207 protein-coding genes, 1 tRNA gene and 1 pseudogene (2 of these 209 cut by a window edge) are annotated in these 230686 nt (G+C 65.1%); 96 read left to right on the top strand and 113 right to left on the bottom strand.

Going from position 1 to position 230686, the window contains the following annotated elements; translation table 11 throughout:
• Window positions 1-740, bottom strand: partial view of a UPF0280 family protein gene (locus CO675_RS02045; RefSeq protein WP_097670350.1) — the 5' portion only. It extends 169 nt beyond the left edge of the window; only the first 740 of its 909 coding nucleotides appear in the window; the start codon lies at window positions 738-740; its stop codon lies off the left edge, out of view.
• Window positions 737-2185: a 6-hydroxynicotinate reductase gene (locus CO675_RS02040; RefSeq protein WP_097670349.1), complete on the bottom strand. Its 1449-nt coding sequence runs from the start codon at window positions 2183-2185 to the stop codon at window positions 737-739. The genes CO675_RS02045 and CO675_RS02040 overlap by 4 nt, the downstream gene beginning before the upstream one ends.
• A gap of 278 nt (window positions 2186-2463) precedes the next feature.
• Here CO675_RS02040 and CO675_RS02035 point away from each other — a divergent pair, with 278 nt between their 5' ends.
• The 5 genes from CO675_RS02035 (at window position 2464) to CO675_RS02015 (ending at window position 9955) form a co-directional block, all read left to right on the top strand.
• Window positions 2464-2931, top strand: coding sequence for a (2Fe-2S)-binding protein (locus CO675_RS02035; protein ID WP_097670348.1), 468 nt, complete (start codon window positions 2464-2466; stop codon window positions 2929-2931).
• On the top strand, window positions 2931-6464 hold the full coding sequence (locus CO675_RS02030) for a molybdopterin cofactor-binding domain-containing protein (RefSeq protein WP_097670347.1): 3534 nt from the start codon (window positions 2931-2933) through the stop codon (window positions 6462-6464). Before CO675_RS02035 ends, CO675_RS02030 begins: the two co-directional genes overlap by 1 nt.
• A gap of 61 nt (window positions 6465-6525) precedes the next feature.
• Window positions 6526-7830, top strand: coding sequence for a nicotinate phosphoribosyltransferase (pncB, locus tag CO675_RS02025; RefSeq protein WP_097670346.1), 1305 nt, complete (start codon window positions 6526-6528; stop codon window positions 7828-7830).
• Between the two features lie 45 nt (window positions 7831-7875).
• On the top strand, window positions 7876-9171 hold the full coding sequence (locus CO675_RS02020; RefSeq protein WP_097670345.1) for an O-acetylhomoserine aminocarboxypropyltransferase: 1296 nt from the start codon (window positions 7876-7878) through the stop codon (window positions 9169-9171).
• Window positions 9172-9175: 4 nt separating this feature from the next.
• A complete protein-coding gene (locus tag CO675_RS02015; protein ID WP_097670344.1) occupies window positions 9176-9955 on the top strand; it encodes an alpha/beta fold hydrolase in 780 nt (259 codons plus the stop codon).
• Window positions 9956-10837: 882 nt separating this feature from the next.
• Here the strand turns inward: CO675_RS02015 and CO675_RS02005 are convergent.
• The 3 genes from CO675_RS02005 to CO675_RS01990 form a co-directional block, all read right to left on the bottom strand.
• Window positions 10838-11461: a PAS domain-containing protein gene (locus tag CO675_RS02005; RefSeq protein WP_245452597.1), complete on the bottom strand. Its 624-nt coding sequence runs from the start codon at window positions 11459-11461 to the stop codon at window positions 10838-10840.
• Window positions 11462-12163: 702 nt separating this feature from the next.
• Window positions 12164-12325: a hypothetical protein gene (locus tag CO675_RS40850; protein ID WP_198964458.1), complete on the bottom strand. Its 162-nt coding sequence runs from the start codon at window positions 12323-12325 to the stop codon at window positions 12164-12166.
• A 1089-nt stretch (window positions 12326-13414) separates the two neighbouring features.
• On the bottom strand, window positions 13415-13615 hold the full coding sequence (locus CO675_RS01990) for a hypothetical protein (RefSeq protein ID WP_097670342.1): 201 nt from the start codon (window positions 13613-13615) through the stop codon (window positions 13415-13417).
• Window positions 13616-13683: 68 nt separating this feature from the next.
• Here CO675_RS01990 and CO675_RS39740 point away from each other — a divergent pair, with 68 nt between their 5' ends.
• Both CO675_RS39740 and CO675_RS01985 read left to right on the top strand, forming a co-directional pair.
• On the top strand, window positions 13684-13878 hold the full coding sequence (locus CO675_RS39740; protein WP_143278860.1) for a hypothetical protein: 195 nt from the start codon (window positions 13684-13686) through the stop codon (window positions 13876-13878).
• 45 nt (window positions 13879-13923) lie between these two features.
• A complete protein-coding gene (locus tag CO675_RS01985) occupies window positions 13924-14277 on the top strand; it encodes a hypothetical protein (protein ID WP_097670341.1) in 354 nt (117 codons plus the stop codon).
• 935 nt (window positions 14278-15212) lie between these two features.
• Here CO675_RS01985 and CO675_RS01980 read toward each other — a convergent pair.
• From CO675_RS01980 to CO675_RS01945, 8 genes are all read right to left on the bottom strand, one after another.
• Window positions 15213-15425 carry a hypothetical protein gene (locus tag CO675_RS01980; protein ID WP_016842474.1) on the bottom strand — a complete coding sequence of 71 codons (213 nt, stop codon included), beginning with the start codon at window positions 15423-15425 and terminating at the stop codon, window positions 15213-15215.
• Between the two features lie 273 nt (window positions 15426-15698).
• The gene (locus tag CO675_RS01975) at window positions 15699-16721 is read right to left on the bottom strand and encodes a S1C family serine protease (protein ID WP_097670340.1); all 1023 of its coding nucleotides are present in this window, start codon (window positions 16719-16721) and stop codon (window positions 15699-15701) included.
• Between the two features lie 78 nt (window positions 16722-16799).
• The gene (locus tag CO675_RS01970) at window positions 16800-18047 is read right to left on the bottom strand and encodes a cytochrome c (RefSeq protein WP_097670339.1); all 1248 of its coding nucleotides are present in this window, start codon (window positions 18045-18047) and stop codon (window positions 16800-16802) included.
• A complete protein-coding gene (locus CO675_RS01965; RefSeq protein ID WP_097670338.1) occupies window positions 18044-19807 on the bottom strand; it encodes a GMC family oxidoreductase in 1764 nt (587 codons plus the stop codon). Before CO675_RS01965 ends, CO675_RS01970 begins: the two co-directional genes overlap by 4 nt.
• Window positions 19807-20586 (bottom strand): gluconate 2-dehydrogenase subunit 3 family protein, encoded by a 780-nt coding sequence (locus CO675_RS01960; protein WP_097670337.1) that lies wholly within the window; start codon window positions 20584-20586, stop codon window positions 19807-19809. The genes CO675_RS01965 and CO675_RS01960 overlap by 1 nt, the downstream gene beginning before the upstream one ends.
• A gap of 11 nt (window positions 20587-20597) precedes the next feature.
• Complete coding sequence (locus CO675_RS01955; RefSeq protein WP_097670336.1) at window positions 20598-21050, bottom strand: hypothetical protein; 453 nt, start codon at window positions 21048-21050, stop codon at window positions 20598-20600.
• Window positions 21051-21067: 17 nt separating this feature from the next.
• A complete protein-coding gene (locus CO675_RS01950) occupies window positions 21068-22669 on the bottom strand; it encodes a GMC family oxidoreductase (RefSeq protein ID WP_097670335.1) in 1602 nt (533 codons plus the stop codon).
• Window positions 22670-22786: 117 nt separating this feature from the next.
• Window positions 22787-24004, bottom strand: coding sequence for a cytochrome P450 (locus CO675_RS01945; RefSeq protein ID WP_097670334.1), 1218 nt, complete (start codon window positions 24002-24004; stop codon window positions 22787-22789).
• Window positions 24005-24238: 234 nt separating this feature from the next.
• On the opposite strand from CO675_RS01945, the gene CO675_RS01940 reads away from it, so the two are divergent.
• Window positions 24239-25870 carry a flavin-containing monooxygenase gene (locus CO675_RS01940; RefSeq protein WP_097670333.1) on the top strand — a complete coding sequence of 544 codons (1632 nt, stop codon included), beginning with the start codon at window positions 24239-24241 and terminating at the stop codon, window positions 25868-25870.
• A 257-nt stretch (window positions 25871-26127) separates the two neighbouring features.
• Here the strand turns inward: CO675_RS01940 and CO675_RS01935 are convergent, their stop codons facing one another.
• The 7 genes from CO675_RS01935 to CO675_RS01905 are packed head-to-tail and all read right to left on the bottom strand — an operon-like array spanning window position 26128 to window position 37366.
• The gene (locus CO675_RS01935) at window positions 26128-29436 is read right to left on the bottom strand and encodes an acetyl-CoA carboxylase family protein (protein ID WP_097670867.1); all 3309 of its coding nucleotides are present in this window, start codon (window positions 29434-29436) and stop codon (window positions 26128-26130) included.
• A 17-nt stretch (window positions 29437-29453) separates the two neighbouring features.
• Window positions 29454-30338 (bottom strand): ABC transporter permease, encoded by an 885-nt coding sequence (locus tag CO675_RS01930; protein WP_097670332.1) that lies wholly within the window; start codon window positions 30336-30338, stop codon window positions 29454-29456.
• On the bottom strand, window positions 30335-31291 hold the full coding sequence (locus tag CO675_RS01925) for an ABC transporter permease (RefSeq protein ID WP_097670331.1): 957 nt from the start codon (window positions 31289-31291) through the stop codon (window positions 30335-30337). The genes CO675_RS01930 and CO675_RS01925 overlap by 4 nt, the downstream gene beginning before the upstream one ends.
• A 3-nt stretch (window positions 31292-31294) precedes the next feature.
• Window positions 31295-32842 (bottom strand): ABC transporter substrate-binding protein, encoded by a 1548-nt coding sequence (locus tag CO675_RS01920; protein ID WP_097670330.1) that lies wholly within the window; start codon window positions 32840-32842, stop codon window positions 31295-31297.
• On the bottom strand, window positions 32839-33861 hold the full coding sequence (locus CO675_RS01915; RefSeq protein WP_097670329.1) for an ABC transporter ATP-binding protein: 1023 nt from the start codon (window positions 33859-33861) through the stop codon (window positions 32839-32841). The genes CO675_RS01920 and CO675_RS01915 overlap by 4 nt, the downstream gene beginning before the upstream one ends.
• Complete coding sequence (locus CO675_RS01910; protein WP_097670328.1) at window positions 33858-34934, bottom strand: ABC transporter ATP-binding protein; 1077 nt, start codon at window positions 34932-34934, stop codon at window positions 33858-33860. The genes CO675_RS01915 and CO675_RS01910 overlap by 4 nt, the downstream gene beginning before the upstream one ends.
• Window positions 34934-37366: a CaiB/BaiF CoA transferase family protein gene (locus CO675_RS01905; protein ID WP_097670327.1), complete on the bottom strand. Its 2433-nt coding sequence runs from the start codon at window positions 37364-37366 to the stop codon at window positions 34934-34936. Before CO675_RS01905 ends, CO675_RS01910 begins: the two co-directional genes overlap by 1 nt.
• 244 nt (window positions 37367-37610) lie before the next feature.
• Here CO675_RS01905 and CO675_RS01900 point away from each other — a divergent pair, with 244 nt between their 5' ends.
• Window positions 37611-38825 (top strand): mandelate racemase/muconate lactonizing enzyme family protein, encoded by a 1215-nt coding sequence (locus CO675_RS01900; protein ID WP_097670326.1) that lies wholly within the window; start codon window positions 37611-37613, stop codon window positions 38823-38825.
• 194 nt (window positions 38826-39019) lie between these two features.
• On the opposite strand, the gene CO675_RS01895 is transcribed toward CO675_RS01900, so the two are convergent.
• From CO675_RS01895 to CO675_RS01885, 3 genes are all read right to left on the bottom strand, one after another.
• Window positions 39020-40252 carry an ABC transporter substrate-binding protein gene (locus tag CO675_RS01895; RefSeq protein ID WP_097670866.1) on the bottom strand — a complete coding sequence of 411 codons (1233 nt, stop codon included), beginning with the start codon at window positions 40250-40252 and terminating at the stop codon, window positions 39020-39022.
• 158 nt (window positions 40253-40410) lie between these two features.
• Window positions 40411-42450: a hydantoinase/oxoprolinase family protein gene (locus CO675_RS01890; protein WP_097670325.1), complete on the bottom strand. Its 2040-nt coding sequence runs from the start codon at window positions 42448-42450 to the stop codon at window positions 40411-40413.
• A 7-nt stretch (window positions 42451-42457) separates the two neighbouring features.
• On the bottom strand, window positions 42458-44110 hold the full coding sequence (locus tag CO675_RS01885) for a hydantoinase B/oxoprolinase family protein (RefSeq protein WP_097670324.1): 1653 nt from the start codon (window positions 44108-44110) through the stop codon (window positions 42458-42460).
• Window positions 44111-44373: 263 nt separating this feature from the next.
• Here CO675_RS01885 and CO675_RS01880 point away from each other — a divergent pair, with 263 nt between their 5' ends.
• From CO675_RS01880 to CO675_RS01865, 4 genes are read left to right on the top strand one after another with little or no spacing between them, the layout of a single operon-like run.
• Window positions 44374-44865 carry a DUF305 domain-containing protein gene (locus CO675_RS01880; protein ID WP_097670323.1) on the top strand — a complete coding sequence of 164 codons (492 nt, stop codon included), beginning with the start codon at window positions 44374-44376 and terminating at the stop codon, window positions 44863-44865.
• The gene (locus tag CO675_RS01875; protein ID WP_097670322.1) at window positions 44865-46322 is read left to right on the top strand and encodes a YncE family protein; all 1458 of its coding nucleotides are present in this window, start codon (window positions 44865-44867) and stop codon (window positions 46320-46322) included. The genes CO675_RS01880 and CO675_RS01875 overlap by 1 nt, the downstream gene beginning before the upstream one ends.
• Entirely contained in the window at window positions 46319-46846 is a 528-nt protein-coding gene (locus CO675_RS01870; RefSeq protein ID WP_097670321.1) for an RNA polymerase sigma factor, read from the top strand. Before CO675_RS01875 ends, CO675_RS01870 begins: the two co-directional genes overlap by 4 nt.
• Entirely contained in the window at window positions 46843-47607 is a 765-nt protein-coding gene (locus CO675_RS01865; protein WP_097670320.1) for an anti-sigma factor family protein, read from the top strand. The genes CO675_RS01870 and CO675_RS01865 overlap by 4 nt, the downstream gene beginning before the upstream one ends.
• Here CO675_RS01865 and CO675_RS01860 read toward each other — a convergent pair.
• The 8 genes from CO675_RS01860 to CO675_RS01825 form a co-directional block, all read right to left on the bottom strand.
• The gene (locus tag CO675_RS01860; RefSeq protein ID WP_097670319.1) at window positions 47604-48857 is read right to left on the bottom strand and encodes an MFS transporter; all 1254 of its coding nucleotides are present in this window, start codon (window positions 48855-48857) and stop codon (window positions 47604-47606) included. The genes CO675_RS01865 and CO675_RS01860 overlap by 4 nt on opposite strands.
• A 250-nt stretch (window positions 48858-49107) precedes the next feature.
• On the bottom strand, window positions 49108-49953 hold the full coding sequence (locus tag CO675_RS01855; RefSeq protein WP_097670318.1) for a CmcJ/NvfI family oxidoreductase: 846 nt from the start codon (window positions 49951-49953) through the stop codon (window positions 49108-49110).
• A 281-nt stretch (window positions 49954-50234) separates the two neighbouring features.
• Window positions 50235-51176 carry an ABC transporter substrate-binding protein gene (locus tag CO675_RS01850; RefSeq protein WP_097670317.1) on the bottom strand — a complete coding sequence of 314 codons (942 nt, stop codon included), beginning with the start codon at window positions 51174-51176 and terminating at the stop codon, window positions 50235-50237.
• Complete coding sequence (locus CO675_RS01845; protein ID WP_097670316.1) at window positions 51173-52267, bottom strand: LLM class flavin-dependent oxidoreductase; 1095 nt, start codon at window positions 52265-52267, stop codon at window positions 51173-51175. Before CO675_RS01845 ends, CO675_RS01850 begins: the two co-directional genes overlap by 4 nt.
• A 33-nt stretch (window positions 52268-52300) precedes the next feature.
• Window positions 52301-53473 (bottom strand): acyl-CoA dehydrogenase family protein, encoded by a 1173-nt coding sequence (locus CO675_RS01840; RefSeq protein ID WP_097670315.1) that lies wholly within the window; start codon window positions 53471-53473, stop codon window positions 52301-52303.
• Window positions 53467-54264, bottom strand: coding sequence for an ABC transporter ATP-binding protein (locus tag CO675_RS01835; RefSeq protein ID WP_097670314.1), 798 nt, complete (start codon window positions 54262-54264; stop codon window positions 53467-53469). The genes CO675_RS01840 and CO675_RS01835 overlap by 7 nt, the downstream gene beginning before the upstream one ends.
• Window positions 54258-55274, bottom strand: coding sequence for an ABC transporter permease (locus CO675_RS01830; protein ID WP_097670313.1), 1017 nt, complete (start codon window positions 55272-55274; stop codon window positions 54258-54260). Before CO675_RS01830 ends, CO675_RS01835 begins: the two co-directional genes overlap by 7 nt.
• Entirely contained in the window at window positions 55252-56346 is a 1095-nt protein-coding gene (locus tag CO675_RS01825) for an ABC transporter substrate-binding protein (protein ID WP_097670312.1), read from the bottom strand. Before CO675_RS01825 ends, CO675_RS01830 begins: the two co-directional genes overlap by 23 nt.
• A gap of 480 nt (window positions 56347-56826) precedes the next feature.
• Between CO675_RS01825 and CO675_RS01820 the strand changes: the two genes are divergently transcribed.
• Both CO675_RS01820 and CO675_RS01815 read left to right on the top strand, forming a co-directional pair.
• Window positions 56827-57813: an ABC transporter substrate-binding protein gene (locus CO675_RS01820; protein ID WP_097670311.1), complete on the top strand. Its 987-nt coding sequence runs from the start codon at window positions 56827-56829 to the stop codon at window positions 57811-57813.
• A 307-nt stretch (window positions 57814-58120) separates the two neighbouring features.
• Window positions 58121-58900: an SDR family oxidoreductase gene (locus tag CO675_RS01815; protein WP_097670310.1), complete on the top strand. Its 780-nt coding sequence runs from the start codon at window positions 58121-58123 to the stop codon at window positions 58898-58900.
• Between the two features lie 165 nt (window positions 58901-59065).
• Here CO675_RS01815 and CO675_RS01810 read toward each other — a convergent pair whose 3' ends face one another.
• On the bottom strand, window positions 59066-59365 hold the full coding sequence (locus tag CO675_RS01810; RefSeq protein WP_021077434.1) for an HU family DNA-binding protein: 300 nt from the start codon (window positions 59363-59365) through the stop codon (window positions 59066-59068).
• Window positions 59366-59798: 433 nt separating this feature from the next.
• Between CO675_RS01810 and CO675_RS01805 the strand changes: the two genes are divergently transcribed.
• Genes CO675_RS01805 through CO675_RS01790 form a run of 4 tightly spaced genes read left to right on the top strand, consistent with a single transcriptional unit; the run spans window position 59799 to window position 64869 of the window.
• Complete coding sequence (locus tag CO675_RS01805; RefSeq protein WP_097670309.1) at window positions 59799-61412, top strand: ABC transporter substrate-binding protein; 1614 nt, start codon at window positions 59799-59801, stop codon at window positions 61410-61412.
• 24 nt (window positions 61413-61436) lie between these two features.
• Window positions 61437-62414 (top strand): ABC transporter permease, encoded by a 978-nt coding sequence (locus CO675_RS01800; protein ID WP_097670308.1) that lies wholly within the window; start codon window positions 61437-61439, stop codon window positions 62412-62414.
• Window positions 62415-62416: 2 nt separating this feature from the next.
• Window positions 62417-63247 (top strand): ABC transporter permease, encoded by an 831-nt coding sequence (locus tag CO675_RS01795; protein WP_097670307.1) that lies wholly within the window; start codon window positions 62417-62419, stop codon window positions 63245-63247.
• Window positions 63244-64869 (top strand): ABC transporter ATP-binding protein, encoded by a 1626-nt coding sequence (locus tag CO675_RS01790; protein WP_097670306.1) that lies wholly within the window; start codon window positions 63244-63246, stop codon window positions 64867-64869. Before CO675_RS01795 ends, CO675_RS01790 begins: the two co-directional genes overlap by 4 nt.
• 36 nt (window positions 64870-64905) lie before the next feature.
• Here CO675_RS01790 and CO675_RS01785 read toward each other — a convergent pair whose 3' ends face one another.
• Window positions 64906-66273 (bottom strand): NAD(P)/FAD-dependent oxidoreductase, encoded by a 1368-nt coding sequence (locus tag CO675_RS01785; protein WP_097670865.1) that lies wholly within the window; start codon window positions 66271-66273, stop codon window positions 64906-64908.
• Window positions 66274-66351: 78 nt separating this feature from the next.
• On the opposite strand from CO675_RS01785, the gene CO675_RS01780 reads away from it, so the two are divergent.
• From CO675_RS01780 to CO675_RS01760, 5 genes are all read left to right on the top strand, one after another.
• Window positions 66352-67206 (top strand): VOC family protein, encoded by an 855-nt coding sequence (locus tag CO675_RS01780; RefSeq protein WP_097670305.1) that lies wholly within the window; start codon window positions 66352-66354, stop codon window positions 67204-67206.
• A gap of 116 nt (window positions 67207-67322) precedes the next feature.
• Window positions 67323-68645, top strand: coding sequence for an ABC transporter substrate-binding protein (locus CO675_RS01775; RefSeq protein ID WP_097670304.1), 1323 nt, complete (start codon window positions 67323-67325; stop codon window positions 68643-68645).
• 164 nt (window positions 68646-68809) lie between these two features.
• A complete protein-coding gene (locus tag CO675_RS01770) occupies window positions 68810-69661 on the top strand; it encodes a carbohydrate ABC transporter permease (protein ID WP_245452596.1) in 852 nt (283 codons plus the stop codon).
• Entirely contained in the window at window positions 69658-70482 is an 825-nt protein-coding gene (locus CO675_RS01765; protein WP_097670302.1) for a carbohydrate ABC transporter permease, read from the top strand. The genes CO675_RS01770 and CO675_RS01765 overlap by 4 nt, the downstream gene beginning before the upstream one ends.
• 306 nt (window positions 70483-70788) lie before the next feature.
• Window positions 70789-71856, top strand: coding sequence for a helix-turn-helix domain-containing protein (locus tag CO675_RS01760; RefSeq protein ID WP_158231171.1), 1068 nt, complete (start codon window positions 70789-70791; stop codon window positions 71854-71856).
• Window positions 71857-71930: 74 nt separating this feature from the next.
• Here CO675_RS01760 and CO675_RS01755 read toward each other — a convergent pair whose 3' ends face one another.
• The 3 genes from CO675_RS01755 to CO675_RS01745 form a co-directional block, all read right to left on the bottom strand.
• Window positions 71931-73124 carry an aspartate kinase gene (locus CO675_RS01755; protein ID WP_097670300.1) on the bottom strand — a complete coding sequence of 398 codons (1194 nt, stop codon included), beginning with the start codon at window positions 73122-73124 and terminating at the stop codon, window positions 71931-71933.
• 39 nt (window positions 73125-73163) lie between these two features.
• Window positions 73164-74393 (bottom strand): peptidase M15, encoded by a 1230-nt coding sequence (locus CO675_RS01750; RefSeq protein ID WP_502693360.1) that lies wholly within the window; start codon window positions 74391-74393, stop codon window positions 73164-73166.
• Window positions 74394-74717: 324 nt separating this feature from the next.
• Window positions 74718-75680, bottom strand: a complete 963-nt coding sequence (locus CO675_RS01745) for an AraC family transcriptional regulator (protein ID WP_198964457.1) — start codon at window positions 75678-75680, stop codon at window positions 74718-74720.
• A gap of 215 nt (window positions 75681-75895) precedes the next feature.
• On the opposite strand from CO675_RS01745, the gene CO675_RS01740 reads away from it, so the two are divergent.
• Entirely contained in the window at window positions 75896-76666 is a 771-nt protein-coding gene (locus tag CO675_RS01740) for an alpha/beta fold hydrolase (RefSeq protein WP_097670297.1), read from the top strand.
• An 82-nt stretch (window positions 76667-76748) separates the two neighbouring features.
• The gene (locus CO675_RS01735) at window positions 76749-77276 is read left to right on the top strand and encodes a hypothetical protein (protein ID WP_097670296.1); all 528 of its coding nucleotides are present in this window, start codon (window positions 76749-76751) and stop codon (window positions 77274-77276) included.
• Between the two features lie 58 nt (window positions 77277-77334).
• On the opposite strand, the gene CO675_RS01730 is transcribed toward CO675_RS01735, so the two are convergent.
• Entirely contained in the window at window positions 77335-78012 is a 678-nt protein-coding gene (locus CO675_RS01730) for a cysteine hydrolase family protein (protein WP_097670295.1), read from the bottom strand.
• 296 nt (window positions 78013-78308) lie between these two features.
• Between CO675_RS01730 and CO675_RS01725 the strand changes: the two genes are divergently transcribed.
• Window positions 78309-79322, top strand: a complete 1014-nt coding sequence (locus tag CO675_RS01725) for a formamidase (RefSeq protein WP_097670294.1) — start codon at window positions 78309-78311, stop codon at window positions 79320-79322.
• A gap of 19 nt (window positions 79323-79341) precedes the next feature.
• Here the strand turns inward: CO675_RS01725 and CO675_RS01720 are convergent, their stop codons facing one another.
• Window positions 79342-80415: a YeiH family protein gene (locus tag CO675_RS01720; RefSeq protein ID WP_097670293.1), complete on the bottom strand. Its 1074-nt coding sequence runs from the start codon at window positions 80413-80415 to the stop codon at window positions 79342-79344.
• An 86-nt stretch (window positions 80416-80501) separates the two neighbouring features.
• Here CO675_RS01720 and CO675_RS01715 point away from each other — a divergent pair, with 86 nt between their 5' ends.
• The gene (locus tag CO675_RS01715; RefSeq protein ID WP_097670292.1) at window positions 80502-81473 is read left to right on the top strand and encodes a LysR substrate-binding domain-containing protein; all 972 of its coding nucleotides are present in this window, start codon (window positions 80502-80504) and stop codon (window positions 81471-81473) included.
• On the opposite strand, the gene CO675_RS01710 is transcribed toward CO675_RS01715, so the two are convergent.
• From CO675_RS01710 to CO675_RS01700, 3 genes are all read right to left on the bottom strand, one after another.
• Window positions 81421-81642 (bottom strand): hypothetical protein, encoded by a 222-nt coding sequence (locus CO675_RS01710; RefSeq protein WP_097670291.1) that lies wholly within the window; start codon window positions 81640-81642, stop codon window positions 81421-81423. The two genes, CO675_RS01715 and CO675_RS01710, sit on opposite strands and share 53 nt — an antisense overlap.
• A gap of 226 nt (window positions 81643-81868) precedes the next feature.
• Complete coding sequence (locus tag CO675_RS01705; RefSeq protein WP_097670290.1) at window positions 81869-83107, bottom strand: ATP-binding protein; 1239 nt, start codon at window positions 83105-83107, stop codon at window positions 81869-81871.
• Window positions 83108-83258: 151 nt separating this feature from the next.
• On the bottom strand, window positions 83259-84542 hold the full coding sequence (locus CO675_RS01700; RefSeq protein WP_097670864.1) for an allantoate amidohydrolase: 1284 nt from the start codon (window positions 84540-84542) through the stop codon (window positions 83259-83261).
• Between the two features lie 371 nt (window positions 84543-84913).
• Between CO675_RS01700 and CO675_RS01695 the strand changes: the two genes are divergently transcribed.
• Genes CO675_RS01695 through CO675_RS01675 form a run of 5 tightly spaced genes read left to right on the top strand, consistent with a single transcriptional unit; the run spans window position 84914 to window position 90285 of the window.
• Window positions 84914-86023 carry a BMP family ABC transporter substrate-binding protein gene (locus CO675_RS01695; protein ID WP_097670289.1) on the top strand — a complete coding sequence of 370 codons (1110 nt, stop codon included), beginning with the start codon at window positions 84914-84916 and terminating at the stop codon, window positions 86021-86023.
• Window positions 86020-87129 carry an ABC transporter permease gene (locus tag CO675_RS01690; protein WP_097670288.1) on the top strand — a complete coding sequence of 370 codons (1110 nt, stop codon included), beginning with the start codon at window positions 86020-86022 and terminating at the stop codon, window positions 87127-87129. The genes CO675_RS01695 and CO675_RS01690 overlap by 4 nt, the downstream gene beginning before the upstream one ends.
• A 1-nt stretch (window position 87130) precedes the next feature.
• Window positions 87131-88057 carry an ABC transporter permease gene (locus CO675_RS01685; protein ID WP_097670287.1) on the top strand — a complete coding sequence of 309 codons (927 nt, stop codon included), beginning with the start codon at window positions 87131-87133 and terminating at the stop codon, window positions 88055-88057.
• 15 nt (window positions 88058-88072) lie between these two features.
• A complete protein-coding gene (gene biuH, locus CO675_RS01680) occupies window positions 88073-88756 on the top strand; it encodes a biuret amidohydrolase (RefSeq protein ID WP_097670286.1) in 684 nt (227 codons plus the stop codon).
• Window positions 88753-90285, top strand: coding sequence for an ABC transporter ATP-binding protein (locus CO675_RS01675; RefSeq protein WP_097670285.1), 1533 nt, complete (start codon window positions 88753-88755; stop codon window positions 90283-90285). Before biuH ends, CO675_RS01675 begins: the two co-directional genes overlap by 4 nt.
• A gap of 216 nt (window positions 90286-90501) precedes the next feature.
• On the opposite strand, the gene puuE is transcribed toward CO675_RS01675, so the two are convergent.
• Both puuE and CO675_RS01665 read right to left on the bottom strand, forming a co-directional pair.
• Window positions 90502-91440, bottom strand: coding sequence for an allantoinase PuuE (gene puuE / locus CO675_RS01670; protein ID WP_097670284.1), 939 nt, complete (start codon window positions 91438-91440; stop codon window positions 90502-90504).
• Window position 91441: 1 nt separating this feature from the next.
• On the bottom strand, window positions 91442-91855 hold the full coding sequence (locus tag CO675_RS01665; RefSeq protein WP_021077459.1) for a DUF3830 family protein: 414 nt from the start codon (window positions 91853-91855) through the stop codon (window positions 91442-91444).
• Between the two features lie 198 nt (window positions 91856-92053).
• On the opposite strand from CO675_RS01665, the gene CO675_RS01660 reads away from it, so the two are divergent.
• From CO675_RS01660 to CO675_RS01650, 3 genes are all read left to right on the top strand, one after another.
• Window positions 92054-92788, top strand: coding sequence for an SDR family NAD(P)-dependent oxidoreductase (locus CO675_RS01660; protein WP_097670283.1), 735 nt, complete (start codon window positions 92054-92056; stop codon window positions 92786-92788).
• 208 nt (window positions 92789-92996) lie between these two features.
• Window positions 92997-93998: a tryptophan--tRNA ligase gene (gene trpS / locus CO675_RS01655; RefSeq protein ID WP_097670863.1), complete on the top strand. Its 1002-nt coding sequence runs from the start codon at window positions 92997-92999 to the stop codon at window positions 93996-93998.
• A gap of 82 nt (window positions 93999-94080) precedes the next feature.
• A complete protein-coding gene (locus CO675_RS01650; RefSeq protein WP_097670862.1) occupies window positions 94081-94281 on the top strand; it encodes a hypothetical protein in 201 nt (66 codons plus the stop codon).
• Between the two features lie 12 nt (window positions 94282-94293).
• Here the strand turns inward: CO675_RS01650 and CO675_RS01645 are convergent, their stop codons facing one another.
• The 3 genes from CO675_RS01645 to CO675_RS01635 form a co-directional block, all read right to left on the bottom strand.
• On the bottom strand, window positions 94294-95184 hold the full coding sequence (locus CO675_RS01645; RefSeq protein WP_097670282.1) for an aldose 1-epimerase family protein: 891 nt from the start codon (window positions 95182-95184) through the stop codon (window positions 94294-94296).
• Window positions 95185-95294: 110 nt separating this feature from the next.
• Window positions 95295-96062, bottom strand: a complete 768-nt coding sequence (locus tag CO675_RS01640) for an enoyl-CoA hydratase-related protein (protein WP_097670281.1) — start codon at window positions 96060-96062, stop codon at window positions 95295-95297.
• A gap of 75 nt (window positions 96063-96137) precedes the next feature.
• On the bottom strand, window positions 96138-96572 hold the full coding sequence (locus CO675_RS01635) for a MarR family winged helix-turn-helix transcriptional regulator (protein WP_097670280.1): 435 nt from the start codon (window positions 96570-96572) through the stop codon (window positions 96138-96140).
• A gap of 286 nt (window positions 96573-96858) precedes the next feature.
• Between CO675_RS01635 and CO675_RS01630 the strand changes: the two genes are divergently transcribed.
• From CO675_RS01630 to CO675_RS01595, 8 genes are all read left to right on the top strand, one after another.
• Window positions 96859-97758, top strand: a complete 900-nt coding sequence (locus CO675_RS01630) for a CHAD domain-containing protein (RefSeq protein WP_245452595.1) — start codon at window positions 96859-96861, stop codon at window positions 97756-97758.
• 163 nt (window positions 97759-97921) lie between these two features.
• Complete coding sequence (locus tag CO675_RS01625) at window positions 97922-98194, top strand: helix-turn-helix domain-containing protein (RefSeq protein WP_198964456.1); 273 nt, start codon at window positions 97922-97924, stop codon at window positions 98192-98194.
• Window positions 98191-100206 (top strand): hydrogenase 4 subunit B, encoded by a 2016-nt coding sequence (hyfB, locus tag CO675_RS01620; protein WP_198964455.1) that lies wholly within the window; start codon window positions 98191-98193, stop codon window positions 100204-100206. Before CO675_RS01625 ends, hyfB begins: the two co-directional genes overlap by 4 nt.
• Window positions 100197-101153 carry a respiratory chain complex I subunit 1 family protein gene (locus tag CO675_RS01615; RefSeq protein ID WP_097670278.1) on the top strand — a complete coding sequence of 319 codons (957 nt, stop codon included), beginning with the start codon at window positions 100197-100199 and terminating at the stop codon, window positions 101151-101153. Before hyfB ends, CO675_RS01615 begins: the two co-directional genes overlap by 10 nt.
• Complete coding sequence (locus CO675_RS01610; RefSeq protein WP_097670277.1) at window positions 101153-101815, top strand: hydrogenase-4 component E; 663 nt, start codon at window positions 101153-101155, stop codon at window positions 101813-101815. Before CO675_RS01615 ends, CO675_RS01610 begins: the two co-directional genes overlap by 1 nt.
• Window positions 101812-103260 carry a hydrogenase 4 subunit F gene (locus tag CO675_RS01605; RefSeq protein WP_097670276.1) on the top strand — a complete coding sequence of 483 codons (1449 nt, stop codon included), beginning with the start codon at window positions 101812-101814 and terminating at the stop codon, window positions 103258-103260. The genes CO675_RS01610 and CO675_RS01605 overlap by 4 nt, the downstream gene beginning before the upstream one ends.
• 16 nt (window positions 103261-103276) lie before the next feature.
• Window positions 103277-104791, top strand: a complete 1515-nt coding sequence (locus CO675_RS01600; protein WP_097670275.1) for a hydrogenase large subunit — start codon at window positions 103277-103279, stop codon at window positions 104789-104791.
• A gap of 12 nt (window positions 104792-104803) precedes the next feature.
• The gene (locus tag CO675_RS01595) at window positions 104804-105337 is read left to right on the top strand and encodes an NADH-quinone oxidoreductase subunit B family protein (protein ID WP_097670274.1); all 534 of its coding nucleotides are present in this window, start codon (window positions 104804-104806) and stop codon (window positions 105335-105337) included.
• Between the two features lie 54 nt (window positions 105338-105391).
• Here the strand turns inward: CO675_RS01595 and CO675_RS01590 are convergent, their stop codons facing one another.
• A complete protein-coding gene (locus tag CO675_RS01590) occupies window positions 105392-106402 on the bottom strand; it encodes a LacI family DNA-binding transcriptional regulator (protein WP_158231170.1) in 1011 nt (336 codons plus the stop codon).
• A 98-nt stretch (window positions 106403-106500) separates the two neighbouring features.
• On the opposite strand from CO675_RS01590, the gene CO675_RS01585 reads away from it, so the two are divergent.
• The 4 genes from CO675_RS01585 to CO675_RS01570 all read left to right on the top strand — a co-directional run bounded on the left by CO675_RS01585 (window position 106501) and on the right by CO675_RS01570 (window position 111220).
• Entirely contained in the window at window positions 106501-107373 is an 873-nt protein-coding gene (locus CO675_RS01585) for a phytanoyl-CoA dioxygenase family protein (protein WP_097670272.1), read from the top strand.
• A gap of 77 nt (window positions 107374-107450) precedes the next feature.
• On the top strand, window positions 107451-108797 hold the full coding sequence (locus CO675_RS01580) for an MFS transporter (protein WP_097670271.1): 1347 nt from the start codon (window positions 107451-107453) through the stop codon (window positions 108795-108797).
• A gap of 3 nt (window positions 108798-108800) precedes the next feature.
• On the top strand, window positions 108801-109661 hold the full coding sequence (locus tag CO675_RS01575; RefSeq protein WP_097670270.1) for a sugar phosphate isomerase/epimerase family protein: 861 nt from the start codon (window positions 108801-108803) through the stop codon (window positions 109659-109661).
• Window positions 109662-109720: 59 nt separating this feature from the next.
• A complete protein-coding gene (locus CO675_RS01570; RefSeq protein WP_097670269.1) occupies window positions 109721-111220 on the top strand; it encodes a hypothetical protein in 1500 nt (499 codons plus the stop codon).
• Between the two features lie 13 nt (window positions 111221-111233).
• On the opposite strand, the gene CO675_RS01565 is transcribed toward CO675_RS01570, so the two are convergent.
• Together CO675_RS01565 and CO675_RS01560 are read right to left on the bottom strand one after the other, a co-directional pair.
• The gene (locus CO675_RS01565) at window positions 111234-112085 is read right to left on the bottom strand and encodes a division plane positioning ATPase MipZ (RefSeq protein ID WP_097670268.1); all 852 of its coding nucleotides are present in this window, start codon (window positions 112083-112085) and stop codon (window positions 111234-111236) included.
• Window positions 112086-112294: 209 nt separating this feature from the next.
• Entirely contained in the window at window positions 112295-113083 is a 789-nt protein-coding gene (locus tag CO675_RS01560; RefSeq protein WP_097670859.1) for a crotonase/enoyl-CoA hydratase family protein, read from the bottom strand.
• Between the two features lie 104 nt (window positions 113084-113187).
• On the opposite strand from CO675_RS01560, the gene CO675_RS01555 reads away from it, so the two are divergent.
• The 4 genes from CO675_RS01555 to CO675_RS01540 all read left to right on the top strand — a co-directional run bounded on the left by CO675_RS01555 (window position 113188) and on the right by CO675_RS01540 (window position 116849).
• Window positions 113188-113757, top strand: a complete 570-nt coding sequence (locus CO675_RS01555; protein WP_097670267.1) for a TetR/AcrR family transcriptional regulator — start codon at window positions 113188-113190, stop codon at window positions 113755-113757.
• 37 nt (window positions 113758-113794) lie between these two features.
• On the top strand, window positions 113795-114553 hold the full coding sequence (locus CO675_RS01550; RefSeq protein ID WP_097670266.1) for an SDR family NAD(P)-dependent oxidoreductase: 759 nt from the start codon (window positions 113795-113797) through the stop codon (window positions 114551-114553).
• A gap of 112 nt (window positions 114554-114665) precedes the next feature.
• A complete protein-coding gene (locus tag CO675_RS01545) occupies window positions 114666-115589 on the top strand; it encodes a glutathione S-transferase family protein (protein WP_097670265.1) in 924 nt (307 codons plus the stop codon).
• A 225-nt stretch (window positions 115590-115814) separates the two neighbouring features.
• The gene (locus tag CO675_RS01540) at window positions 115815-116849 is read left to right on the top strand and encodes an LLM class flavin-dependent oxidoreductase (protein ID WP_097670264.1); all 1035 of its coding nucleotides are present in this window, start codon (window positions 115815-115817) and stop codon (window positions 116847-116849) included.
• A gap of 97 nt (window positions 116850-116946) precedes the next feature.
• Here CO675_RS01540 and CO675_RS01535 read toward each other — a convergent pair.
• Window positions 116947-117207 (bottom strand): annotated as a pseudogene (locus CO675_RS01535) (porin); the annotation flags it as partial.
• A gap of 290 nt (window positions 117208-117497) precedes the next feature.
• Between CO675_RS01535 and CO675_RS01530 the strand changes: the two are divergent.
• Window positions 117498-118280, top strand: coding sequence for a tetratricopeptide repeat protein (locus CO675_RS01530; RefSeq protein ID WP_097670857.1), 783 nt, complete (start codon window positions 117498-117500; stop codon window positions 118278-118280).
• Between the two features lie 27 nt (window positions 118281-118307).
• Here the strand turns inward: CO675_RS01530 and CO675_RS01525 are convergent, their stop codons facing one another.
• The 4 genes from CO675_RS01525 to CO675_RS39735 form a co-directional block, all read right to left on the bottom strand.
• Entirely contained in the window at window positions 118308-119018 is a 711-nt protein-coding gene (locus tag CO675_RS01525) for a hypothetical protein (RefSeq protein WP_097670263.1), read from the bottom strand.
• A gap of 732 nt (window positions 119019-119750) precedes the next feature.
• Entirely contained in the window at window positions 119751-121301 is a 1551-nt protein-coding gene (locus tag CO675_RS01520) for a porin (protein ID WP_097670262.1), read from the bottom strand.
• A gap of 837 nt (window positions 121302-122138) precedes the next feature.
• Window positions 122139-125243, bottom strand: a complete 3105-nt coding sequence (locus CO675_RS01515) for a DEAD/DEAH box helicase (protein WP_097670856.1) — start codon at window positions 125241-125243, stop codon at window positions 122139-122141.
• A gap of 299 nt (window positions 125244-125542) precedes the next feature.
• A complete protein-coding gene (locus CO675_RS39735; RefSeq protein ID WP_143278857.1) occupies window positions 125543-125746 on the bottom strand; it encodes a hypothetical protein in 204 nt (67 codons plus the stop codon).
• Window positions 125747-125852: 106 nt separating this feature from the next.
• Here CO675_RS39735 and CO675_RS39730 point away from each other — a divergent pair, with 106 nt between their 5' ends.
• Window positions 125853-126191, top strand: a complete 339-nt coding sequence (locus CO675_RS39730) for a hypothetical protein (protein WP_143278856.1) — start codon at window positions 125853-125855, stop codon at window positions 126189-126191.
• A 237-nt stretch (window positions 126192-126428) separates the two neighbouring features.
• A complete protein-coding gene (locus CO675_RS01505) occupies window positions 126429-127031 on the top strand; it encodes a hypothetical protein (RefSeq protein ID WP_143278855.1) in 603 nt (200 codons plus the stop codon).
• A 314-nt stretch (window positions 127032-127345) separates the two neighbouring features.
• On the opposite strand, the gene CO675_RS01500 is transcribed toward CO675_RS01505, so the two are convergent.
• Window positions 127346-127420, bottom strand: a tRNA-Gln gene (locus tag CO675_RS01500).
• 221 nt (window positions 127421-127641) lie between these two features.
• Here CO675_RS01500 and CO675_RS01495 point away from each other — a divergent pair.
• The gene (locus CO675_RS01495) at window positions 127642-129420 is read left to right on the top strand and encodes an acyl-CoA dehydrogenase family protein (RefSeq protein ID WP_097670259.1); all 1779 of its coding nucleotides are present in this window, start codon (window positions 127642-127644) and stop codon (window positions 129418-129420) included.
• Window positions 129421-129932: 512 nt separating this feature from the next.
• Here CO675_RS01495 and CO675_RS39725 read toward each other — a convergent pair.
• The 6 genes from CO675_RS39725 to CO675_RS01465 form a co-directional block, all read right to left on the bottom strand.
• A complete protein-coding gene (locus CO675_RS39725) occupies window positions 129933-130184 on the bottom strand; it encodes a hypothetical protein (protein WP_143278854.1) in 252 nt (83 codons plus the stop codon).
• Window positions 130185-130222: 38 nt separating this feature from the next.
• The gene (rpsU, locus tag CO675_RS01485; protein ID WP_097670855.1) at window positions 130223-130519 is read right to left on the bottom strand and encodes a 30S ribosomal protein S21; all 297 of its coding nucleotides are present in this window, start codon (window positions 130517-130519) and stop codon (window positions 130223-130225) included.
• 482 nt (window positions 130520-131001) lie between these two features.
• Window positions 131002-132054: a lytic transglycosylase domain-containing protein gene (locus CO675_RS01480; RefSeq protein ID WP_097670257.1), complete on the bottom strand. Its 1053-nt coding sequence runs from the start codon at window positions 132052-132054 to the stop codon at window positions 131002-131004.
• Between the two features lie 153 nt (window positions 132055-132207).
• Entirely contained in the window at window positions 132208-132900 is a 693-nt protein-coding gene (locus CO675_RS01475) for a VOC family protein (RefSeq protein ID WP_097670256.1), read from the bottom strand.
• Window positions 132901-132941: 41 nt separating this feature from the next.
• Window positions 132942-133343: a nuclear transport factor 2 family protein gene (locus tag CO675_RS01470; protein ID WP_097670255.1), complete on the bottom strand. Its 402-nt coding sequence runs from the start codon at window positions 133341-133343 to the stop codon at window positions 132942-132944.
• 35 nt (window positions 133344-133378) lie between these two features.
• On the bottom strand, window positions 133379-134053 hold the full coding sequence (locus CO675_RS01465) for a hypothetical protein (protein ID WP_198964454.1): 675 nt from the start codon (window positions 134051-134053) through the stop codon (window positions 133379-133381).
• Between the two features lie 185 nt (window positions 134054-134238).
• On the opposite strand from CO675_RS01465, the gene CO675_RS01460 reads away from it, so the two are divergent.
• From CO675_RS01460 to CO675_RS01405, 12 genes are all read left to right on the top strand, one after another.
• Window positions 134239-135129, top strand: coding sequence for a LysR family transcriptional regulator (locus tag CO675_RS01460; RefSeq protein ID WP_097670254.1), 891 nt, complete (start codon window positions 134239-134241; stop codon window positions 135127-135129).
• Window positions 135130-135154: 25 nt separating this feature from the next.
• A complete protein-coding gene (locus tag CO675_RS01455; protein WP_097670253.1) occupies window positions 135155-135718 on the top strand; it encodes a DinB family protein in 564 nt (187 codons plus the stop codon).
• Window positions 135719-135831: 113 nt separating this feature from the next.
• The gene (locus CO675_RS01450; RefSeq protein WP_097670252.1) at window positions 135832-136560 is read left to right on the top strand and encodes an alpha/beta fold hydrolase; all 729 of its coding nucleotides are present in this window, start codon (window positions 135832-135834) and stop codon (window positions 136558-136560) included.
• Between the two features lie 244 nt (window positions 136561-136804).
• A complete protein-coding gene (locus CO675_RS01445) occupies window positions 136805-137566 on the top strand; it encodes a crotonase/enoyl-CoA hydratase family protein (RefSeq protein WP_097670251.1) in 762 nt (253 codons plus the stop codon).
• A gap of 76 nt (window positions 137567-137642) precedes the next feature.
• Window positions 137643-139313: a bifunctional metallophosphatase/5'-nucleotidase gene (locus CO675_RS01440; RefSeq protein WP_097670250.1), complete on the top strand. Its 1671-nt coding sequence runs from the start codon at window positions 137643-137645 to the stop codon at window positions 139311-139313.
• A gap of 114 nt (window positions 139314-139427) precedes the next feature.
• Window positions 139428-140354 (top strand): histone deacetylase family protein, encoded by a 927-nt coding sequence (locus CO675_RS01435; RefSeq protein WP_097670249.1) that lies wholly within the window; start codon window positions 139428-139430, stop codon window positions 140352-140354.
• A gap of 125 nt (window positions 140355-140479) precedes the next feature.
• Window positions 140480-140731, top strand: coding sequence for an exodeoxyribonuclease VII small subunit (locus CO675_RS01430; protein ID WP_028334494.1), 252 nt, complete (start codon window positions 140480-140482; stop codon window positions 140729-140731).
• A 543-nt stretch (window positions 140732-141274) separates the two neighbouring features.
• Window positions 141275-143203: a 1-deoxy-D-xylulose-5-phosphate synthase gene (gene dxs / locus CO675_RS01425; RefSeq protein WP_097670248.1), complete on the top strand. Its 1929-nt coding sequence runs from the start codon at window positions 141275-141277 to the stop codon at window positions 143201-143203.
• Window positions 143204-143341: 138 nt separating this feature from the next.
• Window positions 143342-143905 (top strand): nucleoside 2-deoxyribosyltransferase, encoded by a 564-nt coding sequence (locus tag CO675_RS01420; RefSeq protein WP_097670247.1) that lies wholly within the window; start codon window positions 143342-143344, stop codon window positions 143903-143905.
• On the top strand, window positions 143902-144675 hold the full coding sequence (locus CO675_RS01415; RefSeq protein ID WP_097670246.1) for a TlyA family RNA methyltransferase: 774 nt from the start codon (window positions 143902-143904) through the stop codon (window positions 144673-144675). Before CO675_RS01420 ends, CO675_RS01415 begins: the two co-directional genes overlap by 4 nt.
• The gene (locus CO675_RS01410) at window positions 144668-145909 is read left to right on the top strand and encodes a class I SAM-dependent RNA methyltransferase (protein ID WP_097670245.1); all 1242 of its coding nucleotides are present in this window, start codon (window positions 144668-144670) and stop codon (window positions 145907-145909) included. Before CO675_RS01415 ends, CO675_RS01410 begins: the two co-directional genes overlap by 8 nt.
• Before the next feature lie 53 nt (window positions 145910-145962).
• A complete protein-coding gene (locus CO675_RS01405; RefSeq protein ID WP_097670244.1) occupies window positions 145963-146805 on the top strand; it encodes a nucleotidyltransferase domain-containing protein in 843 nt (280 codons plus the stop codon).
• A gap of 62 nt (window positions 146806-146867) precedes the next feature.
• Here CO675_RS01405 and CO675_RS01400 read toward each other — a convergent pair whose 3' ends face one another.
• Window positions 146868-147716: a DUF1194 domain-containing protein gene (locus CO675_RS01400; RefSeq protein WP_097670243.1), complete on the bottom strand. Its 849-nt coding sequence runs from the start codon at window positions 147714-147716 to the stop codon at window positions 146868-146870.
• 259 nt (window positions 147717-147975) lie between these two features.
• Between CO675_RS01400 and clpS the strand changes: the two genes are divergently transcribed.
• A complete protein-coding gene (gene clpS / locus CO675_RS01395) occupies window positions 147976-148281 on the top strand; it encodes an ATP-dependent Clp protease adapter ClpS (protein WP_050402363.1) in 306 nt (101 codons plus the stop codon).
• 6 nt (window positions 148282-148287) lie between these two features.
• Here the strand turns inward: clpS and CO675_RS01390 are convergent, their stop codons facing one another.
• The 4 genes from CO675_RS01390 to CO675_RS01375 all read right to left on the bottom strand — a co-directional run bounded on the left by CO675_RS01390 (window position 148288) and on the right by CO675_RS01375 (window position 152197).
• Complete coding sequence (locus CO675_RS01390; protein WP_097670242.1) at window positions 148288-149175, bottom strand: DMT family transporter; 888 nt, start codon at window positions 149173-149175, stop codon at window positions 148288-148290.
• Between the two features lie 12 nt (window positions 149176-149187).
• Window positions 149188-150381: an adenylate/guanylate cyclase domain-containing protein gene (locus tag CO675_RS01385; protein ID WP_097670241.1), complete on the bottom strand. Its 1194-nt coding sequence runs from the start codon at window positions 150379-150381 to the stop codon at window positions 149188-149190.
• Between the two features lie 51 nt (window positions 150382-150432).
• Window positions 150433-151521 carry a chorismate synthase gene (gene aroC, locus CO675_RS01380; protein WP_024580648.1) on the bottom strand — a complete coding sequence of 363 codons (1089 nt, stop codon included), beginning with the start codon at window positions 151519-151521 and terminating at the stop codon, window positions 150433-150435.
• Window positions 151522-151597: 76 nt separating this feature from the next.
• Entirely contained in the window at window positions 151598-152197 is a 600-nt protein-coding gene (locus CO675_RS01375; protein ID WP_097670240.1) for a histidine phosphatase family protein, read from the bottom strand.
• A gap of 174 nt (window positions 152198-152371) precedes the next feature.
• Here CO675_RS01375 and CO675_RS01370 point away from each other — a divergent pair, with 174 nt between their 5' ends.
• Complete coding sequence (locus CO675_RS01370) at window positions 152372-152860, top strand: sigma-70 family RNA polymerase sigma factor (protein ID WP_092124724.1); 489 nt, start codon at window positions 152372-152374, stop codon at window positions 152858-152860.
• A gap of 67 nt (window positions 152861-152927) precedes the next feature.
• The gene (locus tag CO675_RS01365; RefSeq protein ID WP_097670239.1) at window positions 152928-153692 is read left to right on the top strand and encodes an anti-sigma factor family protein; all 765 of its coding nucleotides are present in this window, start codon (window positions 152928-152930) and stop codon (window positions 153690-153692) included.
• Window positions 153693-154082: 390 nt separating this feature from the next.
• On the opposite strand, the gene CO675_RS01360 is transcribed toward CO675_RS01365, so the two are convergent.
• Entirely contained in the window at window positions 154083-155045 is a 963-nt protein-coding gene (locus tag CO675_RS01360; RefSeq protein WP_097670238.1) for a DnaJ C-terminal domain-containing protein, read from the bottom strand.
• A gap of 124 nt (window positions 155046-155169) precedes the next feature.
• Complete coding sequence (locus CO675_RS01355) at window positions 155170-155577, bottom strand: RT0821/Lpp0805 family surface protein (RefSeq protein WP_097670853.1); 408 nt, start codon at window positions 155575-155577, stop codon at window positions 155170-155172.
• Window positions 155578-155685: 108 nt separating this feature from the next.
• Between CO675_RS01355 and pdxH the strand changes: the two genes are divergently transcribed.
• Entirely contained in the window at window positions 155686-156327 is a 642-nt protein-coding gene (gene pdxH, locus CO675_RS01350; protein ID WP_097670237.1) for a pyridoxamine 5'-phosphate oxidase, read from the top strand.
• Between the two features lie 147 nt (window positions 156328-156474).
• Window positions 156475-157227, top strand: a complete 753-nt coding sequence (locus tag CO675_RS01345; protein ID WP_050402369.1) for an SDR family NAD(P)-dependent oxidoreductase — start codon at window positions 156475-156477, stop codon at window positions 157225-157227.
• Between the two features lie 134 nt (window positions 157228-157361).
• Here the strand turns inward: CO675_RS01345 and CO675_RS01340 are convergent, their stop codons facing one another.
• Together CO675_RS01340 and CO675_RS01335 are read right to left on the bottom strand one after the other, a co-directional pair.
• A complete protein-coding gene (locus CO675_RS01340) occupies window positions 157362-157583 on the bottom strand; it encodes a hypothetical protein (RefSeq protein ID WP_097670236.1) in 222 nt (73 codons plus the stop codon).
• Window positions 157584-157713: 130 nt separating this feature from the next.
• The gene (locus CO675_RS01335) at window positions 157714-158691 is read right to left on the bottom strand and encodes a magnesium transporter CorA family protein (RefSeq protein ID WP_097670235.1); all 978 of its coding nucleotides are present in this window, start codon (window positions 158689-158691) and stop codon (window positions 157714-157716) included.
• A gap of 363 nt (window positions 158692-159054) precedes the next feature.
• On the opposite strand from CO675_RS01335, the gene CO675_RS01330 reads away from it, so the two are divergent.
• On the top strand, window positions 159055-159732 hold the full coding sequence (locus CO675_RS01330; protein WP_097670234.1) for a L,D-transpeptidase: 678 nt from the start codon (window positions 159055-159057) through the stop codon (window positions 159730-159732).
• A 23-nt stretch (window positions 159733-159755) separates the two neighbouring features.
• Here the strand turns inward: CO675_RS01330 and CO675_RS01325 are convergent, their stop codons facing one another.
• Window positions 159756-160964, bottom strand: a complete 1209-nt coding sequence (locus tag CO675_RS01325) for an extensin family protein (protein WP_502693351.1) — start codon at window positions 160962-160964, stop codon at window positions 159756-159758.
• A 77-nt stretch (window positions 160965-161041) separates the two neighbouring features.
• On the opposite strand from CO675_RS01325, the gene CO675_RS01320 reads away from it, so the two are divergent.
• Window positions 161042-162670: a fatty-acid--CoA ligase gene (locus CO675_RS01320; RefSeq protein ID WP_097670233.1), complete on the top strand. Its 1629-nt coding sequence runs from the start codon at window positions 161042-161044 to the stop codon at window positions 162668-162670.
• A gap of 259 nt (window positions 162671-162929) precedes the next feature.
• Complete coding sequence (locus tag CO675_RS01315; protein ID WP_097670232.1) at window positions 162930-163787, top strand: DUF1499 domain-containing protein; 858 nt, start codon at window positions 162930-162932, stop codon at window positions 163785-163787.
• A 49-nt stretch (window positions 163788-163836) separates the two neighbouring features.
• Here CO675_RS01315 and CO675_RS01310 read toward each other — a convergent pair whose 3' ends face one another.
• The 4 genes from CO675_RS01310 to CO675_RS01295 form a co-directional block, all read right to left on the bottom strand.
• Window positions 163837-164754, bottom strand: coding sequence for an MBL fold metallo-hydrolase (locus CO675_RS01310; protein ID WP_097670231.1), 918 nt, complete (start codon window positions 164752-164754; stop codon window positions 163837-163839).
• Window positions 164755-164895: 141 nt separating this feature from the next.
• Window positions 164896-166110: an acyl-CoA dehydrogenase gene (locus CO675_RS01305; protein WP_097670230.1), complete on the bottom strand. Its 1215-nt coding sequence runs from the start codon at window positions 166108-166110 to the stop codon at window positions 164896-164898.
• A gap of 172 nt (window positions 166111-166282) precedes the next feature.
• On the bottom strand, window positions 166283-167359 hold the full coding sequence (gene ribB / locus CO675_RS01300) for a 3,4-dihydroxy-2-butanone-4-phosphate synthase (protein WP_097670229.1): 1077 nt from the start codon (window positions 167357-167359) through the stop codon (window positions 166283-166285).
• A gap of 328 nt (window positions 167360-167687) precedes the next feature.
• Entirely contained in the window at window positions 167688-169409 is a 1722-nt protein-coding gene (locus tag CO675_RS01295) for a cation:proton antiporter domain-containing protein (protein WP_097670228.1), read from the bottom strand.
• 59 nt (window positions 169410-169468) lie between these two features.
• Here CO675_RS01295 and CO675_RS01290 point away from each other — a divergent pair, with 59 nt between their 5' ends.
• Both CO675_RS01290 and CO675_RS01285 read left to right on the top strand, forming a co-directional pair.
• A complete protein-coding gene (locus tag CO675_RS01290) occupies window positions 169469-170011 on the top strand; it encodes a DUF3124 domain-containing protein (RefSeq protein WP_245452593.1) in 543 nt (180 codons plus the stop codon).
• A gap of 61 nt (window positions 170012-170072) precedes the next feature.
• Complete coding sequence (locus tag CO675_RS01285) at window positions 170073-171311, top strand: aminotransferase-like domain-containing protein (protein ID WP_097670227.1); 1239 nt, start codon at window positions 170073-170075, stop codon at window positions 171309-171311.
• Window positions 171312-171329: 18 nt separating this feature from the next.
• Here the strand turns inward: CO675_RS01285 and hpaD are convergent, their stop codons facing one another.
• Genes hpaD through CO675_RS01270 form a run of 3 tightly spaced genes read right to left on the bottom strand, consistent with a single transcriptional unit; the run spans window position 171330 to window position 173851 of the window.
• Window positions 171330-172184, bottom strand: coding sequence for a 3,4-dihydroxyphenylacetate 2,3-dioxygenase (gene hpaD, locus CO675_RS01280; RefSeq protein ID WP_097670226.1), 855 nt, complete (start codon window positions 172182-172184; stop codon window positions 171330-171332).
• Window positions 172185-172207: 23 nt separating this feature from the next.
• Window positions 172208-172570 carry a helix-turn-helix domain-containing protein gene (locus CO675_RS01275; RefSeq protein ID WP_245452592.1) on the bottom strand — a complete coding sequence of 121 codons (363 nt, stop codon included), beginning with the start codon at window positions 172568-172570 and terminating at the stop codon, window positions 172208-172210.
• Window positions 172571-173851, bottom strand: coding sequence for an amidohydrolase family protein (locus CO675_RS01270; RefSeq protein WP_097670225.1), 1281 nt, complete (start codon window positions 173849-173851; stop codon window positions 172571-172573).
• Between the two features lie 161 nt (window positions 173852-174012).
• Here CO675_RS01270 and CO675_RS01265 point away from each other — a divergent pair, with 161 nt between their 5' ends.
• The gene (locus CO675_RS01265) at window positions 174013-174228 is read left to right on the top strand and encodes a hypothetical protein (protein ID WP_050630900.1); all 216 of its coding nucleotides are present in this window, start codon (window positions 174013-174015) and stop codon (window positions 174226-174228) included.
• Between the two features lie 92 nt (window positions 174229-174320).
• Here the strand turns inward: CO675_RS01265 and CO675_RS01260 are convergent, their stop codons facing one another.
• The 4 genes from CO675_RS01260 to CO675_RS01245 form a co-directional block, all read right to left on the bottom strand.
• Window positions 174321-175139 (bottom strand): aldo/keto reductase, encoded by an 819-nt coding sequence (locus CO675_RS01260; protein ID WP_097670224.1) that lies wholly within the window; start codon window positions 175137-175139, stop codon window positions 174321-174323.
• A gap of 163 nt (window positions 175140-175302) precedes the next feature.
• Window positions 175303-176883, bottom strand: a complete 1581-nt coding sequence (locus tag CO675_RS01255; RefSeq protein WP_097670223.1) for an alkaline phosphatase D family protein — start codon at window positions 176881-176883, stop codon at window positions 175303-175305.
• 335 nt (window positions 176884-177218) lie between these two features.
• Entirely contained in the window at window positions 177219-177662 is a 444-nt protein-coding gene (locus CO675_RS01250; RefSeq protein WP_198964453.1) for a hypothetical protein, read from the bottom strand.
• Between the two features lie 178 nt (window positions 177663-177840).
• A complete protein-coding gene (locus CO675_RS01245) occupies window positions 177841-181314 on the bottom strand; it encodes an indolepyruvate ferredoxin oxidoreductase family protein (RefSeq protein ID WP_097670222.1) in 3474 nt (1157 codons plus the stop codon).
• A 241-nt stretch (window positions 181315-181555) separates the two neighbouring features.
• Between CO675_RS01245 and CO675_RS01240 the strand changes: the two genes are divergently transcribed.
• The 4 genes from CO675_RS01240 to CO675_RS01225 all read left to right on the top strand — a co-directional run bounded on the left by CO675_RS01240 (window position 181556) and on the right by CO675_RS01225 (window position 184372).
• Entirely contained in the window at window positions 181556-182506 is a 951-nt protein-coding gene (locus tag CO675_RS01240) for a hotdog family protein (RefSeq protein WP_097670221.1), read from the top strand.
• Window positions 182507-182553: 47 nt separating this feature from the next.
• Complete coding sequence (locus CO675_RS01235; RefSeq protein ID WP_097670220.1) at window positions 182554-183108, top strand: carboxymuconolactone decarboxylase family protein; 555 nt, start codon at window positions 182554-182556, stop codon at window positions 183106-183108.
• Window position 183109: 1 nt separating this feature from the next.
• Complete coding sequence (locus CO675_RS01230; RefSeq protein ID WP_097670219.1) at window positions 183110-183910, top strand: SDR family NAD(P)-dependent oxidoreductase; 801 nt, start codon at window positions 183110-183112, stop codon at window positions 183908-183910.
• 243 nt (window positions 183911-184153) lie between these two features.
• Window positions 184154-184372, top strand: coding sequence for a hypothetical protein (locus CO675_RS01225; protein WP_028334528.1), 219 nt, complete (start codon window positions 184154-184156; stop codon window positions 184370-184372).
• 39 nt (window positions 184373-184411) lie between these two features.
• Here the strand turns inward: CO675_RS01225 and CO675_RS01220 are convergent, their stop codons facing one another.
• Entirely contained in the window at window positions 184412-187594 is a 3183-nt protein-coding gene (locus tag CO675_RS01220) for an efflux RND transporter permease subunit (RefSeq protein ID WP_097670218.1), read from the bottom strand.
• A gap of 23 nt (window positions 187595-187617) precedes the next feature.
• Complete coding sequence (locus CO675_RS01215; RefSeq protein ID WP_097670217.1) at window positions 187618-188859, bottom strand: efflux RND transporter periplasmic adaptor subunit; 1242 nt, start codon at window positions 188857-188859, stop codon at window positions 187618-187620.
• Between the two features lie 204 nt (window positions 188860-189063).
• Here CO675_RS01215 and CO675_RS01210 point away from each other — a divergent pair, with 204 nt between their 5' ends.
• Window positions 189064-189663 carry a TetR/AcrR family transcriptional regulator gene (locus CO675_RS01210; protein ID WP_097670216.1) on the top strand — a complete coding sequence of 200 codons (600 nt, stop codon included), beginning with the start codon at window positions 189064-189066 and terminating at the stop codon, window positions 189661-189663.
• 226 nt (window positions 189664-189889) lie between these two features.
• On the opposite strand, the gene CO675_RS01205 is transcribed toward CO675_RS01210, so the two are convergent.
• The 9 genes from CO675_RS01205 to phnG are packed head-to-tail and all read right to left on the bottom strand — an operon-like array spanning window position 189890 to window position 196848.
• On the bottom strand, window positions 189890-190501 hold the full coding sequence (locus tag CO675_RS01205) for a pyridoxamine 5'-phosphate oxidase family protein (protein WP_097670215.1): 612 nt from the start codon (window positions 190499-190501) through the stop codon (window positions 189890-189892).
• Between the two features lie 35 nt (window positions 190502-190536).
• Window positions 190537-191133: a phosphonate metabolism protein/1,5-bisphosphokinase (PRPP-forming) PhnN gene (phnN, locus tag CO675_RS01200; RefSeq protein WP_097670214.1), complete on the bottom strand. Its 597-nt coding sequence runs from the start codon at window positions 191131-191133 to the stop codon at window positions 190537-190539.
• Window positions 191130-192284: an alpha-D-ribose 1-methylphosphonate 5-triphosphate diphosphatase gene (locus tag CO675_RS01195; RefSeq protein ID WP_097670213.1), complete on the bottom strand. Its 1155-nt coding sequence runs from the start codon at window positions 192282-192284 to the stop codon at window positions 191130-191132. The genes phnN and CO675_RS01195 overlap by 4 nt, the downstream gene beginning before the upstream one ends.
• A gap of 13 nt (window positions 192285-192297) precedes the next feature.
• Window positions 192298-192996 (bottom strand): phosphonate C-P lyase system protein PhnL, encoded by a 699-nt coding sequence (gene phnL, locus CO675_RS01190; RefSeq protein WP_198964452.1) that lies wholly within the window; start codon window positions 192994-192996, stop codon window positions 192298-192300.
• Window positions 192997-193004: 8 nt separating this feature from the next.
• Window positions 193005-193802, bottom strand: a complete 798-nt coding sequence (phnK, locus tag CO675_RS01185; protein WP_097670211.1) for a phosphonate C-P lyase system protein PhnK — start codon at window positions 193800-193802, stop codon at window positions 193005-193007.
• Entirely contained in the window at window positions 193795-194679 is an 885-nt protein-coding gene (locus tag CO675_RS01180; protein WP_097670210.1) for an alpha-D-ribose 1-methylphosphonate 5-phosphate C-P-lyase PhnJ, read from the bottom strand. The genes phnK and CO675_RS01180 overlap by 8 nt, the downstream gene beginning before the upstream one ends.
• Window positions 194676-195779, bottom strand: a complete 1104-nt coding sequence (locus tag CO675_RS01175; protein ID WP_097670209.1) for a carbon-phosphorus lyase complex subunit — start codon at window positions 195777-195779, stop codon at window positions 194676-194678. Before CO675_RS01175 ends, CO675_RS01180 begins: the two co-directional genes overlap by 4 nt.
• A gap of 3 nt (window positions 195780-195782) precedes the next feature.
• Window positions 195783-196391, bottom strand: a complete 609-nt coding sequence (gene phnH / locus CO675_RS01170; protein ID WP_198964451.1) for a phosphonate C-P lyase system protein PhnH — start codon at window positions 196389-196391, stop codon at window positions 195783-195785.
• Between the two features lie 4 nt (window positions 196392-196395).
• Window positions 196396-196848, bottom strand: coding sequence for a phosphonate C-P lyase system protein PhnG (gene phnG / locus CO675_RS01165; RefSeq protein WP_097670207.1), 453 nt, complete (start codon window positions 196846-196848; stop codon window positions 196396-196398).
• 104 nt (window positions 196849-196952) lie between these two features.
• Between phnG and phnF the strand changes: the two genes are divergently transcribed.
• Window positions 196953-197678: a phosphonate metabolism transcriptional regulator PhnF gene (phnF, locus tag CO675_RS01160; protein WP_097670206.1), complete on the top strand. Its 726-nt coding sequence runs from the start codon at window positions 196953-196955 to the stop codon at window positions 197676-197678.
• A 188-nt stretch (window positions 197679-197866) separates the two neighbouring features.
• Here phnF and phnE (CO675_RS01155) read toward each other — a convergent pair whose 3' ends face one another.
• The 4 genes from phnE (CO675_RS01155) to phnC all read right to left on the bottom strand — a co-directional run bounded on the left by phnE (CO675_RS01155) (window position 197867) and on the right by phnC (window position 201502).
• Window positions 197867-198715, bottom strand: a complete 849-nt coding sequence (gene phnE / locus CO675_RS01155) for a phosphonate ABC transporter, permease protein PhnE (RefSeq protein WP_097670205.1) — start codon at window positions 198713-198715, stop codon at window positions 197867-197869.
• Window positions 198712-199596 carry a phosphonate ABC transporter, permease protein PhnE gene (gene phnE / locus CO675_RS01150; protein WP_097670204.1) on the bottom strand — a complete coding sequence of 295 codons (885 nt, stop codon included), beginning with the start codon at window positions 199594-199596 and terminating at the stop codon, window positions 198712-198714. The genes phnE (CO675_RS01155) and phnE (CO675_RS01150) overlap by 4 nt, the downstream gene beginning before the upstream one ends.
• Before the next feature lie 81 nt (window positions 199597-199677).
• Window positions 199678-200610 (bottom strand): phosphonate ABC transporter substrate-binding protein, encoded by a 933-nt coding sequence (gene phnD / locus CO675_RS01145; protein ID WP_097670203.1) that lies wholly within the window; start codon window positions 200608-200610, stop codon window positions 199678-199680.
• Window positions 200611-200686: 76 nt separating this feature from the next.
• Window positions 200687-201502 carry a phosphonate ABC transporter ATP-binding protein gene (gene phnC / locus CO675_RS01140; protein ID WP_097670202.1) on the bottom strand — a complete coding sequence of 272 codons (816 nt, stop codon included), beginning with the start codon at window positions 201500-201502 and terminating at the stop codon, window positions 200687-200689.
• A 210-nt stretch (window positions 201503-201712) separates the two neighbouring features.
• On the opposite strand from phnC, the gene CO675_RS01135 reads away from it, so the two are divergent.
• Genes CO675_RS01135 through CO675_RS01125 form a run of 3 tightly spaced genes read left to right on the top strand, consistent with a single transcriptional unit; the run spans window position 201713 to window position 204260 of the window.
• Window positions 201713-202378, top strand: coding sequence for an LbetaH domain-containing protein (locus CO675_RS01135; RefSeq protein WP_097670201.1), 666 nt, complete (start codon window positions 201713-201715; stop codon window positions 202376-202378).
• Window positions 202375-203547, top strand: coding sequence for an alpha-D-ribose 1-methylphosphonate 5-triphosphate diphosphatase (locus tag CO675_RS01130; protein WP_245452591.1), 1173 nt, complete (start codon window positions 202375-202377; stop codon window positions 203545-203547). Before CO675_RS01135 ends, CO675_RS01130 begins: the two co-directional genes overlap by 4 nt.
• Window positions 203548-203567: 20 nt before the next feature.
• On the top strand, window positions 203568-204260 hold the full coding sequence (locus CO675_RS01125) for a DUF1045 domain-containing protein (protein ID WP_097670199.1): 693 nt from the start codon (window positions 203568-203570) through the stop codon (window positions 204258-204260).
• Here the strand turns inward: CO675_RS01125 and CO675_RS01120 are convergent.
• Window positions 204257-205207, bottom strand: a complete 951-nt coding sequence (locus tag CO675_RS01120; RefSeq protein ID WP_245452590.1) for a LysR substrate-binding domain-containing protein — start codon at window positions 205205-205207, stop codon at window positions 204257-204259. The genes CO675_RS01125 and CO675_RS01120 overlap by 4 nt on opposite strands.
• 174 nt (window positions 205208-205381) lie before the next feature.
• Here CO675_RS01120 and CO675_RS01115 point away from each other — a divergent pair, with 174 nt between their 5' ends.
• Complete coding sequence (locus CO675_RS01115; protein ID WP_245452589.1) at window positions 205382-206512, top strand: aromatic ring-hydroxylating oxygenase subunit alpha; 1131 nt, start codon at window positions 205382-205384, stop codon at window positions 206510-206512.
• A 32-nt stretch (window positions 206513-206544) separates the two neighbouring features.
• A complete protein-coding gene (locus tag CO675_RS01110; protein WP_097670198.1) occupies window positions 206545-207333 on the top strand; it encodes a crotonase/enoyl-CoA hydratase family protein in 789 nt (262 codons plus the stop codon).
• Window positions 207334-207345: 12 nt separating this feature from the next.
• Here CO675_RS01110 and hemC read toward each other — a convergent pair whose 3' ends face one another.
• The 14 genes from hemC to CO675_RS01040 form a co-directional block, all read right to left on the bottom strand.
• Window positions 207346-208317: a hydroxymethylbilane synthase gene (hemC, locus tag CO675_RS01105; RefSeq protein WP_097670197.1), complete on the bottom strand. Its 972-nt coding sequence runs from the start codon at window positions 208315-208317 to the stop codon at window positions 207346-207348.
• A 102-nt stretch (window positions 208318-208419) separates the two neighbouring features.
• Window positions 208420-209040 (bottom strand): bifunctional nicotinamidase/pyrazinamidase, encoded by a 621-nt coding sequence (gene pncA, locus CO675_RS01100; protein ID WP_097670196.1) that lies wholly within the window; start codon window positions 209038-209040, stop codon window positions 208420-208422.
• Complete coding sequence (locus CO675_RS01095) at window positions 209040-209858, bottom strand: aspartate dehydrogenase (protein ID WP_097670195.1); 819 nt, start codon at window positions 209856-209858, stop codon at window positions 209040-209042. The genes pncA and CO675_RS01095 overlap by 1 nt, the downstream gene beginning before the upstream one ends.
• Window positions 209858-211276: a M20/M25/M40 family metallo-hydrolase gene (locus tag CO675_RS01090; RefSeq protein ID WP_097670847.1), complete on the bottom strand. Its 1419-nt coding sequence runs from the start codon at window positions 211274-211276 to the stop codon at window positions 209858-209860. Before CO675_RS01090 ends, CO675_RS01095 begins: the two co-directional genes overlap by 1 nt.
• Window positions 211277-211420: 144 nt before the next feature.
• A complete protein-coding gene (locus CO675_RS01085; RefSeq protein ID WP_097670194.1) occupies window positions 211421-211909 on the bottom strand; it encodes a Rid family hydrolase in 489 nt (162 codons plus the stop codon).
• A 19-nt stretch (window positions 211910-211928) separates the two neighbouring features.
• Window positions 211929-212306 (bottom strand): c-type cytochrome, encoded by a 378-nt coding sequence (locus CO675_RS01080; RefSeq protein ID WP_245452588.1) that lies wholly within the window; start codon window positions 212304-212306, stop codon window positions 211929-211931.
• Between the two features lie 29 nt (window positions 212307-212335).
• Window positions 212336-213928 (bottom strand): NAD(P)/FAD-dependent oxidoreductase, encoded by a 1593-nt coding sequence (locus CO675_RS01075; RefSeq protein ID WP_097670193.1) that lies wholly within the window; start codon window positions 213926-213928, stop codon window positions 212336-212338.
• Window positions 213929-214052: 124 nt separating this feature from the next.
• Window positions 214053-214805: a 2-amino-5-chloromuconate deaminase CnbZ gene (cnbZ, locus tag CO675_RS01070; RefSeq protein WP_097670192.1), complete on the bottom strand. Its 753-nt coding sequence runs from the start codon at window positions 214803-214805 to the stop codon at window positions 214053-214055.
• A 295-nt stretch (window positions 214806-215100) separates the two neighbouring features.
• The gene (locus tag CO675_RS01065) at window positions 215101-216321 is read right to left on the bottom strand and encodes an ABC transporter substrate-binding protein (RefSeq protein ID WP_097670191.1); all 1221 of its coding nucleotides are present in this window, start codon (window positions 216319-216321) and stop codon (window positions 215101-215103) included.
• Between the two features lie 200 nt (window positions 216322-216521).
• Window positions 216522-217952 (bottom strand): amidase family protein, encoded by a 1431-nt coding sequence (locus tag CO675_RS01060; RefSeq protein WP_245452587.1) that lies wholly within the window; start codon window positions 217950-217952, stop codon window positions 216522-216524.
• Between the two features lie 54 nt (window positions 217953-218006).
• A complete protein-coding gene (locus tag CO675_RS01055) occupies window positions 218007-219425 on the bottom strand; it encodes an amidase family protein (RefSeq protein ID WP_097670189.1) in 1419 nt (472 codons plus the stop codon).
• A 43-nt stretch (window positions 219426-219468) separates the two neighbouring features.
• Window positions 219469-220263 (bottom strand): FadR/GntR family transcriptional regulator, encoded by a 795-nt coding sequence (locus CO675_RS01050; protein WP_097670188.1) that lies wholly within the window; start codon window positions 220261-220263, stop codon window positions 219469-219471.
• A 128-nt stretch (window positions 220264-220391) separates the two neighbouring features.
• Window positions 220392-221513 carry an amino acid ABC transporter permease gene (locus tag CO675_RS01045; protein WP_097670187.1) on the bottom strand — a complete coding sequence of 374 codons (1122 nt, stop codon included), beginning with the start codon at window positions 221511-221513 and terminating at the stop codon, window positions 220392-220394.
• A 1-nt stretch (window position 221514) separates the two neighbouring features.
• Window positions 221515-222702: an amino acid ABC transporter permease gene (locus CO675_RS01040; RefSeq protein ID WP_097670186.1), complete on the bottom strand. Its 1188-nt coding sequence runs from the start codon at window positions 222700-222702 to the stop codon at window positions 221515-221517.
• Window positions 222703-222810: 108 nt separating this feature from the next.
• Between CO675_RS01040 and CO675_RS01035 the strand changes: the two genes are divergently transcribed.
• The 5 genes from CO675_RS01035 to CO675_RS01015 all read left to right on the top strand — a co-directional run bounded on the left by CO675_RS01035 (window position 222811) and on the right by CO675_RS01015 (window position 227948).
• The gene (locus tag CO675_RS01035) at window positions 222811-223686 is read left to right on the top strand and encodes a MurR/RpiR family transcriptional regulator (protein ID WP_097670185.1); all 876 of its coding nucleotides are present in this window, start codon (window positions 222811-222813) and stop codon (window positions 223684-223686) included.
• A gap of 5 nt (window positions 223687-223691) precedes the next feature.
• Window positions 223692-225041 (top strand): aspartate aminotransferase family protein, encoded by a 1350-nt coding sequence (locus CO675_RS01030; protein ID WP_097670184.1) that lies wholly within the window; start codon window positions 223692-223694, stop codon window positions 225039-225041.
• Window positions 225042-225054: 13 nt separating this feature from the next.
• Window positions 225055-226065 carry an amino acid ABC transporter substrate-binding protein gene (locus CO675_RS01025; RefSeq protein ID WP_097670183.1) on the top strand — a complete coding sequence of 337 codons (1011 nt, stop codon included), beginning with the start codon at window positions 225055-225057 and terminating at the stop codon, window positions 226063-226065.
• Window positions 226066-226183: 118 nt separating this feature from the next.
• The gene (locus CO675_RS01020; protein WP_097670182.1) at window positions 226184-226819 is read left to right on the top strand and encodes an aspartate/glutamate racemase family protein; all 636 of its coding nucleotides are present in this window, start codon (window positions 226184-226186) and stop codon (window positions 226817-226819) included.
• A 178-nt stretch (window positions 226820-226997) separates the two neighbouring features.
• Complete coding sequence (locus CO675_RS01015; RefSeq protein ID WP_245452585.1) at window positions 226998-227948, top strand: YiiG family protein; 951 nt, start codon at window positions 226998-227000, stop codon at window positions 227946-227948.
• Between the two features lie 110 nt (window positions 227949-228058).
• On the opposite strand, the gene CO675_RS01010 is transcribed toward CO675_RS01015, so the two are convergent.
• Entirely contained in the window at window positions 228059-229393 is a 1335-nt protein-coding gene (locus tag CO675_RS01010) for an MFS transporter (protein WP_097670181.1), read from the bottom strand.
• Window positions 229394-229708: 315 nt separating this feature from the next.
• Between CO675_RS01010 and CO675_RS01005 the strand changes: the two genes are divergently transcribed.
• On the top strand, window positions 229709-230686 hold the 5' portion of the coding sequence (locus CO675_RS01005; protein ID WP_502693359.1) for a multidrug effflux MFS transporter. 222 nt of this gene lie beyond the right edge of the window; 978 of the gene's 1200 nt are visible here — the first part of the coding sequence; the start codon lies at window positions 229709-229711; its stop codon lies off the right edge, out of view.

Here is a 230686-nt window from a genome sequence, read left to right as displayed (position 1 = left end):
GCCCGTTCGACCTCATGTTCCGCCAGATACCTGACTTCGCGCGTCACCAGCTGTGCGCCGAGGTCGCTGTCCGGCTGCAACTCGTTCGCCGGGACGCGTAGGATCGCGGAATGGCCCGGCAGATCGACCGCATTGGCGATCACGGTTGCGGCGGCATCGGCCTGCGATGCCGTCCGCGCCAGCACGGTGACGGCGTCGGCAATGCCGAGCGAGAAGCTGCGGCCATGCCGGCCGCTGGTCGCAATGCCGCGGACCAGCATGTCGCTATCCACGGTCATGGTGCGCATCATGCCATAACGGTCCGGTCGGTCCATCAGGCCGACGCTGAACTGTTCGCCATCGCCGAGATGTAGGGCGATATCGCCGCCATTGTTGACATAGGCGCGGTCGAGTGGTGCCGCCCGAAGCATCGCGCCGAGGATTTCTTCGGCGACCGAGCCCGCCACTGCCGCCATCGGCGTGATGAAACCGTCGGCGGCAAACGGCGCGACCGCCGCATGCATGCGCCGCGCGACCACGCCTTTCAGCGCGCAGTGCTGCGGATCGGCCGCGCTCCGCAACAAGGCAAGTTCGCCGCAGAGTTCGTCGAGCAGACCGGTGAAGCGCTCCGCCGCCGCCTGATAGGCGGATCGAACATCCACATCCCTGCCCTTGGCTTCAACGACCAGGTCAATGGGACCATCCTGCAAATGCAGCCGCTTGCCGTCAGGAAGAAGCGCGATTTGCGGGAGCCGTCTCATGCGCGCCGCCCCGGAAGGTACGGCATCGGCCGGACTTCGGCGCTATCGCGCAGCGACGACAGCGGCCTGACATAGTCCATATGGCCACCGAGCGCGGCGTAATCCGACAGCTTCATCGTGAATTCGATCGGCGCTACCAGCGCCGGGGTCGGCACATAGCCGAAGGCACCGGCCGGCATCTGCGTGACATCGACCATGAAGGTGATGCCGCCGCCGGGCCAGACATAGACCGGCGCGCCGCCGCTGGTCACCCGCGTCAACGCGTCCTTGACCGAGCGGGTCAGCCGCACCGGATTGTCGGTGACGCCGGCGCGCAGCGAGCCGCCGGCGCCGCCCATGAACAGCACGGTGCACAGCGCCGGCTCGCAATTCTCCTGGATGCGCTCGACCGAGAATTTCAGGTCCGCCGGCATCTCGGTCTCGATCGGCTTCAGCGCCTCGTCGAGCACGTAATAAGAAGCATGCTCGCCGGTGGTTGAGACCATCAGCATGGTGAGCCCCGGCCTCGCTTCCTTGGCATTGAAGGGACCCAGGATCGACAGCGGATCGGAGATGTTGGTGCCGCCCCATCCCGTGCCGGGATCGGCGACCTGGAAATAGCGGCCCGGCGTCGAACGGCGCCCCTTCATCTTGATACCGGTGTCGGCGATGTCGAGCAGCTTGCCGGCCTGGTGCTCGCTGAGCACCCCGGTGATGTGGTCGTCGACCACCACGACTTCATCGACCCTGCCGTGCCACTGCTTGGCGAACATGCCGATGGTCGCCGAGCCGCAGCCGACCCGCATCCGCTCTTCCGCCATGCCGTTGACGATCGGCGGCTTGCCCGCCTGCACCACCACGGTGGCGCCGCCATCGATGGTCAACTCCACCGCCTTGCAGTTGGAGAGATCCATCAGCGTGTCGCAGGTGACGCGGCCTTCCTTCTTCGAGCCGCCGGTCAGATGGTGCACGCCGCCGAGCGAGAGCATCTGCGAACCATATTCGCTGGTCGTGACATGGCCGACCGCTTCGCCCTCCGCGCGGACGATCGCGGTCTCGGGACCGAGATAGCGGTCGGTGTCGATCTTCAGCTTGACGCCGCAATAGGAGAAAATACCCTCGGTCACCACGGTGACCATGTCGACGCCGTCGACTTCCGACGACACGATGAAGGGCGCGGGCTTGTAGTCCGGATAGGTGGTTCCGGCGCCGATCGCGGTGACGAACAGTTCGGGATGACGGACGATCTTGCCGTCCCAGTCGCCGCTCGCCTGGAACGGCACCAGCTTGCCGCCATGCGAGACCGTGCGCTCGAGCACGACATGCGGATCGACGCGCGCCAGCGTGCCGTCGTGATTGGCATAACGGTCGCACGCGCCGGCCGCGCCCGGCTTGATGTAGCACATCACCGGACAGGCATCGCAGCGGATCTTGTCGCCGGCGGCGACGGTCATTGTGTCAGCCATCGTGACCAAGCCTGGACTTGTGGCGGCGGTCGATCATACTGCGCTTCCGCCTCCCTGCCTATATCGTTCGTATACGAATGATCCTGCGCGCGAGCCCGAGGCCTGTCAAGCGGGCTTTGCGATCAAACACTGCCATTCGCTTGCGCACCCTGTTCATAAAGCGTGCACTCGCTGCAGCGCGGCATGCCGCCGCTTGCACGTTTGTATACAAACGTTATCCTCATTGGCGGATTTGACGCTGACGCTGCAGCGCAAACATCGAGGGGAGAACCAGGGCAATGCGCCTGACCGTGAACGGCAGGAATCATGATGTCGACGCCGCTCCCGACACCGCATTGCTTTACGTGCTGCGCAACGATCTCGCATTGAACGGACCGAAATATGGCTGCGGGCTCGGCGAGTGCGGCGCCTGCGCGGTGCTGATCGACGGCGTTGCCGCGCGCGCCTGCGTGATTCCGATCGAAGGCTGCACGGGGCGCGACATCGTCACACTCGAAGGGCTCGGCAGCCGCGAGCATCCCGATCCGGTGCAGGATGCCTTCATTCGCGAACAGGCCGCGCAGTGCGGCTATTGCCTCAACGGCATGATCATCACCACCAAGGCGCTGCTGACGCGCAATCCCAATCCGTCCGAGCATGAGGTGCTGGAAGCGCTGCGCTACAATCTCTGCCGCTGTGGTGCGCACATCGAAATCATCCGCGCGGCAATGCGTGCTGCCGGCCACGCGCTCGAGGCGCGCGATTGATGACCGGTTCGGAGCAACGCAAGCGCGGCTCGCTGTCGGTCGTTCGCCCCGCGGTGCTCGGCGCGGAAGGCGCGTTCGAGACTTTCATCACCATCACATCAGACGGTTCCGTCAACGCCTATAACGGCCATGTCGATCTCGGCACCGGCGTCCGCACCGCGCTCGGACAGATCGTCGCCGAAGAGCTCGACGTCTCCTTTGCCCGCGTCGTCGTGATCCTCGGCGATACCGCCGTGGTGCCGAACCAGGGCGCGACGATCGCAAGCGAGACCATCCAGATCACTGCCGTTCCGCTGCGCAAGGCCGCCGCGCAGGCGCGGCACTTTTTGCTCGCGCGCGCGGCGGAGCGGCTCGAACTGCCCGCCGATGAGCTCACGATCGAGGACGGCCTGATCCGCGGCCACGACAACCGCAGCGTCAGCTATGGCGAGCTGATCGCGGATGAGACCATCCGGCTCGAGCTCGCCGACGACGTTGCAGTCAAGGCCGTCAGCGCCTATTCCGTCGTCGGCAAGTCGGTGCCGCGCGTCGACCTGCCGGCCAAGGCCACCGGCGAACTCGTCTACGTGCACGATGTGCGCGTGCCCGGCATGCTGCACGGCCGCGTCGTCCGTCCCCCTTACGCCGGCGTCGATGCCGGGCCGTTCGTCGGCACCAGCCTGATCGCGGTCGATGAAGCTTCGGTGCGCGATATCCCCGGCCTCGTTGCGGTGGTGCGGATCGGCGATTTCGTCGGCGTTGTCGCCGAGCGCGAGGAGAACGCGATCAAGGCCGCCGCGCAGCTCGAGGTGAGCTGGAAGCCGGGACCTGTTCTGACCAACCTCTCCGACATCGAGCAGGCGCTGCGCGCCAATCCTTCGACACCGCGCCAGCTGATCGACAGAGGCGACGTCGATGCCGCGATCAAGGCGGCGGCCAGGCCGATGCAGCGGACCTATGTCTGGCCCTACCAGATGCACGGTTCGATCGGCCCGTCCTGCGCGGTCGCCGATTACAGCGACGGCGCGATCCGGGTGTGGTCCGGCACCCAGAACCCGCACATCCTGCGCGGCGATCTGGCGCTGCTGATCCAGCGGCCGGAATCCGAGATCGACGTGATCCGGATGGAGGCCGCCGGCTGCTACGGCCGCAACTGCGCCGACGACGTCTCCGCCGATGCGCTGCTGCTGTCGCGCGCCGTCGGCCGCCCGGTGCGCGTCCAGCTCACCCGCGAGCAGGAACACGCCTGGGAGCCGAAGGGCACCGCGCAGCTGATGGACGTCAATGGCGGGCTCAATGCCGACGGCAGCGTCGCCGGTTACGACTTCGCCACGCGCTATCCCTCCAACGGTGCACCGACCTTGGCGCTATTGCTCACCGGGCGGATCGCACCTGAAGCGGCCGTGTTCGAGATGGGCGACCGCACCGCGATCCCGCCCTACGACTACGAGAACCTGCGCGTGGTCGCCAACGACATGCCGCCGATCGTGCGCGCCTCCTGGCTTCGCGGCGTCTCGGCGCTGCCCAACACGTTCGCGCATGAATCCTATATCGACGAGCTGGCCGCCGAGGCCGAGGTCGATCCGATCGAATACCGGCTGCGTTACCTGAAGGACAAGCGCGCGATCGATCTCGTCAACGCGGTGGCCGAGCGCGCCGGCTGGACGCCGCGCCCGGTGCGGCAGGAGCCCGGGGCGGAGGGCGACGTCGTGCGCGGCCGCGGCTTTGCCTATGCGCTCTACGTGCACAGCAAGTTTCCCGGCTACGGCGCGGCATGGTCAGCCTGGATTGCCGACGTCGCCGTCAACAAGGCAACCGGCGACGTCAGCGTGACCCGCGTCGTCGCCGGCCAGGACTCCGGACTGATGATCAATCCGGAGGGCGTGCGGCACCAGATCGAAGGCAACGTGATCCAGTCGACCAGCCGCGCGTTGATGGAGGAAGTGTCCTTCGAGCGCGGCGCGGTGGCGGCGCGGGAATGGGGTGCCTATCCCATCATCAAATTCCCCGACCTGCCTGCGATCGACGTCCTGATGTTGCCGCGACAGGACCAGCCGCCGCTCGGCGTCGGCGAGTCCGCCTCGGTGCCGAGTGCCGCTGCGATCGCCAATGCGATCTATGATGCGACCGGCGTGCGCTTCCGCGAGCCGCCGTTCACGCCGGAACGCATTTTGAAGGGATTGCGCGGCGAGCCGCCCGTTGCGGCCGCGGCGCTTCCCTCACCTGCGCCGCCGGCCAACCTCAACAGGTGGCAAAATCCGTTTGCGAAACGCGGCGGGGTGCTCGCCGGCATTGTCGCGATCTGCGCCGCGGCGATCGGGATCGGCGCGGCCGTCTTGCCGTGGCGCGCGATTGCGCCGATCGCGCGGCCGGATGCCTCGGTCTATTCCACTGCAACGATCGCGCGCGGCAAGGAGCTCGCGGCGCTCGGCGCTTGCGCCGTCTGCCACACGTCGGAGCACGGCATCGCGAATGCCGGCGGCCGGCCGCTCGAGACGCCGTTCGGCACGATCTATACGACCAACATCACGCCAGACGTCGACACTGGCATCGGCGCCTGGTCCTATCCCGCGTTCGAGCGCGCGATGCGCGAAGGCATTCATCGCGACGGGCGCCATCTCTATCCGGCGTTCCCGTACACGCATTTTGCCAAGACGAGTGATGCCGACCTGCAATCGCTCTATGCTTATCTGATGGCGCAGGCGCCGGTGCGTGCCGCGAGGCCGCCGAACGCACTGGCCTTTCCGTTCAACCTGCGGCCACTGCTCGCTGGATGGAATGCGCTGTTCCACCGGCCCAGCACATTCCAACCCGATCCGTCGAAGTCCGACATATGGAATCGCGGCGCCTATCTGATCGAAGGGCTCGGCCATTGCAGCGCGTGTCACTCGCCGCGCAATGCGCTCGGCGCCGAGCAGCAACGTGCCTATCTCGCCGGCGGCTTCGCCGAGGACTGGGAGGCGCCGGCGCTGACGTCGCTTTCGAAGGCGCCGATCCCTTGGAACGAGGATGAGCTGTACGCCTATTTGCGCACCGGCGAGTCCCGCCTGCACGGCGTTGCCGCGGGGCCGATGGCGCCGGTCGTGCGGGAGCTCGCCGCACTGCCCGATCAGGACATCCGCGCGATGGCGGTCTACCTCGCCTCGTTCAACGAGACCACCGATCGGCCCGCGCACGATGCGCTGGCTGCCAAGCTCGAAACCGCCACCGCCGTCACCACGGCCGCCTCGGCAGGCGCGCGGATCTATCAAGGCGCCTGCGCGGTCTGCCACGAGGTCGGCGGCCCGCCGCTGTTCGGCAGCCGGCCGTCGCTGGCGTTGAACAGCAATCTGCACAGCGACGTCCCCGACAACCTGATCCAGGTGATCCTGCACGGCATTGCCAAGCCGGCCGTGACCGATCTCGGCTACATGCCGGCCTTCAAGGACAGCATGAGCGACGGCCAGGTCGCCGAGCTCGCCTCCTTCCTGCGGCAGCAATTTGCCCCGGGCAGGCCGGCCTGGACCAATGTCGCCGCCACGGTCGGCCGTATACGGCAGACCATAGCGCGCTGACCTGCCATGTTCCGCCCGATACCCACTGGGCGGGCGGCGCGGGGCAGGCTAAGGTTCCCGCATGACCGTGACAGACATCGCGACCCGGACCTACAACCACGGCTGGCGGCTCGACCCGATCGTGCGCAGCCTGCTGGATACCGATTTCTACAAGCTGTTGATGCAGCAGATGATCCGGGAAAGCTATCCGGAAACGCGCACGACCTTTTCGGTGATCAACCGCTCCACCCATATCCGGCTTGCCGAGGTCATCGACGAGGGCGAGCTGCGCGCCCAGCTCGACCACGCCCGCACCATCCGCTTCAGCAAGAAGGAACTGATCTGGCTCGCCGGCAACACGTTCTACGGCAAGACGCAGATGTTCTCGCCCGATTTCATCAACTGGCTCTCGACCTTCCGCCTGCCCGAATACGAGCTGCACAAGGTCGACGGCCAGTACGAGCTGCATTTCCACGGGCCGTGGACCCACACCACGATGTGGGAGATCCCGGCGCTGGCGATCCTCAACGAGCTGCGCTCGCGCGCCGCGACCAAGACCTACGGCCGCTTCGCGCTCGACGTGCTCTACGCCCGCGCCAAGGCCAAGCTGTGGGCCAAGGTCGAGCGGCTGCGCAAGCTGGACGGATTGCGGCTGTCCGATTTCGGCACGCGTCGCCGCCACGGCTTCCTGTGGCAGCGCTGGTGCGTCGAGGCGGTGAAGGAAGGCCTCGGCCCGTCCTTCACCGGAACGTCGAACGTGCTGCTCGCGATGGACAACGACCTCGAGGCGATCGGCACCAACGCGCACGAGCTGCCGATGGTCGCCGCCGCGCTCGCCAACGACGACCAGGAGCTGCGCTGGGCGCCCTATCGCATCCTCGACCAATGGCGCCACGCCTATGGCGGCAACCTGCTGATCGCGCTGCCCGATGCGTTCGGCACCAAGCCGTTCCTGCGCGACGCGCCGGAATGGGTCGCCGACTGGACCGGCTTTCGTCCCGACAGCGCGCCGCCGATCACCGCCGGCGAAGAGATCATCAAGTGGTGGAAGCAGAAGGGCCGCGATCCCAAGGAGAAGCTGCTGGTGTTCTCCGACGCGATGGATGTCGGCTCGATCGAGGAGACGTTCCATCACTTCAAGGGCCGCGTGCGCGTCAGCTTCGGTTGGGGCACCAACCTCACCAACGACTTCGTCGGCTGCGCGCCTGATGGCACCGCGGAACTCGATCCGATCTCGATCGTCTGCAAGGTGACGTCGGTCGACGGACGACCGGCCGTGAAACTCTCCGACAATCCGGAGAAGGCGACCGGCATTCCGTCCGAGGTCGAACGCTATCTGCGCGTGTTCGGCAATGTCGGCCGCGTTCGCACCGCAGTTCACGTCTAAACCAACGCACCGATCACTCCGATCGACTGACCTGACGAGCTTCGCATGCCCGCACCCAAGCCGCCTGCCTTCGAAACCCTGAGCCTGCACGCCGGCCAGCGCCCCGATCCCGCGACCGGCGCACGCGCGGTTCCAATCTATCAAACCACGTCCTACGTCTTCCAGGATGCCGATCATGCGGCTGCGCTGTTCAACCTGGAACGTGCCGGCCATATCTACACCCGCATCTCGAATCCGACGACTGCGGTTCTGGAAGAGCGCATTGCGGCTCTCGAATGCGGCGTCGGCGCGATCTGCGCCGCAAGCGGCATGGCCGCGATGCATCTCGCCATCGCAACTCTGCTCAATGCCGGCGACCACATCGTCGCCTCCGCCTCGCTCTATGGCGGCACCATCAACCTCTTGGCGCACACGCTGCCGCGCTTCGGCATCACCACGACCTTCGTGAAGCCCCGTGCGCTCGACGAATTCCGCGCCGCGATCAAGCCGAATACGCGGCTCGTGATCGGCGAGACCATCGGCAATCCCGGCCTCGAAGTGCTCGATATCCCGGCGGTGGCACAAATCGCGCATGACGCGAAGATCCCGCTGCTGATCGACAACACCTTCGCGACGCCCTATCTGAGCCAGCCGATCGAACTCGGCGCCGACATCACGATGAACTCGGCGACCAAATGGATGGGCGGCCACGGCATCGCGATCGGCGGGGTCATCGTCGACGGCGGCCGGTTCGACTGGCGCGCCTCCGGCAAATTCCCGCAGCTCACCGAGCCCTATGCCGGCTATCACGGCATCGTCTTCGACGAGCAGTTCGGCAAGGCCGCCTTCATCATGCGCGCCCGCACCGAGGGCCTGCGCGATTTCGGCGCCTGCCTGTCGCCGACCAACGCCTTCCAGCTGCTGCAGGGCATCGAGACGCTCGGCGTCCGCATGGACCGCCACGTCAGCAACACCCATGCGGTGCTGGACGCTCTGACCGCGAACAAGGCGGTCGATTGGGTGCTGCATCCGTCGCTGGAGACGCATCCGGACTACGCGCTGGCGAAGCAGCTGCTGCCGCGCGGCGCCGGCTCAATCGTCAGCTTCGGCATCAAGGGCGGCCGCGCCGCCGGCAAGAAGTTCATCGAGTCCCTGAAGCTGATCAGCCATCTCGCCAATGTCGGCGACGCCAAGACGCTGGTGATCCATCCCGCCAGTACCACGCACCAGCAGATGGATACCGAGCAGCTCAAGGCCGCCGGCATCGGCGAGGAGCTGGTGCGGCTGTCGGTCGGCATCGAAACCGCTGAGGATATCATCGACGATCTCGGCCAGGCGCTGCGCGCCTCGCAAAGGACTTGAGCCCATGCAGCTTTCCGTCAACGGGTCAGACACCTTCATCGCCACCGGCGGCAAGCCGTTCGATCCCTCGCTGCCGGCTGTGGTGATGATCCACGGCGCCGGCTTCGACAGCTCGACCTGGGCGCTGCACAGCCGCTGGTTCGCCCATCACGGCTATTCCGTGCTGGCGCCGGACCTGCCGGGCCACGGCCGCTCCGCCGGCAAGCCGCTTGCGACCATCGCCGAGATGGCCGACTGGACCGCGGCGCTGATCACGGCGGCCGGCGCAGCGAAGGCGCGACTGATCGGCCATTCGATGGGCTCGCTGATCGCGATCGAGACCTCGGCGCGGCATCCGGACAAGGTCTCCGGCCTCGCCCTGATCGGCACCGCTGCGACCATGACGGTCGGCCCTGACCTCCTGAAGGCCGCCGAGGCCAATGACACAGCGGCGATCGACATGGTCTCGATCTGGGGCCTCGGCTTCAAGGCCGAGCTCGGCGGCAGCCTTGCGCCCGGCCTCTGGATGCATCAGGGCGCGCAGCGCGTGCTGCAGGAGGCCAAGCCCGGCGTGCTGTACAACGACCTCAACGCCTGCAACGCCTATCAGAACGCACTGACCGCCGCGGCCGCGGTCAAGGTGCCTGCGACCTTCGTCCTCGGCGAACGCGACATGATGACGCCAGCGAAGGCCGGCAAGACGCTCGCCGCCGCAACGCCGAATGCGCGCATCGTGGTGCTGCCGGGGGCCGGCCACATGATGATGGTCGAGCAGCCCGACGAGCTGCTGGCGGCGCTGCGGTAAGCCGCTGGCTCCTCCCCTCCCTTGTCGGTGAAGGTCGCGCGGATATAGTCCGCGCCGGATGACCGCCGCCAAAATATCGAAAACAACCCCATGCAAAGTAGCAGGGCCGCCGCCGGCCCTCGGACAAGCAGCTTGACACGTCGGGCAACTCAGCGATATCTTCTATTATTCCGAATTCTTGCGAACACCCAGCCCGACAGCGTAGGCGTCCGTCGCGAAGAGCGAATTAGCTTGCCTTGCGTTGAGTCCTTTTGCACTCTGATGCTAGGAGGCCGATCCATGAAAATGAAGATGATGACCGTCGCATGCGCTCTCGGAGCGGCCCTGGTGCTGTGTAACCTCGGGACGTCCGGTGCTGAAGCCCGGACGCGGAAGGCACAAGTCGTTCATGAACGAACGAGGGTCGTTATCCCGACGCCGGTGATAAGGCCGACTCCGTGGGATTATTATATTGTTCCACGATATCGCTATCGCCCTGAAGACGACCGGGTCGATCCATACGGGCCGCCCCTGGTGTCGTCTTGGGTCCTCTATGAGGGGTGGCGGTGGCCGTACTGGTGGTGAACAGCGATCACGCCAAATGGATCGCATTCCGGTGCCTCGGTAAGCAGCGGAAGATACCCGGACTGAGCAGTGTATCGACGGGGCGGCCAACTAATGCAACCGGCCCATGGCCGGGCTAGTTACTGATCATCGTCCAAGCGCTACCGGAACACTTGGACGGCGTCGTTGCGTTTGCCGTACCAGGCGACCAAAAATGAGCCGCCGAGGGGGCTCCTTGGCGGCTCACTTGGGGATGCGTTTGGGTTTGGGGGTAAACGCACATCTCCATCTACCAGCGCCTTCCCCTCATTTGTTGACCGAGATCAAGCAGAAGCCATTTTAGCTCTCGGATACTCGATGCACGTGCAGCGCAGTGACATCGACGACCCGATGCAGAATGAAAGCTAGATCGCCCGCTTCGTTCAGCACGGGGCTATTAAGAGGCTGCCAGTAGCGTTCGACGAACCCGCCGTTCGGGCTTCGCACGTCGTAGCGTTGGATTGCCATAGCATGCGGTTGACCAGTTTGGGCAACAGTGCGGAGGGAGGCAAACAGGTTCGCAACTCCGTCGGCCAGCGGATCGTCGGGATTATCGGGAAACACGTCAAACATCTTCTCCCCGGCAACCTTGCTGGGATCAATCATGGTCGCTGCGGCATACGCATGGTTTGACTCGACGATGTGCAGGCCCGGACGAGGATCAACCAGCAACAGCGGCGTAACCGCCGTTTCAAACTCACGTTGAAAGCGGCTGGTCAGTTTTGGCACGGGATGCGGGAATGCGCGCTCCCGCATGATTTGCGGAGTCGACTGCACCCCTGTCGAGCCAGCCAATAGGATTGCCAGCCTGCGTTTCGACACCAACAACTGCTCGCGGATGATAGCATGCGATTTCTCGCAGGACTGCTCAAACAGCAGGCGCTCGAAGTGGGCGATGTTCTGCTCTTCGATAAAGCGCTGCATGCTCAACTCTCTATCCAGAAAGCGGTTTCGTCGCTTCGCCCAGCAACTTGCCAGTCGAGCTATCGAGAAAATGCAGTTTTGCGCAGGCTGCGCAGACGAATGATTGGTACATGCGATCCGACGTATCGGCCGGAGCGGCGAGCCAATGCTGGACATTCATGCCGGTACTTGGACACTTGAAGATGATCGGGCGAGCCATGCCATCAATATGTGACGGGCTGACGGCCCGTGGAACTACGTATGTATACGTAGGCTATGAGGACGCTTTGGCGAGGTCCGGCGATCGTCGGTGCGGGGAACACAGGGTTTGCCGGGCTGGTGAGCAGGCAAGAAGCTGGCACAGGCGAATCGGTTTCGCTCCGGGAAATTCCCTAAGCAAACGAGCCGAATTTTCTGATCGGGTTGCCCCAGCTATAAATCGAACCATAATTGTTTTGCGGCGTTGGCGTGAGAGTAACCGCGCGCCGATGGAGCAATTGATGACGATCAAAACCGCTCGTGCGGACTTACTTGATGCGTTGGAGTGGCGACCAATAGCGACGGCACCGTTTGGTCCGGACCTTGAACTTGCTGTCCTTGACTAGGAGGGTACGCACGCGCTCATTTTTCCGTGCCGACGTGTTCTGCGTGGTTGGGTCAGATCAATGACGAAGGAGCCTGTCGACGCGTACCCAACCCACTGGCGTGACTGGAGCGGCCGCTTTAGCCCTCTTTTTTCACATCCTGTTTCTTGAGTAGAGCTGCGAGCTTCCGTTCTTCCTCGGCCAGTTCGCGCTCTATGACACGGCGCCTTTCTGGGTCCGTCTCCGTCTCGAGCAACTTCTTGAAGTGCTCGATGTTCGCGCGTGCAATCCAGTCAGGCATCGCAATCTTTGCCCAGCTTCATCCCTGCCGTTAAAGAAAATTGTAGTACCGCTCACGACCGCCGCAAGTTCCTTTTTTGGAAAGAGAACCCTCCTTTTGGGGGGGGCAACGAGGCACCGCAGGTATCGGCGCGCGGCGTCCCGCGCGAGAAGCGGTGCTTACCGGGTCCACCACTTGGCCGAGATTATCGGCTAGTTGCCCCCGCCTGCGACAAAGGCTCGCGATTTCTGCTTACAACGTGCCCGTTTTCCGTTCTTGTCTTTAGGTTCGCGCCACGGACGGCAAACTCGTAATCAAAAGTCGCCACGCCAGTTGAGATTATTTTTGCAGCCGGATCGATCGAGCGAAAATCGACTTCACCGTGGACCGTGCATATGTTCATCGCGACATCGATCTAACCGGCCATCTATCGCGCGACGGCTCAGACCAGCCCAAGACTTACGAAAACCCCGATCTCGATCAGCATGACCACAGCCGTGATCATCGTCACAAGAAACACATCACCTATCGTTGGAAACTGCATGGTTCGCCTCCAGTTCTCGCGATGACCAAAAAAGGCTACCGCCGAGCACGTGCGGAGGTTCTGACTTGGATCAATCTAAGACGGCGGCTCGAACCACGCGGTCATGGAGTAGCGTGTCAGCCCTTCGGACGAGTCGGCTCGACGATCGTGTTCACATCGACCAAATGCGGTCCCGTAGTCCTACGGTATTTGATGTAGCGCAACGAATGAGGTGGAAGGGGACCATTAGGGTTCGTTCAGTTGCGGAATGGGTTGCCGCGCGGGGCGGGACCCGGATTTGGAGCGCAACAAGGGCGGCTGTTGGGATAACCCCCTTACTAGCAGTCGCCCGAAAGAGGCCGCCTCGCCGGCGGCCTCTTCCTTCTCTGGTCTCAGCAATGGCTTGGCCGCTGTGCAGTTGCAAACTGATCTCACCTGCAGCATTTTTCAGTTTTGCTTGCGCTAGCGCAACGAAGTCGAGCAAGGAGGTTCGCTAGTTTCTCCGCAGAACTAGCAATTGTGTTGCGTCAGATAGCGTGATGGACAGGTACATAGCTCGCGCGAATATCGATCATTTTCTTGATCTCCTAGAGGACAGCGATGTCGGACTGCTGCGCGTTCAACTCGACAAGCTGAGCCACCATCCGGACCAACTGAAGTTTGTCGAGAGCAGAACAGACGATGGTCAGGTTCATTTCAACAAGATCAAACGTTTGCGAAATGGTCTTGCCGACCCGACGGCTCGCGCCGAGGCGGATGCCCTTCTTGCGGCACAAGAGGCGGTCCAAAAATTACTCCAAATCTGTTGCGAGCGGCTACGTGCCGACGCGCCTCACCAAGCCTTTGGAGAACCGCGATGCTGATCTTCTTACCGGAGCGGCTGCAACAATTGGGTCCGCCCAAGTGCATGGCGTGCGATATAGAACGAGAACTGATTGCCGCCGGGCCAACCGGCAACACGTATCAATGCCCGGCTTGCAGGGCGATCCTGCGGTTTGCCCTAGAAGCTCGCGAATCCGACTGGAACATCTCGGGCACACTTGTCGCGTGACCGCTGCGTTGTGCTGCCAATCCGCCACTTAATGTTAAGGCGAATTTGGTCATCACCGATCTCAAGAGGCATTTCCTGAAGCTGTGCGCCGACGAAGAGGTCGATGTCCAATGGTGCGACAATCCATTAAAGGCGCTTGCGCTGAGCGGTGAGCTGGAGTTCATTCGCACGCCGTGCATTACGTCGGAGATTGCCTATGCGGTCGCGATGCATGAGCTGGGCCACATCAAGAGCCGCAACCGATCCACCGAACAGATCGCGCGTGAACGCGCCGCGTGGGACTGGGCGCGACGCAACGCGTTGAAATGGACTCCGCGGATGGAGGCTTATGCGGCTGCCTCGCTGCGGTGGTACGAAGATCAGCCGTCAGAACCCGCAGGCAAACCCGACAACCAATGAAGGCCGCCGGGTGAACGCCAATGTCTCGGGCATGAAATGTGGCTCCCTTCCGCCCGGCTTTTGCCGGGCGGGCTATCCCGGGCGACTACGTTCGGGAAACCTGCGTAGGTCGTTGGGTCCAGCCGGTGAACTACGAGAGCGATCGAGTCGCCGAGCGGCGCGTGAAGGCGTAGTCGTAATTGCCCTCGCTTGCTCGATGATCTCCAGTGCAGGAACGATAACCCGCCGCGCCGAGATGTCGACCCCGCATTCTGCGATTGACTTCGTCGCGGTGGATCGGCAGCAGCTTTCAGGACCCGGGGCATCGTAACCAGGGGGAGCCGCCGTCATGGCAGGGCAATCCGAACCTGTGGCGCAAAGCGGCCGAGCTGCGTGCGGCGCTGATGCTAGTCGCCATGCGCAGCCTGACTTCGTGACTTCTCCTGCTTTAGAGTGCGCGCGGCAACCATGATCGCCTCAGCAAGCGTAGCCCGGATGAGCGAAGCGACATCCGGGGTCGACATGCAACGCGCAAGATCAATCCCGCATATCGCTTCGCTCATGCGGGCTACTTGCTACCTCCTGATCATGACGGATCGTGACTGGTGCTTTGCGACGCAGGGTTGGACACGGCTTTAGCACCGGCTGGCTTTTCCTCTGCCGCTTGTGCGAGCTTCCTCCATTCCTCGGCAGCCTGCAGCCAAGCTTCCCTCGCGCTCGCGGACGTGGCCTTGGCCGCCTCGTCTTCACATTCGGCGGCTTTCTGCCGGTATCGTTCAACGTCGTGCATAGGCATGCGCGTGGGCGACCACCGTGGCGGAAGAGCTCCAAGGTTAGCGCTGCGGCGCGCCGAAGCGCAGCCGTATGACTACGGTGCTCCCGCCAGAGAGCAGACCAAACCAACAACCGCGTGGCTGGGGGACAGCCCGGCAAGTCCTGAAGCTCTGCGACCCCCTCTACGACGGAAAGTCAGCAGACTTGACCTGAATGCGGTCGGCATGCAGCGACCATTCGCAAAGCCTTTCCGCTTCGCAGAATCGCTTCTTGGCGATCTCCTCGGCCTCACCCTCGGTCGGAGCGTCGATCTCAAGGATCCTCTGGCAAATCTCGGCCTGCCGACCGTTCTCGCCGAGCACATCTTTCATGAAGCAAATGACGAAGTGCGACATCGGGACCTCCCGCAACTTCTGTGAAGTTTGCCTCTTCTAAGCTCATCTGACGTGCGCATTTTTGACAGGGATCAAGCTCTAGCGGGATGTCGGTGTGGGAGAAGGTGGCGCGAAGCGTCGGGTGAGGGGTTCTCTCCACAGATGAGATCGTGGATAGAGGCCCCTCACCCCGCTTCGCTGCGCGAAGCGACCCTCTCCCACATCCGCCTTCGCCACGGCTACGGCGGACATGACGGGAGAGGGTGCAGCTCTCGCATGCGGACAGGATAATCCTCACTGCTTCGCAGGCTTCCTCCCGATCGGGTGGATGTCGATCGCGCGCACGCGGCCGAGGCGGAGCACGTCCATCGACAGGGTCCGGTCGATCCGGCTGTGATCGAGCGCGCGGATCAGGTCGTCGACACCGTGGATCTCGACGCCGTCGAGCCTGATCACGACGTCGCCGGGCAACAGGCTGGCGCGCGCGGCCGGGCTGTCCGGCTCGATCTGCATCAACAGCGCACCCATCTTGTTCTCGACGCCGGCGAGCACCGCATGCCGCCGCGGCACCGGCGCGGTTTGCCCGGCGACGCCGATATAGGCGCGGCGGACATAGCCGTGGCGGATGATCTCCGACAGCACGAACTGCGCGGTGTTGCTGGCGACCGCAAAGCAGATGCCCTGCGCGCCGTTGATGATCGCGGTGTTGATGCCGATCACCTCGCCGCTCGACGACACCAGCGGCCCGCCGGAATTGCCGGGATTGAGCGCGGCGTCGGTCTGGATCACGTCCTCGATGGTGCGCCCGCTGACCGAGCGGATCGAGCGGCCCAGCGCCGACACCACGCCGGCGGTGACTGTCGATTCGAAGCCGAGCGGATTACCGATCGCAACCACGAGCTGGCCGCGCCGCAAGGACTTGGAGTTGCCGAGCGAGGCATAGGGCAGATCGCGCGCGCCATCGGCCCGCAACAGCGCGAGGTCGGTGTCGGGATCGACGCCGAGCACATGGGCATCGGTGACGAAGCCCTCGGTGTCGCGCAGACGGATCTCCTTCGATGATCCGACCACATGGCTGTTGGTCAGCACGAAGCCGTCGGGCGAGATCACGATGCCCGAGCCGAGCCCGCCGCGCTCGCGGGCGCTCCGCACCTTCGGACCGGTCTCGACCCGGACCACGGCGGGCCCGACGCGCTCGGTGACGTCGATCACGGCATTGGAATAGGCGTCCAGCAACGCCCGGTCATCTTGCCGGGCAGCATCGGCCGTCGCCGCTGACGGCGTGTCAGCCGCGGTATCTGAGGTAAAATCCAGCATGGCGAGAATCCTTTGGTCCCCTCAGATGGTGACCGGCTCCCGCCGCCGCAAGTGGTTACGCCCGGGCCTGCGACGGCGTCAGTCCCCCGCCGCTGCACCGGTGATCCGCGCCCGCCGGGCCTTGACGGTCTCCTCCGTCACCGGTGCGGCCGCGTTGCCCCAGGAATTGCGGACATAGGTGACGACGGCGGCGACCTGGCTGTCGGTCAGGCGATAGCCAAGCGACGGCATTGCCGGCGAGGTCGGGAAGCCGTCGGTCGCCGCTGCCCGGCCGCCAGCGATGATGATCCGGATCAGCGTTGCGGGATCCTGTTGGATCGCAACCGCACTGCCGGCGAGCTTCGGAAACAGATGCGCGACGCCCTCACCGTTTCGTACATGGCAGGCCGCGCAGGTGTCGACATAGATCGCTTCCCCCGCCTGCATGCGCGGATTGGCGGCCGCCAGCGGCGTCGATGTCGGCGCGCTCGCCGCGCCGCGCTGCTTGAGGTACACGGCGATCGCCTTCAAATCCGATGTCGGCATCTTGGAGGTCGAATTCTCGACCACATCCTTCATCGGCCCGCTGGCGAGGCTGAAGCCGTTCTGGCCGGTCTTCAGGTATTGCACGATGTCTTCGACCGACCATTTGCCGAGACCGACCCGCGGATCATCGGTGATGTTCGGCGCGGTCCAATTGTCGATCTGGTTGCCCTCCAGATATTTGTCGTTGCGGCTGGCGCCGAACGCGTTGAACGGCGTGTGGCAGGCGCCGCAATGGCCGAGACCTTCGGCCAGATAGGCACCGCGGTTGAACTCGGCCGAGCGCGCCGGATCCGGCTTGAATGCGCCTGATGTGAAGAACAGCGCATTCCAGCCCTTCATCAAGAGGCGAACGTTGAACGGAAACGGCAGGGTGTCGCGATCGACCCGGTTCTCGACCGGCTGCAACGTCCGCAGATAGGCGTAGATCGCGTCGAGATCGCCGCGCTCGACCTTGGTGTAGTAGGGATACGGGAACGCCGGGTAGAGATGACTGCCGTCGGGACGCCGGCCCTCCTGCATCGCGCGCGCGAAATCATCGGCCGACCAGCTTCCGATGCCGGTGGTGTTGTCGGCCGTGATGTTCGGCGCCATGATCTCGCCGAACGGCGTCTGCAGCGCGAGCCCGCCGGCGAACGGCTGTCCGCGCGGGGCGGTGTGGCAGGCGACGCAGTCACCCGCGATGGTTAGCGCCTTGCCGCGCGCGATGTCGACATAATTATCCGGACCGGCGGCCGCACCGCCGGCGCCGAACAGCGGCAGCAGCAGGATCAGGTGACGCAGCCGCAGCGCCATTCCGCTCATCGCGGCACCAGCGCGCCCGGCGACTTCAGATATCTGAAGATCGCCTCCAGGCTCCAATAGGTCAGCGCACCGACCGTACCGGTCGGGTTGTAGCCGGCGTTCTGCGGGAAGGCGGACGCGCCCATCACGAACACATTCGGAACGTCCCAGGACTGCAGGTAGCGATTGAGCACGCTGGTGTTGGGATCGGATCCCATCACCGCGCCGCCGGTGTTGTGCGTGGTCTGGTAGGGCACCACCGACCACGGCACGCCGAGACGGCTGAGCCTGGTGCTGTTGGCGCCCATCGCCTTGGCAATCTCCTGGCAGCGCTCGGCCATCCAGTTCGCCATCTTCTGCTCGTTCGGCTGGTAGTCGAACGTCATCCGCATCAACGGCCGCCCGAGCGGATCCTTGTAGGTCGGATCGAGGTCGAGATAGTTGTTGCGATAACTCATGACGCTGCCTTGCGCGCCGACATAGGTCACGCGCTGATAGGTGTCCTTGACGGCCTTCTTCCAGGCACTGCCCCATGCCGGCGTTCCCGGCGGGACCGGGTGGTAGCGGATCGGCCGGCCGTTGGTGTGGGCCGAGGTGATCGACGCGCCGCCGACGAAGCCATGCGGGCCGTGATCGAAATTGTCGCTGTTGTAGTCGTCGAGCGCGACGCCGAGCGAGCCTGCCGCCGCGAACGGATTGAACTTCGCATCCTCGAAAAAGGCGGAGGCGCCGGAGCCGGTCTGATAGGCGTAGTTGCGCCCGACGACGCCCTCGCCGGTTGCCGGGTCATACGGCTTGCCGATGCCGGACAGCAGCAGCAGGCGGACGTTGAACAGGCTGAAGGCGCAGACCAGCACGAGATCGCCGAGCTGCTCGCACTCCTCGCCGCTGGCGTCGACATAGGTCACGCCGGTCGCCATCTTGCCGTCGGCGCTGAGATTGACCTTGGTCACCTCGCAGTCGGTGCGGGCCTCGAAGCTCGGCTCGCGCACCAGTGCGGGCAGCACGCAGGTCTGCGGCGACGATTTCGAGTAATTGGCGCAGCCGAACCATTCGCAGAAACCGCAATAGGTGCACGGCGCCATGCTGCAGCCATATGGGTTGGTGTAGGCCGCCGAGATATTCCCCGACGGCCGCGGAAACGGATGCAGGCCCATATCGGTCGCGGCCTTGGTGAACAGCGACTGCGCGTAGCCCTGCTTCAGCGGCGGCGTCGGGTATTCACGCGCACGGGCGCCCTCGAACGGATTGCCGCCGGGCTGGATCTTGCCCTTGATGTTGCCGGCCTTTCCGGAGATTCCCGCGACCTGCTCGAAGCGGTCGTAATGCGGCTCCAGCTCGTCATAGCTGACCGGCCAGTCCTGGATCTGGTTGCCCTCCGGCATGATGCCCGCGCCGTAGCGCTCGATCATGTGGCTGCGGATGCGGAAGTCGTCCGGCAGGAAGCGCCAGGTCTGGCCGTTCCAGTGCAGCCCGGCGCCGCCGACGCCATTGCCCGGCAGGAAGCTGCCCCATTTGCGGATCGGCAGCGCCGTCTGCGACGGGTTGTTGCGCATCGTCAGCGTTTCCTGCTTCGGACGCAGGAAGATGTCGTGACGCACCGCATAGCGCAGCTCGTCGGGCGCGGTGCCGATGTTGAAGTCGCTGGCGGTGTCGCGCCACGGCCCGCGCTCCAGCGCGACGACATCGAGCCCGAGACGCGCCAGTTCATAGGCGACGATCGAGCCGGTCCAGCCAAGCCCGACGATGACGACATCCCTGCGCGGAAGACGGCGGGCCATCAGCGCTCTCCCCAGGCCGGGCGACCCTGCATGCTGACCGGTGGCAAGGTGTAGGCCTGGTTGGGCCGGTCGATGACGTCGCGGAAATCGTAACGCACGCCGGGGAAGCCGACGAGCTTCCAGCCGACCATGTCGCGGTTGCCGCCATAGATCGGATCGGCGAAGAAGCCCTCGACCGTGTTGGTGTAGATCGCGGTGAACAGCATCTTGCCGGAGAAGTTCGGTAGCTGGACCTCGCCCTTCTCGAGCCCGGCGATCAACTTGTCCTGCTCGCCGGCATTGAGCTCGACAAAGCCGCGGTTGAAGGTCGCCTTGCAGTAGGCCTCCAGTGCGGCAATGCCGCTCCGATATTGCTGCCTGGGCGTCAGCTCCGATTGCAATCCCTGCGACGGCAGCGGGTTCTTCGAGAACGGGCCTTCCATGTAGAGCCAATCGTGTCCGCCATAAGGACCAGTGAGCTGGCGATCGATGAACGTCGTCACATCAGCCTGTTTGGCGCCGGGACCCAGCTCATCCGCCGGGATCAGACGCTCGGCAAAGGCCTCGACGACGGCGGCTTCACGCGCCGTGAAGAACAGATAGCCGCCCGGCACGACCGGGGTGACCGGATAGGCCTCGTTGGGCCGCCATGGCAGCACCTTGGTGACCACCCGCGCGCTGACGCCTTTGCTGGTGACGAGGAGGGCCGCGGTCGCGAGCAAGAACGCGCGGCGCGTCGCACCGGGCCCGGTGCCTTGACGGAATGCTGTGCTTCCACGGCTGCGATCAGTTGGCCCCACGCTCTCTCCCCTCAACGCGAGGCCCCGCGCAGCGTGCCGCCGCGCGCCCTGACCGGATCGAGCAGCGACCAGTCGCCGTCCGGCAGCACATGGCCCTTCGGGAACGGCGCGCGCAGCTCGAGCCCGAGCGAGCGCAGCACGCGGTCGTCGCGGTAGTAGCACTGCAGCACGACGCGGACGAGCGTGGCCGCAGCTGCGCCGCCACGCTTGCGAAACTCCAGCGCCACCGCATCGCGCCCGGCCTCGTCGAGCTCGGCGAGCGGCTTGCCCGCAAGCTGCGCCAGATGATCCAGCGCCTGCGCGACAAGCGCGGTGTCCCGGCCGAGCGTTGCCAGCATGTCGGCCTGGATCACGGCATCATCGGCTCCCGGCACCTTGTACTCGAGGCTTTCGGGAACGATCATCGCGGCGACGGTGCGGAGATCGGCGCGCTGGACTGCGGTCAGTTGTTTGCTATCGGACATGTCGGTCTCTGGCGATCTCAGTCGAACAGGTTGGCGAGGCGCTGCTTCATCTGGTCGGCGATGTAGAGCGCGAGGGCCTGGATGGTGGAGGTCGGGTTGACGCCACCCGAGGTGACGAAGATGCTGCCGTCGACGATGAACAGGTTCTTCACGTCGTGCGAGCGGCCCCATTCGTTGACCACGGAGCGTGCCGGATCGGTCCCCATCCGCGCGGTGCCGAGCAGATGCCAGCCGCCCCAGGGAATCGGATCGTTGATGCAGATGTCGGTGGCGCCGGCGGCCTCGAGAATCTCCCGGCCGCGCGCCAGGCCGTGGTCCATCATCTTCCGGCTGTTGGCGCTGATCGTGTAGTCGATCTTCGGCGCCGGGATACCGTGGCTGTCCTTCAGGACCGGATCGAGCGTGACGCGGTTGTGCTCCTCCGGCAGATCCTCGCAGATCGCCGACATCGCGAGGCGATGACCGTTGAGCTTGCGGAACACGCGGTGATGATCCTTGCCCCAGGGCAGGATGCCCTTCTGCTCGCTCGCAACCGCCTCGAACACCGGTCCGGCGCCGCGGCCGAACTGGATGCCGTAGCCGCGGACGAAGCCGCGCGACAGGTCCGTGTCGTAGAACTCCTTGCTCCACAGGCAGGTCGGCGGCGCGCGGTTGCTGTCGGTCGGCTCCTTCACGTAGCCGTAGACCTGCGCGTAGGGGTGGAACATCAGGTTCTTGCCGACCAGGCCGGATGAATTGGCGAGGCCGTTCGGGAATCTTCCCGACACCGAGTTGAGCAGCAGCCGCGGCGTGCCGACGCCGTTGCAGGCGATGATGACGACCTCGGCGGGCTGGAATTGCTCGACGCCGTCCTTGTCGTAATAGACGACGCCGGAGGCCATGCCCTGCTCGTTGGTCAGGATCTCGCGCACCCGGCAATGGGTCTTGAGCTCGACCCCGGCGCGGATCGCGTGCGGCCAGTAGGTGATGTCGGTCGAGGCCTTGGCGCCCTGGGCGCAGGCCGGCGTGCAGTGGCCAAGATTGATGCAGCGGGCCCTGCCCTCGTAATCCGTCGTCGCCACGGTCGTGTCCGACGGCCACCAGTGCCACCCGAGCTCGTTCATGGCCTTGCCGATCAGCGGGCCTGACAGCCCGAGCGGCTGCTGCGGCATCGGCGGATGGCTGAGCGGCGACAGCGGATCGCCCGACAGGCCCGAGACGCCCATCATGCGATCGTTCTCCTCGAAGAACGGCGTCAGCGCGTCGTAATCGATCGGCCAGTCGTCGGCGACGCCGTCGAGCGTCTTCACCTTGAAGTCGGACGGATGCAGCCGCGGCCAGTGCGCGGTGTACATCACGGTCGAGCCGCCGACGGCGTTGAAATTGACGACCTTGATCGGCGAATTGTCGTCATTGATCGGGTAGTCTTCCGGCCGCTTGCGGACGTTGGGGCTGGACGACCACTCGCCGTAGAATTTCGCCTCCCAGTCGCGGCCGGTGCTCGGATATTCGGCAGGGTTCATCCAGCCACCCTGATCGAGGCAGAGGATATGCATCTTGGTGTCGGCGAGGCTCCAGGCTATCGCGGCACCGGAGGCGCCGGCGCCGATGATCAGGACGTCAACGGGATCGTTCTTCATTCTTGTTTCCTGGCGATTCTCCCGTCATTGCGAGCGAAGCGAAGCAATCCATCCTCCCCGCGTTGCGAGGTGGATTGCTTCGTCGCTTCACTCCTCGCGATGACGGCGTGGGCTGGCTCAATTGACGATTCTCACCGGCAAGCTTCGTATACCGCGGATGAAATTGGAATAGAGCCTTTGCGGCGGGCCCATCATCTCAAAACGCAGATCGCGCGCCAGAACTTCCTCCCAGAGGATGCGCAATTGCTGCTCGGCGAGGCGGTCGCCGACGCAGCGGTGGATGCCGGCGCCGAAGGCAAGATGCTGGCGCGGCTTGGCGCGGTCGACGATGAATTCATCGGCCCGCTCGATCTTGTCCTCGTCGCGATTGCCGGAGATGTACCACATCACCACCTTGTCGCCCTTCCGGATCTGGCGGCCGGCGAGCTCGACATCGTGGCGCGCGGTGCGGCGCATGTGCAGCACCGGCGTATGGTAGCGGATGGTCTCGGAGACCAGGTTCGGGATCAGCTCCGGCCTCGCGCGGACCAGCTCGAACTGCTCGGGGTTCTCACACAGCGCCATCAGCCCGGCAGACATCGAGTTGCGCGTGGTGTCGTTGCCGCCGACGATCAGAAGCGCCAGCGTGCCGAGGAATTCGCGCGGTTGCAGGTTTCGCGTCGCCTCCGAATGCACCAGCATCGAGATCAGGTCGAAGGTGGGCGGCGCGTCGGCGCGCGCATCCCATAATCTGCGAAAATACTCGCCCATCTTGACCATCTCCTCGAAACGCTCGTGCTCCGAATGCACGACAGCGTCGGGCGATTCAACGTTGGCGATCGCGACATCGGACCACCAGGTCAGCTTCATGCGATCTTCCCAGGGAAAATCGAACAAGGTCGCCAGCATCATATTGGTGAGATTGGTCGAGACCAGCTCGACCCAGTCGAACGTCTCGTTGCGCGGCAGCGCGTCGAGCACAGCCGAGGTGCGCTTGCGTATCAGCGGCTCGAAATTGGCGAGGTTGGACGGCGCCACGATGGGGGCCACCGTGCGGCGCTGCGCCGTATGGCCCGGCGGATCCATCCTGATGAAATTTGCGAGTTCCTGGCCCTTGAGCTGATCGATCACCTGAATGCCGCCGATTTCCGACGAATAGTTGTCGTGATCCAGCTCGACCGCAAAAATGTCGTCGTACCGCGTCACCGACCAGTACGGGCCGTAGGCGGAGGCCTCGCAATGATGCACGGGGTCGTCGCGGCGGAGCTGCGCGAACAGCGGACGCCAGGTATCATCCTGGTAGAGCTTGGGATCACCGACATTGATCGACGTCGGCCTGCGCAGCGCCTCTCCCATCGCTTCACTCCCACTGGTTCCGTCGCCGCTTGGCGGGCGATCGTCTTGTCGGGCCGACGATAGAGGAAATCCCGCGGCCGAGTAAAGCCGCGGAACGAACGGTCCGCCGCGCGGAATGCGCACGGGCTGGCGCACCCTGCAAATCGCGATGGCTGCCCCGCTGTTCGATGTTTGTCGGCGGCAGGAAGACCGGTTAGCCTTGGCGGCAATCAACCAATCGGGGAGCAACGACAGGTGGCCGCATCGCGCCGGGACGACAGCCAGTCGGCTGCGCTGGACTACGACGTCATCATCATCGGCGCCGGCTTGTCCGGCATGTACCAGCTTTACCGGCTGCGCGAGCTTGGGCTGAAGACGCGGGTATTCGAGGCCGGCACCGGCGTCGGCGGCACCTGGTACTGGAACCGCTATCCCGGCGCGCGCTTCGATTCCGAAAGCTATTCCTACGGCTACTCGTTCTCGAAGGAGCTGCTCGAGGAATGGGAATGGTCGGAGCATTTCGCCGGCCAGCCCGAGACCCTGCGCTACTGCAACTATGTCGCCGACAAGTTCGATCTGCGCCGCGACATCCAGTTCGAGAGCCGCGTCACGTCGGCGATCTACCAGGACGAGACGCGAAGCTGGCTGGTCACGCTGGAGAGCGGCGCACGCCACACGTGCCGTTTCCTGATCACGGCGATCGGGCCGCTGTCGACGCCGACCCTGCCGCGCATCGAGGGCCGCGACGAATTCAAGGGCCAATCCTTCCACACCGCGCGCTGGCCCAAGCAGAAGGTGGATTTCGCCGGCAAGCGCGTCGCCGTGATCGGCACCGGCGCGACCGGCATCCAGACCATCCAGACCATCGCCGGCGAGGTCGGCCACCTCACCGTGTTCCAGCGCACCGCCAACTGGGCCGCGCCGCTGCACAACGGCAAGATCGACGCCGAGACGCAAGGCAAGATCAAGGCCGGCTATCCCGAGATCTTTGCGCGCTGCAAGGAGACCTTCGCCTGCTTCGTGCATACGCCCGATCCGCGCGGCGCGTTCGAGGTGAGCGATGCCGAGCGCGAGGCGTTCTACGAGAAGCTCTATGGCGAGCGCGGCTTCGGCATCTGGCAGGGCAACTTCAGGGACATCCTGATTGACCGCAAGGCAAATGCGACGATCAGCGACTTCGTCGCGCGCAAGATCCGTGAGCGCGTGAAGAACCCGCAGGTTGCCGAGATGCTGATCCCGACAAACCACGGCTTCGGCACACGGCGGCTGCCGCTCGAGACCTTCTATTACGAGGTCTACAACCGCGACAATGTCGAGCTGGTCGATCTGAAGGCGACGCCGATCGAAAGGATCACGCCCGAGGGCATCCGCACCAGCGACAGGGACTACGCCTTCGACATCATCATCTATGCCACCGGCTTCGATGCCATCACCGGCAGCTTCGACAAGATCGATTTTCGCGGCGCGCACGGCGCAAGGCTGAAGGAAAAATGGACGCACGGCCCGGAAACCTATCTCGGGCTGATGGTCGACGGCTTCCCCAACATGATGATGCTGATGGGCCCGCACACCGCGCTCGGCAACATTCCGCGCAGCATCGAATACAGCGTCGACTGGGTCACCGGCCTGATTCGGTTTGCCCAGGAGAGAGGCCTGACCTTCCTCGACGCCACCCCCGAAGGCACCGCCGGCTGGACCGATCACGTCAAGGCGCTCGGGGTCGGGCTGCTCTCCAACGAGGTCGATTCCTGGATGACCGGCATCAACCGCAACGTCGAAGGCAAGCAGACCCGCATCGTCGCCCGCTACAGCGGCAGCGCCCCGGCGTACCGGGCGCGGTGCGACGGGGTGGCGGCGCGGGGATATACGGAGTTGAATTTGGCTTAACTCTCGCAGCGACGCGAGGCGCCCGCCCACCCACCCACCGCCGTCGTCCTGGCGAAGGCCAGGACCCATAACCACCGCATTCAGCGATGTACGGGATCGTGGCCCCAGCAACGCACAACAATGGAGATTTGGGGTAATGGGTCCTGGCTTTCGCCAGGACGACGATGAGATGTAGGGCGGGTTAGCCGAAGGCGTAACCCGCCGACTGCGTGTCGCGAGATTGGTGGGTTGAGCTTCGCTAACCCACCCTACGCGCCCTACCACGCATCAATACACGGCCTCTTTCGGTGCGTCCGCGGCTCGACCTTCGGCACCGACCGGAGGCCGGCCATGATCCAGTGCCGCGTGTCGGCGGGATCGATCACCTCGTCGATCTCCAGCACCGAGGCGATCGAGACCGCCTTGCCGTTGGCGTAGAGCTCGGCGACCTTGGTCTGGAAATACTTCTCGCGCTCGACCGGGTCTTCGATCGCCTCCATCTCCTTGCGGAAGCCGAGGCGGACATAGCCTTCGAGGCCCATGCCGCCGAATTCGCCGGTCGGCCATGCCACCGTGAAGAACGAGGCGTGGAACCCGCCGCCGATCATCGATTGCGCGCCAAGACCATAGCCCTTGCGCAGCACGACGCCGAACAGCGGCACCGTGATGCTGGCGCCGGTGACGAACATCCGCGCGACGTGGCGCACGATCGCGGTCTTCTCGGCCTCGGGGCCGACCATGAAGCCCGGCGTGTCGCACAGCGAGACGATCGGGATGTCGAAGGCATCGCACAGCTGCATGAAGCGCGCGGCCTTGTCGCCGGCCGCGGCATCGATCGCGCCGCCGAGATGCTTTGGGTTGTTGGCGATCAGGCCGAACGGCTTGCCCTCGATGCGGATGAAGGCCGTGATCATGCCGACGCCGAAATCGCGCCGGATCTCCAGCACCGAGCCTTCGTCGGCCATCAGGTCGATCACATTGCGGATGTCATACACCCGCAGGCGATTTTCCGGGATCGCCCGGCGCAGCAGCCGCTGGTCCGGCGCCTTCCAGTCGGCCACCGCGCCCTGGAAGTAGGACAGATATTTCTGCGCGACCGCGGTCGCCTCTTCCTCGTCCTCGACCAGGATGTCGATCACGCCGTTCGGCGACTGGAACGTAACAGGACCGACCTCGGCCGGATGATAGACGCCGAGCCCGCCGCCCTCGATCATCGCCGGACCACCCATGCCGATCGAGGCGTTTTTCGTCGCGATGATGACGTCGCAGACGCCGAGCATCGCGGCATTGCCGGCGAAGCAATAGCCCGAGACCACGCCGACCACGGGCACCAGCCCCGACAGCTTGGCGAACTGAACGAAGGACGGGCCGTCGAGGCCGGTCATGCCGAGCCGGTCGGTATCGCCGGGCCGGCCACCGCCGCCCTCGGCAAAGAACACAAGCGGCATGCGCCACTGCTCGGCGAGGCCGAGCATGCGGTCGATCTTCTTGTGGTTCATGTGCCCTTGGGTGCCGGCCAGCACCGTGTAGTCGTAGGAGATCACCATGCAGCGCGCGCCATCGGCGCCAAAGTCCCTGGCGTTGACGGTGGCGACGCCCGCGATCAGGCCGTCGGCAGGCGTGTTCTTGATGAGATCCTCGACCTTGCGGCGGCGGCGCTGGGCCGCGATCGCAAGCGAGCCGTATTCGACGAACGAACCCTCATCGACCAGCTGCGCGATGTTCTCGCGCGCGGTGCGCTGGTTGGTCTTGCGGCGGCGCTCGACCGAGGCCGGGCGGTTCTCATCCAGCGTGATCGCCTTGCGCGCGATCAACTCGCCCAAATCAGGACGGATGTGATCGAGATCGATCGCAGCTTCTTCCGCCGCGGTATGGCCGTCGACCTCGGCCGGCTCGAGAAACAGAATCGGCTCGCCATGCATCAGGGTGACACCGGGACCGCCCGCGATCTTCGTCACCCGGCCGCCATGCGGCGCGGTGACCAGATGCTCCATCTTCATCGATTCCAGCACCGCGATCTGCTGGCCGGGACGAACCAGATCACCCTCCGTGACCTCGATCGCCACGATGGTGCCCTGCAACGGCGCGGGCACCGGGAGCGATCCCTCCGGCGCCGCCTCGGTTGCGACGGCCTTGGTCGTGGCCGTCTCGCTCACCTCGAGCAGCGGCGCGGCGTGCTCTCTCGCGGCGCCGACCAGCGCCGCCACGTGGGTATCGATGAAGTTGGTGCTGATCTTGTTCCGCCCAAAACTCTGATGCGCCAGGATCGCACCGAGGAACGGGATGTTGGTAGCAACGCCGCCGATGCGGAATTCACGCAAGGTGCGTGCCGCCTTGTGCACCACATCGGTCCACTTCGGGCTCGGCGAATGCACGATGACTTTCGCCAGCAGCGAGTCGAACGCGGCGCTGGTCCGGTAGCCGGAATAGCCGAACGTATCGACGCGAACGCCGGGGCCGGACGGCAGGTCGAACACACTGAGCGTGCCGCCGGTCGGCTTCGTCACGCCCTTCTCGTCCATCACCTCCATGTTGACGCGCAGCTGCATGGCATAGCCGCGCGGCAGCGGCACGGCTGATTGCGCCAGCCCGAGCGACGCGAGCGTCGCGCCGGCCGCGATCGCAAGCTGCGAACGCACGAGGTCGATACCGAGCACCGCCTCGGTCACAGTGTGCTCCACCTGGAGCCGCGGATTGGCCTCGATGAAGGCGAAGGCGCCTTCGCCCTTGCTTTCATCCGCCTCGTCGTCAACCAGGAATTCGAAGGTGCCGAGGTTGTCGTAGCGCGCGGCGGAGGCGAGCTGCTTTGCCGCCTCGATGATGCGCGCGCGCAAACCATCGCTCAGCGACGGGCTCGGCGCCACCTCGATCAGTTTCTGATTGCGGCGCTGAATGGTGCATTCGCGCTCCCAGAGATGGCTGATCGCACCATGACGATCGCCGATGATCTGCACCTCGATATGGCGCGCCTTGCGGATCAGCCGCTCGACATAGACGGCGTCATTGCCGAACGCCGCCCTGGCCTCCGACTGGCAGCGCGCATAAGCTTCATCGAGCTTCGCCGCGTCCTCGACCACGCGCATGCCGCGCCCGCCGCCGCCGGCGATCGCCTTGACCATCACGGCGGCATTGGCGCCGAGCGAGGTGAAGAAGGCCTTTGCCTCGTCGAGCGTCGTTGCGCCCGACGTCCCGGCAATGATCGGCACACCGCACTTTTTAGCCAGCGCCTTTGCCTTGACCTTGTCGCCGAACAGATCGAGCGCCTCCGGCGACGGGCCGACGAAAATGATCTTCTCCTCGGCGCAGCGCCGCGCCAGTTGGGTATTCTCGCTGAGGAAGCCGTAGCCCGGATGCAGCGCGTCGCAACCCGTGGCCTTGGCCGCCGCGATGACCGCCTCGATGTCGAGATACGCCCGCGCGCCACGGCCGGGGATCTCGTGGCTCGCGTCGGCGGACCGGACATGCAGCGAGGCCGCATCGTCGGCCGGATAGATCGCGACGGTCGCGATGCCGCTCTCGGCCGCGGCGCGGGCAATGCGGATCGCGATCTCACCGCGGTTGGCAATCAGCAATTTCTTGAACGACATGATCATTCCACCAAAAGTCAGCGATCCTTCATGGTCGGATCGAGCACGACACGCAAGGATTCCCCGAGCGCATTGAACGCCAGGGAGACGACGAGAATGGCAAGGCCCGGCGCGTACATCTGCTCCGGAGCGATTTCCATATATTGATAGGCGCGTGCCAGCATGGCGCCCCAGCTCGGGTCCGGCGGCTGGATGCCGAGGCCGAGGAACGACAGGCTGGCCTCCGCCAGCAGCGCCGCGGCGAGCAGCAAGGTCACCTGCACGATGACCGGCTGCAGCGTGTTCGGCAGCACATGGCGCCACAGCACGTGCCATGTCGGCGCGCCAAAGCCCCTCGAGGCGTCGACATAGAGCTCCTGCCGCACGATCAGCGTGCGGGCGCGCACGATGCGCGCCAGTGCCGGAAACATCGTGATGCCGATCGCGATCATGCCGTTGGTCAGCCCGATGCCAAGCGCGCCGGTGACGGCGATCGCGAGCACGATGGCGGGGAACGACAGGAAGGTGTCGATGATGCGGCTGATGACGTCGTCGATCCAGCCGCCAAAATAGCCGGCGATCAGGCCGACCGGCAGCCCGATCAGGACCGCGACGCCCACTGCAAGCAGGCTGGCATAGACGGTCGCCGGCGCGCCGTAGATCAGGCGGGAGAAGATGTCGCGACCGAGATCGTCGGTGCCGAGCAGATGCAGCGGGCCCGGCGGCGCCAGCATGTTGTTGACGTCCTGCGCGGTCGGCGCATAGGGCGCAATCCAGGGTGCGCCGATTGCGACGACGACCAGCACCGCCAGCACCAGGATCGACAGCGCCGCACGGAGATCGCCGGCAAGCCAGCGCAGGAAACGCCGCAGCCGGGTCGGCTTTGCGGGCACCTTGAGCGGAGCGAGCGCGGTGTCGGTCATTGCTCGATCCTCGGATCGACCGCGGCACACAGCAGGTCGGTAATCAGATTGACCGCGATCACGACGACCACCATGGTGAAGACGACGCCTTGCACGATCGGGAAATCGCGCTGGATCGCGCCGCGCACGATCAGGCTGCCGAGGCCGGGAATTGCGAACACCGCCTCGATCACGACCGTCGCCGCCAGCATGCGGTTGACCAGCAGGCTGATGATGGTGAGCAGATTGACGCCGACGTTCTTCAGGCCGTGCTGCCAGAGGATGCGGGACATCGACAGTCCCTTGGCGTGCAGCGTGCGGACATATTGCGAGGACAGCACTTCCAGCAAGGCGCCGCGCAGCTGGCGCGCCACCTCGGCCATACCATAGGCCGCGATCGCGACGGCCGGCAGCAGCGCGTGCCGGATCGCATCGATCGGCGAGACGCTGAAGGATTTTGCGCCGGTCGCCGGCAGCCAGTTCAGCTTCAGCGAGAATTCCGCGACCAGGATCATCGCCAGCCAGAAGCCGGGCACCGCGACGCCGAGCGAGGCGATCATGCTGATCAGCTTGTCGACCCAGCCGTTCGGCTTGATCGCAGCGATTACGCCCATCGGAATGCCGGTGACGAGTGCCAGCACCAGCGCGATCACGACGATCAAGAGCGTGTTCGGGAAGGCTCGGCCGATTGAGACCGCGACCTTCTCGCCGGTCAGAAGCGATTGCGAGAGATCGCCCTGCGCGACATGGCCGAGCCAGGCGCCATATTGCACCAGGAACGGCCGGTCGAGGCCGTAGATCTGCCTGATCTCGGTGATCCGCGCATCGGTCGCGTTGTCGCCCGCCAAGGTCACTGCGATGTCGCCGGGCACCAGCTTGAGCAGCGCAAACACCATGAAGGTCGCGAGCAGGATCACGGGCAGCGCCTGCAACAGGCGGCTACCGATGACCTTGACTGGTGACCGTCGTGCCATCGTTCAGCCTTCGAGCCAGACGTCGTCGTATTTCGGCTTGCCGAGCAGGTTCGGCCGATAGCCCTGCACCTTCTTGTTCATGGCGACCAGCTCGAACTGGAACGCCAGCGGCACAACGAGGGCGTTCTCCATCACCAGCCGTTGCACCGTGGCGAAGGCCTTGCGCCTGACCTCGATGTCCTCCGACGCACGCGAGTCCTTGATCGCGGCTTCGAGCGCGGTCGGTACCGGCGCACGGCCGCCATTGTAATAGGCGTCCTTGGTGAACATCAGCGAATAGGTCAGGCTTGGGTCCGGCCGTCCGGTCCAGGCCGAGAGCAATCCGGCCCCCCTCTTCTCCGGACCGAAGAATGCCGCAGAGGCTTCCGCAACCGTGCCGTTGACGAACTTCACGTTGATGCCGGCCTTGCGCAACTGCTCGATCAGGATCTCCTCGCGCTGTACCGAATCCTGATCGGTGTAGCCGCCGATCTCGATCGGGGTGCCCTCCTTGAAGCCGGCCTCGGCGAGCAGCTTGCGCGCCTTGTCGGGATCGTAGGGATAGAGCTTTGCGACCTCGGCGTCGTAGGCCCAGTGTGCCTTCGGCAGGTTCATGTAGGCCGGCTCGGCTAGCCCGGCGAGCGCGGCCTTGACGAAGGCCTCGCGATCGATCGCAAAGTTCAGCGCCTGGCGGACCTTGATGTTGTCGAACGGCGGCTTCGCCCAGTTCAGGAAGATCTGGAACACATAGAGCGTCGGGCCGTGCACGACCTTGACGCTCGAGGCGCGCTCGATGATCGCCTTCTGCCGCGGTGGCAATTGATAGATCAGATCGTTCTGCCCCGCGGTGACCGAGCGCGCGCCGGTGGTCAGCTCCGGAATGATCGATATCTCGATCGCGTCGGGATACGGCCGGTCCGGCTTCCAGTATTTCTCGTTGCGCTTGACCACGATCTTCTCGCCGTCGGCCCAGCTGACGAACGCATAGGCGCCGGCGCCGACCGGCTTGCGCGTCACGACGCCGCCATCCGCCGCCTTCAGCGCGGTCGGCGACACCATCATGCCGGCACGATCGGACAGGACGCCCGGCAGCGCCGTATCCGGCGTCTTCAGCTTCAGCGTGACCTGCTGCGGGCCGGTGACCTCGACCGCGTCGACCGAGAGCAGATCCGCCTTGATGTTCGACTTCGCATCGCTCCGGTTGCGATCGAGGTTGAACTTGACGGCTTCCGCGTCGAGCGGCGTACCATCATGGAAGGTGACGCCTGAGCGGATGTTGAGCACCAGCGTGTTCGGATCGGTGAACTTCCAGCTCTCGGCAAGCCCCGGCTTCGGCTTCAGCGTCTCGAACTCCCATTCGGTCAGCGTGTCGTACATCGTGAACAGGAAGGCGTGATCGGAGCCGGCGCCGCCGGTTGCCGGGTCGAGGCTCGACGGATTGGCCGGCGCCGAGATCCGCAGCGTGCCGCCCTTCTTCGGCGCGCCCTGGGCGAATACGCTGCCGCCAAGCGTGGTGCTGGCGAGCGCGCCCGAGATCAGCGCCATCGCTTCGCGTCGTGTCGGCATCGTCATGGCGTCGTCTCCAGTGCGTTAGGCGAAAAGTTCGGGCTATCGGCGAAATGACAGGCCACCCAGTGATCGGGCTTCAGCTCGCGCCACTCCGGTACACGGTCGGTGCAGAGCGGCTGCGCATGCGGACAGCGGGTGCGGAAACGGCAGCCGGACGGCGGATCGATCGGGCTCGGCACCTCGCCCTGCAGCACGATCCGGCTCTCCTGCCGCATCGCCGACGGCAGCGGCCGCGGCTCGGCCGAAAGCAGCGCGATGGTGTAGGGATGCAGCGGCCGCTCGGCGACCTCTTCAGTGGGCCCGAGCTCGACGAACTGGCCGAGATACATCACCGCGACGCGCTCGCTGATATGCGAGACGACGGCAAGATCATGCGTGATGAAGACATAGGTCAGCCCGAGATCGCGCTGCAGATCGGCAAACAGGTTGAGCACGTCGCCACGGATCGACATGTCGAGCGCAGCCACCACCTCGTCGCAGACGATCAGCTTCGGCTTGAGCGTCAGCGCGCGGGCGATCACGACGCGCTGCTTCTGGCCGCCGGAGAGCTGGTGCGGATAGCGTGCGCCGAACTCCTGCGGCAGCCCGACGCGCTCCAATGCCTCCCGCGCCTGCCGCTCGCGCTCAGCGCGGCTGCCGACACGGGCAAGCTCCAGTGGTTCCAGCACCGAGGCCAGGATCGTCATCCGCGGATTCAGCGCGGCATTCGGATCCTGGAAGATGATCTGGTAGTCACGGCGATGGCTCTGGAATTCCCGGCGCGGCAGCGCCAGCGGATCGATGCCGTCATGCAGGATGGCGCCGGCGCTGGGATTGAGCAGAAACACCAGCGCCCGGCCGATCGTGGTCTTGCCCGAGCCGGACTCACCGATGATGCCGAAAGTCTCGCCGCGGCGGACGTCGAAATTGACGCCGTCGACCGCCTTCACGGTGGCGCGGCGATCCGAGGTCTGGAAGCGGACCTGGAGATCGCGTACCGAGACGATGGGCTGGCTGCGCTGTTCAGTGGACGCGGCGGTCATTGCGTCGCGACCTTCGCGGCAGCCGGCGCATCGGGCGGATGCAGCGCGCCCGGCAGATTGAGCTCGGCAAACCGCCAGCAGCGCACCTTGCGGCCGCCGCCGGCGTCCTGCAGCTTCTGATCCGCCTCGCAGCCTTTGGCGGCATGCGCGCAGCGGGCGCGGAAGCGGCAGCCGGCCGGCATCTCCGCGATCGACGGCACCCGGCCCGGGATCGACGGCAATCGGCCGTGGCGCGGGCTCAGATGCGGCAGCGAGCGCAACAGCCCGGACGTATAGGGATGCAGCGGCCGCACCAGCGCCTCGTCGACGGTGGCGTCCTCGATCACCTCGCCGGCATACATCGTGATCATCCGCGTGCAGGTCTCGGCGACGACGCCGAGATCGTGAGTGATCAGCATCAGCGCAGTCTTCGAGGTCTCGCTGATGTCGCGCAGCAGCTCGAGGATCTGCGCCTGCACGGTGACGTCGAGCGCGGTGGTCGGCTCGTCCGCGATCAGAAGCTGCGGTCCGCAGATCAGGCTAGCCGCGATCATCACGCGCTGGCGCATGCCGCCGGAGAGCTGGTGCGGATAGTCGTCGATCCGCCGCTCCGGCGAGGCGATGCCGACGCGGCGCAGCATCTCCAGCGTTCTCGCACGTGCTTCCTCGTAGCTGACATCGCTATGGACGCGCAGCGTCTCCGCGATCTGGTGGCCGACGGTGAAGACGGGATCGAGCGCGCTCATCGGCTCCTGGAAGATCATCGCGATCCGCTTGCCTCTGATGGCGCGCATCTGCCGCGCACTGCAGGAGGCGAGATCGATGCCGTCGAACAGGATCTTGCCGTCGAGCCCGGCAAAGTTGCCCGGCAACAGCCGCAGGATCGACAAGCCGGTGATGGTCTTGCCGCAGCCGCTCTCGCCGACGATGCCGACGCGCTCGCCGGGCGCGATGTCGAAATCGATCCGGCGCGTCGCCTGCCAGATGCCCTGCGTGGTCTTGAAGCGGATGCCGAGCCCGCGCACGGACAGCAGCGGCCGCGCGCCGTCGCGCACAACCTCCGTCCTGCGCTGTGCCGGTGGCCCTGCTGCCATCAGCCCGCCGCCCGTTTCTTCTCTTTCACCAGCTGCTCCTCCATCAGCATCTCGGTGCCGATGATCCCCTCGCGGCTGAGCTCGTCGAGCTCGGCGTCAGAGAGGCCGAGCATGCCGGAAAGGATCTCGCGATTATGCTCGCCGAGCGTCGGCGGCACGGAGCGGATCGGATACGGCGCGTCGCCCTCGCGGAACGGCATCGACGGCTGCGGATGCTTCCCGATGAAAGCGCGGTCGACCTGCTTGATGAAGCCGCGGGCGTGCAGCTGCGGGTCGTCGAGCAGATCGATCGGCAGCCGTGCCACACCGGAGGCAACACCAGCGGATTGCAGCGCGGTCATCGCCGCATCGGCATCGCGGGTCGAAGTCCAGGCCGTGATTGCAGCCTCGATCTCGGCCTCGATGGTGCGGCGGCCCGCGGCAGTCTTGAGCTTTGCGTCGGTTGCCCAATCCGCACGACCGAGCAACCGCGCAAGTTTCGGCCACATCGCGTCATCGGACACCGCGACCACGATCCAGTTGTCCTCGCCATTGCAACGAAAGCAGCCATGCGGCACGAAATCCGGATGGCGGTTGCCATATTTCGCAGGCGGCTTGCCGTCGATCGAATGCGCGACGATCCAGGGCGCCGCGAACGGCATCATGCATTCGATCTGCGCGAGATCGATGAACTGGCCCTGCCCCGTGAGCTTTGCGTGGATCAGCGCAGTCAACACCGCGGCAGCGCCGTTGAGGCCGCCGACGGCGTCGCCGAATGCGGTGTGGCTCATGACCGGTGGTCCGCCGGCAGCGCCCACCACGCTGGGCAGGCCCGAGCCCTGCTCCAGCGTCGAGCCATAGGCGCGGCAGTCGCGATGCATGCTGCCGGCACCGAACGCCGACATCGACATCATCACGAGCTTCGGATTGATCTTGCTCAGCACGTCGTAGCCGAGGCCGAGCTTGGGCAGCACCTCGACCGAATAATTGTCGACCACGAGATCGGCATCGGCGAGCAGACGCTTTGCCAGCGCAAGCCCCTTGGGTCGGGTCAGATCCAGCGTGATGCCGCGCTTGTTGCGGTTCATGATGCAGTAGCGCACCGACTTCTCGTACATCTGCTCCAGCACATAGGCCGGGCGGCGGTCGACGCCGCGCCACCAGTCCGGATACTGCGTCGCCTCGATCTTGATGACGTCGGCGCCGAGATCGGCGAGCGTGCGGGTGCAGATCGGCCCGGCCCAGCCCATCGAGAAATCGACCACGCGGATGCCCTCGAGTGGCAAACGCTTGGTCGGAGAAGGCTTCGGCGCCGGCACACGCGGCGCGGCATCACGCCTCGCCTGCTGCTCGCCGAGATCAGGCACGCGGCCACCGCGGAGCGGCGGCGTTCCCATAAGCCGCTGCATCGTACCGGCGGAAAAGCCGGTCTCGTCGCCGACCGTGATCGGGACGATGGCGCCGCGCGCACGCTTTTCTTCATCGGCGATGAGATCTGCAATCTCCGGCACCGGCACGATCGGGATCTTGCGCTTGAGGCCCTCCGCGAACCATTCCTGCGCGGTACGCTGCTTGAGCTTCGGCAGGATCTTGCCTTCGATCTCGGCGACGCGTTGCAGCCGGTCGACACCCATGACCAGCGTTGGATCGTCGCGCAGATCGGTGAGCCCGAGCATCTCGCAGAACGCACGCCACTGCGCCGGGGTCACCGTGGTGACGCCGAGCCAGCCTTGCCTGGTCTCGTAGATGCCGACCGGAAAGGTCGGCCAGAACCGGTTGACACCGATTCGCCGCATGACGTCGCCGCGCTGGAACGCCTCGAACATGATGTATTCGGTGACGGCGATAGAGGCCTCGAACAGGCTGAGATGGCTTTCGCGCCCGCGCCCGTCCTGCATGCGGCCGAGCACCGACGAGGCGGCTGCGATGAAGCCCCACAGCCCGCCGAGAATCCCGGTCTGGAAATCCGGCGCGTGCGACGGCGGTCCCTGCTCGGGTCCGACCAGCTTCACGAGACCGGTGAGCGCGCGGATCGTGGAGTCGGTGGCAGCGAAATTGGCATAGGGACCACGATCGCCGAACCAGGCGAGGTCGAGATGGATCAGGCCCGGATTGTTCCGCTTGATCGCATCAAGATCGATGCCGGGACAATTGGCCGCATCGATGCCGCGCCCATCGAGCAGGATATCGCAGCCGGCAATCAGCTCATGCAGGCGCGACGCAGCACCCGCGTCGCTTTGGTCGAGCACGACACTCGATTTATTGAAGTTCAGGAACGCAAACCACGCGCTGTGCCCCTGCGGCGTCAGCGGCGCGGTGCGGCGAAGCGGATCGCCCGCCGGTGGCTCGATCTTCTGCACATCGGCGCCGAAATCAGCGAACAGCCGCGCGCAATAGCTCGTCGCCGCCGCACTTCCGATCTCGACTATCCGCAGATGCGACAACGCGCCCATCACGCTTCCTCGCGACAAAATGACCAGCCGATACCATCAACTGATTCAGTTTCTTGTTGCGTGAACTTGAAGCCGCGCCGACTGTGTGATGCAAGTGGAATTTTCTTCCGCTTGACGGAATTCACCGGATTGCTGCAGCACTTTGCAGCAAGCGTGCGCTGACGGTCTGCCGCCGTGCGGTTGACGCATTGCTCGATCCGCTATTGTGCTCTCATCAACATCAACAAACGCCGGGCAGGAAACCATGAGCAAATCCACCACCATCAAAAGCGTCGAGACGCTCGCCTGCGATGCCGGCTGGCGGAATTATCATTTCGTCAAGGTGACGACGTCGGACGGGCTGGTCGGCTGGAGCGAATATGACGAAGGTTTCGGCGCCCCCGGCGTGACCGCCGCGATCGAGCGGCTGTCGGCGCGCGTGGTCGGCAAGAACGCGTTTGAGCACGAGCGGATCTATGTGGAACTGTTCGCCGCGACGCGCCCCGCCGCCGGCGGCGTGGTGGCGCTGGCGTTAGGTGCCATCGAGAACGCCCTGCTCGATGTCAAGGCCAAGGCGCTCGGCGTGCCCTGCTACGATCTGCTGGGCGGCAAGATCCGCGACCGCGTGCGGGTCTATTGGTCGCATTGCGCGACCTGGCGCATCAATCATCCGGACTGGTACAAGCCGGCCATCACCGATCTCGACGGCGTCAAGGCGATCGGCGCCGAGGTGCGCGAGAAGAAGTTCTCGGCGATGAAGACCAACATCTTCGTCTATACCGACGGCAAGCCGCAGGGCTGGCGTCCCGGCTTCGGCGTGCCGTTCCAGCCCGAGATCAACGTCGACCGCACTGTGCTGCGCAATCTCTGCATGCATCTGGAGGCGATCCGCGACGGCGCGGGGCCGGATGTCGACCTGCTGCTCGACCTCAACTTCAACGCCAAGACCGAAGGCTATCTCAAGATCCTGCGCGCCATCGAGAAGATGGACATGTTCTGGGTCGAGATCGACACCTTCAACCCGCAGGCGCTGGGCTATATCCGCCGCCAGAGCCCGCACCCGATCTCGTCCTGCGAGACGCTTTTGGGCCTGCGCGAATTCCTGCCCTATTTCACCGAGCAGGCGATGGACGTCGCGATCATCGACACGCCGTGGAACGGCGTCTGGCAGTCGATGAAGATCGCCGCCGCTGCCGAGCATTTCGAGGTCAACGTCGCGCCGCATAATTTCTACGGCCACCTCTGCACCATGATGAACGCGCATTTCTGCGCCGCGGTGCCGAACCTGCGCATCATGGAGACGGACATCGATCGGCTGGCCTGGGACCACGAGCTGTTCACCCACGTGCCGGAGTTCGTCGATGGCCATCTCGTGATCCCGGATCGCCCGGGCTGGGGCACCGAGCCGAACGAGGAAGGCCTGCGCGCCCATCCGCCGAAGAACAAGGGCGGGCTGCTGAATTACGGGTTGAAGAAGTAGTGATTGCGCACCGCCCTCACCCCATCGTCGTCCCGGCGAAGGCCGGGACCCATAACCACCGCTCAGAGACTATGAACGCGGAAGCGGCCCAAGCGATATGAAACAACAAACGGCTGGGGTAATGGGTCCCGGGCCTTCGCCGGGACGACGCATGACTCCGAGTTGACGGCGCACGACCCGAGTTCATGCGCCGCTCAATTATCTTCCCGCACCGGCGTGAACGCGCTCTCGATCACGTCGCCGATCGGCTGCCAGGCGTTGCCGTCGAACTGCACCAGCCGCATCTGCTTGATCGGGCGAAAATCCTTCGGCCCGGTGTTGATCACGATCCCGGGCAGCGCGATCGGGCTCTGATAGTCCTTCAGCGAGGCGGCCTGCCGCATGATGTTCTCGCGCGACAGGTCGTTGCCGCACTGGCGCAGCACCTGCATCAGCGTGTCGGCGGCGGCATAGCCGAAAACGGCGTAGATGTCGTCCTTGTCGCCGTCGGGGTAGTACTTGTCCATGAAGGCGTCCCACGCCTTGATCTGCGGATCGTTCTTCCAGGAGGCATCGCCGGCATCCTTCAGGAACGAGGTCGAGATCACGCCGAGCGAGTTCTGCAGGCCTGCCGGCCGCAACGCACTGGCGATCGAGGCCGACGCATTGTCGAGGATGAACACCGGGTGCCAGTCGAGGTCCGCGGCAACGCGGATCGCGCGCGCCGCGATCGCCGGTGCGCCGTCGAACACCAGGATGTCGGCGCCGGAGCCTTTCAGGATCCCGATCTGGTTCTGGATCGCGGTCTCCGACGCGTCGAAGGCGAGATCGGCGACGATCATGCCGGCGGTGTCGCCGAGCCCCTCCTGCAACCCCTTGAACAGATCGCGGCCGAACTGATCGTTCTGCCAGAGCACCGCGATCTTGCGTGAGGGATAGGCGGCCTGGATGTAATTGGCGTAGATCCGCCCCTCGGCGCGGAAGGTCGGCTGCCAGCCCATGGTCCAGGGAAAGCTTTTCGGATGCGCCCACTCCTCGTCGCCGGAGGCGACGAACAGCTGCGGGATATTCTTCTCGTTGAGGTACTTCCGCACGGCGAGGTTGCTCGGCGTGCCGAACGAGCCGAACATCAACAACACGTCCTGCTTCTCGACGAGGTCGCGGGTCTGCTCCGTCGCGGTCTTCGGATTGGAGCTGTCATCGACCGAGATGAATTTGACTTTGCGGCCGTTGATGCCGCCATGCTCGTTGACCATGTCGAAATAGGCCGCTTCCGCCCGCCCGATGGTGGCGAACGCGGCGAGCGGCCCGGTGTAGGGCATGACGTTGCCGACACGGATCTCGCTGCCGCTTGCCTCCGGCGTCTGCTGGGCGCGCAACGGCGACGCCGCGAGCATCGCTGCGAGGACAAGGGATATCGAAAGCGCAGTTTGTCTTTTTGTTTGCATCAACATCGCCACAACGCCGGCACCAGCCGGCGCTCCCTCCCAGCGCGCGGAGCTTATCGCCCAAGCCACTGCCGGAAAAATGAAATGTTGATGGCGGAGACGGCCCTGTCTTCACCTCCCCCGCAAGCGGGAGAGGGAGCGCAGTTCCCACGCGGCGATCAGCGCAATGTTATGTCGAGCCAGCCCAGCGGGTTGACCGCGACGCGGTCGCCGCTGTCGACCAGAACCGTGGTCGTTTCGGCCTCGATAACAGCGGGACCGGCCAGCGCATGGCCCGGCTTGAGATCGTCGAGCGCATAGACCGGCACCTCGCGCCAGGCGCCAAACCAGGCCTGCCGCTTGCCGCGCGGCGCGCAGGGTGCGACTGAGGCGGCCTCGCCGACACCGTCGCCGCCGGGCGCCACCTTGCCGACCGCGGCGACACGGGCGTTGACGAACACCACCTCCTGCCCGCGCGAGGCGTAGGTGTAGAGTTCCTCGTGGCGGCGATGGAAGCGCTCCTCGATCTGCGCCACCAGATCCGCGGCGCCGAGGTCGAGGTCGCCGAGCGGCACATCGATCTCGAACACCTGCTCGCCATAGCGCATCTCGGCCGAACGCTCGATCGCGATGTCGCCCTTGAACCAGTCGCGCAGCCGGCCTTCCGCCTGCTCCTCCAGTCCGGCAAACAGTGCCCTCACCTCATTGGCGGAGATCCGGCCGGTGCCGTAATGGGTGCGGCTGACCTCATAGCGCAGATCACTGGTCAGCATGCCCCAGGCCGACAGCACGGAAGCGGCCGTCGGCACGATAATGCGCTTGATCTCGAGCTCGCGCGCGACTTCGGCGGCGTGCATGCCCGCGGCGCCGCCGAAGCTGAGCAGCGCGAATTTGCGGGGATCGACGCCGCGGCGCAAGGTCATCAGGCGGATGCCGTCGGCCATCTTCAGATTGATCATCTTGTAGATGCCGGCGGCTGCCTCGATCCGCGACAGCTCCAGCGCCTCCGCGATGCGGTCGACCGCGGCTTCCGACGCCGCGCGATCGAGCGGCCGCGCACCGCCCATGAAGGCCGCGGCATCGAGATAGCCGAGCACGACATTGGCGTCGGTGACGGTGGCAGCCAGGCCGCCATTGCCGTAGCAGGCCGGGCCCGGCACCGAGCCCGCGCTCTCCGGCCCGACCCGCAAGGTGCGGCTGCCGTCGACACCGGCGATCGAGCCGCCGCCCGCTGCGATGCTGGCGATGTCGAGGCTGCGCAGCGCAATGCGCTGGCCCGCCAGCATGCCGTCGGCCGACAGCGAGGCCTCGCCATCCGCGATCAGCGAGATGTCGGTCGAGGTGCCGCCCATGTCGAACGGCACGAGATCGGGAATCCCGAGCATCTCGGCGCAACGGCGGCTGCCGGAGATGCCGCCGGCCGGTCCCGACAGCACCGTGCCCGCGGCGAGCCGCGAGGCCTCTTCCACCGGCGCCATGCCGCCATGCGACAGCACGACGAACAGCGAGCCCTTGAAGCCGGCTTCATGCAGGCTGCGCTCGAGATTGGTGAGATAGCGCCGCACGGTCGGCGCGACATAGGCGTTCACGATCGTGGTCGAGACGCGCTCATATTCCTTGATCTGCGGCAGCACGTCGCTCGAGCGCGACACGCTGACATCGGGCAGTTCCTTCGCCAGCCGCTCGACCGCGGCAAGCTCGTGCGCCGGGTTGAGATAGGCGTGCAGGAAGCAGACCGCGATCGAGTTCGCGCCGGACCGCTTCACCTCGGCGATGACGTCACCGAGCGCTGTGGCATCGAGCGCAACCGCGGCGCTGCCGTCGGCCTTCAGCCGTTCGCGGACGCCAAAGCGCCGTTCGCGCGGTACCAATGGCTCCGGCGGCGGGGTGCGCAAATCGTAGCGATCCGGCTTGAGCCCCTCACGCATCTCGACGACGTCGCGATGGCCCTTGGTGGTCAGCAGCGCGACTTTGGCGCCCTTGCGCTCCAAGAGCGCGTTGGTCGCAACCGTCGTGCCGTGCACCAGGCGATCGGTCGCCGCGAGCATCGCCGCGCGTGTGACGCCGAGGCGGCGGGCCAGCTCCTCAAGTCCCGCCATGACACCGATCGACTGATCGGCCGGCGTGGACGGTGATTTCGCGAAAACGGTGCGCCCGGTTTGATCCGTCGCAACCAGGTCGGTGTAGGTGCCGCCGACGTCAACTCCAATCGTGTACATCGCCGCCCTATACCGCTTTCGAAACCAGACCTTGCGCCACGTCGCGCGCCCGCGCTTCCGCCGATCGCTTCTCCGGCGGACCCCAGCCGCCGCCACCGGACGATCGGATCTCCAGGCAATCGCCGGGGCGCAATTCGATGCCGACCTCCTTGGTCTTCAGCACGCGCGGCGCGCGGCCTTCCGACAACAGGCGATAGCGATGCGGCTCGCCGTCCTTGCCGCCGAGCATGCCGCAGGGGCCGTGACGCGCGCCGTCGCCGGCGGTGTTGCCGCGGGCCGGCTTTGCCGTCTCCAGCACCATGTCGAGCGCGACGCCGAGCCCGCCGCGATGCTGACCATCGCCGCCGGAATCCGGCCGGAATTCGTGCTGGCGGAAATGCAGGGGAAAGCGCACCTCGGCGACCTCGATGCTGCCGAATTTGAGGCCGCCGACCGAGTGCCACTCGCCGATCGACGAATAGCCGTCGCCGCCCGGCGATGCGCCGCCGCCGGGCCGCGCCTGGAACATGTGCCAGATGAAATTGCGCCCGTTGCGAGGATCCTCGCCCTGGATCGCGATGCGGAAGCGGCGACCCCAGCCGCCCATCACGCGATCCGGACACGACGCCGACATCGCCTTGATGATGGCTTCGACGATCTCGTTGGAGGGATGGCTGGTGCACAAGGTCACTGGCCTGCCAGGATCAGCCCACACGATGGTGCCCTGCTTCGCCACCACCTTGAGCGGCCGCAACGCGCCGGTGTTCTTGGGGATATCGGCGTCGATCAGATAGGCAAAGGCCATCGCCACCGCCGCCTGCATGTTGGCGTGCGACGAGTTGACGAAGCTGGTCGACTGCGGATCGGAGCCGGTGAGATCGACCTCGATGTCGCTGCCGGTCTTGGTCACCTTGGCCGCGATCTTGATGTCGGTGCGGCCGTGGCCGTCATCATCGAGCAGGGCCTCGCCGTAGAACACGCCGTCCTTCCAGCTCGACACCACGGCGCGGGTCTGTTGCTCGGTCGCGTCAAGAATGGCCTCGATGGCGGCTTGGACGGTCTCGGCGCCGAACTCGCTGAACAGTTTTGCGACGCGACGCTCGCCGAGGTGCGCGGCGCCCAGCATCGCTGCGAGGTCGCCGCGGAATTCCCTGGGGTTGCGGATGTTGAGCGCCAGCAGGTCGAGCAGGTCCTCACGCGGCTTGCCGGCCTCGTAGAGCTTGATCGGCGGAATCCGGATGCCTTCCTGATAGATCTCGGTCGCGGCGGGATTGTAGGCGCCGTGGGTGGCGCCGCCGATGTCGCTCTGATGCGCGCGCACGATGGTCCAGAGCAATCGCTTGCCGCCGTCGAACACCGGCACGAAGGCGGTGAGATCGGGCAGATGGCTGCCGCCCTGATAGGGATCGTTGAGCAGGATGACGTCGCCGGGCGCGACATCCTTGAAGCGTTCCTCGACCGCGAGCGTCGCCCAGGGCAAGGCGCCGACATGCACCGGAATGTGGTCGGCCTGCGCGATCAGCCGCCCGCCGGTGTCGCAGATCGCCAGCGAAAAATCGCGGCTGGAATTGAGGATCTGCGAATAGGAGGTGCGAAGCATGGCTTCGCCCATCTCCTTCACGATCGACGACAGGCGGTGCTGGACGACGGAACGGGTGATCGGATCGATCTTGGCGGACATTTTTGCCCTTGTGGGCGCATCGGACTGCGCAGAGAGGATCGCGGAACCGGTCGATCAGGACCGGAATTCCTTCTTATAGCCAGAGGCTTGCCATTCGCAAATCGGCCGGTTCGGCGTAACGGGGTATTCCATCGATCAGCAAGTCGTGATCGACAGGAATCCACCCGGCGACGGAATAGAACTCACGCCACCGCGTCCCACCCATGCAAGCCGGCCTTAAGGCCGGACCGCTCGGGCTTTCCGACAACTCCCAGGGTGACGCAATGCTTCCTCGATTCCTCAAACCCGGTCTCGCGCCGTTCGGCGCGGCCGTCCTGCTCGCTGTTGCCGCGGCCACGTTCGCGCATGACGGCGATCATCATCCGGCCGAGAGCGCGCTGTCGGCCGACGAGAGCGCCTTCCTCGCCGAGAACGATGCCGCGATGACCAAGATGATGAATGACATGGCCGCCAGGCCGAGCGGCGACATCGACCGCGATTTCGTCGCGATGATGACGCCGCACCACCAGGGCGCGATCGACATGGCGGTGATCGAGCTGCGCTACGGCAAGAACGAGCGGCTGCGCCGGATCGCACAGGAGATCATCGTCGAGCAGCGTCAGGAGATCGACGCCATGAAGCTCGCGCTCGGCGAACAGGTCACCGACACGACACCGGCCCCGACGCAACAACCGGGTGCGACACCCGCCCTGGCGGGGACCAGCCACGATCACATGAACATGCACCACGACATGATAAAGCAGGAGACCAAGTGATGACGAGCCCATTCATGAAGGGCCTGCTGGCCACCAGCATGATCGTGCTGTCGACGTCGGCGTTTGCCGGGCAGGCGCCGGGCGCCGTGTCCGCACCCGACATCCCGATCAGCCATCATGATCGCGTCTACGCCGCCGAGCAGTTCTCGAACACGGTGTCGGTCACCGATCCCGTCGACAACAAGTTACTCGGCGTCATCAGGCTCGGCGACCCGCAGCCCGGCAATTTCAGCCCGCTCTACAAGGGACAGGTGCTGGTCCACGGCATGGGCTATTCGCCCGACCACCACACCCTCGCCATCGTCTCGATCGGCTCGAACTCGGTGACCTTCATCGACACCGTGACCAACGCGGTCAAGCACGTCACCTATGTCGGGCGCTCGCCGCACGAGGCGTTCTTCACGCCCGACGGCAAGGAGGTGTGGGTCACCGTGCGCGGCGAAAACTACATCTCGGTGATCGACGCGAAGAGCTTCAAGGAAACGATGCGGATCGAGGTGCCGGCGGGACCGGGCATGCAGATCTTCTCGCCCGACGGCAAATACGGCTACATCTGCTCGTCGTTCAATCCGGAGACCGAGGTGGTCTCGGTGGCCGACCATCAGATCGTCGCCAAGGTGAAACAGGAAAGCCCGTTCTGTCCCAACATCGCAGCGACACCGGACGGCGAGCAGGTGTGGTTCACGCTGAAGGATGTCGGTAGGACCCAGGTCTTCAACGGCAGGCCGCCGTTCAATTTGATCAAGACGATCGACACCGGCCCGATCACCAACCACGTCAATTTCGCGAAGACGGCCAAGGGCACCTTCGCCTATGTGACCATCGGCGGCACCAACGAGGTCAAGGTGTTCCGCACCGACGACTTCTCCGAGGTCGCGACCATTGCCGTCGGCAACCTCCCGCATGGCATCTGGCCGTCCGGCGACGGCACGCGGGTCTATGTCGGCCTGGAGAATGCCGATGCGCTGGCCGCGATCGACACTGCGACCAACAAGGTGATTGCCAACATCCCGATCGGCCAGGCGCCGCAGGCCATCGCCTACGTGCCGAACGCCGCGCCGAACCCGGACGACCGCCAGAACCTGCAGGCGCTCGGCGTCGCCGGCCAGGCCGCCCACCTCACGCTCGCGGCGAAGAAGGACGCCAAGAGCGACAAGCCGCCGACCAGCATTTCGCTGTTCGACCAGGGTTTGATCCAGGTGGTGCAGGCATCGGTCACCGGGCTCGAACCCAAGCAGCACTACGTGCTAGGATTGGCCGAACGTGCCGATGGGACGGGATCGGTGCAGCCGCTGGCAGCCTTCATGACCAATCCCGCCGGCTCCGCGATCGTCAACGCCGCCGGTCCGATCCGCCAGATCGTGCAGAGCGCGGCCAAGGCGGAACGGCGTTATCTCGTCATCGCATCAGGCGAACCGGCGAAACCCGGTGCGGTCATTCAGGTGCAAACGCCATGAACGACATGCTGCGCCTCGTCGAGCCGCTGATACCCGCCTTGCGGCGGTATGCGCGGGCCCTCGTCCGCGACCACGCGGCGGCCGACGATTTGGTGCAGGACTGCCTGGAACGCGCCGTCATTCATTGGGAGCAGCGGCGGTCGGACAATCCGCGGCCGTGGCTGTTCGCGATCCTGCATAATCTCGCCATCAACCAGTTTCGCCGCGCAACGACGCGCGGCGTCCATGTCGCGATCGACGAAACCAACGAGGATGCATTCGGCCAGGACGCAGAGCAGGAGCACAAGGTGACCTACCGCGATGTCATGACGAAGCTCGCAAGGCTTCCGCATGACCAGCGTGCGGTGCTGCTGCTCGTCGGCGTCGAGGACCTGTCCTATGCCGACGCCGCCAAGGTGCTCGGTGTACCCATCGGCACGGTGATGTCGCGGCTGGCGCGCGCCCGCGAGCGGCTCCACCAGGAGTTGGAGGGCACTGCCGGCGATCTGAACAATAATATCGTGCAATTGCGGAACAAGTCATGAGCAACCGACCCATTACCGAAGACGATCTGCATGCCTACGTGGATCGCGCGCTGGAGCCGGAGCGCGAGGCCGAAGTCGCGGCCTATCTGGAAAAGCATCCGGACGTCGCCAAGCGCATCGCCGCCTACTCCGATGAGCGTAACCTGCTGCGATCGGCATTGCTGCCGATTGCCGAGGAACCACTGCCGCCGCAGCTCAACCTCGCCAGGATGATCGAGCGACCGCGCCGCCGCCCCTCGTCATTGCGCTGGGCCATCGCAGCGATGCTGATGCTCTCGATCGGCGGCCTTGGCGGATGGATGATCCGTGGCGCGACGCAGGCGCCGGCCGGCGGGCTTGCGGCGCTGGCCGAGGAAGCAAGCGATTCCTACAAGGTCTACGCCTCGGACCACACCCGGCCGGTCGAGCTGCGCGACAGCACCGAGCTTGTGCAATGGGTCTCGAACCGGCTGCGTCAGCCGGTCAAGCTGCCGGACCTGAGCAAGTCGGGATATCGCTTGATGGGCGGACGGGTGGTGCCGACCGCGCACGGTCCGGCGGCCATGTTCATGTACGACGATGATCACGGCGAGCGGCTTGTGGTCCTCACCCGCCCGATGACGTCGGATCAGAACGCACCGATGGCCGCGCATTCGGGCGGCGATATCGCCGGTTTCTCCTGGGCCGACGGCGGCACGGGCTATAGCCTCGTCGGGCCGCGCGGGGTCGATGCCTTGCGGCCGCTTGCCAACGAAATCCGCAAGCAGGCACAGACGATCTAGGCGGCGGAAGGCCTGGTGTAGATCAGGAACAGCACAACGCCGATCACCAGGGCGCCCGCGATGAACAGCAGCACCGCGGGCAAACCGAACAGCGCCGCGACGCCCGCGGTGCTCGATTGCAGCAGCGCCGCGCCGAGAAAGAACGCGAGATTGACCGACGACAACGCCTTGCCGGTGTCCTTCGCGTCGACCAGCTGCCGTGTCATGCCGTAGATCAGCGGCTGCGCCGACGTCGCAAGCCCGATCAGGACCAGCAGCACCAGGTCATATCGCGTCGGCATCACGGCAACGCCGAGCAGGTTCGAGACCGGGAAATGCGGCGCGCCGGCCGCCATCAGCACCAGCAGCAGCGCGGCGACGGCATGGGTCGACGCCACCATGGTGCGGCGATGCCCGAACTTGCGATCGATGGCACCGATGCAGGCCGGGCCGATGATCATCGCCAGCGTGAACAGGCCGAGCAGATTGCCGGCTTCGATGCGGCTCAGCCCCTTCACGTCCATCAGCCACGGCCCGCCCCACAGGCCGCGCAGCACCAGCGATGCGCCGAGCGACACCAGCGACAGCGCGATCAGTCCGCGCAGGCCGCGCGACAGGCCGAGCCGCAGCACCTCGGCCATCTGCTGCAAGGGTGAGGAATCGTCGGCATGCGCTGCAGGCTGCCGCGGCACCAGCGCGAACACCGCGATCAGCACGGCAATGCCGAATCCGGCCGAGATCCAGAAGCCGGCGCGCCAGCCGAGCTGGTCGACCACGAAGGCCAGCGGGCTGGCCGACAGCAGCATGCCGATATTGCCGATCGAGAGGATCAGGCCGGACCACAGGCCGAACTTCGCCGCCGACATCTGCTTGGCCGCCAGCGTCATCGGGCACATCAGCATGCCCGAGGTGGCGATGCCGAGCATCAGTTGCCCGAGCACGAAGCTCGCGGGACCCATCGCGAGCGCCGAGACCAGCGTCCCGACCACGGTACCTCCGAGCAGGCTCAGCGACACCGGCCGCACGCCAAATCGGTCCATCGCGGCGCCGACCGGGATTTGCGAGGCCGCAAAGGAGAAGTGGTAGATCGCGGTGAGGCTCGCCAGCGCCTGCGGCGAGGTGCCGAAATCGCGCGCCATCAGATCGAGGCTGATCGCGGGGATCGTGCGCAGCAGCGTCGACAGCATGTGGCCGGAGGCCAATGCCAGAAGTGCAAGGACCAGGGCGCGGAACCCGATCCCCGCTGCTTCCTTCGTCACCACGCCGTCCATCAGTAGCCCTTTCCCCGAGCAGTTGGGGGACGGGCGTAACATTATTGGGCTGACGGTGCCAAGTTTGAGGGCAGATCCGATTCGTTCTGCCGTCCTTGCCTCTCCCGCTTGCGGGGGAGGCCGGAGCGCATCTTCAGATGCGGTCCGGGTGGGGGCTCTCTCCACAATACGACTCGTGGAGAGAGCCCCCACCCCAACCCTCCCCGCAAGCGGGAGAGGGAGCGCACCTCTTATGCCGTAACATTCTTCATCAATGCTTATGGAACACCAGCGTGCGGAGCTCGATGCTCTCGCGCGGTGCGGCGTCCGCCGGCGTGGTCGGATCGACGAAGGCGGTGTGCGGTCCAAACCGGGTCCGGCCGTCGGTCGCCGAGTCGTAGCATTTCAGCAGGATCGCCTCGTCCGGCGTCATCTCGGGAATGTAGAACCAGCGATGGTTCGGATTGTACTTCACCGAATAGGTCTCGCCGCTGCGGTTCGGATAGATCAGGTCGGACGCGATCAGATCCTCCGGCGCGACCGTGGTGCCATCGGCCATCGCGAGCGGTGAATCACGCAAGGGACCTCGGATCGGACGCCACAGATTGATCACCTGGACGCGGCCCTTGACGAGTTGCTCAGCCTCGTCAGGCAAGTGCTCGAACACCCTGTTGTGGCCGGAGACGGCGGTCTGATCGACATGGACGCGGGTCGCGGGCTGGCGCGGGCCGCCGCCGCGGATATCAGCCGCACCCTCGACCCGCTTGCGCACGGTGTGATCGAAGATGAAGACACGATCCGCCTTCAGCGTCGCCTTGAGGAAGGCTTCGACCGCCGGGTAGTAGACGTTGCGGACTTCGTTGTCGTCGTAATAGTCCTTCACGATGGTCGGATGCTTGACCAGCGCGAAGCCCTCGCGGTCGAGCGAGAAGCTGTCGGCGATCAGGCGCCCGTCGAAGATCGGGACGTTGTGGGCTTCGGGCAGCGCGGTGGATTTGGGTTCGCCGGGCGGCGGATCGAAAGCGTAAGTCCGGGGCTTGCCCGGTGTCGGCGCGAGATAATTCAGTTCAGCGGTCACAAACGGCAGCGACTCGATGCGAGTTTCTTGAAGGCCCACGGTGATCTCCCGGACTCGATTGTTCGTGCGTTTGATCTTGGCGGTGCTGGAGAGCGCGGCAAGGGCACGACGAAAATAGCAACGTTGCGGTTTTGGAAGGCACTGAACGGGTAAAATCCTTGCCGCAGCGCTGCCTACGGACGAATGGATATCTTTGAGATCACGGGTTCGTTAGCGGTACAATCGTGCGAAGTTGAATCGCTTCCGCGGAGATGGTCCCATCTCGTCGTCCTGGCGAAAGCCAGGACGACGCTGAATGCTTAGCATCGCTTGCAAATTGCCTACAACCCCGCGCCCTTCTCCACCGCCGCGCCAAACGACCGGTCGACGATGTCGGCGGCGTTGACCTTTTGTCTGATCAGGCCCCAGCGGTCGTAGAGGTCGATGGTCTTCTGCTCGTCGGCCACCACGCTGTCGTCGATCGGCGCGATGCGTATCTTGGCGCGGGTCAGCCAGTTCAGCGCCACGGCAGGCGGGATGTTCATCAGCCTGCCCCACGTCGCAGCGTAGCCCTCGACATTGGTCTGCGACCATGCGCGCGCGGCCGCCAGCCGGCGCACGAAATCCTCCAGCTCGACACGCTTGTCCTTGATCGCGGCCGGCGTTGCGACCTGGAAGCCGAGGCCGGGCGTGATGCCGTCGGCCGTGATGACGCGGCGCGACTTGAACAGCACCTCTTCCTGGCTCACGTAAGGCTCCCAGGTCGACCAGGCGTCGACCGAGCCTTGCGTGTAGGCGACCTTGGCATCCGACGGCGCCAGGAACACGATCTGCACGTCGCTCGCCTGCCAGCCTCTCGATCCCAGCGCGGCCAGGATCAGCTGATGGCCGATCGAGCCGCGGCCGGTCGCGATCTTCTTGCCGCGCAGATCGTCAAAGCTTTTGATCGCAGAGTTCTCCGGCACCACGACCGCAAGCCCCTCGCCCGACTGCCTGACCGCGGCGATCGCCTTGACCGGGACGTTGGCCGCGGCCGCGAAGGTGAACGGCGCATCGCCGACCAGGCCGGTGTCGATCGCACCCGCGCCCAAGGCTTCCAGCAACGGCGCGGCAGCGGCGAACTCCTTCCATTCGATCTTGTAGGGGACGTTCTTGAGCACGCCGGCCGCTTCCATCACGGCCTGCGAATTGCCCTTCTGGTCGCCGACGCGCAACGTGGTCTGCGCGTCGGCAGAGTCGATGACGGCGAGCGCAAGCGCCGCCGCGACAAGGAGACGGATCATTCGGCGGCGATCCCCCGCTGCTGGTCGCGCGCTTCGATCAGCTTGCGGGTCAGCGGGATCAGCTCGCGGCCATAGTCGATTGCATCGACCAGCGGATCGAAGCCGCGGATCAGGAAGTGGCTGACGCCGAGATCGTAGTAATCGGCGAACACCTCGGCGACCTGCTCGGGCGTGCCGACCAACGCCGTGGTGTTGCTGTTGGCGCCGGTGAGCTTGGCGATCTCGGTCCACAGCCGCTTGTCGATTCGGGTCCCCTGATCGGCCAGCGCCAGCAGCCGCTTGGCGCCGTCGGTCGCGTGATTGGGACGGCGGTAGCCGGTCTGGTCCTGCAACGCGGTGGCGCGCGCGAGGATATGCTCCGCCTTCGCCCACGCCTTCTCCTCGGTGTCGGCGAGGATCGGCCGCACCGACAGGCTGAAGCGCGGCGTCGGCCGGCCATGCTTGGCCGCGGCCGCGCGCACCCGCGCGGTGACGTCGCGCACCTGGGCATAGGATTCACCCCACAGCGCGAAGGTATCGGCGTGCTTGCCCGCAACCTCGACCGCGGCATCCGAGCCGCCGCCGACGAAGGTGTAGATGCCGCCCTTCTGCAACGGCTTCACCTGCGAGAAGCCGTTCTCGACGTTGTAGTACTTGCCGCTGTAGTTGAACGGCTTCTCGCTGGTCCATTCCAGCCGCACCACGTCGAGGAATTCGCTGGTGCGGGCGTAGCGCTCGTCCTTGTCGTCGAGCGTATTGCCGTCCTGGCGCAGCTCGATGGCGTTGCCGCCGGTGATGACGTGCAGCGAGACCCGGCCGCCATAGAACTGATCCAGCGTCGCAAGCTGGCGCGCCAAAAGCGTCGGCGCGGTGAAGCCCGGGCGCTGCGCGATCATCACCTTGAGCTGCTTGGTGATGGTCAGGACATGCTGCGCGACCTGCAGCGCGTCCGGCGTGGTCGAGTGGAACGCCAGCAGCGCGCGGTCGAAGCCGGCAAGCTCATGGGCCTTGGCGACGGTCTCGATATAGGGCGGATCGAGCACCGGGCCGGAGCGGACGATCGTCTCGGAGGCATTGTTGTTGGTGATGAAGCCGATGAACTCGACCGGCATGACTGACAACTCCGTTGTTGTTGGCTGTTGTTTTCAGACGCCCAGCGCGGAGCGTCCGGCGGAGACACGGGTGGCATCGTCTTGCGGGGTATGGACACGGCCGCACAGCACGTCACGGTAATGCCGCTCCAGCGGATTGGTTCGCGACAGGCCGTGATTGCTGGTCAGCGACAAGGCATCCTCCACCACTGCTGCGGCGTTATTGGTCACCGTCAGCTTGATGATGTTAGACTCGATCGCCGACAGCGGGAAGCCGTTATCGAAATCGGCGGCGAAGCTGTCGATCAGGCGGGCATTGACCGCAAGACGGGCCTCGATGCCGCCGACGACCTCCTGCATGCGCGGCAATGTCGCCAGCGGCGCGCCGAGATTGGCGGGCACCCGCTCCTTGAGGAATTTGACCAGCCAGTCGCGGGCGGCGCGGGCGATGCCGTCATAAATCGCGGCGACGAAGATCGCATGCACGGTTGCCTGGGTGACGTCAGGAACCTTCCAGTCGTCGGGCCGGCGGACGTCGATCTCGTAATCCAGCGGAAACACGACGTCGTCGAAGATCACGGTGTGGCTGCCGCTGGCGCGCAGGCCAAGATGATCCCAGGTCTCCTCGATCCGCGTTCCCGGCAGGCCGGCTGGAACCAGAAACAAGCCGACACGGGCGTCCTGCTCGTCGGTCTTCGCCCAGACCGAATACCATTTCAGGATCGGCGCACCGGTCGAATAGATCTTGCGGCCGGTCAGCCGCCAGCCGGTCTCGGTGCGGCGCGCCGTGGTCGCGGGCAGGCCGCCGCGCGCGGGCGAGCCCAGCTCGGGCTCGACGCGAAGCGCGTTGATCAGCGCCACGCCTTCGACCGTTTCCCTGGCGAGCTTGCGCGCCAGACGGCCGGGCCAACGGGTGCTGCGCGCCATCACCAGATGCTGGATGTAATGCATCGACAGCACCAGCGCAGTCGACGGATCGGCCTTGCCGATGATACCGAGAACACGCGTGGCATCGCGGGCACCCGCCCCTCCGCCGCCGAGCGCCGCCGGCACGGTCAGCGCCAGCAGCCCTTCGCGCGACAGGTCGGCGAAATTCTCGAAGGGAAAGCTGGCATCGCGATCATGTGCGGGGGCACGCGCGGCAAACAGCTCGGCGAGCCGCAACGCGCGCGCGATGGGCTCAGGCTGGTTCGCCGGCGGCAGCTCCCGCGCCGCTGTCGTCACCATGTCGCCTCCAGCCCGAGCAGGCCGAGGATCTGCTTGCGCAGCTCCGCCAGATAGGGATCGCCGCGATGCCGCGGGTACGGCCGGGCCACGGCAATATCGGCCTTGATCCGCGCCGGGCGGTCGGAGAGCACGATGACGCGGTTGGCGAGCACGAGCGCTTCCTCGACGTCATGGGTGACCAGCAGCGTGGTGAAGCCCTTGCGCTGCCACAGCGCGACGAGCTCGGCCTGCATCGCGATCCGGGTCAGCGAATCGAGCTTGCCGAGCGGCTCGTCGAGCACCAGGATCTTGGGATCGTTGACCAGCGCGCGCGCCAGCGCCACGCGCTGCGCCATGCCGCCGGAGAGCTGGTGCGGATAGGCATTGCGAAACGAGGACAGGCCGACCAGCTCGATGACCGCATCGACCCGATGCCGCTGCGCCTTCAGGATGCCCTGCGCTTCCAGCCCGAGCGCGACATTGCCCCACACCGAGCGCCACGGGAACAGCGTCGGGTCCTGGAACACGACGACACGCGACGGATGCGGGCCACTGATGCGGACTTCATCCTCGCGCAGCGAGCCGCTGCGCGGCTTCTCGAGCCCCGCGACCAGCCGCAGCAGGGTCGACTTGCCGCAGCCGGACGGACCGAGCAGCGCGACGAATTCGCCGGGCGCGATGGAAAGATTGACATTGTCGAGCACCGGCAGCACAGCGCCATCGATGTCGAAGGCGTGGCTGACGCCTTCGACATCGAGTTCGGCGCCGACCGCAGGATAGCTGATCGCTTCGGCTGCGGATTGCACTACCATTTGACGACGCCCTTCTGCCAGACCAGCAGGCGATCACGCGTCCGGAACAGCAGCGTGATCGCGCCGGAGCAGAGCAACGACATCACGATCAGCGCCGCATACATATTGGCATAGGCCGCCCAGCCCTGCGCCCATTGCAGGTACCAGCCGAGCCCGGCCTTGACGCCGATCATCTCGGCGACCACGAGCACGGCAAAGGACGAGCCGAGCCCCATGAACAGGCCGACGAACACGTGCGGCAGCGCGGCGGGAATTGCGACTTTCAGCACCAGGAACGACGGCTTGGCGCCGAGCGTGCGTGCGACGTCGTAATAGGCCCTGCTGACGCTCGCCACACCTGACCAGGTCAAGACGGTCACCGGGAAGCCGGTGGCAAGCGCGATCAGGAAGGTCGACGCGCTCCAGCTCGACGGGAAGGTGAAGAAGGCGATCGGCAGCCAGGCGGTGGCCGGCAGCGGGCCGATGAAGCGCAGCACCGGATGTACCCAATAGCCGATCTTCTGCGACCAGCCGATCGAGACGCCGGTGATGAAACCAACGGTCGCGCCGATGATGTAGCCGCCGAGTTGCAGCTTGATCGAGGCGAACACGCTGTCGAGCAGCTTCGGCAGATCGTCGGTATAGACCTCGAGGATCGACTGCGGCGGCGGGAAGAACGGCAGCGGCAGCCAGGCGAATTTCGCGGTGGCGACCTCCCACAGCGTGACGAAAGCACCGAACGCCACCAGCCATGGCGCCCGCTTGCGCAGCGCCTGCCCGGCGTTGCCGAGATAATCCGCGCTGAACGTGCCGAACAGGACGAAGGCGGCGATGACGATCGCGCCGATGCCGAGCGAAGAGGTTCGCGACCAGTCGCCGACATCGGGCCAGTAGAGGCATGACACCCCGAAGGCGAGCCAAACGAGGCTCGCGGCGAGGCCAACGCCGTAGCTGCCGGAGAGGTTCGCAAACGTGACAGCAGCGCGCGGCGCGGCGGCGGCCGTCGTGTCAGACACTGAATACGTCGACATAGATCCGCTCCGCGAATTTGGCCGTGTCGGTGCTCTGCTTGAACACCTGCACCGATTTCAGGTCGTCGGCGTAACCCTTGAGCTCGCGCTTGAGCACTTCGCCGGTCGGATGATGGTGATGGGTGTGGTAGCGCGCCATCGCCTCGAGATCGGCGAGGCTCGCGGCCTTCGGCGCATAGGGCTGGAACGACTTCGCCGCCTTGTCCGGATTCTGCGAGGTGAACATCGCGGCATCGAGCAGCGCCTGGGTGATGGCGCGCGCGACATGCGGCTCTTCCCGCACCAGGCTGCCGCGCAGGCCGACGATGCAGCAGCTCTTGTCGCGGTACTCGCCGTCGAGATTGGAGGCGACCTCCTTGTACTGCGTATCCTTCAGCCAGAGATAGGCCAGCGGGTCCGACGACAGGAAGGCCTGTACCTCGCCCTTCTCGACCGCGACATTCAGCAGATTGCCGGGATAGGCGCGCCAGTCGACGTCCCTGACCGGGTCGATGCCGAGCTTGGACAACTGGATCGAGAAGAAATTCTTGTCGGGACCGGCGAGATCGCCGACCGCGACGATCTTGCCCTTGAGATCGGCGAGCTTGCCAATGCCGGAACTGGTGCGGGTCAGGACGCGCATGCAGCCGCCATGGGTACCGGCCGCGATCTTGACGTCAAACCCCTGCTCCAGCGGCTTGAGCCAGCGCAGCGCCATGCCGAGCCCGGCGTCGCTCTTGCCGGTGGCGATCGCCTCCAGCAGCTGGTCGGTCGAGCCGGAATAGTTGACGAGCTCGACGTCGAGATTCTGCTTCTGGAAGAAGCCGTGGTCGATTGCGACCGGCAGCGGCGCGAGGCAGACCGCGCCGGCATTCCAGGACAGCTTCAACTTGCGCGGGCTCCCTGCCAGTGGCGGCGCGTCGGAGGCGGTCTTGCAGATCGGGAACTCGGAGAAGTCGATCGCCGATGCGACCAGCCGCGGCCCGAAGGCCTGCGCGCCATAGGCGCCGATCGGCGCGGCAAGGGCTGCGGCGGCGCCTGCACGCAGTAACGTGCGGCGATTCATCACCGTCTTCTTGTTGTCGACAGACATTTTGACTCCTGCATTTCGGCAAGGCTCCGCCCCGCGCGCAAACGTGTCCGTCTGCGCGCCCCGTCGTTCGAAGCTCATGGTTCAGAAAAAAGCGGATTTCTCCGGCGCTATTGCGTTCAAAGCAACCCACTAATGATGCGGCGCGACAACTTCACCGTCAATGAAATGGAATTTCGAATGTGGCCAGTGCGGCAGCTGAACTCTCCACGATCGCAGCGCGCGACGACGAAAGGATTTTCGCTGCTGTAGCGGCGCAGACGGACAACAGGACAGCATCGATTGCACCAAATTTGACCGAAAGGTCGCCGCTTGCGCGATGTCTTCTACGCATGACGGCTCGGCGAGATCATCCTTGCTGCGCGCGGGCCGATTTCAGTTTTCCGTTTCGTTGACGGCGAACGGCTTGCTCATAGACTTGATCGAACGCTGCCGCGCTTTCCGACGAGCAGCGAATGAATCAGGAAGAAGAAGAAAATGCGTATGCGCAAACTGACCCGCCCGGGTTCTCCCTACACTCTCACCCGCCGCACCGCGGCCGCGCTGATCACCGCCGTGATCACGCTGTCGACATCAGCTGCGGCGTTCGCGGCTGATGCGATCGTGCTGCGGGTCGGCGACCAGAAGGGCGGCAACCGCTCGCTGCTCGAGATCTCCGGCTTTGCCAAGGACCTGCCCTACAAGATCGAATGGTCGGAATTCCCGGCCGCGGCGCCGATCCTCGAGGCACTCAATGCCGGCGCGCTCGACGTCGGCTATACCGGCGACCTTGCCTTCCTCACGGTCTATGCCGCGGGCGCACCGATCAAGGCGATTGGCGGGACGCGCGCCGATCCGAAGACTCAGGCGATCCTGGTGCGCGGGGATTCGCCGATCAAGACGGCGGCCGATCTGAAGGGCAAGCGCCTCGCCGGCACCCGCGGCGGCTGGGGCCAGTTCCTGATCGACGCGACGCTGGAAAAAGCCGGCAACCGGATCGAAGACGCGACCTTCGCCCCGCTCGGCCCGGTCGACGCCAAGATCGCGCTCGTTGCCGGTTCAATCGACGGTTGGGCGGTGTGGGAGCCCTACGTCTCCTTTGCAACCCTGAAGGACAAAGCGCGCGTCGTTGCCGATGGCGAAGGCCTGACGCCGACCATCACCTTCATCGTTGCCTCCGACAACGCGATCGCGACCAAGCGTGCCGCGGTGCAGGACCTCGTACAGCGGCTGAACAAGGCACGGCTGTGGTCGCTCGACCATCTCGCCGAATACGCGAAGAGCACGGCGGAGCTCACAAAACTGCCCGACGATGTGCTGTTCGCCGCCTACACCGCGCAGAAGACCTCACCGATCGCGATCGACGAGGCCGTGGTGAAGGAGGTGCAGGCCGCCTCCGACCGCGCCACGCGCTATGGCATCCTCGGCAAGACGCTCGATGTCGGCAAGGCCGTCGAGCGCAGTTTTACGGCAAGCGCAAGCTTCAACTAGCGATCCTCACCTCCCCTTGAAAAAGGGGAGGTCGGTTTGCGCAGCAAACCGGTGGGGACCCTGCCTCCGCGAGCGCCGGCGTTCGTGGAGAGCACCCCCCACCCGGCCCTCCCCCTTTCAGGGCGAGGGAGACGAGTTACGTGATCGCCCTAGCAAGCGCCTCACTTCGCACCACAATGGAGGTATCCGATGTCCGGCCCGCTCCATCTCGCGATAATCGTCACAGCACACCTGCTCTGCATGACCTTGTTGGTCGCGCTGTCGGTTTGATAGCGTTCTCCGAGGGCCAGCCCCAGGGAGAACAACAATGAACCTATCCATCAAAGACCGCGTCGCGGTGGTCACCGGCGGCAGCAAGGGCATCGGAATCGCGGTGGCGCGGCGGTTTGCGGAATCCGGCGCCAAGGTCGCGATCCTCGCCCGCGGCGCGGCCGACCTCGCGGCGGCGCGCGAAGCGCTCGCCAGGGACGGCCTCGTGGTGCGCGATTACGTCTGCGACGTCGCCAAGGCCGCCGACATCCGCAAGGCCCACGACCAGATCGTCGCGGATCTCGGCAAGGTCGACGTGCTGGTCAACAATGCGGGCACCGCGCGCACGCTGGCCTTCGAGAACATCAGCGACGAGGCCTGGCAGGAGGACCTCGACCTGAAACTGTTCGCCGCGATCCGCTTCAGCCGGCTGGTCTGGCCGGGCATGAAGCAGCGCAAATGGGGCCGCATCATCAACGTACTCAACACCTTCGCGAAGGCGCCGGCCGGCAATTCCGCGCCGACCTCGGTGTCGCGCGCGGCCGGCATGGCCCTGACGAAGGTGATGGCCAATGAAGGCGGCGAGCACAACATCCTGGTGAATGCGCTCTTGGTCGGCCTGATCATGAGCGATCAATGGGTCAAGCGGCACGCTGCCCAGGCGCCGGACACGGATTTCGGGGAATTCGCCAAGGGCCTTGCCAAGGGCACGCCGCTCGGCCGGATCGGCACGGCGGAAGAGTTCGCCAACCTCGCCTGCTTCCTGGCCTCGGAGCAAGGCTCTTACATCACCGGCACCGCCATCAATGTCGATGGTGGCCGGTCGCCGGTGGTCTAGAGCCCCGGCCCCGGTTCAACCCGGTCCGGAGCTCGAGACTTTGCTTTGGCGCGTTTTCTTCACGCGAACCGGTGTACTGCGCTCGAAAACGCTCAAGCGGGCAACCAACGGCAGGAAGCGACGGCTCAAAAGCAAAAGGCCTCCGTCACCGGAGGCCTTCTATTCTTAAACCGCGTCCTTGGCGGCCTTGACCGGCCGTGCGCGGACGATCTTCCGGGCCGGCTTGGCCTTGAACATCATCTCTTCGCCGGTGAAGGGGTTGGTGCCCTTGCGCGCCTTGGTCGCCGGCTTCTTGACCACAACGAACTTGGCGAAGCCGGGGACGAGGAACACCCCGGCCTTCTTCAGCTCCTTGTGGCCGACATCGACGAGCGAGTCCAAAACGTTCTTGACGTCGCGCTTAGAGAGTTCGGTGGTGGTCGCGATCTTCTCGATCACTTGCGACTTCGACAGTTGGGTAGCCATGGTTGCTCCATTGATTCTGGAGTGGGCACGATATGGCGGAAAACGCCGAGAAAAACAGTGTTTTCTGCACTCACCACAGCAATATCGCTGTGGACAGCCCCCGAATCAGGGTTTTTTCCAGTGTTTTTTCCAGTCAAGTCGCTTCCGACCCCTAAAATTACAGCGTTTGCGCGGCTTCGGGGCTCCCGAAACACCCCCTTCGAGAGAATCACCCGACGCGTCTCGGGCCGGCGGCGTGCGACAGTGTGGCGCGTAATTCGGGTTGCGACGCGCTGCCGCGCGCGTTCAGGTTTCGGAAACGATCCTCCAAAAGGCCGAGGCATTAGAAAATGACTTAGGTTCCCATTCCATCGTAACATCGCGAAGGGGGCGCCACGGCCGATCGGCCGGCTGCCCCGATGCAAGCCTTTATGTATGTTCCGGAGACCCGCGTATGGATTTGTCCCGCCTTGAGATCAACCGCCGCACGGCCCTTCTGACCTCGGCCGCGATTGCGGCCAACGTCATCAATCCGATGCGGGCATTCGCGCAGGAAACCCCGCGCAAGGGCGGCGTGTTCAACGTCCATTACGGCGCCGAACAGCGCCAGCTCAACCCGAGCATTCAGGCCTCGACCGGCGTCTACATCATCGGCGGCAAGATCCAGGAGAACCTGGTCGACCTCGACGCCAACGGCCAACCGGTCGGCGTGCTCGCCGAGAGCTGGGAAGCGACGCCGGACGGCAAGACCGTCACCTTCAAGCTGCGCAAGGGCATCACCTGGCACGACGGCAAGCCGTTCACCTCGGAGGACGTCGCCTTCACCGCGATGAACATGTGGAAGAAGATCCTCAACTACGGATCGACATTGCAGCTGTTCCTCACGGCGGTCGACACCCCCGATCCGCAGACCGCGATCTTCCGCTACGAGCGGCCGATGCCGCTGAACCTCTTGCTCCGGGCCCTGCCCGACCTCGGCTACGTCTCCGCCAAGCATCTCTATGAGAGCGGCGACATCAGGCAGAACCCGACCAATCTGGCGCCGGTCGGCACCGGCCCATTCAAATTCGTCAAGTATGAGCGCGGCCAATACATCATCGCCGACCGCAACCCGGATTACTGGCGGCCGAACGCCCCCTATCTCGACCGCATCGTCTGGAAGGTGATCACCGACCGCGCCGCCGCGGCCGCGCAGATGGAGGCCGGCGAGCTGCATTACAGCCCGTTCTCGGGGCTCACGATCTCGGACATGGCGCGGCTCGGCAAGGACAAGCGCTTCATCGTCCAAACCAAGGGCAATGAGGGCAACGCCCGCACCAACACCATCGAGTTCAACTTCCGCCGCAAGGAACTGTCCGACATCCGCGTCCGCCGCGCCATCGCGCACGCGATCAACGTGCCGTTCTTCATCGAGAATTTTTTGGGCGATTTCGCCAAGCTCGGCACCGGCCCGATCCCCTCGACCTCGACCGACTTCTACCCCGGACCGAACACGCCGCAGTACCCTTACGACAAGGCCAAGGCGGTCGCGCTGCTCGACGAGGCCGGCTTCAAGGCGACAGGCGGCAACCGCTTCGCGCTGAAGCTCTTGCCGGCGCCGTGGGGCGAGGACATCTCGCTGTGGTCGACCTTCATCCAGCAATCGCTGGGCGAAGTCGGCATCCAGGTCGACATCGTGCGCAACGACGGCGGCGGCTTCCTCAAGCAGGTCTATGACGACCACGCCTTCGACCTCGCCACCGGCTGGCACCAGTATCGCAACGACCCCGCCGTCTCGACCACGGTGTGGTACCGCTCCGGCCAGCCCAAGGGCGCGCCGTGGACCAACCAGTGGGGCTGGGAGGACAAGACCGTCGACAAGACCATCGACGATGCCGCGACCGAGGTCGATCCGGCCAAGCGCAAGGCGCTCTATGCCGATTTCGTCAAGGAGGTGAACACCGAGCTGCCGGTCTGGATGCCGATCGAGCAGATCTTCGTCACCGTGATCACGGCCAAGGCGCGCAACCACTCCAACACGCCGCGCTGGGGCTCGGCGAGCTGGCACGATCTTTGGCTTTCGGCCTAGCCCTGGATCAGTCAAAGTAGCGGCATGCGTATCCTGAGCCTTGCGGGGCGGCGGCTGGCCGCCTCGATTCCGACCCTGTTCCTGATCCTGATCGGCGTGTTCCTGCTGTTGCAGCTCGCGCCGGGTGACACCGTCGATGCGCTGATGGCGCAGATGGGCGGCGGCGATGCCGCGACCGCGCAACAGCTGCGCAAGTTCTACGGGCTCGACCTCTCGGTTCCGGCGCAGCTCGGCAACTATCTGTGGCACCTGGTGCGGCTCGACCTCGGCTTCTCCTCGATCTACGGTAAGCCGGTGGCGACGGTGATCCTGGAACGGCTGCCGCCGACCATCCTGCTGATGACCGCGTCGCTGTCGTTTGCGTTCTTCTTCGGCCTCGTGTTCGGCGTGGTCGCCGCGCGCGGCGTCAACCGCTGGCCGGATACCTTGATCTCGACGCTCGGCCTGATCTTCTACGCCACCCCTTCGTTCTGGTTCGGGCTGATGGCGATCGTGGTGTTCTCGGTCTATCTGCAATGGCTGCCATCCGGCGGTTTCCAGGACATCGGAACTGTACAGACCGGCATCCGAGGCGTGCTCGACATCGCGGCCCACCTCGTGCTGCCGACGCTGACGCTCGGGCTGATCTTCCTTGCGATCTATCTGCGCATCATGCGGGCCTCGATGCTCGAGGTCCTGAACCTCGATTTCGTCCGCACCGCCCGCGCCAAGGGCCTGGACGAGACCCATGTCGTCACCCGCCACGTGTTGCGCAACGCGCTGCTGCCGATGGTGACGCTGATCGGCTTGCAGGCCGGCACCATGCTCGGCGGCTCGGTCGTGGTCGAGAGCGTGTTCTCGCTGCCCGGCCTCGGCCGCCTCGCCTATGAATCGGTGGTGCAGCGCGACCTCAACACCCTGCTCGGCATCGTGTTCGTGTCCGCGCTCCTCGTCATTGTCGTGAATTTCGTCGTCGACCTGCTCTACGCGCGGCTCGACCCGCGCATCGCGGCGGAGGGCTGACGATGGACGCGGTGAAACGCTATTTCCGCAGCCCGGCCGCCGCGATCGGCCTGATCCTGCTGCTGCTCATCGTCGCGATGGCTGTCAGCGCCGGCTTGCTCTATCCGCGCGATCCGCTCGCGCTGGCGGGCCGGCCGCTGGTCTGGCCGTTCTCCAACCCGCGCTTCCTGCTCGGCACCGACAATTCCGGCCGCGACATCGCCGCGCAGATCTTCTATGGCGCGCGGATCTCGCTCCTGATCGGCGGCGTCGCCACCGTGATCGCGATCCTGATCGGCATTCTGGTCGGCGCCTTCGCCGGCTATTACGGCGGCTGGGTCGACAATGTGCTGATGCGGATCACCGAGGCGTTCCAGACCCTGCCGAACTTCGTGCTGCTGCTGGTGCTGGTCGCGGTGTTCGGCTCGACCTTGACCACGGTGACCATCGCGGTCGGCGTGGTGTCGTGGCCGGCGCCGGCGCGGCTGACCCGCGCCGAGTTCCTGTCGCTGCGCAACCGCGAATTCGTGCAGGCGGGCAAAACCCTCGGCATGAAGGACCTCCAGCTCATCCTCGGCGAGATCCTGCCCAACGCGCTGCCGCCCGTGATCGTCTATGCCAGCGTGGTGATGGCTGTCGCGATCCTCTTGGAAAGCGCGCTGGCGTTCCTGAGGCTGTCTGATCCCAACGTCGCATCCTGGGGCAATCTGATCGGGCTCGGCCGCGATGTGCTCCGGGTGCAATGGTACGTCTCGGCGATCCCCGGCATCGCGATCCTCGTCACGGTGCTCGCGGTGTCGCTGGTCGGCCAGGGCCTGAACGATGCGCTCAATCCGAGGCTGAAGAGCCGATGAGCGACACTGTCCTTTCGCTCGACGCCTTGACCGTGCGCCTGCCCAAAGGCGCCGACCGGTCGCATGCGCTGTCCGACGTTTCCCTGTCGGTCGCCTCCAACGAGATCCTCTGCGTGGTCGGCGAGTCCGGCTCCGGCAAATCGATGATGGCGAACGCCATCATGCGGCTGCTGCCGAACGAGGTGACGATCGAACGGGGCCGGATGATGTTCGACGGCCGCGATCTCTGCGCCGCCGATCCGGCCGAAATGCGCGAGGTGCGCGGCGCCGGAATTGCGATGATCTTCCAGGAGCCGATGACGGCGCTCAATCCGCTGCGCACCATCGGCGACCAGATCGGCGAGATGTTTGCGATCCACACCGGCCTGTCCAAGGCTGATATCCAGGCGCGCGTGCGCGCGCTGCTTGAAGACGTCCGCATCCCCGATCCCAAGGCCGCCGCAAAGGCCTATCCGCACGAGCTGTCCGGCGGCCAGCGCCAGCGGGCCATGATCGCGATGGCGCTTGCGCTGGACCCGAAGCTCCTGATCGCGGACGAGCCGACCACCGCGCTCGACGTCACGACACAGGCGCAGATCCTGAAACTGATCCGCGATCTGCAGCAGCGCAAGAAGACGGCAGTGCTGTTCATCACCCATGACTTCGGCGTCGTCGCCGAGATCGCCGATCGCGTCGTGGTGATGCAGCACGGCGCGATCGTCGAGCAAGGCGCGGCCGACACCGTGCTGAACGATCCGCAGCACGCCTACACCAGGCAGCTGATTGCGGCGGTCCCACCGCTCAAGGCGCCGCCGCCGCGCATCCTCTCCGGCAAGGACATTCTCACGATCGACGGCGTCTCCAAGACCTACCGCACCGGCGGCTTCCTCGGCCGCGGCGCGCGAGTGACGGAGGCCGTGAAGAACGTCTCGCTGCGCCTGCCGCGCGGCGCGACGCTCGGCATCGTCGGCGAGTCCGGTTCCGGTAAATCGACGCTTGCGCGCTGCATCGTGCGGCTGATCGATCCCGACCGAGGATCGGTCGTGCTCAACGGCAAGAACTGGGCGAAGCTTGGCCGCGAGGAGATCAGGCGCGAGACCCGCCACATCCAGATGGTGTTCCAGGATCCGTTCGCCTCGCTCAACCCGCGCCGCAAGGCGGCCGAACTCGTGGCGCAGGGACCGATCGTGCACGGCGCCGATCGGGCGAGCGCGATTGCGGAAGCGCGACAACTGTTCGAACTGGTCGGCCTCGATCCGTCCGCCGGCGATCGCTTCCCGCATGAATTCTCCGGCGGCCAGCGGCAGCGCATCGGGCTCGCACGTGCGCTGGCGCTCAAGCCCGATGTACTCGTCGCGGACGAGCCGGTCTCGGCGCTCGACGTCTCGGTGCAGGCGCAGGTCTTGAGGTTGCTTGCCGGGCTGCGCCAGCAGCTCGGCCTCTCCATCATCTTCATCACCCACGATCTGCGGGTCGCCGCGCAGATCTGCGATCTCGTCGCCGTGATGAAGGATGGCGCCGTGGTCGAGCAAGGGCTGACCTCGGAGGTGTTCGGCAGGCCGCAGCATCCGTATACGCAGGCGCTGCTGTCGGCGATCCCGGGCGGCGACTTCACACGCAAGCGCGATGCCTTGATCGCCTGATCGAGCCATCGCGCGTGGTGCGTCGTTGGTCCGCGTTCACCCTGAGCGGCGCGAGGCGAGGAGATACTCTGCCCAGCGTAACAACTCGAAGCGATCGCCCTTGACCAGCTCCTGGGCATCGCGCTGCCGATAGAGCAACAGCATCCACGGCGCGAGCTTGCGCAGCAAGCCGTGCGCCATGTACTGCACCGGCTCGGTGAACGGCAGCGCCAGCTCGCTCTCCGGCACGCCCTGCACCGCCTTTGCCAGTTCGCGGCCGAGCGGGATCGTCAGCGCGACGGCGCGGCCGTTGCAGCCGGTCCAGCCATAGGCGTTCGGTCCGAGGCGGTGCATGCGCGGCAGGAAATCCGCGGTCATCCCGACATAACCGTTCCAGACATAGTCGAAGGAGACATCGCCGATCTGCGGCCACAGGCGCTGCAACCGCTCCGTCACCCGCCCCTTCAGCCTCGCCGTCTTGTCGCCAGGGCCGAGCACGGCGCCGCCGGTGACCAAGCGATTGCGGGCGTCGTAGCGCGCAAAATACAGCTCGCCATGGGTGTCCGACATCGCCTGCCGGCCGGGAATGATGGTCTTGCGGACGTTGTCCGACAGCGGCTGCGTCGCCATCTGCCACGACAGCACCGGCATCACCTCGGTCGCGATCTCGGGCACCAGCGCTTTTGCGAACTCGCCGCTATAGGCATTGGTCGCGACCACCAGCGCACGGCCGGAGATCTCCCCCTTTTCGGTCTTCACCACCCACCGGTCGCCGCGGCGCTCGAAGCTCAGCGCGGGGGAACGGGCGTAGATGCGCGCGCCGAGGCCGAGCACGGTGCGCGCCAGGCCCCGCGCCAGCGCCAGCGGATTGACGTGACCGCCGGTCCTGTTCCAGAAGCCGCCGTACCACGCATCCGAACCGAGCATGTCCCTCGTCTGATCGCGTGACAACAATTCGACCGGCGCGCCGAATTTCGACCATTGCTGCACCCGCCGCTCCGCGATCTTGATCCGGCCCGGCGAATGCACCGGCTGCACCCAGCCGGCCTGCTCCTGCTCGGCCTCGATATTGTAGCGCTTGACGACGTCGAACAGCATCGCGGCGCTGTCGCGCAGCATCGCGACGAAGCGCTCGCCGGCCGCGCCGTGCCTCTTGATGATGTCATCGGGATCGGGGCGCGACAGCGTCGGGATCACCTGGCCGTTGTTACGACCCGAGGCGCCCCAGCCCGGCTCGGCGGCCTCGACGATCGCGACGTCGACATTGGCCTCGCGCAGATGCAGCGCGGTCGATAGACCCGTGAAGCCGCCGCCGATGATGACGACATCGGCCTGCTGTGTGCCGATCAGCTCGGGGCAATCGGGGCCAGGAGGCGTCGCTGCTGCCCAGAGCGAATTGGGCCAGCGCACGGCATTGCTGCTCATCATGATCCTTTCTTGCGGGGGCCTGCGCGTTCTGGTTAGCTTTACTCTACTCTCTCATTCCAGCCGGGAAGACAAGAAGTGGCACTCAAGAACGTCATCGGAATCGATCACGCCGTGGTCATGGTAAAAGACCTCGACAAGGCCGCCGAGAATTACAAGCGGCTCGGCTTCACCGTGTCGCCGCGCGGCACCCACAGCGCGCATATGGGATCGGGCAACTACACCATCATGTTCGACCCCGACTACATGGAATTGCTCGGCGTGCTGACGCCGACCGAACACAATGCTCCGGCACGCGCCTTCCTCGAGAAGCGCGGCGAAGGCATCGAACGCATCGCGTTCACCGCCGTCGATTCCACCGCCGGCGCCGAGGAGATCCGCGCGCGCGGCTATCCGCCGATCGGGCCGACCGATTTCGAGCGCCCGGTGACCTTGCCGAACGGCGCGGTCTCGGCGGCGAAATTCCGCACCTTCCAGTGGCCGACCGCCGAGGCGCCCGGCGGCGTCCGGATCTTCGCCTGCCAGCACAAGACCCGCGAGACGGTGTGGATCCCCGAATTGATGACGCACGCCAATGGGGCAAAACGCCTCAAGCAGGCGCTGATCGTCTCGCCCGATCCTGCAACCGATGCCGCGCATCTCTCCAGGATGATCGATATCGCGGTCAGAAACGATCCCGACGGTGCGGTTGCGGTGCCGTCCGGCGGCGACCGCGCCGACTTCGTGTTCCTGACCAGGGATCAACTCGGCAAGCGTTATCCCGGCGTATCGCTGGATGGCCTGTCCGAGCGCGGCGGCGCCGGCCTCGTGATCGCAGCCGACCTCGTCGCAACCGAGAAGGCGCTGGGCGCGACCGGCGTCAAGAGCGGCAGCGGAATCACCGTGCCGCCGGCCGCTGCGAACGGCACCCTGCTCGCCTTCGTCAAGGCATAACTGCCATACCTTGCGCGGCGCAACGTTATGCAGCGGCGCCGCGCATCTGGGGGCTAGGCAGACGAAGTCCAGACGCTACTATCTCTCCCAAACAAGAACCGTCCAGGGAGAGAAACATGTCGCATCACCTGATCTCGCGCCGGCAGATGCTGGCCGGCACGGCCGCCGCAGGCGCCGTTGGATTGACCGGATTTCCGGCTCGCGCCGAGGTCAACTGGAAGAAATATTCCGGCACCACGCTGGAAGTCAGCCTCGCCAAGGGACCGCGCGGCGACAATCTGCAAAAGTACATCAAGGAATTCACCGAGCTCACCGGCATCAAGGTCGAATCCGAGCAGGTCCCCGAGCAGCAGCAGCGCCAGAAATGCGTGATCGAGCTGTCGTCGGGCAAGCCGAGCTTCGACGTCGTGCATCTGAGCTATCACGTGCAGAAGCGGCAATTCGAGAAGGCCGGCTGGCTCGCCGACATGTCGGGCTATCTCAAGGATCCGAGCATGACGCTGCCGGATCTCGTCGAGAGCGATTTTTCGGCCGCCGGCCTGCAATATGCGCGCAACGACAAGGGCCAGATGCTGTCGCTGCCGTGGTCGGTCGACTATTTCATCCTCTACTACAACAAGGAGCTGTTCCAGAAGAAGGGCGTCGAGGTCCCGAAGACGCTGGAGGAGATGGCGGTCGCCGCCGAGAAGCTCACCGACCCCAAGGAAGGCGTCTACGGCTTCGTCGGCCGCGGCCTGCGCAACGCCAACATGGCGATGTGGACTAACTTCTATCTGAACTATGGCGGCGAATTCCTCGATGCCAAGGGCAACATCCTGACCGACGGTCCCGAGGCGATTGAGGCCACCAAGCTCTATCAGCGGCTGCTGACGAAATGCGCGCCTCCCGGCGTCGCCGGCTTCAACTGGATGGAGTCGATGGCCTCGTTCACGCAAGGCCGCTCGGCGATGTGGATCGACGCCGACGGCTGGGCGCCGCCGCTGGAGGACCCCAACGCCTCGCGCGTGGTCGGCAAGGTCGGCTACACGCTGGTGCCCGCGGGCCCCAAGGGCAAGTTCTCGTCGACCTATGGCGACGGCATCGGCATCGCCGCGGCGAGCAAGAACAAGGAAGCCGCCTATTTGCTCTGCCAATGGGTGGTCTCGCGCGGACAAGGCGCCCGCCTGCTGCAAGCCGGCGGCGGCGTGCCGTTCCGCAACTCCATCGTCGACGATGCCGAAGTCGCCAAGGGCGTGAAAACCAAGGAATGGCTGCAGTCGGTGGTCGATTCCGCAAAAATCTCGAAGCTCGGCCTGCCCGTCATCATCCCGGTCGCCGAATTCCGCGACATCGTCGGTGCGGCGCTGACCGCGACGCTGTCGGGCGCCGATCCCGCCACCGAATTGAAGAAGGCGCATGAGCAGTTCCGCCCCATCCTGGAGCGCAGTGAAAAAGCGTGAGCGTGGTGACACAGGCTGAGCGGGCGGCGGCCAGCAGAGCGTTTTCAAGCGAAGTGGGTACCGGTTCGCGTGAAGAAAACGCGTCAAAACAAGAGTCCAGAGCTGGAGGCTCTGGGGACGCCGCGCCGGCGCGTGAATGGCGGCCGCCGTCCTACTGGCCGTTCGTGATCCCGGCGCTCGTCGTGGTGCTGGCGGTAATCATCTTTCCCTGGGGGTTCACGATCTGGATGAGCCTGCAGGAATGGAAGGTCGGCTCGCCGACCGTCTTCGTCGGGCTCGCCAACTATCTGCGGCTTCCGACCGATCCGCGCTTCGTCGAGGCGGTCGGGCACACGCTGTCCTACACCGCGCTGTCGGTGGTGCTGCCGCTGGTGTTCGGCACGCTGGCGGCGGTGGTGTTTCACCAGAAGTTCGCCGCGCGCGGCTTCCTGCGCGGCATCTTCATCATGCCGATGATGGCCACTCCCGTGGCGATCGCGCTGGTGTGGACCATGATGTTCCACCCGCAGCTTGGCGTATTGAACTATCTGCTGTCGCTGATCGGCCTGCCGCCGCAGCTCTGGGTGTTCAACCCGACGACGGTGATCCCCTCGCTGGTGCTGGTCGAGACCTGGCAATGGACGCCGCTGGTGATGCTGATCGTGCTCGGCGGCCTCGCCGCGATCCCGACCGAGCCCTATGAGAGCGCGCAGATCGACGGCGCCAATTTCTGGCAGGTGTTCCGCTTCATCACGCTGCCCTTGATCATGCCGTTCCTGTTCATCGCCGGGATGATCCGCATGATCGATGCGGTGAAGAGCTTCGACATCATCTTCGCGATCACGCAAGGCGGGCCGGGCTCGGCGTCGGAAACCATCAACGTCTATCTCTACAGCGTCGCCTTCGTCTATTACGACCTCGGCTACGGCTCGGCGATCGCGGTGGTGTTCTTCCTCCTGATCGTGGCACTGGCGGCACTGCTGCTCTACTTGCGCAAGCGCCTGCTGTGGACGTCGGCCCTCGGGGGCGAGGCATGAATCTGCGTCAGATTCTCGGCCGCATCGGGCTATGGCTGTCGGTGTTCGTCATCGTCTCGCCGGCGATCCTGTTCTTTCTCTGGATGGCCTCGCTGTCGCTGAAATTCGAGATCGACAACGCCTCCTATCCGCCGGTGTTCATCCCGGAGCACTTCGCCTGGAAGAACTATGCCGACGTGTTCGCCTCCAACCGCTTCCTGACCTATTTCAGCAACAGCCTGATCGTGACCGGCTGCGCAACGGGGCTGGCGATGCTGGTCGGCGTGCCCGCCGGCTACGGCATTGCGCGGATGGCCGCGCATAAATCGGCGATCGTGATCCTGATCGCGCGCATCACGCCGGGACTGTCGTACCTGATCCCGCTGTTCCTGCTGTTCCAGTGGCTCGGCCTGCTCGGCACGCTGGTGCCGCAGATCATCATCCACCTCGTGGTCACGGTGCCGATCGTGATCTGGATCATGATCGGCTATTTCGAGACCACGCCGCTGGAGCTCGAGGAAGCCGCGCTGATCGACGGCGCCACCCGCTGGCAGGTGTTCCGCCATGTCGCGCTGCCGATCGCCAAACCCGGGCTCGCGGTCGCCTTCATCCTCGCGGTGATCTTCTCCTGGAACAACTTCGTGTTCGGCATCGTGCTGGCCGGGCGCGAGACCCGCACGCTCCCGGTCGCGGTCTACAACATGATCTCGTTCGATCAGCTGAGCTGGGGCCCACTCGCCGCCGCCGCATTGATCGTGACCGCGCCGGTGCTGCTGCTCACCGTGATGGCGCAGCGGCAGATCGTGGCGGGGCTCACCGCGGGTGCGGTGAAGGGCGGCTAGGGCAATATGAAGTGATGGGGTCGTCGCAGGAGACGCCGCCAAAATATCGAAAACAACCCCATGCAAAGTAGCCGGCGGCGGCCGGCGTTCGACCAGGCAACTTGACACGTCGGGCAACTCAGGGATATATTTCTAATATTCAGAAACTACACAAATGAGACCGTTACGCGCGTCACGGAACCCTCGCGCACGCCGAACAAGCTCCCTCGTCGACTCCCCGTACAGCGATGGCCGATCGAGCTTGGCTTGGCCTGGCGCGTCAAGGACTTGGGACAGAGACGTCAGCCCCAACCTTTTGAACCCAGCGTGGCGGATTTGACGTTCGTCAGGAGCGGGACACTCGTGCCACAATGCGGCAACACAGATCAGAGCACATACGCCGACGAGCCCATGATGTCAGAGTCCCCAGAGCCCACCACGCTCCGATTCTCGACCGCCGAATGGCCGGCGCAGAACCGGCTCGCGATATGGCGCGAAGCGATCGGACGCCGCGTCTTTCAATTCGACACGATGCCGTTGCATGACGGGCCGTTCCACGCCGAGACGACGGCGCAGGCGCTGCCCGAGCTGTGCTTTGGATCCTGGACCCTCGGCAATCTACGCACTGCCGTGACGCACGACCTGCTCGACGGCACCGACCACCTCATGCTCCGCATCTCGCTGAGCGGCACGCCCGTCCTATCGCACCGGGGTCGCGAGGTCACCGGCGCGGCCGGCGATGCGATCCTGATGTCGACCACGGAGCCGTGGGTGAGCATCTCTCCGTCGCTGACGCGCTTCCTCAGCCTGCGGCTGCGGCGCAACGCGCTAACGCCGCTCGTGTCGTATCCCGAAGATGCGCTGATGCGCCCGGTGCCGCGCGATACCGAGGCCTTGAAACTGCTGACCTTCTATCTCCAAAAGCTGATCCGCATGGAACCGATGTCGGCGCCCGAACTGCGGCAAGCCATCGTCACCCATATCTACGACCTCGTGGCGTTGGTGATCGGCGCCACCCGCGACGCGGCGGCTGTGGCGAAGGACCGGGGCTTGCGCGCCGCGCGGCTTGCCGCCGCCAAAGCCGACATCCATGCGCGTCTCTCTGATCTCGACCTCACGCTGATCACCGTCGCGGCACGTCAGAATCTCTCGCCGCGCAGTCTCCAGCGCCTGTTCGCCGACGAGGGAACGAGCTTCACCGAATTCGTCCTCAACGCCCGCCTGACGCAGAGCCATCGCCTGCTGACCAATCCGCGCTGGGGCGATCGCAACATCAGCAGCCTCGCGTTCGAAGCCGGATTCGGCGATCTGTCCTACTTCAACCGCACGTTCCGCCGCCGCTACGGCGCCTCCCCCTCCGACATCCGCGCCACGATGCGGCGTCGAGCGCGCTAGGCACGTGGGTCGCGTACATCGCGGAAGGTCCGGGTCGGGGCAATAGACGACATCGGCCCTTCATCAAGTTTCAACTAGATCAGCGAATGCAAGGCCCTGACCGCGGCCTCACGGCTTTCCGTCGGAACAAAGAAACTGACCGAATGCGATGACAAGACATACTTGTCGGCGATGATCCCGTGACGTTGCAGAATCTGAACCGCCTTGTACGGCAGGTCCGAAGAAATACCGCCGAAGCAAGTGAGGCTCACCGAACTGAGAGTCTCGCGCTGTTTGCGCAGGTCTTTGCTCCCCTCCAGCGTGCGCAGCAACGCGTCGAGCGTCTCCGAATCGGAAGTCATCATGATGCGGGTTTTTTCGGCGGCGAAAGCCGAGGCGAGGAGTTGCGGCCAAGGCAAGGCGTTTTGCTCGAGATGCAGCGCGAACTTCTCAAAGCCTTGATTGAGGTTCGCCGAATCGATCTCCACATGCTCAATGCGAGCCATCGAGTTGACGGCCAGGACTCTCCCGTTCTCCATGTCCGCGACCTCCTTCATCACTTGCGTGCTGTGTCGAGCGCCGCCCCACTTTCTCAAGACGAGGGGCACATTTCGGCTGTGGGCCAGCTCCACGCTGCGAAAATGCAGCACCTTGGCGCCCCAGAAGCACATTTCGGATAGGGATGCGAAATCCAGCTGACGCAAGGCTTTTGCATTTGCGACGATGCGCGGATCAGCCGAGCAAACTCCGTCGACCTCTTTGATAATCTCGCAGCACTCCGCTTGGAGTGCCGCAGCCATGGCGACCGCGGTGGTATCGCTGCCACCCCGGCCAAGCGTCGTGATTTCCTTGGTGAGCGGATTCACGCCCTGAAAGCCCGCCAGAACCACGATGCGTCCGCGATCGAGCTCTTCACGCACGCGAATCGGCCGCACATCCAGAATGCGTGCAGAGGAATGGGATCCATCGGTCATCACGCCGGCCTGACTGCCAGTAAAGCTGATCGCCGGCACGCCGAGATCAGACAGCGCCATGCTCATCAGGGACATGCTGATGCGCCCGCCGGTGGTCAATAACATATCGAGTTCGCGGCGATTGGGATGCGGGCTGACCTGATAGGCCATCCTGACGAGTTCGTCGGTGGTCTTGCCCATCGCTGAAACGATCGCCACGACACGATGGCCACGACCATGCAGATCGGCGACGCTGCTCGCGACTGCGCGGATCTTTGCCGGTGTTTCGAGACAGGCGCCGCCGTATTTTTGCACGATGGTGGTATTGCTAGGCATTCTTGCCCGCGTCGTGTTGAAAGGCGCAGCTGAACCGGATCAGATCGTTCTCCCTTTCGACGCTTTTGCGGTTTTTGATCGTTTCGCCACGACCTGCAGAGCGCCCCGGTTGCGCTTCTTGATATCCGCTTCCGCGCGCTGAGCTTTCGTCCCGCCGCGGTGAGCGGCGTATTCCTTGCCGTCTATCGGCGCGACATGCGGCGGATCTCGATCGAGATACGGTCGCCCGATTCCAAAATCCGGTCCGTGCGCATCGATCCATTTCCAAAGGGCCTCGGTGGAAACCCAACGCTCCGCCCGCGTCGCGCCTTTGACGCTCACGATATCGGCGGCAAGCCCGTGGCCATAGCCGCCACGGAAGCTTCCTCCATGGTACGACTTGTCGGACGCCGCCTTCAGGCCGCTCGCAATCGATTGACGGTAGTCATCGCGGAACGCGCTGGTGATGCCGGGCGACAACCCGGCCTGTTCGGCCGCGTAAAGCGCGTGAAACAGCTTGAGCCTGAAGCTCCGATCCACCCCTCCAATCACGTAGTCGATCATCGGCATGCCCATTCGTTCCGCCGCCTTCGGATCCTTCCACGTGAAATCGTTATCGACGCGCCTGGTGAACGTCCTGGTGACGGTCACCGTCTTGCGCTTCCTTTTGACCGTCACTTTCCGCTGCTCTTGCACGCTGATGGTGTCTTCCTTGGGCGTCCGCTCGTAGAGGGCCCACAAGTACCGGTCGATGCACAGATCAACGACGAGGCACTCTTCGAAAATATCCAGGGGTCTCGCGGCCTCCTTGGTGTCGCTCGACACCGGAGGCGTGCTCGCTATCGCCGTTTGCTCCGGCGATGTTTCGACCGGCAGCATCTGCGACGAATCCGGCAACGCAGCCACGACGATTGATTTCGGCTCGCTCGAGGTCGCTGTCGCGTCAGGGGCCGGCTGCGCCGGCATCGATTCAACCGCCATCGCCGCATCGGCGTAAGCGACAGCGCTGCCCATGACGCCGGCCCGCGGCGTGACGGTCGCGTCGGAGGCCGGCCGCGTCACGGGTTCGGCAGCCATCGCCACATCGGCGTTCACGTTGGCGACTGCAGCTGCCTGGTGCGTATCAGCCGGTTCGGCATTGGCGGCGAGAGATGATGCGAGTCCCTCGACGGGCACTGCTCCGGTGTTCCCGATGCCGGCAGAGCCGGCAAGCCAGGCAAAGAGCCAACCTGCGAGAACGACCGTCCCGCACAACTCCGGCGTCACCGTCGCAATTCGCCGCGGGTTCATCATCCCGAAGCCTCCAAAGGCTCGATCCGAGCCCTGTTGCACAGCCAAGCACCTGACGGCTTCGATCATTCGGATCAAAATGGAAACGCGCAATGGACGGACGCGGTTAACGCTACGCTTTTCCAGAAAGTGTTGCCCGACCGCAACGCGCGGTCGCTGGCAATCCGGCACGGAGGGAACGCGCCTTATTCGCGGCCGCAGCCCAGGTCGTGTACCGATAAAATGGGAAGCCGAGAAAAGCCCGGATGATGTCTCATCCAGCTGCCCAAGAGCGCACTTCGCGGAAAGTCCGAGCCGAGCCATGAGCGGACATCTGGGCCAAGGTCATTCGGCAACTGCTGCTTCCTGAACGTCCCCTTGCCTTCCTCCACCGTCGGATCGTCGAGCTGCTCGGTACCGGCCAGGCGATAGGCCGTGATGCCGGTGGAACAGCTTCGAAAACGCCGCCGCGGTCTCGTAACCGACCCGGCTTGCAATTCGTGCGATCGGCTCGTCGCTGGTTTCGAGCAGGAATGCCGCCTCTGCCATCCGGCGTTCGATGACATAGCGATGCATGGATTGGCCGACGAGCCTGGTGAAACGGGCCGAAAAAGCCGAGCGGCCGAGCCCCACACGCTGGCCGAGGTCGCTCAAGGCCCAGGGCTGCTCCGGGTTTTCGTGGATCAGCTTGAGTGCGGGCCCGATGTGCGGATCCGATATCGCCCCGAGCCACCCGCCTTCTCCGGGACCGAGGGACTTGATCCAGTTTCGCAGTACCTCGACAAAGAGCACTTCCGTCAATCGTGAGAGCGCGACGCGTTGGCCAGGACGCTCGAGCGCGGACTCGCTGACCATGCGACGCAGGATCGCCTCAAGCCACTCGCTGTCCGCCGTTGGCTTCAGCAGGAGCACGGGAGGCAGTAGCTCCAGCACGCTACCGAACAGCGGCCGTGAAACGGTGAAGTTGCCGCAGATCATGGTCGAGAGCGGCTTTGCACGACCGCCGTGACGAACGACGCCAAGACGCGGCGACGATCGATCGATATCGATGATCTGCAAAGGCTTGGCCCGGCGATCCGAATAAAACACATGCGGCTCGCCGCGGGTGATCACGACAAAATCACCCGCCGTCATCTGGATTTCCTGTCCCTGTCCCAGCGCAAGGGTCGCCGAACCGCGGCTGAGATAGTGAAACAGGGCGTAAGGGCGCGCCGGCAACTCCAGATTCCAGGGATGGCCGAGCTCGAAGTGAAAGAGCAGCGTCCCGCTGAGACGAACGCGATCGAGCACTTGGGCGAGTATGTCCATGCCGGCGAGATTAGAGCGGCGGACGATCCGACACAACATACGGACGATTGATCCCTATCGTCCGAAAGGCCGGCGGAATAGGTCACGTCGCGGCGGGCCGGCGTCACGTACGGCAACCATTTCGCCGATGGCAGATGGAAGAACCGCGACCTTGCTGGAAACGCCTGTCCATTCCTCCGGACCGTGTTCGTCCGATACGCCAATAGGAACAATCGATGCGAAATATCTTCCTCTCAGCCGCCGCCGTACTTCTGGCCGGAACGACATTGGTCGGCTCCGTCCATTCTGCCGAGTTGCCCAAGGGAGCAGCCCGCAACATCGTACTCGTGCACGGCGCTTTCGTGGACCAGACGAGTTGGCAGCCCGTTGCCGATATTCTCACGAAGAAAGGCTACAACGTCACGCTCGTCGAGAATCCGCTCACCTCCCTTGCCGCTGACGTCGATGCCACCAAGCAGGCGCTCGCCAAGCAGGACGGAAAGACCATCCTCGTCGGCCATTCCTGGGGTGGCGTGGTCATCACGCAGGCCGGTAACGATCCGAAGGTCTCGGCGCTCGTCTACGTCTCCGCTTTCGCGCCGGAGGTCGGTGAATCCCTCGCGTCGCTGGCAAAGGCCGGTCCGCCGACCGAAGGCGGCAACGCGATCCATCCCGACGCGAAGGGCAATTTGTACATCGATCCCAAGGTGTTTCCGTCAGCCGTCGCGGCCGACCTTCCTCCGGAAATCGCTGCGCACCTGGCCAACTCGCAGCTCCCGTTGAACCACGTTGCGTTCGAAGCCCCCGTCGACATTGCGGCCTGGCATGACAAGCCGACGTTCTACGTCATCAGCACCAAGGATAAAGTCGTCGCGCCCGAGGCCCAGAAGTCGTTCGCAGCCAGGATGAAGGCTCAGACGACGGAAGTCGCCGGCAGCCATGCCTCGCTCGTCGTGCATGCCAAGGAAGTCGCCGCGGTAATTGAAAAGGCCACACTCGCGAAGTGACGTTATCGCTCCCGGCGCGTTCGCGCCGGGAGCGATAACGCTCGCTCAAGGAATGCAGAACGCATCGAACGGAAACTCCTGCATGTACAAGACACTTCTTGCCACCATCGCTGTCTCAGCTCTCGCCACCGGGACTGTCGCGTCTGCTTCCGCCGTCAGGAAAGAGCCGCTGGATGCTGCGACCCTCAGCGCGATAAGATCGCGGTTCGGCAGGCTGATGGAATTGGCCAACAACCACGATTTCAAGGCTCTTCATGGAATGTTCTGGCAATCGCCCTCGACCCTGCTGGTGGCCAAGAGCGCGATCCCGTCCGAGGGGAACTGGGCCGGCTTTTGGGGCAACGAGGCGATTGATCAGAAGCTGCATGATATCGGCAGCTCCGGTCCGATCGTGCTCGAGCCAGATTATTCGAAGCTCAAGGTTGTCGGCCTGACGCGCAACGTCGCCGAGTCCTACGTGCCCATGAACATCACGGTCTCTTATGCGGGACAGGATGGAACAGCCAGGCCGTTTCTCATGATCATCAATTGGCTTCGCGTCGGAAAGGACTGGAAGATCGCTTCCGAAATCATCCTGCCGGTGCCGCCCGTACCCGCCGCGAAGGGCTAGGCACTTCGATCCGGCTATGGCGCACGTTGATGAGTGTGCGTCCTGATCTCATCATGCTCTACGCAGCGACCGCCTCCAGCACCGCGGCTGAATCGGTGACCCAACCGAAGATACCGCCCTGTGCCTTGATCATCTTCAGGCCCATCTCGTGGAACTCCGGAAAATAGGACGCGCAGCCGTCTGATATCACGACGCAGCGGTAGCCGCGGTCGTTGGCCTCGCGCACCGTGGTGTTGACGCAGACCTCGGTGGTGACGCCGCAGACCAGGAGATTCTCGATGCCGTATTTCTGTAGGATGTCGCCGAATTCGGTGGCGTAGAACGCGCCCTTGCCGGGCTTGTCGATCACGATCTCGCTGGCTAGCGGATAGAGCTCGGGGATGATGTCGTGGCCGGCTTCGCCTCGGATCAGTATCCGCCCCATCGGACCGGGATCGCCGATCCGAAGCGACGGCGCACCGCGCTCGAGTTTCGCTGGCGGTGCATCGGAGAGATCGGGCAGATGGCCCTCACGGGTATGCACCACGAGCAAGCCGGCCTCGCGCACCGCCGCGAGCACCGCGGCGATCGGCTGCACCGCGCGGGCAAGCTGGCTGACGTCATTGCCGAGCGTCTCGCCGAAGCCGCCAGGCTCCATGAAATCGCGCTGCATGTCGATGATGACGAGCGCGGTCTTGCTCCAGTCGAGCGTGATCGGCGCCGGCTCCGCCGCGATTGTCCCGCTTGAATTTGCCATGAAGCACGCCCCGAATGCGAGAAGACCTACATTTGATTAAGCAAACCGCGTGCCATTGCGCAATGATGCGGCTTGTGCCCTCAGCCGTCCGAAACGTCCGGCATCTCAATCTGTTGGGACATGCGCGCGGCCGTTCTCCGCGCCATCCTCCCAGGTTCTCACCGGCACCTGATTTGCCGGTTGTTCGATGTTGCTGGCATGATCGTTGCTAGCTCAGGGCCGGACGGGAGCCCGACCGAACGACAACAATCGTTCGCGAAAATGACAGCCCATTTCAAACAGGCGGGAGGACAGGCATGAATGGACTTGGCGGCCTCAACAAGTCACCCAATGGCGTGGTGATCGGACTGGTGCAGCTGCAGCTGCCCCTGGTCGCGACCAAGGCCGATCTGGCACGGCAGACCGAGCGCATCGTCTGGATGGTCGGCAAGGCGCGGCGCAATCTCGCCACCATGGATCTGGTCGTCTTCCCGGAATATTCGCTGCACGGCCTGTCGATGGACACCAACCCCGAGATCATGTGCCGGCTCGACGGCCCCGAAGTCGCGGCTTTCAAGCAGGCCTGCATCGGCAACAAGATCTGGGGCTGCTTCTCCATCATGGAGTTCAACCCGCACGGCAACCCCTACAATTCAGGGCTGATCATCGACGATCACGGCGAGATCAAGCTCTATTACCGCAAATTCCATCCCTGGATTCCGGTCGAGCCGTGGGAGCCGGGCGATATCGGCATTCCGGTGATCGCCGGTCCGAAGGGCGCGAAGATCGCGCTGATCATCTGCCACGACGGCATGTTCCCGGAGATGGCCCGCGAATGCGCCTACAAGGGCGCGGAGATCATGATCCGCACCGCAGGCTACACCGCGCCGATCCGCGACAGCTGGCGCTTCACCAACCAGGCCAACGCGTTCCAGAACCTGATGGTGACGGCCAATGTCTGCATGTGCGGCTCGGACGGGTCGTTCGACTCGATGGGCGAAGGCATGATCGTCAATTTCGACGGCAGCATCATCGCGCACGGCACCACGGGACGCGCCGACGAGATCATCACCGCCGAGGTGCGGCCCGACCTCGTGCGCGAGGCGCGGATGAACTGGGGCGTCGAGAACAACATCTATCAGCTGTGGCACCGCGGCTATGTCGCGGTGAAGGGCGGCGCGATGGATTGCCCCTACACCTTCATGCAGGACATGGTGTCCGGCCGCTTCCGCCTGCCGTGGGAAGATCAGGTCAAGGTCACCGACGGCACGTCGTGCGGCTTTGCCGCGCCGACCCGGCTATTCGGCAAGACCGCTAAGGCTGCCGAGTAGTCGGCGGCGCCCCTCGCGGCTACTTGAAGAAGTGCACGAGACCGATGCTGAGGCCCAGCAGCAGCATCAGCGACAGCGTGACTGCGGCCGTCACCCGGCCGCCGACGGTCGAGAGCACGCGGACATCGACGCCGAGCCCGAGCGCGGCCATCGAGACCACGGTGAGGATCGCCGCCGTCTTGGTCACCGGCGCGATCGCGATATCGGGCACCAGCTGGAACGAGCGCAGCGCGGCCAGCACCAGGAAGCCGATGATGAACCAGGGCACCAGCTTGAACGGGCTGATCGCGGCAGCCTTCGCAGGACCTTGCTCGGCGGTGCCGGCGGCCTTGCGCTGCCGCGCCACGAACAGCGAGAGGGCAACCACGATCGGGCCCAGCATCAGGACGCGCACCAGCTTCACCAGCGTGCCGATCTGGGTCGAGACGATGCCGGCCGGCACGGTCGCCGCCAGCACCTGTGGCACGGCGTAGACCGTCAGCCCGGCGAGGATGCCGTATTGCGTCGCCGTCAGCTTCAAGAGCGGGATCAGCAGCGGCAGGCCGAGCACCATCAGCACGCCGAGAATGGCGGTGAACGAGATCGACGAGGCGATGTCGTCGCCATCGGCCTCGATCACGGGCGCCACCGCGGCAATCGCGGAGTTGCCGCAGATCGAATTGCCGCAGGCGATCAGGATCGCGAGCTTGGCCTTGAGCCCGAGCAGGCGGGCGAGGCCATAGCTCACTGCCAGCATGATCACGACGGTCACGGCAATGGCGCCGATCAGCAGCCAGCCCGAGGCCAGGATCGCGGCGAAGCTGATGGACGCGCCGAGCAGCATCACCGCGACCTCGAGCAGCTGCTTGGCGCTGAAGGCAATGCCCGAACGCCAGCGCTCGGCGGGCTCCCAGGCGGTGCGGACCGCCATCCCGAGCAGGATCGCGACGACCAGGGCCTCGATATAGGGATGGTCGAAAACCCGCTCTTCGGCGGCCTGGACGCCGAGCGCGATGATCGTGACCACGCCGCAGAGCAGAATGCCCGGAATGAGCAGGAAAATGCGCTTCAGCGCCCCCTGCGTCTGCCCCTGATCTTGTTCTTGTTGCGGCACGAAATCCTCTTTTCAGAGAAGATTTTATGCGCCAGAGGGCGCCTCTTGGCTAATATCTTTTCGGACTGCCCCGATAGAGAGAAGTTATGTCCCTCAACCTGCATCTGCTCCGCCTGTTCGCGGCGGTGGCGAGAAGTGGAAGTTTCTCCCGCGCCGCCGATCTCCTGCACATCAGCCAGCCGGCGATCTCCAAGGGCGTGCGGGATTTCGAGCTGCAGGTCGGCTGCCGGCTGCTCGACCGCACGCCGAAGGGGGTACGGCCGACCCGGGAGGGCGCCGCACTGGCCCGCCATGCCGAGACGCTGTTCGCGGCCGAGCGCGCCGCCGAGGACGAATTGCAGGCGCTGCGCAACCTCGACAGCGGCTCGCTGCGGATCGGCGCCAGCACCACGATCGCGACCTACATGATCCCGGAATATCTCGGCGTGTTCCACCGCGCCTTTCCCGGCATCGACCTGCACGTCGTGAGCGCCAACACCTCTGACATCGCGGCGCTGATGCTGGGGCATGAGGTCGAGATCGCGCTAGTCGAGGGGCCGGTTGAGGACGAGAACCTGACCAGCGAAGCCTGGCGCACCGATGTGATGGTGCTGATCGCGGCTCCCGATCACCGCTTCGCGGCCGCCGCGGGCGCGATCGACGTCCGCCTGCTGAACGACGAGATCCTGATCGTGCGCGAGCCCGGCTCCGGCACCCGCGAGGTGGTCGCGCAGGCACTCGCCGCCCACCGGGTCGAGCCACAGCGAACCTTGGAAATCGGCAGCACCGAGGCGATCAAGCAGGCGGTGGCATCAGGCGTCGGCGTCGCCATCGTGTCGATCGCGACGATCGACGATCAGGTGCAGCTTGGAAAACTCAAGGTGATCCCGATCAAGGGCGTCCATATCGAGCGCACGCTGTGGCAATTGAAATCGCCCGGCCGGCTGGACGTGCCGGCGGCGGTCGCGTTCGAGGGGATCATTCGAGAGACAAAGGGCGCGAAGACGGCGCCGCGGACGCCGGCGGCTAGAGCGCGGCGAACAGACCCTGCACCCACGCAACGGCATGCTCGAAGCTGAACACGCCGGGCTCGAAATACACCGCGCGCGCCAACACGATGCCGACCACCAGCACCCAGAACACGCTGGTGCCCGCGGTCTTCAGCCATTTCGACACGCCCTCGCTCGCGGCCGAAGAATCGACCGCGGGAACCGGCTCGCCGAAGGGATCGAATGCGGATTGGCTCATCGTCGTACCATCAGGGAATACCGCAACAATGTCGCGACGACGGGGGCGGAAGCAAGGGTCGTGGAATGCCTTTTGCGGCTCCAGGCTGGAAGGACCTTTCGTTCGAGTGGAGCCGAGTAGAGTTTTCTTCTCCGGCGGCTAGAAATAGCCTCGCGGCCACCTTCCGAGATCGCACGCCACAAACTCCGTGTCGTTCCTGCGAAAGCAGGGACGACTATCTTTGCAGTCAGCCATCGGTGCCGCGCTGCGGAGCCAGGCGCGGCAGCGTGATCCGGACGCGCGTCCCCATGCCCGGGGCACTGTCCAGATGGAGCTCACCGCCGAGCCGGTTCGTGACGATGTTGTGCACGATGTGGAGGCCGAGCCCGATCCTGCCGATGTCGCGGCGCGTGGTGAAGAATGGATCGAAGGCCTGCCGCAGCACATCACGGCTCATCCCGCAGCCATCGTCGGCGAACAGGATTTCCACCTGGTCCTGACCCGACAGGCGCAGCCGGATCGTGATGGTGCCGCCCTTGCCGTCCGGAAACGCGTGCGCGACCGAATTGACGAACAGATTGGTCAGCGCCTGGCCGTAGGGGCCGGGATAGCTGTTCATCGCAAGACCAGACGGACAATCGACGTCGAGCGCCAGATTGTTCTTCGGCAACGCCGGACGCAGGTTCGAGAGCACCTGCTCGGTCACCTCGCCGAGATCGAACTGGCTGCGGTCGAAATAGCTCCGATCGACGGCCACCTGCTTGAACGATTGCACCAGATCGGCGGCGCGCTTGAGGTTGCCGACCAGCAGTGCCGACGCGCTTTCGACGACTTCGATGAAATCGCTGAGGCTGGAGCGCTTCAGCTTGCCGCGCGCGGCCTCGGCAGCGAAGTCGGCGCATTTCTGCTCCAGCACCGAGGCGACCGTGAGGCTGGTGCCGACCGGACTGTTGATCTCGTGCGCGACACCGGCCACCAGCCGGCCCAGCGCCGCGAGCTTCTCGGCCTCGATCAGCGAGGCCTGGGTCTCCTGCAGATGATGCAGGGCCTTCTCGGCCGCATCCCGCGCGGCGCGGATCTCGCGTTCGCTGCGCTTGCGGTCGGTGATCTCTTCGGCGGCAACGTTGACGCCGACGATGCTGCCGTTCGGCTCGCGCTGCGGATGCCAATGCGTGATCCAGCATCGCTCATCATTGTGGCCCGGGCGCTGGCCGTAGACCTCCACGCCGGTCACGGGCGCTCCGGTTTCCATGATCGAGCGGACGATGTCCTCGACCGCGGAGGCGAGTCCGGGCACGCAATCGTGCACCGTGCGTCCGAGATGACCCTCGACCGAAATGCCGCAGATTTCGGTGAGGCGCTGGTTGATCTGAAGGTAACGGCAATCGGGAGAGAGGTAGGCAAGACCGATCGGTGCAGTGTCATAGATCAGCTGCAGCGCCGGTTGTTTCGGGAACTGAACGTCCTGGACGACGGACGAGCGCATGTCCTTCCCCCCGTTCGGGCAAGTCTAGCGATTTGGATCCGGGGCGCAAATAGGCTCGGCCGAGCTGGAAACGGCGGTCCAATCTGTCCGGATTCGGCACGGATCGGGCGACAGCAGACTGGCGCTATACGGGCCGCCAGGTGCGGCGGTCTCAGCTATTCACTGCACCGTGCGGACGAAAATTCTCGATGAAGCGCAGCAGCACCCGCGCGCCGGTGTCGGCGTCGGCGAGTTCGACATGCTCGGCGGGATTATGGCTGATCCCGCCGCGGCAACGCACGAAGATCATGCCGATGTCGGCGACATCGACCATCGCCATGCCGTCGTGCCCGGCCCCGCTCGGCAGCTCGAACACGGCATGGCCCTCGCTAGCTACCGCCTCGGCGATCTGCGCCTTCAGCCACGGCGCACAGGGCACGCTGCGGTTCTCGTGGGTGACGTCGATCTGCAAGGCGAGGTCGCGGCGCTTTGCGATTGCCTCGATTTGCCGCACGATGTCGGCGACGGCGCGCTTGCGGTGCATGTCGCTCTGCGAGCGGATGTCCATCGTGAACGACACCTTGCCTGGGATCACGTTGGTGGCACCGGGCATGGCGCTGATATAGCCGACGGTACCTACGAGACCAGCCTCATCGCTGTTGCAGAACTGCTCGATCGCAACGATGCATTCGGCAGCGCCCGTCAGCGCATCGCGCCGCAGCTTCATCGGCACGGTGCCGGCATGGCCGGCGACGCCGGTGAGATTGGCGGCAAGCCGCGTCGCCCCTGAAATCGCGGTGACGACGCCGACCGGCAGCGCCTGCTGTTCCAGCACGGGGCCCTGCTCGATGTGCAGCTCGACATAGCCGAGCAGTTCGCGGCGGGCGCGCGCCGCCTTGCCGATATGGTCGGGGTCGAGCCCGAAGGCGATCAGCGCATCGCGCATCGACGTGCCGGCGCGATCGCGCGTGTTGAGCACGCTCTCGTCGAAGGTGCCGGCTACCGCGCGGCTGCCGAGCAGGGTCGACGCAAAGCGCACGCCCTCCTCGTCGGCGAAGCCGACGATCTCGATCGCGAACGGCAGCCGCTTGCCGCGCCGGTTCAGATCGGCAACGCAGGCGATCGCGGTGATGACGCCGAGCGGCCCGTCCCATCGGCCGGCATCGCGCACGGTGTCGTAATGCGAGCCGAGCATCAGGGCCAGCAGGCCCGGCCGCTCGCCTTCGTAGCGGCCGCAGACATTGCCGATCGCATCGAGATGCGCGCTCATGCCGGCCTCGCGCATCCAGGACAGGATCAGATCGGCCGCCCTGCGATGCTCGTCGGTGAGGAAGACGCGCGCCAGATGCTCCGGCGTCTCCGAGATCGCCGCGAGCTGATCGATCCGCGCCACGATCTCGTCGCCGAGGGAAGACGGGTTTGAGGACGGATTCGAGGACGGTCTTGTCTCACTCATGCTGTTTCCCATCGGTCCAACCCGGCGCCGGAGCCCGCTTCACTGGTAGCAGGCCCGGTCCGATTCACCAGCCGGCAAATGCCGCCGTCTGCGACGCTGCGGGCCCGGCTCGCATCGACCGCTCGGCGGTTAGCGGTTGCTTAACGGCATTGCATACAACGAAGAATGATCGCCCATAAATTAGGCATGATTGGTGTTGCCGATTCCAAAGGCGAACCACACCGATCATCATTCGTATTCACAATCAGCTACTTACGGAACTGTGACTGCCAAACGTGCTCTGGCACGAAGCTTGCGACACTCGGTCAAGCGCCGCCGTTACGGCGGCTGCGACAAGGACAGGCGGGCCGGCCCCGCCGGAGGGAGCAGCGATGGATTTTGGCAGGATTTCAAGAAGGCATTTGTTGCAGGGAAGCGCGGCGCTGGCATTGGGCAGCACGCTCGGAATTCGCGGCGCGGCGGCAGCGGAAACCACGGTCGGCTTCATCTATGTCGGGTCCCGTGACGACTACGGCTACAACCAGGCCCACGCCCAGGGCGCGGCGGCGGTGAAGAAGCTGCCCGGCATCAAGGTGGTCGAGGAAGAGAAGGTGCCGGAGACCGACGCGGTCGAGAAGACCATCGAGTCCATGGTCAATCTCGACGGCGCCACGCTGCTGTTTCCGACCTCGTTCGGCTACTACAACCCGCACGTCGTCAAGATGGCGGCCAAGTTTCCCAAGCTGCACTTCGAGCATTGCGGCGGCCTTTGGACCGACAAGGACCCGAAGAACGCCGGCAGCTATTTCGGCTACATCGACGAGGCGCAATACATCTCCGGCATCGTCGCCGGCTATTCGACCAAGAGCGGCAAGCTCGGCTTCGTTGCGGCCAAGCCGATCCCGCAGGTGCTGCGCAACATCAACGCGTTCACGCTCGGCGCCCGGCTCGCCAATCCGAAGGCGACCACGCAGGTGATCTTCACCGGCGACTGGTCGATGCCGGTCAAGGAAGCCGAAGCGACCAACAGCCTGATCGACCAGGGCGTCGACGTGCTGACCTGCCATGTCGACGGACCGAAGACGATGGTCGAGAACGCCGCGCGCCGCGGCGCGATGGTCTGCGGCTATCACGTCAACCAGTCGCCGCTGGCGCCGAAGGCCTATCTCACCGGCGCCGAATGGAACTGGGAAGCGCTCTATCCGAAGTTCGTCAAGATGATCGTCGCGGGTGAAGCGATCCCGAACTTCTATCGCGGCGGCCTCAAGGAAGAGATCGTCAAGGTCTCGCCCTATGGCGAGATGGTCTCGGCGGAAGCCCGTAAGCATGCCGACGACGTCAAGGCCAAGTTCATGTCCGGCGAGTTCACGATCTTCAAGGGCCCGCTGGTCGACAACAAGGGCAAGACGGTGATCGCTTCCGGCACCGATCGCGGCCAGCAGGATCCCGAGCTCGAGAAGATGGATTATCTGGTCGAGGGCGTGATCGGAGCCACCGCGTGACGACCGAGGCGGCGGAATCGGTGGAGGCGGCCGGCGTTGCTCCGGCTGCCGATCCCGGCTTCCTCCAGCGCTACGGCGCAAGCATCGAATACATCCTGATCCCAGGCGCGGCGCTGGTCGGCGCGCTCGCGGTGTTCGGCGGCTTCATCGCACTCTACGGCAAGAACCCGCTCGACCTCTATTTCTACATGTACTACGGCGCGTTCGGGACCTGGTTCTCCTGGCAGAACACGCTGACCCGCGCAGCGCCCTTGATCCTGACCGCGCTGTGCACGGCGCTGCCGGCGCAACTCGGCATGGTGATCATCGGCGGCGAAGGCGCGCTGTTGATCGGCGCGCTGTCGGCAACATCGGCGGCGCTGGCGTTGCAGGGCGCCGCCCCGATCGTGGTGCAGATCGCGATGGTGATCGCGGGCATGATCGGCGGCGGCCTCTGGATCACGCTGTCCGGCGGCCTCCGGCAATATCGCGGGGTCAACGAGACGATATCGAGCCTGCTGCTGGTCTATATCGCGCTCGCAATTTTGAACCATCTGGTCGAGGGACCGATGCGCGATCCGGCGAGCCTCAACAAGCCGTCGACGCGCGAGATCGGCGCCACCAACATGATCGGCAGCATTCCCGGCACCGACGTGCATTGGGGCCTGGTGTTCGGCCTCGTCGCGGCTGTGGCCGCCTACGTCCTGATCTATCACACGACCTTCGGGTTCGCCGCGCGCGTCGCCGGCGGCAACATCCGCGCCGCCAAGATCGTGGGGCTTTCCGTCGGCAAGCTGATCCTGACCGTCTGCTTCCTCGCCGGCAGCAGCGCGGGACTGGCCGGCATGATCGAGGTCGCGGCCGTGCAGGGCCGCACCAATGCCAACCTCGCCGCGGGCTACGGCTTCACCGGCATCCTCGTTGCATTCCTGGCGCGGCAGAATCCGCTCGCGATCATTCCGGTGGCGATCCTGCTCGGCGGCATCTCGGCCTCCGGCGGCCTGCTGCAGCGGCGGCTCGGCCTGCCCGATGCTTCGGTGCTGGTGCTGCAAGGCATCATCTTCGTGTTCGTGCTGGCAAGCGACGCGCTCTACGGGCGCATCGGCTTCCTCAAGGGAAAGACCTGACATGGCGGACGCTTCGCTCGGGCTCTGGACCGTTCCGCTCGCCGTATTCGGCGGCGCCATCCGCGTCTCGACGCCGTTCCTGTTCGTCAGCCTCGGCGAATGCATCACCGAGAGGAGCGGCCGCATCAATCTCGGCCTCGAAGGCACGCTGGTGATGGGCGCAATGAGCGCCTACGGAATCTCCTATCTGTCCGGCTCGCCATGGCTTGGCGTGCTCGCCGCCGGCATCACCGGCGCGTTGTTCGGCGCGCTGCATGCCGGCATCTGCTCGCTGCCGCGGGTCAACGATATCGCCGTCGGCATCGCGCTGATGCTGCTCGGCACCGGTTTGGCCTTCTTCCTCGGCAAGCCGCTGATCGAGCCGACCGCGGCAAGGCTGCCGGCGATCGATTTCGGCTGGTGGAGCGACATCCCGCAAGTGCGCGCGGCGCTGCGCATCAACGTGCTGTTCCTGATCGGCGTCGCGATCGCGCCGCTGCTCTATTGGGCGTTCAGGACCACGCGCTGGGGCCTGTTGATCCGCACCGCCGGCGAGAGCGCGGACGCAGCGCGCGCGATGGGCCATTCCGTGCTGCTGATCCGGCTGCGCGCCACCATGGTCGGCGGCTTCCTCGCCGGCATCGGCGGCTCGTTCCTGTCGCTGTTCTATCCGGGCAGCTGGAACGAAGGGCTCTCCTCGGGACAGGGTATCACCGCAGTGGCGCTGGTGATCTTCGCGCGCTGGGATCCGATGCTGTGCCTGTGGGCCTCGCTCGCGTTCGGCGGCGCCGCCGCGCTCGGGCCCGCGCTGCAATCGGTCGGCGTCACCTCCGGCTATCATCTGTTCAACGCCGCGCCCTACATCCTGACGCTTGCGATCATGATCATCACCTGCTCGCCGAAGCGCACGCTGACCGGCGCGCCCGCCGAATTGTCCATCACCCGATAGACCGCGAGATCATTCATGCCCGAGCGCTTCATCAAGTCCGAGCCCTACGCCTGGCCCTACAATGGCGATTTGCGGCCAGAGAACACCGCGCTCATCATCATCGACATGCAGACCGACTTCTGCGGCGTCGGCGGCTATGTCGACAAGATGGGCTACGACCTCTCGCTGACGCGGGCGCCGATCGAGCCGATCAGGAAGCTGCTCGCGGTGATGCGCGCGCAGGGCTTTCACATCATCCATACCCGCGAAGGCCACCGCCCTGATCTGGCCGACCTGCCCGCCAACAAGCGCTGGCGCTCGCGCCAGATCGGCGCCGGCATCGGCGATCCCGGCCCCTGCGGCCGCATCCTGGTGCGCGGCGAACCGGGCTGGGAGATCATCCCCGATCTCGCGCCGTTGCCGGGCGAGCCCATCATCGACAAGCCGGGAAAAGGCTCGTTCTGCGCCACCGACCTCGAGCTGATGCTGCGGCTGCGCGGCATCGAGAACATCGTGCTGACCGGCATCACCACCGACGTCTGCGTGCATACCACGATGCGCGAGGCCAACGACCGCGGCTTCGAATGCGTGCTGGTCGAGGATTGCTGCGGCGCGACCGACAAAAGCAATCACGACCATGCGCTGAAGATGATCAAGATGCAGGGCGGCGTGTTCGGCGCGGTGACGAAATCCACCGACCTGATCGGGGCGCTGTCGTGATCATCGGCGAACCGCCCGCCCCCACAGGCGCGTTCGGCGTCGACGCCATCGCCATGACGATGCGGTTCGGCGACTTCCTGGCGCTCGACAATGTCGAGCTCAAGGTGCGTCCGGGCTCGTTCCACGCTTTGCTCGGTGAGAACGGCGCGGGCAAGAGCACGCTCGTGAAATGCATCATGGGCTATTACCACGCCACCGAAGGCGAGATCATCGTCGGCGATCGCCAGCAGGCCATCGCCAATCCCAAGGACGCCCACGCGCTCGGGCTCGGCATGGTCTACCAGCATTTTACGCTGGTGCCGGCGATGACGGTCGCCGAGAATTTGGTGCTGGCGCGCGACGACGTGCCGGCCGTGGTCGACTGGCGCAAGGAGAAGAAGGAACTCGAGGCCTTCCTGGCGCGGATGCCGTTCAAGGTGCCGCTCGATGCAAAAGTCTCCGATATCTCCGCCGGTGAACGGCAGAAATGCGAGATCCTCAAGCAGCTCTATCTGAAGCGCCGCTTCCTGATCCTGGACGAGCCGACCTCGGTGCTGACGCCGGGCGAGGCCGACGAGGTGCTCGGCATGCTGCGCGCGATGGTGGTCGCGGGCGAACTCACCATCCTGATGATCACACACAAGTTCCGCGAGGTGATGGCGTTTGCCGATGACGTGACGATCCTGCGCCGCGGCAAGCTCGCCGGTACCGGCCGGGTCGCCGACCTCACCCCGGACGAGATGGCCCGCACCATGATCGGCGCCGAGCAGCTGACCGTGCAACCGCCGCGCACCGGCGAGACCGGCACGCCACGGCTCGAGCTCGACAAGCTCACCGCGCTGGACGATGCTGGCGCGATTGCCGTGCACGGCGTGTCGCTGACGGTGAAGAGTGGCGAGATCGTCGGTATCGCCGGCGTCTCCGGCAACGGCCAGCGTCAGCTCGTAGAAGTGCTGGCCGGCCAGCGCGACGCCGAGGGCGGCGTCATCCGCGTCCAGGGCGAGACCTATGCGGCAAGCCGCGAGGAGATGCGCCGGCACAAGATGTCGCTGTTGCCGGAAGAGCCGCTGAAGAACGCCTGCGTCGGCGGCATGAGCGTTGCCGACAACATCGCGTTCCGCGAGTTCGACCGCACCCCGTTCGCGCGCGGCGGCTGGTGGCTGAATCGGTCGGCGTTCCGCGAGGACGCCGAGCGCAAGATCAACCGCTACAAGATCAAGACCCGCACGCCGGAGACGCCGATCGCGGCGCTATCAGGCGGCAATGTGCAGCGCGCGGTGCTGGCGCGCGAGCTCTGGGGCGACGTCGAGGTGCTGATCGCCGCCAATCCCTGCTTCGGGCTGGACTTCGCCGCGGTGGCGCAGATCCACGCCGAGATCATGGCGGCCCGCAACCGCGGCGCCGCGGTGTTGCTGGTCAGCGAAGACCTCGACGAGCTGCTGGAATTGTCGGACCGGCTGGTCGTGATGTTCCACGGCGCATTTGTCCATGAGGCCCGTGCCAGCGAAGCCGACCTCACGGAGATCGGCCGGCACATGGCCGGCCACTGACATTCCAAGAGAACAAGTTTCAGCAGCAACCACAACGGGACCGCGCTCCCTCGCCCCGTTCTTACGGGGAGAGGGTTGGGGTGAGGGGCTGCCTCAGCGCAGACGGTGATAGCTGAGCTCGCGGAGACTCCCCCTCACCCGGATCGCATTTCATGCGATCCGACCTCTCCCCGCACGCGGGGCGAGGTAAGAAGAGCTCCACACTCGGACCCGACCTTAGCCGATCTCGAATGCGTCCGCGGCGAGATGCTTCAGATTGGCGTGCCAATGCTCGGCGATCGCGAGCCGGGTCGGCACCCAGACGTGTTCGTGCTTCTGGATGTAGTCGAGGAAGCGCATCAGCGCGGCGGCGCGGCCGGGACGGCCGACGACGCGGCAATGCAGGCCGACCGACATCATCTTGGGTGATGTCGCGCCCTCGGCGTAGAGCACGTCGAAGCTGTCCTTCAGATAGGTGTAGAACTCGTCGCCGCCGCCAAAGCCCTGCGCGTTGATGAAGCGCATGTCGTTGGCATCGAGCGTATAGGGGATCACGAGATGCGGCGCGGTGCCGGCTGCCTTGATCCAGTACGGCAGATCGTCGGCATAGGAATCGCAGAGATAGCGCAGGCCGCCCGCCTCCATCAGAAGCCGCAGCGTGTTGATCGAGGAGCGGCCGGTGTACCAGCCGAGCGGCCGCGCGCCGGTCGCCTCGGTATGCACGGCGATGGCGCGCGCGATCTCCGCGCGCTCCTCGTCCTCCGACATGTCCTTGTGCTCGACCCAGCGCAGGCTGTGGCTCGCGATATCCCAGCCCGCTTCCTGCATCGCCGCGACCACATCCGGATTGCGCTTCAGCGCCATCGCGACGCCGAACACGGTGGCCGGCAGCTTGCGCTCGGAGAACATCCGCCACAGCCGCCAGAAGCCGGCGCGCGAGCCGTATTCGAACATGGTTTCTATATTGGCGTGACGTTTTCCGACCCAGGGCTGCGCGCCCAGCACGTCGGACAGGAACGCCTCCGAGGCCCGATCGCCGTGCAGGATGTTGTTCTCGCCGCCCTCCTCGAAATTGACCACGAACTGCACGGCAACGCGCGCCGCGTCGGGCCATTTCGGATCCGGCGGATTGCGGCCGTAGCCGCGGAGATCGCGCGGATAGCGGGCCTCGGTCACATCAAATTTCCTCGAAGCGGATGTTCTGCGCGCCCTTCCACAACACCGTCTTGCCGAAGGCGGTGAGATTCTCGAGCCCCGAGGTCAGGGTGATGAAATGATTGCCGGCGAGCTGGCCCATCTTGCTGGCAAAATGCACGCCGCCATAGGCGAGCAGGATCTCGGTCTCGCTGATGCCACCGGGATAGAGGATGATCTGGCCCGGCGCCGGATAGCTGGTGTGGTTCTCGTAGGAGACGCCGAAATCGAGATCGCCGAGCGGCATCCAGACGCCCTCGCCGCTCCAGCGCACGTGGATCGCCTGGCTCTCGAACGGCATCGCCTTGCGGAACGCGGCGACCGTCTTCGGCGCGAGCTGCTCCTCGAAACGGGCGTCAAAGGTGAAATCGCCGGCGCGGACAATCAGTTTGCTCATCGGACTCTCGTGGGTAGCTGGAAGAAGTGATACCCCAAGCTTTGACGCCGGCCCACGCCGGACGCAAGGCCGATTCCGGCCGCGGAAGCCGGTTTTTTGCCGCAACGGCCTCCACCGCAACGCAGGTTTGACCAGGGTTGCATTGCACCCCGGCTCCGGCTTTGCGAACCTCTCCGCACGCGCAAAGGAGGACGGCCGATGACCACAAACAGTCTGCATGGACACGTGGCGCTGGTGACCGGCGGCTCACGCGGCATTGGTGCTGCCATCGTCAAGATGCTGGCGGACGCCGGCGCTGCCGTCGCGATCAATTATCGCGAACGGTCGGCTGAAGCGGAAGCGCTGGCAAAGAGCATCATCGCTGCCGGCGGCCGGGCCGTCGCCCTCGGCGCCGACGTCTCGGAAGGTGCCGCCGTCGCCGGCCTTGTCGAGCGCGCCAAATCCGAGCTCGGCCCGGTCGACATCCTCGTCAACAATGCGGGGATCGCGATCGTCAGGGGTGTCGACGACCTCACCGAACAGGATTTCGACCGCACCATCGCGGTCAACCTCAAATCGGCGTTTCTCTGCACGCAAGCCGTGCTGCCGATGATGCGCACCCGGAAATGGGGCCGCATCGTCAACATCTCCTCCGGCGCGGCACGCGGCGCCGGTGCGATCGGGCCGCACTACAACGCGTCCAAGGCCGCAATGGAGGGCCTGACCCGCGGCTATGCCGCGCGCCTCGTCAAGGAAGGCATCACCGTCAACGCCGTCGCGCCGTCGCTGATCGAGACCGACATGATGAAGGGACAGAGCGGCCTCGTCAGCCGGATCCCGATCGGCCGCTTCGGCACCGCCGAGGAAGTCGCGCAGGCCGTGATGCTGCTGGTCAACAATCCCTACATGACCGGCCAGACCATCGCGATGAGCGGCGGCATGGCGTTCAACTAGGCATGCTGGCTTGACCGCATCGCAGGTTTGCCCTACCGCTTGCGGCATGAACCGATCGAACGTCATCGCCTATTTCTGGTGGCTCGCCGACTGACAGGCGGGCCGGACGCGTTCATGCATCTTCGGGGCCGCCGCATTGGGCGGCCTTTTTTGTTCGGCTTCATCCAGCCCGCATGCGGTGTCCCCATTCAAACGAATGGAGGCACAAGTGACCAAACCGATCATCCTCACCGGCGACCGCACCACCGGACCGCTGCATCTCGGCCATTACGCCGGCTCGCTGCGCAGCCGCCTGAGATTTCAGGACACCCATACGCAATTCCTGCTGCTCGCCGACATGCAGGCGCTGACCGACAATGCGCACGACGTCGGCAAGGTCCGCAGCAACGTCATCGAGGTTGCGCTGGATTATCTCGCCGTCGGCATCGATCCCGAACGGACGTCGATCTGCCTGCAGTCGCAGCTTCCCGCGCTCGCCGAGCTGTCGATGCTCTATCTCAACCTCGTCACCGTCGCGCGGCTGGAGCGCAACCCCACCATCAAGGACGAAATCCGCGCGCGCGGTTTCGGGCGCGACATTCCGGCGGGCTTCCTGTGCTATCCGGTGGCGCAGGCTGCCGACATCACCGCGTTTCGCGCCACCATCGTCCCGGTCGGCGAGGACCAGGCGCCCTTGATCGAACAGACCAACGAGATCATCCGGCGGGTCAACGCGCTCGCGGGCCGTTCACTGCTGCAGGAAGCCGAAGCCATCATCCCGCGCGCAGGGCGGCTGCCCGGCGTCGATGGACGCGCGAAGATGAGCAAGTCCGCGGGCAACGCGATTCCACTGTCGGCTTCGCCCGATGACATCTCGGCCGCCGTGCGCGCCATGTTCACCGATCCGGATCATCTGCGTGTCGCCGACCCCGGCAAGGTCGAGGGCAATGTCGTCTTCACTTATCTCGACGCGTTCGACGACGATCACGACGCCGTCACGGAACTGAAAGCGCGCTATCGGCGCGGCGGTCTCGGTGATACGACCGTCAAGCGGCGGCTGGAGGATATCCTGCAAGCCCTGATCGCACCGATCCGCACTCGGCGCGCCGAGCTGGCCAACGATCGCGACCACGTCGTCGACGTGATCCGGCGCGGAACCGCGAAAGCGCAGGAGATTACCGAGCGCACCAGGCGCGACGTCATGGCGGGGCTTGGCTTGTTCCAGCTCTGAACGCGCTGTCATCAAGGCGTGGCAGGAACTGTGCTTGGCTATGGCCGTTGTCCGCTTGGCGAAACCGGATTTGGAGCCTGTCGTGATCGATCCGAAAACGCTTCTCGAACGCGCCGCACAGCTGGCTGATCAGGCCAAGGACGAGCAAGATACCGGCATCCGCGAGCGGCTGCTGCGCATGGCCGAGCACTACCGCGATCTCGCCGCGCATGAGGCCTGGGCACACGAGAACCCGCCATCGGTCGGCGCGCTCACCAGCGCGCTCAGCCCCCGCGCACATTGATCCGATCTTCGATCAGCCCACGTGAATGCGATAGCCCAGCGACTGACGTGCGCCCGGCGCGATGTGCATCAGGCCCGGCTTGCCGGCGAACTCGCCGTCGAACTCCGCGGGGCTGGCAAATCCGTGCCATGGCTCGATGCAGAGGAACGCCGCGCCGCCGACCTTCGACCAGATGCCGAGCTCGCGAAACCCGCGCCAGGACATTTCTATCGCACGGCCTTGTGTGGCTGCTGCCGGGCCCAGTGTCGCCGTGAAGAGGACCGATGTACTTGCGACCTGATCGAAGATCATCGCGTCGTCATCGAACAGCTGCTCCGACAGCGCAAGCGTTCTGCCCTCGACCGGATTGGGTTCAGGCTGCGGCCGCATCAATCCATCCTTCAGCCGCCGGATCGGCGCAGGTTCAGTCTTGCCGAAGGTCAGCGTGTAAGCCTCCTTCGGCAGCCCCGGCACCAGCGGCCAGTTGAAAGCGGGATGACCGCCGAGCGAGGCCGGCAGCATCTCGTCGCCGGTGTTGATGATATCGAAGGCCACGTCGAGATCGGCGTCACCGACGGTGTAGGCAATCTCCAGCCTGAACGCGAACGGATAGCGTGCCCGCGTTTCCGCATCGTCGATGAGCGCGAGCTTGCAGGATCGCGGTCCCTGCTCGACCCAGGTAAAGCGGCGATCCCGCGCAAAGCCGTGCTGTGTCATCGGATAGATTTTGCCGTGGTGGCGCAGCGTGTCGTTCTTCAGCCGGCCGACGATCGGGAACAGGATCGGCGCGTGGCGCGGCCATTGCGGGCCGGCCTGCCACAACACTTCCGCCCCTTCGGCATTCCTGAGCGACGATAATTCGGCGCCTTGGGCCTGAATCGTCGCGGCGATTCCATCGCCGCGCAGCGTGTAACTGTCGCTCATGCCTCGCCTCGCCGGTTGCGTCATGCCCCGACACGAGATGTTCGATGCTGGCGATGCCGTCAACCCCAAAGCGATGGGCCGCCCGCGCGTGGCGGCCCCAAACGCCACGCCTAGCCGGCGATCTTGGAGAAATCGGGCTGGCGCCGCTCGGCAAAGGCGGCAAAGGCCTCGCGCGCTTCCGCGCTCATCAGCCGCTGCTGGAAGATTTCGCCCTCGCGCGCCATTTGCGCGCTGATCCCAGCGGGATCGCGCATCAGCGCCTTGGTGTGCTGGAGCGAGCCGAACGGCCGCTTCGCCAGCGCGTCCGCCGCGGCGCGTGCCTTGGCGCGGAGATCCGCAAGCGGCACTACGGCATTGGCAAGGCCGATGGAGACCGCTGTCTCCGCCTCGACCGGCTCGCCGAGCGCGAACATCGCATAGGCCCGCGCATAGCCGATGCGCTGCGGCAGCAGATAGGTCGACGCCGCCTCCGGCACCAACGCGAGATTGACGAACGGCGTGATCAGCCGCGCGGTCGGCGCGAGGTAGACGAGGTCGCAATGCAGCAGCATGGTGGTGCCGATCCCGACCGCATTGCCCTGCACGGCGGCGACCAGCGGCCGCGTCGCCTTGGCAAGCCCGGCGAGGAAGCGCGACACGTGACGCTCGCCCTGCACACCGCGCGACACCGCCGCGAAATCGGCGAGATCATTGCCCGCGGTAAAGCTGTCGCCGTCGCCCTGCAGCAGCACGGCGCGGATCGCAGGGTCGCCTTCCGCGCGCTCGAGCGCGTCGGCCATCGCGCCATACATCGCGTTGGTGATCGCGTTCTTCTTGTCCGGACGCGCCATCGTCACGGTGAGAACGCCACCGTCCAGCGTTACGATCACTTCACTCATGTCTCACTCCTGTTGCTTGCTTCCTGTTAGACGCGTTGTCTTCGCGAGCCGGTACCCATCTCGCTTGAGAACGCGCTAGCCGTCTTTGTCCTTCGGAAACTTCTCTTGCAGGCTGGTCAGCCAGCGCGACACCACGTCGATCTCCGCTTCCGAAAACCCGTCCATCAGACGGTTGTTGATCGCCCTGGTCCGCGTTGCGGCGCGCTTGCCGAGCTCCTGCCCCGCGGCGGTCAGATGGAGCCGCTGGCTGCGCCCGTCCTCGCCGTCGCGCCGGCGCTTGACGAGGCCCGCACGCTCCATCCGGTCGGCGAGCCCGGACATCGCCGACGGCACGATGTCGACCGCCTGCGAGACGTCGCCGATCAGCGCGCCGTCATTGCGCCCGAGGAAGAACAGCACGCCGGCCTGCGCCGACGTCAGATCGTGGGCGGCCGTCTCCTGCTCGACGGCGCGCTGCAGCCGCCGATAGGCCACGGTCAGAAGAAAGATCAGCCGGTGTTCCGCTCTCATGCCGTCGTTATATATTTCGCATGCGAAATATCAAGGTATTTCGCGCGCGAAATATCTGGCGATGTCTGCTTGCCTTTTTGCGACGCCTCAATGCACCGGCATCCAAGGCCCGTAAAATAGGAGGATGAGCCCTCTCAACCGCTTCGATTGCGACATTTTGATCGCGACGCCGGATCGCTGCACTGCGCTCCAGCAGAAAACCCTTGATCGACAACGACCAAACAGGAAATCTTCCATCCGGGAGCCGCGGCTTGCATTGCGGCTCGGGCGGGGTCACGAAAGTGTCATGACGTCAGCGGCAAGTTCGGACAGGGAGCGCGTTGTCCGCCCGAAGCGGCCGCGCCATCTCAGCGAAGCCATGCGTTGCGAGACCGCGTTTCGCCTGATCCTGTCCGAATGCCTCGAGGAAGTCGCGACCAACCACGAGGCGCTGAGCTCCGGCGATCCGGCGGCGCTCCACCAGACCCGCATTGCACTGACCCGGCTGAAGGCGGCGGTTGCGTTCTACGGCCCGATGGTCGCGGACGCCGAATGGACGCGGCTGAAGTCCGAGCTGAAATGGCTGAGCGCCCATCTCGGCGCGACACGCGACCTCGACGTCGCGATCGAGAACAGCAAGGAGCTGCCGGAAGAGCAGATTCTAAGGACGGCACGCGCCGATGCGTTCGAAGCCCTGAAGGAGGCCTTGCAGAGCGACCGTTACTGGCAATGGTTCGACGGCATGTGGGACTGGGTCGGCAGCGGTCCCTGGACCGCGCGGCAGAACCGCCGCGCGGCACAACGACGGGCAGTGCCGGTCGCCGTGTTTCACGCGCGCCGGCTGGCGCGGTGGCATGGCAAATTGTGCCAGAAGGCCCGCGGGCTGCAAGGGATGGGCAAGAACAAGCGCCATCGCGTTCGGCTTGCCAGCAAGCGGCTGCGCTACGCCATCGAGTTCTCGGAAGGCGGATTGCCTCCCGACGATTACGCGTCCTGGCGGAACGTCCTGAAACATCTGCGCAAGGGACAGCAGCTGCTCGGCGAACTGAACGATGACGAGGTCCGCCGCACGTTGCTCGAACGTACCGATGCCCTCGCGCAGCGCGCCGATGAGCACAAGGCCAAGCACCAGCGCGTGCACGCGCGCAAGCGCAAGAGCCGCCTGCTGCGCCGCGCCGCGGCGGTCTATCGAAAAATCTCCAACTGAAGCGCGCGTCAGCGCGTCTTTCGTCGGCGCGGATCCTGCCCGCAAACGACAGGGGGCATAAAAATGATGTATAAAACATCACTTATTGGCCTTGTACCATCATTACTTGATGTGCATAAATGACATTCAAATAGACCCGACTCTCAATCGACGGCCTCAATCGATGATCACCGCAGCGCAGCTCCGGGCTGCCAGAGCCTTGCTTGGCATCGACCAACGGCAGCTCGCCGAGCTGTCCGGACTTTCGGTGCCGACCATCCAGCGCATGGAGGCGAGCGAGGGCACCATTCGCGGCAATGTCGACTCGCTTGTGAAACTGATCGATGCGCTCGGCACCGCCGGCGTCGACGTCATCAACGAGGGCGCAGTCAGCGGCGGCGGCGGTCGCGGCGTGCGGTTGAAGTCCGGATCCGGCTCGCCGAAGGTGCAGACATGATCCCGGCGGTCACTCAGCAGGTCTGGTGTGTTGCCGCACTGCTGGGAACGACCGCTCTCGCGATCGCAACGAGCCGATCGCGCCGATCGACAGCCATCGTCTACGGCGCGACCTTTGCGATTTCGTTGGTCGCATTGGCCGGAGCCCTGTTCTCGCTCATCTCCCACGCCAGTGCGACGGAACTGATACTGCCGATCGGCTTGCCGTGGCTGGGATCGCATTTCCGCCTCGACGCGCTCGCGGCATTCTTTCTCGCTGTGGTCAATCTCGGCGGTGCGGCCGCAAGTCTTTATGGCCTCGGCTATGGCAATCACGAGCCCGCGCCGCAGCGCATCCTTCCCTTCTTTCCGGCGTTCCTGGCCGGGATGAACCTCGTTGTGCTGGCCGACGATGCGTTCACCTACCTCCTGTGCTGGGAATTCATGTCGCTCGCGTCCTGGGCGCTCGTCATGGCGCACCACCGTGAGGCAGACAATGCGCGCGCGGGCTACGTCTATCTCGTGATGGCAAGCTTCGGGACGCTGGCTCTGTTGCTCGCTTTCGGCCTCATGGCGGGAGCCGGCGGCAGCTACAGTTTTGCGGCCATCCGCAGCGCCCAGCACGCCCCGCGCGAGGCCGCGCTGGTGCTCGGGCTGATGCTCCTCGGCGCCGGATCGAAAGCCGGTCTGGTTCCGTTGCACGTATGGCTGCCGCTCGCCCATCCCGCGGCGCCAAGCCATGTCTCGGCGCTGATGAGCGGCGTGATGACGAAGGTCGCGATCTACGGATTCATCCGGGTCGTGTTCGATCTGCTCGGCCCACCGAGCTGGTCGGCGGGTGTCGCCGTGCTGGCCCTCGGCGGCGCGACCGCCGTCATGGGAATCCTCTACGCGCTGATGGAGAACGATCTCAAGCGCCTGCTCGCCTACAGCACGATCGAGAACATCGGCGTCATCTTCGCAAGCCTCGGCCTTGCGCTGGCATTTCAGGCGAACGGCCTCGGCCTGGCGGCGGCCCTCGCCTTCACGGCGGCATTGTTCCATGTCCTCAACCATTCGTTCTTCAAGAGCCTGCTGTTCTTCGGCGCCGGCGCCGTGCTGACCTCGACCGGCGAGCGCGACATGGAGAAGCTGGGCGGCCTGATCCACCGCATGCCACTCACCAGCTTCGTCTTTCTCGTCGGCTGCGTTGCGATCTCTGCCCTTCCCCCGTTCAACGGGTTCGTATCGGAATGGTTGATGTTTCAAGCCGTCCTGCAAAGCCCCGATCTGCCGCAATGGCTACTGAAGATCATGGTGCCCGCAGTCGGCGCGTTGTTGGCGCTGGCGGCGGCGCTCGCCGCCGCATGCTTCGTCAAGGCCTTCGGCATCACGTTCCTCGGCCGCGCGCGGAGCCCGGCCGCGCAAGCCGCAGGCGAAGTCGATCGCTATTCGCTTGCCGCAATGCTTAGCCTCGCCGCGCTCTGCTTCCTCGCCGGCATTCTGCCGGGCGTTGTGATCGACGCGCTCTCCCCCGTCGCGCAGGCCATGATCGGCCACCGGATGCCGGTTCAGGCCAACGACCCCTGGCTCTCGATCGTGCCGATCGAGGAGAGCCGCAGTTCCTACAATGGATTGCTCGTCTTTGTTTTCATCACGGCCGCGGCGTCGCTGGCGGTGTATTTCATCCATCGCTTCGCATCGCGCGCGATCCGGCGCGGACCGGCCTGGGGTTGCGGCTTCGCCGATCCGACACCGGCCGCGCAGTATTCCGGAGCGAGCTTCGTCCAGCCGATCCGCCGCGTGTTCGGCACCTTGGTCTTCCAGGCCCGCGAGCACGTCGACATGCCCGCGCCGGGCGAACTGCGACCGGCCCGCTTCAGGGTCGATATGCACGATCTGGTCTGGGAGCGGCTGTACACGCCGGTGACTGAAGTCGTTTGGTTTCTCGCCGACCGGCTGAATCAGCTCCAGTTCCTGACCATCCGCCGCTACCTCAGTCTGGTCTTCGCAACCCTCGTCACATTGCTGCTGGCGCTCGCGATATGGTCGTGATCTCGGACATCCTCGTTCAGTTCGCTCAGATGACGCTGGTGCTGCTGCTCGCGCCGCTCCTGACCGGCGTCGTGCGCAAGGTCAAAGCCCGCCTGTTGCGCCGCCGGGGAGCGTCGATCTTCCAACCCTATCGCGACCTGCTGCGGCTGCTTCGCAAGGAGGTCGTGCTCGCCGAAAACGCGTCCTGGCTGTTCCGTGTCACGCCCTACGTGACGTTCGCGGCCATCTGGGTCGCCGCGGCGCTGGTCCCGACATTTGCGACCGGCTTGCAATTCAACTGGAGCGCCGACCTGATCGCGATCGTCGCTTTGCTCGGCAGCGCGCGCTTCTTCCTCGCGCTTGCCGGCATGGATGTCGGCACCAGCTTCGGCGGCATCGGCTCCAGCCGCGAGGTGATGATCGCAGCATTGGCCGAGCCGGCCATGTTGTTGATGGTGTTCTGTGTCGCGCTGATTGCCGGATCGACCCAGCTGTCGACGGTCGCGACCTTCATGGCGTCGTCCGAGGTGGGACTGCGCGTCTCGCTCGGCATGGCGATGATCGCCCTCATCATGGTGGCGCTTGCTGAAAACGCGCGCATCCCGGTCGACAACCCGGCGACGCATCTGGAGCTGACCATGGTGCACGAGGCGATGATCCTCGAGTATTCCGGGCGTCATCTCGCCATGATCGAGTTCGGCGCCTCTCTCAAGCTGCTGCTCTACATCTCCCTGATCATCTGCGTGTTCTTCCCCTGGCAGATCACCACCGAAGGCGCGGGTCCGCTGTCCTATCTGGTGAGCGTCGCCGCCTACATCCTCAAGCTTGCGGTCGCGAGCTTCCTGCTTGCCGTGTTCGAGACCGCGACGGCGAAGGTGCGGGTTTTCCGAGTTCCCGAGTTCCTTGGCGCCGCGCTCATGCTCGGGCTGCTCGGCACGCTGCTCCGGTTCGTGTCGCGGAGTTTCTGATGCACAACCTCGCCTTCGATATCGCCCATCTGCTCGCCGGCGGCCTCGTGCTGATCAGCTTCATGATGCTGTACCAGGACCGCCTGTATGCGCTGCTGAACATCTTCGCGCTTCATGCCGTGGTGCTCGCGTTGTCCGTCGCCTGGCAGGCGTTCGTCCAGAACGCGCCGCATCTCTACGTGACGGCGGTGATCGCGCTGGTCTTCAAGGCGATCGTCATCCCGGTGGCGCTGCATCGGATCGTCAAGCAGCTCGGCATTCATCGCGATATCGAGAACGCGGTGGGCATCGGCCCGACCATGTTGGCAGGCATGGGGCTCGTCGCCCTCTCCATGGTGCTGATGCTCCGCGTGACCGGCGCGGCCGATCCGTTGGCGAGGGAAGACCTCGCCTTCGCGCTGTCGGTGGTGCTGCTGGGATTGCTTGTCATGGTGACGCGGCGCAACGCCGTCAGCCAGGTCGTCGGCTTCATGTCGCTGGAGAACGGCCTGGTGCTGGCCGCGACCGGCGCCAAGGGCATGCCGCTCGTGGTGGAAATCAGCGTCGCGTTTTCGATCCTGATCGCCTTCATCGTCATCGGCGTGTTCCTGTTCCGGATTCGGGAGCGGTTCGACACCGTCGACGTCGGCGCGCTCGATGAATTCAGGGGAGAGCGGCGATGACTGCGGCGTCGGATGCCGTCGCCTGGGTTCTGCTGATACCGATCTGTGCCGCGGCGGTGCTTGCGGTGCTGCCCGGCTACCGGCTGACCGCAGGGATCAATATCCTGGCCAGTCTCGGCACCTTGCTGGCAGCACTTTCGCTGCTCGTCATCGAACGCCCGCAGCCCGGCCAATACCTGCTGATCGACGACCTCAACATCGTCTTCATCGTGCTCAGCACCTTCGTGGGCTTCACGACCAGCGTGTTCAGCGCGAGCTATATCGCCCACGAACTCGAAACCGGACGACTGACGCCGGGCTATCTGCGATTCTACCATGCCATGTATCAGGTCATGATGTTCGGCATGAACCTGGCATTCGTGTCGAACAATATCGGCCTGATGTGGGTCGCGGTCGAGATCGCCACGCTCACCACCGTCCTGATGGTCGGCATCTACCGGACCCATGCGGCGCTGGAGGCCGCCTGGAAGTATTTCATCCTGGGCAGCGTCGGCATCGCGCTCGCGCTGTTCGGCACGATCCTGGTGTATATGGCCGCGCTGCCGGTCATCGGCGAGGGTCAGGACGCCATGGTGTGGACGGTGTTGATCAGCCGCGCCGCAACCTTCGATCCGGCACTGCTCAACGTCGCCTTCATCTTCCTGCTGCTCGGATATGGCACCAAGGTTGGCCTGGCGCCGCTGCACGCCTGGCTTCCGGATGCCCATGCCGAAGGCCCGACGCCGATCTCCGCCGTGCTGTCCGGCCTGCTGCTCAACGTCGCGCTCTATGCGGTGCTTCGCTTCAAGATCCTGCTCGCTGCCAATCCTGATGCGATATCGCCGGGCCCGCTGATGGCGACGATGGGACTGACTTCGCTCCTGTTCGCGGCCTTCATGCTTTACCGCCGCCGCGACATCAAACGGCTGTTTGCCTATTCCTCGATCGAGCACATGGGCATCATCGTGTTTGCCTTCGGGATGGGAGGCCCGCTCGCCAACTTTGCCGGCCTGCTGCACATGGTGATGCACAGCCTCACCAAATCGGGAATCTTCTACGCCGTCGGCCACATCGCACAGGTGAAAGGCACGCAACGGATCGCCAACATTCGCGGCCTGACTGAAACCCATCCGGCGCTCGGCTGGAGCCTCGTGATCGGTGTGGTCGCGATCGCCGGCCTGCCGCCGCTCGGCATCTTCATGAGCGAATTTCTGATCGTCAGCTCGACCTTCGCGCGCCAGCCGCTGCTCGCCATTCCGCTGGTGTTCGGCCTGCTGCTCGCCTTCGGCGCGCTGATCCTGCGCCTGACCAGCCTCGCTTTCGGCGAGCCGCGCGGCAATACCGCACCGGCGGGCGCATCCTATTTGCCGATGTTCGCGCATTTCGCGCTGGTGCTGACTGCGGGGATCTACCTTCCGGGACCGCTGGTCGTCTGGTTCCAGCACGTCGCCAACCTTCTGGGGTAGCGAGGGAGAACGGGAGATGCCGAAATTGATCGATCTGATCCAGGCAGGCCGCACCGTCGAACGACACCATCCATGGCCGCGCGCGGTGGTGGACGGCGATGCCTGGCGTGCCGCCGCCGGCGCCCTCGCCGATGGCGGCTTGAGCCTGCTCGGGCTATGGGGCGAACCATCGTGCGTGCATATGGCGATCCTCGACGACCACACCTCCGATATCGGCGTGATCAGCCTGGATTGTCCCGATCGCCGCTACCCGTCGGTCGCGGCCTATCACCCTCCGGCGCTTCGATTGGAGCGCACCATCCACGACCTGTTCGGGTTGGAGGCCACCGGGACACCGGACCCCCGTCCCTGGCTCGATCATGGCCGATGGCAAATGCGCTTCCCGCTGGGCGAGCGTCTCGATACATCACCACCGGATGCGGCGCCTTATCAATTCCTTCCGGCCGAAGGCGACGGCCTGCATCAGATTGCGGTCGGCCCCGTGCATGCCGGCATCATCGAGCCCGGACATTTCCGCTTTACGGCGAACGGCGAGACCGTGGTCCGCCTGGAGCAACGGCTCGGCTACACCCACAAGGGCGTCGAAGGGCTGATGACGGGGAGCACCGTCGAGCAGGCCGCGCGGCTCGCCGGTCGGATCTCCGGCGACAGCACGGTCGCCTATGGATTGGCATTCGCGCAAGCCGTCGAGGCCGCGCAGCAGATTGCGATGCCGCCCCGCGCGGTCTTGCTGCGCGCGCTGATGGCCGAGCTCGAGCGACTGGCCAATCACCTCGGTGACATCGGTGCGATCTGCAACGACGCGTCATTTGCGCTGATGCAGGCGCATTGCGCCGTGCTGCGCGAATGCGTGCTGCGCGCGGCCGACGCTGCATTCGGCCACCGCCTGATGCGCGACCTTGTCGTTCCCGGCGGCGTCGCGCGCGATATCGCCAGCGATGGACCTGATGCAATCCGGGCTGCGCTCGACCAGACCCGCCAGCATTTCCCGGCGCTGGTCGAACTCTATGACAACACCGCCTCATTGCAGGATCGTACCGTCAGCACCGGCATCGTTACTCCGGCGCTCGCCCGGCAATTCGCTGCCGGCGGCTATGTCGGGCGTGCGAGCGGGCGCGATCATGACGCCCGACGCAAGCCCGGCTATCTCCCCTATGACGGCCTGCGTTTCGATGTCCCAGTTCTCAGCGACGGTGACGTCAACGCCCGGGTCTGGATCCGGATCCGCGAGGTCGAGCAGAGCCTTGCGCTGGCGTACCAGATCCTCGCCGGCCTCGAGGCCGGCCCGGTCAGAGTATCGCTGCAAGCTGCGACCGAACCTTGCGAAGGCATCGCGCTGGTCGAAGGTTTCCGGGGCGACATCCTGGCCTGGCTACGCCTGAACGGCGATCGGATCGAGCGATGTCATCTGCGCGATCCATCATGGTTTCAGTGGCCCCTGCTCGAGGCAGCCATCGAGGGCAACATCGTGGCGGACTTTCCACTCTGCAATAAGTCGTTCAACTGCTCCTATTCCGGGCAGGATCTCTGAGGGCTTGAGGCGATGCGCAAACTTCTGTTCCAGAGCCTGTTTCGCCAGCCATTGACGGAGCAAGCGCCGCGCCCGGATGACGCTGCACTCGCGGAGCTCGCGGCCATGGTCAGCCGCACCGCACGACGACGCCTCGGCCGCAGCCTCTCGATCCGCGAGGTTGATGCAGGCTCGTGCAACGGATGCGAGCTGGAGATTCACGCGCTCAGCAATGCGTATTACGACGTCGAACGGTTTGGAATCCGGTTCGTCGCCTCGCCCCGTCACGCCGATGTCCTGCTCGTCACCGGTCCAGTCACGAACAACATGCGCGAGGCGCTGGAGCGCACATACCGTGCGACCCCCGATCCGAAATGGGTCGTCGCTGCGGGCGATTGCGCCAGGGATGGTGGATGCTTTGCCGGCAGCTACGCGGTGGTTGGCGGGGTCTCGGCAGTCGTACCTGTCGATCTCCATATTCCGGGTTGCCCGCCTTCGCCGATGGCCATTCTCCGTGGCCTCGTCGGCTTACTCGAGGCGGTAGACTCCGGCGTCGCGGCAAAATGAGAGCACGCAGAAAGACACGCTAGCCACCCGCGCCTGCCTGGGGCGAGCGGCCAGCTAGCCGCTGTCGCGCAGCACCAGCTCGAAGCCGAGGTCGATGCGGCGCTCGCCGCCGCGCTCCAAGGTCAGCGTCGCCGCGGTGCGGCCGATCGCATCGCCATGCACGCTGATCGTGCTCAATGTCGGCGAGATCAGCTGGCCCATTTCGAGATCGCCAAGCCCGATCACGGCGACCGGCTGCGCCGATGCGGGCCCGTCGCGCAGCAGGCCGGCCTTGCGCAGCCCCGACATGAAGCCGATCGCATGGGCGTCGTTGGCGGCGAACACCGCGTCGACATCAGGCAGCCGTGCATGCGCCGCCACGCTGCCGGAGTCCTTGCGGTCGAGGATCAGTCGCCGTGGCTCGGAGAGACCGCTCGCCAGCGCCTCGTCCCTGAAGCCGAACCAGCGCCGCGTGCCGCGCGGATCGTCGCCGCCGATGAAGGCGAGCTGCTTGCGGCCCTGCGCAACCAGATGCTTCGCGACAGCGACCCCGGCCTTGTAATTGTCGAAGCCCGCGACCGCGTCGATCGGGTTGGCCGGCAGGTCCCAGGTCTCGACGATCGGAATCCGCGCATTGCGCAGCAGGCGGCTGCCCTCCTCGGTCGCCGGCGAGCCGACCATGATGATCGCCTCTGGCCGTCGCGACAGCAGCGCCGCCAGCACGCGGTCCTCGCGCACCGCGTCGTAGCGCGATTGCGCCAGGATCACCGAGAAGCCAAGCGGCTCGAGCTTGTCGGACAAGCCCTGCACCGTGTCGGCAAAGATCGAGTTGGCGATGGTCGGCACCAGCACGCCGACCGAATTGGTCCGCGCGCTCGCCAGTGCGCCTGCCACCAGGTTCGGGACATAGCCGAGGTCGCGCATCGCCCGCTCGACCCGCGCCCGGGTCTCCGGGGCAACGAGGTCTGGCATCCGCACCACCCGGCTCACCGTGATCGAGGAAACACCTGCGCGCTTGGCCACCTCTGAAAGGGTGGGCGCGGCACCGGTCGGGCCGGTCCCGGGTTCGGTCAGGTCAGAGCTCATGGGGCCGACCCTGCACGATTCCGGGTTGCCAAGCCACGATGTTAGCGCTAGCATTGCCTCATGTTAGCGCTAACATCAAACAAATAGGGAGAAACGGCATGATTTCAGACGAGCAGGCCCAGGCCTACAAGCGCGACGGGGTGATCGTGGTCCCCGAGGTGCTCAACCAGGAGACCCTCGGCAAGGTGCGCACGGTGCTCGCCGAGCTGGTGGCGGGCGCGGCCGCCGTGAGCGAGCACACCGACGTCTACGACCTCGAGCCGGGCCATACGCCGGAGACCCCGCGCGTCCGCCGTATCAAGGCGCCGCACAAGGTGCACCCGATTTTCGACGAGATCGTCCGCAGCCCCGCCGTGATCTCGATCCTGACCAGGCTGATCGGTCCCGGCCTCCGCCTGCACGGCTCCAAGCTCAACATGAAGTCGGCGCAGTATGGCTCGCCGGTCGAGTGGCATCAGGACTGGGCGTTCTATCCGCACACCAATGACGATATCCTCGCGATCGGCGTGCTGCTCGACGATTGCGATATCGAGAACGGCCCGATGTTGGTGACGCCGGGATCGCACACCGGCGATACAATGTGGGATCATCACGGCGAAGACGGCTGCTTCGCAGGCCTGATCGATCCCGACCAGATCCAGGACGACATCAAGCGTGCGGTTCCCTGCATGGGCAAGGCCGGCAGCATGTCGTTCCACCACGTGCGCGCACTGCACGGGTCGGCGACCAACACATCGGATCGGCCGCGCAATTTGCTGCTCTATGAAGTGGCCGCCAGCGACGCCTGGCCGCTGATGGGCGTGAAGGATTATGACGAATTCAACGGCCGCCTGCTGGCGGGTCCGCCGGTGGTTAGCCCACGGCTGACCGACGTGCCGGTGCGGATGCCGTTGCCGCCGGCCAAGCGGCAGGGATCGATCTACGAGACCCAGTCGGCGTCGAAGAAGTCCTACTTCACGCGCGCAGCCTGAGACTGACGACAATGCCCGCGGCCAGCCGCGGGCATTGCTGCTTTCAAGACATAAAAAACAAAACAACGGGGAAACGAATGACCGAGATGGCAAGAGAGGGTGCCAGCACATCGCGCCTGCGTGTGATCCTGGCCGCAAGCATCGGCTCCGCGCTCGAATGGTACGACTTCTTCCTCTACGGCACCGCGGCCGCGCTGGTGTTCGGCGAGCTGTTCTTTCCAAAGAGCGATCCGGTGGTCGGCACGCTGCTGTCGTTCCTGACCTTCGGCGTCGGCTTCGTGGTGCGGCCGTTCGGCGGCCTGCTGTTCGGCATCCTCGGCGATCGTTATGGCCGCAAGCCGGTGCTGGTTGCAACGTTGCTGATGATCGGCATCGGCACCACCGCGATCGGCTTCCTGCCGACTTATTCGCAGATCGGCATCTGGGCGCCGACCCTCCTGGTCGTGATGCGCGTCATCCAGGGCCTCGGCGCCGGTGCCGAGTATGGCGGCGCAGTGATCTACCTGGTCGAGAACGCGCCGCCGAAGCATCGCGGCTTCTGGGGCGGCTTCGCGCCGCTCGGCGTCTCCGTCGGCAATCTGCTCGCTGCCGGCGCCTTCGCGCTGGTGACGATGCTGCCGCGCGAGCAGCTGATGAGCTGGGGCTGGCGTCTGCCCTTCCTCGCAAGCTTCCTGCTGATCGTCGTCGGCATCTTCGTCCGCATGCGCATCACCGAGACGCCGGTCTACACCCAGGCGGTGGTCGCGCGCGGCAAGGTCGAGAGCAACCCCGCGATGGAGGCGCTGCGCCAGCACCCGCGCAACTTCTTCGTCGTGCTCGGCGCCCGGATGGCCGAGAACGGGCTCGGCTATTTCTTCCCGGTGTTCGGCCTGAGCTACGTGATCACCACGCTGGGCGTGCCGAAGGCGGAGGCGCTCAGCGCCTTGATGCTGGCCTTCACGATCGAGCTGTTTGCGATCCTCGGCTTCGCGGCGTTGTCGGACCGGATCGGAAGGCGGCCGGTCTACATGTTCGGCGCGCTGGCCGGCGTGGCGCTTTCCTTCCCGTTCTTCTGGATGGTCGGCACCAAGGAATGGATCATGATCGCACTCGCCTTCATCCTGGCGCGCGCCGCGGTGACGGCGGCGATGTTCGGACCGCAGGCAGCGTATTTCGCCGAGCTGTTCCCACCGCAGCGCCGCTTCGCCGGCTTTGCCTTCGCCCGCGAGCTCGGCTCGCTGCTGTCGGGCGGTCCGGCGCCGTTCGTCGCCACCGCACTGGTGGCGGCCTACGGCACCTGGTGGCCGGTCGCCTGCTACGCGATGTTCCTGTCGGCCTGCACGGTGGTTGCGATCTGGATCGGTCCGGAGACCTATCAGGAGAACATCGCCGAGGACGCGAGCGAACAGGCCGAACTGCCCGCGGCGATCCCGGCGCGGGCCTGATCGGTGGCGCAGCAACTGCGCGTGCTGCAGTCGCTCTGGGCGATGGAGCGGCGGCTGGCCGATGAGAGCGAATGGCCGCTGCAAACCCAGCTCGCGATGATCCGCGACGCCGGGTTTGACGGCGCCGGCGTGCGCTTCATCGATCCTGCCTTCGCGCGCGAGGTGACGGGCTTCCTTCGTGCGCATGGCATGATCTGGCAGGCACAATGCTATCCGAAGAGCGTCGACGACCTGAAACCGGTGCTCGAGCTGGTGGCACAGCTCGGCGCCGACCATGTCAACCTGCAGCCGGACGTTCGGCCACGCCGGCTCGCGGATTGCGTTCCCTTGCTCGAAGGCTGGCGGCGGCTGGCTGCTGAGGCCGGCGTTGCCGTGCATGTCGAGACCCATCGCGACCGCATGACGACCGATCTTTTTTTCATGCTCGATCTGCTCGACCGCTTTCCCGATCTGCGGCTGACCGCCGATCTCTCGCATTATCTCGTCGGCCGTGAATTCGCCTGGCCAATCGACGACGCCAACCATGCGATGATCCATCGCATCCTCGATAATGCCTGGGGCATCCACGGCCGCGTCGCGAGCCGCGAGCAGGTGCAGATCTCGCTCGGCTTTCCGCAGCATCGGGGCTGGGTGTCGCTGTTCACGGACTGGTGGGACTACGGCATCCGCTCCTGGCGAAGACGCGCCGGGCCCGATGCGACCCTGACCTTCCTATGCGAGCTCGGTCCGCCGCCCTATGCCATCACCGGGCCCGATGGGAGGGAATTGTCCGACCGCTGGCAGGACGCGCTGGTCATGAAGGACATGATCCGGGCGCTGTGGGATCGCATCGCGAACGAGCCGCACGGCGCGCCGCAGCGTTGATTCAAACAGGCCGCGGCGGCATTCTGAGGTGACTTGCAGTTCAGAACGCGCGAGGAGCAGTGCGCAATCGCCGCGCCGATCCACTTCGACGTCTCACATGCATCGCCATCCCGGCGATTGCCGCCGTGGTCTGCGCCAAGGCGACCGCGGCAGACCCGACGCTTGATGTCGCGACCATGCTGCACGTCGGGACGATCGACCCGCGTTTCCAGTCCTACAACATCGAGATGGTCGAGGTGACCGGCGGACGGTTCTGGAAGCCGTATGGAGCCGGCCGTACAAAGGCGGAGCTTTTCTCGGCACGCTCGCCGATCGACTTGCACGATGGCCGGCTACGCAAGCTCGCCGCGGCGCTCGCGCCCGCATACCTTCGTGTGAGCGGGACCTGGGCCAACAGCAGGTTCTTTGCCGATGCCGAGACGCCACCGGCTGCGCCGCCGGCCGGCTTCAAGGGCGTGCTGACGCGCCAGCAATGGCGGGACGTGATCGACTTCTCGCACGCCGCCGACGCTCCCCTCGTCACATCCTTTGCGATCAGCGCCGGCACGCGTGGCGCTGACGGCCGATGGAGCGCCGGACAGGCCCGGCAGCTTCTCGCCTTCACGCGATCGGCCGGCGGGCAAATCGCCGCAGCGGAGTTCATGAACGAACCCGATCTGCCGGCCATTGGCGGCGCCCCCGAGCATTACGATGCCGCGGCTTACGGCCGCGATTTCGCAACGTTCCGCACATTCATGAAGGACACCGCGCCCGACGTGACGATCCTCGGCCCAGGCACGATCGGCACCGGCGCGGATACTAAGGCCCTCTTCGCGGTATCGGCGGCAGGCATCGACGCGGTCTCCTACCATCATTATGGCGCGCTCTCGGCGCGATGCGCCGGCGATCGCACGGCAAAGCAGGCGTTGTCAGACCAATGGCTGGCACGAACCGGCAAGACATTCGCATTCTACCGGACGCTGGGCGACCGCCTCGCACCGGGCAAGCCGATCTGGTTGACCGAGACCGCGGAGACCGCATGCGGCGGCAACCACTGGGCCGCGACCTTCGCCGATACGTTCCGCTATCTCGATCAGCTCGGGCGGCTCGCCAAGGCCGGCGTTCAGGTCGTGATGCACAACACGCTGGCCGCGAGCGACTATGGACTGCTCGACGAACAAACCCATCTGCCGCGGCCGAACTACTGGGCCGCGCTGCTATGGCGACGGCTGATGGGAACCACCGTGCTCGATGCCGGCGTCCCCGAGCAACCCGGTCTCCACATCTATGCGCATTGCGCGCGCGACGTGCCTGATGGAATGACCCTGCTCGTCATCAACAATGATCGGCGGATGCGGCGCAGGCTGATGCTGCCGGCGGTCTCGCAACGCTACACATTGGCGAGCGCAAGGCCTGTCGACGGCAATGTTCAGCTCAACGGCAGCACGCTTGCGCTCGGGCCTTCCGACCAGATGCCCGCGCTGAACGGCGTACGGCTCCCGGCGGGAGCGATCATCTTCGCTCCCGCAACGATCACGTTCCTGACCGTTGCCAATCCGGGCAACCCCAACTGCCGGTGACGATCCGACCTCGCTAGGCCGCGTCGCGGTTGGCGTCGGCGGGCTCCGCCGGGCGCGCCACCAGATGGCCGAGCATGATCGCCGTCATCAACCGCTCCATCTCAAGCCATGCGGTGACATGCGACATGGTGGGCCGGCCACCGAGCGCGAGCTGATTGACGTCGTCGACCGCGGTCAATCCGCGCGGATAGAACTCGCGGAAGATCACGCGCTCGGCGAGGCCGTCGACCAGGCGGAAATTCAGCGTCTTCGATAGCTCGCCGAGGGCTTCGCCGACCAGGCGCTTGTTGCGTGAACCAATCGTCGACAGGCGGTTGCGCAGCACCACCCACTCGAATGCCGGCTGATCGTGCGCGCTGCGCTGGCGCCGCGCTTCCTCCACCATGTTCGAATAATGGCTGATGCCGGTCACCTTGAAGTCGTTCGGATCGACGGTGCCGAGCACGTCGAAGTCGAGGAAGCTGTCGTTCAGCGGCGTAATCAGCGTGTTCGCCAGCGAATGCGTGAAGGTCGTCAGATAGGTGTCGTGGCCGGGGCAGTCGATGACGACGAAATCGTGCGAGCGGCTGAGCCGCTCGACGATCTCGGCAAGCGCGCTGCGGCCGAGCGTCTCGACCTCGCTGCTTCTGCCGCTGACCGTCTCGAAGCACATATGCGCCGGGATACCGAGATCCAGCGAGGTTTCCCGCGCCCAGTCCCGCCGGTTATCGACGTAGTGCGTCAGCGACTTCTGCTTGTTGTCGAGATCGATGGTGGCGACACGCTGACCCGCCTTGATCAGCGCGATGGCGACGTGCATGGCAATTGTCGACTTGCCCGAGCCGCCCTTGTTATTTCCGATCACAATTACTCGTGCGTTTGTCATGGGAATCCATACCGGACGCTTGAGTGAAAGCTGGACGAAATAGAATTTAATGAATGGACTCGAATCTCCCTGATTCGACGAATCTCGACAAGAGTCGTCGCGCGATCATCGTGATCGAAATTGATGCGGCTGCGACAACATTGTCACAACCGCAATCCGAGCACGTATCGTGAACGCAACCAGCGCCCATGGGACTAGCGCCCTTGGAACTAGCGTCCCTGGAACACCGCGGCGCGGCGCTCGACGAACGACTTGATGCCCTCGGCCGCATCTGATGTGTTGAGCACGCGTTCGCGGATCTGCGGGATGATCGCAATTGCCGCCTGCTCGCCGGCTTCGATGAACTTGTGGCCCGCCTCTTTCGTCACCTGGATTCCGAGCGGCGCGTTGCGCGCGATGATCTCCGCAAGCGCCATCGCGCGTTCGATCTGCTGACCGGCTGGCACGACTTCCTGCACGAGACCGATGCGATGCGCTTCCGCCGCAGTGAACTCGTCGCACAGCAAAAGGTGATACATCGCATCGCCCCACCCGGCGCGACTGATGTAGCGGAAATGCGCCCCGGCCAGCGGCGCGATGCCGCGCTTGGCTTCCATCTGGCAGAAACGGCTGTCGTCCGCGGCGATGACGATATCGCCGGCCAGCATCATCTCGATGCCGACGGTGAACACGATGCCCTGCACCGCCGTGATGATCGGCTTCCGGCACCGCTTCGACAATCCGAAAGGATCGACGTTGCCCTCGGGCAGCGGCTTGCGGCTCGCGGTCGGACCGAAGAATTTCGGCATGTCGAGACCCGCGGTGAAACTGCCGCCGGCGGCACACAGCACGCCGACCCAGAGACCGTCGTCATTGTCGAGCAGCGTCAGCGCGTCGGACAGCTCAGCCATCATCTCCGGACTGAAGGCGTTCTTCTTCGCCGGATTGTCGATGATGATCTTCAGGATGTGATCATGCCGCTCGTGGCGGACCCGCCCTTCGCTCGCGCTGCCGGACATCTGTTGCTCCCTGCTTTGTGACTGAACATTTTCTGGATGATAGTTGTCATCCAGAAGGATGATGGTCATAATCCAGATGGAGAGTCAAACAGGGGCACCGCGAAATGGGCCATTCCCAGGCCGACAAGGCCAGGAGCCGTGAGCGCATCCTGAACGAGGCTGCGACGCAGATCCGCGACAAGGGGCTCGACGCGCTCAGCATCGGCAGCCTGATGCAGCAGGTGAAGCTGACCCATGGCGGCTTCTATGGCCACTTCGCCTCGCGTTCCGACCTGATCGCCGCGGCGCTGGAACAGGCGCTGACCCTGGGCGAAGCGTCGGCGCGCGCATCGCGCGATCCCGACAAGCCGGTCAGCGTCAACGCCCTGGTGCGAAGCTATCTCAGCCGCGCCCATCGCGACGCGCCGAAGTCGGGCTGCGCGATCGGTGCGCTGATCTCCGATGTGGGCCGCGCCGACGAGCAGTGCCGCGCGGTGATGGAACCACACATCGAATCCTTCATCGCGAAGATCGCCGAGACGTTGGGCGACGATGACGACAGCCGTGCGATCGTCGCCGTCAGCGCGATGGTCGGCGCACTCGCGATCTCGCGCGTCATCACCGATCCGAAGCGGTCCGATGCCATTCTGCGCACGGTGCGCGATGCCATCGTCGCGATGGCGTCAGACCAATGATTTCGCCCGCGCCGCGGGCAGCCTGATGGAGTGAGCCATGAACGACCGATCCGCCCTCGAGCCGACCGCCGTGCAAGGGAGCGTGCTGATTGCCGGCGTCGGCGCATCCAACGGCCTCGGCGCCGCGATCGCGCGCCGCTTTGCCGCCGGCGGCTATCCCGTCGCGATCGCCGGGCGCAACGCCGAGAAGCTCGCCGCGACCGCGGCCGAACTCGCAGCAACCGGCGCCAGGATCGCCCATGTCGTCGGCGATGCCTCGACTGCCGCGGATGTCGCGCATTTCGTCGAGGCGGCCGGGAAGCTCGCGCCGCTGGCGATGGCCGTGCACAATGCCGGCTCCAACCGGCCTGCACCGTTTCTCAAGGTCAGCGAGCAGCGCTTCGAGGAGCACTGGCGCGAACACGCGCTCGGCGGATTCCAGCTCGCACAGGCCGCGATCCCTGCCCTGCTCGCGCGCGGCGGCGGCACGCTGGTGTTCACCGGCGCCAGCGGCTCGCTGCGCGGCAAGGCCAACTACGCGCCGTTCGCCTCCGCCAAGGCCGCGCTGCGCGCGCTGGCGCAGAGCGTGGCGCGGGAATTCGGGCCGCAGGGCATCCATGTCGGCCATGTCGTGGTCGACGGCGGCATCGAGGGCGATCGGCTGCTGAGCCTGCGTCCGCAATTGAAGGACGACCGCGGGCCGGATGGGCTGCTCAACATCACAGCCATCGCGGACGCCTATTGGGTGCTGCATCACCAGCATCGCAGCGCATGGACGCTGGAGCTCGACCTGCGGCCATGGGCGGAACAGTTCTGACGGCACGGCGCCATCGTCGTTCTCCCGCGGAAATGGGTTGCGATCCGCCGGAATCTTGTCAGGCTACCCGACAAGGTCCGAGGAGATCGCAGCCCTGTCCCGGGAGAAGGCCATGTCGCAGCCCACGCCGATCCTGCATCATTTCGATCAATCGCCGTTCTCCGAGAAAATCCGCGTCATCTTCGGATTCAAGAAGCTGGCCTGGAACTCGGTGCGAATCTCCCGGATCATGCCGCGGCCGGATCTGATGCCTATGACCGGTGGCTATCGCCGTACACCGACGATGCAAATCGGCGCGGACATCTATTGCGACACCCAGATCATCATCCGCGAACTGGAGCGGCGCTATCCGACACCGACGCTGTTTCCCGCGGGCAATGCCGGGATGCCCTGGGCGCTCGGCATGTGGACCGACCGGCCGTTCTTCCAGAACACGGTCACCCTCGCGTTCGGCGTCATCGGCGACAAGGTTCCGCAGGATTTCATCGAGGACCGCGAGAAGCTGCGTGGCGGCAAGTTCGACGTCGCCGCCATGACCGCAGCGCTGCCGCAGATGCGTGACCAATTCCGCACCAACATCGACTGGATCGAGGCCCAACTCGCCGACGGCCGATCATGGCTGTTCGACGAGTTCAGCCTCGCCGACGTCAGCGCCTACATGAACGTGTGGTACGCACGGCAGAGCGTCGTCACGATCGACGAGATCATCAAGCCCTTGCCGCGTCTCGCGGCCTGGGAGGAGCGCATCCGCGCCATCGGCCACGGCGCGCGTACGGAGATGTCGTCAGGCGACGCGCTCGAGATCGCGGCGAAGGCGCAGCCGGAGACGCCGGTCTTAAGCGACCCCTTCGATCCGAACGGTCGCAAGCCCGGCGACATCGTCAGCGTCATGCCGGATGACTACGGCAAGATCCCGGTCCGCGGCGAGATCGTTTCGCTGTCGGCACAGCACATCGCGATCCGCCGGTCCGACGAACGCACAGGCGAGGTCGTGGTGCATTTCCCGCGGGCCGGCTTCCTGGTCATCCCGGGCTGATCGCCGCAGCCTCGGCTGCAGGCCGGATACAAGCGACCCGGAAACGCTGCGTTTCGCGGCGTGATCTTGCCGGGCCGCGAACAGGCAATACCTCCACAGTATCTCCAACCGAAGGCTCCACAGCGCCGGCTTGCGGACAATTCCCGCAGCAATACGACCTCTCGGCCTGCGTGCGATGGGTGGCCCGTGGCGGATGCTCCGCCACGCCGACAACCGGACTATGTAATGACGACCTCTCTCGAATTCGGGCTCGACACATTCGGCGACGTCACCAACGACGCTGCCGGCGCGCCGCTGCCCCACGCCCAAGTCATCCGCAACGTCGTCGACGAGGCGGTGCTGGCCGATCAGCTCGGGATCGATTTCATCGGGCTCGGCGAGCACCACCGGGCCGACTTTGCGATCTCCTCCCCCGAGACCGTGCTGGCGGCCATCGCCGCGCGCACCCAAAACATCCGCCTCGGCTCGGCGGTGACCGTGCTCAGCTCGGACGATCCGATCCGCGTCTTCCAGCGCTTCGCCACCGTCGATGCGGTCTCGAACGGCCGCGCCGAGGTGATCCTCGGCCGTGGCTCGTTCACCGAATCGTTCCCGCTGTTCGGCTTCGACCTCCGGCAATACAGTGAGTTGTTCGAGGAGAAGCTCGACCTGTTCACCGAGCTCCTGAAACAAGAGCCGGTGAACTGGGAAGGCAAGCTGCGGCCGCCGCTCAAGGGCCAGTCGGTCTATCCGCCGGTCGAGCACGGCCGGCTGAAGACCTGGATCGGCGTCGGCGGCAGCCCCGAATCGGTGGTGCGCGCGGCGCATTATGACCTGCCGCTGATGCTCGCGATCATCGGCGGCGATCCCAAGCGGTTTGCGCCCTATGTCGACCTGCACCAGCGCGCCTACCAGCAGTTCGGCCGGACGCCGAAGCCGATCGGCGTGCATTCGCCGGGCTACGTTGCCGAGACCGACGCGCAAGCCCGCGAGGAGCTGTGGCCCGACTACAAGGTGATGCGTGACCGGATCGGCAAGGAGCGCGGCTGGCCGCCGATGGGCCGCGACGAGTTCGTGGCCGAGGCCGAGCACGGTTCGCTCTATGTCGGCGCGCCGGAAACCGTCGCCCGCAAGATCGCCGCGACCGTGAAGGCACTCGGCGCGGCCCGCTTCCAGCTAAAATACTCGGCGGGCCCGCTGCCGCACGAGAAGCTGATGAAGAGCATCGAGCTCTACGGCCGCAAGGTGGCGCCGATGGTGCGCGACATGCTCGCCGCCTGATCGGCGAGAGCGAGCCCTTGAGCGAGCCCTTGCAAAGCAAAACCCCCGGCGTTTTGGCGCCGGGGGCTCTGTTAGATCTCAGTCAGGTCAACCGGGATCACCAGTTGCGCTGGACTTTGAGCATCATGGTCAGGGTGTTCTGATCCTTCAGCTCGTACAGGGCAGCCGGCTTGCCGACGGCAGCTGCGCCGTTGGGAACAACGCCCGCGTACTTCTGGTCCAGGTGGGTGTAGGTCAAGTCACCCGTGAAGGTCAGGTTCTTGACGGGGGTCCACTGGGTCTGCGTGCCGATCTGCGCGATGTTGTAGTCCGGGTTGCAGGAGGTCATGCCTGCGACAGCCGCACCGAGGAACAGCACCCGAAGTACCACCCACACCGTTGCCGCCGGGGCGCGGACGAGGGTCTTGGCGCACCGGTGCCGCCGAAGATGGTGTTGGCGCCAGCCGGACCACTGAGGTCGTGGATGTTGTAGCGCGTCGCAAGCGGATTGCTCCGGTTGTCCTCATGTCGTGCTTTCACGAGACTTTTGATGGACGCGCAGAGGGGCGCGGGCTAAGGCTCAATGACATTCTCTCTCGCATCCTCCGGAAGCTTCCCGTGAGTGGCAGGCAAAACAATTTCCTCGCTCAAGCGCTGCAACAAGGCGCAATGGCGTTACGAACGCAGCAGTTCGCTCAGGCGGAGCAGATTGCAGTCAACATCCTGAAATCCAGCCGCACGGACAGGAACGCGGCGCTTCTGCTCGCCCATGCGTTGAGGGGACAGAAGCGGGAAGCCGAGGCGATTGCGCCGCTCGAGCGGGTTGCGCGCCGCGGCGACGATGGCGAGGTCGAGACCTTGCTTGGCGCATTGTTGTGCGGTGCGGGGCGGGCCACGGACGGCTTGGCACAGCTTCGGCGCACGGTTGCACGCCGCCCGCCATATCTCCCTTCATTTCAGGAACTCGCCGGGCAGCTCGCCAAGGCCGGTCAATACGACGAGGCGATCGACACGGTCGAGGCCGGCCTCGCGCTGGCCCCTGACAGCGTCGATCTGAAGCTTGATCTCGGGCGGCTGCTGCATGATACCAATGACTTCGCGCGGGCTGCGCGTGTCCTGACCGCCGCGCGCGATGCTGCGCCGGGACGCCCCGACATTCTCAACCAGCTCGGGCGGGTCCTGATCCTGCATGGCGACTACGCCGCGGCCGCGGATGCTTTCCGCCGCGTGCTCGCCCAGTACCCTGACGATCGCTCGACCCGCGCCTACCTCGCCACATCTCTCTTCGAGCAGGGTGAGCGCGACGCTGCCGAGGCGGCGCTGCGCTCCGTCATTCGTGGTCAGCCCCAGCTTCTGGGACGCGCGGCGTTCGTCATGGCCGCGGGATCGCGTGGCCGCTTCTTCTTCGCGCAGAGCGACGCTGCGCGATTCCTCGGCGGGGAAGCAGGCTGAGCGGATCGGAGGAAGCGCCGTCGCGCCTCAAGCCCTGAAGTTTCTGCGGTAGAGGTTGGGCTGTCGCTTGAGCTCACCCCGGAACGCGCCGACGCGCTTGGCTTCCTCCGCGGTGAACGACGATGCCTGCGCAGTCCAGTCGTCGCGCTTGACCGGAATGCATTGCGCGATGGGGGTCCCCTTGGGGAGGACACCTCGGAAATTCCGGTCGTGCCAGTACGCCGGGAAGTGCACCCAATTGTCGATATAGAGGTCGGAATTGACCAGGCCGCTGAGCGTGGTGAAGGGCAGGTCGAAGCGGTTGACGGGATGCGTGAAGTAGATCGCGTAGCCTTCGGGCGCCTCGACGGTCCACAGATTGTGGAATTTGAGAAAGAAGCGGCCCGCTTCGAACAATGGTGTGCCGCTGACCTGACCCGGGTCGTGAAATCCGATCGGCGAGCGCGGAAATTCAGGTGTGCCTCCCGGTGGCAGGTCGTGGTCCCAGGTGATTTCGCCGTCCGCGACCTTGAGATCGCAGACCAGTGGCAGCAGGAACCCGCAGGTCATCGCGTCCACGAATGGCGGGCAGCGCTTGATGGTGTCCTCGTCGTGCAGGTTGATCGAGGAGAAGGCCTTCGCAGGCATGGCCTTGAGCCAGTCGGGAATGCCCTGCGCTGCCGGAATGGGCCGCGGTATCAGCCCCTCAAGCTCCGCCGGGCAGCGGAAATTGAGCGTCAGCTTGTTGGTGGTGGACATTGGGCGCTCCGATCTCCTGACGGACTACATCAATGCGTCGCAGCCATTCAAGCGCGTTTTCGCGAACAAGCGTGAACGTCCACGGTCGCTAACAGACGAAGAAGTGGCTGGAGGACAGGGTTTTTTGTTGTCTCTGATACACGCCAGCGGAACGACTATGGGCTTAAAAGCTCTTTATCGGCTTATGGAATTCCGGGGAGAACAAGCTTCAAAAATCTCGTTATGCTGGAGCGCTCGTTTAACGAGCGTTAGATCAATTTGTAACTCGCCTTATAGACGCTCCCTATGAGCATTTGCGAATCCCTGCGATTCCATTTTGCATAGCCCTTCGTCGAGATAAACGGATCAGCTGAACTCTCGGCTCAGAGGTTAGGTTTTGCAGGATGATAGGTGAACGGGTCTGCCGCCCATCCTCGGCCATGTCGCTCCAGCCAACCCATCGCCACTAACTTTCGGCACGTCGGATTGACGCGCTGTATGGAGGCTCCCTCCCCGAAGATGCGCTCAGCAAGTTGGCGCTCTGTGAGACCTGGCTGCTCGCGGATCATACGAACTATTTGTTGGGCTACCGTCATGGCAGGACAAACGTCCGCCGTGGACTGGTCTGCGTCAATGCCCCAATTATGACGTCGCGCGAAAGAAAAATGGCTAGCGAGCAGTCACCACCGGGCAAAGCAAAACCCCCGGCGTTTCCACCGGGGGCTTGTTAGCTTACAGTCAGATCAACCGGTATCACCAGTTGCGCTGAGCGCGGAGCAGCAGCAGGACCGTGTTCTGGTCCTTCAGCTCGTAAAGAGCAGCAGGCTTGCCGAGCGCGGCGCTGGGCGCCGAGACCGTACCAGCGTACTTCTGATCCAAGTGGGTGTAGGTCAGGTCTGCCGTGAAGGTCAGGTTCTTGACCGGGGTCCACTGGGTCTGGGTACCAATCTGCGCGATGTTGTAGTCGGGGTTGCAGGTGGTGATCGCGCCGCCCAGAGCATTGAGGGTGGTACGGACGGAGCCGCCCACGCCACCGACGCCGCAGAGCAGGGTCTTAGCCGTATCGTTGTAGGTGATGCCGGCGTAAGCACCGTAGATCGAGGTGTTCCAGTAGGGGCTCCAGTTGTGCACGTATGCACCGCGGAAACCCCAGGTCGTGACCAGCTGCTGCCCAGTGTTCACGCCGCCGATGGCACCGAACACGCTGTCAGGAGCAACGCCGAGACCAACGCTCTGGTACGCGCCGGGCAGATTGGTTCCACCATAAATGGTGTTGGCACCAGCCGAACCAGCGAGGTCCTGGATGTTGTAGCGCGTCGCACCGTTGGTGTAGACGCCCTGCAAGTTGATGGTGTCGCCAGGTCCAGTCGGGATGTTCTTGATCGACAAGGCCAGCTGACCAGCCCAGCCCCACTTGTCGTCCGGGTGACCGGTCAACTCAGTGCCGCCGTAGTAGGCCGCGTGGTTGTCATGCGCCGCGAACGACGCCTGGAACAGACCCCAAGCCTGGTCGACGCGCAGCATCGCGACGAGGTCCGGAGAAATCGTGCCAGCGTAGTCGCTGGTGCCGTAAGCGCCACCCGCGAGGATGTTGTTCACACCAGCCTGGTAGTAGGCTGTCTGATCCTGAGCCGACAGAGACAGCGACACGCCGTTGCCGAACTGAGCGGTGTAGGTGAACTGGTTCACACCAGTGATCGTACCGCCGCCGCCGACGAGACCGTCGTAGTTGTTGCCCGGATAGTTGGCCCACGGAGCCGAGAACTGCGAGACCGCCTTACCCATGGTGAAGCCGGCGAACTGGATGAAGGCGTAGTAGACGCCGACCGTACCGCCAGCAACCGCACCGGAGTTCGCGTTGTTCGGAGCCTGGACCGTGCCGATCGGCGAGTAAACGGTCGCGCCGTTGCCCTGGCCGGCGTAGGTGTCCGTCGTCCACGAGAACGTCGCATCGAAGAAGGTACGAACGACACCGTATTCGGTCGCCGTACGGGTATCGATGTTCAGGTCTTCACGAGAGCGCCAAGTGTAGCCGTTGGTGAAGCGGTTGTTCGCCGCGCCAGCGCCCGAGGTGTTACCCGTGTTGTCCGAGTTGGTGTTCGCCAAAACGTCCACACGCAGGTAGCCGCCCAGCTTGATACAGGTATCGGTGCCCGGGATGTAGTAGAAACCGGGACCATACAGGGAGCAAACCTTCACGTACTCGACCGCTTTGGCCTTGACGGGAAGATCGGCCGCCTGAGCTCCGCCGACCGCGACGAGAGCCGCCGCCGAGCCGAGGATAAGGCTCTTAACCATCTTCATGTTAAACCTCCAAGTTGCTCTATCTCAGGGAAGGTTCCGGTTCCGCCGGGTAAAACACCCTCAGGTTGGTTCCCTTTGTCCCTTAAATCCCCGCTCAGTCGCTTCGCGCCTTCGGACACACCCGCATGAACGCGAGGGACTTAAGCGAACCACCTAGAACGGGACGACCTTGGGATGCCCCCCTCCGTCGCAGTTCCATATGAGACAGAAGGCCCCCGATCACGCAACAAAAGACCGCTCGCGTGGAGGTAAGTTGCGGCTGTTTTCGGGCAAATGTTGCACAAATATCACGGGCATTTGAACTGCGGCATTTCGTCAAGACATTGAAATATAAAGACAATATTTGAGATACCGCTAGCGGGCACAAGTTTGGGCAACACCGGGCGGAACGGTGTGCAAAACGCGTAGTCCTACGGAGAAAACGAAAATCGAAGCCCGTTCGGGCGTCGCTGATTCCGTCTCCGTGCTCAATAATTCGGCCCGAAAATGGCGGTATCTGAACGACATAGCCCGCCCCAAATACCGTCGACTCGCGCCTGGAAGGGGGCATTCCGATTGCTCGGAGCAGGCTGGAAGACAGCGGACGGGCCGCCTCACATGTGCACTACCGGCGCTACATGTCACCGCGATGTCAGCACGCGGAATCAGTCGATTTGTTCTCCGTAGCCACCGCGCGACGAAATATCTCCACTGCGCGCGCGATGCACTCACACGACGCGAAGCAGCCCGATGCAGTCGCGAGTCTCGTCGCTGAAGTGAGTCAGAAGGCGCCGCGAAGCAGCGGCGCGATCGTTCGCATCAGGGAACGCCGACGACGAGGGCGGAGTAACGTCGCACTCACTCGTCCAAAATATCGAGCAGATCATCGATCCGCTCGAACGGCGGCTCGTTTGTCTTGCCTGAATAGAAGACGCGATCGCCGTCGCGTTGGAGCGATCGTGCCCTCGATTTAGGCAGCCTCCCCGGAAGGAACGTCGCTGCGACGGCCTCCGGCCCGACGTCGAGCCTCACGATACCCCGCCGCTTGCAATCGATCCGGAGCCTTGCCGCTGCAAAGAAATCCCGGGCGGCCGACGGCAGCTTGCCGAAGCGGCGAGAGGTCTCTTCCTCCAGATCTTCCAGATCGTCTTCGCTCCGGCATCTGGCGACCCGGCCATAGATTTCAAGGCGCATGGATTCCGATTGCACATAACTCCGGGGCAGCAGATCCGCGAGGGGAAGGTTGAGATCGGGCACCCAAAGATCCGCGGCCCGGTCGTTGGTCTTCTCCGACGCCTGTTTCAGAAGGTGGCTGTAGAGCACCGGCCCGAATACCTGCACGTGGCCGGATTGCCGCTCGGAAAGCAGATCTCCGGCACCTCTGAGATCCAGATCGCGCTCGCTGATCGCGAAACCGGCGCCTGGTTTGCTGAACTCCTCGAGAACGGCCAAACGCCTGCCCGATTGCTCCGAATTCGTTTCCGTCAGCATGTACGCGAAGGCGCGCGTGCCACCGCGTCCCACCCGCCCTCTGAGTTGGTGGAGCTGGGCCAGACCGAACTTCTCCGGCCAACAGACCACGATGGTGTTCGCCCGGGGAATGTCGAGGCCGCTTTCCACGATGTTGGTCGCGAGCAACACGTCGGCCTCGCCTTCGACGAAGCTCATCATTCGGTCGTCAAGCTCGTCGGCCGGCAGCTTGCCATGCAGGCAAACGATGCGCAGCTCGGGGGCCACCGCCTGCACGCGCGCCAGCAGCGGATCCAGATCCTGGATGCGCGGACAGATCAGGAAGCTCTGTCCGTGACGTCGCTGCTCGCGCAGCAGGGCAGCGGCAATGGCGGCGTCCGAAAGCGGCGCGATCTTGGTCACGACCGGAAGCCGATGCACCGGCGGGGATGCGATCACGCTGAGGTCCCTGAATCCGGCGAGACCCGCCGCAAGCGTGCGCGGGATTGGCGTGGCACTCATCCAGAGCGTATGGACGCTCTTCGCCAGGCCCGAGAGCTTGGCTTTCTCCGCCGCACCGAAGTGCTGCTCTTCGTCGACAATGACCAGACTGAGCTTGGCGAATTTCACGTCCTTCGCGGCGATCGCCTGGGTGCCGACCACGATCTTCATCTTTCCGCTTCGCAGGGCTTCCTTCGTCTGCTTCATCTCCGCAGCCGACGTCGCGCGCGACAAGCTGCCGACGTCGATGCCGAGCGGAGCAAACCGTTTGCGGAACGTCACGACGTGCTGCCTTGCCAGAACGGTCGTCGGCACGACGACGGCAACCTGCTTGCCCGACAGGGCAACGGCCGCCGCCGCGCGCAACGCAACCTCGGTCTTGCCGAATCCGACGTCGCCACAAACGACCCGGTCCATCGGATGACCCGACGCAAGATCATCCAGCACGTCCCGGATCGCCTTTGCCTGGTCGACCGTCATGAAATACGGAAAGCGCGCGACGAACCGCTCGTATGCGGGACCGGGAGCGACCAGCTTGGGCGCGCGCCGGCGGCGGCGCTGTGCGATGTGTTTGGCAAGCGCCTTGGCGGCGACCTGAATCTCCTGCTCCGCCCTGGTGCGTCGCGCCCACCACGTGCTTCCGTCCGCCCTGTCCAATGTCAGTCTGCCGCGCTCCGCCGCATACGGCCAGATCAGCGCAAGGTCGGCGGGCGGAACGAGCATGGCGTCATCCCCGGCAAATGCCAGGCGGATCATCTCGCGCGATGACCCCTTCCCCATGTCGTAGGTCTGCAAACCATCGAGCACGGCCAGCCCGCGCTGCAGATGAACGACCACCGAACCGCGCTCCGGCACGTCGGGATGATCGAAAGCCGCGCTCCAGGCTCTTGCCATCGGCTGCGGATGATGCGCCCGGCTGCCGAGCACATCGGTCGCCGTCACGACCACAAGCGGCTTGCGGCCCGAGCCGATGAAGCCGGTGTCGAAGTCGGCGAGCAGCCCCGCTTCGCCGCCCCGCCCCTTCGCCGCCTCGCTCCAGTCAGCGACGCGCTCCGCCTTGATCCCGCTCATGCGCTCCATCGCACGCAGGTCGTCCTCGACCGCCGCAACGAGCAGCAGCCGCGATCCGGCGCGCTCCGTGTCGGCGACGAATGCACGGAACGCCTTTCGCGACGAGGCGACCTTCGAGAAATCAGGCGTCGCGGTGAACGCCGCCTTGCGGGGCAGCGCACTCATATGTTTGTTCAGCCGCTTCCAGTCACCGGGCCCCAAGTACTCGCGGTCTGCCTCTCGGCGGCCGGCCGCCTCCTTGATCGTGCTCAGCCAGCTGTCGGCATGACCTGCAACTCCCGCGTCCGCGATCCAGCGGGCGCGCGGGCAATAATCCGGCAGCGCCGCCCGCTGCGCCCGCTTGCCTCCCAACGCGATCCGTTCCGACATCGGATCGATCAGCAGTTCCTGGGTATCGAACACGACGTCGTGTTCGTTGGGGTCTACGCCCGCGATCCTGCGGATCACCTCACCGGAATGCTCGATTCTGTACGGCCCAAGCGCGCCGGCGGGAAACACTTCGAACGTCATTCCGTGGAACAGGACGCTTCCAGGATAGTCAGCCTCTTCGTCGAGATCGTATCCGAGCGATTCCAGACGATCCTTGAGATCCTGCTCGGCATAGCGCGCACCGACCTTCAGGCTGATGCTGAGGCGGCCCCAGCTCGCGGGCAGCGGCAACCGTTCCATGATCGCCTCGGCCGTCGACACCAGGAAGACGGGCTTCCTGCTCTTCGCAAGACGCCGCAACACCGAGCTCCGCCGGCCGGCGATCTCGCGCGACGGCTCCAGCCCATCGAACGGCAAGGTGTTGAGCCGCGGGAACACCAGCACCTCGAGCGACGGATCGAGTGAATGCAGCACGCTGCCGAGGCGCTCCGCCCTGTTCTCGCTTTCCGCAAGGAAGACGATGCCGTCACGGCCGGACTTCTTCCATTGCTCGAGAAGATGCAGCGCCAGCATGCCGAGTGGCGAGGAGGAGGAGATCCCGGAACGCGTCGATCCCTTGCTGTTCTTCTTCGCGCCAGCAGCCGCGCGGGCCTTCTTGGTCTTCGCCACGTCAAATCCATCGTTATTGCGCAAGTTCGATCGCCCGGAGAAAAGCATCTCAGGTCAATCGCGGGCCGCCGGCGCCCCCCGACGCACGTGGCCAGCGCCCTCATTACAGCCTCGCAATCGCGTTGAATAGCGGCGGGTTCGGGATCAGTGCGGCATCGGGGCGTGTCTCGCTCCGCGCCACCATCCTGACTGCAATGCAGCCCTCACATCGGATCGCGCCACCCGGGCGTCGAGAACTCACTCGCTTGAAAAATCACAGCAAGCCAGCTGCAAGTCGTGCCAGCTCGAATTGTCTTAGGGGTGTGAGCCACCTCGGCGCCGATGCCGACGACGACGCGCAGGGCTGTTCGCCTTGCGCGGCGAACAGTTTCGATTGTCTTGAGACGTTCCTGCAAGGTCTTCTTCATCGCCGTCCCATTCACAGCCATTGAACAAGACGTTTCGGACATCGCGGGGCCGTCAGGCGGTCGCGCGGTGCTGCAGTGTCACGCAACAAAAACAGGGAAGGTTATCATGAAGGCGAACTCGTTCGCCGAACGCGTGCTGGGCACGACCTCGCTGATCGTGTTGTCGGCCGCCGCCATGATCGGAGCCCAGCAACCGGCTGCGGCCCAAACCGGCATCTACGGCGGCGGCAGCACACTGTCGTCGCTGGCGCGCTGCGGCAGATCTTCGACTGCTATGCGGGCGCGACGCTGGCTGATCCGGGCCCCATTGCCCTGCGCCGCCCGGCGAAACGTAGAGGTGCCGCAGCGGCGTGTTCGAGACGTTGACGATGGTGAAATCACCCGCGTGCGCAGCAGATGGGAGTATCGCCGCCATCGCCGTCACAACAAGCCGTTGATAAGATGAGCGATGCATGTGAGGCGAACGCACTGCGGACATTCACTGCAGCTACCGTGTGGCAGGCGATGAACGATAGCATCGCGCCATTGCAGTTTTATGGTATTTCCCGTTGTAATTGTCTTGCCCGCAATGCGATGCGCGAATGCCTGCGCTCTGCCGGGCGTTCGCGGGCGATTCGGCCAAGCTTGCGTGCGCGGTACACGAGATGCGCTGACGCCACGTCGCGCAACGCGAGCGCTCTCGGTGAACTGCGACGATTCATGTGCCCCTAACCCGCAGAAGCGTTCCGTTCACGCCGAAGTTGGCGACGAGTACCTTCTGACCGGGATGCCTTTCGGCAAGCCAAGTCTGCAACTGGCTCGACAGGGTATGCGCCTGCCAGCCAGCATCGCCCTTGTCCCGCATGGCACGGCCGAAGATCAAGGAGTCTACACGCATTCCGAAGTCGAGACCATGTCGCGTTCGCCCGATTGCCTGACCTTCCAGATCAGGCTTCGCGACCGCTTTGGTGACAACGGGGTCATCGGCGTCGTGATCGCGCGCAAGAAGGACACGACCTACGACATCGACACCTGGTTGATGAGCTGCCGGGTGCTCGGGCGACGGGTCGAGGAAGCCATCATTGCCGAGCTCGTCCGCCATTGCCGTTTGAATGGCGTCGACACGCTCGAGGGAAGCTACCTGCCCACCGCCAAGAACGCGTTGGTGCGCGACCTGTACAAGAAGCTCGGATTTGCGCCGGCCGGCGGCACGGATGACCACCACATCTGGAAGCTGGACATCGCCGAATACGACGTCCCGTCCTTGCCGTTCGAGGTTATTCGCGACAACGCCGCAAATGCCTGAGATCCGGCGTTCGCACGCCGCGCCGCCGACCCCGGAACGGTAGCAGAGGCGACCGGTCCTCGCACCGGCTGGCCGCGCCGCGCTTTCCTAGCCGATGGCAGTCGACGAAAAGGACCGTCGCGGCCGGCAGGCGCGATCGAATCGACCTCCCCCAGCAACGGCTCGCCGAATGGGAACTTGCAGCGACGAGCGAGAGACTTTCAATGCTCTCATCCCGGATGTCGCCCACGTGGCGGAGACTGATGTCAGCGCACGGAAGCCGGTCAGTTTCTGCCCATAGATGTGCTTTTTCAGGTACTTAGCGGCACGATAGATGGCTGGGGCGGGAGGGATCGAACCTCCGAATGGCGGAATCAAAATCCGCTGCCTTACCGCTTGGCTACGCCCCAACGCGCCGATCGAAGGCCACGCCGGGTCTATAGGGTGAGTCCCGCCATTTCAACAGGGCGGCGCGCGAAAAGGCACGAAAGCCGCAAGTTGATACCGGCACCCTCATTATAGGGCGACGCTGCGCTGGCCGAAACAGACCGGGCGATGTCCGCTCGGACAGTTGAGAGGCCGCTTGTTTCATGGGAAGACAATTTCCAAACGCCTCGTCGGGAGTAACGCCATGACCTACCGCGCGCCGATCAACGATATCCTGCTGTCCCTCAATCATGGTGCGGGGCTCGCAGCCGCCGTGGCGGCCGGCCATTACGGCGATTTCGACGGCGACATCACCGCTGCGGTGCTGGAGGAAGCCGGCAAGTTCGCCTCCGATGTGCTGGCGCCGCTGAACAAGGTCGGCGACGAGCACGGCATCAAGCTCGACAACGGCAAGGTGACGACCGCGCCCGGCTGGCCCGACGCCTATCAGCGCTGGACCGCCGCGGGGTGGAACGCGGTGTCGGGACCGGAAGCGTTCGGCGGCCAGGGCCTGCCGCTCGCGATCAACGCCGCCTGCACCGAGATCTGGAGCGCATCGAACGTCGCCTTCGGCCTCTGCCCCTTGCTGACGCTGTCCGCGATCGAGGCGCTCGATGCCCATGGCAGCACCGAATTGAAGAAGGTCTATCTCGAGAAGCTCGTCACCGGCGAATGGACCGGCACGATGCAGCTCACCGAGCCCAACGCCGGTTCCGACGTCGGTGCGCTGCGCACCCGCGCCGAACGCGCACCCGACGGCACCTACCGCATCAAGGGCACCAAGATCTTCATCACCTATGGCGAGCACGACATGACCGACAACATCGTGCATTTCGTGCTTGCGCGATTGCCCGATGCGCCCGCCGGCACCAAGGGCATCTCGCTGTTCCTGGTTCCGAAATTCATGGTCAATGCCGACGGCTCGCTCGGCGCGCGCAACGACATCCATGCCTCCGGCGTCGAGCACAAGCTCGGCATGCACGCCTCACCGACCTGCACCATGACCATGGGCGACAAGGGCGGCGCGATCGGCTTTCTGATCGGCGAGGAAAACGCGGGCATGCGCTGCATGTTCACGATGATGAACCAGGCGCGGCTCGGCGTCGGCCTCGAAGGTGTCGGCATTGCCGACCGCGCCTATCAGCAGGCGCTGGCCTATGCGCAGGAGCGCCGCCAGGGCAAGGCGGTCGGCCACAAGGGCGACGGCATGGATCCGATCATCGTGCATCCCGACGTCAAGCGCATGCTGATGCAGATGCGCAGCATGACGGCGGCGGCGCGCACGATCTGCTACGCCACCGCGGTCGCGCTCGACGTCTCGGTGCGTGCCAAGGACGCCAAGGTCCGCGCCGACGCTGCGGCGCGCGGCGCATTGCTGACCCCGATCGCCAAGGCGTTCTCCACCGACATCGGCAACGAGGTCGCCTATCTCGGCGTGCAGGTGCATGGCGGCATGGGCTTCATCGAGGAGACCGGCGCCGCGCAGCATTACCGCGATGCTCGCATCACCTCGATCTATGAGGGCACCAACGGCATCCAGTCGATCGACCTCGTCACCCGCAAGCTCGGCGCCAATGGCGGCGCTTCGGTGTGGGCGCTGCTCGACGAACTCGCCGCCACCATCAAGCAGGTCGAGACCTCCAACGATCCGGCATTCGGCACCGCCGGCGCCAAGCTCCGCGATGCCCATGCCGCGCTGGAGCGCACCAGCAAATGGCTGCTCGAGCGGCTGGCCTCCGCGCCGAACGAGGCGCTGGCCGGCGCAACGCCCTATTTGCGGCTGTTCGGCGCCACGCTCGGCGGCTGCATGCTTGCCAGCGAGGCGCTGGCCGCGAAGGCCAACGGCGAAGCCGAGCTGCAGCGCTACGTCGCACTGGCGCGCTTCTTCGCCGAGAACATCTCGGTGCAGGCGCCGTCGCTGGAAAAGACGGTGACGGAGAGCGCCGAGGCGGTGACCGGTGCGGACGCGGTGCTGGCGGGGTAGGCCTCGCAATCTCGCCCGGGCAGAACTCATCGTGGTCGTCCTGGCGAAAGCCAGGGCCCATAACCACCGCATTTGATCGTGAACGAGATCCTGGCCCCGGCGTCGCGCAACAATGCGCATTTGGGGTAATGGGTCCTGGCTTTCGCCAGGACGACAGTGAATGTGTGGCGCCACCTACATCCTCAACCGTCGTCCCGGCGAAGGCCGGGACCCATAACCACAGGATTGGGTTGGTGAGGAAAGCTGTGGCCACAGCGTCGCGTAACAATCACCTTCGGTGGTTATGGGTCCCGGCCTTCGCCGGGACGACGCTGAGTTTGTCGCGCCAACTTGTGAGTCGCACTCCCGCATTCTCGCGACACGATCTGTCCGAGCCTTGCTCCTGCTGCGAGGGCTTGCGCCGTCGGGCACATCAGTGATCGCACTTCCGCGATCCCGCCGGTACCGACCAGGACTCCCGTCGCAAGCCAATCCGTTTCGCAGTGACGGCAAACGGCCGCACGCCCGTCTTGTCAATGATCCCGGCGAAACGAGCGAAATTCTCTGGGACCGTCCACCAGATCATGCTTGCGGGCAGACTGATCGATCCGGCTGGCCGAATGGTCCGCCATCGCGTTGATGGCCGTACCGGCGAGGTTCTGCGCACGCTGCCGTCGCTTCTCGTCCTTCGATCGAACATCCCGGTCTTCGGCCCGCCGACGACAGAGTTCGTCAGAGATGCGTTCCTGGAGACATCCATCGCCTCGATAAGGTCGCTGCTTCATCTTGCACGCTCCCTCGAACAGGATTGCGGTACGGAGGACTAACTCTCTCGTGGGCCGCTGGTTCGCGGTGGCAATTGACCTTGTGCCGGGAATTTCGGCGCCAGCACTTTGGGCTTCCTCGGCGGAGCCGCAATCAATCCGTCCCGTATCGCCTGCTTGCGGGCAAGCTTGCGGGCTCGCCGCGCGGCCTCGGCCTTCTCCCGAACCTTTCTTTCCGATGGCTTTTCGAACGAGCGGCGGCGCTTCATCTCTCTGAAGACGCCTTCGCGCTGCATCTTCTTCTTTAGAACGCGCAGTGCCTGGTCGATATTGTTGTCCCTGACAAGAACCTGCAACGGATCACCTCTCGCGGTAGAAGACACGTCAAGCGCACAAATACGAATGCCCGCTCTATCGGTGACAGAGCGGGCCGCACTGCCATTCCAGTACATCCGTGAAACGGCAGCCGATCAACAAGGTGACGAAAGCTTCAGCCGCAGTGCTGATAGCACGCGCTGTCCCTTTCATCCGACGATGTCTTTGGAAAAGGGTCCTCTGGGACCGATCTACAAGGCTCAAGGCCAGTCGATACACAACAAGTATACACTTATCTCAGCTATGCAAGGTGCAATTGCCGGTTCCGGGATTTATCTCCCGCACTTCAAGCGTTCGAGGTCGTTGCCGGAAGACGATAGGCGCGCCGCCCGAGCGAGCGCGTGAGCGGTTCCTTGAATCGATGTCATTGTTGAGTAGCAAATCCGGACCTCCTGACGCAAAGTGCTGCGCTGCCGGGTGATTTCAGCGCGCCAGCACTCGAGAGCCTGGGCAGCTGCCATCACTAGTTTCGAAACACGAGGCAGCGCCCGCCGATTGCCTCAAGTCGCGCGCAAAGCTGGTTGGCTCGCTCACGGGTCGTCTCGGCGACCCGGAGCAGATACCAGGTCGCCGAACCTGGCCCGGCCATATGCGATCTCAGAATGAGCGGCGCGCGATCGCCCAGCACGGGCGCGAAGCGTTTCTGGAGCTGCTGGTAATCGGCGAGAACCCTGGATTGCGACGGACCGCCGGCCAATTGGAGGCCCCAAGGTCCCCACGCCGCTTGCTGTGCAATTGTCACGGACTCTATTGGGGCCGCAGGCAGCGCCCTGATCAGCATGCCGCGCACGATGTCATCGCAGGCCATGGCGGCGTCCGTGTGGACTCTGTCCTCGACCGAACCCTGCGCCCATTCCTCGGCAGACTTGCCGGTAATGATCCTCACATAAGCGCGTGTTTCGCCCGGCAGGTTGCCACGCCCAGCCAACCAATCCTGGACGCGCCGCGGGCCGCCATTATAGGCAGCCGCCGCAAGGCCGAGGTTGCCGAACTGCGCGCGCAGTTCGCGGAGCCAGCGGGCGGATTCCTGCAACGCCGGCAACGGCTCGAACGGGTCCGCGAGGCCGCGCCAGCGCGCGGTGCCCGGCATGAATTGGGCGATCCCCTGGGCGCCGGCCGGACTGACCGAACCGGGATCGAAATTGCTTTCCTGCCAGATCAGCCGGACGAAGAAATCCGGCGGCAGGCCGTTCTCCAAGGCAGCCTGCTCCAGCGCCTTGCAGTATTGCTGCGGCTCGCCGAGCTTCGGAGGCGATGGTGTTGGCGCCGGAGACGGAGCGGATGAGGATTGATGGTCAGGCGCCGACCGATCGGCGTGACCGTTGTTCTCTCCGCTATTCGGATTCGGACGGGATGTTTCAGTTTGCGCTGGCGCTGCGTCTCGTGCGGCCGGCGCCACCGCTGGATTGCCGACGGGCTCGGCGCATGCCAGGCGGACGAACAGCAGCAGGCAAGCCGAGCCGATAGCCGCTCGTGGAAATCGATCAACCCGCCGCGGCCTGAAAATCGACTGCATGAAGCGATCATCAAGATGGAGCTGTATGCGCTACCATATCATCGGCGCCCTCCGGCTGGCAGGAAATCTGGGGTGGGAGCTGGGCGCAGGAGGTTAACGGAACCACGTGAAGTTGGGCATGCCCGGCCTCAGTAATGCGGCATGCGCACGGGCCTAGTGGTCGGACAGGCTGCCGACGATCGATGCGCGGCGAGACAGTTCGATCCAGTTGCCGTCGGGATCGAGGATCATGGAAATCCGCGCGACCTCGCCGAGCGTGACCGGTGCAAGGCCTTCGCGGACGCCCTTGGTGCGCAGATCGTCGTGCACAGCGTCGATGTCGGCGACTTGCAGCGTGATGTAGCGCCAGCCGCGCGCGCCCCGAACCGGATCGACGGTCGCGGCACGATCTTCGGCGAGCAGGATCAGGCTCTCGCCGAGGCGAAACGCCGGACCGCCCGACCAGGATTGCTCGGCGAAGCCGAGAATCTCGCCGTAGAATTTGCGATGCGCGGCAAGGTCGCGCACCGCCATGGAAACCGCAATTTGGGTGATGCCGTCATGTCCAGGCGCCACCAGGCAAACGCTGTTGCCGTCGGGATCGGTCATGCGCTGCGGTGCGGCAACGCCGTCGCGCGCAACGATCAGCTCGCGATAGCCGCTCGGCGCCGCATCCGGCAGCGGCTCGACATGATGGTTGAGCTTGATCACCGAACCATGCGCGTCGTGCCGGTACTGCTTCTGCCCACGCCGGATCGGCAACATGTGGTCGAAGCGAACACCGGCGTCCTGCTGCCAGAACCGCAGCATCGGCTCCAGATTGTTGGTGGAAAGGCCAACGTCGATCACGTTCTTCGCGAGTTGCATGTCCGGCCTCCCCCGCCGCCGTGCGCGCTCGCTGGACCGGCTCAGCCGGGAAAGCGATCACCAAACATCGGCAGTCCGCAGCGCGACTGTTCGCGCGTCGCCTCATCCTGGATGACGTCCCAGTGCTCAGCGAGCACGTCGCCCTCCATGCGCACGATGTCGGCGACGACCCATGCCGCCGGGAGACCATGACCGCTGAACCGGCCGTGCAGAATGACGTAATCGCCGCTCGCCGCGCCGACATGGTTCTCATAGCACAGCGTCGCGGGCAAGCCCTTGACGAGATCGAACAGCCCGTCTCGGCCGGGCGCAATGTGGGCGCTGTGCTGGATGTAGCGCGGCGACCAGAGCCGCTCGGCGGCGGCATAATCGCGCTTGTTGAACAGGGTTTCGAACGCGTCCAATTCGAACTGCACGCGGCGATTCTGGTTCGACGCGTTCATGGCTTCGTTCCCTTGACGATATCAGGGTCACTCGATCAGGATTGCTTGCGGACCAGCGGGATCTGCAGATTGGTCGGCCTGTTCTGCTCGGTGTCGAAGCCGCGGCCGTCGACATTGCGGGCGCCCCAGAACAACAAGTCGCCCCTGAGATAGACCAGGTCGAATTCCATGAAGTTGGTGCCTTCCTTCAGCGCAAACGGCACGAAGGACTTACCGAAGATGCTCTGCGGCGCATCGACCGCCCAGGGCGCGTAGCCGGCAGCAGCAACCTTGTTGAGGACATCGACAAAGCCCTGCGCCAACGGCGTGACCTCGTAGGCCTCGTCGGCGACGAAATCGACCTTCTGCGCGCCCGCTGCGATCGGATGCGCGCCCTGCCACTGCATGTGCCCGACGATCCTGATCCGCGCCAGCGGCACCTTGCCGTACGGATCGGCCGAGTTGATCACCACGAGCTCGAACCGGTCGGAGGACTGATAAGTGAAAGCGCGCTTGAGATAGAGCGGCTTGATCGAGCCGTCCGGATTCTTGCTCGGCCGGATTTCGGGCGCGATGCTCTCCCAGTTTCCGGCGAGTGCCTGCTTGATCGTTGCGACGTCCGTATCCATGGCGCTTGCCCTTGGTTGATTGCCGGAAGATTGCGCGGCGGCACTGCCGAACCCGGTCAGCACCAGCAGCGGCAACAGCAATGCTCCGAGGTTCATCCGCATGCGCAAGCTCCGGCCTGGCTTCGCGCGGCCCCTCTGCCTGTGAGGCAGGGCCGGCACTGGGAATACGCTTCGCTATAGTGGACGCTGGCCGGCTTGAAAAAGACTTTGTAAGCTGGCCCCATGCCTGCGAGACATGCCTGCGAGAGATGGCCGCGCGATGGGCAGGCCGTGATCGGGAGACTGCGATGGAGCTTCGGCATCTGCGCTATTTCGTTGCGGTGGCCGATGCCGGCAGCCTGACGGTTGCCGCTGAGCAGAAGCTCCACACCTCACAACCTTCGCTCAGCCGGCAGATCCGCGATCTTGAGCAGGAGGTCGGCGCGCAACTCCTGAATCGCGGCGTGCAGGGCATCGAGTTGACCGCCGCCGGCAAGGCATTCCTCGACCATGCCCGCATGGCGCTGTTGCAGGCCGAGGCCGCCAAGGAAGCGGCACAGCGCGCAGCCCAACCGCCGAAGCCCGTCTTCTCGCTCGGCTTCCTGTCGGGCGCCGAAATCGATCTGCTGCCCGAGGTGACCCGTCTGTTGCGCGAGGAATTTCCCGGCATCGACATCCGCTTGTCGAGCGACTACTCGCCCTTGCTGGCCAAGGCCCTGATGCGGCGCAAGCTCGATGCGGCCTTCATGCGCGCCGACGACAACATGGAGGATCTGGCGTACAGGCGCGTGCGCACCGACCCACTGGTGTTCGTATTTCCAAGCAACCATCGGCTGGCGGCGCAGTCAGCCGTGGCGCCGGAAGACGTCGCGGGCGAGACTTTCTATCTGCCGTCCAAATCCGCGCCGGCGGTGCGCCGCGTCGTGCTGGACTATTTCAACCGCGCCGGCATCGATCCGAGGCCGGAGCACGAGGTGCATAACGTCGTGCACGCGATATCGATGATCACCTCGACGCATGGTGTGATGCTACTGCCGGCCTACACGGCCCGCTATCTGCCCGACAGCATCACGACCCGGCCGGTGCAGGGAGAGGCGCCGACGCTCGATCTCGTGATCGCCTGTCACAAGGCCAACAAATCCGCGATCCTGAAGCTGTTGCTGTCGCGGGTCGGCCGGCTGGCCGCGGCGCCCGCCTGATCCCTTCAATCCCGTGAGGACCAATATGCAAGCAGGCCTCGTTCAGACCTTTCGCGCCTTTGCCTACAACAATGCGTGGGCCAATCATCGCCTGCTCACCGCATGCGCCGGTCTCAGCCAGACGGAGTTCGCCGCCGCGCGGACCGGCTTCTTCCCGAGCTTGCAGGCGACACTGAACCATATCCATGTCATCGATCTGTTCTATGTCGACGCGCTCGAAGGCGGCTGGCTCGGGCCGAAGGCGTGGGCCAATGAAGTGCCCTACCCGTCGGTCGCGGCGCTGCAAGCTTCGCAACGCGCGATCGACCAGCGCCTGATCGTGCACTGCGATGCGCTGACGCCTGAACGACTGGATGATGTGGTCAAGGTCAATCGTGACACGACCGTGCAGACCGAGCGGCGCGACCGCCTGCTGATGCATCTGTTTCAACACCAGATCCATCATCGCGGCCAGGCCCATGCGATGCTCGCCGAAACCACCGTCAAGCCGCCGCAGCTCGACGAATTCTTCGCCGCCGGCGAGGCGCCGCTGCGGGAAGCCGAGTTTAAGGATCTCGGCTGGAGCGAAGCCATGGTCTGGGGCGGCTGAACGCCAGCTTCCACACGATCGGGCGGCGGGGGGATCAGTTCCCGATCCGGAACAAGGTCTTGAATCCCGACGCCTCCGCGCTCACCTCTGGTGAAACGTGGGGAACTCCAGACATGCCATTCGCCAATCACCGGGGCCAGCGCATCCATTACACCGTTGAGGGATCCGGGCCGCTGATCGTGCTGCAGCACGGCCTGCTGCTCGACGCCGCGAGCTGGAAGCAATGCGGCGTGGTCGACGCGCTCGCCGATCGCTTCCGCGTCGTCTGCGTCGACTCGCTCGGGCATGGCCTGAGCGACAAGCCCGCCGATCCCGAATTCTACGATCAGGAACAACGTGCCGGCGATATCGTCGCGGTAATCGACGATCTCGGCGACGAGCGCGCCCATGTGGTCGGACATTCGATGGGCGGCTGGGTCGCGGTCGGCGTCGCCCGGTTCTTCCCGGCGCGGCTGGCGTCGCTTTCGATCGGCGGCTGGGATTTTCTCACCGGGCTGCCGCGCGGCAATGCCGGCCCGCTGACATATGGCGCCTTCATGACGTTTGCGCGCCGCACCGCGCCGCAGCTCACGGGATGGGTGACGTCCGATCTCGAGGGCGGCGTGCGCGCCTGCTTCGATGCGCTCGGCCAGATCGACGGCGCCAGGGACGCCGTGCTCTCCTCGCGCGTGCCGGTGCTGCTCTGGAACGGACAGGATGACGCACCGCATGCGCCGATGCAGCGCTTTGCCGCGGAGAACGGCCTTGATGCGATGTCGGTCCCCGGCGATCATCTCGGCGCCCTGCTTCAGCACGGCGACACGATCGGCCGCAGCATCGGCTCGTTCATCGGGCGCGGCTAGACGGCGCACCTGAAACGCCGCCCGACTGCCCGCGGCATCGTTCGTCAGCGTCCAGCCTACGACCAACGTCCCCCCGCCCCGGAATCACGATATTCCGGTTAACTGCATTGCACCGGCATCATGCTCGCCCAGGGGGAAAAGCGATCCAGAACACTTGGGGCTCGCGCGGGATCATGTAGGATACTGGTGACGACCTCCGCCGGCGACGCTGCCGGCCGACAGACCGCCTGCTCTGGGACGCCTGATGACCGCGCATGTCATAGTCACCGACGAAGCCGCCACACGCGTAATCCGGCTGCGCAGGCCCGAGAAGAAGAACGCGATCACCGAGGAGATGTTTCGCGCGATCAGCGATGCGATCGACAAGGCGCAGAACAATCCGAAGATCCGCTGCCTGATCATCACCGGCGGCTCCGGCGTGTTCACCGCGGGCAACGACATCGAAGACCTGCTCGCGCAGGGCACCTCGTCCGGCGAGACGCCGCCCGCTTCGGACCTCGTCAAGTTCCTGTATTCACTGGCCCACAATGTGAAGCCGATCATCGCCGCGGTCGACGGCGTCGCGATGGGCATCGGCACCACGATGCTGTTTCACTGCGACTACGTGCTGGCGAGCAAGGCCGCGCTGTTCTCGACGCCGTTCTCCAATTTCGGCCTGGTGCCGGAAGGCGCCTCCAGCCTGCTGATGCCACGGACGATGGGCCACCAGCGCGCCTTTGCGATGCTGGTGATGGGCCGCACCATGTCGGCCGACGACGCCCGCGTCGCCGGTTTCGTCAACACCGTGGTGGCGCCGGGGCATGCCGAGGTCGAGGCGCACAAGGTGGCGCGCGAGATCTGCGCGCTGCCGGCCGAGGCGGTGGCGATCTCGCGCCGCCTGATCCGGCTGCCGCCCGAGGACGTCACCCGCCGCATCGAGCAGGAGAACCACCTGTTCAGCGAGCGGATGCGCTCCGGGGAGGCGGTCAGTGCCTTCAAGGCCTTCATGGCGCGCACGAAGGATTGAAACGAAGCGTCGCAAAATTGTAGTGGCGTCGCGTCATGATCGTGTGTTCCATGATCGTGCACGCCATGGACAGGTCATGAGACAACCCCACCTTTTGCCCCTCGCCGCCCTCTGTGCGCTCGGATTGGCCGCAGCAGGTCCCTGCCTGGCGCAGACCGCAGCGCCGGTGAGCTTGCGTGTTCTCGCGATCAACGATTTCCACGGCTATCTGCGGCCGCCGCCGGGCGGTATACGCATCACCGATCCCGCTGATGCGACCAAGAAGATCATGGTGCCCGCCGGCGGCGCCGAGCGATTGGCAACCATCGTCAAGCGGCTGCGCGAAGGCCACAACAACAACATCTTCGTCGCGGCCGGCGACCTGATCGGCGCGAGCCCGTTCTTGTCGGCGATGTTCCACGACGAGCCGACCATCGAGTCGCTGTCGATGATGGGGCTTGCGATCTCGTCGGTCGGCAACCACGAGTTCGATGAGGGCAAGGACGAACTCCTGCGGATGCAGAATGGCGGCTGCCACCCGATCGACAAATGCCAGGGGCCGCATCCCTTCCTGGGGGCCAAATTCCGTTATCTCGCCGCCTCCACGATCGACAAGACCACCGGCAAGCCTGTGTTTCCGCCCTATGAGATCAAGGAGTTCGACGGCATTCCGGTGGCCTTCATCGGGCTGACGCTGAAGAACACGCCGAACCTGGTGTCGCCGGCCGGCGTCGCGAGCCTCGAATTCCGCGACGAGGCCGAGACCGTCAATGCGCTGGTCCCCGAACTGAAGGTGAAGGGCATCGAGGCGATCGTCGTCTTGATCCACGAAGGCGGCTTTCCGACCGGCGACTACAATGAATGCCCCGGGATCTCGGGGCCGATCGTCGATATCGTCAAGAAATTCGACAAGGCGGTCGACGTCGTGATCTCCGGCCACACCCATCAGGCCTATGTCTGTGAGATCGACGGACGGCTCGTCACCTCGGGCGACAAATACGGCACGCTGGTCACCGCGATCGACCTTCAGCTCGATCCGAAAGGCCATGACGTGATCAGCGCCAAGGCCGACAACACCATCGTGAAGATCGGCGGCACAGCCAAGGACCCGGAGCAGAGCGCGCTGCTCGAATCCTACGACCGGCTGGCCGCGCCGATCGCCAACCGCGCCGCCGGGTCGGTCACCGAAACGCTCTCGCGCACGCCCGCCGAGACCGGCGAAAGCCCGCTCGGCGATATCGTCGCCGACGCGCAGCTGCGCGCGACGAGCTCTGAGCCGAATGGCGGCGCGATGATCGCCTTCACCAACCCCGGCGGCGTGCGCACCGACATCGTCAAGCGCGAGGACGGCGCCGTCACCTATGCCGACATTTTCGCCAGCCAGCCGTTCCGCAACCAGCTGGTGACGATGACGCTGACCGGCAAGCAGCTCAAGGACGTGCTGGAGCAGCAATGGGCCGACCCGAAACGGCCGCGCGCCCTACAGGTCTCGAAGGGTTTCACCTATGCGTGGGATGCGAGCAAGCCCGATGGCGCGCGCATCATCGCCGACCGGATGTCGCTCGACGGCAGGCCGATCGATCCGGCCGCGAGCTATCGCGTCACCGTGAACAACTATCTCGCCGAGGGCGGCGACGGCTTCACGGTGTTCAAGGAAGGCACGGCGCAGCAATTCGGCATCTACGACGTCGATGCGCTCTATGCCTACTTCAAGGCCAACAGCCCGGTCGGCCCGGCGGCGGGAAAGCGGATCGAGCGGATCAATTGACGTGCGGGCATGGAACATCCGGGGGGCGAGACGGGAGACAGGCCTTTCCGGCGAGCCGGTAACGGCCTAAATTAGGCGTTCCTCGCACGCGCCTCCATTGCGCCGGGAATTTGCATGACACTGCTTCTGACGCACACCGCCTGCCTCGATCACCTGACCCCACCCGGACATCCCGAACGCCCCGACCGGCTGCGCGCGGTTGCCGAGGTGCTCGGCGAAGACCGCTTCAAGGCGCTGGTGCGGGACCTCGCGCCGGAAGGCGACCTCGACAGCGTGCTGCTCTGTCACGGCGAGCACTATGTCGGCGAACTGCGCCACATCGCGCCGACCTCCGGCATGATCTATATCGACGGCGACACCTCGATGTCGCCAGGCACCTGGGAAGCCGTGATGCGCGGCGTCGGCGGCGCGGTGGCGGCGACCGATGCGGTGATGGAGGGCAAGCACCAGAACGCCTTCGTCGCGGTACGCCCGCCCGGGCATCATGCCGAGAAGTCGACGCCGATGGGCTTCTGCTTCTTCGACAATGTCGCGATCGCTGCACGCCACGCGCAGCGCAAATACGGCATCAAGCGCGCCGCGATCATCGATTTCGACGTCCATCACGGCAACGGCACGCAGGATATCTTCTGGGCGGATCCGACCGTGATGTACTGCTCGACGCATCAGATGCCGCTGTTCCCCGGCACCGGCGCGGTCGGCGAGCGCGGCGAGCACGACACCGTCGTCAACGCACCGCTTTCGCCTGGCGACGGCGGCACCAAATTCCGCTCCGCGTTCGAGAACCTGATCCTGCCGCAGCTCGAGAAATTCTCCCCCGAACTCGTCGTGATTTCGGCGGGCTTCGACGCGCATCACCGCGATCCGCTGGCCTCGATCAACCTGACCGGCGAGGATTTCGGCTGGGTCACGCGCAAGCTGATGGACCTCGCCGACAAGAGCGCCGGCGGCCGCGTCGTCTCCGTGCTGGAGGGTGGCTACGACCTCGAGGGCCTGAAAGAGTCGGTGGCATCTCACGTCACCGCATTGATGGGCAGGTAAATCCCCGCCACAATACCCCCGCAAAAATTCGATTGATTCTGCGCCGGGGCGAGCATGACCTGCGACGGGTCATGTTTGGACGACAAGATCCGATCACGGTCTGATCGGCGCACTGGGAACACATAATGGCCGAAAACACGCAGGCGGACGTCAAGAAGCTCTCCTTTGAACGCGCGATCGAGGAACTCGAATCGATCGTCAAGCGGCTCGAGGACGGCAAGGTCCCGCTTGAGGAATCGGTCGCGATCTATGAGCGCGGCGAGGCGCTGAAGCGGCGCTGCGAGGAATTGCTGCGCCAGGCCGAAGCCCGCGTCGACAAGATCACCACCGACGCCTCGGGCCAGCCGACCGGCACCGAGCCGCTGGACGTGCAGTAGCGCCGATACGCCGCGATCATGCGACAGGATGTCCGCCTCGGCGGGCGATTGTTGCTGTGTATTTCCGTTGACCGACCGCGGCACGAGGCGGCCCCGGCAATCGGGTGCGGCTACGAATCAGGCCGCTCCGGACCGTCCCGGCTGCCGCTAAAATAGCAAAAATGGAACCCGGTCGCGGTCCAAGCATTGAAAAGTCTAGACTTTTCAGGACGGCGCATAGGAACCCTGCGCCGCCTATCGGGTTGGCTTTGGCTACGGCTTTGGTGTAATGCTTCCAGTTCTATGGGCATTTGAGGGTGGCGGGCGGCCCGAATTTTTCGGGCGGCATGCATCTCAAATGGTTCGACAAAACTGAACCGGGACGGGTGAAGAGCGACCAAGGTGATGCATATCACGTGGTCCAATCCGGAGTGAATCTAGGCTTACAACCAGGCAGGGCCTGCCGGGACGGCACCCAGTGTCTGGCATTCGCTGCGCGGTGAGCGCGCCAACCCATCTCGCGTCGGGCCGTTCGTTCCGACAGGCAAAAATTGGAAATTCGCTGTGACCACATTTAGTAAAACGCCGCTTCTTGACACTATTCACACGCCGGATGACCTGCGCAAGCTGAAGGTCGAGCAGGTGCGGCAGGTTGCCGACGAGCTCCGCCAGGAAACCATCGACGCCGTATCGGTGACCGGCGGCCATTTCGGCGCCGGCCTCGGCGTGGTCGAACTGACCACCGCCATCCACTACATCTTCGACACCCCGCGCGACCGCCTGATCTGGGACGTCGGTCACCAGGCCTATCCGCACAAGATCCTGACCGGTCGCCGCGACCGCATTCGCACCCTGCGCACCGCCGGTGGACTCTCCGGCTTCACCAAGCGCACCGAGAGCGACTACGATCCGTTCGGCGCCGCACACTCCTCGACCTCGATTTCGGCCGGCCTCGGCATGGCCGTGGCGCGCGACCTCTCCGGCGGCAAGAACAACGTTATCGCCGTGATCGGTGACGGCGCGATGTCGGCGGGCATGGCCTATGAGGCCATGAACAACGCCGGCGCGATGAATTCACGCCTGATCGTGATCCTCAACGACAACGACATGTCGATTGCCCCTCCGGTCGGCGCGATGAGCGCCTACCTGTCGCGCCTCTACTCGGGCAAGACCTACCGCTCGCTGCGCGAGGCGGCAAAGCAGATCAACAAGCGCCTGCCGAAGATCCTGGCCAACCGCGCCAACCGCGTCGAGGAATATTCCCGAGGCTTCATGATGGACGGCGGCACGCTGTTCGAGGAGCTCGGCTTCTATTATGTCGGCCCGATCGACGGCCACAATCTCGACCATCTGCTGCCGGTGCTGAAGAACGTCCGCGACATGGAGACCGGGCCGATCCTGGTTCACGTCGTCACCCAGAAGGGCAAGGGCTACGGCCCGGCCGAGGCTTCCGCCGACAAGTACCACGCCGTCGTCAAGTTCGACGTCGCGACCGGCACCCAGGCCAAGGCCAAGCCGAATGCGCCGGCCTACCAGAACGTGTTCGGCCAGAGCCTCGTCAAGGAAGCCCAGAAGGACGACAAGATCGTCGCCATCACCGCGGCGATGCCGTCGGGCACCGGCGTCGACATCTTCAACAAGGCGTTTCCGGACCGCACCTTCGACGTCGGCATCGCCGAGCAGCATGCGGTGACCTTCGCAGCCGGCCTCGCCACCGAAGGCTACAAGCCGTTCTGCGCGATCTATTCGACCTTCCTGCAGCGCGGCTATGACCAGGTGGTCCATGACGTCGCGATCCAGAGCCTTCCGGTCCGCTTCGCGATCGACCGCGCCGGCCTGGTCGGCGCCGACGGCGCGACCCATGCAGGTTCGTTCGACAACGCCTATCTCGGCTGTCTGCCGAACTTCGTGATCATGGCGGCCTCCGACGAGGCGGAAATGGTTCACATGGTGGCGACGCAGGTTGCGATCAACGATCGTCCGAGCGCGCTGCGCTATCCGCGCGGCGAGGGCCGCGGCGTCGAGATGCCGGAAGTCGGCATTCCCCTGGAGATCGGCAAGGGCCGCATCATCCGCGAGGGCAAGCAGGTCGCGCTGCTGTCGTTCGGCACCCGCCTCGCCGAGTGCGAGAAGGCCGCCGACGAACTCGCTGCCCACGGCCTCTCCGCCACGATCGCCGACGCGCGCTTCATGAAGCCGCTCGACGAGGAGATGATCATGAAGCTCGCCCGCGACCACGAGATCCTGATCACCATCGAGGAAGGCTCGATCGGCGGCTTCGGCTCGCATGTCATGCAGTACCTGTCCGACAACGCCATGCTGGACAGCGGCATGCTCAAGTTCCGCTCGATGATCCTGCCCGACGTGTTCCTCGACCACGACTCGCCGGCGGCGATGTATGCCCGCGCGGGTCTCGACGCCAAGAGCATCGTTGCCAAGGTCTTCGAGACCCTCGGCAAGGACTACAAGACCGAGACCGTCAAGCTCGCCTAGAGCCCTTATCCGTTCCGATTGAATTGGAACGGAGCTCTGGATTTTTGTTTTGACGCGTTTTCTTCACGCGAAGCCGGTACCCACTTCGCCTGAAAACGCTCTCATTGCTCGGGCGGCGCCCCTGGTGCCGGCAAGTCCATGAAAATCTATCTGGCAGGTCCTGACGTGTTCCTGCCGGATGCCGTGGAGATCGGCCGCCGCAAGGCGGAGGTGTGCGCGTATCACGGGCTGACCGGGCTCTATCCGCTCGACAACAGCATCAATCCCACGGTCGCCGGCGCCTCGCTTACCATCTTCAAAAGCAACGAGGCGATGATGGAGTCGGCCGACGCCGTGATCGCCAATTTGACGCCGTTTCGCGGCCCCAGTGCCGACGCAGGCACCGTCTACGAACTCGGCTACATGGCGGGACGCGGCAAGCTGTGCTTCGCCTATTCGAACGATCCCACGTCCTACGCCAATCGCGTGGCGCGGCTGCAGCAGGTCGTGCCGGCATCCGACGGGCGCCTGATCGACGCGGAGGGGCTGACGGTGGAAGAGTTTGGCTTGCCGGACAATCTGATGATGATGCATGCGCTCGACCTGCATGGCAGTCCGCTGGTGACGCCGCGAGAGCCTGCGGCCGACCTCTGGCACGACCTCACCTCCTTCGAAGCCTGCGTGCGGCTGGCCGCCGCGCAGCGCCGGCAGGGCGCCAAATGAGCAGGCACGTGACCAAGACGGGCGACGACGGCAACGGCGCGTCCACGGGCAAGCGCATCGACGTGCTGCTGGTCGAACGCGGCCTGTTCGAAAGCCGGGCCCGGGCGCGCGCCGCGATCGACGCCGGCCTCGTCACCGCCGACGGCAAGCCAATTGCGAAAGCATCCGAACTCGTCGCGCCCGGCGCCGAACTGACGGCTGAACCGGCGCATCCCTATGTCTCGCGCGGCGGCGTCAAGCTCGCCGGTGCGCTCGAGCACTATCCGATCGACGTCGAGGGCCATGTCTGCCTCGATGTCGGTGCGTCGACCGGTGGCTTCACCGAAGTGCTGCTCGCCAATGGCGCGAGCCTCGTGTTCGCCATCGATGTCGGCCACGGCCAGCTGCATCCCTCGCTGCACGGGCATCCGAAGATCGTCTCCATGGAGGAGACCGACATCAGGAATTTCGAGGGCAAACGACTGCCGGCCCGGCCCGACGTCGTCGTGATCGACGTCAGCTTCATTTCGCTGAAGCTGGTGCTACCGGTGGCGCTGTCGCTGGGGGCAGCGCCGATGCATCTGCTGGCGCTGATCAAGCCGCAGTTCGAGGCGGCGCGCAAGCACGCCAAGCGCGGCGTTATCCGCAACGCGATGGTGCACCAGGAGATCTGCGACGATATCGCCGCCTTCGCCGCCTCGCTCGGCTGCACCGACATTCAGGTATTCCCGTCATCGATCACCGGCGGCGACGGCAACATCGAATTCTTCCTCGGCGCACGCCGTGGCTGAGCTTCTCACGATCGACCATGTCGGCCATCGCGGCGACGGCGTCGCGATCGACGGCGCGCAGTCGATCTTCGTGCCCACCACGTTGGCCGGTGAAACGGTCGAGGTCGAAGAGGTCCCCGGCAATCATCCCGACCGGCGGCGGCTGGTGCGGGTGGCGCAGGCAAGCTCCGAGCGGATCGCGCCGTTCTGCCCGCATTTCGGCGTCTGCGGCGGCTGCGCGATCCAGCACTGGAGCGACGCGCCCTACCGCGCCTGGAAACGCAACATCGTGGTCGAGACGCTGGCGCAGGCGAAGGTCGCGGCTGAAGTCGCGCCGCTGCTCGACGCCCATGGCGCAGGCCGCCGCCGCATCACGCTGCACGGACGGATGGGCACCCATGAGGTGCTCAAGGTCGGCTTCGCTGCGGCCGGTTCGCACGACATCATTCCGGTCGACCGCTGTCCGATCCTCGATCCGGCGCTCGACGGCGCGCTCGAGGCGGCCTGGGCCACAGCCGAGCCGCTGATCTCGATCGGCAAGCCGCTCGACATCCAGGTCACCGCGACCCTCAACGGTCTCGATATCGACGTGCGCGGCTCGGGCGCGCTGCCGACCAGCCTGATCACCACGCTGTCGCGGGTCGCCGAGAAACACCGGCTGGCGCGGCTGTCACGGCATGGCGAGTTGGTGCTGCAGCGCGGCTCCCCCGAGGTTGCGATCGGAAAGGTGAAGGTCGTGCTGCCGCCGGGCTCGTTCCTGCAGGCGACCGCCAAGGGCGAGGAGACGCTCGCTGCGCTGGTTCGCGAGCATTGCGGACGCGCCAAGCACATCGCCGATCTGTTTTGCGGCGTCGGCCCGTTTGCGCTCCGCCTCGCCGAGAAGGCGCGGGTCACGGCCTTCGACAGCGACGCCGGCGCGATCACGGCGCTGCAAAAGGCTGCGCAATCGACGCCTGGGCTGAAGCCGCTCAGGGCCGAGGCGCGCGACCTGTTCCGCCGCCCGCTGATGCCGCAGGAATTGCGCGACTATGACGCCGTCGTGTTCGATCCGCCCCGGCAAGGCGCGCAGGCGCTGGTCACCCAGCTTGCGGCAAGCAAGGTGCCGGTGATCGTCGCGGTGTCCTGCAACGCCGCGACGTTTGCGCGCGATGCAAAAATCCTGATCGATGGCGGCTACAAGATATCAGCCGTCACCCCGGTCGATCAGTTCCGCCACACCCCGCATGTCGAACTGGTGGCGCGGTTCACGCGCTGAAACATCGCGGCGACTATCGCAGCAGACGGCGGTCTCGCTATAATCGGCGCCGCATGTCCCACGATCCGCTGCTTGCACGCATCATTCCCGTCCTTGCCGATGTACCGGGCGTCGCCGCCATCGTGCTCGGCGGCTCGCGGGCGCGCGGCACCGCGCATGACGCCTCCGACTATGATCTCGGCCTTTACTACAGGGGTGACGCCGCGCTGGACGTCGATCGGCTGCGCTCGGCGGTAACGGGCCTGGTCGACGATCCCGCTGCCGCGCATCTGACGCCGGTCGGCGAATGGGGACCCTGGATCGTCGGCGGCGCCTGGCTTGCGATCGGCGGCCGCAAGCTCGACCTGCTCTACCGCAGCATCGATGAGGTCGCTGACGTCATCGAGGCCTGCCGGAACGGCGAGATCAGCATGCACTACCAGCCGGGCCATCCGCACGGATTTTGCTCGGCGATCTGGGTGGGCGAGGTCGCGCTGTGCCGTGTCCTGCATGATCCCGATAGCCGCGTCGCGGCATTGAAGGCGAGGACTGCGCCCTACCCGCCGGCCCTGCGCGACGCGTTGGTGCGGCGCTTTCAATGGGAAATCCTGTTCGCGATCGAGAATGCCGAGCTTGCACTGCCGCGCGGCGACAGCACGCATATCGCCGGCTGCGCCTATCGCGCGCTGGCGTGTATCGCGCAGGTGCTGTTTGCGCTGAATGGGCAATATTTGATCAACGAGAAGGGCGCGCTGGCGCAGGCAGCGAATTTTCCGGTGACGGTTCACGACCTCGCCGGGCGCGTCGCCGAGGTGTGGCGGCAGATCGGAGCCGGGCAGCATGCAGCCGCGTTGCAGACGCTGCGCGCGCTTGAGAACGATGTTCAGGAGATTGTAGGGCGGGTTAGCGAAGCGTGACCCGCCGCGCCTCCGCGGAACGAATGTTGGGTTACGCTTCGCTAACCCACCCTACATTGCTGCTACCGCCCCCAGCGATCCTGCCAGATCTTCTCGCCGATCGTGCAACTGACCCGCGGCTCCTTCTCGGCGGTCCGCACGACGGGCCGCTCAGGGGTGCGGCCGGCGACCTCGAGCAGCAGCTTGGTGCGGATCGCTTCCTTGAACTTCTCGCGATCCTTGATCGATACCACGAAGGAGCCGGGCCCGCCGATCACGCAATCCTCGTAGTAGTAGTCGAGATTCTCGATATCCATCGTCGAGTAGGACGGCTCCTTCACCATGATCGGCAGGCCATTGATGACGATGCCCTTGTCGAGCGCAGCATCACGCGCGGGCGTGATCGGCGTACCATTGTTGTTGGGGCCGTCGCCGGAGATATCGATCACGCGGCGCAGGCCGCGATGCGGATTCTCGTCGAACATCGGGATCGCGAAATAGATCGCGCCCGAGATCGAGGTGCGCGAGGCGCGGCGCACCGGTGTCTTCATGATCTCGGCGGAGACCGCGTCGGCGGATTCGGGGCCGTCGATCACCCGCCAGGGAATGATGACCTTCTGGTCGTTGGAGGCGGCCCATTCGAAATAGGTGATCGAGATCTTGCCGTTCGGGCCGGCCTTCAGCGCCTGCAGGAACTCCTTGGAAACGATCGCCTGCGCATAGCCCTCGCGCTGGATCGCGAGTTCGTCCATGTCCATCGAATAGGAGACGTCGACCGCGATGATCAACTCGATGTCGACGCTCGGCGTGGATTCCTTTTCGGCCAGCCGGCCTGTCTGTGTTCCCGGGCCGGGCGCGGCAACACCGGCCACATCGCCGCTGGCCAACATGCCTGCGACAAGCACCGCTCCGATCGAGACATACCAGCGCATTGCGGCCCTCCCGTCGTGTCCTGTCATGGTGACACGCAAATCAGGCGCCGAAAAGCGCAGATATCATCTGTCCTTCACATTCGAGTTAGAGGTCTGCAAGTTAGAGGCCTGCAAGGTAGTCGCCTTGAGCGTTGGACGTCACTTGCTGCGAATGCGGCAACGCGCGCCGTGCCGTTGCCGCAATGACGCCGTGCAAATCGAACGGTTCCAACATGTGCCCGAAGACGGTATTCTTACGGAGCAATCGCGAGGGAGTGCGATGCCCGATACCGTCGCCAAGCCGAAAACCCGGACCAAGACCAAGGTCGAGCGGCCACGCCTGCACAAGGTGATCCTGGTCAACGACGACTACACGCCGCGCGAATTCGTCGTCACCGTGCTGAAGGGTGAATTCCGCATGACCGATGATCAGGCCTACAAGGTGATGTTGACCGCGCACCAGCGCGGCGTCTGCGTGGTCGCAGTGTTCACCAGGGATGTCGCCGAGACCAAGGCGACGCGTGCCACCGATGCCGGCCGCGCCAAGGGCTATCCGCTGCTGTTCACCACCGAGCCCGAGGAGTAGCAGCCGTCACCGCTCGGCCGGCCGCGCGAGCTGCGCCCGCTGGCTCAGCGCAATGTCGGCGACGACCGCCCCCATCACCAGCGCACCGCCGATCAGGGCGCGAAGCGACGGCACTTCGGCAAACGCCAGCCACACCCAGAACGGCATCAGCGGCGTCTCGAGGGTTGCGATCAACGAGGCCTGCGCGGAGGGCAGCAACCTCGAGCCGACCGTGAACAGGGTAAGGCCGAGACCGACCTGGCATACTCCGAACATCGCGAGCACGCCGAGATCGGCGCCGGTGACCGCGCCGATGGCGAGCCCCAACGGCAGACTGACGGCGCTGCCGAGAAAGTTCGAGAGCGCCGCGGCGGCGATCATCGGCGTACCCTTGTGCCGCCGGATCACCACCGTCATCAGCGAAATCGCCAGCACCATCACGCAGGCAAGGCCGATCCCCCTGTAATCCGTGATGCCGCCGGCGCCGCTGACGGTGATCGCGACACCCGCGAGCGCGACGAGGCTTGCCAGCAATGTGCCGGGCCGCGCCCGCTCACCGAGCCAAAGCCAGGCGATCGCGGCCGCGGCAAACGGCTGCATCGCGATGAGAATGGCGACATTGGCGACGCTGGTCAGTTGCAGCGCCGGAATGAACGTCACCATGCCGAAGGTCGAGAGGCCGGCCACCAGCCATCCGCTCAATGGCATCACGACGAGATCGCGCGCGCCGCGCCAGCCCTGTGTGGCGATCAGGAACAGCGCGATCGCGCCGCCCCCGAACAGCCCGCGCCAGAACAGGATGGTCCAGGAATCGAAGTGTAACAGGCGGGTGAAGAACGGCGCGGTGCTCCAGGCTACGGCAGCCGCCACGATCAGCGCGATCCCGGTGCGGTGCTGCGCGTTCGTTTCAGTCACGTCGCACCGGCACTAGCTCGCAGCGGCGACCGGCGCCTCGTCGAACAGGCCGTAGACCCGTTCGGCCTTGGCAAATCCCGCGATCGGAAACTCGCCAAGATCGCTCCAGCCGCCGTCGTGAATGCCGGCGAAGCGCTCGGAAGCCACGACGGTGCGGCCGAGGCGGCCTGCGATCTTCTCGAGCCGCGCGGCGAGATTGACCGCAGGGCCGATGCAGGTGAAGTCGAGCCGGTTGCCGCCGCCGATATTGCCGTAGAGCACGCGCCCGAGATGCAGCGCGACGCCGAAGCGGAAGCGCTCGACGGCGTCGCCATTGGGGAATTGCAGCGCCTCGACCCCGGCGCGTGATGCGCGCGCCGCCTCCAGCACCCGCGAGCACACCTGCACCTCGTCGCCGAGATATTCGTCGACCGGGAATACCGCGAGCAGGCCGTCACCCATGAACTTGAGTACCTCGCCGCCATGGTCGCGGATCGCGGTGACCTGGCAATCGAAATAGAGGTTGAGGATCTCCACGACGGTCTCGGACGGCAAACGGTCGGACAGCGCGGTGAAGCCGCGCAGGTCGGACAGCCAAATTGCGGCGTCCATCGTGTCGGCATGGCCGCGCCGGATCTGGCCGCCCATGATGCGCTCGCCGGCCCGGTTGCCGACATAAGTGTCGAGCAGCAGCGAGGCGGTCCGGCGCAGCGTGACGATCTCAATGTAGCGCGACAGCGGGACGGTGATCGAGCGGATCGCATCGAGCTGCTCGTCGGTGAAGCCGCCCGGCTGCTTGGTGGTCCAGCTCGAGGCGTTCGGGGGGCCGGCGGTGTTGATCAGCGGCAAGCCGATATAGTCGGTGACGCCCTCGGCCTGCAGGTCCGCGACAATGGGAAAGCGTTTGCTGGCGGGGTCGTCGAGCCGTGCGCGTACTTCAACGCCCTGCTTGAGAACGATCGCCAGCGGGCTGACGGCAAATTCCGGGGTGTCCTCGATGTTGTGATCAACGCTGCCAATGTCGACCTCGGCGCCCGGCCTCCAGATGAAATGGCGGCCGTAGATCTCGGGATGCAGCGTGCGCACAAAGACGCCGATGCGCCACAACGGCAGCCCGGCCCGCACCAGGCGTTCGCAGCATTCCGCCATCATCTGCGCCGGGGTCGGTGCCGACCGCGCGCCCCCGATCATCCATGCGATGATGTCCCGAAGCTCCGACGCGTTCATGGCATTCCCCAGGGCGATCACCCGATCCGGTGACCACCAGTATATAGGGGATCAGCGCCCGGTCTGCCCGCGGTCGCGCAGAAAATGATCGGCCAGCACGCAGGCCATCATGGCCTCGCCCACCGGCACCGCGCGGATGCCGACGCAGGGGTCGTGGCGGCCCTTGGTCAGGATGTCGGTATCGGCGCCCTTGCGATCCACGGTCCGGCGCGTGGTCAGGATCGAGGACGTCGGCTTGACCGCAAAGCGCACCACCACCGGCTGGCCGGTCGAGATGCCGCCGAGCACACCGCCGGCATGGTTGGACAGGAAACGTGTTCCGTTGTTGCCGGTCCGCATCTCGTCGGCGTTCTCTTCGCCCGTGAGCTCGGCGGCGCCGAAGCCGGCGCCGATCTCGACGCCCTTGACGGCGTTGATGCTCATCATCGCTGAAGCCAGATCGCTGTCGAGTTTTGCATAGATCGGCGCGCCGAGCCCAGCCGGCACGCCCTCGGCGACAACCTCGATGACGGCGCCGATCGAGGAGCCGCTCTTCCTGATGCCGTCGAGATAGCTTTCGAAGAACGCCGCCTTGTCCTTGTCGGGACAGAAGAACGGGTTGTTGGCGATCTCGTCCCAGTCCCACTTCTCGCGGTCGATCTTGTGCGGTCCCATCTGCACCAGCGCACCGCGCACCTTCACCTCGGGCAGCACCTTGCGAGCGATCGCACCGGCCGCGACGCGGGTCGCAGTCTCGCGCGCGGAAGAGCGTCCGCCGCCGCGATAGTCGCGCAGGCCGTATTTCGCCTCATAGGTGAAGTCGGCATGGCCGGGGCGGAACTTGTCCTTGATCTCGGAATAGTCCTTCGAGCGCTGGTCGGTGTTCTCGATCAACAGCGCGATCGGCGTTCCGGTCGTGACCTGCACGCCGCTTTCCGGATGCGCCATCACGCCGGACAGGATCTTCACCGCGTCCGGCTCCTGGCGCTGGGTGGTGAAGCGCGACTGGCCGGGCCTGCGGCGATCGAGGTCGTGCTGGATCTCCTCCACCGTCAGAGGGATCATCGGCGGACAGCCGTCCACCACGCAGCCGATCGCGACCCCATGGCTTTCGCCGAAGGTCGTGACGCGGAACATATGGCCGAAAGTATTGAAGGACATGGCGTGTCGTAACGCGCAGGGTCGGCAGCGTCAAACGGGTTTCATGACCGCTAGGACGTGGCTGACCGGGGCGCCCTTAACTATATTTCCGCAGGCCCGCCGCGCCGAACACGTAGACCGCGCCCTGCTCGATTGTGAGGTCGGCGGCCGAGGCCGGGGTCTCGAAGCCGAGCGCCACCATCAGCGCCCGCGCGGTGCCGCCATGGGCGACCGCGACGGTGTCCGAAGTCAACGAGCCGTACCATTCGGTCATCCGCGCCTGCACGTCGACATAGCTCTCGCCGCCCTCCGGCGCGACCTGCCACTTCTCGGCGAGGCGGCGGGCATAGACGGCCGGGTCGGCGGCCTGCGCCTGCGCCAATGTCGAGCCTTCCCACGTCCCGTAGCCGATCTCGCGCAGCCGCGCGTCGAGCGCGTAGTCGCCTGGCGGCAGGCCGAGCTCGGTGCGCACCAGCTCCATGGTCGCGCGCGCCCGGAGCAGCGGGCTTGCGACGAACGGCAGCGTCGTCTTGTCACGGCGGTCGCGCGCCAGCAGATCGGCGAGGATCCGGCCGGCATCTGCCGCCTGGGCGCGGCCGCGCTCGTTGAGAGCAATATCCTGCACGCCCTGAAGCCGGCCTTCGGCGTTCCATGAGGTCTCGCCGTGGCGGATGTAGTAGATCGTTGGCACCGGCATTCGCTTCGAATTATTCCGCTCCGGAGGTACACCAGCACTTTGGCTGGCGACAAGCCCAAATCGGCCGCAGCCGAGCCGCCATGCGCGCAGCTCGGCGCAACCGGAATAGCCACGCCATTAGGGTGTTATGTTTGATAAGGCGACTATCGCCGAGACCATCGAAGACTGGGATGCATGACCGCGTTTCGTCAAAGTGTCGAAGCCATGATTCCAGCGCTCCGCCGCTATGCGCGCGCGCTGGTGCGTGACTCGGATATCGCCGATGATTTGGTGCAGGACACGCTGGTGCGCGCGCTGCGCTCGGAGCGGCTGTTTCTCGGCGGCGACGTCAGGAGTTGGCTGTACACGATCCTGACCAATCTGAACAAGAACCGAAGGCGCTCGCTGGCGCGGCGGCCGGCCTTCATGCCGCTGCTCGACAACAATGCCGACGCCAGCGGCACCGAGGCCGAGGGACGCGACATCGAGCGCGCGCTGTCGACGCTGGTCGAGGAGCAACGCTCGGTGCTGCTGCTCGTGATGCTGGAGGGCATGAGCTACCGGGAGGTCGCCGACATCCAGGGCGTGCCGATCGGCACGGTGATGTCCCGCCTCGCCCGCGCTCGCGCCCATGTGCGGGCCTCGATCGAGGGCCAGCGACCGGCGCTCCGGCGGGTGAAATGATAATGTGCGCGATGGCAGGTGTTGTGCATGAACGTTTTTCGAACAAGATTTGGCAGAGACGATTGATATGACCGACCCGAACATCCCCGTCACCGAAGACGAGCTGCACGCCTACGTCGACAACGAGCTGCCGGCCGAACGCCGCGGCGATGTCGAGGCGTGGCTCGCTGCGCATCCCGACGACGCGGCGCGGGTGCAATCATGGCGCGCGATGGCCGAGACATTGCATGCGCGCTACGACACGGTGCTGGACGAGGCGGTGCCGAAACGGCTCGAGCTCGAGCGGCTGGTGCGCCAGCCGCGCCGCTGGGTCTATGGCGCGGTGGCAGCGACGCTGATGGCCTTCATCGTTGGCGGCGGCGTCGGCTGGATCGCGCGCGGCGCTACGGCTGCACCATCGACCTTCCAGAGCTTCACGCTCGATGCGCTGGATGCGCATCGGCTCTACGTGGTCGAGGTCCGTCATCCGGTCGAGGTGCCCGGCAGCGAGCGCGATCATCTGCAGCAATGGCTGACCAAGCGCTGCGGCTGGGACGTCCGCGCTCCCGACCTCACCGGACTGAAGCTGGTCGGCGGCCGCCTGCTGCCGGGGCCGAGCGGACCGGCGTCGTTCCTGATGTATGAGAGCACGTCCGGCGAGCGCTTCACGGTCTATACCGCCAAGGCGAAAACCGAGGCGACCCAGATGCGCTATGCCGTCCAGGGCAGCGACGGCGCGCTGTTCTGGGCCGATCGCGGCGTCGCCTATGTCGTCAGCGGCGGCACCGACCGCACCCGCCTGACCCAGGTCGCGCAGGCCGTCTACGATCAGATGGAGAAGAACGGCGGCTGATCTCCCGTAAATTTACGGGAGATCAGCCGCCGACCTCGTGCCGTTTCGAGTAAGTGAATCCAGCCTCACTCGGCGTCCCAATTCCGACATTGAAAATTTCGATTCGCGTCATGGACGCGTCTCATTGTCGTACCGGATGCTCACGCGAAGATGATCTGCGCCCGATCCGCCGATCGGCGCACGCGGCCTCGATTGGGGTTTTGTGTACCGCGCTGGTCCCCCTCTCGAGGCCGCACTCTTTTTCCGCAGTCCGATCTGCACGCCGCAGATTTGGACTTCGGACGGCCGGTCATCCATTGACGCCCTCGCAACGCCCGCGTCTACCCCGATAGAGTCCGGGGTAGTTGCAGTTTCGCGTCTTTCGCGTCTTTTGGAGCACGCTCCCGGCGGTCAGCCGAGATCGCTGCGCGGATTGTAGGAATTTCGTTCCCGCCACGTCTGCATCAATGCCTCAAGCTCGGCATCGTTCCCGTCGGGAAGGATGATGCGGGTCGTGACGTAGAGGTCGCCGACAGCCCCGGCCCTCGCCAGCCCCTTGCCCTTGAGGCGGAAGGTACGGCCGCTGGAGGTGTTTTTCGGGATCGACAGTTCGACCGCGCTGCCGAGCGTCGGCACGCGGACCTTGCCGCCCAGCACCGCCTCATAGAGGGTCACAGGCAGGTCGATCCGCAGATCGTTGCCGTCGACCTTGAAGAACGGATGCGGCGCGATCGAGATGGTGATCAGGAGATCGCCGGGCGGATGGCCTTGCGCGGTGTCGCCCTGCCCCTTCAGCCGGATCTGCTGGCCTGCGGCGACGCCGGGCGGAATCTTGACGTTGAGCTCACGGCCGGTCGGCAGGCGCACGCGCTTGTCGCCGCCCCCAGCCGATTCCTCCAGCGACACCGTCATGGCGACCGAAAGGTCGAGATCGACGCCGACCCCACCGCCTTCAAATTCAAACGGGCTGGCCCGCCCGCCGCGCGCACCGCCACCGCCACGCGCGGCATTGCCGAACATGCTGTTGAGGATGTCCTCGAAGCTGCCGCCGCCCATGCCGCCGCCGGGGCCGCCGCCGCGGAAACTGTACTCGAAGCCGCCGGGACCGGCGCGGCCGCCGGCGCCGCCGCCGGGGAAGCCCTGGAAGCGCGGCTTGCCGTCGGCATCGATCTCGCCGCGGTCGAACTGCTTGCGCTTGTCCTCGTCGCCGACGATCTCGTTGGCTGTGTTGATCTCCGCAAAGCGAGCAGCCGCCTTCGGGTCGTTCTTGTTGTTGTCAGGGTGATGCTTCTTGGCGAGCTTGCGATAGGCGCTCTTGATCGTCGCAGCGCTGGCGCTCCGCTGCACCCCCAAGACCTCATAGGGGTCGCGCATCCGTCACGTCTCCTTCACGGGAAAATCAGGTTTGGCCGGGAGCCCATCCGGGCCCACTTTGCCTTTATGTGGGGGCTCAGTGGCATTTTTGCAACTAGCTCGGTGCCGGCACAGGCCGGAACTTTCAGGACTTGCTCCAAGGTTTCAGGCTATGGATTTGCCAGCGGCCTTGTCCAGACTTGCAAGCGGCGCCCTGCAGCCAGGTCTCGGTGGCTCCATTAACATAGCTGGCGAGAAAATCCCGGCACGTCTTGCCGTCGTCGCCCGCATAGGCCTGAGCCAGCGGCGTCACCGAGCCGCGTGCACCGGTCTGGGGATTTTCCCAGGGCTGGCTGGAATCCTTGTCACCCTTGGTCAGCACATCGGAGGCGGCGTTGCGGGCAAAGGCAAGATCGCTGTCGGTCGGCATCACCGCGCTGACCGGGGTGGGGCTGATCGAGCCCGTCACATCCTTGTCGTCCATCTTGGCGAAGGCATCGGTGCGCGACAGGCTGCAGCCGCTTGCGCCGACGCCGATCAGGATCAAGGTCACCACCGCGCCCGCGGGGTGGATCGCCGTTAGGCCAACGCGCACCCATGCCCTATATAGGGCTAGAAACGCGCTCTCGGACGCGGGCGAATGCAAATCGGGACTCCTGACATGACCGACACGACCTCCATCAAACACCCGACACCGTTAACATCGGGTGATTTCACCGCAGCGGAGGAGCCGTTCGCCCTGTTCGGCGAATGGTTTGCGGAAGCGGTCAAGTCTGAGCCGAACGATCCGAACGCGATGGCGCTCGCAACCGTCGATGCAGACGGGCTGCCCGACGTGCGGATGGTGCTGATGAAGGGCTTCGACGCCGACGGCTTCGTGTTCTACAGCCACATCGCCAGCGCCAAGGGCCGCGAATTGGCCGCAAACCCTAAGGCTGCTTTACTGTTTCACTGGAAATCGCTGCGCCGCCAGGTGCGCATCCGCGGGCCGGTCACGCCAGTGACCGACGCCGAGGCCGACGCCTATTTCGCCACCCGGCCGAAGCAGGCGCAGATCGGCGCCTGGGCCAGCAAGCAATCGCAGCCGCTGGAGAGCCGCTTCGCGTTCGAGCAGGCGATCGCCAAGGCGGGTGCGAAATACGTCATCGGCGAGGTGCCGCGTCCGCCGGGCTGGAGCGGCTGGCGGATCACGCCGCAGCGCTTCGAGTTCTGGCACGACCGTCCGTACCGCCTCCACGACCGCATCGAATTCCGTCGCGACGGCGCCAGCAGCGCATGGTCGAAGGTACGGCTCTATCCCTGAAAAACCGCGACCGTCATGGAAGGGCGAAAGCGCGAAGCGCGTCTTCGTGTAAGATGACCCCAGCCATCGACGTCCTGATCCCCAATCGTCCGAAGACGTCGATATCAGGCACGGCGCCGCGCCTGGCAAAAACGAAAGAAACTGTCGATGACCCGCCCCTCCAATGCACCGCGGCGCACGCTGCTCCTGACCGGCGCGAGCCGCGGCATCGGCCATGCCACCGCGATCCGGTTTTCATCCGCCGGCTGGCGCGTCATCACGCTGTCGCGCCATGCGTTCCCGGAAGTTTGTCCCTGGGGCGCCGGGCCGGAGGATCACATCGAGGTCGACCTCGGCAGCCATGACGACACCGTGCGCGCGATCTCAGAGATCAGGCAGCGGCTGGATAACGACGAACTGCACGCGCTGGTCAACAACGCCGCGATCTCACCGAAAGCCGCCGGCGGCGGCCGTCTCGGCACCATGGACACCGACATCGAGACCTGGACGCACGTCTTCCACGTCAACTTCTTCGCACCGATCATGATCGCGCGCGGACTGATCGAGGAATTGAAGCATGCCAAGGGCGCGGTGGTGAACGTCACCTCGATCGCCGGCTCGCGCGTGCATCCGTTTGCCGGCGCGGCCTACGCGACGTCGAAGGCGGCGCTTGCGGCGCTGACGCGCGAGATGGCGTCGGACTTCGGCCGCGTCGGCGTCCGCGTCAACGCGATCGCGCCGGGCGAGATCGACACATCGATCCTGTCGCCGGGCACCGAGAAGATCGTCGATCAGCAAATCCCGATGCATCGCCTCGGCACCCCGGACGAGGTCGCCAAGATCATTTACGTTCTCTGTACGGAGACGAGCTCTTACGTGAACGGTGCAGAGATCCACATTAACGGTGGACAGCACGTCTGATGCGCGAGCCCGGATCGTGTGAAGGGAAGGAGCTTCGAAGCGATCCCGGCCGCCGCCGCGGCCGTCATTTCGGGATTGCTTCAGTTGCAGGCGTAACAACGCAAACGAGGCTTCTGCCTCAAAGGACCTAGCCTCTAGTCCGCGTAGAACCGACGCGTCTTCTTCTCAGGCTGCTGCAGCGCGATGTCGTTCAACGCGCTGGAGCATTCGTCTTCGTCCTCGCCATCCAGCATCGCAGCGCCACAGTAGCGGCAAAGTCTCGGCGAGATCGCCTGCACCTTGCCTGCTGCGCGGTCCTGTTGATAGCGCGCAAAGTCAATGACGTTACGCCGTGGCGTTATGATCTTCTCAACCATTGCTGTCCTCCGGCTTCGAGGCGGGCGTTATCGCAGACAAGTTTCGCCCAAACGTTCAGCGCAACGCTCAAATTTTAGGAGAGGAAATAAGGCAGAAAACGCGTCCCAAAACGCGACGTGTGGAACCGGTCTACAGCCACTTCTTCCACCTGAAAATCCAGTACGGCACGATCGCAGCGAACAGCATCAGCACCAGCGCAAACGGATAGCCATGCGTCCACTCGAGTTCCGGCATGATCTTGAAATTCATGCCGTAGATCGAGGCAATCAGCGTCGGCGGCATCAGAACCACCGCCATCACCGAGAACAGCTTGATGATGTTGTTCTGTTCCAGATTGACCACACCGAGCATGGCGTCGAGCACGAAGGTGATCTTGTTGGAGAGATAGGAAGCGTGGTCGGTCAGTGAGGCCACGTCACGCTGCATGGTCTTGAGCTGCTCGCGCATGTCCTTGGACCATTTCACCCCTTCCACGATCGCCGAAAGGAACGTGACGAGGCGGCCGATCGAGACCAGGCTTTCGCGGACCTTGGAGGTCAGGTCGCCCTTGCGGCCGATCGCGATCAGGATCTGCGAATATTGCTTGGCGTGGCCGTGGCGCTCGCTCTCCGGCTCGAAGATGTCGTGGGAGACCTGGTCGATGTCGGCCCCGCAGCGCTCCAGCAGGTCGGCGCAGCGGTCGATCACCGCATCCAACAGTTCCATCAGCACCTGCTCGCCGGTGAGGCCGGGCGCACAGGAGCGCGCCAGCTTGTTCTCGACCAGCGCAAACGGCTTCGGCAGGTCGTAACGCACCGTAACCAGCCGATGGCTGGTCAGGATGAAGGTAACCGCCGTGGTGCGCGGCATGTCGGTATCAGACTGGCACATCAGCGTCGCGGTCATGTAGCGCGCGCTGTTCTCGATATAGAGCCGGCTGGAGATCTCGATCTCCTGCATGTCTTCCCGGGTCGGAACCGCGATCCCCGCGAGTTTCTCGACGGCCCGGTCCTCCTCGACGGTCGGGTTCACCAGGTCGACCCAGACCGCGCCCTCCGGCAGCGCGCCGAGGTCGGTGACGGCGGCCTTCTTGAGGGAGAAATCGGAGGGAACGAACACCGACAGCATCACGAACTCCGAGACACAGGATTGGAAACAGGGCTGACAAGGCCCGTCGACTTAGCGCGATTCTGGCTGGCGCTTCATGACCGGGCAATTAACCAGACATCCACCTTTGTGGCGGCCGGGCGACGGTGAATGTGACGTTGAAGCGGCTTCGATTGAACAACCGTTGCCTGTTTGCACAAAAACTGACCCTCACACCAGAAGACTTGCGGCAAAAAAGCCACAGGCGACGTCCCGCGATGCGGGAAAGGCATCTAAACTCTGGGAATAAAGGCACGTTTCGGCAATAATGCCCTCCATGGAATCGTGGCGTTTAGGGCGTAATCGTGGCGCTTTGAGACGCGGATTTTCGATTGGAACGTAATCATGTCGTCGTTCAAAGTTACCTTTGGGATCCTGGCCGCGGGCCTGATGTTGTCGGGCTGCATGCAGGCCACAACCTATGAGGCCACCAACACCGCCGCCTTCAAGCCGCATGACAAGGAACTGCTGGCCAAGACCACCTACGTCAAGACCCCGGTAGCCGAGCCGTTCCGCCGCGCCATCGTCGAATATCACCGCAAGGAAGCCCCCGGCTCCATCGTGGTCGATTCCGACAACCATTACCTCTACTACGTGATGAACGACGGCAAGGCGATCCGCTACGGCATCACCGTCGGCGAAGAAGCCATGGCTTGGTCCGGCATTGCCAAGGTCGGCAGCATGACCGAATGGCCGGCCTGGCACCCCACCCCCGGCGAAATCTCGCGCCTCGGCGTTCCGACCTTCGTAGCCCCCGGCCCGGACAATCCGATGGGTTCGCGCGCGATGTATCTCTACTCGGGCGGCAAGGACACGCTGTTCCGCATCCACGGCACCAACCAGCCGGAATACATCGGCTCGTCGATCTCCTCGGGCTGCATCCGCATGACCAACGAGGACGTCATCGACCTCTACAACCGCGTCAAGCTCGGCACCATCGTCGTGGTGCTGGAGCCGAAGCACGGCGACTCGCCCTACAAGCCGCAGATGGCGCTGCAGGGCGGCGGCAACGTCCCCTACTGATCCCAGTCACGTCGCAACCGCGATCAAAAGCGCCGGCTTTGCCGGCGCTTTTTTGTTGGCTGCGGCTTGGTCTCGGCAGCGCCTTCGGGCGCGGTCGCATCATCTGATTTCGCCGCATCGGGCTCGTCGGCCTTGCCGCGGTCGGCTTCGGACGCGTCCGGCCTGGATGGGTCCGGCTTGGACGCGTCCGATTTTGCGGCGACCTCGCGCGGCGGCGCTGCTTCGGGGCGCTCGGCCGGCAACAGCGGTGCGACGCGCGGCAGCTGATCGTAAACGTTCCACTGGCAGATCCGGTAATTGTTGCGGCGCTCCGTTAGGTCCAGATGGATGTGGTCCTCGTGGTACCAATCCGAGCCCGGACCGAGCACGGTGGAGAAGCGGGCGCAGACCGAATGCAGCACGGTCTCGCGCAAATCGCGCGGCGCGCTGCGGTCGGTCAGCGAGATCGACTTGCCGTTGACGAGACCGAAGGCGCGCACGTCGAGCGCATTGGCGCGGCCATGTTCGGAGAGCTGCGCGCCGACGACGCGATTGCGGCCGCGGCATTCGAACGAGTCGAAATTGTCGAGATTGCTGATCCCGCCCCCGAGGCTCTGCGCCAGCGGCGCGATATCGGAGCGGACCCAGTCGGCGACCGCACTTGCCATCTTGCAGCGGAGGATCGCCGCGGGCTTGACCGCGACCTTGCGCTTGTCCGGCAGCACGATGGCCTCGAGCCGCACCAGATCCTCGCCGCCGCAGCCGCCGGCGCCGTGGATATCCGGAATGCTCGGCGCAATCGCGATCTCCTCAGTGAGGGCCTGCCGGCAGGCTGAAAGCTGCGGCCTGGGCGGCTCGGCGGGCTTGGCTGCTTCGGCCGGCTTGGCGGTCTCGCCGGGCCTGGCAGCCCCAGCAGGCGCGGCCGGTGGCTGTGCCGCGGCCGCGGGCGGCGCTGGCTCGGTGGCCGCTGGCGCGTCAGCAGCTGCGGGCGCTTCGGTTGCCGGAGGCGCCTCCGCCGGACGCGGCTTCGGCAGCGGCACCGCCGAGCGGCGGACCGCCTTGTGCACCCTGTGCGGCCGGACTCCGAACAGATCGTCCCAGGGAAAGCCAGGCGTGCCGCGGGCGGCCTGCGCAGGCCCGGCTTGCATGCCAAGCCAAAGCAGCGCGGCGGCAGCGGTAACCATTGCCGCGGCGGCGCGACGAAACGCGCCATCAGGCCATTTTCGGCTTGCTTTCTCCGCGCTACAGTTCATGTCAGTTCCATGATTTTACTGCCGGCCCGTCCAAGATGCCGGTGGATCATGCGTGAGGATCGAGGAGGAATTTGCGTATGCTTGGCTTGATGCAAGATTGGCCCTTGCTGTGTCACAAGATTATTGAGCACGCCGCCAAATATCACGGCACGCAGGAAGTCGTGACCCGCTCGGTCGAAGGCCCCATTCATCGCACCAACTACGCCCAAATCCATGCCCGCGCGCTGAAGGTCTCGCAGAGCCTCGAACGCGACGGCATCAAGCTCGGCGACCGCGTCGCCACCATCGCCTGGAACACCTGGCGCCACCTCGAGGTCTGGTACGGCATCATGGGGATCGGCGCGATCTGCCATACGGTCAATCCACGACTGTTTCCGGAGCAGATCGCCTGGATCGTCAACCATGCCCAGGACCGCATCGTCATCACCGACCTCACCTTCGTTCCGGTGCTGGAGAAGATCGCCAGCCAGCTGCCGAGCGTCGAGCGCTACGTGGTGCTGACCGACAAGGCGCACATGCCGCAGACCACGCTGAAGAACGCGGTCGCCTATGAGGACTGGATCGCGGCGTCCGACGGCAAGTTCGAGTGGAAGACCTTCGACGAGAACACCGCCGCGGCGATGTGCTACACCTCCGGCACGACGGGCGATCCCAAGGGTGTCCTGTATTCGCACCGGTCCAACGTGTTGCACGCGCTGATGGCCAACTCGAAGGACGCGCTCGGCACCTCCGCGTCGGACACAATGCTTCCGGTGGTCCCCTTGTTCCATGCCAACAGTTGGGGCATCGCGTTCTCCGCACCATCGATGGGCACCAAGCTGGTGATGCCCGGTCCGAAGCTCGACGGCGCGTCGGTGTACGAATTGCTGTCGACCGAGAAGGTCACCCATACCGCGGGTGTCCCGACGGTGTGGCTGATGCTGCTGCAATACATGGCCGCCAACAACGTCAAGCTGCCGGACCTGCAGATGGTGATCTGCGGCGGCTCGGCGATGCCGCGCTCGATGATCAAGGCATTCCTCGACATGGGCAGCCAGGTGCGCCACGCTTGGGGCATGACCGAGATGAGCCCGCTCGGCACGCTGGCCACGCTGAAGCCGCCGTTCACCGATCGCAGCGGCGAGGAGCGGCTCGACATCCTGCAGACCCAGGGCTACCCGCCGTTCGGCGTCGAGATGAAGATCACCGACGATGCCGGCAAGGAACTGCCGTGGGACGGCAAGACCTTCGGCCGTCTCAAGGTCTCCGGCCCCGCGATCGCCAAAGCCTACTTCCGGGTCGACAGCAACATCCTCGACGATGCCGGCTTTTTCGACACCGGCGACGTCTCGACGATGGACGAGCACGGCTACATGCGGATCACCGACCGCTCCAAGGACGTGATCAAGTCCGGCGGCGAATGGATCTCCTCGATCGATCTCGAGAACCTCGCGGTTGGCCACCCGGCGGTGGCGGAAGCCGCCGTGATCGGCGTCCATCACCCCAAATGGGATGAGCGGCCGCTCTTGATCGTACAGCTCAAGCAGGGCCAGAGCGCCACGCGCGAGGACATCCTGAAGTTCATGGACGGCAAGATCGCCAAATGGTGGATGCCCGACGACGTCGCCTTCGTCGACGGCATTCCCCACACCGCGACCGGCAAGATCCTGAAAACGGCGCTGCGCGACCAGTTCAAGGATTACACCTTCCCGACCGCCGCGGCTTGACAGTTCACCCTCCCCTGGAGGGGAGGGTCGGCTCACAGCGAGCAAAGCGAGGCGGGTGAGGGGTTCTCTCCGCGGATAGAGACCCCTCATCCGTCGCGGACTACGTCCGCGCCACCTCCTCCCACAAGGGGAGAAGGGAAGAGTCGACCGCCACATCACGCCCAAATCCCTTGAATTCGCCGCAGGTCCGTGGTCTCACACGATGATTGGCGGCGGCTGAGGTCGCCGGGGGCAGTCTCAACCGGCAGATTTTTCGACGATGGCGCGCAGGTTTTCCGCTCCCTACCAGCAGGAGCCCGTGTCCGGTCTCGCCACCTGGTCGCGTAACCTTGCCATCTTCTCCGTCGTCGCGGTGGTGGTCTCGATCCTGATCGTCCGCTTTGGGTTCCTGGAGGTCAAACCGGCGCTGGCGACCTTCTTCGGCGCGCTGGGCCTCGCCGGCCTGTCGATCCTGCTCGGGCTGGCCGCCTTCGCCGCGATCTGGCAGAACGGGACCCGCGGCATGGGCCGGATCCTGCTCGCGTTCCTGATCGACGCCGCGATCCTCGCCTACCCGGGCTACCTGACCTATCAGTACCGCAAGCTGCCGCGGCTCTACGACGTCACCACCGACCCGATCGACCCGCCGAAATTCGAGGCGCTGGCGCGGCTGCGCACCGGGGAAGGCACCAATCCGGCCGCCTATGCCGGCCTCGCTTCGGCCGAGCGGCAGCGCACGGCCTATCCCGATATCGAAACCGTCGAACTGGAAACCCCGGTCGACCGCGCCTACGAGATGACCTTGCGGCTGGTGAACCGCCGCAAATGGCTCGTGATCGACGCGCGCGCGCCGCAGCCGCCGCGCCGGATCGGCCGCATCGAGGCGGTGGCACGCACGCCGATCATGGGCTTCCGCGAGGACGTCTCGATCCGGGTCACGCCCGATGACGAGGACTCGCGCGTCGATATCCGCTCCGCCTCGCGCTATTTCGACACCGATCTCGGCAGCAACGCCGCGCGGGTCAAGAAGCTGATCGAGGACCTCAACACCGCCGCCGACAACGAAAACGCCAAACCGGCGAAGAAGGCAGCCCCGGTCGCGCCGAAGGCGCCGCCGGCGAAGTCGGTGAAGAAATAAACTTCCCGTCATTCCGGGGCGCGCGCAGCGCGAGCCGCGCAATGACGAACTAAGCCATCCTGTACGTGCCGCCGATCACGGGATCGCCATCCGTCGCCACGATGCCGCGCGCGACCAGGTCCTCCAGATGCGCGAGCACGGAATAGCCGGCGGCATTGGCGAGCCGCGGATCGAGCCCGATATAGATCGCCCGCACCATGGTCGGGATGTCGGCCTCGCCCTTAGCCAGCCGATGCAGGATCGACGCCTCGCGCGCGCGGCGATGCCGCGCCAGGAAACGGACAAAGCGCGGGCCTTCCGGAATCTCTGGGCCATGGCCGGAGAAATAGAGCTGCTCGGGCCGCTGCCCCAGTTGCTCGAGCGAGGCCATGTAGTCGATCATCGAACCGTCGGGCGGCGCCACGATAGAGGTCGACCAGCCCATCACATGGTCGCCGACGAAATTGATGCTACGCTCGGCCCACGCGAACGCCAGATGGTTGGCGGTGTGACCGGGGGTGGCGACGGCCTCCAGCGCGAAGCCACTACCCTCGATGACGTCGCCGTGCTTGACCTCGATGTCGGGCCGGAAATCGCGGTCGGCGCCGGATTCCGGATTGTGCTTCTCGCTCTCGAAACGCGGGCGCGAGGCGCGGTGCGGCCCCTCAGCGTAGACGGGCGCGCCGGTCGCGGCCTTGATCCGCGGTGTGTTCGGCGAATGGTCGCGATGGGTATGGGTCACCAGGATATGCGTCACGGTCTCGCCCTTGACCGCATCGAGCAGCGCCTTCGCGTGCGCCTCATCGTCGGGACCGGGATCGATGATCGCGACCTTGCCCTGGCCCACGATGTAGCTCACCGTGCCGGTGAAGGTGAACGGGCTCGGATTGTTGCAGAGGACGCGGCGCACGCCGGGCCGCACCTGTTCGACCACGCCGGGCTTCAGCGGAAAATCGCGGTTGAACGGGATGTCGTCGTTGTCGGCCATGGCTGCTGTCCGTGCTTTCCGGATTCTCGTTTGACCTCGTCATGCCCAGGCTTGTCCCGGGCATCCACGTCTTCTTTTGGAGCCCAAGACGTGGATGGCCGCGACAAGCGCGGCCATGACAGCGTTTGGGTGGGCGCCGCTTTACGAGAACGCCTGGATGCCGGTGATCGCGCGGCCGAGGATCAGCGCGTGGACGTCGTGCGTACCCTCATAGGTGTTCACCGTCTCGAGGTTCGCGGCATGACGCATCACGTGATACTCGATCTGGATGCCGTTGCCGCCGTGCATGTCGCGCGCCATACGGGCGATGTCGAGCGACTTGCCGCAATTGTTGCGCTTGACGATCGAGATCATCTCGGGCGCCATCTTGCCCTCGTCCATCAGGCGGCCGACGCGCAATGAGGCCTGCAGGCCGAGCGCGATCTCGGTCTCCATGTCGGCGAGCTTCTTCTGCACCAGCTGGGTGGCGGCGAGCGGCCGGCCGAACTGCTTGCGGTCGAGCGTGTACTGGCGTGCGCGGTGCATGCAGTCCTCGGCGGCGCCGAGCGCGCCCCAGGAGATGCCGTAGCGGGCGCGGTTGAGGCAGCCGAACGGGCCCTTGAGGCCGGACACGTTGGGCAGCAGCGCGCTTTCCGGCACCACGACGTTGTCGAGCACGATCTCGCCGGTGATCGAGGCGCGCAGCGAGAGCTTGCCGCCGACCTTCGGCGCCGACAGGCCCTTCATGCCCTTCTCGAGGATGAAGCCGCGGATCTGGTTGTCGTGCGCGGCCGACTTGGCCCACACCACGAACACGTCGGCGATCGGCGCATTCGAGATCCACATCTTGGAGCCGTTCAGCTTGTAGCCGTCGGCCACCTTCTCAGCGCGGGTCTTCATGCCGCCCGGATCGGAACCGGCATCCGGCTCGGTCAGTCCGAAGCAGCCGACCCATTCGCCGGTCGCGAGCTTGGGCAGATATTTCTTGCGCTGGTTCTCATCGCCATAGGCGTAGATCGGATACATCACCAGCGACGACTGCACCGAATTCATCGAGCGATAGCCGCTGTCGACGCGCTCGATCTCGCGCGCGACGAGGCCGTAGGCCACGTAGCTCGCATTGGCGCAGCCATATTCCTCGGGCAGCGTCACGCCGATCAGGCCGAGCTCCCCCATCTCGTTGAAGATCTCGCGGTCGGTCTTCTCTTCCAGATAGGCCTTGGTGACCCGCGGCAACAGCTTGTCCTGCGCATAGGCCCGCGCGGTGTCGCGGATCAGGCGTTCGTCTTCGGTGAGCTGGTCGTCGAGCAGGAACGGATCATCCCACTGGAAGCTGGCGGCAGCCGGCTTGTCCTTGGACTGGGGGCGCACGCTCATGAAACATCCTTTCGCATCGTCGGTCGGAAATTGGCGGATAAATTAAAGCGCTATGCTGCGAAGCGCAATTGGTGATCCTCTCACCGTCATTCCGGGATGGCGCGCTAGCACCAGACCCGGAATCTCGAGATTCCGGGTTCGATGCTGACGCATCGCCCCGGAATGACGGGTGCTAGCAGTCCAGCCTCTCGTTCGAGACGATCTCGATGCCGAAACCGGACAGACCCTTGTAGTCGTGCACCGACGAGGTCAGGTGCCGGATCGAGGTGATGCCGAGATCGCGCAGGATCTGTGCGCCGACGCCGACTTCACGCCATTGCTTGTTGCGATCGGCCTCTGCCGATTTCTGCTCGCTCACCGGCTGGACCGGAACACCGGCGGCACCGTCGCGCAGATAGACCAGCACGCCGCGGCCGGCGGCCTTGAAGTGCCGCAACACGGCTTCCATCCGCGCCGGACCGGTGAAGAGGTCGGTCACGATATTGGGCTTGTGCAGCCGGGTCAGCACGTCCCGGCCGTCGCCGATGCCGTTGTAGACGAAGGCCGCATGCATGATCTCGTCGAACGGCGAGCGATAGGCATAGCCCTGCAGCGGGCCGATCGGGCTTTCGGTGGTGAAGGTTGCGACCCGCTCGATCAGCTTCTCACGCGCCTGACGATAGGCGATCATGTCCGCGATCGTGACATGCTTGAGCTTGTGGGCGGCGGCGAATTTCGCGACCTGCTCGCCCTTCATCACGGTTCCATCGTCATTCATCAGCTCGCTGATGACGCCGACCGGCGGCAGGCCGGAGAGCCGGCACAGATCGACCGCGGCCTCAGTGTGGCCGGAGCGCAGCAGCACGCCGCCGTCGCGCGCGATCAGCGGGAAGATATGGCCGGGGCGCGCAAAATCATTGGCGCCGGCATTGGGATTGGCGAGCGCGCGGCAGCAGGAGGCACGTTCGTCGGCCGAGATGCCGGTGCCGCCATCGGGCTTGTAGTCGATCGAGACGGTGAAGGCCGTGGTGTGGTTGGACTCGTTATGCGCCACCATCGGGTCGAGCCGCAGCCGGCGGGCGTCCTCGGTGGTGATCGGCGCGCACACGATGCCGGAGGTGTGGCGGATGATGAAGGCCATCTTTTCCGCCGTGCAGAACGACGCCGCGATGATCAGATCGCCCTCGCCCTCCCGATCGTCATCGTCGGTGACGACGACGAGCTCACCCTTCGCAAAGGCTTGCAGCACTTCCTGGATCGTATCGGCCATTGTCCTGACATCTCGCTTTATGCAGGCAGTGGATTAGCCGGGTTCCGATGTCAGCGCCAGTATCATTATGCAACCCGCCATGCGTCCGGCAGGCATACCAGGACCGGGGACGGACCTCATCTCCTGTTTGATTTCTTGTTTGAACTTGAACCCGCCAAAGAACGGAAGCCCACTTTTCCGGATCGTGCTCGGTAGCCCCGGAGCGAAGCGCGATCCGGGGGGTGTTTCTGCGTGCGTGGCCCCGGATTTTCGCTTCGCTCCATCCGGGCTACGCAATCGCGCCGGCGAAGGCGCGCCTGACGGCGCAATCGCCAAGTGGATGCACCCCTTACGGCAGCACCTCTCGCCGGTCGCTGAGCTGAGCATCCATCTCGGCCCGCTTGTCGTCGAGCAGGCCGGCGTCGGCGGCTTCGATCACCGAATAGAGCTCGCCGGCGTCGCTGAGCCGGGTCACCGTCACATAGTCGGCACCGGCCTCGTAGAGATCGTCGACGCCGCTGAGGAGATCCGCGGTGGCGACGATCCGCGCAGTCGGATTGAGGGCGCGGACGTGGCGCACCAGCTTTTCATTGTCGGCACCGACCAGGAGGAAGTCCGGCACGCTCAGGATGATGATCTCGGCCTTGCCGATGCCGGCGTGCACCAGCGTGTCGACATTGCTGATGTCGCCATAGATCACGTGCATGCCGCGGTCGGTCAGCGTGCGAAACACCAGCGGATTGAAGTCGATGACGCTGATCTGCTCGAGCAGCGACTGGTTCTGCCGCTCGATCTGGTTGACCAAGGCGCTCGCCGCGCGGAAAAAGCCGAGGATCACGATACGCCTGATCTCGCCGTGTCCCCCCTCCTGGCCGCCCTCGCCCACATGGTCGAGATCGCGCAGCCCGATCCGCTTCAACGGACCGATCAGGCTACGCACGATTTGGTCGCTGCGGCCCATCGCGAAGGTCGAGAGCACCGCCAGCACCACGAAGGCGAACGAGGCCGCGCTCGCGGTCTCGGTCCCGATGTGGTTGGCGGCAATGCCGGTCTGGATCACCACCAGCGAGAACTCGGAAATCTGCGCCAGGTTGATCGCCGGCAGCAGGCTGGCGCGCAAACCCTGCTTCATCAGGTAGAGCGGCGTGAACGTCGTAACCAGGCGGCTCACCACCGTGAACGCCGCGATGACGAGCGCGAGCCAGATCACCTGCAGGCCCGGGATCGGGATCGTCATGCCGAGCGCGACGAAGAACAGCGTGATGAAGAAATCCCTGAGCGTCGTGACCTTGGCGGTGACGTCGAGCGCATAGGGAAAGGTGGAGATCGAGACGCCGGCGACCAACGAGCCCATCTCACGCGACAGATGCAGCCGCTCGGCGATCTCGCCGATCAGGAAGCACCAGGCGAGCGCGCCGAGCAACACGAGCTCGGGCCGGCGCGCGATCTGGTGGAACAGCCGCGGCAGCACGTAGCGACTGAGCACCAGTGCGGTCGCGACCAGCACCGCAACGCGGGCGATCGACAGCAGCACGACGCCGATCTGCAGATTGTCGAGGCTCGGCTGCACCGCCAGGAACAGGATCGCGAAGATATCCTGCAGCACCAGCACACCGAGCGTGATGCGGCCCGGCAGCGTATCCAGCTCGCGCTTCTCGTAGAGCACCTTGACGATGATGACGGTCGAGGACAGCGCGCAGGCGACGCAGAGATAGACCGCATCGAACTTGCCGCCGCCGATCGCAAGGCCGATCCCGGCAAAGAACGCCACGCCGATCAGGCAGCCCCCGATCAGCTCGCCGGCACCGGCGAACAGGATGACCTTGCCGGCACGGATGATCTTCTTGAGGTCGATTTCCAGCCCGATCATGAACAGCATGAAGATCAGGCCGAGCTCGGAGATGACGCTGATCGATTCCTGGGACTTGACCCAGCCCATGCCGAATGGACCAATGAAAAAGCCGGCGATAAGGTAGGCCAGTATCAGCGGTTGCCGGGAGAAATGGGCGAGCAGCCCGATCCCCCAGGCAAACAGGATACAGAGCGTGATATCGCGAATCAGTTCATGCATGCGTCAAAGACTTCCTGTTGCCGCAACCTAGAGGGCCGGGCGTGAGGATCAACCGAGCAATGTGTCACATCCGCGCAGGCGGCATTTTTCTGGCAGTTCTGCTCTGCCTGCTCACCGCGCGCATGACGGAGGCGCTAGCACAATCCTCCGGAAGTATTGAACAAAATTTCGCGAACTCGCTGACCGCGGTGCCATCGGAAGGCCTTACCGCATCCGGTGCGTTCTACGTGCCGGTGTATTCCAGCGTGTCGATGAGCCAGGGCAAGCTCAGGGCCGATTTCTCGGTGACGCTCAGCGTGCACAACGCCTCCGAGACAAGACCGCTGGTGCTGAAGCGGATCGCCTATTTCGACACATCAGGCAAGATGGTGGAGAACTACCTCAAATCGCCGGTCGCGCTAAAACCGTTTGCGACCGTCGAGGTCTCGATCGCCACGACCGATACCCGCGGCGGCACCGGCGCGAATTTCGTGGTCGATTGGGCGGCCTCCGGCGAGATCGCGGAACCGGCGGTCGAGGCGTTGATGGTCGGCAGCGTCGGCGCCGGGCACTATGCCTTCATCAGCCAGGGCCGCCCGATCCGGCTGACCGGCAAGAACTGAGTCCATAGGAGGCCGCTTCCCGCGGACCTTCTCAACGACAACAACACGGAGCGGAACGTCCATGTCCACCTCAGCCCAGTTCGATTTTGCACCGCTGCTCCCGGCCGGCCTGCCTGCGCCGGCCGCGCGCTGGACCGGGCTCGCCAAATACAGCTTCGTCGGCGGCAACAACGATCCCGACCAGGTCCCGGTCGACGGGCTGCTGGAGGCGTTCAATGCCGTGATGAAGCGCGAGGGCAGGAATCTGGCGACCTACAACCTCGCGCACGGGCCGCAGGGCTACCTGCCGCTGCGCCAGTTCCTCACCGAGAAGCTGAAGCGCGATGCCGGCATTGCCTGCACCCCGGACGAGATCATGATCGTCTCCGGCTCGCTGCAGGCGCTCGACCTGGTCAACCACACCTTGCTCGCCAAGGGCGACACCGTGCTGATCGAGCAGGAGACCTATCAGGGCTCGCTGAACCGCCTGACGCGGCTCGGCGTCAACGCGGTCGGCATTCCCCTCGATAGCGACGGCATAAGGATCGATGCGCTGGCCGCGGCGCTCGCCGATCACAAGCGGCGCGGCATCACGCCGAAATACATCTACACCATTCCGACCGTGCAGAACCCGACCGGCTCGATCCTCCCCGAAAGCCGCCGCGCCGAGATGCTGAAGCTGTCGAAGGAATACGGCGTGCCGATCTTCGAGGACGATTGCTATGCCGATCTGATCTGGAACGGCGAACGGCCGCCCGCGATCTATGCGATGAGCAAGCACGGCGGCGTCATCCATATCGGCTCGTTCTCGAAATCGATCGCGCCGGCGCTGCGGGTCGGCTTCATCGTCGCGCCCTGGGAGATCATGTCGCGGATGCTGCCGCTGAAGACCGACGCCGGCTCCGGCGCGCTGGAGCAGATGGTGCTATCGGAATACTGCGCGCCGCATTTTGCGACCCACGTGCCGCGGCTGACCAAGGGCCTTCGCGCCAAGCTCGACACACTGATGGAGGCGCTGAACGAGCAGTTCGGCACGTCGGCCGAGTTCGAAGCCCCCAAGGGCGGCATCTTCCTCTGGGTCAAGCTGCCCGACCATGTCGACACCATGAAGCTCTATCAGGCGGCGCTCGCCGCCGGAGTCTCGATCAATCCGGGACCGGAATGGTCGACCAGCAAGGCACATTCCGGCAGCCGGCTCCGCCTCTGCTTCGCCAGCCCCTCGCACGAGCAGATCCGCCAAGGCGTCGCGGTGCTGGCGGAGGTCTGCCGCAAGGAGTTCGGCGTGCCGGCGCGCAGCAGCAATGTGGAGAAGCGCGGCTAGCGATCCGCATTCGCCGTCTCACGCGGTCAGGTGAAATTCCACATGCACCTGACCGCTGCCGCTCGACGGGAAATAATCGCAGAGCTGCTCGGCGGCGCCACGAAAATCGTACCAGCCCAGCGCGGCAAACAGCATGATGGTGTCGGCCATGCCGCCCTCGCCGTTGCACCGCACCGCGTAATCGGGGAGCATGTCGAGGAACTCCCGGTAACGGCGTTGCCGCCACAGCTCGAGCACACGCAGATCGACCTGGCGGTTGAATTCGCTGGCGATCGATGTCCAGGCTTCGGGGCCAAGCTTCTTGTTGGGCAATAACCGATGCGACAGCGATCCGCTGGCGAGCAGCGCGACCCGCTCGCCGGACCGCGCGATCGCACGGCGGGTCGCTTCGCCGAGCAGCCGGCTCTCCTCCATCGACGTGAACAGCGGCGACGCAACCGAGACGACCTTGGCCCAGCCATCCTGGTTCAGGTAGTGCATCGGGACGATGGTGCCGTATTCAAGACCGAGGCTTTCGACCTGGTGCGCCATCACATTGAGGCCATCGCTCTCCGCCTCGCTCGCAATCGCTTCCGCAAGCGCAGTATTCCCCGGCCAGTCATAGCGCAGATCCTTGATCATCTGCGGCGCCTCGTGGCTCGTGAACGAGCCGCCGTGCCGGGCATTGGCGTTGATGTGGTAGCCGAAATTGGACAGCCAATGGGTATCGAACACCACGAAGGTCGACACGCCGCGGTCCCTGGCGCGGCGACCCAGCTCATGCAATGCCGCAACCGCGCCGGCACGCGCATCGTGCAGCGGGTGATCGGGGCGTTCCGACAGCATCAGGGACGGTACGTGGCTGACCTTGGCAGCAAGAACGAGTTCACCCATCGGCGTGATCTTCTCCTTCCCGGTCAGGCCGCCTTGGCGGCGTCGCTGCGGAACGCGTTCAGAATGCGCAGCAGCAGCACGATCGAGACGTTGCCCTTGCCCGCCTCTATGAGAGCAATGTAGCGCTGCGACACGCCGGATCGGCGGGCCAGTTCGCGACGCGTCATGCCGATATTCGCCCGCGCCCCGCGCATGGCCTCGCCCAGTTGCCGCAGGAAGTCGCTTTCGGAAAACGACGCACCGCCAGGCCCGGACGAACGTGCCGATCGGTCTATGGAGGAACTATTTCCGGTCACGACATGCCCCTTATGATTGCTCATCATCGACGAGCGGGATTTCCTGTCCTTGACGCGGATCAATGACAGGAAATCGGCGGGGCCTGCCACTTATCGCACCGAAAATGGCGCCTGATAGGGCCGGCCGAACGGCACGCCGTTGACCACGGTCTGCACCGGCTTCAGCTGCAGATTGCCATCGCGCTTGTTGTTGCGGGTGTCGACGAAGGTGACCGGGCCTTCGATGAGATCCATGATCGCGACATCGCCGGGCGCACCGCGCTGCAAGGTGCCGATCTTCGGGGTGCGGTTGATGATCCGCGCCGGCACCGAGGTCGCCATCGCCACCACCTGATCCAGCGAGGAGCCCATCGCCAGGAACTTGCTCATCACGTTCGGCAGGAACGGGATGCCGGGCGAATTGCCGGAGAAGACGTGGATATCCGAGGAGATCGTGTCGGGCGTGCAGCCGGCGGGGATCGCGATCTCGGCCACCGTGAAATCGAAGCTGCCGCCGCCGTGGCCGACATCGAACAGCACGCCGCGCTGCTTGGCCGCGAGCGCCGCCGGCAGCAGCTTGCCGTCCTGCACGATGTTGGTGAAGGCGCCGGACATGTTCGGGGCGCCGGAATAGGCGTGGGTCAGGATATCGCCCGGCCGCAGCAGATCGAGGATGTCGGACATCAACTCCCTGGTCTCGACGCCGCCGATATGCACCATCATCCGCGCCGGCCAGCCGCACATCTCGCAGGCCTGGATGCCGCGCTTCAGCGGCTCGATGCCATGCTTGAAGATGACGTTCTCGGACATCCGCACCTTGACCCCGATCAGGAAGTCCGGGTTCTCGGCGAGCGCCATCGCGCAGGCTTCGACCTGGGCGTTGTCGATGTTGTAGAGTTCGGCCACCGGGAACGCCGACAGGCCGTTGTTGGCGATATGGAGGAAGGCGTAGATCCGCGTCCGCGACTGCGCCACAATGAAGCGTCGCAGCGCCGCGAGATTGTTGACGCCGGCATCGCCGGCCGAGACGACGGTCGTGGTGCCTTGGAATTGCACCAGCTCGTCGGCGGGAATACCGATCGCCGATCCATACGGATAGACGTGGCAGTGCAGATCGACGAGGCCCGGCATCACGAGTTTGCCCGACGCGTCGATGGTCTTGGCGGCGCGCGCCGCCGGGATCTCCTCTTCGATCGCCTCGATCAGGCCCCAGCGGATGCCGATGTCGTGCTTGCCGCGCAGCGATTGGCTCGGATCGATCACGTCGCCGCTCTTGATGACGAGGTCGAACTTGTCGTCCGGCCCCATCGCCGCAGCGGCCGGCCTTGCGATGACAGCAGCGGCGACCGATCCCGTACCTTTCAAGAAATCCCGGCGTGAAAATTCGCCCATGGCAACGTCCCCCCGAACATTGATTTTTGTAGCGCGATGATGCGTCGGGCGCAGCGGTTAGGCAAGACCGCCTGAACAACCGTTCAGAAAACTCCGCCGGTTTCTGAGGAACGTTTCGATGCCTGCACGGTTGCCTCCTCGCATCATTTGAGGAGGATGAGATGAAAAAGATTGGTTTTGTTCTTGCGGCGATTGGTACGCTTGCAGTGGCCGTTCCGTCGATCGCGAGCGCCGAGACCGTCGTGATCAAGCGCGGCCATCACCACTGGGATCGTGGCTGGGGCGCGCGGGCGGAGATGCGCCATGACCGTGGCTGGCATCGCGGCTGGCATCACGACCATGACCGCACCGTGGTGATCAGGCGGGATCGTTACTAAGCACCGGCACATACGAAAGACCGACACAACGGAAAATGGCTCCTCGCGGAGCCATTTTCTCGTTCTGCGCCCTGATCCGGTACTGGCAGGATTCAGTCCCACGCCGGTGCAAAGCCCGGATTGACGCAGCGCATGTCCTTGCGCAGCCCGGCGATCGCCTTGCGGTCGTCGTCGTCGAGCTTGACTTTCAGCGCGTCGAGATTGGCCTTTTGACTCTCGGCGCGCGAGGCTTTCGGAATCGCCGCAACACCGTCCTGGTCGAGCAGCCATTTCAGCGCCACCTGCGCTGCCGTTGCATTGTGCTTGCTACCGATTTTCGCCAGCGTCTCGTCGGTCGCGAAACGGCCCTGCGCCAGCGGGCAATAGGCCACCAGCGGGATCGATTTCGCCGCGAGATATTTCCGCACCGGCGCCTGGTCCAGCATCGCGTGATACTCGACCTGGTTACAGGCGATCGGCGCCTTGATGTCCTCGACCACGGTCTTGAGCAGCGCGGTGGTAAAATTGGCGACGCCGATCGCGCGGGTGCGGCCCTCCTCCTTCAACTGCATCAGCGTCTCGAACACGGCCGGCAGTTTCATGCTGCGCGACGGCCAGTGCACCAGATAGAGGTCCACGTGGCCGAGCCGCAGCTTCTTCAGGCTGGTGTCGAACGCTGTCCGGATCGCATCCGGCGCCAAATTCTCGTGCCAGACCTTGGTGGTCACATGCAGGTCCTTGCGCGCGACCTTCGATTCCGCGATCGCGGCCCCGATCGCCTCCTCATTGCCGTACATCTCGGCGGTGTCGATGTGCCGGTAACCGAGCCCGAGCGCGCTCTCGACCGCCGCACGGCAGGCATCGCCCTGCATGCGGAAAGTGCCGAGCCCGAGCTGCGGCAGGCTGATGCCCTGTGTCTGCAGATTGTCCATGGATAGCTCCTGACGCGTGGGACGCCGATGTCATCGACGACGTCACGCCAGTAAATCGGCTTTAAGGAATGAAATTGGCAGAACTGCCAAGCCCAGTCTGCCCGCAAACCGGCCCTTCGGGCAAGGCGCCCGCAATCAAGATGTCGCGACGGCTTTGATCGGCTCAGATATGCTGTGCCATGATCTGGCCGGGCCGCGCATCCGGACGCGGCTCGATGTCGACCGACCAGAGATCGTGGTTGTCGACGTCCTTCAGCGTCACTTTCATCACGCCGGTCTTGCCGTCGATGTCGACGCGGCCGAAAAATTGCAGGCCGAAACACGGAGCGAGATTGTCGCCCTGCTCGGCCGGGCAGCCCTTCTGGTACATCGCCTTCGGGCCAAAAGTGTTGTCGAGCTCGCCCGGCGACCAGGTGCCGGCATGCAGCGGACCGGAGACGAATTCCCAGAACGGCTCGAACTCCTGGAACACCGCGCGGTTCGGATCATAATGATGCGCGGCGGTGTAGTGCATGTCGGCGGTGAGCCACACCGTGTTGCGGATGCCGGCGCGCTTCATGAAGGACAGCAAATCGGCGATCTCGTGCTCGCGCCGCTCGGGCGGCCCGTCGCCGAGCGCCACGGCATCCAGGCTGACGAGGCCGATCGGCAGATCCGCGGCGATCACCTTCCAGACGGCATCCGACGCCACCAGCTCCCGCTTCAGCCAGGCGAGCTGGCTCGCGCCAAGGATGAACGCCTGGTCCGGATCGCCCTGCTTATTCCAGCTGGAATCGCGGTAGGAGCGCATGTCGATGATGAAGACGTCGAGCAGCGGCCCATAGGGGATCTTGCGATAGACCCGGCCGTCGCGCTCCGGCATCAGCCGCATCGGCATGAATTCGTGGAAGGCGCGGCGTGCCCGCGCCACCAGGCGCGAGCTGCCGTCCGTATCGTAGCCGGTCGCATCAGCGGTGCCGATCGGCGACCAGTCGTCGGCGACCTCGTGGTCGTCCCACTGCGCAAACATCGGCACCTCGGCATGGAAGGCGCGGAAATTCTCGTCGAGCCAGTTGTATTTGTAGTTGCCGCGAAATTCTTCGATGCTGTGCGCGACGACGGATTTCTCCTCGGTGACGATGTTGCGCCAGATCTCGCCGTTCGGCAGCGCCTGCTCCGACGGCACCGTGCAATCGGCATAGATGTGGTCGCCGGAATGGATGAAGAAATCCGGCCGCTCGTTCAGCATGGTGCGGTAGCTGCGCAGGCCGCCGCGCGCGGGGTCGATGCCCCAGCCCTGCCCGACCACGTCGCCCGACCAGACGAACGAGACCGAGCGGCGGTCGACCGGCGCGGTGCGGAAATGGCCGACGCGGCTTTCGCCGGCGATGCCGTCGCGATCCTCGAAGCGGACTCGGTAGTACAGATCTTGTCCCGGCGGCAGGCCATCGAGCAGCAGCTTTGCGGTGAAGTCGCGCTCGGGCAGTGCATCGGCGGACGCGGCGCGCAGGATGGTGGCGAAGCTCTCGACCGCGGCGCATTCGATATGCATGCGCGCGGCGCGGTCGGCGCGGGCCCAGATCACAGCGGAATCGCTGGCGACGTCGCCGGACTGGATGCCCGCGATCGCGGGCCGATCCGCCGCGCGGCTCAGATATGGCTTTGCCAGCGCGCCCAATCCCGCCAGCGCGGCCGTCGATGCCGAGCGCACCAGAAGCTGACGCCTTGTGAGGCCTCGCCCCCTCGCGGAGATCGCTGTCGGCATCGAATAACCTTCGTCGAATCGCAACGAAGGTTTTGCCTGCGCCGTTTGACTCCGCTCTTACGGTTTCTTGACTCCGCGCCGACGGTTTTGCGACGGCGGGATGACTCGGGGGATGGATCACGGAACGGTGTCGAATACCGCGCACTCAAAGCCATGCCCGTCATCCCCGCGCAAAGGCTTCGCCTTTGTCGCTGGAGGTGCGAGCGGAGCGAGCCTCGAAGGATGCACGGCCCGCCTGTGGCCGTCGATCCTTCGAGGGCCGCCGAAGAAGCGGCCACCTCAGGATGACGGGTTTCGCTTGCTGCGCGGATCAGAGCAAAGACGTAGCGCCGCCCTCACCGCTGCCAGTTGCAGATGCCGCCGGTGCGGCACGGCCAGGTCTGGATCCTGGTGTCGCGGGCTTCCGCATCGAGCGGATTCGAGTGGCGCCGGGCGAGCTTGGCGCGGGCGGGGACGCGCGCGACCGCGCGCTTGCGCTCATGCGGCGCCGTCACCTTGGTCGTGCGCACCGCCTTCTGCGGCTCGACCCTGGGCTGCTCGACCTGCGGCTCGACATTGGCGTGCTGATCCGGGCTACGATCGGTCTTCGCCTCGACCGGAACCGGCTCGAACTGCGCCGGCGGGCCAAGCGGCTTCGGCGACAGCACGGCCTGAGAGAGGTCGAGACTGAAGAACTCGCTCGGACGGTACTCGTCAGCCAACGGCGCGCCACCCAACGCCAGATAAGCGGCCAGGTACGCGGTGCAAACAGTTGCAACAAACGCGTTTTTCAGGACCATCAAAGGGCCTCCTGAAATCACTCGAACAGAACAGCCGTTATGTAGGAACCCGGCCGCGCGAATCCAGCCGCGGATCGCGGGCAGGGTTACCGGTCAACCAAGGCGGCCGCGGAAAGTTCCGCCGCCCACCACCTGGAGCCCCGTTCCAATGGGATCGGAACGGGGAAAACGCTCTGCCCTACTCCGCCGCCTGGGCCAGCGGCTGGCCGATCGCGCGCTCCAGCCGCGCACATTCGGTGCGGTAGCGGGCGACGTTGCCTTCCTTGATGTGGCCGTAGCCGCGGACGAGGTCCGCAGCCTTCGCCAGCGCCACCAGACGCGGCAAGTCGAGCGGCTTCTTGCCGTCGACATGACGCAGGATCATCGCGGAATAATCCACCGGCAGCGCGCGCTCCATCTTGCGCTCGGCGGTGTAGCCGAAGATGTCGAACGCGGTGCCGCGCAGGCCCTTCAATCCCGCCAGCAGGCCGAACGCCTTGAAGATCCACGGCCCGAACTCGCGCTTCTGCAAACGCCCGGTGACGGGATCGCGCTGCGCCAGCAACGGCGGCGCCAGCAGGACCTTCAGACCGGAATTGCCCTCGAACTGCTCCCTCAAGGCCTTGCTGAACTCGCCATCCGAATAGAGCCGCGCGACCTCGTATTCGTCCTTGTAGGCCATCAGCTTGAACAGGCCCTTCGCGAAGGCTTCGGTCAGATCCTGCGATCCCGGCGCTGCCGCGGCTTCGGCGGAGCGGACGCGCGCGACGTCGTCGAGATAGCGCTTGGCGTAGGCCGCGTCCTGATAGTCGGTGAGGAATTTTGCGCGGAACGCGATCGCCTCGTCGAGCGTCTTCTTCGCCGGCGCTGTGCCTGCGTTCTTGAAGCGCGCGGCGCTGACCACGCGCTGCAGATCATGCGCGGCAAGCCGGCCCCACGAGAACGCGGTCTTGTTCATCTCGATCGCGGCGCCATTGAGCTCGATCGCCTTCAGGATAGCCTCGAGCGACAGCGGGATCGCGCCACGCTGGAACGCAAAGCCGAGCATGAAGGCGTTGGTCGCGATGCTGTCGCCCATCAGCGCGGTGGCAAGCCCGGTGGCATCGAGGATGTCGAGATCGTCGGGCCGCACCGCGCCGTTCAGCGCATCGCGCATCGAGCTGGCCTCGAAATCGATATCGGGATCGATCACGAAGCTCGCGGTCGGCAGCAGATCGGCGTTGACGACGGCGCGGGTGACGCCGCGCTCGGCCCGGCTCAGCGCCGGCACGCTGGTGGCGACGACGAGATCGCAGCCGAGGATCAGATTGGCATTGCCCGGCGCGATACGGACCGTGGTCAGCATGTCGGACGTGGGTGCCAGCCGGACATGGCTCATGACCGCGCCGTTCTTCTGCGACAGGCCGGTGAAGTCGAGCGTCGAGCAGGCAAGCCCCTCGACATGTGCGGCCATGCCGAGCAGCGCGCCGATGGTGATGACGCCGGTGCCGCCGATGCCGGTAATCAGGATGTTGTAGGGGCTGCTCAGCGCGGCCGCGGGCGGCGCCGGCAGGTCCGCGAACAGCGCCTTGGGATCGGCGGCGGTGCGGTCGGCCTTGCGCAGCTTGGGATCCTGCACCATCACGAAGCTCGGGCAGAAGCCCTCGATGCAGGAGAAATCCTTGTTGCAGTTCGACTGGTCGATGCGGCGCTTGCGGCCGAGCTCGGTCTCCAGCGGCTGCACCGAGACGCAGTTCGACGCCATCGAGCAGTCACCGCAGCCTTCGCAGACCCGCTCGTTGATGAAGACACGCTTGGCCGGATCGGGAAACAGCCCGCGCTTGCGGCGGCGGCGCTTCTCGGCAGCGCAGGTCTGGTCGTAGATCAGGACGGTGAGGCCCTCGATCTCGCGCAAGGTGCGCTGTACGGCATCGAGCTCGCGGCGATGATGGATGGTGGCGCCGGACGGGAAATAGTTGGCGGGATACTTGTCCGGATCGTCGGAGACGATCGCAAGTTTCTTGGTGCCCTCGGCCCAGACCTGATGCGCGATCTGCGCCACCGTGAAGCCGCCCTCCGCGGGCTGGCCGCCGGTCATCGCGACCGCGTCGTTGTAGAGGATCTTGTAGGTGATGTTGACGCCGGCCGCGGCCGCCGCGCGCAGCGCCAGCAAGCCGGAATGCGTATAGGTGCCGTCGCCGAGATTCTGGAACACGTGCTGTTCACTGGTGAACGGCGCCTGCCCGATCCAGCTCACGCCCTCCGCACCCATGTGCGAGATGGTCTGGGTGTTGCGGTTCGGTACCGACAACGCCATGCCGTGACAGCCGATGCCGGCCATGGCGCGGCTGCCTTCGGGAATCTTGGTCGACGAGTTGTGCGGGCAGCCCGAGCAGAAATACGGCGTACGCTGCAGCTTCGCCGTGCCGGTGCCTTCGGCCGGGCGATCGAACGCCTCGAGCTTTGCCAGACGCTGCTCCAGCAGCGGGCTGTGATGGCCGAGCCTGCGCAGACGTGCGACGACGGCGGCAGCCACCATGGTCGGCGTCAGTTCGCCCTCGCTCGGCAGCAGCGGTGCGCCGCTCTCGTCGCGCTTGCCCACCACCGACGGACGCTTCGATGCGTCCATGTTGTAGAGGATGCGGACCAGCTGATCCTCGATGAAGCCACGCTTCTCCTCGACGACAAGCACGTCCTGCAAGCCTTCGGCGAAATCGCGCGCGCCGCGCGCTTCCAGTGGCCAGGTCAGCGCCACCTTGTAGATGCGCACGCCCAGCGCCTGCGCATCGGCATCGGTGATGCCGAGATCGGCGAGCGCCTGACGCAGGTCGAGATAGGCCTTGCCGGTCGCCATGATGCCGAGCCGCGCCGGCTTGGAATCCAGCACGATGCGGTCGAACCGGTTGGCGCGGGCGAACGCCGCGACCGCCTCCATCTTGGGCCCGTGCAGCCTGCGCTCGGCCTCCAGCGGCGGATCCGGCCAGCGGATCGAGAGCCCGCCCGGCGGCATTTCGAAATCGTCGGGCATGATGATCTTGATGCGATCGGGATCGCTGACGATCGAGGCCGAACTTTCGACGGTCTCGGAGATCGCCTTGAAGCCGACCCAGCAGCCGGAATAGCGCGACAGCGCAAAGCCGAGGATGCCGAGGTCGAGATAGTCCTGCAGCGTTGCCGGATTGACCACCGGCATCAGCGCCGAGGCGAACACCTGCTCGCTCTGGTGTGCGAGCGTCGAGGACTGGCAGCCATGGTCGTCGCCGGCGAGCGCGATCACGCCGCCATTCGGCGAGGTGCCGGCGGAATTGGCGTGCTTGAGCGCATCGAGCGAGCGGTCGACGCCGGGGCCCTTGCCGTACCAGATGCCGAACACGCCATCGACCTTGGCGCCGGGGAACATGCCGACCTGCTGGCTGCCCCACACCGCAGTCGCCGCCAGGTCCTCGTTGAGGCCGGGAACGAAGGCGATATCGTGCTCTTTGAGGAACGACTTCGCCCGCCACAGCGCGTGGTCATACATGCCGAGCGGCGAGCCGCGGTAACCGGAGATGAAACCGGCGGTGTTCAGCCCGTGCGCGCGGTCGCGTTCGCGCTGCAACATGGGCAATCGGACCAGAGCCTGGGTACCGGAGAGGAAGATTCGTTTGGTATCCAACCGGTACTTGTCGTCCAGTCCAACTTCCATCAACGCCATCAGTTTCAGGCTCCCCGCCGATCAGGTCACGCCGGTCCGAACCGGTCTCATTGTCTTGCCCATGATCATGCATCAGCATGCACTGATTTTGTTATGCATGAACAGCCCCGTTCCATGGCCGCAGGACATATCTCGTATTGCGGAGGCAAGGCCTTGTTTGCTCTGCGAGGCCTTGTTGCTCTGCGAGGCCTTGCCGAACCCCGGCATCTTTGAAACGGTGGCGCGCAAAGGGAGACCAAGGATGATTAAAGTCGAATCCGCGTTCACGACCGAAATCGTGGAGAACGGCAATCTGCTGGTGGGTCCCTGGCGCAGCCCGAAGCAGATGCTGCAGGCCCAGACCTACGACTCCCACGCTTCGATCCACGACGATGCAACTGCGCAGAAGCTCGGTTTCCGCGGCGGCACCATCGAAGGACCGACCCATTTCAGCCAGTTCGCGCCGCTGTGCGAGCGGATCTGGGGCCGGGCCTGGTTCATGACCGGATGCCTGTCGGCGCATTACCGCAACCCGGTGTTCGAAGGCGAAGAGGTGCAGGCCCAGATCGAGAAGCCGAAGCCGGGCCAGACCGTATGCACCATCGGGATGATCAAGCGCGACGGCACCGAGATCCTGCGCGGCACCGCCTCGATCGACCGCGACGGTAAGGAAACCGCACTCGCCCGCAGGCTCGGCGAATTGAAGCCGCTGACCGATCCCGTGATCCTCGCCGACATCAAGGTCGGCATGAAGACGCCCCGGCAGGCGATCAAGATGGATTTCGACCAGAACATGGGCGATCTCTATCCGTTCTCGCTGGCCGACAAGCTCAAGGTGATCACCGAGCCTTCGGACTATTATTCGCTCGAGCACAATCCCTGGGGCCGCGCAATCATCCCGATGGAGATGCTGAGCGTGCTGTTCCAGTACCGCGCGCGCGAGGACCGGCTGCCGGTCCGTGGCCCGGCGGTCGGGCTGTTCGCCGATCAGGAGATCCGGCTTGTGCGCGGGCCGCTATTCCCGGGCGAGACCTATTGGGTCGAACGCGAGGTGGTGGCGCTGTCGGGGAGCAAGCGCACCGAGAGCATGTGGGTGCGCTCGACCGTGTTCGATGCCGATGGCGCCGTGGTCGCCACCATGCTGCTGAACGGCGCCAGCATGAAGGACTCCTACGCCAACTACGAGCGCGAGCACAAAGCCCTCTACGGCTGAAGCGACAGCCGCCCCTTCCGCAAGCCGCCGAATCAAGGACAACAACAATGGCCCGCCTGCCCTATCTCGAAGCCGATCAGGTCGCCCCCGAATATCGCGACATGCTCAAGCGCAACACCAATCTGCACAAGCTGCTGGTCAATTCGCCGGACATGGCGCGCGCGTTCAACGGGATCGGCGGCTACATCCGCTTCAAGAGCAAGCTCGACCCGCGGCTGCGCGAGCTCGCGATCCTGCAAGTCGGCTGGCTCGAGAAGTCGGAATACGAGTTCACCCACCATGTGAAGATCGGCAAGGAGTTCGGCGTCACCGACGACGACATCCAGGGCCTGATCGCCGAGACTGAGGGCAAGCCGTCAAGGCTCGAGCCGCTGGCGAAGGCAATCCTCAAGGGGGCCCGCGAGATGGTGCGCCAGCTCGCGATGTTGGAGGCGACCTTCGCCGAGATCAAGCGAGAGCTGTCCGACGAGCACATGACCGACCTGGTGCTGACCATCGCGTTCTACTGCGCCGTGGTGCGCGTGCTCGCCACCATGCAGATCGACAACGAGCCAAGCTACAAAGAGGTACTGCAGCAGTACCCGATCCCGGGAGTGAAGTGAGATGCGCCTCAAAGATCGCGTCGCCATCGTCGTCGGCGCCGGCCAGAGCCCCGGCGAGGGCATCGGCAACGGCCGCGCCACCGCGCTGACCTTCGCCCGCGAAGGCGCCAAGGTGCTGTGCGTCGATCACAACCTGGCATCGGCGCAGGAAACCGTCGACCTGATCGTGGCCAACGGCGGCACTTCGGTTGCCTTCAAGGCCGACGTCACCAAGAATGCCGACATCAAGGCGATGGTGGCGGATGCGCATGGCCGCTGGGGCAGCGTCGATATCCTGCACAACAATGTCGGCGTCAGCCTTTCCGGTGGCGACGCCGAGCTGCTCGACATCACCGAGGAGGCGTTCGACCGCTGCGTGGCGATCAATCTGAAGAGCTGCATCCTCGCCGCCAAGCATGTGATCCCGATCATGCGCCAGCAGCAGCGCGGCTCGATCATCAACATCTCGTCGATGGCCGCGATCACGACCTATCCTTACGTCGCCTACAAGGCGACCAAATCGGCGATGATCGCCTTCACCGAGCAGCTCGCCTACCAGAATGCGCAATATGGCATTCGCGCCAACGTGATCCTGCCGGGATTGATGAACACACCGATGGCGGTGGACACGCGCGCACGCGAATTCAAGAAGAGCCGCGCCGAGGTCGAGGCCGAACGCGACAGCAAGGTGCCGCTGCGCCACAAGATGGGCACCGGCTGGGATGTCGCCAATGCCGCGCTGTTTCTCGCCTCCGATGAGGCGAATTTCGTCACCGGTGTGACGTTGCCGGTCGATGGCGGGGCAAGTGTGCGGCGCGGTTAACGGATAGCGAAAAATCCGGCCGGTTAATCGAGACGATTAACCTGTATGACGGTGTGCGGTTAATCTCTGTGACGACATCACGCGTTGTTGCGCCGCAATGATTCGAAAAAATTGAAGTATTCCAATGACACGGCGATGTGACGACGCGTCCACATAAATCGAAATCCTGACTCGTTGTGGTCGCACGAAATTCATCTGCGCTCTGTATCTCGCACGCCAAGAACTTCTGGAGTGCCTGGACCAATGAGCGAAGAATTCGAACTCAGACCCGATCAGTGGGATGCGCTGAAAGCGCTGCGGGCTCCCGCAGCGAACCCTTCACGGCTGAACCGGTTCGCCGTCGAGAGCCTGATCACGCTCGGTTATGTCGCCGTGCGCGGCGATTCGTTTGAGCTGACGCCCGCGGGCCGCAAGGTGCTGGTCCGCGGTTCGTCACTTCTGCTGCTGGATATCGCAGCCTGATCCTCTTCAAACTGACACGAGGCTTACACGCACGCGGCATCATGCCGCGTGTGCTTTTCCAGGGATGGTCGCCTCACCATGCTGCGTCAGTGGCTTCATGCCGGTGACAGTGCGCAGCAGCACATAGAACACCGGCGTCAGGAACAGGCCGAACACGGTGACGCCGATCATGCCGGAGAACACCGCGACGCCCATCGCGCGCCGCATCTCCGAGCCCGCGCCGGTCGACAGCACCAGCGGCAGCACGCCCATGATGAACGCCATCGACGTCATCAGGATCGGCCGCAGCCTTAAGCGGCTGGCCTCGATCGCGGCGCGGATCGGCGAGCGCCCGGCGAATTCGAGCTCGCGCGCGAATTCGACGATCAGGATGGCGTTCTTGGCCGACAATCCGACCAGCACGATCAGGCCGATCTGGGTGAAGACGTTGTTGTCACCCTTCGACAGCCAGACGCCGAACATCGCGGCCAACAGGCCCATCGGCACGATCATGATGATCGAGAGCGGCAGCGCCAGGCTCTCATAGAGCGCGGCGAGCACCAGGAACACCAGCAGGATCGCGAGCGGAAACACCCAGAGCCCGGAATTGCCGGCGATGAACTCCTGATAGGTCAGGTCGGTCCATTCGAAGGCAAAGCCCGGCGGCAGCGTTTCGGCCGCGATTCGGGTTGCCGCCTCCTGCGCCTGGCCGGACGAAAAGCCCGGCGCCGCGGCGGCGTTGATGTCCGACGACAGGAAGCCGTTGTAGCGGATCGCGCGCTCCGGACCTGCGCTCTGCCGGACCTTCAACAGCGCCGACAGCGGCACCATGTCTCCGGACGACGAACGCACCTTCAACTGCCTGATGTCGTCGGCACGCGCACGGAACGGCGCGTCCGCCTGTACATAGACCGAATAGGTGCGGCCGAATTTGTTGAAGTCGTTGACATAGTAGGACCCGAGATAGATCTGCAACGTGTTGAAGACCTCCGTGACCGGCACGCCGAGCTGCAACGCCTTGGTGCGGTCGATGTCGGCGAACAGCTGCGGCACGTTGACCTGGAAGCTCGAGAACACGCCGGCGATCTCCGGCGCCTTCTGCATCGCCGTCATGAAGGCCTTGGTCGCATCGTTCAGCGCCTCATAGCCGAGGCCTGCACGGTCCTCGATCTGCAGCTTGAAGCCGCCGATGGTGCCGAGGCCGTTGACCGGCGGCGGCGGGAACATCGCGATGAAGGCATCCTGGATGCCGGCATACTTCTTGTTGAGCGCCGCCGCGATCGCCGGACCGCTCAGCGACGGATCCTTGCGTTCGTCGAACGGCTTCAGGGTCGAGAACACGATGCCGGCGTTGGACGAGTTGGTGAAGCCGGAGATCGACAGGCCGGGAAATGCCACCGAGCTCTCGACACCCGGCTGGGTCAGGGCGATGTCGCTCATCTTGCGGATCACTTCCTCGGTGCGGTCGAGCGTGGCGCCGTCGGGCAGCCGGGCGAAGCCGACCAGGTACTGCTTGTCCTGCCCGGGCACGAAGCCGCTCGGCACCTGCTTGAACAGCACGCCGGTCAGGCCGATCAGCAGCACATAGAGGCCGATCACCACGGCCTTGCCATAGATCACCTTGGTTACGGTCCTGCCGTAGTTCTCCGACGACTTGGTGAAGACCTTGTTGAAGCCGCGGAAGAACCAGCCCAGCGACTTTTCCATGCCTCGGGTCAGCCAATCCTTCGGCTCGTCATGTCCCTTCAAGAGCAGCGCCGACAGCGCCGGCGAAAGCGTCAGCGAGTTGATCGCGGAGATCACGGTCGAGATCGCAATCGTCAGCGCGAACTGCTTGTAGAACTGTCCGGTGAGGCCGGAGATGAAGGCCAGCGGCACGAACACCGCGATCAGCACCAGCGCGATCGCGATGATCGGGCCGGACACTTCGCGCATCGCCTGGTTGGTGGCATCGCGCGGCGACAGGCCGGATTCGATGTTGCGCTCGACGTTCTCGACCACGACGATGGCGTCGTCGACCACGATGCCGATCGCCAGCACCAGGCCGAACAGGCTGAGCGCGTTGATCGAGAAGCCGAACACATGCATCACCGCGAAGGTGCCGACGATCGACACCGGGACCGCGATCAAGGGGATGATCGAGGCGCGCCAGGTCTGCAGGAACAAGATCACGACCAGCACGACGAGCGCGATCGCCTCGAGCAGCGTATGGATGACGGCCTCGATCGAGGAGCGCACGAATTGCGTCGGATCGTAGACGATCTGGTACGACACGCCTTCCGGCATGTTCTTCTTGATCTCGGCCATGGTGGCGCGAACATGGTCGGAGATCTCCAGCGCGTTCGAACCCGGCGCCTGGAAGATCGGGATCGCGACTGCCTGCTTGTTGTCGAGCAGCGAGCGCAGGCCGTATTCGGAGGCGCCGAGCTCGATCCGCGCGACGTCGCGCAGCCGCACCACCTCGCCGCTAGAGCCGGTCTTCACCACGATGTCGCCGAACTGCTCTTCAGTCGACAGCCGTCCCTCGGCGTTGACGGAAAGCTGGAGGTCGAGGCCCTTGACGCTGGGCGAGGAGCCGACCACGCCGGCCGCGGCCTCGACGTTCTGGGCCTGGATCGCGCGCACCACGTCGCTTGCGGTCAGCGCATGTTCGGCGGCCTTCTGCGGGTCGACCCAGACCCGCATCGAATAGTCGCCGGCGCCGTAGAGCTGGACGTCGCCGACGCCGTCGATCCGCGCCAGCCGGTCCTTGACGTTGAGCACGGCGTAGTTGCGCAGATACGTCATGTCGTAGCGGTTGTTCGGCGACAGCAGATGCACGACCATGGTGAGGTCGGGCGAGCTCTTCTTGGTGATGATGCCGAGCTGGCGCACCACGGCCGGCAGGCGGGGCTCGGCCTGCTGCACGCGGTTCTGCACCAGCTGGGTCGCCTTGTCGGGGTCGGTGCCGAGCCGGAACGTCACCGTCAGCGTCATCGCGCCGTCGGTGGTCGCCTGGCTCGACATATAGAGCATGCCCTCGACGCCGTTGATCTGCTCCTCGATCGGCGTTGCGACCGTCTCGGCAATCACCTTCGGATTGGCGCCGGGATAGGTCGCGCGCACCACGACCGACGGCGGCACCACGTCGGGATATTCCGAGATCGGCATCGCCAGCAACGAGATCAGGCCGGCCAGGAAGATCAGGATCGATAGCACGCCGGCGAAGATCGGCCGGTCGATGAAGAATTTCGAGAGATTCATGGCTCCGCCCCCGCGTGCAGCGCCTAGCGCTGCACGACGTGCTGGTTGGTTTCGGTAGATGCCTGCTGCATGCCGCGCGCGCCCATTTCGGCGACTTCCATCTTCAGAAGTGCGCCGGGGCGCACGCGCTGCAGGCCGTTGACGACGATGCGGTCGCCGGATTTCAGGCCGGCGGTGACGATCCGCAGGCCATCGACCGCACTGCCGAGCGTGACGGAGCGATAGACCGCGCGGCTGTCGTCGCCGACCAGCATGACGAACTTCTTGTCCTGGTCGGTGCCGACGGCGCGCTCGTCGACCAGCACCAGCGTCTGCTGCTTGGGCTGGCCCATGCGTACACGGGCGAACTGTCCCGGGATCAGCCGGCCGTCTTCGTTCTTGAACACGGCGCGGACGCGGATGGTGCCGCTCTGCCCGTTGACCTGGTTGTCGATCAGCTGAATGTGGCCCTTGGCGCTGAGGCCGCCCGACGTCACCATGTCGACCGGGATCTGATCGAGATTGCCGCGCTTGCCGGACGCGTCCGCGATCGAGTTCAGCGCGCGCAGCACGACCTCCTCATCGGCATCGAAGCTCGCATAGATCGGATTGACCGAGACCAGCGAGGTCAGGACCGGCGACGAGGTGCCCGCCGCAACCAGATTGCCGACGGTGACCTCGATCCTGCCGACCCGGCCGTCGACCGGTGCGCGAACCTCGGTGTAGTCGAGGTTGAGCTTTGCGGTCTGCAACGCGGCTTCGGCGGCCTTGACGTTGGCGATCGCCTCGCGATTGGCGTTGTCGCGCTGGTCGAAGTCACGCTTGGTGACGATGTTGTTGCCGACCAGCTGTGCACCGCGTTCGACTTCACTCGTGGTGAACACTACGCGGGCCTTGGCCGCCTCGAGCTGCGCCTGGGCCCGGTCGACCTCGGCCGCGTAAGGCGCGGGGTCAATCTTGAACAGGATGTCGCCGGACTTCACCAGTGCGCCCTCGGTGAAGTTGGTCGAAAGGATCGCACCCGCCACCCGCGGCCGCAGTTGGACGCGGTCGACGGCCTCGAGCCGGCCCGAGAAGTCATCGAACAGGGTGGTCGGCCGCGGCTGGATCACGGCGACGGTCACCGGCACCGCCGGCTCAGGGGCGGCGGCCGCGGTCGCCTGCGCCGCGTGGAAATAGTGGCCGGTCGCGAGCGAACCGGCCACCGCGAGGGCGCCGAGGATCACGACACCGCCGACGATGCGTCGGAAACGGCCGGAAACGGGATATTGGGTTGACGAGGGCATTCACGCGCTCCAGAGATCTGTAGTGTTCGCTACAAATGTGGAGCTGGACGCCGGTTCGCAAGATACTTATGTATCGAGCACTATGAATTTATTATCTCATTCGTGGGGAAATGGGAAGACGCGGAAAAACATCACGTGCAACAAGAGGATAAGCTAGGGACAATCCGTCATAGAAGCGGCACCCGGCTTACGGAGCAAGCAAAAATGGGAATGGGACGCCCCCGCGCCTTCGACGCGGACGCCGCTTTGGACCGGGCCATGGACGTGTTCTGGCGCCACGGTTACGAGGGGACCACGATCGCCCAGCTCACCGAGGCGATGAATATCAATCCGCCGAGCCTCTACGCTGCCTTCGGCAGCAAGGAAGGCCTGCTGAAGGCCGCGCTCGACCGCTACTCGGAAAAGCGCGACGCCTGGATGGAAAAGGTTCTGGGCGCCTCAAGTGCCCGCGAGGTGGCCGAGCGATTCCTGATGGAGCACGCGGACGCCCAGACCGACCCCGCCAACCCGCCTGGCTGCCTGCTGGTCCAGGGCGGCCTCGCCTGCGGCACCGGCTCGGAAAACGTTCCGTTCGAGCTGGCGGCGCGCCGCACCCACACCGAAGACCAGTTGCGCGACCGCTTTGTCCGCGCCAAAGCCGAACACGACCTCGGCGAAAACGCCGATCCGGTCACGCTCGCCCGCTATCTCTCCGCGGTGACATCCGGCATGTGCGTGATGGCCTCTTCGGGCGCCGACCGCACCACGCTGCGCGAGATCGCGGCAGTGTCGCTGAAGGCGTTCGATGAGCAGGCGAAGGCATAGCCATACGAATCGGCGAAGCCGTCGAAAGTCACCTCGCCCCGCTTGCGGGGAGAGGTCGAATTCGGGTGAGGACGACTCTCCGCGAACATAAATTTCACTGTCGTTTGCGGCACCACCCCTCACCCCTGCCCTCCAAGAGCGAGCTTCGCTCGTCTCGACCCCGCATCCGCCTTCGCCCGAAGGCGGGCTTCGGCGGACAAGAGTGCGGGGCGAGGGAGAAGAGGCCTCACCACATCGTCTGTCGCGCGCGCTCCGGCCATTCGCGATCGTAAGTCTCGCCGCCGACCGTGTGCTCGCTCATCTCGGCGAGGATCTGGCCGGGCGTCGGCAGGGCCTTCGGATCGACCCGCTTGTCCGGATTCCAGAGGTCAGAGCGCACGATCGCGCGGGCGCACTGGAAATAGATTTCGTCCACATTCATCACGATCACCGTGCGCGGGGCCTTGCCTTCCATCTTGAAGGAGGCCAGCAGCTCCGGCTCGGCCGAGACATAGGCGCGGCCGTTGACGCGCAGCGTGCTGCCCGAGCCCGGGATCAGGAATAACAGCCCGACGCGAGGATCGCGAACGATATTGCGCAGCGAATCGCAGCGATTGTTGCCGCGGCGATCCGGCATCATCAGCGTCTTCGCATCATGGATGCGCACGAAGCCCGGCAGGTCGCCGCGCGGCGAGCAGTCCAGCCCCTCGGGCCCCGAGGTCGCAAGCGACACGAATGGCGACTTCTCGATGAGCACACGATAGAGCGGCGTCACGTGATCCGCGACCTTCACGGTCGACGCGTCGTTCGGGAAGCCGTAGATCGCCTCAAGTTGCTCGATCGTGGAAATCACCGACATTCGTGCTGTTCTCCTTTGTGGCCAGTCGTCTCGTGCTACTCGTCCCAGCGCTCGCCCTTGATGATCCGGACAAGCTGTCGCGCGTGATATTCGGCGGTACCGGAATTGACGATGGTGAAATCGGGCGTCGACGCGCTTTCGTCGACTGTGCGGGCCAGCCGCTGTGCGAGCAGACCGTCGCTGCTGCGTGCCCGCGCGGCCAGCCGCGCCGCCAGCACATCCGGCGGCGCCGTGATCGAGACCACCACGGCATTGGCATAGTTGCGACGCGCCGCCGCGATCACCGTGCGGGAGACATTCGCGATCACGGTGCGTCCGGCGCGGATCTCATCGTTGATCGCGCGCGACAGCGCGTAGCGATGGCCATGTGCTTCCCAGTGCATGGCATAGTCGCCGGCGCCCACCGCACGCTGGAAGGTCTCCGCGCTGACCTCTTCATTGTCTTCCGAGGCCGAGGCCTGGCGGGTGATCAGCCGGCGGGCAAACACGATGTCGCAATCGTCGGCGCAGGCCGCCTTCGCGAGCCCCAGCAGCGTATCCTTGCCGGCGCCGCTCGGGCCGACCACCAGAATCAACCGGCCGGGACCGATCGCGGGGGCGTGCTGCGCGGCGACGGCAGGGACTTCGCTCATGCGACCCTGGCTCCCTCGCGCCAGACGCTGCGCACCACCGGCAGATCGCGCGCGACGTGGACGCGGATCAGGTCGGCACGCCTGCCGACCGCGATCTCGCCGCGATCGGACAGGCCAACCGCCTCGGCCGGCGTCTTGGTCACGGTGCGGACGGCGGCGGCGAGGTCGATCGCCGGCACATGCCGCGGCAGTTGCAGCGCCGCCATCAAGAGGCTCGACGGGATGTAGTCCGACGACAGGATATCGAGCATGCCCTCATTGGCGAGATCGACGGCGGCGATGTTGCCGGAGTGCGAGCCGCCGCGCACCACGTTCGGCGCGCCCATCAGGATGTCGATGCCGGCGGCGTGCAGCCCGCGCGCGGCTTCCATCGTAGTCGGGAATTCCGCGACCGCGACCTTGTCGTTGACGGCGTCGACCACGTTTTCATCCGTGGTGTCGTCGTGGCTCGCCAGCGGAATCCCATACTCGTGCGCCAGCGCGACGATCGCGCGGGTGTTCGCTACGGCATATTCCTTCTGATAAGCGAAGCGCCGGGCGAACAGCACGTCGAGCTGGGCGTCGGTCATGCCGCCGCCCTTGCCGCGGTAGTAGTCGCGCAGCTTGACCTCGTCGCGGAACTGGCGCTGGCCCGGTGTATGATCCATCAGCGACATCAGCCGCACGTCGGGCCGGTCGATCAGCTCCTTGGCCTCGGCGACGACATCGGGCATCGGCACCTCGCAGCGCAGATGCAGGAAGTGATCGGCCCGCAGCAGGTTCTCCTCGCGCGCCGCCGAGATCGCCGCGGCCAGCACGCCGGCGCGGCCGTCGACGTCCTCGGCGCCATCCTCGCGCCAGACCCGCAGCGAATCCAGCACCGTGGTGATGCCGGAGGTCGCGAGCTGCCCGTCATACGAGATCACGGCGGCGACCGGATTCCAGAACACCTTCGGCCGCGGCACGTAGTGCATCTCGAGATGGTCAGTGTGCAGCTCGATCAGTCCGGGCATCACGAGATCGCCACCGGCGTCCTCGGCAGCCTCGGGCGCCCTGCCCTCGCCGAACTCGGCGATCTTGCCATCTGCGATCGCGACCCAGCCCTGCTCGATCACGCGATCGGCGAGGACCAGCCGGGCGTTGCCGATGATGGTGTCTTGCTTGGCAGTCATTTCAAACAGTCCTTCAGGCAGCAGCGGCGAACGAGGTCACGTCCACGATACGGTCGGCAATCAGATGGCGGATTTCGTCGTCATGGACAATCGCCACCATTGCGACGCCCTTGGTCTTTTTCTCCGCAATCAGCTCGACCACCACTGCGCGATTCGCCGCATCGAGCGAAGCGGTCGGCTCGTCCAGCAGCAGGATCGGCAGGTCCGAGATGAAGCCGCGTGCGATGTTGACGCGCTGCTGCTCGCCGCCGGAAAAGGTCGAGGGCGGCAACGTCCACAGCCGCTCCGGAATATTGAGCCGGCGCAACAGGCGTCCAGCGCGTTCGCGGGCCTCCTCGCGCGCCACGCCGTTGACGATCAACGGCTCGGCGACGACGTCGATCGTCGCCACCCGCGGCACCGCGCGCAGAAACTGGCTGACATAGCCGATGGTCGAGCGGCGGATGCTCAGCACCTGGCGCGGCTCGGCGGTCGCAAGGTCGACCACCTTGCCGCGGTGGCGGATGCCGATCCGGCCGCTGTCGCAGCGGTAATTGCCGAAGATCATCTTCAGGATCGAGGATTTGCCGGCGCCCGACGGGCCCGACAGCACCACGCATTCGCCGGGATCGGCGTGGAACGAGACGCCGCGCACCACGGGCAGCTCGACGCCGCCTTGCAGATGCATGGTGAAGGTCTTCTCGGCGTTGGCAAGTTCGATCATCGCGGTCATTGGCAAGCTCATGGCGGAAGTATCGAGGAAACGAGCAGTTGGGTATAGGGCTCGCGCGGATCGTCGAGCACCTGGTCAGTGAGACCGGTCTCGATGACGCGGCCGCCCTTCATCACCATCACGCGATGCGACAGCAGGCGCGCGACCGCGAGATCGTGGGTCACGACGATGGCGGCAAGGCCGAGCGCGCTGACGAGATTGCGCATCAGGTCGAGCAGGCGTGCCTGCACCGAGACGTCGAGGCCGCCGGTCGGCTCGTCCATGAACACCAGCCGCGGCTCGGTGACGAGGTTGCGCGCGATCTGCAGCCGCTGTCGCATGCCGCCGGAATAGGTCTTCGGCGCATCGTCGATGCGGCCGACATCGATCTCGACCCGATCGAGCCAGGTCGATGCGGTGTCTCGGATACGGCCGTAGTGATTCCAGCCGACCGCCATCAACTGCTCGCCGACATTGGCGCCGGCCGAGACGCCCATGCGCAATCCCTGCGCCGGGTCTTGATGCACAAAGCCCCAGTCGGTGCGGAACAGGAAGCGCCGCTCCGCTTCGCCGAGTTCGGCGAGATCGCGCAGCACGCCGTCGCGCATCCGGTAGGACACTCGTCCCGCGCTCGGCGCGAGCTGCGCTGAGAGCAGTTGCAGCAGCGTCGACTTGCCCGAACCGGACTCGCCGACGATCGCCAGCACCTCACCCGGATAGAGCGCAAACGAGACGTCGCGGCAGGCCGGGAGCCGGCCGTAATTCTTGCAGAGCCCTTCGGCCACCAGCAGCGGCTGATCCTTGTCGAGGCTCGAGAGCTCAGACATGCGCCTTCTCCTTGTGCGGCGCCGCGCTCTCGGTGCCGTGATGGCCGGCGGCCTGGCGCTGCTCGCAGAAGTCGGTGTCGGAGCAGACGAACATCCGCCCGCCTCTGTCGTCGGTGACGATCTCGTCGAGATAAGAGTCGTCAGCGCCGCACAGCGCGCAGGGCGCGTCGAAGCGATAGCGCGTGAACGGATGATCCTCGAAATCCAGCGACACCACCGTGGTATAGGGCGGGATCGCGTAGATGCGCTTCTCGCGGCCGGCGCCGAACAGCTGCAGCGCCGCGCAATTGTCCATCTTCGGATTGTCGAATTTCGGCGTCGGCGACGGGTCCATCACGTAGCGGGCATTCACCTTCACCGGATAGGCGTACGCGGTCGCGATGTGGCCGAAGCGCGCGATGTCTTCGTACAGCTTGACGTGCATCAGCCCGTATTCGGCGAGCGCGTGCATGCGCCGCGTCTCGGTCTCGCGCGGCTCGAGGAAGCGCAGCGGCTCGGGGATCGGCACCTGATAGACCAGCACCTGCCCGGCATGCAGCGACGCCTCGGGAATGCGGTGCCGGGTCTGGATCACGGTCGCATCCGTCGTCGAGGTCGTGGTCGCGACACCCGCGGTCTTGCCGAAGAACTTGCGGATCGAGATCGCATTGGTGGTGTCGTCCGAACCCTGATCGATCACCTTGAGCACGTCGTCGGGCCCGAGGATCGCCGCCGTCACCTGCACGCCGCCGGTGCCCCAGCCGTACGGCATCGGCATCTCGCGGCTGGCGAACGGCACCTGATAGCCGGGGATCGCGATCGCCTTCAGGATCGCGCGGCGGATCATCCGCTTGGTCTGCTCGTCGAGATAGGCGAAATTATATGTCGGCGCATTCATTCCGCGGCCTCCTGCATTTCCACGGCCGCGTTGACCTCCGCGAACTCCTGCCGCAGCTTGCGCAGCAGGCCGAGCTCGGACTGGAAGTCGACGTAATGCGGCAGCTTGAGGTGTTCGACGAAGCCGGTCGACTGGACATTGTCGGAGTGCGACATCACGAACTCCTCGTCCTGCGCCGGCGCCGCCGCCTCCTCGCCGAGCTCGCGTGCACGCAGCGCGCGGTCGACCAGCGCCATCGACATGGTCTTGCGCTCGCTCTGGCCGAAGGCAAGGCCATAGCCGCGGGTGAAGCACGGCGCCTCTGACGTCGAGCCCTTGAACTGGTTGACCATCTGGCACTCGGTCAGCTCGATCGAGCCGAGCGGCACCGCGAAGCCGACGTCTTCGGCTGCGAATTCGACCTCGACCTCGCCGAAGCGGATCTCGCCGGCGAAGGGATGTTTGCGGCCATAGCCGCGCTGCGTCGAATAACCGAGCGCGAGCAGAAAGCCCTCGTCACCGCGCGCCAGATTCTGCAGCCGCAGATCGCGATCGGCCGGGAAGTTCAACGGCTCGCGCGTGAGGTCGCCGACCGACGCGTCGCTCTCTGCCTGCGGCGAGGATTCGATCAGGCCGTCACGGCCGAGGATGTCGGTGACCCGCGGCGTTGCCGCCTGCGAGGCTTCGGCGGTCGCCGGCTGCTCCGGCACAAAGCCTTCCGCGAGCTGCGGATCGAGCAGGCGATGGGTGTAGTCGAAGGTCGGCCCCAGGATCTGGCCGCCCGGAACGTCCTTGAAGGTCGAGGAGATGCGCCGCCGCACCTGCATCTCGCCGGTATTGACCGGCTCGGTGGCGCCGAAACGCGGCAGCGTGGCGCGGAAGGCGCGAACCAGGAAGATCGCCTCGATCATGTCGCCGCGCGCCTGCTTGATCGCAAGCGCCGCAAGCTCGCGGTCGTAGAGCGAGCCTTCGGTCATCACGCGGTCGACGCCCAGCGCGAGCTGCTCGGAGATCTGCGCCAGCGTCACCTCGGGCACATCGCGATCGCCGCGCCGCTCATGCGCCAACAGCCGATGCGCATTCTCGATGGCGCGCTCGCCTCCCTTGACGGCTACATACATCGCTCACACTCCGCTTGCGATCAGCCGCGTGGTGCGCGGGATCGCGACAATGTTGTCGTCATGGACCAGCACGACGTCGATGCCGCGCGGGAACAGCGCTTCATTGATCGAAAGGCGCTGGAACAGATCGCGCGGCTTGACCATCGCCTGCAGCAGCGCGCTGCCGTCGATGCCGGGCCCCTTCAGCTCGAAGGCCGGACCCTGCGTCAGGCTGTCGACCTGCAGGATCAGCGTGGTCGACCGGTCAGGATACTCGTTGCTGCCGAATGCGAAGCGCTCGAGCGCCGGCAGGTTCGCGGCATCGCCGATCAGCGCGAAGCTTGCGATCGCGGAATCCGTAACCACCGGCGCGCTGGCGTGAAACTTCAGCCAGCGGGCGACATCCGGCGTCGCCGACATCGCAGCGTCGAGCCAGATCGGCGTGTCGTGATCGAACAGCGTCAGCGCGATCGCGGCCGAGCCGCGCATCATCCCGGCCGGCGTTCCGACATCAGCGGCGACGCGCTGCACGCTGCCCGGACGCGCCATCGCATCCATCACGGAGCGGAACGTGGATTGCGCCGACAGCACCTTGTCGGCAAACCCTGCGGGCATTTCGGCAATCGTCGTCATTGCATCACCCCTCACCGCGCACCATCGTGTAGAAATCGACCCGCGTCGCCGCGGTCTCCGCGGCCTTGCGGGCGCGCTCGGCATTCATGGCGGTACGCAGCGGCGCGATCACTTTGGCCTCCACCTCGCCGGACAGCTCCGCCGACTGCACCATGGCGTCGCACAGCGCGATTATCTGCGCCTTGTGCGCGTCGCGGCCGAGCGTGTAGCCGAAACCGACCTCGCCGGTCACAAGCCGCACCGCCGCGCGCGACACCGTCGCCTCGCCGAGATTGAATGGCGCACCGTCACCGCCGATCCGCCCGCGCAGCATCACGAGGCCGTTCTCCGGCTCGCGCAGGTTCTCATGGCTGGGCACCGCGATCGCCGCGAGCCGGCCTGCGATGTCGGCCGCGGCGGAGTGCGCCAGCACCGTCATCGCGGCCTTGCGCTGGGCCTGTTTGCTGTCTGGATTCATCGGCAACCTTGCTTGCATCAAGTTGTCTATGATAATAGACAACTTGATAGCCGAGCGCCATGACTGTTTCGTGACAAACCAAAGATTTCTGGTATCACCGCGCCATGAGCATGCAGGAAAGTTCCGGCGTCGCCTTGTGGCGGCAGGTCGCCGACGGCATCGAGCGCGGCATCGCTGACGGCCGTTTTGCCGCGGGCGAAAAGCTGCCCGGCGAGATGGAGATCGCCGAGACTTACCGGGTCAATCGCCACACCGTGCGGCGGGCACTCGCCGCACTCGCCGAGCGCGGCCTGGTGCGCGCCGAACGCGGCAGCGGCACCTATGTCGAAGCCCAGCGCCTTGCCTATCCGCTGCGCTCACGCACGCGATTCTCCGAGATCGTCGGCGCCGGCGGCCACGAGCCGCGCGGCCAGCTGATCGATGCCGGCAGCGATGTCGCCAACCGCGAGATCGCGCGCGAGCTCGGCCTGAAGATCGGTGCGCCGCTGATCCGGATCGAAGCGGTGCGGCTCGCCGACCGGACGCCGATCTGTGTTTCCACCACCTGGCTGTCGGCCGAGCGGTTTCCCGATGCCGGCAGCGTGTTCGCCGACGTTCGCTCGATGACCAAGCTGCTCGGGCATTACGGCGTGAAAGATTACCACCGTTCATCGACCCGGATCACCGCGGCGATCGCCGATGCGACCGATGCCGCACGGCTCGATCTGCCGCTGGGACGGCCGGTGCTGGTGGTCGACGCCACCGACGTCGATATGCTGGATCGCCCGCTGGTGACCAAGCGCTCGCGCTTCGCCGCCGAGCGCGTCGAGTTTCTGGTCGAGAACAGCTGATCTCTCTGCTCCCTCGCCCCGCGCTTGCGGGGTCGAGACGAGCGAAGCTCGCTCGTAGAGGGTCGGGGTGAGGGGCTATCTCCGCAAATTCGAAAGCCGTGAGTCTGCGGAGAGTCCCTCTCACCCGGAATTTGCGCTGCGCGAAAATTCCGGCCTCTCCCCGCGCGCGGGGAGAGGCGAAAGAGAGGCTACACCACCGCGCGCTGGCCGATGATGGCAAAGCGCAGCTTGCTCGAGATGAAATCGATCGCAGCCACCGCGATCAAGATCATCAGGATCAGGAACGACACCTTCTGCCATTCCAGCACGCGGATCTGCTCGGCGAGTTGCAGGCCGATGCCGCCGGCGCCGACGATGCCGATGATGGTGGCCGAACGGGTATTCGACTCGATGAAGTAGAGCACCTGGCCTGCGATCACAGGCAGCACCTGCGGCAGCAGGCCGAAGCGGATTTCATGCAGCGCGTTGCCGCCGGAGGCGCGGATGCCCTCGACCTGCTTGCGATCCGCCGCCTCGATCGCCTCCGAGAACAGCTTTCCGAACGCGCCGAAGTCGGAGACCATGATCGCCAGCACGCCGGCGAACGGGCCGAGGCCGACGACATTGATCCAGACCAGCGCCCAGATCAGCGTATCGACACCGCGAATCGAATCCAGGAAGCGGCGCACCGGAAAGCGGATCAGGTTCGAGGGGATGACGTTGCGCGCCGCCAACAGGCTGACCGGCAGCGCCAGCAGCGCGGCGAGCGTGGTGCCGAGCAGCGCGATCGACAGCGTCTCGCCGAGCGCCTGCATGTAGAGCGGGAACGACGAGCCGGGATTCGGCGGGATCATCATCATGGTGATCCAGCCGAGCTGGCTCATTCCCGAGATCAGCCTGGACGGCGAAAAGTCGAGATCGACCAGGCCGTATGCAAAGATCACGAGCGCCGCCACGATCACGACCGGCATCGCCAACCGTGCCGACGCCGGGCGTTCGAACACGCCGGGGTACTTCGCACGCAGTTCCGCCGTGTCCGGCTTCGGCAGCTGGCTCATCGCCGGGTCTCCTTGCCGAACAGCCGGCCGCGCAGCCAGCCGGTCGAGATGTCGATGATGAAGACAGTGACGATGATGGTCACGAGCATCGCGCTGACGTCGGAATAGTAGAACTTGCGGATCGCGACCACGAGTTCCTGCCCAATGCCGCCGGCGCCGACGAAGCCCATCACCGAGGCTTCGCGGACGTTGATCTCGAAGCGCAGCAGCGCGTAGCTTGCGTAGCCCGCCGAGACCTGCGGCAGGATGGCAAAGCGCATGCAGGACAGCCAGCTCGCGCCGGTGGAGCGGATACCCTCGACCGGCTTCATGTCGGCATTCTCGACGATCTCGGCGAACAGCTTGCCGAGCGCCCCGGTGGTGTGGATCGCGATCGCCAGCACGCCGGCCATCGGCCCGAGGCCGAATGCGATCACGAAGATCAGCGCGAACACGATGCCCGGTACGGTGCGGGCAAATTCCAGCAGGCGACGGATGATGAAGCGCACCCACGGGCCCGGCGAGGTGTTCTGGGCGGCGAAGAAATTCAGCGCGAACGCAAACACAGCGCCGGTCAGCGTGCCGACATAGCTGATCAGCAGCGTCTCGCCGAGCATCTTCAGCCATTTATGCCAACCCCAGAACCATTCGGCGGGATCGGTCCAGACCCGCGCGCCCGAGTCGAGCGTGAGGATGCGATCGAAATAGCTGACGAAGTTGCCGAAATAGGTGAACAGCGTGCGCAAATTCACCTCTGCGCCGAATGCTGCGATCACCAGGACGGCGCAGAACACGGCCACCGCCAGCGCGGCCTTCAATCGCTTGCGCGCGACGGCCTTGCGGTACGTGTCTTTCAGCACGGCGAGCTGCGGCGCGGGAAGAATGGATACGGCGGTTGCCATGATGCTGGTCAGTGGAAGCTGGAGGTTGAAACGGAAAGAGCCGGGTCATGAAACCCGGCTCCGCGTGTCTCCGTGATGCGATCAGCTCGCCTTCTTGCGCAGCCGGTCGACGAACTTGATCAGCTCGATCGTGCTGTCCCAATCCTTGGTCGTGGCCGGATGGAAGCCCTTCTTCTGACCGTCGGAGAGACGGTCAAAGGCGGCCTTGTCCTTGGTCGGCGCTTCGAAGAAGGCCTTGGCGATCGCCGCCTTCAGGTCGTCCGGAAGGTCGGAATTGTAGGCGTAGGGCCCGTTGATGATCGGCGACGACTTGTTGATGATGCGGAAGTCGTCCTTCTTCATCGCCGAGCCGTCGGCATTCTTCAGCATGCCCTTGGTCAGCATCTGCGCGAGCGTCGAGTCGTCCTCGTTGGTCCACTGGTTGGCCGCGATATCGACGGTGCCCTGCGCCAGCGCCAGCACGGCGTTTTCGTGGCTGCCGGTGAACACGACCTTGCCGAAGAAGCCCTCGGCATCAGGGATGCCCATCTTGTCGAGCTCGAAGCGCGGCACGTTGTTGCCCGAGGTCGAGTTCGGATCGACCAGGCCGAGGTTCTTGCCCTTCAGGTCTTCCACCTTCTTGTAGGGGCTGGAAGCCTTGACGAAAAACACCGAATAGTAGCCGGTCGAACCGTCGGCGTTCATGTCGTTGGCGAAGGCGTCGGTCTTGACGCCGGTCAGGCGCGCGCGTGCGAACGAGGCCGAGCCGTAGCTGGCAATCTGGATGTTGCCGGCGCGCTGACCTTCGATCACGGCCGCGTAGTCGTTGGCAATGCGCAGCGTGACCTTCACGCCGAGCTCCTTGGACAGATAGGCCACGAACGGCGTCCAGCGCTCGGTGACGCCGGAGGCGTTCTCGGCCGGCACCACCGCGAAGGTGAGCTCGGGATATTTTGCTTTCCAGTCCTGCGCGAATGCCGAGCCGGTGAACGCCAGCACGGCGGCGCCGGCCAGTATGATGCGACGAGTGAACATGACTACCCCTCTTTTGTAGTTACACCTGTTGGCCAGGCAAAACGCCCGGCCTCGCAGATTGGAAAATGCGCGCCGCTCAGGCCGCGGCAGCGGTGCCGAGCGCCGGAACCGTCGTGCCGTCGGGCGCGGGCATTGGCGCGCCGCCCATGACGTCATTGGCCTCGAGGTCATAGAGCTCGCGCGCGATATGGTCGGTGAGCGCCGCCGGGGCGCCGTCGAACACCACCCGCCCTGCCGCCATGCCGATCAGCCGGTCGCCATAGGTTCGTGCGAGATCGAGCGAGTGCAGATTGCAGAGCACCGTGATGCCGAAATGCTTGTTGATGCGCAGCAGCGCGTCCATCACGATCTTGGTGTTGCGCGGATCGAGCGAGGCGATCGGCTCGTCGGCAAGAATGATGTCGGGCTCCTGCACCAGCGCGCGGGCAATCGCGACCCGCTGCTGCTGGCCGCCGGATAGCTGGTCGGCGCGCTGCGCCGCCAATTGGGCGATGTCGAATTGCTCGAGCGCCGAGAGCGCGAGCGACCTGTCCTGCTCCGGCCAGACCTGCGCCAGCGAACGCCAGGACGGGATCTGCGCCAGTCGGCCCATCAGCACGTTGGTCAGCACGTCGAGACGACCGACGAGATTGAATTGCTGGAAAATCATCGCCGAGCGCGCCCGCCACTGCCGCAGTTCCTTGCCGCGCAGCGCCGTGACGTCGGTGCCTTCGAACAGGATACGGCCGGAGGTCGGATCGGCGAGACGGTTGATCATCCGCAGCAACGTCGACTTGCCGGCGCCGGAGCGGCCGATCACGCCGACAAAGCTGCCCGGCGCGATCGAAAAGGATGCGTTATCGACTGCGGCCTTCTTGCCGAACCGGCACGTCAAACCTTCCACCACCAGCATGCAATGCTCCAACCGCGTCGTGTTGGGCCATCGCTATCCCCGGTGCTTGACAGTTATGTGACGTGGCGTTGCAGTGCGGCGATCGTCCACACCCCTTCCTTGTCGTTCGTTTGACGTCATCGCAACGTCATGATGTTGTCATCAAGCATCCCGATGACGAGCGCGCATCTCCCCGGAAGCCAAAGATTTACAAGAGTTGCGGAGGCCCCGATGGCCGGAAAAACACTCTCGGTTGTGCCGACGATCGACCCGACCGCGTCGGTGCGCGAGAGCAAGCTCGGCAAATACACCGAGGTCGGCGCGCGCACGATCCTGCTTGAAGTCAGCATGGATGACTATTCCTACGTCGTGAACGACAGCCAGATCACCTACACCTCGATCGGCAAGTTCTGCTCGATCGCGGCGATGACCCGTATCAATCCCGGCAACCACCCGATGCATCGCGCGACCCAGGCGCATTTCACCTACCGCGCCAGCGCCTATTTTCCCGGCGAGAGTGACGACACCGACTTCTTCAACTGGCGACGTGCGCATCACGTGCATATCGGCCATGACGTCTGGATCGGTCACGGCGCGATCCTGCTGCCGGGCCGGAATATCGGAACCGGCGCCGTGGTTGCCGCCGGTGCGATCGTGACCAAGGATGTCCCCGCCTACACCATCGTTGCCGGTAATCCGGCGCGCCCGGTGAAGCGGCGCTTTTCCGAGACAACAGCGGATCGTCTCACCGCGCTCGCGTGGTGGGACTGGGATCACGAAACACTTCGTCGTGTGCTGCCCGACTTCCGCAAGGTCGCGGTCGAGGAATTCCTCGACAAGTATGAGGCCGAGGCCGTATCCCGATCCCCGAACAAGCAATGGAGCGCCGCAACGTGACGGACATTTTCATTGAAGGCGGACGCACGCTGGTTGACGGTGCCTTGATCGAGACCTCGCTGCGGGTCTCAGGCCGCGACATCGGTGCACTCGACGCCGAACAGGGCCGCGCTGCGCTCCACTTCGACGCCGGCGGCCTGCTGGTGCTGCCCGGCATCATCGATCTGCACGGCGATGCGTTCGAGCGGCAGATGATGCCGCGCCCCGGCGTCGATTTCCCGACCGACGTGGCGCTGATCGACAGCGACCGGCAGGCGATCGCCAACGGCATCACCACCGTGTTCCACGGCACGACCTGGTCGTGGGAGCCGGGCCTGCGCAGCGCGGAGAATGCGCGCAAGCTGCTCGATGCGATCGAGGCGCTGCGGCCGCAGCTCGCCGCCGATACGCGCTTCCATCTGCGCCACGAGACCCATAATCTCGAAGCCGAGGCCGAGATCATTCAATGGCTCAGCGAAGGCCGCATCGACCTGTTCGCCTTCAACGACCACAGCAACGTCAAGCCGAAGAAGCGCAACCAGCTCGCCGAGCGCACCGGGCTCTCTATCGAAGCCGTCAACGACATGCTCGATCGGATCGTGGCGCGCCGTCCCGAGGTGCCTGCCTCGATCGCGCGGCTGGCTGCGGCTGCACGCGCGGCCAACATTCGCATGCTCTCGCATGACGACAACAGCCCGGCGATGCGTCAGGAGTTTCGGGCGCTGGGCGCCACGATCGCCGAATTCCCCGTCAATGAGGAGACCGCACGCGATGCCGCCGCCGCCGGCGACTTCATCGTGTTCGGCGCGCCGAACGTCGTGCGGGGCGGCAGCCACACCGGCTGGACCAAGGCATCCGACATGATCGCACAGGGCCTCTGCTCGGTGCTGGCCTCGGACTATTATTATCCGGCGCAGCTGCTCGCCGCGTTCCGCCTCGCCGCCGATGGCGTCCTGCCGCTTGCCAAGGCCTGGGACCTGATCTCGTCAGCGCCGGCACGCGCGGCGGGGCTTGCCGATCGCGGCGTGCTCGCCGCGGGCCGCCGTGCCGACATCATCGTCGTCGACGACAAGGTGCCGCTGCGGCCGCGCATCGTCGCCGTGATATCAGCCGGACGGCTGGTGCATCTGGCGGACGCGAGCTGCCTCGCCCACTCGCTCTCGCCGCGCAAAACGGTTGCGGCAGCATAGTCAGGACCTGTTCTGCCGCCATGGCCAACACGCCGCGCTACGCGATCTATTATGCGCCGTCACCCGATAGCGCCCTGCACCGCTTCGGTTCGACACTGCTCGGCTACGATGCCGTGTCGGGCGACGACCTGCCGTTTCCCGATGGCGTCGCGCCCGACTGGCGCGAGGTGACGGAGGACCCGCGTAAATACGGCTTCCACGCCACGCTGAAGGCACCGACCGCGCTCGCCGACGGCAGCAGCGAGGCCGAGCTTTTCGATGCCTGCGCCGCGTTCGCCGGCCGCGCGCGGCGCATTCCGGTGATCGAACCTGTTGTCGATGCCATCAGCGGCTTCATTGCCGTGATCCCGGCGAACCGCTCGGATGATCTGCAACAGCTTGCCGCCGATTGCGTCACCGAATTCGACGCATTCCGTGCGCCGCTGACGCCGGAAGATCGCGCGCGGCGCAAGCCCGAACGGCTCACGCAGCGGCAGCGCGACTATCTCGATCGCTGGGGCTATCCCTACGTGATGGAGGAATTCCGCTTCCACATGACCCTGACCGGACGGCTGGGCGAGGAGCGCCGCGGCCCGATCGTGGCGCGGCTGCGCGAGCGGTTCGCTGCGATCGAGCTTGGGCGGCTGGCGATCGACCGCATCGCGCTGTTCAAGCAAGCCGACGGCGCATCGCGCTTCCGGATCATCGGCAGCTGGCCGTTGCGCGCCACCTAATCGGGTTTCGCGAGCTCGGCCAACAGCCACTTCTTGAATGTCTGCAGCGCGCGATTTCGCTGCGCGCCCGGCGGATGAACCAGCCAATAGCTGCCGGCGACGTGGCCGACAGGCAGCAGCCGGCGGATCGTGCCGCGCCGTTCACTCTCCCCAATGAAGGGTTCGAGCGCGAGTGCAACGCCCGCGCCGCGTTCGGCAGCCTGCAGCGCGGCCACAAAGCTGTCGACCGAGATCGCGCGCGTTGCCGGCGGCGCAGGCTCACCGGCATGCCTGAACCAGAGCGGCCAGGCCGCGGGGAAGGTCGTCACGTGGATCAGGGCGGCGCGGCCAAGGTCGGCTGTGGTGCGCAGCTTCAACCGCCGCGCCAGCGCAGGCGCACCGACCGGGACCGTCCTCACATCCATCAGCCGATTTGCAACGACGCCTTCGGGCTTGTCGGGGCCGAAGCTGATGCCGGCATCGAATGTCTCGGTGTCGAAATCGACATTGCGGTTCGAGGTCTCGATCGCGAGATCGATCCCGGAATGCTGGGTGAGGAACGAGGACAATCGCGGGATCAACCAGGCCGACGCGAATTGCGGCAGCACCTTCAGCCGTAGCCGATGCTGGCCAGCCGCCTCGACTGCCGACTCCGCCTGCGCCAGCAGCGCGAAGGCGCGACCGCTCGCAGCAGCCAGCTTCTCGCCGGCATGGGTCGGCCGAACGACGCGATGGGCGCGATGAAACAGCGCGACGCCGAGATGGACTTCGAGATTGCGGATGCGATGGCTGATCGCCGAGGCGCTGACGTTCAGCACATCCGCAGCTTCCTTGAAGCTGCCGAGCCTGACCGCGACATCGAACGCCTGCAGGGCCAAGAGATGCGGCGGCCGGAGGCTTGCAGCGGCGAGGTCGTCCCTCCCCTGCAATGGTCGCCGGCGCCTCGGCCTCGGATTGTTCCTGCTCATCGGCCGATCCTAGCGGCCGGCCGCCGTCGATGTCGCGCGAAAAATCAGTTCGGATGAATGTCATTCATCCGAACCCGGCTCGTTTCGCTTGTCGCGCGAGGCGCAATACGAGATCCTGTCGCTCAAAGCACACCGGGCGGCGGCAAGCCCGGCTGACAGAGCGGGAGAACGGCGATGAAGGCACAGCTCGCGGACGAAGCATCCATCGTCGACCGCATCCTCCGGCATATCGACGCCAAATCGACCGATCTCAGCGACGGCATCTGGCGCGAATCCGTCGCGCATTATCTGTCGCAGGATCGCTTCGCGGCCGAGATCGAACACGTGTTCCGCCGCACGCTGACGCCGTTCTGCCCGTCGGCTGCGCTCGCCGGGATCGGCGCTTATGTCGCGCGCGACGCGGCGCTGACGCCTGTTGTCGCGATCCGTGGCGCTGACGGCGTCGCGCGCGCCTTCCGCAATGCGTGCCGCCACCGCGGCGTGCAGCTCGTCGACGGCACCGGCTGCCGGAAGGCGCTGACCTGCCGCTATCACGGCTGGACTTACGGCCTCGACGGCCGGCTCCGCGGCGTCCCCGATGATTACGGCTTTCCCGGCCTCGACAGGAGCACGCACGGCCTTGTGCCGCTCACCTGCATCGAGCGCGACGGCCTGGTGTTCGTCTCGCAGGACGATCCCGCTGCAACGTCGGACGCCCGCGACATGCCGACGCTATTCGGCGATGATTGGACGCTCTACGCCACCACGACGCAGGAGGTCGAGGCCAACTGGAAGATCGTCGCTGAAGGGTTCCTCGAAGGCTATCACATCCGATCGACGCACCAGGATACGTTCTATCCGCTGCAATACGACAATCTCAACGTGATCGAATCCTTCGGCCGCAACAGCCGGATCAGCTTTCCCTATCGGCGCATCGAGAAGCTGCACAACGTGCCGCCGGCCGAGCGCAAGACGACCGGCATGTTGACGCACGTCTATCACTTGTTTCCGAACGTGATGCTGTCGACCTTTCCGACCAACCGGTTGATGACTGTGCTCGAGCCGCTTGCCGCTGACCGCACCCGGCTCGTCACCTACACGCTGTCGAACCAGATCGCCGCCGAAGACGGCCGCGCCGCGGTCGCCCAGGGACGCGACTTCGTCACCGCGGGCGCGGCAGAAGACCGCGAGATGGCCTGCGCCGCGCAGCGCGGCCTCGCGACCCGGGCGAATACCCACTTCACGTTCGGACTGTTCGAAGGCGCGATCCGCCATTTTCACCGGAACCTGGCTGCGGTCATCGAGAGCCGAGCCGACGCCCGCTGATCCGCCCCAACATTGCGCAGCGAGGACCGAGCATGCTGGACCATCCCACCGTCAAATACCGAACCGAGCAGGCCATCGCGATCGTGACGATCGATCGCTATGACGAGGCGCGCAACGCGGTCAATCCGGAGACCGCGCAAGGCCTGGCACAGGCCTTTCGTACCTTCGATCGCGATCCGTCGCTGTCGGTCGCGATCCTGACCGGTGCAGGCGGCGCGTTCTGCGCCGGCTTCGACCTCAAGCGCACCGCGGCCGGTCATCGCGGCCACCGTGTCGAGAACGGCGATGGCCCGATGGGCCCGACGCGGCTGAAGCTGTCGAAGCCGGTGATCGCCGCAGTCGAGGGACCGGCCGTGGCGGGCGGGCTCGAGCTTGCGATCTGGTGCGATCTCCGGGTCGCGGCAACCGATGCCACCTTCGGCGTCTACTGCCGGCGCTTCGGGGTGCCGTTGATGGATCTCGGCACCGTGCGCCTGCCGCGGCTGATCGGGCACAGCCGCGCGATGGACATGATCCTCACCGGACGCGGCGTCTCCGGCGAAGAGGCCGGACGGATCGGGCTCGCCAACCGCGTGGTGGCGTCAGGCACGGCGCTCACCGAAGCACGCAGCCTCGCCCAGGATCTGTGCCGCCTGCCGCAGGCGGCGCTGCGCAGCGACCGGCTCTCCGCGATCGAGCAATGGGAGCTCGGCTGGGATCAGGCCACGCTGAACGAATTCCGCCTCGGGCTGGCGACGGTTGCGAGCGGCGAGACCGAGGCCGGGGCGCGTCGCTTCGCGGCGGGCAAGGGCCGGCACGGCGATTTCGCCGACATCGCCTGAGGAGCGCCTGCGCTACTCGTCGACCCGGGTGCGGGCGATGATCTCGGCGGCGCCCTTCGCGAGCAGCTCCATGCCGACGGCGCGGCCGAGTTCGCGCGGGCGGTCCGCCGGTCCGCGCCGCGTCGCCTCAATGAAGCCGGCGCCGGCCTCGTCGAGCACGGAGGCACGCAGCGTCAGCTCGTTTCCAGCGAGCGTGGCGTGGCCCGCGATCGGCGAATTGCAATGGCCGTTGAGCACCCACAGCACCTCGCGCTCGGCCTCTGCGGCAAGCCGCGACGGCGCGTTGTCGATTCCGGCAAGCCGTGCCCGCGTCGCCCAGTCGGTCTCGACGCATTCGACAGCGACGATGCCCTGGCCAACCGCCGGCAGCATCTCGTCGACGGAGAAATCATGCGCGATGCGCGCGGTCATGCCGATGCGCTCGAGGCCGGAACGCGCCATCACCAGCGCATCCGCCGGCCCCACCTCGCCGCCATCCGGCAGCCGCTGCTTGGCACCGCGATCGAGTTTTGCAATTCGCGTGTCGGCGGCGCCGCGGAAATGAATGACCGTCGCCTCCGGAAACAGCCTCCGCAGATAGGCGGCGCGGCGCACGGCGTTGGTGCCGATCATGAAGCCCTTGCCGCGCGAGGCGCGAAACGCATCCAGCGTCAGGCCCGGCCGCAGCACGAGGCTGTCACTGGCGGCATCGCGCGCCAGCATCGCGGCGAGGACGAGGCCCGGCGTCTCCTCATTGCCCGGCACGTCCTTCAGTGAATGCATCGCCGCCTGCAGCGTGCCCGATCGCATGGCTTCGCGGATCTCGGCGACGAAGGCGCCGCCCTTGCCGCCGTGACGCAGCAGCTTGCTGGTCTGGTCCTGGTCACCGCGGGTCTCGAACTTGACGATATCGACGGCAAGGTCGCCCGCCGAGGCGCGGAGCAGCCGCGCGACCTCGTCCGTCTGCGCGAGCGCCATCGCGCTCTTGCGCGTCCCTATCCGCAAAACCTGTCCCGACACGAAAGCTCCGCTGCGTGATCATCAACGGCAGGGGATTAGAACAAAAGGCCAGTTAAAACAATGGTTTTTGCCCCTGTCCGGGGACGCTCAGGCGATCTCCTCAACGAGCGCCACGCCGGCCTGCCGCATCGCTGTGGTCGCAGTCGCAAGCGAGCCGCCGAGATCGATTGCGCGGCAGCCCGGCAGCACGACCGTGGTTTCGAAGCCGAGCCGCCGCGCATCGAGCGCCGAATACTGCACACAGAAATCCGTCGCGAGCCCGGCCATCACGACCCGCTCGAGGCCGCGCTCGCGCAGATAGCCGGCGAGCCCGGTCGGTGTTGTGCGGTCGTTCTCGAAGAACGCCGAATAGGAATCGATCGCGGCTCGGAATCCCTTGCGGATCACGAGCTCGGCCCGATCGGTTGCGAGGTCGGGGTGAAACGCGGCGCCCGCCGTGCCCTGGATGCAATGATCCGGCCACAGCGTCTGCGGCCCATAGGACATCGTGATCGCGGAGAACGCCGCCGCGCCCGGATGAGAGCTCGCAAACGAGCTGTGGCCCGCCGGATGCCAGTCCTGGGTCAGCACGACATGGTCGAAGCGCGCGGCGAGCCGATTGACCACAGGCACGACGGCATCACCGTCGGCCACCGCCAGCGCGCCGCCGGGGCAGAAATCGTTCTGCACGTCGATGATCAGCAAGACATCGTCGGGCCCGATCTTCATCACGTTCCGATCCGCAACGACGCGCGTAGCTTGCGCAGACAGGCGATCACCGACAGTGCGGTGATGCGGCCGGTCTTCGGGTTCTCCGAGGGGATGTTCTCGATCATCATCGAGAATCGCGCCGAATCGGAATCGACCTCGATGCGGTGGGTGTTGCGCGTCACCGTCGGATCGGCCCAGATCTCGACCCTGGTGCGATCGGGGCCGATGCCGGCGAGCGACAGCGCCACCGCGACGTTGAGATTGGCCGGAAAGCCCTTTGCGGCGTCGCGCGCGCTACCCTCGAAGACGCGCAGCGGCTCGGTGATCCCTTCGATCCGGATGTCGTTCTCGACCAGATGCGGCGCGCCGACGAGGCCCGCGACCGGCTTCCGCGTCACCAGTCTCGCCGAATGAATGGTCCCGATCGCGGCCGCAGTCACGGCATCGAGCCCGATCAGCGCGCCGGTCGGCACGATGATCTGGCCACCATGCGCCTTCGCGAGGTCGACCAGGTCTTCGTTCTGCAACAGTGCGCCGACGCTGAGCACGACCGCGGTCTTGCCGCGCTCGACCACCGGCGCCACGATCGCGCGCACCAGCCTGCTCGGCGCGCACTCGACCACGATGTCGGCGACCTCGGCCAGCTCATCGATCGGCACCAGCTTCGGCGCCGACTTGAGCGCCGCGACCCAGCCGCGGTGCTTGTCCGGACTATTGGCCGACACCGCAACCAGGGTGAGGCCCTCGATGCCTTGATCGAGTGCCTTGACGACATCAGTGCCGATCGCGCCGAGGCCAGCGACAGCAACCCGTGTCTTTGCCTTGCCGTCGGCCATCATTTCCCACCGGCGAGCATCTTGACCAGGCGATAGAGATATTCCTCGCCCTCGTAGAACGATTTGACGAGCACGCGCTCGTCCTTGCCGTGGGCGCGGTTGTCATCGACATCGGATCCCAGTCCGGAATGGCCGTAGGTCGGAATTCCGGCATTGCGCAGATAGCTGCCGTCGGTGGCGCCGGTGCTCATCACGGGGACGATTTCGGCATTCGGCCAGAATTCCTTCGACAGCTTCTCGACCGATCCCATGATCTCTTCGTTCAAGGGTGACGGCGGGCTCAGCACGGCCTTGCCGGTCGAGGTCACCTCGATCTGCTTGTCGGCGAGCACGCGCTCGATCGTCGCCTGAACGCCTTCGACCGGCTCGCCGGGCAGGATCCGGCAATTGACCTTGGCGGTTGCCAGCTGCGGCAGCGCATTGATGGCGTGGCCGCCTTCCAGCATGGTCGCGACACAGGTGGTGCGGAGCTGCGCGTTGTAGCCGGGATTCTCCGACAATCGCGCCAGCGCCGCCGGGTCAGGCTGCGGCGCCAGGATCGCCTTGATATCGTCGGCATGCGACTTGTCGACCTCGGCGGTCTTGGTGAAATAGATCCGCGTGGTCTCGTTGAGATTCATCGGGAAGTCGTATTTGGAGAGCCGCACCAGGCCCTCGGCGAGCCGATAGATCGCATTGTCCTTGCGTGGCAGCGAGCTATGCCCACCGCGATCCTTCACGGTGAGCAGGTAGCCGATCGAGACCTTCTCGCTGGTCTGCACGCTGTTGCGGATCGCCTTGCCGTTCTTCAGGCCGACGCCACCGCCCTCGTTGAGCGCGAACTCGGCGTCGATCAGGTCGCGGTGGTTCTTGATCAGCCACTGCATGCCGAGAGCGTTGGAATCGAGGATCTCCTCGTCAGTCTCGAGCGCGACGATGATGTCGCGGTCCGGCTTATAGCCCTCCTTCTTGTAGCGGATCAGATTGGTGATGAAGGCGGACGCCATGTACTTGTCGTCGCCGGAGCCGCGGCCGTAGAAATAGCCGTCCTGTTCGGTGAGCTTGAACGGATCGACCGACCAGTCCTCGCGGTTGGCGGGAACGACGTCGATATGGGCGACCAGGAGGATCGGCTTGCGCGCGCCGGAGCCGTGCAGCCGCGCCACCAGATTGCCCTTGTGCGGTGCCGGCGAGAACACATGCACGTCACTCTCGGGGAAGCCCGCCGCGCGGAGCCGCGCGCCCATCGCCTCGGCCGCCTTCTGGGTGTCGCCGGTCGCGGTGGTCGTGTTGATCTCGACCAGCTCCTGGTAGATGCCGCGGGCAAATTGCTGCTGCTCGGTCAGTCCCTGCGCGCCGGCGCCGGACGCCAGCAGGACCGGCGCGACCGCTGCTGCGAGCTGCAGCGATCGAACCATGTTTCGGGTCTTGTGCGACATCGTGCTCTCCCAGAATTCCACCACCTGATTTGGAGATGAATTCAGACAGGCGGCACGCGCTTTGGCAAGACGGCGAGCCCTTCAATTTCCGCGCGCATGCTCCGCGCTTTCGCGCCCGCTATTTGGTGTCCTTATTTGGTATCCTCATTTGGCGTCCTTGGCCGCAATCACCTCGATCTCGACCAGGAATCCGGGATTGGCGAGGGCTGCGACGCCGACCACCGAACGCGCCGGCAGGTTCGGCTGGCTGCCGCCGAAGAACTGGGTGTAGCCCTCCATGAAGGCCTTGAAGTCCATCGGCGCAGCCGTGCTGTGCACCAGGAACACCTGCATCTTGACGACGTCGCCCATGCCGAGCCCCTGGCCTTCCAGAATGGCCTTGATGCGGTTGAAGACACCGACGGTCTGGGTCTTGGTGTCGCCATAGGCCTGCGGGCTCGACGGATCGGCATCCTTGTTGACGACCGGCGGCACCTGGCCGCTGACATAGACCGTCGTGGTGTTGCCGGTGACGGTCACGGCCTGCGCGATCGGGAATGTCGAATTGGGAATCGGATGCCTGACCACGTCAGCCGAGGCGGCGGTCGCCATCGCCGACAGCGCGGCGCCCAACACGATAGCGGTGAATTTCATCGAACTCTCCTCGAAATGGTTAGCGGCGGGCGTCCTGGACGTCCTTGGTCGTCACCGCGTCCTGATAGTTGTTGCCGAAGTGCGTCCGCAGATAATTCACAACCGCGGCGACCTGACCATCGGTCATCATGTCGCCGAACGCCGGCATACCGCGTCGGCCGTTGACGACGAGGTAGATCGGGTAGCTGCCGGATTCGAGATTCTTGTTGCCGGCGAGCGACGGATAGCTGCCGGCGCCGCTCGCGCCCGTCGCATCCGGCATGTGGCAGCCCTGGCAGACATTGCCGAACAGTTCCTCGCCGGTCATTTCCACGAAACGGTAGCCTGAAGAGAACGTGCGCTTGGTCACCCCGCTGTCCTGCCCAAGCGCCGCAGTCGCCGACATGAGTGCCAGCACGGCGATAACCGATGTTCCTGTCCGCACCATCATGTCTTCACCACGCGTTCGTGCAATCGGGTAATGGCGTCGAGCGCGGACAGCATGGCGCCCTCCTGCCAGGCCGGCAGCTGCGAAGCGTGCTCGCCCGCCAGCGCGATGCGGCCGTCGATCTGGCAGAGATTGCGGTATTGCTGCGCCCGCCCGGCTTCGGTCCACTCGCCGGCGCAGCCGAGCGTGAACGGCACCCGATGCCACGCCACCGCGACGCCGTTCTCGAACTCGCTCTTGTACTGCGGATGGATCTTGGCGCCGAACTCGACCGCGCTGGCGACCCGCTCGGCCGGCGTCATCGCGGTGAACTCGAAGGAATTGGCGCCCTCATACAAATAAGCACCGAGCAGGACACCGCGACCGCCGCGGTTGAAGCCATAGTTCGGATAGCCGATATTCCGGATCGGCAGGTCGGTGTAACTGATGCCGCCGTAGATCGCCTCATCCTCCTCCCAGAACCGCCGCTTGAACTGCAGCCCGACCTTCACCGAGGCGGCGTAGGGCAAGGAATCGATCGCATTCTTCATCGGCCCGCCGACATCGACCGGCAGCTGGCTCAGGATCGGCAGCGGAATGGTGCAGATGCACCAGTCGGCGGTCGCCTGCTGCACGGCGGAGGGACTGGCGGTGTCGACATAGCTCACCGTGACGCCGGAGCCGTTCTGCTGGATCTGTGTCACCTTGGCGTTATAGCGGATGAGATCGCCGACCTCGCGCGCGAACGCCTTGCCGATCATGTCCATGCCGCCGACCGGCTGGAACAAGGTGGTCTGGAAATCGTAGCGCGCAAAGCTCTGCAGATACCGCCACATCCGCGACCGCAGCAGTTCCTGGAGCGAGATCGGGTCGCTGGGCAGCGGATCGCCCATCAGGCCGCCACCGGGATCGCGTGCAAAACCGCGAAACTCGGCGGAGCCGAGATTGGCATTGTACTTGTAGTCGCGATCCAGCGCGCCCCAGTCGCGCAGCGCCTGCAGCAGGATCTCCTGGTCTTCCTTGCTGACGAGCTCGTCGAGCCTGCCCTGTTGCGTGACTTTCCCGAGCAGCTCCGAGACCTGGCCCTGGAAGTCCGCCTTGATGCTGCGAAAGCGCTGCGGCTTGCCGTCGAATGCGCGCGTCGCGTGCAGATAGGCATTGTGGTTGAGCTGGATGAAGGGTTCCAGCGTCACGTTGAGCCGGCGGCAGTAATCGAGCAGCGCGCGATGATGATAGGGAATCCGCCACGGGCCGGGATTGAGATACAGCCCCTGCTCGAACTGGCAGGTCTGCTTGAAGCCGCCGAGCTCGGTAAAGCTGTCGCCGCCGCGGATCGTCCAGTTGCGGCCGCCGGCGCGGTTGTTGAATTCGAGGATCTGGACCTTGTAGCCGGCCTTGCGCAGCTCCAGCGCCGCCGTCATGCCGGCAAGCCCCGCGCCGAGAATCAGCACCGAAGCGCCCTTCACGTCGCCGGTGAGCTTGAGCGGCCCCTTGTAGGCGGACTCGGATGCGAAGCCGAGGCTCGTCATCGCCTGATACATCGCCGAACTGCCGGCGATGGTCCCGATCAGCGCCAGCAAATCCCGCCGCCTGATCACAGATTCGTTCTGCACCCGCGTTCACCCAGCCGCTGATTTCGATGGCGAAGGGAAACGGTTGACGCGACCCGTGTCAAGAAAGCGCACGCGCTTCCACATGCACCCACACGCGCTTTTGATGCGTCGCGCGACCGAACCATCACACCACGCGCTCGCGATGCACGCGCCGGCAGTCCATCTCGAAGTCGAGCCCGACCACCGGCGGCCGGTCGAAATGCCAGGTCAGGCCGTCGCGAAGCGCGCCGCGGCGGCCGAGCTCGCTTTCGAGCACCGGGTAGGCATCATGCACGGTGTAGAGCTGCACCGCGGTGGTGTCGCGCCAGGAGGCGCCGAACGCGCTCATCCGGCGTTCCATCTCGCCAAGTACGAATTTGGCTTTGGCCAGGATGCCGGCCGGGCTGGTATCGCCGAGCGCTATGGTATGATCGCGATAATTGGCCTTGCCCTCGACCGACTCGCCGCTGCCGGCGATAACGAAGCTCGTCGGTGCGTCCTTCGCCGCCGGCACCGTGTAGCAGAAGGCGTGGAACGACGGCTCTGTGGGCGGATCGAGCTTCGGACAGACATTGCTGCGCGCCACCGGATTGGCGCCGTCGCGCATCGCGCCCCAGGCGATCAGCGTCTTGATGTAGATTTCGTTGAACGCCTTGAACCCGTCCTCGGTGAACGGCGCCGGCGAGCGCAGCTCGCAGGCAGCGAACGCGGTGAGCGGGCGGCCGGCATCCCCAATGATATCGGCAATCCGTTCAAAACCCGCGCTCAACGGCACCGGTTCGGAGAACCTGACCCGCGCGATGGCATAGCCGGGCAACGCACCGACGCCGCAGGAATACTGACTGACGCCGGGCATGAAGCGGTAGCCGCCGTCGGGAGCCTCGATGGTGCTGGTCATGGTGCCTCTTCAACACGATGATGCGGCCGTCGCGATAGCGCCGCGGGATGGAGGGTACGCGCGAACGGCTCGATTTCATCACGGTTGTCGTCCTGGCGAAAGCCAGGACCCATAACCACCGAATTTGATTGTGAGAGGGATTGTGGCGCCAGCGTCGCGCAACAAGTCTCATTTGGGGTAATGGGTCCTGGCTTTCGCCAGGACGACAGGGGATGTGCGGCACTGCCTACATCCTCAATCGTCGTCCCGGCCTTCGCCGGGACGACGGCGAGTGTGTGGCGCCGAGCCTCGCGCTTCAGTGCGCCTTGGCGATGTAGGGGCAACCGCCTTCAGCGAGTGGACGGAAGGCCTGGTCGCCCGGCACCGTCGCGAGATATTCGTAGAGATCCCACTTGCCCTTGGACTCTTCCGGCTTCTTGATGCGCATCAGGTACATGTCGTGCACCATGCGGCCGTCCTCGCGCACCACGCCGTTCTGGGCGAAGAAATCATTGACCGGGGTCTTGCACATCTGCGCGATCACGGTTTCCGAATCCGCCGAGTTGGTGGCGGCGACCGCCTTGAAATAGTGCCGCAGCGCCGAGTTGACGCCGGCCTGGTAGGCCGTCGGCATCGCGCCATGCCGCTTGAAGAACTCCTGGGCGAAGACGCGCGTCTCGGGCGTGCGATCCCAATAGAAGGAATCCGTGAACAGCAGATCGTGGGCATGCGCGAGGCCCAGCGCCGGCACGTCGGTCAGCGTCACCTGCAGCGCGACGAGCTGCATGCTGGCGCGGATGTTGAATTCGTCGGCCTGCGACACCGCGTTGCGGAAGTCGGAGCCGGCATTGGCGAGCGCCAGGATTCTTGCGCCGGAGGACTGCGCCTGCAGCAGGAACGACGAGAAATCGGCAGTGTCGAACGGATGACGGACCGCGCCGAGCACCTTGCCGCCCGCCGATGTTACGGCCTTGCTGGCGTCGCGCTCCAGCGCCTGGCCGAACGCATAGTCGGCGGTGAGAAAGAACCAGGGCGTGCCGCCGCGCGCGACCACCGCCTTCGCCGTCGCATTCGAGGAAGCGTAGGTGTCGTAGGTCCATTGCACGCTGGTCGGAGAGCATTGCTTGCCGGTGAGATCGGATGAACCGGAGCCCGAGATCAGGAACAGCTTCTTGCGTTCGCGGGTCACGGTCTGGATCGCGAGCGCCACCGCGGAATTGACGCCTTCGGCGATCACGTCGACACCCTTGTTGTCGATCCAGTTGCGCACGATGCCGGTCGCGACGTCGGGCTTGTTCTGGTGGTCAGCCGAGATGATCTCGATCTTGCGTCCGGCGACCGTGCCGCCGATCTCCTCCGCCGCCATTTGCGCCGCGATCACCGAACCCGGGCCGTTGCCGTCGGAATATTGCCCGCTCATGTCGGTGATGATGCCGACCCGCAGGACACCGTCCTCCGCGCGAGCAGCGCCGGCGGCAAAGGACAGACACGCGGCGACAATTGCGACCAGGACAGGCGAGCGTTTCGTGATGGACATTTCGTTTCCAAGGGTTCGGATGGTTCGGACGATCTCCTGAAGGAATCAGGGATCGCCGACAACCCCGTGGCCGGCATGGCGCTCTGCGATTCCGCGCACAAATTCCGGGAGAAGGAACATGGCTCGTCGCCGTTCATGCGAACGCCGCGACGAAATTTCGCCGCGGCGTTCCTTGCAGTGCTGATGGTTTCGAAATCGCCTCAGCGACGCTCCCACAATTGCCTTGCCAGAATGCCGACCTTGCGCTCGATCGCCTCGGCGGCATCGAGACACATGTCCTCGCGATAGCGCGAGCCGACGATCTGAACGCCGACTGGCAATCCCTCGTGCAGCCCGACCGGCACCACGGCTGCCGGCAGCCCGAGCACGTTCATCGACGAGATGAAGCGCAGATCGTTCCAGAACAACTCCTTGACACGCTGGTCACCGCCGAGATCGGCATTGACCTCCGGCGTCTTGCGCACCGAGGTCGGCATCAGCACCAGCGGATACTGTTCGAGGAAGGTCATCCAGTTCCTGATGTGGCGCGAGCGCTCCGCGATCGCCTTCATGTAGCCGGCCTGATCCAGCGGATTGGCCAGCGCCATGAAGCCGTGGAACGTCTTCTGGAAGTCGGCGCTGGAGGTCGCCAGCATCTGGTCCTGCTGCAGGATGCGGGTCTCGGTCATGATCAGGTCGCACCAGAGCTGCCAGACCTTGTTGAGATCGGGCACCTCGACCTCGCTGACCGCGTAGCCCGCATCGGCCAGATGATCGGCCGCCTTGCGCTGAAGCGCGATCACGCCGCGATCGGTCACCATGTCTTCAGGGATCTTGGCGAGCGCGACCTTGACCGGCGCGGCCGGCTTCGGCCCCGTCAATGGCGCCGGCACGTACCAGGGATCGCGCGGGTCGCGCTGCGCCATCACCTCGAGGCCGAGGCGCACGTCGGCGACGTGGCGCGCCAGCGGTCCTTGCGACGACATGAACTGCGCCATCAGCGGCCGTTCCGCCGTGGCGCTGGGATTGAACGCCGGAATCCGGCCCTGGGTCGGCTTGATGGTGGCGATGCCGTTGCAATGCGCCGGCCAGCGCAGCGAGCCGCCGATGTCGTTGCCATGTGCGATGGTGCCGATGCCGGCTGCGATCGATGCGCCGGCGCCGCCCGAGGAGCCGCCGCAGGTCACGTCCGCGTTCCAGGGATTGCGCGTCAGGCCGTGCAGCGGGTTGTCGGTGAAGCCGCGGAGCGAGAATTCCGGCGTGTTGGTCAGGCCGATGATGATGGCGCCGGCCTTCTTGAGATTGGCGGTCACCGGCGAGTCGCCCGGCGCGATATTGTCTTTGAAGGCAACCACACCGTTCGAATTGGCCTGGCCCTCGACGTCGATGTTGATCTTGATCGTGACCGGCACGCCGTGCAGCGGTCCCACAGCGCCGCCCTTCCCCTTGCTCGCCGCCAGCACCTCGTCGGCGACCTTGGCCGCCTTCAGCGCAGCGTCGCCGAGATCGACGACGACGGCGTTGAGCGCCGGGTTGGCTTCCTTCTTGCGGTCGAGATGGGCGCGGACCACCTGCTCCGAGGTCACGTCGCCTTTCTTGATGGCCGCCGCCGTGTCCACGGCGGACCATTGCCAGATCGGTGCATTCGTCACGTTGTGCTCTCCCTTGATGCTCAGTGTTTATTGTTGGTTTCGAAAACCGTGCGTTCAGTCGCGTGGATCGATCGGCGTCAGCGTCGACGCGCGCGCCTCGATCACCTCGGCAACGGCGAGACAGACATCCTCGCGGAAGCGGCCGGCGATCACCTGGACGCCGACCGGCACGCCGCCGGCGGTGCCCGTCGGCACCACGACGGACGGAAAGCCGAGCGCGGGGACGGCAAGCAGCGGTCGCTGCGCATCGAGCAGCGCACGCACCACCGTTGCGTCTTCCTGATCCTGATCGAAGCGGAACGGCAGTTGCGCCGAGACCGGCAGGATGATGACCGGGCAGCGCTCCTGGAACAGCTGCCAGGCTCGCACGATCGAAAGCCGCTGCTCGAAGCAGGCCAGCACCTGATCGCCGTCGAGTTCGGGCGCATAGGCAATATGGCAATCGAGATTATAGCGGCTTCGATCGTCGCCAAACTTGCGGATCATCGGCGCCAGCACGCGCCGCTCCTCGTTGATGACAAGGCGATGCCAGAGATCGGCGGCCTCCGCGAGCCGCGGCGGCGAGGTCTCCTCCACCGCAAAGCCAGCCTCGGCGAGCCAGCGTCCGGCGGCGCGCACCGCTGCGCTGACCTCCGGCGCCTCGTCGCCGAACGGCGCCGCCGCGATCGCAACGCCGACCGGGCGCTTCAGCGGTGCACCTTGCAGCGGGACCGGCAGCCATGTGCCGTCGCGCGCATCCGCCTGCGCCATCGCGGCGAGGCCTGCGCGCAGATCGGCGACCGAGCGCGCAAGCGGCCCCTGCACCGACATCATCTGCGCCGTGATCGGGCGATCTGTTGTCGCCGACGGATTGAACGAGGGAATTCGTCCCGGGGTCGGACGCAGGCCGGCGACGCCGCAGGCATAGGCGGGATAGCGGATCGAGCCGCCGAAATCATTGCCATGCGCGATCGCGCCCATGCCGGAAGCGACCGCCGCTGCCGCGCCGCCGCTGGAGCCGCCCGGCGTCAGGTGCCGACCCCAGGGATTATAGGTCGCGCCGTGCAGATCGTTGTTGGTGAACCAGCGGTGCGAGAACGCCGGCGTGTTGGTGCGGCCGACAATGACCGCACCCGCCTTGCGGAAATTCGCGACCACCGGGCTATCGTCGGTGGCGATCACGTCGCGGAAGGCGACGACGCCGTTGGTGGTGGCGTGGCCGCGCTGATCGACATTGACCTTGATCGTGACCGGCACGCCATGAAGCACGCCGAGCTCCGCGCCTGATTTCACCGCGGCATCGGCAGCATCGGCCGCCACCAGCGCTTCGTCGGCAAGCACCTCGACAACGGCGTTCAATGCCGGATTGACCTGCGCAACACGGTAGAGGCTGGACTGCACGGCTTCCCGGCTCGAGATCGCACCGGCCGCGATCGCGCGCGCCAGGTCGACGGCCGACCAGCTCCACAACTCATTCTCGCGCCGCGTGACCATTGTTGTTTCCTCCAACGCGTATGCAACAGTCAGCCGATGCGGTTCAGTCGAGCCGCAACGGCTGGTGAAAGACCGGCAGATCCATGCGCCGGTCTTCGGCGGGGACGACCACCGCTTCTGCGCTCAGCACATGGTCGAGCATCACGCGCCGGGCGCGCGCGGCATTGCCGGAGCGGAACGCGGCCATCAGACGCTTGTGAAACTCGATGTTCTCGCAGGTGAAGCTGGATGCGAATTCCTGCACGCCGAGCTTGCCGATCAGATGCCGGATCGCCTCGTTGACGAAGCGGGCGACCAGGCCGAGCAGCGGATTGGGGCAGGCCTCGATCAGGATGTCGTGGAAGTCGATCTCGGCGTGACGATGATGCTCCCAGTCCGCGATGCCGCCGGGATGATGCTCCTGCACAGCGATCGCCTTGTCGAGCGCCGCGAACTGCGCCGCCGAGAGGTGGCCGACCACGCTGAAGGCCAACTCCGGCTCGATCAGGCGGCGGATCTGGTAGATCTGCGCGGTCGAGATCGACTGGAAATAGAAGTAGTTGCTGAGCAGGCCGACGATCCGGTTGATCGACACCGGCGCCACCCGCGCGCCACCGCCGGGCCCGGTGCTGTTCTGTACCAGCCCCTGCACCTCCAGCGACTTGAGCGCCTCGCGGATGGTCGAGCGGCTGCAGCCGAACATCTCGATCAGCTCAACCTCCTGCGGCAGCCGGTCGTCGGGCTGCAAGCCGGCCTGGAAGATGTGGCTGCGGATCAGGTCGGCGACCGCGTCCGAGCGCTTGCGCTTGATCGAGGCGCGCCGCGACGAGTCCAGCGACGGTAAAGCCGATTTATCCATTTTATAATCATAAATAGGATCGAGACGGCTTGGCAAGGGGCGATCGCTCCAAAAGGCCGTGGTACCCGGGGGCTCATCCTGGGCACGACGGCAGACCGAACATTCGGGAATTGGCGAGAGACGATCGCTCAACTGGACGTGCGCTGTGCCTCGAGGCTGCGGCTGTAGCGCGACATCGCAAAGCAGAACACGAAGTAGATCACCCCGACGAAGACGTAGACCTCGACGCTGAACGACTGCCAGGCCGGATCGACGATCGCGGTCTTGGCGGTGGTCAGGAGATCGAAGATGCCGATGATCAGCACCAGACTGGTGTCCTTGAAGAAGGCGATGAAGGTGTTGACCAGCGGCGGGATGACGTGGCGGATCGCCTGCGGCAGCACGATCAGCGCGTTCTTCTCCCAATACGACAGCCCGAGCGCATCGGCGGCCTCATATTGTCCGCGCGGCACCGCCTGCAGGCCGCCGCGCACCACTTCCGCGAGATAGGCGCCGGCGTAGAGGATGAAGGCGATCTGCGCGCGCAGCAATTTGTCGATGTTGACGCCGTCGGGCATGAACAGCGGGAACATCACGCTCGCCATGAACAGCAGGCTGATCAGCGGCACGCCGCGGATCAGTTCGACATAGAGCACGCAGAGCGAGCGGATTGCCGGCAGCTTCGAGCGGCGGCCGAGTGCCACCAAAATTCCGAGCGGGAAGCCGAACGCCAAGCCGAAAGTCGCGAGGATCAAGGTCACCGGCAGCCCACCCCAGCGGTCCTGCGTCACAAAGGACAGGCCGAGGAAGCCGCCCCACATCAGGCAGCCGATCACGATCAAGGCCGCGGCCCACAGCAGGAACAGCTCCTTGCGCCAGAAGCTGCGGCGGCTCGAGACCGCAAACAGCGCGATGAAGATGACAACCACGAGCGCCGGCCGCCACTGCTCGTCGAACGGATAGGTGCCGAACAGGATGAAGCGGTACTTCTCGGGCACGACGGCCCAGCAGGCGCCGGCGCCGCGCAGCGCGCGGCAGGCGCTGGTGTCGTTGCCGGAGACGGTCCAGATCGCGTTGGCAATGCCCCATTGCCAGAGGCCGATGCAGGCCTTGCCGAGCACGAACAGCAGCAACAGCGTCATGATGCTGGACGGGATCGAGGCGAACAGATTGGCGCGCAGCCACGCGGTGAACTGGCCGCCGAGCGCGCGTGGCGCGGGCCGCGGCCCGATCGGCAGAGGATCCTGCGGAAGGTGTGCGACCGAGCTCATCTCAGCGCTCCACCAGCGCGATCCGCGCATTGTACCAGTTCATGAACAGGCTGATGCCGAGGCTGATGGTGAGGAACACCATCATGATCAGCGCGATCGACTCGATCGCCTGCCCGGTCTGGTTCAGCGTGGTGTTGGCAATCGAGACGATGTCCTGGTAGCCGACCGCGACCGCAAGCGAGGAATTCTTCGTCAGGTTCAGATACTGGCTGGTCATCGGCGGGATGATGACGCGCAGCGCCTGCGGCAACACGATGTGCTGCAAGACGAAGCCGCGCTTCAGCCCGAGCGCCTTGGCGGCCTCCGACTGGCCGCGCGGCACTGCCTGGATGCCGCTGCGCACGATCTCGGCGATGAACGCCGAGGTATAGGTGACGAGCGCGATCAGCAGCGCAAAATATTCCGGCGCCAGGGTCAGCCCGCCGACGAAATTGAAACCGCGCAGCTCCGGCAGCATGATGCTCCAGCTCGCACCCAGCAGCCACGACACCAGCGCGGGCAGCGCGACCACGAGGCCAAGCGCGTAAGGCCAGGCCGGCCGCGCTCTGCCATCGAGCATCTGCTGCGCAACCAGGCGGCGCCTGACGAGATGGAGCGCGATGAGGCCCGCGACGAGCGCCAGGGTCGTCCACCAATTGGCCTCATGCAACGGGACCGACGGCAATATGAGCCCGCGGTTGGAGAGGAACACGCCCTCGACCGGCTTCCACGCCTGGCGCGCTGCCGGCAGGCCCTGCATCAGCACGTACCAGAACAGCAGCTGCAGCAGCAGCGGCAGGTCGCGCAGCACCTCGACATAGACGGCGGCAAGCCGCGCCAGCAGCCAGTTCGACGACAGCCGCGCGATGCCGACCAGCGTGCCGATCACGGTCGCCAGCACGATGCCGATCACGGCGACGCGCAGGGTGTTGACGATGCCGACGATGAAGGCGCGCAGGTAAGTGTTCTTCGGCGAGTAATCGATCCAGGAATCCGCGATCGGCATGCCGGCTTCGCGGCCGAGGAAGGCAAATCCCGTCGAGATGCGCCGCACCGAGAGATTATGGACCGCGTTCGACCACAGCCAGGCGACGATGGCGACCGCGATGGCGACCACCAGGACTTGCCAGAACAGGCCGGCGACGCGGGGATCGCTGAGCGATAGCCGCCAGGATCGCGAGGGAGGGCGTTTCGGCGTCGATGTCGTCACAGCACAAGGATCCCGGTGAGAAGCGCTCTTCTGCCATGCGCAAGAGCATATTCGGGGCTGCGCACTTCATATGTTGCACCAAATTGATACTCGTGCAACATATGTTTCATGGCCCAGGCTCAGCCGAAACCATCGCCCCTGAACGAATTGTGCAGCGCATTACCGTCGCTGCCAATGCGGTTGCAGGAGGTCGGGCGGTTTGTCGCAGCCAATGATTACGACGCCACCACCCGCTCGATGCGCGAGCTCGCCTCGGTCGCCGGCGCCGATCCTGCATCCTTCACCCGTCTTGCCAAGGCGCTCGGCTATTCCGGTTGGGACGAATTGCGCGCCGCACTGACCGAGGCGCGACGGCCGGCGCAGGGATCGCCGTTTTCCGGCCGCGCCAGGAGCCGCCGCGTCGGGCCCAATGCCGATGTCAAACTGGTGCACGACAAGATCGAAGCTGAAGCCGCGGGGTTGGCGCGGATTTCCGCAAGCGCGATCGCTGACGCCGCGCGTGCGCTGCACGCCGCTGACAGGATCTGGATCACGGGCTTTCGCAGCTGCCGGAGCGTTGCGGAACTCCTGACCTATCAGCTTCGCCTGTTCCGCCCCGATGCCGTGCAGCTGGTCGGCGGTTCCGGCCCGTTCGATCTCGACCACGGCGCCTTCCGCTCAGGCGACGCCGTGGTCGTGGTCGGCTTTGCGCCCTACACCCTGGTCAGCGTCGAGACGGCGCGTGCAGCGCATCAGGCGCACGCCACGCTGATCGCGATCGCCGACACGATCAGCGCGCCGATGGCCGAGGGCGCCGATCATCTCCTGCTGTTCGAGGCCGCCTCCTCGCCCGGCTTCTTCCCGAGCCTCACCGGCGCGATCGCCGTCGCCCAGTCGCTGGCCGCCGTCGCCTTCACGCTGGGTGGTGCGAGCGCCAAGCGCAAGCTGGAGCAGACCGAGGGCCGGCTTGCCGAGATGTCGCAATATTTTGTCGAGAAGGGATAAGTATCATGGCCGCCAACAAGAGCCGCGTGATGCATCGCAGCCTGCGCGAAACCCCACCGAAGGCAATCGGCGGCGACGGCGTCTGGCTGATCGCGGAAGATGGTCACCGCATCCTGGATTCCTCCGGCGGCGCCGCAGTGTCCTGTCTCGGCCATCAGCATCCGCGCATTCTGGCCGCGATCGCAAAGCAGGCTTCCAAGCTCGCCTATGCGCATACCGGCTTCTTCTCCTCCGAGCCTGCGGAAGAGCTCGCCGAGCGGCTGGTCGGCCACGAGCCCGGCGGCCTCGGCTATGTCTATTTCGTCAGCGGCGGGTCGGAGGCGATCGAGGCCTCGATCAAGCTGGCGCGGCAATATTTCATCGAGCGCGGCGAGCCGAAGCGCGCCCGCTTCATCGCGCGCCGTCAGAGCTATCACGGCAACACGCTCGGCGCGCTGTCGGCCGGTGGCAATGCCTGGCGCCGCGAGCCCTATGCGCCGCTGCTGTCGCCCTCGTTCAGCCACGTCACCCCGGCTTTTGCCTATCACGAGAAGCGCGACGGTGAATCGGAGGCCGCGTTCGTCGCGCGGCTCGCCGCCGAGCTCGAGGCGGAATTCCAGCGGCTCGGCCCCGACACCGTCGCGGCGTTCATCGCCGAACCCGTGGTCGGCGCCACCGCCGGCTGCGTGCCGGCGCCGGAAGGCTACTTCAAGGCGGTACGCGAGATCTGCAACCGCCACGGCGCGCTCCTGATCCTCGACGAGGTGATGTGTGGCATGGGCCGCACCGGCACGCTGCATGCTTGGGAGCAGGAGGGCATCGCCCCGGACATCCAGGCGGTCGCCAAGGGGCTCGGCGGCGGCTACCAGCCGATCGGCGCGATGCTCGCGAGCGGTGCCATCGTCGATACGGTGCGCAACGGCTCCGGCGCGTTCCAGCACGGCCACACTTATCTGGCGCATCCGCTCGCCTGCGCCGCCGCGCTCGAAGTGCAGAAGGTGATCAGCGAGGAGAAGCTGCTCGACCAGGTCAAGGCGCGCGGCCGTCAGCTCGAGCAGCGGCTCACCGAACGCTTCGGCAATCACCGCCATGTCGGCGACATCAGGGGCCGCGGCCTGTTCTGGGGCATCGAGCTGGTCGCCGACCGCGGCACGCGGCAGTCGTTCGATCCCAAGCTGAAGCTGCATCAGCGGATCAAGTCCACAGCGTTTGCCGGTGGGCTCGGCTGCTATCCCTCGGGCGGCACCGCCGACGGCCAGCGTGGCGACCATGTGCTGCTCGCCCCACCCTATATCGCAACTTCCGGCGACATCGACATGATCGTCGAAAGACTAGGCGCTGCAATAGACAGCGCGCTCAAGGACATTGGCCATTAGCAGGAGGTGTAAGATGTACAGGGGATTGATCACAACAGCCGTTCTCGTCGCAGGCATCGCGAGCGCAAGCGCAGCGACGCTCGACACCATCAAGCAGCGCGGCACGCTGGTGTGCGGCGTCTCGACCGGCTTTGCCGGCTTCTCGGCGCCGGACTCGCAGGGCAATTTCAAGGGCCTCGATGTCGACTATTGCCGCGCGCTTGCCGCCGGCGTGCTCGGCGATGCCAGCAAGGTGCGCTACGTCGCGCTGACCGCGCAGAACCGCTTCACCGCGCTGCAGTCCGGCGAGATCGACGTGCTGTATCGCAACTCGACGCAGACTTATCTGCGCGGCACCACTCTCGGCCTGCGCCAGGGCCCGGTCAATTTCTACGACGGCCAGGGCTTTGTGGTGAAGAAGGACCTCGGCGTGAAGGAGCTGAAGGATCTCAAGGGCGCCACCGTCTGCGTCGCGCAGGGCACCACGCATGAGGTGACGCTCGGCGATTACGGCCGCGCTAACGGCATCGACTGGAAGCCTTTGGTGTTCGATCGCCCCGACACCATGTACCAGACCTTCTTCGGCGGCCGCTGCGATGCCATGACCCAGGACGCCTCCGCGCTCGCCGGCGCGGTCGCAACCGCGGCGCCGAAGGCCGACGACTATGTCGTGCTGCCGCAGACCATCAGCAAGGAGCCGCTCGGCCCGTTCACCCGCAACGGCGACGAGGTGTGGAGCGACATCATCACCTGGCTGCATTACGGCCTGGTCGAGGCCGAAGAGCTCGGCGTGACGCAGGCCAATGTCGACGAGATGACGAAGTCGCAGGTCCCGGCGATCCAGCGCCTGCTCGGCGCGTCCGGCGATCTCGGCTCCCGGCTCGGCCTCGACAACAAATGGCTGGTTGCCGCGATCAAGGCCGGCGGCAATTACGGCGAGCTCTTCGAGCGCAATGTCGGCAAGGCCAGCCCCCTGAAGCTCGAGCGCGGCCTCAACGGCACCTGGAGCAAGGGTGGCTTGATGTACGCGATCCCGTTCAAGTAAGCGCTTCTTACCTCGCCCCGCTCGCGGGGCGAGGGCCCCTCACCCTTGCCCTCCAAGAGCGAGCTTCGCTTGTCTCGATGCCGCGAAGAGCGGGAAGAGGGAGAAGAAAACCACGACCATGCGCATCACGCTCATTCACGCCCTGAAGCACTCGATCGTGCCGATCGAGGCGTCATTCGTAAGGCATTGGCCGGAGGCGCGGCTGATGAATCTGCTCGACGACAGCCTGTCGGCCGACCTTGCGCGCGACGGCAAGCTCACCGAGCGCATGACCGAGCGCTTCCTCACCATGGGCCGCTATGCGGTCAGCACCGGCGCCGACGGCATCCTGTTCACCTGCTCGGCGTTCGGCCCCTGCATCGAGGCGGTGGCGCGCGCGCACGCGCCGATGCCGGTGCTGAAGCCGAACGAGGCGATGATCGAGCAGGCGGTGGCGAAGGGAAAGCGCATCGGCCTGCTCTCGACCTTTCCGCCGACGCTGGTGTCGATGCCGCCGGAATTTCCAGCATCGGTCACGCTGGTGCCGAAACTCGCCGAGGGCGCGCTGGCGGCGCTGGATCGCGGCGACCGCGCCGAGCATGATCGCATCGTGGTCGAGGCGGCGAAGGATTTGCGGGACTGCGATCTGATCGCGCTCGCGCAGTACAGCATGGCCCCCGCGGCCGAGCGCGTCACTGATGCCACCGGCCGCGAGGTGCTGACGACGCCCGACAGCGCGGTCAAGAAGCTGAAGGCGCTGCTCGGAATCAAGTAGGCGCGCCCATCATCGCCGGGTTCCGGCGGTAGTGGCTTTCGGCCCGTAGCCGACCAACAAATCTATCGATAGTGTGCCGCGCGGCCTCGGCGGAGGCTCGTGACGTCACCTTCTGCCGTCACACAATTTTCCTAAGCTGAGGCGGCCGACTTCCGGCCGAGATGAGGGCAGACTCCCGATGCGAAACACCTCCTTCCTTGTGATTGCAGCCATCGTTGCTTTTCTCGAGCCGGCCGCCGCCCAACAGGCCCCGCCTGCGTCATCGCCGGGCGCCGCCGCCGAGCAACTGACGCACAAGATGAACGCCTATGTCGGGTGCATCAACCGTCTCTCGGCGCGATCATACGAATCCCGCGAACGCTACTTTTCCTGGGCCGCCAAAAGCGGTCCCACCGGCAAGGAGCGGATCATCTACGGCACCTACACGATCTACGACACGTCCGACTGCAAGACGAGCGTCGCAGCCGCCAATGCAGCGGACCCGCACGATGCCGGGCTCGAAGCCGCGGCGAATGCCTATGTTGCGGCCGTCACCACGCTCGAGCCGCTGCTGAAGGAGGCGGACGACTACTACACCCAGGAGAACTACAAGGACGACAAGATGGCCAAGGGCAAGGCGCTGCATCCGCGCCTGGTCGCGGCATGGGACGCGTTTGCCGGCGCCGACAAGGCGCTGCGCGCCGGCGTCGAGGCGATCAATGACAAACGTGCCGCCGAGCAGCTGGCCGCGATCGAGGCGAGCGAAGGCCGCAAGTCGCACTACTATGTCGAGGCCCTGATGATCCAGGCCAAACGCGTGCTCCGCGCCCAGCAGGCCGACAAACCCGACCTCGACGCGATCACCCAGGCGCTCAACGAATATGAGACCACGGTGAAGGCAACCGAGGAGGCCTCCGGCAAGGACGGCGACGCCAAGCTCGGCTCGATGTTCATCGGCAGCGCCAAATCATTCCTCACCACCGCGAAGCAGCTGATGCGCCGCGCTCGCGACAAGGTGCCTTACAGCTCCGGCGAGAAGATGATGCTGAGCAACCCCGGTGCCGGCTGGATGGTGGAAGGATCGCCGGCCCGGCTGATGCGCGACTACAATCAGCTCGTCGATGGCTACAACCGCGGCGCCCGCATCTGAGTGGCGGCACCGAAGCCCAAGCCGTTGCGTAGGGTGGATTAGCGCAGCGTGATCCACCTGCGCAACGGCCGTGGCGGATTACGCCTTGCCGCGAATCCGCCCTACGGAGCCTACGCTCCTGCGTCATTCACATTCAAATCGACGCCCTGCGGATCCCTGATCGTCGACACCGTGATCAGCGAGATCAGCGACAGCACCGCGATATAGACGCCGACGCGCCAGGACTGGCCGTAGGTGCCGATGATCCATTGCGCGATCATCGGCGCGAAAGCGCCGCCGAAGATGGCGCCGAGCGCGTAGCCGATCGAGACGCCGGAATAGCGCACCTTGGCCGGAAACAGCTCGGCATAGAGCGCCGCCTGCGGGCCATAGGACAGGCCGAGCGCAATGGTGAGACCGACCGCGCTGATGAAGAACAGCAGCAGGTTCTTGCTGTCGATCAGGAACCACATCGGCACGGCCCACAGCACCATCAGCCCGTAGCCGATCTGGAAGCAGCGCACGCGGCCTATTCTGTCGCCGAGGATGCCGCCGAGCAGCGTGAAAATGAACCAGCTCACCGCCGCCAGCGTACCGACCAGCAGCAGCTGCTCCGACGGCATCTTCAGCGTGTTGGTACCGTAGCTGATGATGAAGGCGATCAGGATGTAGCCGGCCGCATTATTGGCCATGAAGATCAACGCGGTGCGCAGGATCTCCTTCGCATGATTGCGCATCAATTCGCGCAGCGGCGCGGAGGATTCCTTGTGCCGCCGCTGCATCGCCAGGAATACCGGGGACTCTTCGACGGTACGGCGGATCACGATGCCGACGACGATCAGGAGGATCGAGAGCAGGAACGGAATCCGCCAGCCCCATTCGATCATCGCCTGCTTGCCGAGCGTCGCGGTCAGCACCCACAGCACGCCGGTTGCCAGGATCATGCCGAGCGGCGTGCCGATCTGCGGGAACGAGCCGAAGAAGCTGCGCTTGTCGCGAGGCGCCGATTCCACCGACATCAGCGCCGCGCCGCCCCACTCGCCGCCCGCCGAGAAGCCCTGCAGGATGCGGAGAAGAATAAGGAGTGCCGGCGCCCAGGCGCCGATCTGCGCGTAGGTCGGCAGCAGGCCGACCAGCGCGGTCGCAGCGCCCATCAAGAGCAGCGTGACGACCAGCATGTTCTTGCGCCCGAAGCGGTCGCCGAGATGACCACAGACGATCGCCCCGAGCGGACGGAACAGGAAGGAGAGTCCGAGCGTCGCAAACGAGACGATCTGCGCCAGCAGCGGATTGTTGGCATTCATCGGCGCGAAGAACAGCGCACCGAACACCAGGCCGGCGGCCTGGGCGTAGACGAAGAAGTCGTACCACTCGATCGTGGTGCCGACGAGCGTTGCGGTGAGGACTTTGCGCTCCTCATCCGACAGCGTAGCGCCGCGCGAGCGCGCGGAGATTTCGATGGACATGTGGCCTCCCCAAACCCGTTCTTGGCCGTGCGGACGCGATCGGCGGCGATGCGCCTGCCCCGCACGGATGCTGGTACCGGGATAGCAGAGCTTCCGGCGCGGGACGAGGAAAATAGTTGCAACAGCAACGATAATGCGCCGACCAATGGCTTTGGAACCGGTTCCATGACCCGGCTACCTCACCCGCCGCCGACGGTCTCCCATCCCAAAACGCAGATTGTGCAATGCAGCAAGGCCGCTATGCTGGGAGTCTTCAAGAGGTTTTAAGTGTCTGACATCAATGCCGATGCCTGGGTGTCCTCAGGCCACCGCCCGATGGGCTTTCCGGAATTCGTCGTCGTCATTGCCTCCATCATGGCGCTGAACCCGCTGGCGATGGACATGATGCTGCCGGCGCTGCCGAACATCCGCTCCGCGTTCCAGATCGCCGACGCCAACCGTCCGCAGATGGTGCTGTCGATCTTCCTGGTCGGCTTCGGCGTCGGCCAGTTCGTAATGGGCCCGCTGTCGGACCGCTTCGGCCGCCGCCCGGTGCTGCTCGGCGGCATGGCCGTCTACACCATCGCCGGTCTGCTCGCGATCATGGCGCCCTCGTTCGAGACGCTGCTGCTGGCGCGCGCGCTGCAAGGGCTCGGCACCGCGGCAACCCGCGTGATCGCAACCTCGATCGTGCGCGACTGCTACGCCGGACGGCGAATGGCGAGCGTGATGTCGCTGGCGATGATGGTGTTCATCGCGGTGCCCGTGATCGCGCCGTCATTCGGCCAGGCCGTGATGCTGCTGACGCATTGGCGCGGCATCTTCGTGCTCTTGATGATCTACGGCGTGATCGCGCTCGCCTGGAGCGCGATGCGGATGCCGGAGACGCTGCCACTCGAACTGCGTAAGTCGCTGGCGATCCCCGAGGTGCTGTCCGCGTTCCGCCAGACCGTCACCAACCGCCAGACGCTCGGCTACGCGCTTGCCGCCGGCGGCGTGCAGGGCTCGCTGTTTGCCTTCGTGTTCTCTTCGCAGCAGATCTTCACCGAGGTCTTCAAGCTCGGACATTACTTCCCGGTCGCCTTCGCAGCATGCGCCGTCGGCGTCGCGATCGCGGGCTTCCTCAATTCGCGCATCGTCGGCCGCATCGGCATGCGGGTGATCTCGCATGCCGCGCTGACCGGCTTTGCAATCGTCGCCGGCGCGCTGTTCCTCGCCGTGAAGACCGACACGCTGTCGCTGCCGCTGTTCATGGTGCTGGCGGGCCTGATGATGTTCGCGTTCGGTCTGATGATGGCGAACTTCACCGCGCTT

Source organism: Bradyrhizobium sp. C9 (assembly GCF_002532045.1).
GTDB lineage: Bacteria > Pseudomonadota > Alphaproteobacteria > Rhizobiales > Xanthobacteraceae > Bradyrhizobium.
This window is presented reverse-complemented; position numbering and strand designations above follow the sequence as displayed.

Bases quoted from the DNA above. Each gene is read 5' to 3' on its own strand.
- CO675_RS01630 (WP_245452595.1), top strand. From the start codon at position 96,859: ATGACGTCAGCGGCAAGTTCGGACAGGGAGCGCGTTGTCCGCCCGAAG.
- CO675_RS01545 (WP_097670265.1), top strand. From the start codon at position 114,666: ATGTCGCAGCCCACGCCGATCCTGCATCATTTCGATCAATCGCCGTTC.
- CO675_RS01420 (WP_097670247.1), top strand. From the start codon at position 143,342: ATGAAAATCTATCTGGCAGGTCCTGACGTGTTCCTGCCGGATGCCGTG.
- CO675_RS01915 (WP_097670329.1), bottom strand. From the start codon at position 33,861: ATGACCGCCGCGTCCACTGAACAGCGCAGCCAGCCCATCGTCTCGGTA.
- CO675_RS01890 (WP_097670325.1), bottom strand. From the start codon at position 42,450: ATGTACACGATTGGAGTTGACGTCGGCGGCACCTACACCGACCTGGTT.
- CO675_RS01290 (WP_245452593.1), top strand. From the start codon at position 169,469: ATGTGTCACATCCGCGCAGGCGGCATTTTTCTGGCAGTTCTGCTCTGC.
- CO675_RS01795 (WP_097670307.1), top strand. From the start codon at position 62,417: ATGGACGCGGTGAAACGCTATTTCCGCAGCCCGGCCGCCGCGATCGGC.
- CO675_RS01925 (WP_097670331.1), bottom strand. From the start codon at position 31,291: ATGGCACGACGGTCACCAGTCAAGGTCATCGGTAGCCGCCTGTTGCAG.
- CO675_RS01765 (WP_097670302.1), top strand. From the start codon at position 69,658: ATGAATCTGCGTCAGATTCTCGGCCGCATCGGGCTATGGCTGTCGGTG.
- CO675_RS01945 (WP_097670334.1), bottom strand. From the start codon at position 24,004: ATGGGAGAGGCGCTGCGCAGGCCGACGTCGATCAATGTCGGTGATCCC.
- CO675_RS01600 (WP_097670275.1), top strand. From the start codon at position 103,277: ATGCCGAAATTGATCGATCTGATCCAGGCAGGCCGCACCGTCGAACGA.
- CO675_RS02035 (WP_097670348.1), top strand. From the start codon at position 2,464: ATGCGCCTGACCGTGAACGGCAGGAATCATGATGTCGACGCCGCTCCC.
- CO675_RS01400 (WP_097670243.1), bottom strand. From the start codon at position 147,716: ATGCGCTGGTATGTCTCGATCGGAGCGGTGCTTGTCGCAGGCATGTTG.
- CO675_RS01445 (WP_097670251.1), top strand. From the start codon at position 136,805: ATGACCGCGCATGTCATAGTCACCGACGAAGCCGCCACACGCGTAATC.
- phnG (WP_097670207.1), bottom strand. From the start codon at position 196,848: ATGAATCCAGACAGCAAACAGGCCCAGCGCAAGGCCGCGATGACGGTG.
- CO675_RS01045 (WP_097670187.1), bottom strand. From the start codon at position 221,513: ATGAGCTCGGTCGCACACCTTCCGCAGGATCCTCTGCCGATCGGGCCG.
- CO675_RS01305 (WP_097670230.1), bottom strand. From the start codon at position 166,110: ATGAGCGTGCGCCCCCAGTCCAAGGACAAGCCGGCTGCCGCCAGCTTC.
- CO675_RS01905 (WP_097670327.1), bottom strand. From the start codon at position 37,366: ATGGGCGCGTTGTCGCATCTGCGGATAGTCGAGATCGGAAGTGCGGCG.
- CO675_RS01095 (WP_097670195.1), bottom strand. From the start codon at position 209,858: ATGGCCGACGGCAAGGCAAAGACACGGGTTGCTGTCGCTGGCCTCGGC.
- CO675_RS01635 (WP_097670280.1), bottom strand. From the start codon at position 96,572: ATGAGAGCGGAACACCGGCTGATCTTTCTTCTGACCGTGGCCTATCGG.
- CO675_RS01430 (WP_028334494.1), top strand. From the start codon at position 140,480: ATGGCCGAAAACACGCAGGCGGACGTCAAGAAGCTCTCCTTTGAACGC.
- hyfB (WP_198964455.1), top strand. From the start codon at position 98,191: ATGATCCCGGCGGTCACTCAGCAGGTCTGGTGTGTTGCCGCACTGCTG.
- CO675_RS01065 (WP_097670191.1), bottom strand. From the start codon at position 216,321: ATGTCCATCACGAAACGCTCGCCTGTCCTGGTCGCAATTGTCGCCGCG.
- CO675_RS01135 (WP_097670201.1), top strand. From the start codon at position 201,713: ATGGCCGGAAAAACACTCTCGGTTGTGCCGACGATCGACCCGACCGCG.
- phnD (WP_097670203.1), bottom strand. From the start codon at position 200,610: ATGTTCACTCGTCGCATCATACTGGCCGGCGCCGCCGTGCTGGCGTTC.
- CO675_RS01270 (WP_097670225.1), bottom strand. From the start codon at position 173,851: ATGGGCGAATTTTCACGCCGGGATTTCTTGAAAGGTACGGGATCGGTC.
- CO675_RS01120 (WP_245452590.1), bottom strand. From the start codon at position 205,207: ATGAGCAGGAACAATCCGAGGCCGAGGCGCCGGCGACCATTGCAGGGG.
- CO675_RS01775 (WP_097670304.1), top strand. From the start codon at position 67,323: ATGTCGCATCACCTGATCTCGCGCCGGCAGATGCTGGCCGGCACGGCC.
- CO675_RS01860 (WP_097670319.1), bottom strand. From the start codon at position 48,857: ATGGACGGCGTGGTGACGAAGGAAGCAGCGGGGATCGGGTTCCGCGCC.
- CO675_RS01030 (WP_097670184.1), top strand. From the start codon at position 223,692: ATGGCCGCCAACAAGAGCCGCGTGATGCATCGCAGCCTGCGCGAAACC.
- phnE (WP_097670205.1), bottom strand. From the start codon at position 198,715: ATGAGCCAGCTGCCGAAGCCGGACACGGCGGAACTGCGTGCGAAGTAC.
- CO675_RS01790 (WP_097670306.1), top strand. From the start codon at position 63,244: ATGAGCGACACTGTCCTTTCGCTCGACGCCTTGACCGTGCGCCTGCCC.
- CO675_RS01880 (WP_097670323.1), top strand. From the start codon at position 44,374: ATGCTTCCTCGATTCCTCAAACCCGGTCTCGCGCCGTTCGGCGCGGCC.
- CO675_RS01820 (WP_097670311.1), top strand. From the start codon at position 56,827: ATGCGCAAACTGACCCGCCCGGGTTCTCCCTACACTCTCACCCGCCGC.
- CO675_RS01755 (WP_097670300.1), bottom strand. From the start codon at position 73,124: ATGCCTAGCAATACCACCATCGTGCAAAAATACGGCGGCGCCTGTCTC.
- CO675_RS01260 (WP_097670224.1), bottom strand. From the start codon at position 175,139: ATGGACAATCTGCAGACACAGGGCATCAGCCTGCCGCAGCTCGGGCTC.
- CO675_RS01175 (WP_097670209.1), bottom strand. From the start codon at position 195,779: ATGTATGTAGCCGTCAAGGGAGGCGAGCGCGCCATCGAGAATGCGCAT.
- phnF (WP_097670206.1), top strand. From the start codon at position 196,953: ATGAGCATGCAGGAAAGTTCCGGCGTCGCCTTGTGGCGGCAGGTCGCC.
- CO675_RS01700 (WP_097670864.1), bottom strand. From the start codon at position 84,542: ATGAGTGAGACAAGACCGTCCTCGAATCCGTCCTCAAACCCGTCTTCC.
- CO675_RS01125 (WP_097670199.1), top strand. From the start codon at position 203,568: ATGGCCAACACGCCGCGCTACGCGATCTATTATGCGCCGTCACCCGAT.
- CO675_RS01830 (WP_097670313.1), bottom strand. From the start codon at position 55,274: ATGTCGACGTATTCAGTGTCTGACACGACGGCCGCCGCCGCGCCGCGC.
- CO675_RS01320 (WP_097670233.1), top strand. From the start codon at position 161,042: ATGCTTGGCTTGATGCAAGATTGGCCCTTGCTGTGTCACAAGATTATT.
- CO675_RS01745 (WP_198964457.1), bottom strand. From the start codon at position 75,680: ATGGACATACTCGCCCAAGTGCTCGATCGCGTTCGTCTCAGCGGGACG.
- CO675_RS01340 (WP_097670236.1), bottom strand. From the start codon at position 157,583: ATGGTTGAGAAGATCATAACGCCACGGCGTAACGTCATTGACTTTGCG.
- clpS (WP_050402363.1), top strand. From the start codon at position 147,976: ATGCCCGATACCGTCGCCAAGCCGAAAACCCGGACCAAGACCAAGGTC.
- CO675_RS01540 (WP_097670264.1), top strand. From the start codon at position 115,815: ATGACGACCTCTCTCGAATTCGGGCTCGACACATTCGGCGACGTCACC.
- CO675_RS01050 (WP_097670188.1), bottom strand. From the start codon at position 220,263: ATGGATAAATCGGCTTTACCGTCGCTGGACTCGTCGCGGCGCGCCTCG.
- CO675_RS01055 (WP_097670189.1), bottom strand. From the start codon at position 219,425: ATGGTCACGCGGCGCGAGAATGAGTTGTGGAGCTGGTCGGCCGTCGAC.
- CO675_RS01625 (WP_198964456.1), top strand. From the start codon at position 97,922: ATGATCACCGCAGCGCAGCTCCGGGCTGCCAGAGCCTTGCTTGGCATC.
- CO675_RS01250 (WP_198964453.1), bottom strand. From the start codon at position 177,662: ATGGTCCTGAAAAACGCGTTTGTTGCAACTGTTTGCACCGCGTACCTG.
- CO675_RS01435 (WP_097670249.1), top strand. From the start codon at position 139,428: ATGACACTGCTTCTGACGCACACCGCCTGCCTCGATCACCTGACCCCA.
- CO675_RS02005 (WP_245452597.1), bottom strand. From the start codon at position 11,461: ATGCAGCGCTTTATCGAAGAGCAGAACATCGCCCACTTCGAGCGCCTG.
- CO675_RS01870 (WP_097670321.1), top strand. From the start codon at position 46,319: ATGAACGACATGCTGCGCCTCGTCGAGCCGCTGATACCCGCCTTGCGG.
- CO675_RS01385 (WP_097670241.1), bottom strand. From the start codon at position 150,381: ATGAACGCGTCGGAGCTTCGGGACATCATCGCATGGATGATCGGGGGC.
- CO675_RS01480 (WP_097670257.1), bottom strand. From the start codon at position 132,054: ATGCAGTCGATTTTCAGGCCGCGGCGGGTTGATCGATTTCCACGAGCG.
- CO675_RS01110 (WP_097670198.1), top strand. From the start codon at position 206,545: ATGCTGGACCATCCCACCGTCAAATACCGAACCGAGCAGGCCATCGCG.
- CO675_RS01525 (WP_097670263.1), bottom strand. From the start codon at position 119,018: ATGTCCACCACCAACAAGCTGACGCTCAATTTCCGCTGCCCGGCGGAG.
- CO675_RS01695 (WP_097670289.1), top strand. From the start codon at position 84,914: ATGGATTTTGGCAGGATTTCAAGAAGGCATTTGTTGCAGGGAAGCGCG.
- CO675_RS01815 (WP_097670310.1), top strand. From the start codon at position 58,121: ATGAACCTATCCATCAAAGACCGCGTCGCGGTGGTCACCGGCGGCAGC.
- CO675_RS01375 (WP_097670240.1), bottom strand. From the start codon at position 152,197: ATGCCGGTGCCAACGATCTACTACATCCGCCACGGCGAGACCTCATGG.
- CO675_RS01800 (WP_097670308.1), top strand. From the start codon at position 61,437: ATGCGTATCCTGAGCCTTGCGGGGCGGCGGCTGGCCGCCTCGATTCCG.
- CO675_RS01580 (WP_097670271.1), top strand. From the start codon at position 107,451: ATGACCGAGATGGCAAGAGAGGGTGCCAGCACATCGCGCCTGCGTGTG.
- CO675_RS01845 (WP_097670316.1), bottom strand. From the start codon at position 52,267: ATGCCGGTCGAGTTCATCGGCTTCATCACCAACAACAATGCCTCCGAG.
- CO675_RS01470 (WP_097670255.1), bottom strand. From the start codon at position 133,343: ATGAACGCGTCGAACCAGAATCGCCGCGTGCAGTTCGAATTGGACGCG.
- CO675_RS01645 (WP_097670282.1), bottom strand. From the start codon at position 95,184: ATGAGCGACAGTTACACGCTGCGCGGCGATGGAATCGCCGCGACGATT.
- CO675_RS01730 (WP_097670295.1), bottom strand. From the start codon at position 78,012: ATGGCAAATTCAAGCGGGACAATCGCGGCGGAGCCGGCGCCGATCACG.
- CO675_RS01840 (WP_097670315.1), bottom strand. From the start codon at position 53,473: ATGGTGACGACAGCGGCGCGGGAGCTGCCGCCGGCGAACCAGCCTGAG.
- CO675_RS01220 (WP_097670218.1), bottom strand. From the start codon at position 187,594: ATGAATCTCTCGAAATTCTTCATCGACCGGCCGATCTTCGCCGGCGTG.
- CO675_RS01825 (WP_097670312.1), bottom strand. From the start codon at position 56,346: ATGTCTGTCGACAACAAGAAGACGGTGATGAATCGCCGCACGTTACTG.
- CO675_RS01895 (WP_097670866.1), bottom strand. From the start codon at position 40,252: ATGCAAACAAAAAGACAAACTGCGCTTTCGATATCCCTTGTCCTCGCA.
- CO675_RS01085 (WP_097670194.1), bottom strand. From the start codon at position 211,909: ATGAAATTCACCGCTATCGTGTTGGGCGCCGCGCTGTCGGCGATGGCG.
- CO675_RS01245 (WP_097670222.1), bottom strand. From the start codon at position 181,314: ATGGCGTTGATGGAAGTTGGACTGGACGACAAGTACCGGTTGGATACC.
- CO675_RS01495 (WP_097670259.1), top strand. From the start codon at position 127,642: ATGACCTACCGCGCGCCGATCAACGATATCCTGCTGTCCCTCAATCAT.
- CO675_RS01285 (WP_097670227.1), top strand. From the start codon at position 170,073: ATGTCCACCTCAGCCCAGTTCGATTTTGCACCGCTGCTCCCGGCCGGC.
- CO675_RS01725 (WP_097670294.1), top strand. From the start codon at position 78,309: ATGAATGGACTTGGCGGCCTCAACAAGTCACCCAATGGCGTGGTGATC.
- phnL (WP_198964452.1), bottom strand. From the start codon at position 192,996: ATGACCGCGATGATCGAACTTGCCAACGCCGAGAAGACCTTCACCATG.
- CO675_RS01835 (WP_097670314.1), bottom strand. From the start codon at position 54,264: ATGGTAGTGCAATCCGCAGCCGAAGCGATCAGCTATCCTGCGGTCGGC.
- CO675_RS01195 (WP_097670213.1), bottom strand. From the start codon at position 192,284: ATGACTGCCAAGCAAGACACCATCATCGGCAACGCCCGGCTGGTCCTC.
- CO675_RS01935 (WP_097670867.1), bottom strand. From the start codon at position 29,436: ATGTCGTTCAAGAAATTGCTGATTGCCAACCGCGGTGAGATCGCGATC.
- CO675_RS01020 (WP_097670182.1), top strand. From the start codon at position 226,184: ATGCGCATCACGCTCATTCACGCCCTGAAGCACTCGATCGTGCCGATC.
- hpaD (WP_097670226.1), bottom strand. From the start codon at position 172,184: ATGGGTGAACTCGTTCTTGCTGCCAAGGTCAGCCACGTACCGTCCCTG.
- CO675_RS01210 (WP_097670216.1), top strand. From the start codon at position 189,064: ATGGGAATGGGACGCCCCCGCGCCTTCGACGCGGACGCCGCTTTGGAC.
- CO675_RS01850 (WP_097670317.1), bottom strand. From the start codon at position 51,176: ATGATCCGTCTCCTTGTCGCGGCGGCGCTTGCGCTCGCCGTCATCGAC.
- CO675_RS01555 (WP_097670267.1), top strand. From the start codon at position 113,188: ATGGGCCATTCCCAGGCCGACAAGGCCAGGAGCCGTGAGCGCATCCTG.
- CO675_RS01980 (WP_016842474.1), bottom strand. From the start codon at position 15,425: ATGTCGCACTTCGTCATTTGCTTCATGAAAGATGTGCTCGGCGAGAAC.
- CO675_RS01405 (WP_097670244.1), top strand. From the start codon at position 145,963: ATGTCCCACGATCCGCTGCTTGCACGCATCATTCCCGTCCTTGCCGAT.
- CO675_RS01230 (WP_097670219.1), top strand. From the start codon at position 183,110: ATGCGCCTCAAAGATCGCGTCGCCATCGTCGTCGGCGCCGGCCAGAGC.
- CO675_RS01010 (WP_097670181.1), bottom strand. From the start codon at position 229,393: ATGTCCATCGAAATCTCCGCGCGCTCGCGCGGCGCTACGCTGTCGGAT.
- pdxH (WP_097670237.1), top strand. From the start codon at position 155,686: ATGACCGACACGACCTCCATCAAACACCCGACACCGTTAACATCGGGT.
- CO675_RS01295 (WP_097670228.1), bottom strand. From the start codon at position 169,409: ATGCATGAACTGATTCGCGATATCACGCTCTGTATCCTGTTTGCCTGG.
- CO675_RS01460 (WP_097670254.1), top strand. From the start codon at position 134,239: ATGGAGCTTCGGCATCTGCGCTATTTCGTTGCGGTGGCCGATGCCGGC.
- CO675_RS01810 (WP_021077434.1), bottom strand. From the start codon at position 59,365: ATGGCTACCCAACTGTCGAAGTCGCAAGTGATCGAGAAGATCGCGACC.
- CO675_RS01035 (WP_097670185.1), top strand. From the start codon at position 222,811: ATGGCCCAGGCTCAGCCGAAACCATCGCCCCTGAACGAATTGTGCAGC.
- CO675_RS01335 (WP_097670235.1), bottom strand. From the start codon at position 158,691: ATGCTGTCGGTGTTCGTTCCCTCCGATTTCTCCCTCAAGAAGGCCGCC.
- CO675_RS01705 (WP_097670290.1), bottom strand. From the start codon at position 83,107: ATGCGCTCGTCCGTCGTCCAGGACGTTCAGTTCCCGAAACAACCGGCG.
- biuH (WP_097670286.1), top strand. From the start codon at position 88,073: ATGCCCGAGCGCTTCATCAAGTCCGAGCCCTACGCCTGGCCCTACAAT.
- CO675_RS01550 (WP_097670266.1), top strand. From the start codon at position 113,795: ATGAACGACCGATCCGCCCTCGAGCCGACCGCCGTGCAAGGGAGCGTG.
- CO675_RS01090 (WP_097670847.1), bottom strand. From the start codon at position 211,276: ATGTCGCACAAGACCCGAAACATGGTTCGATCGCTGCAGCTCGCAGCA.
- pncA (WP_097670196.1), bottom strand. From the start codon at position 209,040: ATGAAGATCGGGCCCGACGATGTCTTGCTGATCATCGACGTGCAGAAC.
- CO675_RS01595 (WP_097670274.1), top strand. From the start codon at position 104,804: ATGCGCAAACTTCTGTTCCAGAGCCTGTTTCGCCAGCCATTGACGGAG.
- CO675_RS01205 (WP_097670215.1), bottom strand. From the start codon at position 190,501: ATGTCGGTGATTTCCACGATCGAGCAACTTGAGGCGATCTACGGCTTC.
- CO675_RS01440 (WP_097670250.1), top strand. From the start codon at position 137,643: ATGAGACAACCCCACCTTTTGCCCCTCGCCGCCCTCTGTGCGCTCGGA.
- CO675_RS01560 (WP_097670859.1), bottom strand. From the start codon at position 113,083: ATGTCCGGCAGCGCGAGCGAAGGGCGGGTCCGCCACGAGCGGCATGAT.
- CO675_RS01640 (WP_097670281.1), bottom strand. From the start codon at position 96,062: ATGAGTGAAGTGATCGTAACGCTGGACGGTGGCGTTCTCACCGTGACG.
- phnN (WP_097670214.1), bottom strand. From the start codon at position 191,133: ATGAGCGAAGTCCCTGCCGTCGCCGCGCAGCACGCCCCCGCGATCGGT.
- CO675_RS01910 (WP_097670328.1), bottom strand. From the start codon at position 34,934: ATGGCAGCAGGGCCACCGGCACAGCGCAGGACGGAGGTTGTGCGCGAC.
- CO675_RS01265 (WP_050630900.1), top strand. From the start codon at position 174,013: ATGAAAAAGATTGGTTTTGTTCTTGCGGCGATTGGTACGCTTGCAGTG.
- CO675_RS02020 (WP_097670345.1), top strand. From the start codon at position 7,876: ATGCCCGCACCCAAGCCGCCTGCCTTCGAAACCCTGAGCCTGCACGCC.
- CO675_RS01235 (WP_097670220.1), top strand. From the start codon at position 182,554: ATGGCCCGCCTGCCCTATCTCGAAGCCGATCAGGTCGCCCCCGAATAT.
- CO675_RS01025 (WP_097670183.1), top strand. From the start codon at position 225,055: ATGTACAGGGGATTGATCACAACAGCCGTTCTCGTCGCAGGCATCGCG.
- CO675_RS01530 (WP_097670857.1), top strand. From the start codon at position 117,498: ATGGCGTTACGAACGCAGCAGTTCGCTCAGGCGGAGCAGATTGCAGTC.
- CO675_RS01215 (WP_097670217.1), bottom strand. From the start codon at position 188,859: ATGCCCTCGTCAACCCAATATCCCGTTTCCGGCCGTTTCCGACGCATC.
- CO675_RS39725 (WP_143278854.1), bottom strand. From the start codon at position 130,184: ATGAAGCAGCGACCTTATCGAGGCGATGGATGTCTCCAGGAACGCATC.
- CO675_RS01330 (WP_097670234.1), top strand. From the start codon at position 159,055: ATGTCGTCGTTCAAAGTTACCTTTGGGATCCTGGCCGCGGGCCTGATG.
- CO675_RS39740 (WP_143278860.1), top strand. From the start codon at position 13,684: ATGCTGATCTTCTTACCGGAGCGGCTGCAACAATTGGGTCCGCCCAAG.
- CO675_RS01930 (WP_097670332.1), bottom strand. From the start codon at position 30,338: ATGACCGACACCGCGCTCGCTCCGCTCAAGGTGCCCGCAAAGCCGACC.
- CO675_RS39735 (WP_143278857.1), bottom strand. From the start codon at position 125,746: ATGAAGAAGACCTTGCAGGAACGTCTCAAGACAATCGAAACTGTTCGC.
- CO675_RS01885 (WP_097670324.1), bottom strand. From the start codon at position 44,110: ATGTCCGCCAAGATCGATCCGATCACCCGTTCCGTCGTCCAGCACCGC.
- CO675_RS01255 (WP_097670223.1), bottom strand. From the start codon at position 176,883: ATGCCGACAGCGATCTCCGCGAGGGGGCGAGGCCTCACAAGGCGTCAG.
- phnC (WP_097670202.1), bottom strand. From the start codon at position 201,502: ATGCTGGTGGTGGAAGGTTTGACGTGCCGGTTCGGCAAGAAGGCCGCA.
- CO675_RS01875 (WP_097670322.1), top strand. From the start codon at position 44,865: ATGACGAGCCCATTCATGAAGGGCCTGCTGGCCACCAGCATGATCGTG.
- CO675_RS01365 (WP_097670239.1), top strand. From the start codon at position 152,928: ATGACCGACCCGAACATCCCCGTCACCGAAGACGAGCTGCACGCCTAC.
- ribB (WP_097670229.1), bottom strand. From the start codon at position 167,359: ATGGCCGATACGATCCAGGAAGTGCTGCAAGCCTTTGCGAAGGGTGAG.
- CO675_RS01370 (WP_092124724.1), top strand. From the start codon at position 152,372: ATGACCGCGTTTCGTCAAAGTGTCGAAGCCATGATTCCAGCGCTCCGC.
- CO675_RS01225 (WP_028334528.1), top strand. From the start codon at position 184,154: ATGAGCGAAGAATTCGAACTCAGACCCGATCAGTGGGATGCGCTGAAA.
- CO675_RS01715 (WP_097670292.1), top strand. From the start codon at position 80,502: ATGTCCCTCAACCTGCATCTGCTCCGCCTGTTCGCGGCGGTGGCGAGA.
- CO675_RS01465 (WP_198964454.1), bottom strand. From the start codon at position 134,053: ATGCGGATGAACCTCGGAGCATTGCTGTTGCCGCTGCTGGTGCTGACC.
- CO675_RS01605 (WP_097670276.1), top strand. From the start codon at position 101,812: ATGACTGCGGCGTCGGATGCCGTCGCCTGGGTTCTGCTGATACCGATC.
- CO675_RS01710 (WP_097670291.1), bottom strand. From the start codon at position 81,642: ATGAGCCAATCCGCATTCGATCCCTTCGGCGAGCCGGTTCCCGCGGTC.
- CO675_RS01475 (WP_097670256.1), bottom strand. From the start codon at position 132,900: ATGCAACTCGCGAAGAACGTGATCGACGTTGGCCTTTCCACCAACAAT.
- CO675_RS01920 (WP_097670330.1), bottom strand. From the start codon at position 32,842: ATGACGATGCCGACACGACGCGAAGCGATGGCGCTGATCTCGGGCGCG.
- CO675_RS01665 (WP_021077459.1), bottom strand. From the start codon at position 91,855: ATGAGCAAACTGATTGTCCGCGCCGGCGATTTCACCTTTGACGCCCGT.
- CO675_RS40850 (WP_198964458.1), bottom strand. From the start codon at position 12,325: ATGCCTGACTGGATTGCACGCGCGAACATCGAGCACTTCAAGAAGTTG.
- CO675_RS02040 (WP_097670349.1), bottom strand. From the start codon at position 2,185: ATGGCTGACACAATGACCGTCGCCGCCGGCGACAAGATCCGCTGCGAT.
- phnK (WP_097670211.1), bottom strand. From the start codon at position 193,802: ATGTCTGAGCTCTCGAGCCTCGACAAGGATCAGCCGCTGCTGGTGGCC.
- CO675_RS01865 (WP_097670320.1), top strand. From the start codon at position 46,843: ATGAGCAACCGACCCATTACCGAAGACGATCTGCATGCCTACGTGGAT.
- aroC (WP_024580648.1), bottom strand. From the start codon at position 151,521: ATGTCCTTCAATACTTTCGGCCATATGTTCCGCGTCACGACCTTCGGC.
- CO675_RS01520 (WP_097670262.1), bottom strand. From the start codon at position 121,301: ATGAAGATGGTTAAGAGCCTTATCCTCGGCTCGGCGGCGGCTCTCGTC.
- CO675_RS02030 (WP_097670347.1), top strand. From the start codon at position 2,931: ATGACCGGTTCGGAGCAACGCAAGCGCGGCTCGCTGTCGGTCGTTCGC.
- CO675_RS01590 (WP_158231170.1), bottom strand. From the start codon at position 106,402: ATGAGCTCTGACCTGACCGAACCCGGGACCGGCCCGACCGGTGCCGCG.
- CO675_RS01115 (WP_245452589.1), top strand. From the start codon at position 205,382: ATGAAGGCACAGCTCGCGGACGAAGCATCCATCGTCGACCGCATCCTC.
- CO675_RS01970 (WP_097670339.1), bottom strand. From the start codon at position 18,047: ATGAGCGGAATGGCGCTGCGGCTGCGTCACCTGATCCTGCTGCTGCCG.
- CO675_RS01740 (WP_097670297.1), top strand. From the start codon at position 75,896: ATGCGAAATATCTTCCTCTCAGCCGCCGCCGTACTTCTGGCCGGAACG.
- CO675_RS01565 (WP_097670268.1), bottom strand. From the start codon at position 112,085: ATGACAAACGCACGAGTAATTGTGATCGGAAATAACAAGGGCGGCTCG.
- CO675_RS01955 (WP_097670336.1), bottom strand. From the start codon at position 21,050: ATGTCCGATAGCAAACAACTGACCGCAGTCCAGCGCGCCGATCTCCGC.
- CO675_RS01610 (WP_097670277.1), top strand. From the start codon at position 101,153: ATGCACAACCTCGCCTTCGATATCGCCCATCTGCTCGCCGGCGGCCTC.
- CO675_RS01450 (WP_097670252.1), top strand. From the start codon at position 135,832: ATGCCATTCGCCAATCACCGGGGCCAGCGCATCCATTACACCGTTGAG.
- CO675_RS01515 (WP_097670856.1), bottom strand. From the start codon at position 125,243: ATGCTGGCGCTGCATCTTCTCGAGCAATGGAAGAAGTCCGGCCGTGAC.
- CO675_RS01180 (WP_097670210.1), bottom strand. From the start codon at position 194,679: ATGAATGCGCCGACATATAATTTCGCCTATCTCGACGAGCAGACCAAG.
- CO675_RS01735 (WP_097670296.1), top strand. From the start codon at position 76,749: ATGTACAAGACACTTCTTGCCACCATCGCTGTCTCAGCTCTCGCCACC.
- CO675_RS01750 (WP_502693360.1), bottom strand. From the start codon at position 74,393: ATGAACCCGCGGCGAATTGCGACGGTGACGCCGGAGTTGTGCGGGACG.
- CO675_RS01975 (WP_097670340.1), bottom strand. From the start codon at position 16,721: ATGCTGGATTTTACCTCAGATACCGCGGCTGACACGCCGTCAGCGGCG.
- CO675_RS39730 (WP_143278856.1), top strand. From the start codon at position 125,853: ATGAAGGCGAACTCGTTCGCCGAACGCGTGCTGGGCACGACCTCGCTG.
- CO675_RS01805 (WP_097670309.1), top strand. From the start codon at position 59,799: ATGGATTTGTCCCGCCTTGAGATCAACCGCCGCACGGCCCTTCTGACC.
- CO675_RS01360 (WP_097670238.1), bottom strand. From the start codon at position 155,045: ATGCGCGACCCCTATGAGGTCTTGGGGGTGCAGCGGAGCGCCAGCGCT.
- pncB (WP_097670346.1), top strand. From the start codon at position 6,526: ATGACCGTGACAGACATCGCGACCCGGACCTACAACCACGGCTGGCGG.
- CO675_RS01615 (WP_097670278.1), top strand. From the start codon at position 100,197: ATGGTCGTGATCTCGGACATCCTCGTTCAGTTCGCTCAGATGACGCTG.
- CO675_RS01345 (WP_050402369.1), top strand. From the start codon at position 156,475: ATGACCCGCCCCTCCAATGCACCGCGGCGCACGCTGCTCCTGACCGGC.
- CO675_RS01785 (WP_097670865.1), bottom strand. From the start codon at position 66,273: ATGAGCAGCAATGCCGTGCGCTGGCCCAATTCGCTCTGGGCAGCAGCG.
- CO675_RS01325 (WP_502693351.1), bottom strand. From the start codon at position 160,964: ATGAACTGTAGCGCGGAGAAAGCAAGCCGAAAATGGCCTGATGGCGCG.
- CO675_RS01315 (WP_097670232.1), top strand. From the start codon at position 162,930: ATGGCGCGCAGGTTTTCCGCTCCCTACCAGCAGGAGCCCGTGTCCGGT.
- cnbZ (WP_097670192.1), bottom strand. From the start codon at position 214,805: ATGACCAGCACCATCGAGGCTCCCGACGGCGGCTACCGCTTCATGCCC.
- CO675_RS01685 (WP_097670287.1), top strand. From the start codon at position 87,131: ATGGCGGACGCTTCGCTCGGGCTCTGGACCGTTCCGCTCGCCGTATTC.
- CO675_RS01415 (WP_097670246.1), top strand. From the start codon at position 143,902: ATGAGCAGGCACGTGACCAAGACGGGCGACGACGGCAACGGCGCGTCC.
- CO675_RS01455 (WP_097670253.1), top strand. From the start codon at position 135,155: ATGCAAGCAGGCCTCGTTCAGACCTTTCGCGCCTTTGCCTACAACAAT.
- CO675_RS01240 (WP_097670221.1), top strand. From the start codon at position 181,556: ATGATTAAAGTCGAATCCGCGTTCACGACCGAAATCGTGGAGAACGGC.
- CO675_RS01015 (WP_245452585.1), top strand. From the start codon at position 226,998: ATGCGAAACACCTCCTTCCTTGTGATTGCAGCCATCGTTGCTTTTCTC.
- CO675_RS01965 (WP_097670338.1), bottom strand. From the start codon at position 19,807: ATGGCCCGCCGTCTTCCGCGCAGGGATGTCGTCATCGTCGGGCTTGGC.
- CO675_RS01585 (WP_097670272.1), top strand. From the start codon at position 106,501: ATGATTTCAGACGAGCAGGCCCAGGCCTACAAGCGCGACGGGGTGATC.
- CO675_RS01660 (WP_097670283.1), top strand. From the start codon at position 92,054: ATGACCACAAACAGTCTGCATGGACACGTGGCGCTGGTGACCGGCGGC.
- CO675_RS01310 (WP_097670231.1), bottom strand. From the start codon at position 164,754: ATGGCCGACAACGACGACATCCCGTTCAACCGCGATTTTCCGCTGAAG.
- CO675_RS01950 (WP_097670335.1), bottom strand. From the start codon at position 22,669: ATGAAGAACGATCCCGTTGACGTCCTGATCATCGGCGCCGGCGCCTCC.
- phnE (WP_097670204.1), bottom strand. From the start codon at position 199,596: ATGGCAACCGCCGTATCCATTCTTCCCGCGCCGCAGCTCGCCGTGCTG.
- CO675_RS02015 (WP_097670344.1), top strand. From the start codon at position 9,176: ATGCAGCTTTCCGTCAACGGGTCAGACACCTTCATCGCCACCGGCGGC.
- phnH (WP_198964451.1), bottom strand. From the start codon at position 196,391: ATGACGACGATTGCCGAAATGCCCGCAGGGTTTGCCGACAAGGTGCTG.
- CO675_RS01900 (WP_097670326.1), top strand. From the start codon at position 37,611: ATGAGCAAATCCACCACCATCAAAAGCGTCGAGACGCTCGCCTGCGAT.